This is a genomic window from Microbacterium sp. NPDC089698, from assembly GCF_044749045.1.
In the GTDB taxonomy this organism is placed as follows: domain Bacteria; phylum Actinomycetota; class Actinomycetes; order Actinomycetales; family Microbacteriaceae; genus Microbacterium.
Genome location: NZ_JBIVHE010000004.1, coordinates 53,996 through 254,842, shown reverse-complemented (window position 1 = coordinate 254,842; position 200,847 = coordinate 53,996). Strand labels below are relative to the sequence as shown.

The 200,847-nt window shown below is 70.3% G+C and carries 186 protein-coding genes, 3 tRNA genes, 1 other RNA gene and 1 pseudogene (1 of these 191 running past the window's edge); 141 read left to right on the top strand and 50 right to left on the bottom strand.

Translation table 11 applies throughout. The annotated features are described in order from the left end of the window. Positions 1-78: 78 nt before the first annotated feature. Together ACIPY5_RS13115 and ACIPY5_RS13110 are read right to left on the bottom strand one after the other, a co-directional pair. A complete protein-coding gene (locus ACIPY5_RS13115) occupies positions 79-1,632 on the bottom strand; it encodes a hypothetical protein (RefSeq protein ID WP_400971431.1) in 1,554 nt (517 codons plus the stop codon). After that, positions 1,629-2,435, bottom strand: coding sequence for a glycosyltransferase family 2 protein (locus ACIPY5_RS13110; protein WP_400971429.1), 807 nt, complete (start codon positions 2,433-2,435; stop codon positions 1,629-1,631). The genes ACIPY5_RS13115 and ACIPY5_RS13110 overlap by 4 nt, the downstream gene beginning before the upstream one ends. A 141-nt stretch (positions 2,436-2,576) precedes the next feature. On the opposite strand from ACIPY5_RS13110, the gene ACIPY5_RS13105 reads away from it, so the two are divergent. Then, positions 2,577-3,053 (top strand): GtrA family protein, encoded by a 477-nt coding sequence (locus ACIPY5_RS13105; protein ID WP_400971427.1) that lies wholly within the window; start codon positions 2,577-2,579, stop codon positions 3,051-3,053. A 109-nt stretch (positions 3,054-3,162) separates the two neighbouring features. Here the strand turns inward: ACIPY5_RS13105 and ACIPY5_RS13100 are convergent, their stop codons facing one another. After that, on the bottom strand, positions 3,163-4,737 hold the full coding sequence (locus ACIPY5_RS13100) for an AMP-binding protein (RefSeq protein ID WP_400971425.1): 1,575 nt from the start codon (positions 4,735-4,737) through the stop codon (positions 3,163-3,165). Between the two features lie 195 nt (positions 4,738-4,932). On the opposite strand from ACIPY5_RS13100, the gene truA reads away from it, so the two are divergent. From truA to ACIPY5_RS13075, 5 genes are all read left to right on the top strand, one after another. After that, a complete protein-coding gene (gene truA / locus ACIPY5_RS13095) occupies positions 4,933-5,808 on the top strand; it encodes a tRNA pseudouridine(38-40) synthase TruA (protein ID WP_400971423.1) in 876 nt (291 codons plus the stop codon). 253 nt (positions 5,809-6,061) lie between these two features. Continuing rightward, entirely contained in the window at positions 6,062-6,940 is an 879-nt protein-coding gene (locus tag ACIPY5_RS13090; protein WP_400971421.1) for a hypothetical protein, read from the top strand. Between the two features lie 63 nt (positions 6,941-7,003). Then, on the top strand, positions 7,004-7,672 hold the full coding sequence (locus tag ACIPY5_RS13085; protein ID WP_292718712.1) for an endonuclease/exonuclease/phosphatase family protein: 669 nt from the start codon (positions 7,004-7,006) through the stop codon (positions 7,670-7,672). Between the two features lie 120 nt (positions 7,673-7,792). After that, entirely contained in the window at positions 7,793-9,103 is a 1,311-nt protein-coding gene (locus ACIPY5_RS13080) for a UDP-glucose dehydrogenase family protein (RefSeq protein ID WP_400971418.1), read from the top strand. Positions 9,104-9,216: 113 nt separating this feature from the next. Beyond that, positions 9,217-10,419 carry a hypothetical protein gene (locus ACIPY5_RS13075; RefSeq protein ID WP_400971416.1) on the top strand — a complete coding sequence of 401 codons (1,203 nt, stop codon included), beginning with the start codon at positions 9,217-9,219 and terminating at the stop codon, positions 10,417-10,419. Between the two features lie 28 nt (positions 10,420-10,447). Here ACIPY5_RS13075 and ACIPY5_RS13070 read toward each other — a convergent pair whose 3' ends face one another. Together ACIPY5_RS13070 and ACIPY5_RS13065 are read right to left on the bottom strand one after the other, a co-directional pair. After that, on the bottom strand, positions 10,448-12,367 hold the full coding sequence (locus tag ACIPY5_RS13070; protein ID WP_400971414.1) for a DUF4012 domain-containing protein: 1,920 nt from the start codon (positions 12,365-12,367) through the stop codon (positions 10,448-10,450). Between the two features lie 133 nt (positions 12,368-12,500). Next, the gene (locus ACIPY5_RS13065; protein ID WP_400971412.1) at positions 12,501-12,809 is read right to left on the bottom strand and encodes a PqqD family protein; all 309 of its coding nucleotides are present in this window, start codon (positions 12,807-12,809) and stop codon (positions 12,501-12,503) included. 297 nt (positions 12,810-13,106) lie between these two features. On the opposite strand from ACIPY5_RS13065, the gene ACIPY5_RS13060 reads away from it, so the two are divergent. The 5 genes from ACIPY5_RS13060 to ACIPY5_RS13040 are packed head-to-tail and all read left to right on the top strand — an operon-like array spanning position 13,107 to position 18,513. Then, complete coding sequence (locus ACIPY5_RS13060; RefSeq protein WP_400971409.1) at positions 13,107-14,993, top strand: polysaccharide biosynthesis protein; 1,887 nt, start codon at positions 13,107-13,109, stop codon at positions 14,991-14,993. Next, positions 14,986-16,119: a DegT/DnrJ/EryC1/StrS family aminotransferase gene (locus ACIPY5_RS13055; protein ID WP_400971407.1), complete on the top strand. Its 1,134-nt coding sequence runs from the start codon at positions 14,986-14,988 to the stop codon at positions 16,117-16,119. The genes ACIPY5_RS13060 and ACIPY5_RS13055 overlap by 8 nt, the downstream gene beginning before the upstream one ends. A gap of 3 nt (positions 16,120-16,122) precedes the next feature. Next, positions 16,123-16,737, top strand: a complete 615-nt coding sequence (locus ACIPY5_RS13050) for a sugar transferase (RefSeq protein ID WP_400971405.1) — start codon at positions 16,123-16,125, stop codon at positions 16,735-16,737. Beyond that, entirely contained in the window at positions 16,730-17,374 is a 645-nt protein-coding gene (locus ACIPY5_RS13045) for an acetyltransferase (RefSeq protein ID WP_400971403.1), read from the top strand. Before ACIPY5_RS13050 ends, ACIPY5_RS13045 begins: the two co-directional genes overlap by 8 nt. A gap of 20 nt (positions 17,375-17,394) precedes the next feature. Further along, on the top strand, positions 17,395-18,513 hold the full coding sequence (locus ACIPY5_RS13040) for a glycosyltransferase (protein ID WP_400971401.1): 1,119 nt from the start codon (positions 17,395-17,397) through the stop codon (positions 18,511-18,513). A 138-nt stretch (positions 18,514-18,651) separates the two neighbouring features. Here the strand turns inward: ACIPY5_RS13040 and ACIPY5_RS13035 are convergent, their stop codons facing one another. Then, positions 18,652-19,695, bottom strand: a complete 1,044-nt coding sequence (locus tag ACIPY5_RS13035) for a glycosyltransferase (protein ID WP_400971616.1) — start codon at positions 19,693-19,695, stop codon at positions 18,652-18,654. 9 nt (positions 19,696-19,704) lie between these two features. Here ACIPY5_RS13035 and ACIPY5_RS13030 point away from each other — a divergent pair, with 9 nt between their 5' ends. From ACIPY5_RS13030 to ACIPY5_RS12990, 9 genes are all read left to right on the top strand, one after another. Next, complete coding sequence (locus ACIPY5_RS13030; RefSeq protein WP_400971399.1) at positions 19,705-21,228, top strand: oligosaccharide flippase family protein; 1,524 nt, start codon at positions 19,705-19,707, stop codon at positions 21,226-21,228. A 137-nt stretch (positions 21,229-21,365) separates the two neighbouring features. Further along, positions 21,366-22,550, top strand: a complete 1,185-nt coding sequence (locus tag ACIPY5_RS13025; RefSeq protein ID WP_400971397.1) for an O-antigen ligase family protein — start codon at positions 21,366-21,368, stop codon at positions 22,548-22,550. A 50-nt stretch (positions 22,551-22,600) separates the two neighbouring features. Then, positions 22,601-23,407, top strand: coding sequence for a glycosyltransferase (locus ACIPY5_RS13020; RefSeq protein ID WP_400971395.1), 807 nt, complete (start codon positions 22,601-22,603; stop codon positions 23,405-23,407). Positions 23,408-23,439: 32 nt separating this feature from the next. Next, positions 23,440-24,339 (top strand): nucleotidyltransferase family protein, encoded by a 900-nt coding sequence (locus tag ACIPY5_RS13015; protein ID WP_400971393.1) that lies wholly within the window; start codon positions 23,440-23,442, stop codon positions 24,337-24,339. A gap of 75 nt (positions 24,340-24,414) precedes the next feature. Next, complete coding sequence (locus tag ACIPY5_RS13010; protein ID WP_400971391.1) at positions 24,415-25,707, top strand: nucleotide sugar dehydrogenase; 1,293 nt, start codon at positions 24,415-24,417, stop codon at positions 25,705-25,707. Positions 25,708-25,742: 35 nt separating this feature from the next. Further along, the gene (locus ACIPY5_RS13005) at positions 25,743-26,354 is read left to right on the top strand and encodes a DapH/DapD/GlmU-related protein (RefSeq protein WP_400971389.1); all 612 of its coding nucleotides are present in this window, start codon (positions 25,743-25,745) and stop codon (positions 26,352-26,354) included. Then, a complete protein-coding gene (locus tag ACIPY5_RS13000; RefSeq protein ID WP_400971387.1) occupies positions 26,351-27,448 on the top strand; it encodes a DegT/DnrJ/EryC1/StrS family aminotransferase in 1,098 nt (365 codons plus the stop codon). Before ACIPY5_RS13005 ends, ACIPY5_RS13000 begins: the two co-directional genes overlap by 4 nt. Continuing rightward, positions 27,445-28,434, top strand: coding sequence for a Gfo/Idh/MocA family oxidoreductase (locus ACIPY5_RS12995; protein ID WP_400971614.1), 990 nt, complete (start codon positions 27,445-27,447; stop codon positions 28,432-28,434). The genes ACIPY5_RS13000 and ACIPY5_RS12995 overlap by 4 nt, the downstream gene beginning before the upstream one ends. 59 nt (positions 28,435-28,493) lie before the next feature. Then, positions 28,494-30,305 carry a DUF4012 domain-containing protein gene (locus ACIPY5_RS12990; protein ID WP_400971385.1) on the top strand — a complete coding sequence of 604 codons (1,812 nt, stop codon included), beginning with the start codon at positions 28,494-28,496 and terminating at the stop codon, positions 30,303-30,305. Between the two features lie 7 nt (positions 30,306-30,312). Here ACIPY5_RS12990 and ACIPY5_RS12985 read toward each other — a convergent pair whose 3' ends face one another. From ACIPY5_RS12985 to rplM, 7 genes are all read right to left on the bottom strand, one after another. Continuing rightward, a complete protein-coding gene (locus tag ACIPY5_RS12985; protein ID WP_400971383.1) occupies positions 30,313-30,804 on the bottom strand; it encodes a VanZ family protein in 492 nt (163 codons plus the stop codon). Positions 30,805-30,832: 28 nt separating this feature from the next. Continuing rightward, positions 30,833-31,936, bottom strand: coding sequence for a glycosyltransferase (locus tag ACIPY5_RS12980; RefSeq protein WP_400971381.1), 1,104 nt, complete (start codon positions 31,934-31,936; stop codon positions 30,833-30,835). 17 nt (positions 31,937-31,953) lie between these two features. Beyond that, positions 31,954-33,411 carry a sugar transferase gene (locus ACIPY5_RS12975; protein ID WP_309357310.1) on the bottom strand — a complete coding sequence of 486 codons (1,458 nt, stop codon included), beginning with the start codon at positions 33,409-33,411 and terminating at the stop codon, positions 31,954-31,956. 235 nt (positions 33,412-33,646) lie between these two features. Beyond that, positions 33,647-34,096, bottom strand: a complete 450-nt coding sequence (locus ACIPY5_RS12970; protein WP_309357311.1) for a VanZ family protein — start codon at positions 34,094-34,096, stop codon at positions 33,647-33,649. Then, entirely contained in the window at positions 34,077-35,432 is a 1,356-nt protein-coding gene (gene glmM / locus ACIPY5_RS12965; protein ID WP_309357312.1) for a phosphoglucosamine mutase, read from the bottom strand. The genes ACIPY5_RS12970 and glmM overlap by 20 nt, the downstream gene beginning before the upstream one ends. Before the next feature lie 15 nt (positions 35,433-35,447). Beyond that, positions 35,448-35,930, bottom strand: coding sequence for a 30S ribosomal protein S9 (gene rpsI, locus ACIPY5_RS12960; RefSeq protein ID WP_309357313.1), 483 nt, complete (start codon positions 35,928-35,930; stop codon positions 35,448-35,450). Positions 35,931-35,956: 26 nt separating this feature from the next. After that, positions 35,957-36,403 carry a 50S ribosomal protein L13 gene (rplM, locus tag ACIPY5_RS12955; RefSeq protein ID WP_045249783.1) on the bottom strand — a complete coding sequence of 149 codons (447 nt, stop codon included), beginning with the start codon at positions 36,401-36,403 and terminating at the stop codon, positions 35,957-35,959. A gap of 362 nt (positions 36,404-36,765) precedes the next feature. Between rplM and ACIPY5_RS12950 the strand changes: the two genes are divergently transcribed. After that, positions 36,766-37,968 (top strand): glycosyltransferase family 4 protein, encoded by a 1,203-nt coding sequence (locus tag ACIPY5_RS12950; RefSeq protein WP_400971376.1) that lies wholly within the window; start codon positions 36,766-36,768, stop codon positions 37,966-37,968. A gap of 429 nt (positions 37,969-38,397) precedes the next feature. Here the strand turns inward: ACIPY5_RS12950 and ACIPY5_RS12945 are convergent, their stop codons facing one another. After that, positions 38,398-38,703, bottom strand: coding sequence for a PqqD family peptide modification chaperone (locus ACIPY5_RS12945; protein WP_400971374.1), 306 nt, complete (start codon positions 38,701-38,703; stop codon positions 38,398-38,400). After that, complete coding sequence (locus ACIPY5_RS12940) at positions 38,700-39,584, bottom strand: nucleotidyltransferase family protein (protein ID WP_400971372.1); 885 nt, start codon at positions 39,582-39,584, stop codon at positions 38,700-38,702. The genes ACIPY5_RS12945 and ACIPY5_RS12940 overlap by 4 nt, the downstream gene beginning before the upstream one ends. A 171-nt stretch (positions 39,585-39,755) precedes the next feature. Between ACIPY5_RS12940 and ACIPY5_RS12935 the strand changes: the two genes are divergently transcribed. Further along, the gene (locus tag ACIPY5_RS12935) at positions 39,756-41,426 is read left to right on the top strand and encodes a polysaccharide biosynthesis tyrosine autokinase (protein ID WP_400971370.1); all 1,671 of its coding nucleotides are present in this window, start codon (positions 39,756-39,758) and stop codon (positions 41,424-41,426) included. A gap of 13 nt (positions 41,427-41,439) precedes the next feature. Here the strand turns inward: ACIPY5_RS12935 and ACIPY5_RS12930 are convergent, their stop codons facing one another. Then, the gene (locus ACIPY5_RS12930; protein WP_400971368.1) at positions 41,440-42,759 is read right to left on the bottom strand and encodes an O-antigen ligase family protein; all 1,320 of its coding nucleotides are present in this window, start codon (positions 42,757-42,759) and stop codon (positions 41,440-41,442) included. Positions 42,760-42,800: 41 nt separating this feature from the next. On the opposite strand from ACIPY5_RS12930, the gene ACIPY5_RS12925 reads away from it, so the two are divergent. The 10 genes from ACIPY5_RS12925 to ACIPY5_RS12880 are packed head-to-tail and all read left to right on the top strand — an operon-like array spanning position 42,801 to position 56,032. Next, positions 42,801-43,727 carry a glycosyltransferase family 2 protein gene (locus tag ACIPY5_RS12925; RefSeq protein WP_400971366.1) on the top strand — a complete coding sequence of 309 codons (927 nt, stop codon included), beginning with the start codon at positions 42,801-42,803 and terminating at the stop codon, positions 43,725-43,727. Further along, positions 43,724-44,701, top strand: a complete 978-nt coding sequence (locus ACIPY5_RS12920; protein ID WP_400971364.1) for a glycosyltransferase — start codon at positions 43,724-43,726, stop codon at positions 44,699-44,701. The genes ACIPY5_RS12925 and ACIPY5_RS12920 overlap by 4 nt, the downstream gene beginning before the upstream one ends. Next, positions 44,692-45,756: an RNA-binding protein gene (locus ACIPY5_RS12915; RefSeq protein WP_400971362.1), complete on the top strand. Its 1,065-nt coding sequence runs from the start codon at positions 44,692-44,694 to the stop codon at positions 45,754-45,756. The genes ACIPY5_RS12920 and ACIPY5_RS12915 overlap by 10 nt, the downstream gene beginning before the upstream one ends. Next, entirely contained in the window at positions 45,753-46,574 is an 822-nt protein-coding gene (locus ACIPY5_RS12910) for a cytidylyltransferase domain-containing protein (RefSeq protein ID WP_400971360.1), read from the top strand. The genes ACIPY5_RS12915 and ACIPY5_RS12910 overlap by 4 nt, the downstream gene beginning before the upstream one ends. Next, positions 46,571-48,817: an N-acetylneuraminate synthase family protein gene (locus ACIPY5_RS12905; protein ID WP_400971358.1), complete on the top strand. Its 2,247-nt coding sequence runs from the start codon at positions 46,571-46,573 to the stop codon at positions 48,815-48,817. Before ACIPY5_RS12910 ends, ACIPY5_RS12905 begins: the two co-directional genes overlap by 4 nt. After that, on the top strand, positions 48,808-49,929 hold the full coding sequence (locus ACIPY5_RS12900) for a glycosyltransferase family 4 protein (RefSeq protein ID WP_400971356.1): 1,122 nt from the start codon (positions 48,808-48,810) through the stop codon (positions 49,927-49,929). The genes ACIPY5_RS12905 and ACIPY5_RS12900 overlap by 10 nt, the downstream gene beginning before the upstream one ends. Continuing rightward, positions 49,926-50,864, top strand: coding sequence for a glycosyltransferase family 2 protein (locus ACIPY5_RS12895; protein WP_400971354.1), 939 nt, complete (start codon positions 49,926-49,928; stop codon positions 50,862-50,864). Before ACIPY5_RS12900 ends, ACIPY5_RS12895 begins: the two co-directional genes overlap by 4 nt. Beyond that, positions 50,857-53,121, top strand: a complete 2,265-nt coding sequence (locus ACIPY5_RS12890) for a glycosyltransferase family 4 protein (RefSeq protein ID WP_400971352.1) — start codon at positions 50,857-50,859, stop codon at positions 53,119-53,121. The genes ACIPY5_RS12895 and ACIPY5_RS12890 overlap by 8 nt, the downstream gene beginning before the upstream one ends. Then, entirely contained in the window at positions 53,115-54,932 is a 1,818-nt protein-coding gene (locus tag ACIPY5_RS12885) for an ABC transporter ATP-binding protein (protein ID WP_400971350.1), read from the top strand. Before ACIPY5_RS12890 ends, ACIPY5_RS12885 begins: the two co-directional genes overlap by 7 nt. Further along, positions 54,929-56,032: a glycosyltransferase family 4 protein gene (locus tag ACIPY5_RS12880; protein ID WP_400971348.1), complete on the top strand. Its 1,104-nt coding sequence runs from the start codon at positions 54,929-54,931 to the stop codon at positions 56,030-56,032. Before ACIPY5_RS12885 ends, ACIPY5_RS12880 begins: the two co-directional genes overlap by 4 nt. Positions 56,033-56,036: 4 nt before the next feature. Here the strand turns inward: ACIPY5_RS12880 and ACIPY5_RS12875 are convergent, their stop codons facing one another. Genes ACIPY5_RS12875 through ACIPY5_RS12865 form a run of 3 tightly spaced genes read right to left on the bottom strand, consistent with a single transcriptional unit; the run spans position 56,037 to position 61,023 of the window. Next, the gene (locus tag ACIPY5_RS12875; RefSeq protein WP_400971346.1) at positions 56,037-56,963 is read right to left on the bottom strand and encodes a glycosyltransferase family 2 protein; all 927 of its coding nucleotides are present in this window, start codon (positions 56,961-56,963) and stop codon (positions 56,037-56,039) included. Continuing rightward, entirely contained in the window at positions 56,960-57,796 is an 837-nt protein-coding gene (locus ACIPY5_RS12870; protein ID WP_400971344.1) for an alpha-1,2-fucosyltransferase, read from the bottom strand. Before ACIPY5_RS12870 ends, ACIPY5_RS12875 begins: the two co-directional genes overlap by 4 nt. Then, positions 57,793-61,023, bottom strand: a complete 3,231-nt coding sequence (locus ACIPY5_RS12865) for a glycosyltransferase (RefSeq protein ID WP_400971342.1) — start codon at positions 61,021-61,023, stop codon at positions 57,793-57,795. Before ACIPY5_RS12865 ends, ACIPY5_RS12870 begins: the two co-directional genes overlap by 4 nt. Before the next feature lie 99 nt (positions 61,024-61,122). On the opposite strand from ACIPY5_RS12865, the gene ACIPY5_RS12860 reads away from it, so the two are divergent. Continuing rightward, entirely contained in the window at positions 61,123-62,004 is an 882-nt protein-coding gene (locus ACIPY5_RS12860; RefSeq protein WP_400971340.1) for a glycosyltransferase, read from the top strand. A 29-nt stretch (positions 62,005-62,033) separates the two neighbouring features. Here the strand turns inward: ACIPY5_RS12860 and ACIPY5_RS12855 are convergent, their stop codons facing one another. Continuing rightward, a complete protein-coding gene (locus tag ACIPY5_RS12855) occupies positions 62,034-63,077 on the bottom strand; it encodes a glycosyltransferase (protein ID WP_400971338.1) in 1,044 nt (347 codons plus the stop codon). Between the two features lie 150 nt (positions 63,078-63,227). Between ACIPY5_RS12855 and ACIPY5_RS12850 the strand changes: the two genes are divergently transcribed. From ACIPY5_RS12850 to ACIPY5_RS12835, 4 genes are all read left to right on the top strand, one after another. Further along, complete coding sequence (locus ACIPY5_RS12850; RefSeq protein ID WP_400971336.1) at positions 63,228-64,724, top strand: response regulator transcription factor; 1,497 nt, start codon at positions 63,228-63,230, stop codon at positions 64,722-64,724. Between the two features lie 197 nt (positions 64,725-64,921). Further along, a complete protein-coding gene (locus ACIPY5_RS12845) occupies positions 64,922-65,242 on the top strand; it encodes a hypothetical protein (protein WP_400971334.1) in 321 nt (106 codons plus the stop codon). Positions 65,243-65,406: 164 nt separating this feature from the next. Next, positions 65,407-65,910 carry a hypothetical protein gene (locus tag ACIPY5_RS12840; protein ID WP_400971332.1) on the top strand — a complete coding sequence of 168 codons (504 nt, stop codon included), beginning with the start codon at positions 65,407-65,409 and terminating at the stop codon, positions 65,908-65,910. A gap of 115 nt (positions 65,911-66,025) precedes the next feature. Next, positions 66,026-67,078 carry an acyltransferase family protein gene (locus ACIPY5_RS12835; RefSeq protein ID WP_400971330.1) on the top strand — a complete coding sequence of 351 codons (1,053 nt, stop codon included), beginning with the start codon at positions 66,026-66,028 and terminating at the stop codon, positions 67,076-67,078. Here ACIPY5_RS12835 and lepB read toward each other — a convergent pair. Next, positions 67,056-67,769: a signal peptidase I gene (lepB, locus tag ACIPY5_RS12830; RefSeq protein WP_400971328.1), complete on the bottom strand. Its 714-nt coding sequence runs from the start codon at positions 67,767-67,769 to the stop codon at positions 67,056-67,058. The two genes, ACIPY5_RS12835 and lepB, sit on opposite strands and share 23 nt — an antisense overlap. Before the next feature lie 162 nt (positions 67,770-67,931). On the opposite strand from lepB, the gene ACIPY5_RS12825 reads away from it, so the two are divergent. Together ACIPY5_RS12825 and ACIPY5_RS12820 are read left to right on the top strand one after the other, a co-directional pair. Then, on the top strand, positions 67,932-69,413 hold the full coding sequence (locus ACIPY5_RS12825; RefSeq protein ID WP_400971326.1) for a polysaccharide biosynthesis tyrosine autokinase: 1,482 nt from the start codon (positions 67,932-67,934) through the stop codon (positions 69,411-69,413). Beyond that, on the top strand, positions 69,410-70,498 hold the full coding sequence (locus tag ACIPY5_RS12820; RefSeq protein WP_400971324.1) for a hypothetical protein: 1,089 nt from the start codon (positions 69,410-69,412) through the stop codon (positions 70,496-70,498). The genes ACIPY5_RS12825 and ACIPY5_RS12820 overlap by 4 nt, the downstream gene beginning before the upstream one ends. Positions 70,499-70,517: 19 nt before the next feature. Here ACIPY5_RS12820 and ACIPY5_RS12815 read toward each other — a convergent pair whose 3' ends face one another. From ACIPY5_RS12815 to ACIPY5_RS12800, 4 genes are all read right to left on the bottom strand, one after another. Further along, positions 70,518-71,354, bottom strand: coding sequence for an AraC family transcriptional regulator (locus ACIPY5_RS12815; RefSeq protein WP_309357187.1), 837 nt, complete (start codon positions 71,352-71,354; stop codon positions 70,518-70,520). Positions 71,355-71,491: 137 nt separating this feature from the next. Beyond that, the gene (locus ACIPY5_RS12810; protein WP_400971321.1) at positions 71,492-72,349 is read right to left on the bottom strand and encodes a hypothetical protein; all 858 of its coding nucleotides are present in this window, start codon (positions 72,347-72,349) and stop codon (positions 71,492-71,494) included. Between the two features lie 44 nt (positions 72,350-72,393). Then, a complete protein-coding gene (locus ACIPY5_RS12805) occupies positions 72,394-73,335 on the bottom strand; it encodes a Ppx/GppA phosphatase family protein (protein ID WP_400971319.1) in 942 nt (313 codons plus the stop codon). 118 nt (positions 73,336-73,453) lie between these two features. Next, entirely contained in the window at positions 73,454-73,963 is a 510-nt protein-coding gene (locus tag ACIPY5_RS12800) for a hypothetical protein (protein WP_400971317.1), read from the bottom strand. A 247-nt stretch (positions 73,964-74,210) separates the two neighbouring features. Between ACIPY5_RS12800 and coaA the strand changes: the two genes are divergently transcribed. From coaA to ACIPY5_RS12760, 8 genes and pseudogenes are all read left to right on the top strand, one after another. Beyond that, a complete protein-coding gene (coaA, locus tag ACIPY5_RS12795) occupies positions 74,211-75,152 on the top strand; it encodes a type I pantothenate kinase (protein ID WP_309357182.1) in 942 nt (313 codons plus the stop codon). Positions 75,153-75,206: 54 nt separating this feature from the next. Then, positions 75,207-76,244, top strand: a complete 1,038-nt coding sequence (locus tag ACIPY5_RS12790) for a MauE/DoxX family redox-associated membrane protein (RefSeq protein WP_400971315.1) — start codon at positions 75,207-75,209, stop codon at positions 76,242-76,244. 157 nt (positions 76,245-76,401) lie between these two features. Beyond that, a complete protein-coding gene (locus ACIPY5_RS12785) occupies positions 76,402-77,271 on the top strand; it encodes a helix-turn-helix domain-containing protein (protein WP_400971313.1) in 870 nt (289 codons plus the stop codon). A gap of 80 nt (positions 77,272-77,351) precedes the next feature. Next, complete coding sequence (glmS, locus tag ACIPY5_RS12780; RefSeq protein ID WP_400971312.1) at positions 77,352-79,202, top strand: glutamine--fructose-6-phosphate transaminase (isomerizing); 1,851 nt, start codon at positions 77,352-77,354, stop codon at positions 79,200-79,202. 195 nt (positions 79,203-79,397) lie between these two features. Next, positions 79,398-79,745: pseudogene (locus ACIPY5_RS12775) on the top strand (holo-ACP synthase); the annotation flags it as partial. A gap of 191 nt (positions 79,746-79,936) precedes the next feature. After that, entirely contained in the window at positions 79,937-81,046 is a 1,110-nt protein-coding gene (gene alr, locus ACIPY5_RS12770) for an alanine racemase (RefSeq protein WP_400971311.1), read from the top strand. 50 nt (positions 81,047-81,096) lie between these two features. After that, positions 81,097-81,531, top strand: a complete 435-nt coding sequence (gene tsaE / locus ACIPY5_RS12765; RefSeq protein WP_400971612.1) for a tRNA (adenosine(37)-N6)-threonylcarbamoyltransferase complex ATPase subunit type 1 TsaE — start codon at positions 81,097-81,099, stop codon at positions 81,529-81,531. A gap of 128 nt (positions 81,532-81,659) precedes the next feature. Further along, positions 81,660-82,580 carry a response regulator transcription factor gene (locus tag ACIPY5_RS12760; protein ID WP_400971310.1) on the top strand — a complete coding sequence of 307 codons (921 nt, stop codon included), beginning with the start codon at positions 81,660-81,662 and terminating at the stop codon, positions 82,578-82,580. Positions 82,581-82,827: 247 nt separating this feature from the next. On the opposite strand, the gene ACIPY5_RS12755 is transcribed toward ACIPY5_RS12760, so the two are convergent. Then, positions 82,828-84,045, bottom strand: coding sequence for a chitinase (locus ACIPY5_RS12755; protein WP_400971309.1), 1,218 nt, complete (start codon positions 84,043-84,045; stop codon positions 82,828-82,830). A 236-nt stretch (positions 84,046-84,281) separates the two neighbouring features. On the opposite strand from ACIPY5_RS12755, the gene ACIPY5_RS12750 reads away from it, so the two are divergent. The 7 genes from ACIPY5_RS12750 (at position 84,282) to ACIPY5_RS12720 (ending at position 91,090) form a co-directional block, all read left to right on the top strand. Continuing rightward, the gene (locus ACIPY5_RS12750) at positions 84,282-85,877 is read left to right on the top strand and encodes an ATP-binding protein (RefSeq protein WP_400971308.1); all 1,596 of its coding nucleotides are present in this window, start codon (positions 84,282-84,284) and stop codon (positions 85,875-85,877) included. Then, entirely contained in the window at positions 85,874-87,028 is a 1,155-nt protein-coding gene (locus ACIPY5_RS12745) for a hypothetical protein (RefSeq protein ID WP_400971307.1), read from the top strand. Before ACIPY5_RS12750 ends, ACIPY5_RS12745 begins: the two co-directional genes overlap by 4 nt. A 66-nt stretch (positions 87,029-87,094) precedes the next feature. Continuing rightward, positions 87,095-87,733, top strand: coding sequence for a tRNA (adenosine(37)-N6)-threonylcarbamoyltransferase complex dimerization subunit type 1 TsaB (gene tsaB / locus ACIPY5_RS12740; RefSeq protein WP_400971306.1), 639 nt, complete (start codon positions 87,095-87,097; stop codon positions 87,731-87,733). Continuing rightward, the gene (gene rimI, locus ACIPY5_RS12735) at positions 87,730-88,341 is read left to right on the top strand and encodes a ribosomal protein S18-alanine N-acetyltransferase (RefSeq protein ID WP_400971305.1); all 612 of its coding nucleotides are present in this window, start codon (positions 87,730-87,732) and stop codon (positions 88,339-88,341) included. Before tsaB ends, rimI begins: the two co-directional genes overlap by 4 nt. Then, a complete protein-coding gene (tsaD, locus tag ACIPY5_RS12730) occupies positions 88,334-89,425 on the top strand; it encodes a tRNA (adenosine(37)-N6)-threonylcarbamoyltransferase complex transferase subunit TsaD (protein ID WP_400971303.1) in 1,092 nt (363 codons plus the stop codon). The genes rimI and tsaD overlap by 8 nt, the downstream gene beginning before the upstream one ends. Then, positions 89,425-89,865, top strand: coding sequence for a hypothetical protein (locus ACIPY5_RS12725; protein ID WP_400971301.1), 441 nt, complete (start codon positions 89,425-89,427; stop codon positions 89,863-89,865). Before tsaD ends, ACIPY5_RS12725 begins: the two co-directional genes overlap by 1 nt. A gap of 4 nt (positions 89,866-89,869) precedes the next feature. Further along, positions 89,870-91,090, top strand: coding sequence for a hypothetical protein (locus ACIPY5_RS12720; protein WP_400971299.1), 1,221 nt, complete (start codon positions 89,870-89,872; stop codon positions 91,088-91,090). 6 nt (positions 91,091-91,096) lie between these two features. Here ACIPY5_RS12720 and ACIPY5_RS12715 read toward each other — a convergent pair whose 3' ends face one another. Continuing rightward, complete coding sequence (locus ACIPY5_RS12715; RefSeq protein ID WP_400971297.1) at positions 91,097-92,305, bottom strand: SAM-dependent methyltransferase; 1,209 nt, start codon at positions 92,303-92,305, stop codon at positions 91,097-91,099. A 58-nt stretch (positions 92,306-92,363) separates the two neighbouring features. On the opposite strand from ACIPY5_RS12715, the gene ACIPY5_RS12710 reads away from it, so the two are divergent. From ACIPY5_RS12710 to guaB, 4 genes are all read left to right on the top strand, one after another. Further along, a complete protein-coding gene (locus ACIPY5_RS12710; RefSeq protein ID WP_400971294.1) occupies positions 92,364-93,293 on the top strand; it encodes a hypothetical protein in 930 nt (309 codons plus the stop codon). 138 nt (positions 93,294-93,431) lie between these two features. After that, complete coding sequence (gene groES, locus ACIPY5_RS12705; RefSeq protein WP_292720108.1) at positions 93,432-93,728, top strand: co-chaperone GroES; 297 nt, start codon at positions 93,432-93,434, stop codon at positions 93,726-93,728. A 205-nt stretch (positions 93,729-93,933) separates the two neighbouring features. Beyond that, the gene (gene rarD / locus ACIPY5_RS12700; protein ID WP_400971290.1) at positions 93,934-94,893 is read left to right on the top strand and encodes an EamA family transporter RarD; all 960 of its coding nucleotides are present in this window, start codon (positions 93,934-93,936) and stop codon (positions 94,891-94,893) included. A 111-nt stretch (positions 94,894-95,004) separates the two neighbouring features. Further along, complete coding sequence (guaB, locus tag ACIPY5_RS12695; protein WP_309338135.1) at positions 95,005-96,507, top strand: IMP dehydrogenase; 1,503 nt, start codon at positions 95,005-95,007, stop codon at positions 96,505-96,507. 61 nt (positions 96,508-96,568) lie between these two features. On the opposite strand, the gene ACIPY5_RS12690 is transcribed toward guaB, so the two are convergent. Beyond that, positions 96,569-98,053: a DHA2 family efflux MFS transporter permease subunit gene (locus ACIPY5_RS12690; RefSeq protein ID WP_400971286.1), complete on the bottom strand. Its 1,485-nt coding sequence runs from the start codon at positions 98,051-98,053 to the stop codon at positions 96,569-96,571. Positions 98,054-98,150: 97 nt separating this feature from the next. On the opposite strand from ACIPY5_RS12690, the gene ACIPY5_RS12685 reads away from it, so the two are divergent. The 9 genes from ACIPY5_RS12685 (at position 98,151) to guaA (ending at position 110,959) form a co-directional block, all read left to right on the top strand. Continuing rightward, positions 98,151-98,795 carry a TetR/AcrR family transcriptional regulator gene (locus ACIPY5_RS12685; protein ID WP_309338141.1) on the top strand — a complete coding sequence of 215 codons (645 nt, stop codon included), beginning with the start codon at positions 98,151-98,153 and terminating at the stop codon, positions 98,793-98,795. A 91-nt stretch (positions 98,796-98,886) separates the two neighbouring features. Then, a complete protein-coding gene (locus ACIPY5_RS12680; protein ID WP_309338144.1) occupies positions 98,887-99,132 on the top strand; it encodes an AbrB/MazE/SpoVT family DNA-binding domain-containing protein in 246 nt (81 codons plus the stop codon). Then, complete coding sequence (locus ACIPY5_RS12675) at positions 99,132-99,491, top strand: type II toxin-antitoxin system VapC family toxin (protein WP_309338187.1); 360 nt, start codon at positions 99,132-99,134, stop codon at positions 99,489-99,491. Before ACIPY5_RS12680 ends, ACIPY5_RS12675 begins: the two co-directional genes overlap by 1 nt. A 129-nt stretch (positions 99,492-99,620) precedes the next feature. Next, a complete protein-coding gene (locus ACIPY5_RS12670; RefSeq protein ID WP_309338147.1) occupies positions 99,621-101,309 on the top strand; it encodes an ATP-binding cassette domain-containing protein in 1,689 nt (562 codons plus the stop codon). A 202-nt stretch (positions 101,310-101,511) separates the two neighbouring features. Beyond that, a complete protein-coding gene (locus tag ACIPY5_RS12665; protein WP_309338151.1) occupies positions 101,512-102,633 on the top strand; it encodes a GuaB3 family IMP dehydrogenase-related protein in 1,122 nt (373 codons plus the stop codon). 87 nt (positions 102,634-102,720) lie between these two features. Further along, positions 102,721-103,485 carry an SURF1 family protein gene (locus ACIPY5_RS12660; RefSeq protein WP_400971609.1) on the top strand — a complete coding sequence of 255 codons (765 nt, stop codon included), beginning with the start codon at positions 102,721-102,723 and terminating at the stop codon, positions 103,483-103,485. A gap of 277 nt (positions 103,486-103,762) precedes the next feature. Next, positions 103,763-108,784, top strand: coding sequence for an ExeM/NucH family extracellular endonuclease (locus ACIPY5_RS12655; protein ID WP_400971280.1), 5,022 nt, complete (start codon positions 103,763-103,765; stop codon positions 108,782-108,784). 106 nt (positions 108,785-108,890) lie between these two features. Then, a complete protein-coding gene (locus ACIPY5_RS12650) occupies positions 108,891-109,376 on the top strand; it encodes a DUF3817 domain-containing protein (RefSeq protein WP_309338157.1) in 486 nt (161 codons plus the stop codon). Continuing rightward, a complete protein-coding gene (guaA, locus tag ACIPY5_RS12645) occupies positions 109,373-110,959 on the top strand; it encodes a glutamine-hydrolyzing GMP synthase (protein ID WP_309338159.1) in 1,587 nt (528 codons plus the stop codon). The genes ACIPY5_RS12650 and guaA overlap by 4 nt, the downstream gene beginning before the upstream one ends. A 121-nt stretch (positions 110,960-111,080) precedes the next feature. Here guaA and ACIPY5_RS12640 read toward each other — a convergent pair whose 3' ends face one another. Then, entirely contained in the window at positions 111,081-111,755 is a 675-nt protein-coding gene (locus tag ACIPY5_RS12640; RefSeq protein WP_400971275.1) for a DNA alkylation repair protein, read from the bottom strand. Between the two features lie 117 nt (positions 111,756-111,872). Here ACIPY5_RS12640 and ACIPY5_RS12635 point away from each other — a divergent pair, with 117 nt between their 5' ends. Beyond that, positions 111,873-112,298 carry a YciI family protein gene (locus ACIPY5_RS12635; RefSeq protein ID WP_309338163.1) on the top strand — a complete coding sequence of 142 codons (426 nt, stop codon included), beginning with the start codon at positions 111,873-111,875 and terminating at the stop codon, positions 112,296-112,298. A 5-nt stretch (positions 112,299-112,303) separates the two neighbouring features. Next, positions 112,304-113,578: an RNA polymerase sigma factor gene (locus ACIPY5_RS12630; protein ID WP_400971271.1), complete on the top strand. Its 1,275-nt coding sequence runs from the start codon at positions 112,304-112,306 to the stop codon at positions 113,576-113,578. A gap of 69 nt (positions 113,579-113,647) precedes the next feature. Here the strand turns inward: ACIPY5_RS12630 and ACIPY5_RS12625 are convergent, their stop codons facing one another. Next, a complete protein-coding gene (locus ACIPY5_RS12625; RefSeq protein WP_400971268.1) occupies positions 113,648-114,604 on the bottom strand; it encodes a Bax inhibitor-1/YccA family protein in 957 nt (318 codons plus the stop codon). A gap of 87 nt (positions 114,605-114,691) precedes the next feature. Between ACIPY5_RS12625 and ACIPY5_RS12620 the strand changes: the two genes are divergently transcribed. The 8 genes from ACIPY5_RS12620 to ACIPY5_RS12585 all read left to right on the top strand — a co-directional run bounded on the left by ACIPY5_RS12620 (position 114,692) and on the right by ACIPY5_RS12585 (position 122,714). Next, a complete protein-coding gene (locus tag ACIPY5_RS12620; RefSeq protein ID WP_400971265.1) occupies positions 114,692-115,690 on the top strand; it encodes a glycerophosphodiester phosphodiesterase family protein in 999 nt (332 codons plus the stop codon). Between the two features lie 56 nt (positions 115,691-115,746). Further along, entirely contained in the window at positions 115,747-118,248 is a 2,502-nt protein-coding gene (locus ACIPY5_RS12615; protein ID WP_400971262.1) for an ATP-dependent helicase, read from the top strand. 68 nt (positions 118,249-118,316) lie between these two features. After that, a complete protein-coding gene (locus ACIPY5_RS12610; RefSeq protein WP_400971259.1) occupies positions 118,317-119,459 on the top strand; it encodes an SseB family protein in 1,143 nt (380 codons plus the stop codon). Between the two features lie 136 nt (positions 119,460-119,595). Further along, the gene (locus tag ACIPY5_RS12605; RefSeq protein WP_309338181.1) at positions 119,596-120,219 is read left to right on the top strand and encodes a SipW-dependent-type signal peptide-containing protein; all 624 of its coding nucleotides are present in this window, start codon (positions 119,596-119,598) and stop codon (positions 120,217-120,219) included. Between the two features lie 33 nt (positions 120,220-120,252). Next, the gene (locus ACIPY5_RS12600; RefSeq protein ID WP_400971256.1) at positions 120,253-120,885 is read left to right on the top strand and encodes a SipW-dependent-type signal peptide-containing protein; all 633 of its coding nucleotides are present in this window, start codon (positions 120,253-120,255) and stop codon (positions 120,883-120,885) included. Positions 120,886-120,916: 31 nt separating this feature from the next. Then, a complete protein-coding gene (locus tag ACIPY5_RS12595; protein ID WP_400971253.1) occupies positions 120,917-121,528 on the top strand; it encodes a signal peptidase I in 612 nt (203 codons plus the stop codon). Next, positions 121,525-122,175 carry a hypothetical protein gene (locus ACIPY5_RS12590; protein WP_400971250.1) on the top strand — a complete coding sequence of 217 codons (651 nt, stop codon included), beginning with the start codon at positions 121,525-121,527 and terminating at the stop codon, positions 122,173-122,175. The genes ACIPY5_RS12595 and ACIPY5_RS12590 overlap by 4 nt, the downstream gene beginning before the upstream one ends. After that, positions 122,172-122,714 carry a hypothetical protein gene (locus ACIPY5_RS12585; protein ID WP_400971247.1) on the top strand — a complete coding sequence of 181 codons (543 nt, stop codon included), beginning with the start codon at positions 122,172-122,174 and terminating at the stop codon, positions 122,712-122,714. The genes ACIPY5_RS12590 and ACIPY5_RS12585 overlap by 4 nt, the downstream gene beginning before the upstream one ends. A gap of 22 nt (positions 122,715-122,736) precedes the next feature. On the opposite strand, the gene ACIPY5_RS12580 is transcribed toward ACIPY5_RS12585, so the two are convergent. Next, on the bottom strand, positions 122,737-123,414 hold the full coding sequence (locus tag ACIPY5_RS12580; RefSeq protein WP_309341511.1) for a YqaJ viral recombinase family protein: 678 nt from the start codon (positions 123,412-123,414) through the stop codon (positions 122,737-122,739). Positions 123,415-123,859: 445 nt separating this feature from the next. Here ACIPY5_RS12580 and rplJ point away from each other — a divergent pair, with 445 nt between their 5' ends. Together rplJ and rplL are read left to right on the top strand one after the other, a co-directional pair. After that, positions 123,860-124,348: a 50S ribosomal protein L10 gene (gene rplJ / locus ACIPY5_RS12575; RefSeq protein ID WP_105686198.1), complete on the top strand. Its 489-nt coding sequence runs from the start codon at positions 123,860-123,862 to the stop codon at positions 124,346-124,348. 48 nt (positions 124,349-124,396) lie between these two features. Further along, positions 124,397-124,780: a 50S ribosomal protein L7/L12 gene (gene rplL / locus ACIPY5_RS12570; RefSeq protein WP_309341512.1), complete on the top strand. Its 384-nt coding sequence runs from the start codon at positions 124,397-124,399 to the stop codon at positions 124,778-124,780. A gap of 131 nt (positions 124,781-124,911) precedes the next feature. On the opposite strand, the gene ACIPY5_RS12565 is transcribed toward rplL, so the two are convergent. After that, entirely contained in the window at positions 124,912-125,931 is a 1,020-nt protein-coding gene (locus tag ACIPY5_RS12565) for a LacI family DNA-binding transcriptional regulator (protein ID WP_400971239.1), read from the bottom strand. A 236-nt stretch (positions 125,932-126,167) separates the two neighbouring features. Here ACIPY5_RS12565 and ACIPY5_RS12560 point away from each other — a divergent pair, with 236 nt between their 5' ends. From ACIPY5_RS12560 to ACIPY5_RS12540, 5 genes are all read left to right on the top strand, one after another. Next, a complete protein-coding gene (locus ACIPY5_RS12560) occupies positions 126,168-127,499 on the top strand; it encodes an ABC transporter substrate-binding protein (protein ID WP_400971236.1) in 1,332 nt (443 codons plus the stop codon). 114 nt (positions 127,500-127,613) lie between these two features. Further along, the gene (locus ACIPY5_RS12555) at positions 127,614-128,945 is read left to right on the top strand and encodes a carbohydrate ABC transporter permease (RefSeq protein WP_400971234.1); all 1,332 of its coding nucleotides are present in this window, start codon (positions 127,614-127,616) and stop codon (positions 128,943-128,945) included. Continuing rightward, complete coding sequence (locus tag ACIPY5_RS12550; RefSeq protein ID WP_400971232.1) at positions 128,945-129,913, top strand: carbohydrate ABC transporter permease; 969 nt, start codon at positions 128,945-128,947, stop codon at positions 129,911-129,913. The genes ACIPY5_RS12555 and ACIPY5_RS12550 overlap by 1 nt, the downstream gene beginning before the upstream one ends. Positions 129,914-130,030: 117 nt before the next feature. Continuing rightward, a complete protein-coding gene (locus tag ACIPY5_RS12545) occupies positions 130,031-130,684 on the top strand; it encodes a phosphatase PAP2 family protein (RefSeq protein ID WP_400971229.1) in 654 nt (217 codons plus the stop codon). Between the two features lie 61 nt (positions 130,685-130,745). After that, positions 130,746-131,363 (top strand): GNAT family N-acetyltransferase, encoded by a 618-nt coding sequence (locus ACIPY5_RS12540; RefSeq protein WP_400971227.1) that lies wholly within the window; start codon positions 130,746-130,748, stop codon positions 131,361-131,363. 24 nt (positions 131,364-131,387) lie between these two features. On the opposite strand, the gene ACIPY5_RS12535 is transcribed toward ACIPY5_RS12540, so the two are convergent. From ACIPY5_RS12535 to ACIPY5_RS12525, 3 genes are read right to left on the bottom strand one after another with little or no spacing between them, the layout of a single operon-like run. Continuing rightward, positions 131,388-132,140: an MgtC/SapB family protein gene (locus tag ACIPY5_RS12535; RefSeq protein WP_400971224.1), complete on the bottom strand. Its 753-nt coding sequence runs from the start codon at positions 132,138-132,140 to the stop codon at positions 131,388-131,390. A 1-nt stretch (position 132,141) separates the two neighbouring features. Beyond that, complete coding sequence (locus ACIPY5_RS12530; RefSeq protein WP_400971222.1) at positions 132,142-132,930, bottom strand: tyrosine-protein phosphatase; 789 nt, start codon at positions 132,928-132,930, stop codon at positions 132,142-132,144. Further along, positions 132,927-134,282 (bottom strand): MFS transporter, encoded by a 1,356-nt coding sequence (locus tag ACIPY5_RS12525; RefSeq protein ID WP_400971219.1) that lies wholly within the window; start codon positions 134,280-134,282, stop codon positions 132,927-132,929. The genes ACIPY5_RS12530 and ACIPY5_RS12525 overlap by 4 nt, the downstream gene beginning before the upstream one ends. Before the next feature lie 213 nt (positions 134,283-134,495). Here ACIPY5_RS12525 and ACIPY5_RS12520 point away from each other — a divergent pair, with 213 nt between their 5' ends. Together ACIPY5_RS12520 and ACIPY5_RS12515 are read left to right on the top strand one after the other, a co-directional pair. After that, positions 134,496-136,247, top strand: coding sequence for a glycoside hydrolase family 3 protein (locus ACIPY5_RS12520; RefSeq protein WP_400971216.1), 1,752 nt, complete (start codon positions 134,496-134,498; stop codon positions 136,245-136,247). After that, positions 136,244-136,924 carry a TetR/AcrR family transcriptional regulator gene (locus tag ACIPY5_RS12515; protein WP_400971213.1) on the top strand — a complete coding sequence of 227 codons (681 nt, stop codon included), beginning with the start codon at positions 136,244-136,246 and terminating at the stop codon, positions 136,922-136,924. Before ACIPY5_RS12520 ends, ACIPY5_RS12515 begins: the two co-directional genes overlap by 4 nt. Before the next feature lie 37 nt (positions 136,925-136,961). Here the strand turns inward: ACIPY5_RS12515 and ACIPY5_RS12510 are convergent. Beyond that, positions 136,962-137,049 (bottom strand) — tRNA-Ser (locus ACIPY5_RS12510). Positions 137,050-137,207: 158 nt separating this feature from the next. On the opposite strand from ACIPY5_RS12510, the gene ACIPY5_RS12505 reads away from it, so the two are divergent. The 3 genes from ACIPY5_RS12505 (at position 137,208) to ACIPY5_RS12495 (ending at position 140,319) form a co-directional block, all read left to right on the top strand. After that, complete coding sequence (locus ACIPY5_RS12505) at positions 137,208-138,590, top strand: LssY C-terminal domain-containing protein (protein WP_400971210.1); 1,383 nt, start codon at positions 137,208-137,210, stop codon at positions 138,588-138,590. Between the two features lie 9 nt (positions 138,591-138,599). Continuing rightward, positions 138,600-139,496: a rhodanese-related sulfurtransferase gene (locus ACIPY5_RS12500; RefSeq protein ID WP_400971207.1), complete on the top strand. Its 897-nt coding sequence runs from the start codon at positions 138,600-138,602 to the stop codon at positions 139,494-139,496. Between the two features lie 109 nt (positions 139,497-139,605). Then, positions 139,606-140,319: a DedA family protein gene (locus ACIPY5_RS12495; RefSeq protein WP_400971204.1), complete on the top strand. Its 714-nt coding sequence runs from the start codon at positions 139,606-139,608 to the stop codon at positions 140,317-140,319. Between the two features lie 27 nt (positions 140,320-140,346). Here the strand turns inward: ACIPY5_RS12495 and ACIPY5_RS12490 are convergent, their stop codons facing one another. The 4 genes from ACIPY5_RS12490 to ACIPY5_RS12475 all read right to left on the bottom strand — a co-directional run bounded on the left by ACIPY5_RS12490 (position 140,347) and on the right by ACIPY5_RS12475 (position 148,150). After that, the gene (locus tag ACIPY5_RS12490; RefSeq protein WP_400971201.1) at positions 140,347-143,331 is read right to left on the bottom strand and encodes a DEAD/DEAH box helicase family protein; all 2,985 of its coding nucleotides are present in this window, start codon (positions 143,329-143,331) and stop codon (positions 140,347-140,349) included. A gap of 136 nt (positions 143,332-143,467) precedes the next feature. Beyond that, positions 143,468-145,786 (bottom strand): transglutaminaseTgpA domain-containing protein, encoded by a 2,319-nt coding sequence (locus ACIPY5_RS12485; RefSeq protein ID WP_400971198.1) that lies wholly within the window; start codon positions 145,784-145,786, stop codon positions 143,468-143,470. Then, on the bottom strand, positions 145,776-147,059 hold the full coding sequence (locus ACIPY5_RS12480; protein WP_400971195.1) for a DUF58 domain-containing protein: 1,284 nt from the start codon (positions 147,057-147,059) through the stop codon (positions 145,776-145,778). The genes ACIPY5_RS12485 and ACIPY5_RS12480 overlap by 11 nt, the downstream gene beginning before the upstream one ends. Before the next feature lie 62 nt (positions 147,060-147,121). Beyond that, on the bottom strand, positions 147,122-148,150 hold the full coding sequence (locus tag ACIPY5_RS12475) for an AAA family ATPase (protein ID WP_400971192.1): 1,029 nt from the start codon (positions 148,148-148,150) through the stop codon (positions 147,122-147,124). 113 nt (positions 148,151-148,263) lie between these two features. Between ACIPY5_RS12475 and ffs the strand changes: the two genes are divergently transcribed. The 4 genes from ffs to ACIPY5_RS12455 all read left to right on the top strand — a co-directional run bounded on the left by ffs (position 148,264) and on the right by ACIPY5_RS12455 (position 152,840). Next, positions 148,264-148,360: signal recognition particle sRNA small type (gene ffs / locus ACIPY5_RS12470), an RNA gene on the top strand. A gap of 391 nt (positions 148,361-148,751) precedes the next feature. Further along, positions 148,752-149,456, top strand: coding sequence for a hypothetical protein (locus tag ACIPY5_RS12465; RefSeq protein WP_400971190.1), 705 nt, complete (start codon positions 148,752-148,754; stop codon positions 149,454-149,456). Between the two features lie 115 nt (positions 149,457-149,571). Beyond that, entirely contained in the window at positions 149,572-150,309 is a 738-nt protein-coding gene (locus tag ACIPY5_RS12460; protein WP_400971187.1) for a beta-phosphoglucomutase family hydrolase, read from the top strand. A gap of 26 nt (positions 150,310-150,335) precedes the next feature. Further along, on the top strand, positions 150,336-152,840 hold the full coding sequence (locus ACIPY5_RS12455; RefSeq protein ID WP_400971184.1) for a glycoside hydrolase family 65 protein: 2,505 nt from the start codon (positions 150,336-150,338) through the stop codon (positions 152,838-152,840). A 67-nt stretch (positions 152,841-152,907) separates the two neighbouring features. On the opposite strand, the gene ACIPY5_RS12450 is transcribed toward ACIPY5_RS12455, so the two are convergent. Next, positions 152,908-153,084 carry a DUF1918 domain-containing protein gene (locus ACIPY5_RS12450; RefSeq protein ID WP_400971181.1) on the bottom strand — a complete coding sequence of 59 codons (177 nt, stop codon included), beginning with the start codon at positions 153,082-153,084 and terminating at the stop codon, positions 152,908-152,910. A gap of 167 nt (positions 153,085-153,251) precedes the next feature. Between ACIPY5_RS12450 and ACIPY5_RS12445 the strand changes: the two genes are divergently transcribed. From ACIPY5_RS12445 to ACIPY5_RS12435, 3 genes are read left to right on the top strand one after another with little or no spacing between them, the layout of a single operon-like run. Further along, on the top strand, positions 153,252-155,726 hold the full coding sequence (locus tag ACIPY5_RS12445) for a DNA polymerase III subunit gamma and tau (RefSeq protein WP_400971178.1): 2,475 nt from the start codon (positions 153,252-153,254) through the stop codon (positions 155,724-155,726). A 56-nt stretch (positions 155,727-155,782) separates the two neighbouring features. Continuing rightward, positions 155,783-156,376, top strand: coding sequence for a recombination mediator RecR (gene recR, locus ACIPY5_RS12440; RefSeq protein WP_292723559.1), 594 nt, complete (start codon positions 155,783-155,785; stop codon positions 156,374-156,376). Next, complete coding sequence (locus ACIPY5_RS12435) at positions 156,373-157,383, top strand: DMT family transporter (RefSeq protein ID WP_400971173.1); 1,011 nt, start codon at positions 156,373-156,375, stop codon at positions 157,381-157,383. Before recR ends, ACIPY5_RS12435 begins: the two co-directional genes overlap by 4 nt. Here the strand turns inward: ACIPY5_RS12435 and ACIPY5_RS12430 are convergent. Next, entirely contained in the window at positions 157,349-157,822 is a 474-nt protein-coding gene (locus tag ACIPY5_RS12430; RefSeq protein WP_309341478.1) for a DUF2871 domain-containing protein, read from the bottom strand. The two genes, ACIPY5_RS12435 and ACIPY5_RS12430, sit on opposite strands and share 35 nt — an antisense overlap. Positions 157,823-157,918: 96 nt before the next feature. Between ACIPY5_RS12430 and ACIPY5_RS12425 the strand changes: the two genes are divergently transcribed. The 8 genes from ACIPY5_RS12425 (at position 157,919) to ACIPY5_RS12390 (ending at position 166,967) form a co-directional block, all read left to right on the top strand. Beyond that, positions 157,919-159,262: a sensor histidine kinase gene (locus ACIPY5_RS12425; protein WP_400971169.1), complete on the top strand. Its 1,344-nt coding sequence runs from the start codon at positions 157,919-157,921 to the stop codon at positions 159,260-159,262. Next, positions 159,259-159,876 carry a response regulator transcription factor gene (locus ACIPY5_RS12420; RefSeq protein ID WP_309341476.1) on the top strand — a complete coding sequence of 206 codons (618 nt, stop codon included), beginning with the start codon at positions 159,259-159,261 and terminating at the stop codon, positions 159,874-159,876. The genes ACIPY5_RS12425 and ACIPY5_RS12420 overlap by 4 nt, the downstream gene beginning before the upstream one ends. A gap of 262 nt (positions 159,877-160,138) precedes the next feature. Beyond that, positions 160,139-161,425, top strand: coding sequence for an aspartate kinase (locus ACIPY5_RS12415; RefSeq protein ID WP_309341475.1), 1,287 nt, complete (start codon positions 160,139-160,141; stop codon positions 161,423-161,425). 171 nt (positions 161,426-161,596) lie between these two features. After that, entirely contained in the window at positions 161,597-162,661 is a 1,065-nt protein-coding gene (locus ACIPY5_RS12410; RefSeq protein WP_400971165.1) for an aspartate-semialdehyde dehydrogenase, read from the top strand. A gap of 80 nt (positions 162,662-162,741) precedes the next feature. After that, the gene (mqo, locus tag ACIPY5_RS12405; RefSeq protein ID WP_400971162.1) at positions 162,742-164,202 is read left to right on the top strand and encodes a malate dehydrogenase (quinone); all 1,461 of its coding nucleotides are present in this window, start codon (positions 162,742-162,744) and stop codon (positions 164,200-164,202) included. Positions 164,203-164,211: 9 nt separating this feature from the next. Then, on the top strand, positions 164,212-164,832 hold the full coding sequence (locus tag ACIPY5_RS12400; protein WP_400971159.1) for a thymidine kinase: 621 nt from the start codon (positions 164,212-164,214) through the stop codon (positions 164,830-164,832). 139 nt (positions 164,833-164,971) lie between these two features. Continuing rightward, on the top strand, positions 164,972-165,688 hold the full coding sequence (locus ACIPY5_RS12395) for a FadR/GntR family transcriptional regulator (protein ID WP_400971607.1): 717 nt from the start codon (positions 164,972-164,974) through the stop codon (positions 165,686-165,688). A gap of 16 nt (positions 165,689-165,704) precedes the next feature. Further along, positions 165,705-166,967 carry an alpha-hydroxy acid oxidase gene (locus tag ACIPY5_RS12390; RefSeq protein WP_309357270.1) on the top strand — a complete coding sequence of 421 codons (1,263 nt, stop codon included), beginning with the start codon at positions 165,705-165,707 and terminating at the stop codon, positions 166,965-166,967. A 120-nt stretch (positions 166,968-167,087) separates the two neighbouring features. On the opposite strand, the gene ACIPY5_RS12385 is transcribed toward ACIPY5_RS12390, so the two are convergent. From ACIPY5_RS12385 to ACIPY5_RS12365, 5 genes are all read right to left on the bottom strand, one after another. Beyond that, positions 167,088-167,873: an HAD-IIB family hydrolase gene (locus ACIPY5_RS12385; protein WP_400971155.1), complete on the bottom strand. Its 786-nt coding sequence runs from the start codon at positions 167,871-167,873 to the stop codon at positions 167,088-167,090. A gap of 154 nt (positions 167,874-168,027) precedes the next feature. Next, positions 168,028-168,104 (bottom strand) — tRNA-Pro (locus tag ACIPY5_RS12380). A gap of 148 nt (positions 168,105-168,252) precedes the next feature. Then, the gene (locus tag ACIPY5_RS12375) at positions 168,253-168,828 is read right to left on the bottom strand and encodes a hypothetical protein (protein WP_400971152.1); all 576 of its coding nucleotides are present in this window, start codon (positions 168,826-168,828) and stop codon (positions 168,253-168,255) included. Positions 168,829-168,990: 162 nt separating this feature from the next. Continuing rightward, positions 168,991-169,926, bottom strand: a complete 936-nt coding sequence (locus tag ACIPY5_RS12370) for a metallophosphoesterase (RefSeq protein WP_309357273.1) — start codon at positions 169,924-169,926, stop codon at positions 168,991-168,993. Next, entirely contained in the window at positions 169,923-172,541 is a 2,619-nt protein-coding gene (locus ACIPY5_RS12365) for a transglycosylase domain-containing protein (RefSeq protein ID WP_400971148.1), read from the bottom strand. Before ACIPY5_RS12365 ends, ACIPY5_RS12370 begins: the two co-directional genes overlap by 4 nt. 74 nt (positions 172,542-172,615) lie before the next feature. Here ACIPY5_RS12365 and ACIPY5_RS12360 point away from each other — a divergent pair, with 74 nt between their 5' ends. Together ACIPY5_RS12360 and ACIPY5_RS12355 are read left to right on the top strand one after the other, a co-directional pair. Further along, on the top strand, positions 172,616-172,840 hold the full coding sequence (locus ACIPY5_RS12360) for a hypothetical protein (RefSeq protein ID WP_309342382.1): 225 nt from the start codon (positions 172,616-172,618) through the stop codon (positions 172,838-172,840). Continuing rightward, complete coding sequence (locus ACIPY5_RS12355; RefSeq protein ID WP_400971144.1) at positions 172,837-173,295, top strand: RidA family protein; 459 nt, start codon at positions 172,837-172,839, stop codon at positions 173,293-173,295. Before ACIPY5_RS12360 ends, ACIPY5_RS12355 begins: the two co-directional genes overlap by 4 nt. A gap of 82 nt (positions 173,296-173,377) precedes the next feature. Here the strand turns inward: ACIPY5_RS12355 and acs are convergent, their stop codons facing one another. Then, a complete protein-coding gene (acs, locus tag ACIPY5_RS12350; protein WP_400971141.1) occupies positions 173,378-175,342 on the bottom strand; it encodes an acetate--CoA ligase in 1,965 nt (654 codons plus the stop codon). Positions 175,343-175,741: 399 nt separating this feature from the next. Between acs and ACIPY5_RS12345 the strand changes: the two genes are divergently transcribed. The 11 genes from ACIPY5_RS12345 (at position 175,742) to ACIPY5_RS12295 (ending at position 186,658) form a co-directional block, all read left to right on the top strand. Then, positions 175,742-176,731: a TadA family conjugal transfer-associated ATPase gene (locus ACIPY5_RS12345; protein ID WP_400971138.1), complete on the top strand. Its 990-nt coding sequence runs from the start codon at positions 175,742-175,744 to the stop codon at positions 176,729-176,731. After that, positions 176,725-177,681 (top strand): type II secretion system F family protein, encoded by a 957-nt coding sequence (locus ACIPY5_RS12340; RefSeq protein WP_400971135.1) that lies wholly within the window; start codon positions 176,725-176,727, stop codon positions 177,679-177,681. Before ACIPY5_RS12345 ends, ACIPY5_RS12340 begins: the two co-directional genes overlap by 7 nt. A gap of 81 nt (positions 177,682-177,762) precedes the next feature. Continuing rightward, the gene (locus tag ACIPY5_RS12335) at positions 177,763-178,005 is read left to right on the top strand and encodes a DUF4244 domain-containing protein (RefSeq protein WP_400971605.1); all 243 of its coding nucleotides are present in this window, start codon (positions 177,763-177,765) and stop codon (positions 178,003-178,005) included. Beyond that, positions 178,002-178,436, top strand: a complete 435-nt coding sequence (locus ACIPY5_RS12330) for a TadE family type IV pilus minor pilin (protein ID WP_400971132.1) — start codon at positions 178,002-178,004, stop codon at positions 178,434-178,436. The genes ACIPY5_RS12335 and ACIPY5_RS12330 overlap by 4 nt, the downstream gene beginning before the upstream one ends. Next, the gene (locus ACIPY5_RS12325) at positions 178,436-178,777 is read left to right on the top strand and encodes an Rv3654c family TadE-like protein (protein WP_309342370.1); all 342 of its coding nucleotides are present in this window, start codon (positions 178,436-178,438) and stop codon (positions 178,775-178,777) included. The genes ACIPY5_RS12330 and ACIPY5_RS12325 overlap by 1 nt, the downstream gene beginning before the upstream one ends. A gap of 62 nt (positions 178,778-178,839) precedes the next feature. Further along, positions 178,840-181,641 (top strand): type I DNA topoisomerase, encoded by a 2,802-nt coding sequence (gene topA, locus ACIPY5_RS12320; protein ID WP_400971128.1) that lies wholly within the window; start codon positions 178,840-178,842, stop codon positions 181,639-181,641. Then, a complete protein-coding gene (gene tmk, locus ACIPY5_RS12315; RefSeq protein WP_309342366.1) occupies positions 181,638-182,267 on the top strand; it encodes a dTMP kinase in 630 nt (209 codons plus the stop codon). Before topA ends, tmk begins: the two co-directional genes overlap by 4 nt. A 67-nt stretch (positions 182,268-182,334) precedes the next feature. Then, positions 182,335-183,492 (top strand): DNA polymerase III subunit delta', encoded by a 1,158-nt coding sequence (locus tag ACIPY5_RS12310; protein ID WP_400971123.1) that lies wholly within the window; start codon positions 182,335-182,337, stop codon positions 183,490-183,492. Next, positions 183,489-185,045, top strand: a complete 1,557-nt coding sequence (locus ACIPY5_RS12305) for an alpha/beta hydrolase (RefSeq protein ID WP_400971120.1) — start codon at positions 183,489-183,491, stop codon at positions 185,043-185,045. The genes ACIPY5_RS12310 and ACIPY5_RS12305 overlap by 4 nt, the downstream gene beginning before the upstream one ends. A 135-nt stretch (positions 185,046-185,180) precedes the next feature. Further along, a tRNA-Thr gene (locus ACIPY5_RS12300) sits at positions 185,181-185,256 on the top strand. 127 nt (positions 185,257-185,383) lie between these two features. Next, entirely contained in the window at positions 185,384-186,658 is a 1,275-nt protein-coding gene (locus ACIPY5_RS12295) for a tyrosine-type recombinase/integrase (protein ID WP_400971118.1), read from the top strand. Here ACIPY5_RS12295 and ACIPY5_RS12290 read toward each other — a convergent pair. Both ACIPY5_RS12290 and ACIPY5_RS12285 read right to left on the bottom strand, forming a co-directional pair. Continuing rightward, the gene (locus tag ACIPY5_RS12290; protein WP_400971115.1) at positions 186,655-187,104 is read right to left on the bottom strand and encodes an ImmA/IrrE family metallo-endopeptidase; all 450 of its coding nucleotides are present in this window, start codon (positions 187,102-187,104) and stop codon (positions 186,655-186,657) included. The genes ACIPY5_RS12295 and ACIPY5_RS12290 overlap by 4 nt on opposite strands. Beyond that, positions 187,101-187,550, bottom strand: coding sequence for a helix-turn-helix domain-containing protein (locus tag ACIPY5_RS12285; protein ID WP_400971112.1), 450 nt, complete (start codon positions 187,548-187,550; stop codon positions 187,101-187,103). The genes ACIPY5_RS12290 and ACIPY5_RS12285 overlap by 4 nt, the downstream gene beginning before the upstream one ends. Before the next feature lie 77 nt (positions 187,551-187,627). Here ACIPY5_RS12285 and ACIPY5_RS12280 point away from each other — a divergent pair, with 77 nt between their 5' ends. The 24 genes from ACIPY5_RS12280 to ACIPY5_RS12165 all read left to right on the top strand — a co-directional run. After that, positions 187,628-187,867, top strand: a complete 240-nt coding sequence (locus tag ACIPY5_RS12280) for a hypothetical protein (protein ID WP_400971109.1) — start codon at positions 187,628-187,630, stop codon at positions 187,865-187,867. Further along, complete coding sequence (locus tag ACIPY5_RS12275) at positions 187,864-188,598, top strand: phage antirepressor KilAC domain-containing protein (protein WP_400971106.1); 735 nt, start codon at positions 187,864-187,866, stop codon at positions 188,596-188,598. Before ACIPY5_RS12280 ends, ACIPY5_RS12275 begins: the two co-directional genes overlap by 4 nt. Further along, positions 188,595-188,807, top strand: coding sequence for a helix-turn-helix domain-containing protein (locus ACIPY5_RS12270; protein WP_400971103.1), 213 nt, complete (start codon positions 188,595-188,597; stop codon positions 188,805-188,807). Before ACIPY5_RS12275 ends, ACIPY5_RS12270 begins: the two co-directional genes overlap by 4 nt. Next, positions 188,804-189,190, top strand: a complete 387-nt coding sequence (locus tag ACIPY5_RS12265; RefSeq protein ID WP_400971100.1) for a hypothetical protein — start codon at positions 188,804-188,806, stop codon at positions 189,188-189,190. The genes ACIPY5_RS12270 and ACIPY5_RS12265 overlap by 4 nt, the downstream gene beginning before the upstream one ends. A gap of 671 nt (positions 189,191-189,861) precedes the next feature. Continuing rightward, positions 189,862-190,164: a hypothetical protein gene (locus ACIPY5_RS12260; RefSeq protein ID WP_400971097.1), complete on the top strand. Its 303-nt coding sequence runs from the start codon at positions 189,862-189,864 to the stop codon at positions 190,162-190,164. Continuing rightward, a complete protein-coding gene (locus ACIPY5_RS12255) occupies positions 190,161-190,427 on the top strand; it encodes a hypothetical protein (RefSeq protein WP_400971094.1) in 267 nt (88 codons plus the stop codon). The genes ACIPY5_RS12260 and ACIPY5_RS12255 overlap by 4 nt, the downstream gene beginning before the upstream one ends. Further along, positions 190,424-191,167 carry a hypothetical protein gene (locus ACIPY5_RS12250; RefSeq protein ID WP_400971091.1) on the top strand — a complete coding sequence of 248 codons (744 nt, stop codon included), beginning with the start codon at positions 190,424-190,426 and terminating at the stop codon, positions 191,165-191,167. Before ACIPY5_RS12255 ends, ACIPY5_RS12250 begins: the two co-directional genes overlap by 4 nt. Before the next feature lie 458 nt (positions 191,168-191,625). After that, positions 191,626-192,444: a PD-(D/E)XK nuclease-like domain-containing protein gene (locus tag ACIPY5_RS12245; protein WP_400971088.1), complete on the top strand. Its 819-nt coding sequence runs from the start codon at positions 191,626-191,628 to the stop codon at positions 192,442-192,444. A gap of 166 nt (positions 192,445-192,610) precedes the next feature. Continuing rightward, the gene (locus ACIPY5_RS12240; protein ID WP_400373987.1) at positions 192,611-193,033 is read left to right on the top strand and encodes an HNH endonuclease signature motif containing protein; all 423 of its coding nucleotides are present in this window, start codon (positions 192,611-192,613) and stop codon (positions 193,031-193,033) included. Continuing rightward, the gene (locus ACIPY5_RS12235) at positions 193,030-193,587 is read left to right on the top strand and encodes a hypothetical protein (RefSeq protein ID WP_400971083.1); all 558 of its coding nucleotides are present in this window, start codon (positions 193,030-193,032) and stop codon (positions 193,585-193,587) included. The genes ACIPY5_RS12240 and ACIPY5_RS12235 overlap by 4 nt, the downstream gene beginning before the upstream one ends. Before the next feature lie 67 nt (positions 193,588-193,654). Next, a complete protein-coding gene (locus tag ACIPY5_RS12230; protein WP_400971080.1) occupies positions 193,655-194,005 on the top strand; it encodes a hypothetical protein in 351 nt (116 codons plus the stop codon). Then, a complete protein-coding gene (locus ACIPY5_RS12225) occupies positions 194,002-194,679 on the top strand; it encodes a hypothetical protein (RefSeq protein WP_400971077.1) in 678 nt (225 codons plus the stop codon). The genes ACIPY5_RS12230 and ACIPY5_RS12225 overlap by 4 nt, the downstream gene beginning before the upstream one ends. Before the next feature lie 163 nt (positions 194,680-194,842). After that, positions 194,843-195,115 (top strand): WhiB family transcriptional regulator, encoded by a 273-nt coding sequence (locus tag ACIPY5_RS12220; protein WP_400971073.1) that lies wholly within the window; start codon positions 194,843-194,845, stop codon positions 195,113-195,115. Positions 195,116-195,222: 107 nt separating this feature from the next. Beyond that, positions 195,223-195,585: an HNH endonuclease signature motif containing protein gene (locus ACIPY5_RS12215; RefSeq protein WP_400971071.1), complete on the top strand. Its 363-nt coding sequence runs from the start codon at positions 195,223-195,225 to the stop codon at positions 195,583-195,585. Then, positions 195,582-195,971: an HNH endonuclease gene (locus ACIPY5_RS12210; protein WP_400971068.1), complete on the top strand. Its 390-nt coding sequence runs from the start codon at positions 195,582-195,584 to the stop codon at positions 195,969-195,971. Before ACIPY5_RS12215 ends, ACIPY5_RS12210 begins: the two co-directional genes overlap by 4 nt. Before the next feature lie 26 nt (positions 195,972-195,997). Beyond that, complete coding sequence (locus ACIPY5_RS12205; protein ID WP_400971065.1) at positions 195,998-196,342, top strand: hypothetical protein; 345 nt, start codon at positions 195,998-196,000, stop codon at positions 196,340-196,342. Between the two features lie 35 nt (positions 196,343-196,377). Next, positions 196,378-196,869 carry a helix-turn-helix domain-containing protein gene (locus tag ACIPY5_RS12200; RefSeq protein ID WP_400971062.1) on the top strand — a complete coding sequence of 164 codons (492 nt, stop codon included), beginning with the start codon at positions 196,378-196,380 and terminating at the stop codon, positions 196,867-196,869. After that, the gene (gene ssb / locus ACIPY5_RS12195; RefSeq protein ID WP_400971059.1) at positions 196,866-197,348 is read left to right on the top strand and encodes a single-stranded DNA-binding protein; all 483 of its coding nucleotides are present in this window, start codon (positions 196,866-196,868) and stop codon (positions 197,346-197,348) included. The genes ACIPY5_RS12200 and ssb overlap by 4 nt, the downstream gene beginning before the upstream one ends. A 110-nt stretch (positions 197,349-197,458) precedes the next feature. Continuing rightward, the gene (locus ACIPY5_RS12190) at positions 197,459-197,989 is read left to right on the top strand and encodes a hypothetical protein (RefSeq protein WP_400971056.1); all 531 of its coding nucleotides are present in this window, start codon (positions 197,459-197,461) and stop codon (positions 197,987-197,989) included. 139 nt (positions 197,990-198,128) lie between these two features. Beyond that, a complete protein-coding gene (locus ACIPY5_RS12185) occupies positions 198,129-198,365 on the top strand; it encodes a hypothetical protein (RefSeq protein ID WP_400971053.1) in 237 nt (78 codons plus the stop codon). Next, entirely contained in the window at positions 198,362-198,904 is a 543-nt protein-coding gene (locus ACIPY5_RS12180; RefSeq protein WP_400971050.1) for a hypothetical protein, read from the top strand. The genes ACIPY5_RS12185 and ACIPY5_RS12180 overlap by 4 nt, the downstream gene beginning before the upstream one ends. Further along, on the top strand, positions 198,904-199,062 hold the full coding sequence (locus ACIPY5_RS12175) for a hypothetical protein (protein ID WP_400971047.1): 159 nt from the start codon (positions 198,904-198,906) through the stop codon (positions 199,060-199,062). The genes ACIPY5_RS12180 and ACIPY5_RS12175 overlap by 1 nt, the downstream gene beginning before the upstream one ends. Continuing rightward, the gene (locus tag ACIPY5_RS12170; RefSeq protein ID WP_400971044.1) at positions 199,055-199,672 is read left to right on the top strand and encodes a hypothetical protein; all 618 of its coding nucleotides are present in this window, start codon (positions 199,055-199,057) and stop codon (positions 199,670-199,672) included. Before ACIPY5_RS12175 ends, ACIPY5_RS12170 begins: the two co-directional genes overlap by 8 nt. A gap of 355 nt (positions 199,673-200,027) precedes the next feature. Further along, positions 200,028-200,847 carry the 5' portion of a hypothetical protein gene (locus tag ACIPY5_RS12165; RefSeq protein WP_400373982.1) on the top strand. 314 nt of this gene lie beyond the right edge of the window, so 820 of the gene's 1,134 nt are visible here — the first part of the coding sequence; its start codon is at positions 200,028-200,030; its stop codon lies off the right edge, out of view.

Here is a 200,847-nt window from a genome sequence, read left to right as displayed (position 1 = left end):
CCCGCCGCGGCCGCGCCCGCCCCCCCCCCCCCCGCGCCCCCCCCCCCCCCCCACGACTCGGAAGTGGGGGGAGGAGAGTCAGGGGGCGGGGCAGATCACGATGCCGTTGGCGGCGGCGAGGGGGGATCCGGTTGTGCACGTGCCGTAGCCGAGGGTGGGCGTGCGGCGCATGGCGGGGGCGTCGAACAGGCCCAGGTGCGCGCCGGTGAGCACGACGGACGACACGGGTCCGCCCCAGGGCTTCGCGGCGAGCCACTCCACGTCGTTCTCGCGCACCCACTCCGCGAGCGGCGCGACGGCGGCGCGCTGCTGGGCGAGCGTCTCGGCCGGGGTCCGCGTGGCGCGGACCGTGTCGCCGACAGCGCCGCCCGACACCACGGCGGCCAGCGCAAGGGCCGCGGCGAGAGCCGTCGCGCGCCGGAGGCCGGGCGCGCCCGAGGTCCCGTGCCGTCGCCACAGTGCGACGACGGCGCGGACCGCGATCGCGGCGAGGATGGGAGCGAAGGCGAACACGCCGACGGCAGGATGACGCACCCACAGCGGCAGCTGCGCGGCCTGCGACCACCAGCCCACGAACGCGAGCAGGCCCACGGCGGATCCGAACCCGAGCGCGAGCAGCTGCGGATCCCGCTCCCACCAGCGCGGCCGCTGCGGCTGCGGGAGGGCGTCGGCGCCCTGCGACTCCCGCGGGAGCGTGCCGAGTCCGGCCTCCGCGCGACGACCGGGCAGCGCGGCCCACAGCACCACGACCGCAGCGAGCAGGACCGCGAGGGCGGCGAGCCACCACGGGACGAACCAGGATCCGGCCAGCGTGCCGAGCTTCTGCGGCACCGTGGTCGGCTCGATGTGCTGTCCTCCGCTCAGCAGGAAGCCGCCCAGCGCGCGCACGTGGCGGGCGTAGCCGGTGAATCCGAGCGATACGAGCGCGATCAGCTCCATCAGCACGGTGGGCGCGGCCACGAGCACCAGCGGCAGGATCGCACGGCGCAGCGTCGCGCCGAACCTCCGCCGGAACGGCGCGATGGGGGTGAGCAGGAACAGCGCGACGGCGAAGGCGGGCAGCGCGAGCAGGGCGATGAGCTTCGCCTGCACCGCGAGCCCGAGCAGCAGCCCCGCGAGCCAGGCGCGGCGCGGGAGCACGATCAGCGCCCACACGATGAGCGCGGCCGCGGCGATCTCGCCGAGCAGGTCGGCCGGGCCCTGGATCGGCGAGACGCTGTCTGCCGTGTTGAACGCGAGGGGGAGCGCGACGGCGATGAGCGCGCCGTACCGGCCGGCGAGGCGCCGGCCCAGCACGCCGAGGCCGATCAGCAGCAGCACCCAGTACGCGAGCGGTACGAGCCGGGCGCCGATCACCGGATCCGCACCCAGCGCCAGCACTCCGGCGACCGGCAGCAGCACGACCGGTCCGGTGGAGATCCGCGGATCGAACGGCGTGAGGGTCGAGCCGGACAGCGCACCGTCGCTCGCGTAGCCGAGCCCGGCCACGAGGTTGCGCGGCACCGTGAGGTTGAAGGCCTCGTCCTCCCAGAATCGCAGCACGGTCAGGCTGTGCCACATCACGATCGCGTTCGCGACGATCAGCAGCCCGAGCAGGATCCAGAACGCGATTCCGGAGAGGCGCCGGGTCATGCGGATCCGGGTCCCTCGAACTCGAGCGCCCGCAGCGGAGCCCCGGGGCGCAGCGACCACATCCAGGCCTCGCGCAGCGCCCTGAGCGCGAAGAGCACGAGCTTCTTGGGCGGCAGCGACGGGCGCGCGACCTTGCCCCACATCGTTCCGGTGCTCGAAGAGCCGCGCCGCGGGATGCTGCGCACGCTCAGGTAGCGCACCGTGAACCCGGCGCGCACTTCGGCGAAGGAGAAATGAACGTGCGGCACGAGCGCGTCCGAGGGCACGGCGTTCACGAGGATCTGCAGGGCCTCGGGGCGGTACGCGCGCAGCGGGGTGTTCACGTCGGGGACGCCGCGTCCGACGACGACGGCGGTGAGCAGGCGCACGCCCGCGGTGAGCAGGCGCCGGTACCAGGCGTCGGTACGGGAGTGGCGCACGCCGTGCACGACGTCCGCGCCCGTGCGGCCGAGGGCTCGCACGGTCGATGCGATCTCGGATCCGAGGAACTGCCCGTCGCCGTCGACGTGCACGATCGCGTCGGGGGAGAGCGCGAGCCCTCCGCGGTAGGCGGCGAGGGCGGTGGGGCCGTGGCCGCGGTTGGCCGGCTGGGTCTGCACGTCGATGTCGTCGATGCCGGACAGCGCGTCCGCCGTGCCGTCGGTGGAGCGGTCATCGGCGACGACGAAGGTCACGCGTTCCGCCAGCGGGGCGACGGCGGCGCGGATCTCCTCGATGAAGCCGCCGATGCCCTCGGCCTCGTTGTAGGCCGGCATCACGACGGCCAGGTGGGCGTACTGCACTCGAACCTCGAGCCTTCTCATGGAGGGCCCGTGCGGGCCGGGGCGGGACCCGTCGGGGCCACGGCGGCACCGGCGCAGTCTTCGCGGAGGAAGGAGCGGGGATCCGCCTGTTCACGCCAGGCGTCCTGGGCCGCACCGTCCCCCGGGTATTCTAGTAGGGCTATGGATCGCCGCTCCCGGTTGCGCCGTCTGGCGGGAGTCGGCACCCGCTTCTTGATCGTCGGCGGCATCAGCACGCTCATCGAGATCGGCGCGTTCAACCTCTTCGTCTACGCCTTCGGGTGGGACCTCGTCGTCGGCAAGATCGCCGCGAGCCTCGTCGCGCTGGTGAACGCGTACATCGGCAACCGCGAATGGGCGTTCCGTGGACGAGATCGGCGTGGACGCGTCGCCGAGATCGTGCTGTTCCTCGTGGTCAACCTGGTCTGCACCGGTCTCGGGGCGGGGATCGTGTGGCTCGGCGCCGACATCGTCGAGGGGCTGACCGGACACGGGCCGGGTCAGGCGATGGTGAACCTGATCAACCTCGGCAGCATCGCGGTGATCGTGCTCGTGCGCTTCGTGCTGTACCACTACATCGTCTTCCGCCACACGCCGAAAGCGGTGCCGGCCGCGGCCGAGACCTCGCGAGACTCCTGATCCCGCCTGAGACACCACGTGGCGCGCGGTGTCTCACGCGGGAGGTGGTGTCTCGCGGATCCGTTCCAGCGCGAGCGAGGATCCACCCGCCGGGGGTTCACCCCGCCGCTCAGGCGCGGGCGCGCAGGTCCTTGCGCAGGATCTTGCCCGAGCTCGACTTGGGGATGACGTCGATGAACTCCACCAGGCGCACCTTCTCATGCGGGGCGACGTGGGTGGCCACGTGCGCCTTCACGCCCTCTGCGTCGAGCTCGGCGCCCTGCTGCAGCACCACGAACGCCTTCGGCACCTCCTGGCCGTCCTCGTCCGAGACGCCGATCACGGCGGCATCGGCGATCGCGGGGTGCTCGAGCAGCACGGCCTCGAGCACGGCGGGCGCGACCTGGTAGCCCTTGTACTTGATCAGCTCCTTCAGACGGTCCACGATCCGGAACACGCCCTCCGCCGTCACGGTCGCGACGTCGCCGGTGTGCAGCCAGCCGTCCGCATCCAGCATGTCGGCGGTCGCATCGGGGCGGTTCAGGTAGCCCTTCATGACCTGCGGCCCGCGGATCAGCAGCTCGCCGGGATCGCTCGCACCCTCGGCTGGGACGACGACGTCGGATCCGTCCTCGGCGAGCAGGCGGGCCTCGGTGTTCGGGATCAGCAGCCCGACCGAGGACAGGTCGATGTCGTCGCGCTCGACCGGGATCGTGTGGGTCACCGGGCTGGTCTCCGTCATGCCGTAGCCCTGCCGCACGGTGCAGTCCAGGCGCTCCGCGACCGCGTGCGCGAGCGCGCCGTCGAGCGGGGCCGCCCCCGAGAACACGACCTTGACGGCGCTCATGTCGTACTGGGCGACGAGCGGATGCTTGGCGAGCGCGACGGCGATCGGCGGTGCGATGAAGAGCCAGCTCGTGCGCTGCTCCGCGATGATGCGCAGGAACTCGACGAGGTCGAACTTCGGCATCGTGACCAGGGTCGCGCGCAGTCGCACGGCGAGGTTGAGCAGCACCGTCATGCCGTAGATGTGGAAGAACGGCAGCACGGCGAGGATCCGGTCCTCGTCCTTGAGGTCGATCGAGACCGTGCTCTGCGCGACGTTCGCGACGAGGTTGCGGTGCGTGAGCATCACGCCCTTGGGGCGCCCGGTCGTACCGGAGGAGTAGGGCAGTACGGCGACGTGCGTGGCGGGGTCGAACGTGATCGCGGGGGCGTGGTGCCCCTCGGCGAGCAGGTCGCGCAGCGAGGGGTGCCCCTCGGCGCCGTCGAGGACGATGAGCTGGTCGGCCGGCAGGCCCAGCTCGGCCGCGGCGGCCTGCGCCTGGGGCAGCAGCGGGCTGACCGTGATCAGCCAGTACGCGGAGGCGTCGCGCAGCTGGTTGGCGATCTCTTCCGCGGTGTAGAGCGCGTTGATCGTGGTCGCCGTGGCGCCCGAGCGCAGGATCCCGTGGAACACGGTCGCGAACGCCGGGACGTTCGGGCAGAGGAGCCCGACGGCGTCGCCGACGCCGATGCCGCGTGCGGCGAGTGCGCCCGCGAAGAGGTCGATCTGCCCGATCAGCTGGCGGTACGTGGTCTCGGCGCCGGACATGCCATCGACGAGCGCGACGCGGTCGAGGTCGTGCTCCGAGATGTCGCCGAAGAGGTACTCGTGGATCGGAACCGCGGGGATCTCGATGTCGGGGTGGATGCTGCTGACCATGGGATCTCCTTCGATCTCGGTCGCGTGCGGTCGGGCGCCGCGTCGCTTGCGATTCAGTGTCGCATGAAACGGCACTGGGTGTCAGGGCTGATTCCGGGCCTCCGGATCCCGTGGCGCTCGCAGAGGAGGATACCGGGGCTGTCGCGCGCATGGCCGTTGCGGAACCGCCCGAACGGCCCCGGGTACCCTGGTTCCGTGCGCATCCGTCTCGACATCGCCTACGACGGCACCCACTTCCGGGGCTGGGCGAAGCAACCGGGGCTGCGCACCGTGCAGGGCACGATCGAGCAGGCGCTCGCCCGCATCGTCGGCCCGTCGGCCGGTGCCGATGACGCGGAAGGATCCGATCCGCGCCTCGTGGTCGCCGGGCGCACCGACGCCGGCGTGCACGCCACGGGACAGGTCGCGCACGTCGACCTCGATGAGCGGCAGTGGTCGCGCGTCGTGACCCGCAACGGGCGGGCGGCGTCGGATCCGGCCGGTTCGCTCGCCTCGCGGATCCGCGGCGTGCTCGGCCAGTACCCCGACGTCACGGTCTCGCGCACGTCGTCGGCCCCGGAGGGCTTCGACGCGCGGTTCTCCGCGGTGTGGCGCCGCTACCGCTACCGCCTCGCGGATGCGCGCGCCGGCTACGACCCGCTGCTGCGGCATGACACGACCACCATCCGCGGAGCCCTCGACGAGGCGGCCATGGACGCCGCCGCGCAGACGCTCATCGGCCTGCACGACTTCGCCGCGTACTGCAAGCCGCGCGAGGAGGCCACCACGATCCGGACGCTGCTCGACTACCGGTGGACACGCGATGCGACCGGGGTGCTCGTGGCCGAGGTCAAGGCCGACGCGTTCTGCCACAGCATGGTGCGCGCGCTCGTCGGCGCCTGCGCGGCGGTGGGGGAGGGGCGTCTCGAGGTGGCGGATCTCGCCCGCCTGCGCGATGAGCTCACCCGGACCAGCGCGTTCAAGGTGCTGGCCGCGCGCGGTCTGACGCTCACCGAGGTGGGGTACCCCGCCGACGACCTGCTCGCCACCCGCGCGGAGCAGACCCGCAACCGCCGCGACCGCGAGGACTGAGGGCGCCGGGAGCCCGGGATCCCGGGCAGGTGCGGCGACCCCCGATCCTCCCCGGTTCGAGGGCCGCTGCCGTCCCCTGGTTCCGGCTCCGGCGGGGAAGGAGCGGGTCGGCCTCCCCAGCACCGACCTCCGACGCCCCTCGGGTCCCCCGCGCGCGAACCGTATGCTGAACCTACGCGGGGGCTCTTCACAGCCGGAGAGGGGGACTGTGATGGTGGGTTCCGACGGTCGATCCCAGGATTTCGCCAGTGCATTGACGCACGCGATCGAGGACAGCGGGCTGTCGCTCACCGGCGCGCACCAGCGTCTGCTCGCGCACGGGAACCGCGTCTCGCTGACCACCCTCAGCTACTGGCGTTCGGGCGCCAGGCACCCGGACGGCGCGGCCTCCCTCAGCGCCGTGGAGGACCTGGAGCGGATCCTCGGTCTTGATCGCGGGACCCTGACGGACCGCATCCCGCCGGCCGCGCGACTCGGAACCCTGGCCGCCCCGCGCGTGCCGTTCGACGAGGAGCGCGAGCGGCGCGAGACGGAGGAGACGTTCGCGGCGCTGGACGCCGCTCCGCAGCTCGCGATCCGCGATCTCTCCACGCACATGACCGTCTACACCCGGCCGGACGGCGCGATGGAGCGCACGGAGTTCCAGTGCGTCATCCAGGTCACGCGCGGAATCGTGGCCGAGATCCCGCTGATCGACGTCGCGCCGGAGGAGACGGATGCGATGAGCGAGATCCTCGACGTGGTGGGCGGACGGCTCGACCGGGAGTACCAGCATCCCGGACGGCTGCTCTCGGGGATCGTCATCGCGCTGGACGAGCCGGTCGCGGCCGGCGAGACCTTCACCCTCGACTTCGTCGAGCGGCTGCCGCCCGGATACCCGGCACGCCGAAGCGCCTGGCACGCGACGGCGAGGCGCGCGAAGGAGACCGTCATCCGCGTCATCTTCCCCGAGGGGAGGGAACCGGACTGGTGCGAGGAGTACATCGAGACCGAGGAGGGCGAGGAGCATTCCGCGCCTGCCGCGCTCCGCGGTCGCATCGCCCACACCGTCCGGCACGGATTCGGTCCTGGCGTGCTCGGGCTGCGATGGGGCGGCACGACGCAGCTCGGCAGGCCGCCGGCAGACGCCTAACACCGGGTGAATACCGTGCGACCGCCCAGGGTAGGAAGGGAGCGCGCGAGTAGCGTGGGGGACGTGCGGATCATCTCCTACAACCTGCGCAAGCACCGGGCGGCGCATGAGCTCGACGACCTCGTCGACGCCCATGACCCCGACGTGCTGTGCCTGCAGGAGGGGGACACCGCCTCGCTGCCGGAGCGCGCCGGAGGCCTGGTGCTCGCGCACACGACGCAGCGCAACCGGCTGGGACTCGCGATCTACTACCGCTCCAGTGCCTTCCGACTCGTCGACATGGCGGCGGTCTCGGTCAAGAAGTCGCTGCACGACCACGTGCTCCGTCCCGCCCACGAGCGCCTCCTCGGCGTGCGCCTGCGCGATATCGACGCCGGCCGGGACTTCCTCGTGGCGTCGCTGCACGCGGCGCCGCTGACCGCGCGCAACGCGCTGCGACGGGATCAGATCCGCGCCGCGCTGTCGGAACTCTCCGAACTCGGCTGGGGCCTGCCGCAGCTGATCGTCGGCGACTTCAACTACCCCGTGTTCAAGGAGCGGCTGAGCGAGCACATGCGCGACGTCGGCTACGAGCTCGTGATGAGCGACCAGCACACGTACACGCGCTACCGGGTCTTCCGCGGGTTCTACGACTTCGCCGCCGCATCCGGGTTCATCGTCGAGTCCGTGCGCACCCTGCCGCAGGGGGAGTCGGACCACCTGCCGATCCTGGTCACCGCGACGCCGAAGTAGCCCCCACAGCTCTCCGCACGGGCCGCTCCATCGCGCCGCGTGCCGATCGTTCATCCGCAGGTCACCCCGTGGTCGCCTCGAAGCCGCCTGCGCGAGAGGGGGCAGGGGTGAACTCGCCTCATGCGGATGTCTGTGATCGGCTGCGGGTATCTCGGGGCCGTGCACGCGGCGGCCATGGCGTCGATCGGGCACGAAATGGTCGGAATCGATACGGATCCGGGCAAGGTCGCCGCGCTCGCCGAGGGGCGCGCGCCGTTCTTCGAACCGGGGCTGGACGAGCTGCTCGCGAGCGGCGTCGAGAGCGGGCGGCTGACCTTCTCCTCGGACATCGCCCAGGCGCGCGGCGCGCGGGTGCACTTCCTCGCGGTCGGCACCCCGCAGCAGGCCGACTCGTCGGCTGCCGACCTCCGCTTCGTGCACGCCGCCCTCGATGCGCTGCTCCCGCACCTGCGACCCGGCGACGTGGTCGCCGGGAAGTCCACGGTGCCCGTCGGCACCGCCGCCGCGCTCGCCGCCGCCGTGGAACGCACCGGCGCGACCCTGGTCTGGAACCCCGAGTTCCTCCGCGAGGGCTGGGCGGTGCACGACACGCTCCGCCCGGACCGCCTGGTCGTGGGCGCCGACGCGGACGAGGAGGGCGCCCGCGCCACCGAGGTGCTGCGCGAGGCGTACGCCGACGCGATCGCCGCCGGCAGCCCGTTCCTCGCGACCGACCTCGCCACAGCCGAGCTCGTGAAGGGCGCGGCGAACGCCTTCCTCGCCACGAAGATCTCGTTCATCAATGCGATGGCCGAGATCGCCGAGGCCTCCGGCGCCGACGTGACCCTGCTCGCGGACGCGATCGGTCACGATGTGCGGATCGGCCGGCGCTTCCTCGGGGCCGGGATCGGGTTCGGCGGCGGCTGCCTGCCCAAGGACATCAGGGCTTTCGCGGCGCGTGCGGAGGAGCTCGGCCGTGGCGCATCCGTGGGGTTCCTCCGCGAGGTGGATGCGATCAACCTGCGCCGGCGCGAGCACGCGGTGCGGCTGGTCGTCGACGCGTTCGGCGGCAACGTCGTGGGCCGGCGGATCACGATGCTCGGCGCCGCGTTCAAGCCGCACAGCGACGATGTGCGCGACTCCCCGGCGCTCGAGGTCGCGACCCGGCTGCGCGGCCTCGGGGCGAAGGTGACGGTGACGGATCCGGAGGCGATCCCGAACGCGAAGCGCCTGCATCCGCAGCTCAAGTACAAGGCCGACCGCGACGAGGCGATCCGCAAGGCCGAGGCGCTCGTGCTGGTGACCGAGTGGGACCTGTACCGCCGCGAGCTGGATCCCGCGCACGCCGCGACCCTTGCGGCCGGGCGCATCATCGTCGACGGACGCAACTGCCTGGATCCGACCGCATGGCGCGCCCAGGGCTGGACGTATCTCGGGATGGGACGTCCGTAGCGCCCGCTCGGCGAGCACGCCGCGCACCCCGGGGATCGGCAGGCGACACGACCCTGGAGCCCTCCGCTTTGTCGATAGAGTCGAGTACCGCATCGACGTGGGAAGGGGGAGAGATGCCCGATGACGAGCTGCCCCGCGACGGGGCCGGCGCCGGAGGCGCGGCGCGCGCCGATCGTCTGCCGCCCGACGACGGGCGCGCTTTCGATCTCTCCTCGTTGTTCCCGCACGAGCACGACGAGATCCCGGATGCCGATCGGCACGACGACGTGGGCACCCTGTTCGCGGATCCGACGTCGGCGCCGTCGCGCCCGGCGACGCTTCCCGGGAGGCTCGACGAAGACCTGCACCTGACGCCGGCGACCGTGCTGGTCGACACGGCCGAGGGGCACCTGTTCGACGAGGCCGCGACGGAAGCGCACCCCTTCACGCACGCGTTCCCCGCTCCTGCGCCGGCCCGGCCCGAGCCGCAGCATGCCCAGACCTACGGCTTCGCGCGCCCGCAGATGATCGCGATGGCCATCGGGCTCGTGATCACCGTCGCCGGTGCCGGATGGGCGCTCGCCTCGCCGGTCCCCTCGGCCCCGGTGGCCGTGCAGGCGTCTCCGACCGCGACGGTCGACCCCGATCGCGTGGCGAAGGTCGACGGGGCGGTCGACGCGCTCGCCGCCGCGGTGACGGCCGCGCGGGCGAGCGCGGATTCGTTCACGGCGCCGCTGGCGGCGATGGCCGGATCCAGCGATGAGTCGGCCAGGCTCGCCGCGGACGCGGCCCGGCAGGCGTACGTCGCCGCGCTCGCCGCGGTGAAGGTGCCGAAGCCCGCCGGCAAGAACGCGACCAACGCGTCGCTGGATCAGCTCGAGCGCGAGGTCGCCGCGGCGAACGGATCGCTCAGCGCCGCCAGTGCGGGCTTCCGCGGCGCGATCACGACCTTCCGGCAGTCGCTTCCGGCGTTCGCCGCGACCGCCGTCGCCGACAACGCCGATGCGGCGGAGCCGTTCCGCACCGCGGTCACCAATGCCGCGGCGGCTGCCGCAGCGTCGGATCCGTTCGGTCCCGCGCCGTTCGCGGCGATGGATGCCTGGCGCAGCGCGCTGGCCGCGCTCATCGCGGACCAGGGGCGTGCCGTCGCCGAGGCAGGATCGAGCCGATCCGGCGGAACCGGCGGATCGGGCGGCAGCGGGGGAACCTCGGGCGGCACCACGACCGAGCCGACCACCACGACACCGCCCGCCCCGGACCCGTCGACGCCGCCGGCCCCGGCCGATCCCGGGCCCACGACCCCCACGCTTCCCGGGGATCCGCCACCGACGTCCTGAGCGGAGAGGATCCCTCCCGAGGGAGCTCCTACTTCTTGGCCGGCACGCATCCCGGGGTCTCGATCGTGACCGGGGTCGGTTTGACCATCGGCGTGTGACGGACTTCGAGCGCGCCGTAGGTTCCGGCCGGCGCGCTGAACGACGCCGCGATGGTCGCGGTCTGTCCGGGCGACGTGTTCACGTTCACCTTGACAGCGGTGCGGCCGAGGTGCGGCTGCCCGCCCACGGCCACGGGCTGGCCGTCGATCGTCACGCCGGTCAGGGTGGATCCGACCGGGCCGTAGAAGTACATGTCGGTCGACACGTCGCCCTTCGGGAAGAAGCGCCCCGGTGCGATGTACACGGGCAGCGTCGGGACCGCCGCCGGATCCAGCGTGTTCTGCATCGTGACGGTGGTCGTGAAGGTCGGTGCGGCGCCCTTCTGACACTGGGTGCTCGATGCCGAGATGCCCATCTGCATGTAGTAGTCGAGCTTGCCCTCCGTGATGTCGTCGATGTAGACGCCGAGGGCGGTGGTCTTGGCGTTGTCGGTGGGCATGTTGCCGCCCACGGGCGTGCCCGCCAGCAGGTCGGCCTGCGCCTTGTCGCCGGGCGAGTACATCAGCCGCCCCTCGTTCGAGGCCTGGACGAGCGCCATCAGCAGCGCCTTGGGATCGGCATGCGTGGTGAGCATCGCATCGAAGACGCTCTTGGCCGCCGCGGCGAAGAACTGGTCCTGCACGGCGGGATCCGGGTACTTCGCGTAGACCTGGTTGAGCAGCAGCGGCACGGCGCTGTCGGCGGTGAGCGTCTCGCCGAACGGGGCCGGCATCGTCACGGGGCCGATCGCGCGAAGAAGGTAGCTGAGCGCGACCGGATCGAACGATGCGACGGCGTCGATCGGGGTGCCGAACGACTCGGCCCAGTAGGCCCGCACGATCTGCGCCGTCTCGCTGAAGTCGGGGGAGAGGGTGGAGTCCTGGATGTACCGCCCGATCTTCGTGCCGTAGAGGGCCTCGGTCTCGGGATTCAGCGGGATGATCGGATCCGTGCGCCCGTTGTGGAAGTCCTGCGATCCGGCCTGCTGGGTCAGCGAGATCTTCCCGTTCTCGGCGGTCAGCATCGCGATCGCGGCGGGGTTGCCGCCTGTGCCGCGCGACTCCGCGTTGTTCTGGAAGATCAGCAGGTAGTGCTGCGGTCCGTCGGCGCCGAGCGCCTTGGGCAGGATCGTGAGGGCGTTGTGGATCGGCGTCACGGTCGGCTCGATCTTCGCCATGGCGGCGTCGAGCTTGGCGACGCCCGAGGCGACCTGGTCGATCAGCGCGGAGCGGTCGAGCTTGTCGAGGCTCGTGCGGATGCGGGTGACGCTCGCGTCCGCGGTCTCGATCGTGGCGGCGAGCTTCTGGAGGTTGGCGACGTCGATCGCGCCGTCCTTCGGCATCAGGGCCTTCAGATCGATCGCCGTGAGCGGCGTGATCGCGTGGGTGACGAGGTCGTTGACGGATCCGGCGACCACCCGCGCCGCGACGAGGTTCGGCCCCGCCACCGGCACCCATTCGGCGCTCTTCCACAGCTGGCCCGTGGTCTCCTTCTCGGCGGACGCCGTCAGCTGGGAGATCTGCGCGATCGTGGCCTTGGATCCGGCGGTGTCGCCGTCGAGCATCTGCTGCTGGACCGTGTCGACGAGCGGGATCGCCTTCTCCAGGTCGGCTTTGGCCGCCATGGCGTGCCCGTACAGCTGCTTCCCGGCGAGGAAGCCCGCGATGGCGAGGCCGATCAGTACGAGCAGGATCACGATCGGCACCCAGAACCGGGCGCTCTTCAGCAGCGGGCGACGGTACCGGTGAGGATGCTCTCCTGATGCGTCCGCACGTCCGGAACCGCCCTCGACGGACGCGAGGAGGTCGTCCGCCTCGGGGGTGGATGCTGCCTTGGCACGATGCGCATCGTGCGCGTTGCGGGCGTGCATGGCTCGGCTCGGACGAGAGCTAGTGCACCACGGGTCGGGTGTTCATGTCGCCATTGTGATCCTCGCGAGGCGGCATCGCCACTGGCAAAAGTCGCGGCTCGCGTCATGGCGCCGGGCGGAGGGGTGCGCGGGGCTATTCGGCGGCCGGTGCGGCCTGTGTCGTGGCCAGACCTCCGTCGCGAAGATGGGCGAGGAGGTCGATCACGTCGGCGCGGATCTGCTCCACATCGACCTCGTACGCGGTGGCGAGGTTCGTCAGGAGCTGCTCGGCGTCGATCGGGCCGTTCGCGTCCAGCTCTTCCCAGACGAACGCCGCCGTCCCGAGGAGAGCAGTGGGATGGGCGGTCTCCGACGCGAGATCGAGCGCCACGATCCCGTCGGAGTTCGAGGTCCAGGCCACGGCGTCGGCGATGCGCCAACCCTGTGTTTCGCTGTGACCCATAGAGCCAGCCTAGCGAGGCGGCACGGAGGTCCCGGTGCCACAGCCTGGTCCTCGTCCGGTCGACCGGTGCCTCGCCTGGCCGCGTTCCCGCGTGCGGCGTTGCCGAAACATGCGAAATGCGAACGAAGAACGTACGCGAAGCGTCACTTTCCGGACAATCGCACTCGGCGTTCTCACAGCTATGAGATCCTGAGGGCGCAGGGGGAGTGGCCCGGAGCGCCGCTCCGCGCCTCGGGATTGCTGACGACAAGAGCGTCCGCGCAGAGACGCGTCGCGGAACGAAGAGGGGGATTCGCGGTGCAGAGCGGTAACCGAGACGAGACGGCGACGACGGCACGCGCGCTGATGACGCGGCAGCGGCGCCGACGTTGGGTGGCGACGCTGGACGCCTTCGCCTGGGTGTTCGGAACATTCCTCGCCGTCGGCCTGCGGGTGGACTTCACGCTGCCGCTCTCCGGATGGATCGCCACGCTCGCCCTCGGCGTGATCGCCGCGGCGATGCAGCTGATCGTCGGCTACGCGCTCGCACTGTATCGCGGTCGATACCCGTACGGATCGTTCAGCGAGGTGTGGACGCTCGCGCTCGTCGCAGCCGGGATCACCCTGATCCTGTCTTCGGTGATCGTGCCGTCCGGCAACCTGTTCGGCCTTCCCCGTGCGACGGTGCTGTTGGCCGGTCCGTTCGTCCTCCTCCTCATGTTCGGCGTGCGCTACATCGCCCGGCTGACGATCGAGCGTTCGCGAAAGCCTTCGAGCAGCGCGGAGCGCACCCTCGTGCTCGGCGCCGGCTATCTCGGCGACCGACTGCTGCACACCATCACCACCGATCCCGGTTCGCCGATCCTGCCCGTCGGCCTCATCGATGACGACCCGGCGAAGAAGAACCTCCGTCTGCGGGGTGTGCCGGTGCTCGGGCGTCGCGCGCAACTCGCGGAGATCGCAGCCCGAACGGGCGCGACGCGGCTCGTGATCGCCCTCGGCAACGCCGACAGCGTGCTGATGCGAGAGCTCAGCGACGCGGCCGATGCCGCAGGCATGAGCGTTTCGGTGACGCCCACCATCACCGACTACATGCTCGAAGGACATGCCGCCGTCGACGTCCGGGACATCGAGATCGAAGACCTCATCGGTCGGCACCCGGTCGACACCAACGTGGAACTCATCGCCGGTTACATCACCGGCAAACGCGTGCTGGTGACCGGTGCGGGCGGATCCATCGGGTCCGAACTCTGCCGCCAGCTCGCGAAGTTCGGCCCCAGCGAGCTGATCATGCTCGACCGTGACGAGACCGGCCTGCAGACGGCGCAGCTTGGAACGGCGGGCAATGGCCTCCTCGATACCAAGGACGTCGTGCTCGCGGACATCCGCGATGAAGCCGTGCTGAACGCGATCTTCGATGACCGTCGCCCCGAGGTCGTCTTCCATGCGGCCGCGCTCAAGCACCTGCCGATGCTCGAGCAGTACCCCGACGAAGCCTGGAAGACGAATGTGATCGGCTCGCTCAACGTGCTGCAGGCCGCGCGTCGCGTCGGGGTGAGCCACTTCGTCAACATCTCCACCGACAAGGCGGCGAATCCGACCAGCGTGCTGGGGCATTCCAAGCGCGTGGCCGAGAAGCTCACCGCGTGGGCGGGGGAGCAGACCGGAATGCAATATCTGTCTGTGCGCTTCGGGAACGTGATCGGCAGCCGCGGATCCATGCTCCCGACGTTCCAGCGCCTGATCGCGGACGACAAGCCGATCACCGTCACGCATCCCGACGCGACCCGGTACTTCATGACGATTCCCGAGGCGTGCCAGCTGGTGATCCAGGCCGGCGGCATCGGACGTGCCGGCGAGGTCCTCATCCTCGACATGGGCGAGCCCGTCTCGATCCTCGAGGTCGCCAAGCGCATGATCTCGATGTCGGGCAAGGACATCGAGATCGTCTTCACCGGGCTCCGCCACGGCGAGAAGCTGCACGAGGAGCTGGTCGGAGCACGCGAGAACCTCGAGCGTCCGTTCCACCCGCAGATCTCGCACGCCCACGCGGACACGATCAGCCCCGAGCGCCTCGACAAGGCCGGCTGGGAAGCGCGGATGAAGGCGGAGCCGCGCAACAACGACACCGCCGTGGTCGACCGGATCGTGGTGGATCAGGTCGTCAGCAGTGCCCCGTACCTGGGAGAATCGCCGAATGGCTGATCGCATCCTCATGTCCTCGCCGGATGTCACACAGAGCGAGGAGGACGCTGTGGTCGCGGCCATCCGCTCGGGGTGGATCGTGCCGCTCGGCCCCGACGTCGATGCATTCGAGGCGGAGCTCGCCGCTCGGGTCGGAGTGGGACACGGGGTCGCGCTGAGTTCGGGCACGGCCGCCCTGCATCTCGGCCTGCTCACGCTCGGCGTGAAGCCCGGCGACATCGTGGTGACATCGACCATGACTTTTGCGGCAACGACGAACGCGATCATGTACGCGGGCGCAGAACCGTTCTTCATCGACGCCGATGAAGCGACCGGGAACATGGACCCCGAACTGCTCCAGTCTGCTCTTGAAGCGCTGCGTGATGAAGGATCCCGTGTCGGTGCGATCGTTCCGGTGGATCTGCTGGGCAAGACGGTCGACTACACGTCGATCCTCGCGATCGCTGAGGAGTTCGGGGTGCCGGTGCTGGCCGACGCCGCGGAGTCGCTGGGGGCCTCGCACAAGGGCAGGGCCGCGGGAAGCTTCGGGCAGGTCTCAGCCGTGTCATTCAACGGCAACAAGGTCATGACCACGTCGGGCGGCGGGATGCTGCTGACCGAGGACGGGGACATCGCCGAGCGCGTCCGATACCTGGCGACTCAGGCTCGCCAACCGGTCGCGCACTACGAGCACGTCGACGTGGGGTACAACTACCGGATGAGCAATCTGCTGGCAGCCCTTGGGCGCGCGCAGCTCAGGCGCCTCGACTCCATGCTCGCTCGCCGTCGCGAGATGCGGGAGCTCTACAAGGACGTGTTCCGGGACGTGGACGGGGTCGAGGTCTTCGGTGGGGCTGATGACGCTGAGGACAACGCCTGGCTGACCTCGATTCTCGTCGACGGCGAGACCGCGGGATGGGACGCGAAAGAACTGTCGAGCGCCTTGGCGGCGGACGACATCGAGAGTCGTCCCGTCTGGAAGCCGATGCACCTGCAGCCGGTCTTCGCTCACTATCGGGGCGTTCTCAACGGTGCGTCCGAACGCCTCTTCGCCCGAGGGCTGACGCTGCCCAGCGGGTCTGCGCTAACGGCGGTTCAACGTGAGCGCGTCTTCGGCGCCATCGACCGCTTTCTCAGGAGTCGCTGAACGATGACGGCGCGCGCGTACGACCCGCTGAAGCGGCTGCTCGATGTCGTCGCCGCGGGGATCGCTCTGGTCGTGCTGTCGCCGGTGATCGCCGTCGTGGCCATTCTGGTGGCGACGAGGCTCGGGCGCCCGGTGCTGTTCGCCCAGCCTCGCCCCGGCAAGGACGCCAAGGTCTTCGTGTTGCGCAAGTTCCGGTCCATGCGCGACGTGGACCCAGCACAGGGGCTGGTCACGGATGAGCAGCGGCTCACTCGATTCGGTAGAGCGCTGCGCTCGACGAGTCTCGACGAACTGCCGTCATTGTGGAACGTTCTCAAGGGAGACATGAGCGTCGTGGGGCCTCGTCCGCTGCTGGTCGAGTATCTTCCTCGCTACACGTCGCAGCAAGCACGGCGCCATGAGGTCAGGCCCGGCATCACGGGGTTGGCACAGGCGAGCGGACGGAACGCGCTGAGCTGGGAAGAGAAGTTCGCGCTGGATGTCGAGTACGTCGACAACCGGAGCGTGGCCCTCGACGCCCGGGTGATTGTGGCGACCGTGCGAGCGGTCTTCGTGCGCGAAGGGATCTCGGCAGAGGGCCACGCGACCATGCAGAAGTTCGGGGAGACGAATGCCTGAAGACATCATCATCGTCGGTGCCGGCGGATTCGGGCGCGAGACGATCGACGTGGTTCGTGCTATCAACGCGGCCGCATCCGAACCTGTCTGGAACCTGGTCGGTGTGGTCGATGACGGACCTTCGCCCGTTCACGGCGCTCGGCTCGCGGCGCTGGGGGTTCCACATCTCGGCGGTATCGAGGAACTGCGTTCCTATGGCGCTTCAACGAAGTACGTCATCGGCATCGGATCCCCGTCCGTACGGGCTCGGCTGAGTGAGAGGATCGACTCCTGGGGCGGTCGGGCGGCCACTCTGATCCATCCGGCGGCCGTTGTCGGCTCGGAGGTGGGGATCGGCGAAGGGTCCGTCGTGTGCGGCGGGGCCCAGATCTCGACGAACATCGTGTTCGGCCGCCATGTGCACATCAATCCGGGCGCGATCGTCGGCCACGACTGCCGGCTCGAGGACTTCGTCTCGATCAACCCCGGGGCGATCATCTCGGGGGACGTCCGGGTGGATTCCGAGACCTTGATCGGCGCCGGAGCAGTCGTCCTGCAGCTGCTCGAGGTCGGTCCCGGCGCTCTCGTCGCCGCCAGCGCCTGCGTGACGAAGAACGTGCCGGCCGGCGCGACCGTGCGAGGAGTTCCTGCGCGATGACGGGCCGGCGACTGTGCTTCGTGATCACGAACGACATCAGCACCGTCTTCTACCGCGGCTACCTCAGCTACCTCCGGGAGCGCGGGTGGGACGTGACGATCATCTCGCGCGACACCGGCAAGCTGACGGCCCTCGGCGAAGCGGAGGCGGTGGACATCGTCGACGTCGACATGGTGCGCGATCCCTCGCCGATCCAGGATCTGCGCTCTCTTGTGCGGCTCACGCGCGCGATCCGGCGCGTCCGGCCGGACGTCCTCGTGTTCTCGACACCCAAAGCATCGCTTCTGGCCTCTGTGGCGGGATGGCTGCTGCGTGTACCGGTGCGGATCTATCACATCCTCGGTCTCCGCTACGAGACCGAGTCGGGTATTCGCCGGCGGATCTTCCGGGCTCTGGAGAAGACCGCAGCCGGCCTGGCGACGGAGACGCTCGCCGTCAGCCACAGCCTTGCCGAGCTCGTGCGCGAAGAGCGGCTTACCTCGCGCGTCGTGGTGCTCGGCGAGGGAAGCCCGTTCGGCACCGACCTGCGTCGTTTCAACGCGGAAGCTGTCGACATCCCGGCATTGGATGCGGTGACGGAAACCTTCCTCGCGAGCCGAGGCAACGCGTTCCGCTTGCTGTTCGTTGGCCGTATTACGGGAGACAAAGGTGTCGGGGACCTTCTCGATGCCCTCGTTCTCCTCGCGGCGCGCGGTGTCGAGATCGCCTCCGTCATCGTCGGGCCTGGCGAGGACGCGGGGCTGGAACGTCGCATCGACGAGTTGGTAACGGAGCACGCCATCCGACGGGTGGGGTCTGTCTCGGACCCGCGAGCGTACATGCGCGAAGTCGACATACTCTGCCTGCCCACCTTGCGTGAAGGATTCGGCCAGGTGATCGTTGAGGCCGCAGGGTTAGGCGTCCCCACAATCACCACCCAGGCGACGGGCGCCCGAGACGTGGTTGTAGACGGACAGACCGGTTTGGTCGTGCCGGTGCGCGACGGGGTCGCACTGGCCGCGGCGATCGAGCGCGCGGCAGGCGACCGTGATCGGGTTCGTGAGTGGGGTGCGGCAGCACGAGCACGGGCCGAGGAGTTCTACTCCACGGAACGAGTCTGGCGTCAGTACGCGGACCACTTTGATGCGTCGGCGCGATGAGTCCTTGCGCCCGCAGACGCCGGGCTTCCGGACCCGATGAACGTTCTCACTGGAGCGACGCGGTGGTTCCGGTCGGCGAACCGTTGCCACGGGCCAGCTCTCGCACGCAGTACCACAACGCTAGCTCGCGAATGACCGCTACTCAGGCCGCGAACTGCGAAGACGCGGAACCACGGACTTGATCAGCAGCGCGTACTTCTCGGCCTTGGCGCGGATGTCAACCAGGTTCCGCAACTCATCGGGAATCCTCGCGCCTTTCGCGCTCTCGACGAACACTCGGACAGCCGGAGCGATTCGATCTGGTTCCCAAGGTCCGCGTGCCACCGTTCTCAGCGTCGGATGATCAACGCCGTCGAGGTCTTCGTCACGAGAAAAGAGCAAGGTCGGAATGCCCAACGACACGCTCTCGCGAACCTTCAGCGCGGAGGCGACATCAATACCTTTGCGATCGAGTGCGAGGGTACCAAGGGCGACGTCGAATCCGGCGACAAGCGAGCGGTACTCAGCGCTGGTCGGCGCAATCGCTATCTGTACCGCTGTGCCTTCAACAGCGGCGGCCATTTCGCGCGATGGCACGACCAGTTGGAAGTCGAACTCGGGTAGCGCGTCGGCAAGCTCGGCGAGACGGTCCAGGCCCTGCCAAGGCGCATCGAAACCAACGGAGTAGCCGATGACAGGACGGGCATTCGCGGGAACGGGCAACGGCACGGCAGGCACTTCGATGCCATTAGGGATGACGGCGCGAGGCCCTCGCAGCTCAGCGAACGCCGGCAGTTCGGCGATCGCCCGCGTAACGAACATCGCACCCGCAGTCGACCGCAATAGTCCGCGGCGGAATGCGCGGCTGCTCAAGGTCGCATACGTGCGGGCGGCCCGACTCGTCGGGCGTTCACGTGTATCGTCCGCGTGGACCTCAAGGATGAGAGGAACTTTCCGTGCGACGCGACGAAGCCATGCCGTGGCAAATCCGTAGCGGACGACGACGACATCCGGATTCGCGCGACGTACGTAGTTCTCGAGCATGCGCGACTCGCTGAACGATCGGAGCGAGCGGGGGGCGTTCGATCGGATCGAATCGACGTGACTCGGCAGAGCACCGCGCAGCCCACGATCCACGCACACTGCGGATGCGTCTATGCCTGAATCCCTGAACACCCTTAATTGGGCTTGCGCTCGACTCATGATCTGGGCGTGGGATCGCAAGTCGAAGAGATAAACCAGCACGGCGCGGGGAGCGTGTTGGGGATCGATCGGCACATGCAAAGCCTACCTGGCGCGTCCGTCGTCCTGCCGTTCAAGGACCTGCGGCGAATCGGCGCTGCCTCCCGCGTCATGGTGCAGGTTGCGGTCGGTATCATGGCGGTGTCGCCGCCGGGCTGGACGCGCACTGTGGCTCTCGGATTCCATAGACAGAAGGACTCTCACTTGAAGATATTGCGCGGACGGGGCGGACGGATACTCTCCGGCATTGTTGCGCTCGGGGGAGGCACCATCGGAGCGCAGCTGGTCACTCTGATCGCCGTTCCCTTCATCTCGCGTTCCTACACGCCGGCCGAGTTCGGTGTCTTCGCACTCGCGTCCAGTCTGTCCAGCGTTCTCGCCCCTGTGCTGACTCTTCGGCTCGAGTCCGCGATGCTCCTGCCTTCCAGCAAGCGCCAGACGTCGGCGATCTTCTTTCTCGCCCTCGCAAGTTCAGTGATACTGTCCGTCGCCGCATCGCTCGTGCTGGGGATCATGCAACTGCTGGGTACATTGGCATCCAACGGCGAATATCAGGGTTTTCCGATCTGGGTCGGTCTGATCAGCTTTCTCAGTGCGCTTTTCGCTCTTGTCGGTCAGCTCGCGTTGCGCCAGCACAGGTACGGGGCGGTCGCGCAGCGATCCGTAACGCAATCTCTCGTCATAAATGGCACTCAGGTCGGCCTCGGGTTCGCGGGCGCGACAAGTGTCGGACTCATGGCGGGGGCGACTTTTGGCAGAGTCGTGGGGATCGTGCCACTGTTCTTGGCCAGTCGCTCCGAGCTATCCCACTTTTCGAAGCCCGACGTGCTCGCCATGCTCAAAGAGTACTGGCGGTTTCCAACGATCTTTACGCTGTCGGGACTCTTGAACGCCTTCGGTCTGCAGGCTCCGGTGCTGTTCGCGGGGCTATGGTTCTCAGCTTCGCAGGTTGGCCAACTGGGCATGGCGGAGAGGATCCTCTTCATTCCGATCACCGTGGTGGGCGGTGCCATCGCGCAGGTATTGGAAGCCGAGGTCGCCGAACGATTGCGGTTGCAGACCGGAGGCATCCTAAGAGTATTCCTTAGGCTTTCCACAGCGCTTGCCTCAGTGTCGTTGCTGCTGGTCATACTCGTCATGACGCTGGCCCAGTGGGCCGTACCCTTCTTGCTCGGAGCAAAATGGCAGGAGGCTAGTATCCTGATGACTTTGCTGGTTATTCCGGTCGCAACGCGGTTGGTGGCCAGTCCGATGAGCAGAGTTCTCATGAGTCTGCAGCATGGGCGCATCACCCTCGTGCTCGATGTAGTACGTGTGGCGTTGATCTTGGTTGCTGCGCTGGTGGTCTCCCATTTTCAGATCGGATTCATCTGGGCAATGGCGACTCTCTACTGCGGCCTCGGGCTCACGTATGTGGCAACGTGGTTCGTGAGTCTCCACGTGGTCAGGCGCAGCCCGCTTGGTGCCAGTTCGAACCCTCGCCCTGCCTCGTAGCGCGACGCCAGCCGTGGGGTAGTCGGAACGTCGTGTGGTCGCGTGCAGTAGGCTCGGGCCTGAGTTGCGAGGCGTGAACACTCCAACTCTTCTGAGTCAGAGGGTGCTGGGCGGCAATGGACGTAGTGTCGTGGGTCTTGGGCGCGATCGTTGTGCTCGCCGTGTTGTTGCGCTGGCCAGGTTTCTTGGCGGGTCTCACGGTCGGCCTTTGGTTCGTGACCCCGGTCGTGTTGCCGGGACTCGCTGGCTTCATCCCGACGTTGACAGTATTGGGAGTCTCGGCTGTCGCGGCGCTTCTAAGGTACGGGCGCAAAGGCGGCAATGGTGCGTTCAAGATCGTCCTGCTGTTCGCTCTCTTCCTTTTCGCCGTCATGGCGCGCGAGTTTATCGGCGGTGACGTACGCAAGACGTGGGCTCCGATTGGCATTGCGATGCTTGTTGGAGTCATCATTGCGCTGATCGGTTCCTACGGGAGGTCTCGTGAGCAATTGATCTGGGGTTTCGCCGTCGGCAACTCGGTGTATGCCATTGCGGAGATCATCCGTGTCGCCGGTGGCGGTGCACTTCATGCGTCATACGGCGCTTTCCAAGCAAATCCGATATTTGCTGGACATCTCTTGGGTATCGCATTCTTCGCTTTGCTGGCGCTGTGGCCCCGCCAACGGACACGGCTATGGTTCTTTTTGCCTTTCTTGATACTTCTCGGTGGAACCCTGGCACTCACTCTCTCCAGAGGGCCAATTATCGCTGCCGTACTGGCAGTTCTGTTCATCGTCATTTTCCGCAAGAAGGCAAAGACGCGCGAAGGCGCTGCCCTGCATTTCCTTCTCATGATGGTCAGCGTGGTGGCGGCGGTCGTGGCGTATGTCTATCTTCAAGGGGCGCGCAACAGTGAGAACGATGCGCTGAACACGGAAGTCCGTGAGGATCATTGGACGGCGGCATGGTCCACCATTCGAGCCAATCCGATCTTCGGCACCGGGACCGATGCTCTTTTCGACAGCACGCCTTTGGACAGGATCAGTCCCGTGGGCTACCCGCACAATATTCTTCTCGAAACTTGGGAGACATATGGGTTGCTGCCCCTGGTGATTCTGCTCGTGATACTCCTGCTTGTCTTTCGGCAATTGAACGTGATCGGGCGAGGTATGCTCATTTTCATCGTCACTTGCTATCTCTCGTCGGGGACGCTGTCAGTCAGCGTCACGCTCTGGATCGGAGTGGCGCTGAGCATCGTCGTCGGCAGATCTGATGCGTCGTTGGCGCCTCGCGAGAATCTGGACGAAGTCGCGGACTCCTCGATCGTCACTGCCGGCCGCTGAGCACCAGCGAACTCGAAACGACCGATCCCGAAAGTCGGTAGGGTAGCGGCGTGGCAGGCACTGATGACCGTATCCCGATCTCGGTCGTCATGGCCGAGTACAACACCGATCCTGATCGCCTGCGAGCCGCGATCGGTTCGATTCTCGCCCAGACTGAACGGCGTTTCGAGTTCGTCATCGTCGACGATGGTTCCCAGACCGATGTTCGGGGGATCGCCGCCGAGTTCGACGATGATCGTGTTCGCGTTGTCGGCTATGGCGAGAACAGAGGCTTCGTCGCCGCCCTCAACTTCGGTGTCGAGCAGGCGCGGGGCGACTACATCGCACGCATGGATACGGACGACACGGTCGAGCCCGACTACCTCGAATCGGTCTACGGTTGGATCTCCCAGCACCCCGAGTATGCGGTCGTGTCCGGTCAGGCGCGGGAGATCTCCTCTGATGGGCCCGGGCTTGTGCTGGGGCGTCCCGGTGAGCAGACCGCCAAGATGGCCATGCGCGGATTCACGCCTATCCACGCGGCGTCGATCATGCGGATCAGCGCCGTCAGAGATGTCGGAGGATATCAGTCGTACAAGAGAGCCGAAGACCTTGCGCTCTGGTGCGAGATGCTGCTGCGCGGATATCGCCTCTATGTGATTCCGAAAGTCGTTTACCACTACCGCGTCGAGAAAGCTGATTTCGCGAAGCGGTCCCTGCGTCATCGCGGCGACGAGATCCGAGTGCGGCTGCGGTACTATCCGAAGCTCGGCGCCGGGCCGCGGGAGTACCTGCGCATCGGAAAGTCGATCCTGAGCGGACTCCTTCCGGTCACCACGGTGCGGGCGATCCGAGGGCGGCTGCATCCACGTGGCTGATCGATTGGAATGCCGTCCATAGGATGAGGAGCGTGGGTTCGGGAACATTCGAGTTGGACGCCGCGACGCAGCTTGCGCATGCAATGGCTGCGGCGATCGCTCGAGGACTCGGCGTGCGCGCCCTCAGCCTCAAAGGACCGATCGCCTCGCACTACTCATTGCGTCCGCCACGAGCTTCGGCGGACGCGGACATCCTGATCGAGCCGGAGCGCTTCGCGGAGTACTGCTCGGCGCTCGAAAGCCGGGGCTGGCACACCCGGGTCGGTCGGGAGACCCCCGCGCTGATGCCCCAGCATTCGATGACATACATCCACCCGGAGTGGCCCTGCGACATCGACGTGCACTGGATGTTCCCCGGGTTCTTCGCCGACGCCGCTGAGGCATTCGACGCGCTCTGGTCGTCGCGGGAGCAGGTCTCCGTGGCGCACTGCCCCGTGCAGGCGCCGTCGAAAGCCGGCAGCGCCGTGATCATGGCGCTGCACGCTGAGCGTGATCGCCGATCGCCGAAGCATGTCGAGGAGCGCGACCTCGTCAGTACGGCGCTGAGAGAGAGATTCACCGCTGCCGAACGTGACGAGTTCGTGACGATCGCGTACGCAGGGCGTGCGGCCTGGACATTGCGTGACTATTTCCTGACTGCCGATCTCGGTGCCGTGGTCGTCGATGCGGATGCCGAGCAGCAGCGCCGATGGGCTCTCTTCTCGAACCGCGTCGATGACGCGTCGAGCGTGGCGTGGTGGCAGCGGGTGCGCACGGCTCCTTGGCCGCAGAGACCCCGGTGGATGCTGAGGGCGATCTGGGTCTCGCGCCAGGACATGCCGAGGAACGACCCGGACGTGCTGCCTTCGCGACGTGAGATGTGGTCCTACCAGGTGCATCGATGGCGTCGCGGTTCCGAAGCCACGATGAGGTACTTCCTCAACAGGCGGTGAATCGTCGGCTGCTTCCTGACCCGTCCGGCCGACGCGGGGCCGGGAGCTACGGGGGCGCACCGATAGCATGACCTCATGCGCATCGCTGTCGTCGCCCTGGGAAAGATCGGGCTTCCCCTCGCCGTTCAGTTCGCTTCGTCGGGCCATGACGCGATCGGTGTCGACGTCAACCAGAAGGCCGTCGACACGATCAATGCGGGTCTGGAGCCGTTCCCCGGTGAGGCGCACCTGCAGGAGAAGCTCGCCGAACTGATCCCGTCGGGTCGCCTCCGCGCGACGACCGACTACGCAGAGGCGATCCCCGGCGCCGACGTAGTCGTCCTGGTCGCTCCCGTCTTCGTCAACGACGAGACCTGGGAGCCCGACTTCAAGTACATGGACGCGGCGACCACGTCGCTCGCGGAGCACCTCACTCCGGGAACGCTCGTCTCGTATGAGACGACGCTGCCGGTCGGCACCACGCGCAACCGCTGGAAGCCCATGCTCGAGGCCGGTTCCGGACTGACGGAGGGCGTCGACTTCCACCTCGCGTATTCCCCGGAGCGGGTGCTCACCGGGCGCGTCTTCGAGGATCTGCGCAAGTACCCCAAGCTGATCGGTGCGCTCTCGCCCGAGGGAACGCGGCGCGCACGCGAGTTCTACGAGGCAGTGCTCCAGTTCGACGAGCGTTCCGATCTGCCCCGCCCCAACGGGGTGTGGGATCTCGGGACGACGGAAGCGTCCGAGATGGCGAAGCTCGCCGAGACGACCTATCGCGACGTGAACATCGGCCTTGCGAACCAGTTCGGACTCTTCGCCGCGGCGAACGGGATCGACGTCTACAAGGTGATCGAGGCGTGCAACTCGCAGCCCTACAGCCACATTCATCGTCCCGGCATTGCCGTGGGCGGACACTGCATCCCCGTGTACCCGCGCTTGTACCTGTCCACCGACCCGGACGCGGACATCGTGCGCACGGCGCGACAGCTCAACGCATCGATGCCGGAACGACTCGTCGCCCAGGCGGAGACGATCCTCGGTTCGCTCTCCGGCCTCACGGCCGTCGTGCTGGGCGCCGCCTACCGCGGCGGGGTGAAGGAGACCGCGTTCTCGGGGGTCTTCCCGACGGTGCAGGCACTGCGGCAGCGCGGTGCCGACGTCCGCGTGCACGATCCGCTGTACACGGACGATGAGCTGCGCGCGCTCGGTCTCGAGCCCTTCGCGATCGGCGAGGCGGCGGATGTCGCGGTGCTCCAGACTGACCACGCCGAATATCGCACCTTGTCGCCCGCTCAGATCCCCGGCGTGAAGCTGCTCGTCGACGGGCGTGCGGCGAGCGACGCCGCGCTCTGGGCCGGCACGCCTCGGATCGTCGTCGGATCCGCCTGACTTTCTGGCATTTCATCGATTGGGGGCGCTGCGGAGTGACTGAGAGAGCTGACGTGCGGATCGTCGATTCCGCCGACGTATCGGATGACGCCGAGATCGGAGCGGGGTCGTCGATCTGGCACCTCGCACAGGTGCGGGAACAGGCTCGACTGGGTGAGAACTGCATCATCGGCAGAGGCGCGTATGTCGGCACGGGGGTGGTGATGGGCGACAACTGCAAGGTGCAGAACTACGCGCTCGTCTACGAACCGGCACGTCTTGCCGATGGTGTCTTCATCGGCCCTGCGGTCGTCCTCACCAACGACACCTATCCGCGGGCGATCAACCCGGACGGAACGCTCAAGAGCGCTCACGACTGGGAACCGGTCGGCGTGACGATCGGGAGAGGCGCGGCCATCGGAGCACGGGCCACGTGCGTCGCCCCGGTGACGATCGGCGCGTGGGCGACCGTGGCCGCAGGCGCGGTCGTCGTAAAAGACGTCCCCGAGTATGCGCTCGTCGCGGGGGTCCCTGCGAAGCGCATCGGCTGGGTCGGCGAGGCCGGAGTGCCCCTGACCGCGGGTGTCGAGGCCGGCATTTGGATCTGTCCCCAGAGCGGCACCACGTACCGCGAGCAGAACGGCACCCTGACGAAGGAGAACGCGTGAGCGACTTCATTCCCCCCGCCAAGCCGATCATCGGCGACGACGAGCGCGAAGCCGTCGATCGAGTCCTCCGCAGCGGCATGGTCGCGCAGGGGCCGGAGGTCGCGGCCTTCGAGGCCGAGTTCTCGGCGCACTTCGTGCAAGGACGTCCAGCCGTCGCGGTGAACTCCGGAACAGCCGGCCTCCACCTCGGCCTGCTGGCCGCCGGCGTCGGTCCCGGCGACGAGGTCATCGTGCCGTCGTTCACGTTCGCCGCGACCGGCAATTCGGTTGCGCTCACGGGCGCGACGCCGGTGTTCGTCGACATCGAGCCGGATACCTTCACGTTGGACCCCGATGCGGTCGCCGCAGCGGTCACATCGAAGACCCGCGGCGTGCTGCCGGTGCATCTCTACGGGCACCCCGCGCGCATGCGCGAGCTGGAGGCGCTCGCCGCGGAGAAGGGCATCGCCCTGTACGAAGATGCGGCGCAGGCGCACGGCGCCGCGCTGGACGGACGTCCCGTCGGCACGTTCGGCGAGTTCGCGATGTTCAGCCTGTATCCGACCAAGAACATGACCAGCGGCGAGGGCGGGATGGTCTCGACCGCGACCGCCGAGATCGCGCGCATGGTCAAGCTCCTGCGGAACCAGGGCATGGAGCGGCAGTACGAGAACGAGGTCATCGGCTTCAACGCGCGCATGACCGACATCCACGCCGCGATCGGCCGCGTACAGCTCACCAAGGTGGATGCGTGGACCAGGACGCGGCAGGACAACGCGGCATTCCTCGACGCGAACTTGCGCGGTGTGGTCGTCCCTCCGGTCGCCGACGGCGCGGTGCATGTCTACCACCAGTACACGGTTCGTGTTCCCGAGGACCGGGATGGCTTCGTGAAGGCGCTCAAGGAGGAGCACAACGTGGGTGCGGGCGTCTATTACCCGATCCCCAACCACCGCCTGCCGTCGTTGGCGCATTTCGCGCCGGGGGTGGAGCTGCCCGAGACCGAACGGGCAGCCCGCGAGGTCGTCTCGCTGCCCGTGCATCCGTCGCTGTCCCAGAACGACCTCGAGCGGATCGTCGCAGCGGTGAACGCCGTCACCGGGGCGGGTTCCTGATGGCGCTGCGCGCCGGCCTGCTCGGCGTCGGCATGATGGGGCGGCACCATGCTCGCGTCCTGCGTGAGATCGACGGCGTCGAGCTCGTCGCGATCGCGGATCCGGGCGGGGATCCGCACGGCGTCGCCGGCGAACTGGAGATCCTGCCCGATATCGATGCGCTGATCGAGGCGGGCCTCGACACCGCCGTCGTCGCGGTCCCGACGCGATTCCACGAGGAGGCGGCGCTCAAGCTCGCCGCAGCCGGGGTGCACACCCTCGTCGAGAAGCCGATCGCACACAGCATCGACGCAGGACGACGCATGGTCGACGCCTTCTCGCAGGCCGGTCTGGTCGGTGCGGTCGGGCACATCGAGCGCTTCAACCCCGCTTTGCAGGAGCTTCGCCGGCGCCTCGAAGCGGGTGAGCTGGGCGCGGTGTACCAGGTGGTCACGCGACGTCAGGGGCCCTTCCCCTCGCGGATCGCGGATGTCGGCGTGGCGAAGGACCTCGCGTCGCACGACGTCGACCTGACGGCGTGGGTCGTGCAGTCGGATTACGAGCGCGTGTTCGCACAGACCGCATTCAAGAGCGGTCGTGAGCACGAGGACATGATCACCATCACAGGCCGCACGGAGAGCGGCGTGATCGTGAACAACATCGTGAACTGGCTGAGCCCGATGAAGGAGCGGGTGACCGTCGTGACAGGGGAGAAGGGCGCGTTCGTCGCCGATACCGCGACCGGTGACCTCACCTTCTTCGCGAACGGCACGATCCCGCTCGAGTGGGAGTCGGTGTCGAGCTTCCGCGGCGTCTCGGAGGGGGACGTCATCCGGTACGCGTTCACCAAACGCGAGCCGCTCCGCGTGGAGCACGAAGCCTTCCGGGACGCGGTGCTGGGCGACCGCTCGGGCGTCGTGACGATGGAGCAGGGTCTGCGTACGCTCGCCGTCGTCGAGGCTGCGCTGGAATCGGCCAGGCTCATGGAGACCGTCAAGCTCGGCTAGGCCCTGCGGCTGTGAAAATGCAGGCGAGGCCACGATGCCGGTGATGATTGGATGGACCCATGAGCAGCACGCCTCCTTCGCGACGTGACCTCCGTGAGCGGAGTGCGGAACGCCTCGAGTCCAAGCCGCGACGACGTCGTCGGATCTGGCCCTGGATCGTGGGTGGCGTGTTCCTCGTCCTGATCGTGGTGGCGGTCGCCGGCGGGATCATCGGCAAGCAGGTCTACGACAAGGCGATGTCTGCCCGAGGTCACCTCGAGGCCGCCATGACCGGTGTGCAGCAGGTGCAGAAGTCCGTGCTCGCCGGCGATCTCGACGCCGCGGCGAAGAGTTCCGCTACCGTCTCGGCCCAGACGGCGGCCGCGGTCGCCGCGACCAAGGGGTGGCAGTGGGACTTCGCCGAGAAGCTCCCGATGGTCGGGTCCAACCTCTCCGCGGTCCGCACTGTCGCCGAGGTGACGGACGGGCTCGCGACCGAGGTCGTGAAGCCCGCTGCGAGCGTGAAGCTGAGCGATCTCAACATTGCGGACGGACGGATCGATCCTGCGTCGATCACCGCGCTCTCGAAGACCTTCGAGTCCGTCGACGCGGGGATCCAGAAGGCGACCGCCGCTCTCGGCAAGGTCGACAAGGCCCAGCTCGTCGGCCAGGTCGCCGATGGCGTCACCAAGCTCGACACCGAGCTGACCAAGCTGGGCCCGACCATGTCCACCGCGCGCGAGGTTCTGAGCGTTCTGCCGGATGCGCTCGGCGCGAAAGGCCCCCGCACCTATCTGCTGATGTTCCAAGGGAACTCCGAGGCGCGGAGCCTCGGCGGCAACGCCGCGCAGTTCCTGCCGATCACGGTCGACAACGGCACGATCACCCGCGGCACGGTCGTCAGCAGCTCCGACTTCAAGCATCAGGGCAGCCCGGACCCCGTCGTGGACCTTGATCCGCAGGCCGTGAACATCTTCGGGGACAAGATCGGCCGCTACACGCCCGACTTCACGATGATCCCCAACCTGCCCGACTCGGTTCGGATCCTGCGCGCCTGGTGGGCACGCGACATCGGCACGAACTTCGACGCGGTGCTGTCGATCGACCCGGTCACGCTGTCGTACATCCTCGAGGCGACGGGGCCGGTGGCGCTTGCGACCGGCGATCAGCTGACCGCGCAGAACGCAGTGCCGCTGCTGCTCAACGAGGTCTACTTCAGATATCCGACCGGGCCGGAGCAGGATGCGTTCTTCGCCTCCGCTGCCGACACCATCTTCTCCGCCGTCACCTCGGGCAAGGCTTCGCCGGTGAAGCTGATCCAGGCGCTGTTCCGGGCTTCGGACGAGGGGCGCCTGCTCTATCTGAGCGCCGATCCGCAGCAGACCCAATTGGTCGACAACTCACGGATGAGCGGGATCATGCCGACAGACGACAAAGAGAAGTCCGTTCTCGGCGTCTATCTGAACGACAACACCGGATCGAAGAAGAGCTACTACCTGGACATGAAGATCGATGCGTGCCGCACCGATCAGGTCGTCAAGGGAACGATGACGCTCACTTCGAGTCTGACCGAGGAGGAGGCAGGCAAGCTCCCCTCCTACATCACGGGTCCGTACTTCGCCCCGGGCGACATCAGCAGCTTCGCGGTCTTCTACGGACCCGTCGGCGGATCGCTCACCAGCATCACCATCGACGGGCAGCCCGCGAACATCCTCAGCCAGGGTGAGCATCTCGGACGGCCGGCAGTGAAGATCGAGGTCTTCAGCCACTTCGCCGACACACACACCGTGAACGTCGAGTTCAAGGCTCCGGGACCGGGCGGGCCCCTCACGGTCTGGACGACCCCGATGTCGCGGGCGACGCCGACGACCGTCGAGCCGACCTGCAAGTAGGGCGGATTCAGGACCCGCTGTCCGCGGCCCGACCACAGGAGACCGCACGGAGGATCGCGCGAGCGATCACGAGGCCCACGGCCGTGCCGAGCGTATTGGCGATCACGTCGGAGAGCGTCGAGAAGCGGCTCGGGATGGCCAGCTGCACGAGCTCGATGACGGTGCTCGCGGCGCACCCCGTGGCGACGATCGCCCACGCGGGCATCCGCCGCCAGCCGACCGCGAGGAGCGCCCCCAGCGGCGTGAACAGCGCGATGTTCGCCGAGAACTCGAACACGGCGTAGGCGGCGTCGACAGGGACACCCCACGTCGCGACCAGCCGCGCGAGCACGGCGACGACACCCGTCACCGTGCCGGCCTCCTCCGCGGGCAGCCACGTGAGCAGCAGCACGACGATCGCGTACGGCGCGAGCAGGATCCGCGCCGTCAGTGCGAGGCGTCGCGTCACTGCGCGCGAGGGGCCTGGGGCGTCGGTCATCGGCGGGGAGACGAGAGGCACGAACAGCAGGATAGGCGGCCTGGCGTGTTCAGACCTGGACGAACCCTCGCAGCTCCCGGGCGAAGCGGTCCGCCCCGAACCTCTCGTTCAGGATCCCGGCGTCGAACGGGGCGAGCCGCAGCGCGGCGTCGATCGCCGCGGCGAGGTCCGCCGGATCCGTCGACGCGGCGACCACCCCTGTGACGTCGGGCAGGATCGCCTCGATCTGGCCGCCGGTGGGCCCGGTGACGACGGGAGTGCCGGCCGCCTGCGCCTCGACGGGCACGATCCCGAAGTCCTCGATCGGCGGGAAGACGAAGACCGCGCTGCGCTGCATGAGCGCATACATCAGTGCGTCCGAGGGGCCGATCACGAACTCGACCGGCGTACGCGCCTCGACCGCGCACGCGCGGAGACGCGACTCATCCGGTCCCCGCCCGACGATGACGGCGGGAAGACCCGCACGATCGGCAGCGGCGATCACGAGATCCAGCGCCTTGTAGGGCGTGAACCGCGACGCGCCCATGACGAAGGTCTCCGGCAGCCCGTCGAGGATGCGGCGCTCCTCGGCATCGAGGACCTGCGCGCCCCAGTCCGCCTGCATGCGGATCGCCTCGACGGCCACAGGCGGGTGGATCACGGTCGCGTCGCGCCCCCACGCCCGCGCGATCCGGTCACGGACGAACTCGCTGTTCGCGGCGATCGCCGTGGCCTCCTGTGCGCGGCGGCGATCGACGCCGCGGAAGAGGGGCGCGGCGGCACGGACGATCGCATGCCGGCCGCGCTCGTCGGACTCCGGATCCCACAAGTAGCGGGCCGGACTGTGCGCATAGACGAACTTCGGCACCGACGGATCCGGCACCCGGACGTGGTGGGCGAAGACGTAGGAGCTGGCCAGCACCCAGTCGAGGTCGTCACGCACCGGAGCGCGGCGCCACGTGGCATCCAGCAGGGGGAGGGCTGCGGCCTTGTGCTTGCGGAAGGGAGTGCGGGAGAGCCAGGATTCGGAGACGCGGCCCGCGTCGAACCGACCGGGGGCGTCATCCCACAGGCAGAAGATCTCCGAGTCCTGGAAGACCTCTCCCATGGAGTCCAGCACCCGCTCCGCGCCCCCCGAGGTCTCGATCCACTCGGTGACGATCAGCCCGGCCATGTCGCGCCCGCAGAGGGTCAGTATGCGCCTGCGCCGGAGAGGACCACGCGCATCGTGCGCCAGAGGATGACCAGATCGCCGGTCAGCGACCAGTTCTCCACATAGAAGAGATCGAGCCGCACGCTGTCGTCCCAGGACAGGTCCGACCGGCCGTTGACCTGCCACAGCCCGGTGATGCCGGGACGGACGAGGAACCGCCGCTGCGTGCGGTGGTCGTAGTGCTCCACCTCCGAGGTGAGCGGAGGGCGCGGGCCGACGAGGGACATGTTGCCCCGGAGCACGTTGATCAGCTGCGGCAGCTCGTCGAGGCTGTGCCGACGGAGCGCGCGTCCGACGGCCGTCACCCGAGGATCGTTGCGCATCTTGAACAGCACGGCGTTGCCGTCGCTCTGGTCGAGCAGCGAAGGAAGCTGATCCTCGGCGTTCACGACCATGGTGCGGAACTTGAGCATCTCGAAGCGCCGGCCGCCCACGCCGATGCGCTGCTGACGGAAGAGCGCCTTGCCTCCGTCCTGTCGGACACACACCGCGAGGACCGCGAAGATCGGGCTCAGCACGAGGAGGGCGAGCACGGAGCCCACGATGTCGAAGGTGCGCTTGGCCAGGTACTTCGTGCCCTCGAAGGCGGGGTAGTCGACCTGGATCAGCGGAAGGCCCGGCGCGGGGATCGAGTGCAGCCGCGGTCCGGCGATGCCCGTGAGGGCGGGAGCGACCAGCAGCTCGATCTTCGCCGCCTCCAGCTCCCAGCCGAGCTCCTGCAGCGCCTCGGGGCTGAAGCGGTCGGATCCGCTGTACACGACCGTGTCCGCGCCCGAGGCGAGGACCGCTTCGAGCGCGTTGTCGAGCCCGGCGAGCACAGGGACCCCCGGGAGGAGATCCTGGTCGCTGCCGTTCTCGGTCACGGCGCCGAGGAGCTGGACTCCCAGTCCCGGCTCGCGCATGATCGAGGCCCCGACGTGGCGGGACTTCTCGCGCTCTCCGAGCACCACGGCGTGATGTGCGAAGCGACCACGGGTGCGCTGGGTGAGCAGCCAGCGCCGCCACTGCCAGCGGCCGAGGAAGAGCAGGACGAGCCCGATGGGGAACGCGACGAGCACGTAGCCGCGGGCGAGCTGCAGCTGGAATCCGAAGGCGAGGATCGCGAGCACGCCGAACAGCCGGAGCGTGGCGTCCGCGACCCGCTTGTACTCGAGCGAACCGCCGCCGATGACCTTCGCGTTCCGCGAGCCGGAAAGCTGCAGCGTGAGCGACCACACCAGGGCCAGCGCGATCGAGAACATCGAGTACTCGAGCTCCGCGTTCAGGAGATTGAGCCCCACGACGCGGGAGTCATCGAATCCGAATCGCGCGATCTGCGCGAAGGCGACCGCCGCGCAGACGATGATCGTATCGGTGACGGCGAGGCGCTTCGCGTAGGCGTGGCGCCAGAGGGCGACGGTGTGCGCCGTCGCTACGAAATCGACTTTTCCAGACACTCCCCAGAACTCCCCAGAACCGTTCCCACAACGGCGGATGGCAGGGGCCATCCTCCCCGGAGCGCGGCCCTCCCACAGGCCGTGATCCGTCTCCGATCGGGGGCTGCTCTTTCGGGTCGAGAAGCTTCCGAATCGGCATCCGCACCCTCCCAAAGGATGCGGCGTGGCTACATGGTAGCTCGGAGCGGGCAGGGAATCCAGAGTCTGGAATATCGGATCCCGGCGGTCCGTCCGGTCAGCGCCGGGACGCGCGGCGTCGGAGCGCGTCGACGACCTCGATGACGAGGAGCCCGATGCAGGCGCCGGCCGTGTTCGCGATGACGTCCGCGACGGTGGCGCTGCGGTCGGACAGGAACAGGCCCTGCACCGTCTCGATCAGGCAGGTCGTGAGGAATCCGATCGGGACGACCAGATAGCGATGCCGGCGGAGGAACATCGCGAGGAAGCATCCGAGCGGGACGAACATAGCCACGTTCGCGATGAACTCGACGCGCACGAGCGTCAGTCCCGGGAAGCCTGCCGTCACCCTGCGGATCCAGGGGTCGAGGGCCGAGAGGAACGGCTCGGGCCAGAACACGATCACGGCGACGATGAGCGCATAGGCGATCATCCAGAACAGTGCCCGGCGCAGCCGAGGCTGCCCGGGCACCGTCCCGGTGGCGTTCTCAGAGAGCGAGTCGCTCACGCACGACCTCGGCGAGCTGGTGCGCATACTCGTGCGCGGACTCCTCGTCGGCGGCCTCGACCATCACTCGCACGAGCTGCTCGGTGCCGGAGGGGCGCAGCAGCACCCGGCCGGAGTCGCCGAGCTCGGCCTCGACGGCCTTCACGGCCTTCTGCACGTGCTCGTCGTCCGTCTTGGTGCGGTCGACGTCCTTGACGTTGACGAGCTTCTGCGGGTAGACGGTCATGATCGAGGCGAGCTCGGCCAGCGTCTTCTTCTGGCGCGCCATCTCGGCCACGAGGTGCAGGCCCGTGAGCACACCGTCACCGGTGGTGGCGAAGTCGCTCATGATGACGTGACCCGACTGCTCGCCACCCAGCGAGTAGCCGCCGGCGTTCATGTCCTCGAGCACGTAGCGATCGCCGACCGCCGTCTGGCGGACGGTGATGCCGTGCTCGCGCATGGCGACGTGCAGACCGAGGTTGCTCATCACGGTGGCGACGAGCGTGTCGTCGGCGAGGCGTCCGCGATCCTTCATCGCGACCGCGAGGATCGCCATGATCTGGTCGCCGTCGATGACGTTGCCGTCGGCGTCGACGGCGAGGCAGCGGTCCGCGTCGCCGTCGTGCGCGATGCCCACGTCGGCGCCGACGCGCACGACCTCGGCGGCCAGCTTGTCGAGATGCGTGGATCCGACGCCGTCATTGATGTTGATCCCATCGGGATCCGCGCCGATCACGGTCACCTTGGCGCCCGCGTTGCTGAACGCCTCGGGGGAGGCGCCGCTGGCGGCTCCGTGCGCGCAGTCGAGCACGACGTGGATGCCGTCGAGACGGTGCGGGAGCGACGCCAGCAGGTGCATGACGTAGCGGTCCTCGGCGTCGGAGAAGCGGCTGACCCGGCCGACGTCGGCGCCGGTGGGGCGCAGCTTCTCGCCGGCCATGGCCTCTTCGATGCGCTGCTCGACGACGTCGGGGAGCTTGACGCCCCCGCGGGCGAAGATCTTGATGCCGTTGTCGGGCGCAGGATTGTGCGACGCCGAGATCATCACGCCGAAGTCGGCGTCGATGTCCGCGATGAGGAACGCCGCGGCCGGGGTCGGCAGCGTGCCCGCATCGAGTACGTCCACGCCGGAGGAGGCGAGGCCCGCCTCGACGGCGGCGCTGAGGAAGTGCCCCGAGATGCGCGGGTCGCGGGCGACCACGGCGGTGAGGCGCTTGCCGGCGGCCTTGCGAGCCTCGGCAATACGGCCCTGGCCCAGGACGACAGCAGTCGCCTGGGCCAGGGTGAGCGCGATATCGGCGGTGAGGGGGCCGTTGGCCAGCCCCCTCACCCCGTCCGTACCGAACAGAGCCATAGAGGTCTGCGCGGCTTAACGCTTCGAGTACTGAGGAGCCTTGCGGGCCTTCTTGAGACCGGCCTTCTTGCGCTCCTTGACGCGGGCGTCGCGCGAGAGGAAGCCGGCCTTCTTGAGGGTCGGGCGGTTGTTCTCGGCGTCGATCTCGTTCAGCGCGCGGGCGATGCCCAGGCGCAGCGCACCGGCCTGGCCCGAGGGGCCACCGCCGGAGATGCGGGCGATCACGTCGTACGCACCCGCGAGGTTCAGCACCGTGAACGGGTCGTTGATCAGCTGCTGGTGCAGCTTGTTCGGGAAGTAGTCCTCGATCGAGCGGCCGTTCACCGTGATGGTGCCGGCGCCCGGGACCAGACGCACGCGGGCGATGGCCTGCTTGCGACGACCCACGGCAGCGCCGGGGACGGTCAGAACGGGACGCGGAGCGGTCTCGACGGCGGCGGCCTCAGGGGTCTCGGTCGAGAAGTTCTGCGGGAATTCGGTGGTGTCGTTGTCAGCCACGAGTATGTCCTTATTCGTAACGGCGCTTACTGGGCGACCTGGTCGAGGGTGTACGTCTTCGGCTGCTGAGCGGCGTGCGGGTGCTCGGAGCCCGTGTAGACCTTGAGCTTCGCCAGCTGCTGGCGGCCGAGGCTGTTCTTCGGGAGCATGCCGCGGATGGCCTTCTCCACGGCGCGGACGGGGTTCTTCTCGAGCAGCTCGGAGTAGGCGACGGCCTTGAGCCCGCCCGGGTGACCCGAGTGGCGGTAGGCGATCTTCTTCTGGAGCTTCTGACCGGTGAGCGCGACCTTGTCGGCGTTCACGATGATGACGAAGTCACCCGAGTCGATGTGGTTGGCGAAGGTGGCCTTGTGCTTGCCGCGCAGGAGCGCTGCGGCGTGCGAGGCGAGGCGACCGAGAACGACGTCGGTGGCGTCGATGACGACCCAGTCACGCTGGACCTGCCCGGCCTTGGGGGTGTAAGTGCGCGTCACAATAGTGCTGCTTTCTTGATCGAACGGAGAGGTTCGTGAATCCCACTCCGGGGTGGTTCTCATCGGTCCCGAACTCGTCGAGGGCCGAAGGGGAACACGCCAGTGGAGGGCTCACGTTCGTGCGTGCGACCAGCAGTGATCGCACACCAAAGAGAAAGCTTACGGCACGGATCCGCATCCTCCAAAACGGCGGGGTGCGCGTGCGGACGATCCCCTCCTCCGGTCGCGTCCGCCCGAGGCCGCGCGCGGCTTTGCCCGGGACGCTTTCGGTCGCGTGCGTTGTGACGTAGTCTGCACAGTGCAGCCGGCCTGAGGCTGCGATGCCTGTGGGAGGCATCTGCTGTGCCACTGGGGAGGCACTGATGAGCGACGCTGCGCGACCGCTGAGGGCGGTCGAGACGCCGACGATCGATGACCGCACGGCAACGCGGGCTCCCGCGGCGCTGATGCCGCTCGCGGAGCGGGCGGAGCCGTGGGCGCTCGCCGAGGGCGCGCACTGGGCGGTGCCTCGGAGTCCGGCCCGATTCGAGCGTGTCTACATCGCGGCGAACAACGGCGGCATCGGCGGGGGCGAAGTCATGCTGCTGCGCCTGGCCGACGCGATGCACGCGCTGGGCGTCGACGTCACCGTGGTGGCGCCGGCGCCGTCGGCCGTGCTGAACGAGGCCTTGCACCGGGGACTGTCCGTGATCGGGCTCCCGGCCCGCAGACGCCTCCGCTGGATGTGGGCGCTGCGGCGGTGGGACCGTGCGCGTCCTGACGGCCTGCTCTGGTGCAACGGGCTCGTGCCCTCGCTCGCGACCGCACGCCGTCCGGGGCGCCTGGTGCATCTGCACCAGGAGCCGTCCGGTCTCCGCCGGATCCTGGCGAAGCTCGCACGGCGCGACGCGGTGACCACCCTGGTGCCGTCCCGCGCGATGCTGGATGCGGTACCGGAGGCGCTGGTGCTGCCGAACTGGACCGAGCAGATCCGCCGGGCGAAGCCGGCCCCCGACAAGGACGGCCGGATCCGCATCGGGTTCCTGGGACGGCTCGGGCTCGACAAGGGCGTGCACATCCTGGCCGACGCCCTCGGGCTGCTCGAGGACCGCATGCCGGGACGCTTCCGGCTCGTGCTCGCGGGAGAGCCGCTGTTCGTGCCGGAGGAGGACCTCGAGGTCATGGAAGAGGCGCTCGGACCCGTCGCCCGGCTCACGCACCGCGCGGGCTGGGTCGACGCCGCGGAGTTCTTCGACACGATCGACCTGCTCGTGGTCCCGTCCATCGTCCCGGAGTCGTTCGGGCTCGTCGCCGCCGAGGCGATGGCCGCCAGGGTGCCGCTGATCGTCAGCGACGCGGGGGCGCTGCCCGAGGTCGTCGGGGGCGCCGCGCAGGTGGTGCCGGCAGGGGATGCGGACGCGCTCGCGGACCGGATCGCGGCGCTCGCGACGGGCGGGATCCCGGCCCACCGCGGCCCGCTGTTCGAGCGGTGGTTCGCGGAGTTCTCTCCGGCCGCGGGGGCGTCGCGCATGCGGGAACTGGTCGACACGCTGGGCGTGCGGAGGAGCGAGCCGCCGCACGCGTGACGACGGGCCGCCGCCGGTCCCGAGTGTGCAGCGGGGTGCGGGGTTGCGTGCGCGGTGGGTCGACGCCCCCTCGCAGGTGCGTACGTGGGAGGGGGCGCGGGCGCTCAGAGGGGGCGTCGGCGCAGGTGGGCACGCCGCGGGGCCGGCGCGCGCAGACGGGTGCGCGGGCCGGCGCGGGCGGGCGGGCCAGCGCGGGCGGGCGCGCGGGCGGCGGGCGCGGGCAGGCCGCGGAGCCGGGGCGCCGGTGCAGTCCAAGCCGCGGTCCACGGAAGCGGGAGAACCCCAGCTCATCGCTTCCTGGCAGTGGACTGCACCGGCTGGAACGCCGAGGAGGGGGAGGAACCTCGGCTGTGCTCACTCTAGGGGCGCGATGCGGTTTCCGCACGTGCGAAATCCGGACGGATCCGACCGGGCGGATCCGCGGCCTGCTCAGTCGTTGACGACGAGGAGGCCGTCGGCCAGCAGGTCGGCGAGGAACGCCGAGACCGCGGATTCGTCGAACGGGGATCCGGACGCCCCGGCGCTGAGTTCGGCATGGATGCGCGTGAGCTCGGCGGTGAGCGCGGCGACGTCGCCGATGCCGTCCGAGAGCAGCATCCAGATCAGCCAGCCGGTGTCGGAGAACTCGAACTGCGCCCCGGAGCCGAGATGCGCGGCCCAGACGAGGTGGTCGGGGCCGTCGTGCTCCGAGGCCTCGATCCAGGCCGCCTCGGGCGAGATGCGGTAACCGCTCATCGCCGAGCTCCTCTCAGGCGCGCCCCGACGACCTTGCCCGCCAGGCGGAGCCGCGCGAACTGCGCGCGCACGATCTCGCCCCGGCGAGGCTCGCGGCCGAGACGCAGCGCGAGGTGCGTCCGGTTCACCCGCAGCGATTGCCGCAGTACCCGCAGCTTCGCGCCGGCGCCGACCGCCGAGCGGAACCGCGCCGACCACTCGTCCAGCCGGTCGCCGTCGCGGCGGGACCAGAACGTCCACAGGGCGAAGTCCGGCGCATCGCGGTGCTGTTCCAGCTCGCCGATCCCCGCCGCCAGCGCCGTGGTCGCCTGCAGCTCCGCCGCCAGCGCCCGCACCTCCCGCTGCACGTCCTCCCCGCAGCGAGCCCAGGCGTCGGCGCGTTCGGAGCCCTGCGAGCGCGCGGCGTGCGTGGTCTGCACGAGCACCTGACCCGCGAGGGAGAGCACGGTGCACGGCCGGTGCGCGATGGGGGCCGTGCCGCGGTCGCGCCACAGCCGCTCGAACACGGCCTCCGGATCGGCGCGCGGACCGGGGAGGGCGCGGTGCACATCGACGAAGCTCCAGGTCGGGTGCCGGAAGTTCGCCGCGTGCTCGAAGGGAGAGCCCTCCTCGAATCCCGTGTACAGCGACCAGCCCTGCGCCTCGAGAGCGGCGGTGAAGCGGTCCAGGTGTGCCGGGCGCACGAGCACGTCCACATCCCCGGAGCGATGCATCGCAGGGCGGAGCGCGGCGTCGGTGGCCGGACCCTTGATGTGCAGCAGATCCACGCCCGCGCCGTCGGCCACGCGCTGCACCATCGCGTGCGACAGGTGAACGTTCGCCCACGCCGGCACGCGTGCGGTGACGCCCGTCGACGAACCGCTCGTGCGTGCGATGGCCACGCGCCGATTCTAGGACGACGTGTGCGATGGTGCCGCGACCGGGCATTTCCTAAGTGATATTTCGGTTAGTGCGCTCCGGCGATTCGTCGGCATAGACTACGGGCGAGCGCTACTGGGGAGTTGGCGCCCGCGGTGCTCGGTATACCCTCCCCGCAAACGGAGGAGCTGCTCGTGACAGTGCTCGACTTCCTCGTGCTGATCCGTCGAGGGTGGTTCTTCCTCGTGCTCGGTCTGCTGTTCGGAGCGCTCGGCGGCTTCGTGACCGCCCAGCTCACCCCGCCCGTCTACACGGCGCAGGCGACCGGATTCATCGCGGGCACCGGCGGCGCCGTCATCGCCGGCACCAACATCGCGATCGATCGCGCCGGCGCGTACATGCCTCTGGTCGACACGGCGCAGGTGCGGGAGGAGATCGCCAAAGACGCGAAGGTGCCGCTGTCGAAGCTGAACGGCTCGCTCAGCGCGCAGGTCGTGCCGGGCAGCACGATGGTGCGGGTCACCGCGAACGCACCCGACCCGCAGAGCGCCTTGCGGCTCGCGAACGGCGCCCTGCACGCGCTCGCCAACGTGGTCGCCCGTATCGAGGATGCCGCCGGAGCCGGGGCGACCCCGCCGCCGGGCAGCACCGTGGTGCCGACCGAGGGCATCGTGATCGTGCCCCTCGACCAGGCCGTCGCGCCGAAGACGCCGTCGGCGCCGGACAAGCGCGCCCTGATCCTGGCAGGGGCATTGATCGGCCTCGCCGTAGGGCTTCTGCTCGTGCTGCTGCGGCGCGCACTCGATGTCAGGGTGCGCGCGCACACGGATGTCGCGGCGATCGTGGGGGCGGGTGTTCTCGGCCGTGTGCCGAGGTTCGATCCGGAGGGGCACGGCAAGAAGGACACGATCGCGCGGGCCGTCGCGCACGAGGCGCATCGGCAGATCCGCACCGGGTTGCGCTTCGCGAGCGTGGACGAGGAGGTGCGCGTCGTCATGGTCACGAGCGCCAACCTCGGCGAGGGCAAATCCAGTACCAGCCGCGCGCTCGCCCGGGTGCTCGCCGAGTCCGGTCAGCGCACGCTGGTGATCGATGGCGACCTGCGCCGTCCGACTGTCGCGGAGGGGTTCGAGCTCGACGGGACCGTCGGCCTCAGCGAAGTCCTCAGCGGCCAGATGCCGATCGGACCGGCGATCCGGCAGACCTCGGATCCGAATCTGTTCGTGCTGCCCGCCGGCGGGATCCCGCCGAACCCGTCGGAGATGCTGGGGTCGACGGCCTTCCAGCGCCTGCTCGGAGAGCTCCGGCGCGACTTCTTCATCGTCATCGACGCGCCGCCCGTGCTGCCGGTGACCGACGCGAGCGTGATGAGCGCCTTCGTGGACGGCTTGGTGTTCGTGATCGCGATGGGCCGCACCCGCAAGACCGAGGTCGTGGAGGCCCGCACGCAGCTCTCCCAGATCCGGGCGCGGATCCTGGGCGTCGTGCTCAACTTCGTGTCGATGCGCAACAGCGCCAACGGCTACGGCTACTACCGCAAGAACAGCCACTACTACGCGCAGACGAGCCGGAACGACGATGCCGCGGGACACGACGAGGTCGCCGCTCTGATCACCGAGGCGGAGTTGTCGCCGGCCGCGTTCGATGGGGACGCACCGGCAGCGGAGGAGAGCGGCGCGGAGGACGAGGGCGTGAACAGGGAGAGGCGGGCCGGCCGCTCCCGTACGGTGTCCGATGACGCCGCGAGCTCGACGAGGGCGACCCATGCGCGTCCGAGGGTCGCGCAGACCGGGCAGCGCAGCACCCCGGTTCGTGCGCGCCGGGCCAAGGGCGCGGACGGCCTCGATCCCGACGTCTCGGCGTGACCGTACGGAACCGTCAGGCGAGGTGAGGACCGTGCACGTCGAGGGCCGGGGCGGCGACGGGGTCGCCGTGCCGAGAGAGCCCTCCGTGCAGGGCGACCGCAATCGTGAGCGCCCAGCCGATGGTGAGGAACACCTCGCCCAGCTGCGTCGCTGTGACGAGGACCACGATCGTGGAGGCCTCCATCGCCTGCATGCTGAACGGGCCCGGTTCCGCGCGCAGAGGTCGCAGGCCGATCCATACGGTCAGGCTCACGACGAGGATGAGCGCGAAGAAGCCGCCCTCGACGAGCAGCGTCGCATAGGAGTCGTGGAAGAGGAACGTCTGGCCGGTCGACATGGTCACGAACGCCGTGCCGAGCCCGGACCCCTGCGGCGGGGTCTCGGCGAGCTTGCGCGCCACGCTGTCGGCGATCTGGGCGCGCAGCTGGTCGGTGCCGGTGCGATCGGCGAACACGCCGATCTGGGCGAGGTTGTCCTGCAGGTAGGAGATGCCCAGCCACAGGGCGGCGGCGCCGAGGAGACGGGTCAGCAGCCGCCGGCGGGAGAACACGGCGAGCCAGACCAGGGCGGCCAGAAGACCCGCCATCGTGGTGCGCGATCCGGTCAGGACGGTGAGGCCGGTGAACAGGACGAGCGTTCCCGCACGGGCCCAGCGCGAGGTCTGGGTGGCGGCGAGGAGCAGTCCGCCGATCGCGTAGAGCAGACCGGCGGCGTTCTTGTCTCCGACGTAGCCGGAGAGGAACTGCTGGTAGTCGTGCGGCGCGAGTCCCGCGTAGAACAGCACCGCGTTGAGCACGAGCCCGCACGCGAAACCGTCGATGAGCGCGACCAGGCGCAACCGGCCCGTCCCTGCGAACACGGTGAACACGAGCAGGAGCCCGAGCCGGATGAGGCGCTGGCGCCAGTCGGACGCACCCGTCATGGGCGCCGCGGACGCCGACACGGCGAGGTCGTAGACGATCAGCGCCACGGCGGCGACGATGAACAGCCGCAGCTGCGGCGAGACGAAGCGCGGTCGGCGGGTCGTCGCGACCACCACGAGCACGGCCATCGCGAAGTAGCGGATCGGGACCTCCACCGGCAGGCCGGGAAGGTTGTACCCGGCCGCCAGCAGGATCGCCATCGTGAACTCGAGCAGTGGAGTCTCGGAGAGCCAGCGCTTCGATGCGGTGAGGGCCTCCGCGCCCCAGGAGGCTCCGCGGTCGGCTGCGGCCTTCGGAGCGGCACGACCCTCGGTCCGAGGAGGCGGGATGAGAGCCCGCGGCTTCGGTCCGCCTCCGGCGCGGTCTGCACGCCCGCGGCGTCCGTATGCGGCAGAGGGCGGGTCCGACATGGTCTGATTGTGCCAGGTCGGGGCCTCCGGGGGGAGGTGTCATGAGCGACCTCCATGCCTCCGTCGAGGTCACGCCCCAGGGGCTCTCGGTCGTGGTGCCGCACCACGGGGATCCGGCTCCGACGCTCGCCCTGCTCGACGCGCTGCGGACGCAGGTCGGCGCGCCCCCGCTGCAGCTCATCGTCGTGGACGACGCGTCGCCCGAGCCGTTCCCCGATGCGGCCGGGGTGATCGTGCTGCGCCGCGAGAGCAACGGCGGCTTCGGCGCGGCCGTCAACACGGGGGTCGCCGCCGCCTCTCAGGAGCGCCTGCTCGTGCTGAACAGCGACCTGCAGCTGGACCCGGCCTTCGTGTCGTCGCTGATCGCGGCGGCCTCGCCCTGGCCACGGACCGTGGCGGCGCCGATGGTGGTCGGCCTCGACGGCGCGACCCAGTGGGCCGGCAGACGCTGGCCGCGCACCCGGCACCACGTCGTGGAATGGCTGACGCCGCTCGCCCGATTCCGGCCGCGCCTGCAGGAGGCAGTCGGGCACGACACCCGGTGCGTCGCCGGCGCGGTGCTGCCGGTGGACTGGGTGCTGGGCGCCGCGCTGCTCATGCCGGCCGATGCGTTCCGGGCGGCCGGCGGCTTCGACGAGCGCTACTTCATGAACGTGGAGGAGGTCGACCTGCAGCGGCGGCTGACCGCGGCGGGGGTGCCCTCGGTGTTCCTCGGCACGGTGAAGGTGCGGCACGAGGGCGGCGGCTCGTCGGACTCCGCCCGGCGCGTGCGCTGGGTGACCCAGGCGCGGATCCGCTACGCCGAGAAGTGGGGCGAGCACCCTGGTCTGCTGCGGTTCGGGCTGCGCGGGGCGAGCGCGGTGAACCTCGCCTTCAACACCGGCAGGCGGATCCTCGGGCGGGACGTGCGGCCCGTCCAGACGTACCGGCGGGAACTGGCTGCGATCCGGCCGGGAGGCGCGCGATGAGGGTGCTCCTGGTCAGCCCGGTGTTCCACGGATACTGGAGCGCCTTCGCCGCGGCGCTCGAGGCGCTCGAGCTCGACGTGACGGTGCACTGCTACGACGCCGGCGGGATCGGCAACGCCCTGGCGCATCGCGCACCGGGATCCGCGTTCGCCGCGCGCGTGCGCGGCGCCGCAACCGCGGCCGCGATCCGCGCACTGACGGAGACGGATCCCGATGCCGTCCTCGTCGTGAAGGGCGACGCTCTCGAGGCGGACTGGTGGCATGCGCTCGCCGCATCGGGCGCGCAGAGCGCCCTGTGGCTCTACGACGAGCTCGCACGGATGCGATACGACGACGAGACGCTGGGCACGGTCGACCGCGTGTTCAGCTACAGCCCCGACGACACCCGCACGCTGCAGAGCCGGGGCATCGATGCCGCGGTGCTGCCGGACGGCTTTGACGCGCTCACCGCGTTCACCCCGCGGCCCAGCCACCGCACGAGCTTCATCGGCGCGCGCTACCCGGAGCGGGAGCGCCTGCTGCGGGTGCTCGCCGAGGCCGGCGAGGCCGTCGAGGCGTACGGGCGGGAATGGTCGAGGAGCCCCTGGGACGTGCTGCGGACCGCGCGCTGGCGCGGGGCGGGCGTGCCCGCGCACGGCGACGTCGACCGGGCGACGTACTTCGGCGTCATGGCGGGGAGCGCCGCCACCCTCAACGTCCACGGCGACGGACACGACGGCTTCTCGATGCGCACCTACGAGGCGCCGGGCGTCGGCGCCCTGCAGCTCATCGACCGGCCCGACGTCGCCCGGCACTACGAGGTCGGATCCGAGACGCTCGTCTTCCGCAGCGACGACGAGCTGATCGACCAGGTGCGCCGCGCGAGGCGGGACGAGAGCTGGGCGCAGCGGATCCGGGAGGCCGGACGCCGGCGCACGCTCGCCGAGCACACGCTCGTGCACCGCATGAGAGAGGTGCGTGCGGCATGGACGTGAGCGGGGTCCCGGCGTCCGCGGGCCTGCGGTTCCCGGCGGATCTGGATGCATGGCGGCGCTGGCAGCGCGGACGCCATGCGGTGCGGCGCGTGCGGGACGCGGTGCGCCGCCCGGCCGCGCCGTCCTCGTTCGCGCTGCACGTGCGCGGAGCGGATCCGGCCGTCCTGTTCGCCCTCGACGCGGTGACCCCGACCGCCCTCGCCTCGGTCCTGGAACCGCTCGCGCACCTGGAGGACGCCCCGGTGGCGGTCATCGCGCCGGCGGACGTCTCTGCGCGGCTGCCCGGCGCGTGGCGGGTGGAGCGGGTGGATCCCGGTGAGGCGCCCGCGGCGCTGCGGGGGGTGCGCGCGGTCGTCTCCGCAGGGCACTTCCTTCCGGTGGGAGCGGCGGCGTTCGCGTGGGCGCGGGCGCAGGGCTGGCGCTCCCTCGTGGTGCAGCACGGACTCCTCACCCCGTTCATGGCGCCGCTGCCGGAGGGGGCGCACCTGCTCGCGTTCTCCGCGCGCGACGCCGAGTACTGGCGCTCGGGGCGCGTCGACGTGACGAGCGAGGTGGTCGGCAGCCAGTTGCTGTGGGCCGCACCCGGGGCCGCACCGGAGGGGCGCTCCTCGACGGACGGGCCGCCGGTCTTCCTCGGGCAGCTGCACGGGGCGGAGCTTCCTCGGCGCATCAGCGCGGCGACCGCGACGGCCTTCTGCCGCGCGCACGGGGCGCTGTACCGTCCGCACCCCGCCGAGGTGGACCGCCTGTCCCGGTGGCAGCATGCGCGGTGGCGGCGCCAGGGGATCCGCTTCGCCGAGTCGGGCCCGCTGTCGGCATCGCAGGGGCCGGTCGTGTCGATCTTCTCGACGGGCGTGCTCGAGGCCGCGGCCGCGGGACGGGACGCCTGGGTCACCTGCGTGCGCCCGCCCGACTGGGTGCGGGAGTTCTGGGACCGGTACGAGCTGAGCGTGTGGGGCGGATCCGCCACGGCCGCCCCGGCGCGCCCCGCCGTCGAGCCCGCGAGGGCGATCGCCGGCGCGGTGCTCGCCATCGCTGAAGGAGGACGACGATGAGCATCCTGTGCGTGATCCCCGTGCGCGGCGGATCCAAGGGCGTCCCGGGCAAGAACGCGAGGGTCGTCGCCGGCAAGCCGCTCGTGGTGTGGAGCATCGAGCAGGCGCTCGCCGCGTCGCTCGACGTGCTCGTGTCGACCGACGATCCGGAGCTCGCCGCGATCGCCCGGGCGGCCGGCGCCGACGTGCCGTTCCTGCGACCGGCGGAGCTCGCGCAGGACACGACGCCCACGGAGCCGGTGATCCTGCATGCGATCCGGCACCGCGCCGCCGAGGGGCGCCGCCCCGATGCGGTCATGCTGCTGCAGGCGACCTCGCCCGTGCGGCTGCCCGGCACGCTGGCCCGCGCGGTGCACGAGTTCGCCGAGACCGGGGTGGACAGCCTCGTCGGCGTCGTGCCGCAGACCCCGTTCTTCTGGCACCCGGCCCTCGACGGCGGCAGCGCGACGGCCGAATACGACCCCGCCGCGCGCCCGCGCCGGCAGGACCTCCGCGCCGAGGACTACTTCTACAAGGAGACCGGATCCCTCTACCTCTCCCGCACCGAGCTGTACGAGCGCGAGGACAATCGGATCGGCGGTCGCGTGGGGCTCTTCGTCATGGACGAGGCCGAGGGCGTGGACATCGACACGCTCGTCGACCTGCGGATCGCGGAGCAGGTGCTCGGCGACCTTGCCGCCGCTGTGGGGGCGGGATCCGGTGAGAAACCGGATCCCGCACGAGACGCCCGTTCTGAGGCGGTGTCTCATGCAGGACGTGGTTTCTCGCGCGGGACGGCGGAGCCGGTTCCGACGGGACGAACGGGGGAGCGCTCATGATCATCGAACGGGACATCGCGCCGTACATCGTGTTCGGGGAGGATCCGATCCTCACCGGGCTCGCGAAGATCAACGCGAACAGGCAGCGGATCGTGTTCTGCGTGGACGCGCACGGCATCCTTCTCGGCTCCCTCTCCGACGGCGACTTCCGGCGCTGGCTGATCGCGAACCCCGACGCCTCGCTCGACGTCTCGTGCGCGACGGTCGCGAACCGCGCGGCGCGCACGGCGCCGCGCGGCACGCCCGTCGCCGAGATCGCGCCGTTGCTGGGCCGCGACGGCGTGCACCACGTGCCGATGGTCGACGACCGCGGGCACCTCTGGGCGATCGCGGTCGACGAGACCGGCACGCTGCGGATCGGCGGTCACGAGATCGGGGCGGGGCATCCGACGTTCGTGATCGCCGAGATCGGCAACAACCACAACGGATCCGTCGACCTCGCCAAGCGGCTCGTGGATCTGGCGGTCGCGGCCGACGCCGACGCGGTCAAGTTCCAGCTGCGCGACCTGGATGCGCTGTACCGGCAGCGCGGGGCGGCCAGCTCCGGCGAGGACCTCGGGGTGCAGTACACGCTCGATCTGCTGCGCCGGTTCTCGCTGCCCGCGGAGAGTCTGTTCGAAGTCTTCGACCACGCCCGGGACGCCGGCGTCGACGTGATGTGCACCCCCTGGGATGCGCCGAGCGTGCAGGCGCTCGCCGACTACGGGATCCCCGCGATGAAGATCGCCTCGGCCGACCTCACCAACCACGCGCTGATCCTCGACGCGGCCGGGCGCGGGGTGCCGCTCGTGCTCAGCACCGGGATGTCGCGGGAGAGCGAGATCCTCGAGACCGCGGCGCTGCTGCGCGGACAGGGCGCGCCCTTCGCGCTGCTGCACTGCCAGTCGACGTACCCCGCGCCGTACAAGGACCTCAACCTCAGCTACCTCGACCGGCTCGCCGAGATCGGCCAGGGCGTGGTCGGCTATTCCGGGCACGAGCGCGGCTGGCACGTCCCCGTCGCCGCCGTCGCGCGGGGCGCGCACATCATCGAGAAGCACTTCACCGTCGACCGCACGATGGAGGGCAACGACCACACGGTCTCCCTGCTGCCGGACGAGTTCCGGATCATGGTCGAGCAGATCCGCGACATCGAGGCGTCGATGGGATCCGGATCCGCGCGCACCGTCTCGACGGGCGAGCAGATGAACCGCGTGACCCTCGCGAAGTCGCTCGTCGCGGCGCATCCGCTCGCCGCCGGGACCGTGATCGCGGCAGCGGACGTGGCGGTGAAGAGTCCGGGACGAGGGCTGCAGCCCAACGCGCTGCCGCAGCTGCTCGGCCGCACGCTGCAGCGCGACCTGGCCGACGGCGACTTCTTCTTCGACGGCGACCTGCGCGATGCCGCCCCCGCGGGCCGGCCTTTCTCCTTCCGCAGGCCGTGGGGCCTGCCGGTGCGCTATCACGACGCCCTCGCGCTCCGCGCGCAGTCGAACCCCGACTTCCTCGAGTTCCACTTCTCCTACAAGGATCTCGAGGTCTCGCCGTCGGACGTCTTCGCCGAACGGCTGCCGATCGCGTTCACGACGCACCTGCCCGACCTGTTCGCGGGCGACTTCCTCGTGGATCTGGCCTCGGATGATCCGGAGATCCGGGAGCGCTCGATCCGTGAGGTGCAGCGCACGATCGACATCACCCGGGACCTCCGCCGCTGGTTCACGGCGGAGACGGATCCGGTCATGGTGGTGACGATGGGAGGCTTCACGAAGGACCGGCACCTGCCGCCGTCGGCGCGCGGGCCGAAGTACGCCCGCATCGCCGACGCGCTCGCCCGGCTCGACACCGACGGCGTGCGGGTCGCCGCGCAGACGCTTCCGCCGTACCCGTGGCTCATGGGCGGGCAGCAGTTCCACAACCTATTCGTGGATCCCCGGGACACCGCGCGGTTCGCCGCGGAGACCGGCACCCCGCTGGTCTTCGACGCCTCGCACACCAAGCTCGCCACGACCTGGCTCGGCATGGCCTTCTCGGAGGCCGTCGACCTGCTCGCGCCGCACACGATCCACCTGCACCTGGTCGACGCGACCGGCGTCGACGGCGAGGGCGTGCAGGTGGGGGAGGGCGACATCGACTGGCCCGCTTTCGGGGCGCAGCTGGACGCGCTCCTGCCCGGCGTCACGTTCATCCCGGAGATCTGGCAGGGGCACGTCGACAACGGCGCGGGCTTCTGGACCGCGCTCGACCGGCTGGAGGCGTGGTTGTGAGGATCGGCTTCCTCACCCCGTGGCGGACGGACGACCCGGGGGCGTGGTCGGGGATCATCCGCCCGATGCTCGGCGCGCTCGCCGAGGTCGCGGACGTCGTGCCGGTCTCGACGCACGACGTGCCCGCGGCGCCGCTCGACCGGGCCGCGGCGCGGCTCTCGCGTCGGAGCTACCTCTGGGACTTCGGGCTGGCGACCGCGCGCGTCCGTGGACGCGTCGCCGCGGACAGGGTGCGGGCCGCGCACGTCGACGTCGTGTTCGCCGTGGCGGCCTCGGTGGACGTCGCCGGCCTGGGCGGATCCGTGCCGGTGGTCCAGTACGTGGACGCCGCGTTCGACGACCTGAGGGACCGCTATTCCGTGTTCACCGGCGTGAGCCGGCTGTCGGCGATGCAGGTCCGGCGGATCGGGACGCTGGCCGCGCGCCGCACGGCCGGGTACGTGGCCGCCTCGCAGTGGGCCGCGGACGGACTCGCACGGGCGGGGGCGGATCCGGCGCGCGTGGTCGTCGCGCCGCCGGGCGCGGCGATCTGGCCGGGTGCGGCGGACCGGGTCGCGGGCGGCCGCGGCGAGACAGCGACCGCCGCACGGCCCCTGCGGGTGCTGGTCGTCGCGAGCGACTGGGAGCGCAAGGGCGGAGACAGGGCGCTCGCGGCGGTGCAGCACGCGCGGGCGGCGGGGGCGGACATCGCGCTCACCGTGATCGGATCCGCGCCCGACCTCCCCGACGACGTTCGCGCACCGGGACGACTCGGCGCGGACGAGCTCTCGGCCGAGTTCGCGCGTGCCGACGTGCTGCTCGAGCTCGCACGGGCGAACGCCGCCGGGGTCGCGCTGACGGACGCGGCCGCGCACGGACTGCCGGCGATCGCGACCCGGGTCGGCGGCGTGCCGAGCATCGTGGCGGAGGGGCGCAGCGGATGGCTCGTGCCGGACGGCGACGGGGCGGCGTCTGCAGCGGGGGACCTGCTGGCCGCGCTGGGGCGGGACGAGGGGGGCGGGGTCTCGCGGGCGAGCGCCGCCGCCTGGTACGCGGAGGCGCTGGACTGGGCGCGCTGGGGCGAGCGGGTGGTCGCCCTCTGCCTGCGGGTGCGCGAGGAGGTCGCACGATGATCTCGCCGCGTGCCAGCATCGTCGTCCCGACTCGGGGCGGCGCGACGCGCCTGCTGCATCTCCTCGACGCGCTCCGCGCCCAGACCGAGACCTCCTGGGAGGCGATCGTCGTGATCGACGGCGATGTCGACGAGTCCGCCGCGGTGGTCGACCTGGCGGCGGGGGAGCTGCCCGTGCGCGCTCTCGTGCTGCCGGAGAACCGGGGCAGATCCGCCGCGCTCAACGCGGGATTCGCGGAGGCGCGCGGCGAGATCCTCATCCGCTGCGACGACGACCTCCGTCCCGGGCCCGACTATGTGGCGGCGCACCTCGCTCGGCACGCCGGGGCGCCGTGCGGCGTGGTCGGGCTGTACCGCAACGTGTTCCCGCCGACGCCCTATGCGCGCGTGTACGGGGCGCCCCGCGACGAGCGGTTCCGCACCGACGCCTACGCCGCGCCCGCCGCCCGGCGCTGGCGGTACTGGGCCGGCAACGTGTCGGTGACGCGGGAGACGTTCGACACGGTAGGCGGATACGACCCCGCGTTCCGGGCCTACGGCTGGGAGGACGTGGACTGGGGCTACCGGCTGCACGCGGCCGGAGTGCCCGTGGTGCTGGCGCCGGAGCTGGAGACGCCGCACCACGTCGCGGCGACGACGACCGAGGAACGCGTGCGGCGCGCCTTCCTGGCGGGAGCTGCGCGACGGGCCTTCGAGGCCAAGCACGGATCCGCCGCGCTCGGCGCCGCACCTCTCGCACGCGGAGCGTGGGGACGGATCGTGGATCGCACGGCCGCCAGGGACGGGCGGGCCGCGCTCGAGGCACGGGCGCGCCGGGCGGACCTGGCCCTCAGCCGGATGCCGCGCTGGGCCGCGGAGAAGCGCGTCGCCTGGCTCGTCGAGGCCGCGGGGCTGTCCGGGCAACGGCGTCCCGACGAGGTGGTGAACGATGTCTGACGTCACCCGCGTGCTCGTGGTGTGCGACCTCATCGCCCCCGGCGGCGGCCCCACCGGCTACACCTGGAACCTGCGTGAGGCGCTGAGCGCCCTCGCGCCACCCGATCTGGACGTCCGATTCTCCGGAATCATTACCGAGCGCCGCAACAGGGCGACGGGCGAGCCGCCGGCCCGCCCGATCCGCCGACGCTCCGAACCGCGCGCCGCGCTGGGAAGGCTCCGGCACCGGGTGGGCGTCGCGCTCAAGGGCGGGATCCCGGATCCGCTGTGCGACGAGATCCTCGCCGCCGACCTCGTCATCCTCCAGGGCTATCAGGACGCGCGGCGGGCTGGGCTCGCCCGCCGCAGCGGCGCGGCGGTCTGGTACATGCCGCACAGTCCCACGATCGCCGCCGATGAGCACGCGGCGATGCACCCGCACGAGAGCGGCATCCGCCGCGCGCTGATCCGTCGGCGCATGATCCGGGCCGAAAGGGAGCTCTTCCGCGCGGCGGACGCGGTGGTGTTCCCCACCCAGAACGCGGCGACCGCCTATGTCGAGGCGTTCGGGGAGATCCTCGCCGGGACTCCGGTGCATCACATCCTCTCGGGGGTGCCGGAGCCCCGCCGCGCACCGCGGGAGCGCGGGATCGCGGGCTCCTCGGACGAGGACCCGGGGATCCTGTTCGTCGGCCGCTACGTCGCCGACAAGGGCTACGACCGCTTCCTCGCGGCGGCGGAGGCGCTGCATGCAGAGAATCCCGCGCTGCGCTTCAGCACGCTCGGGGCGGGGCCGTCCCGGCGGTCGTCGCCCGCTGTCCGCGACCTCGGCTGGAGGGACGACCCCGTGCCGGTCATCGCCGCCGCACGGATGCTCGTGGTGCCGAACCGCGTCGCGTACTTCGACCTGCTGCCGCTCGAGGCGGCGGCGCTCGGGCGGGGACTGGTGATCACCGCCATCGGCGGCGGGATCGACCAGCACCGGCTGCTGCCGGACTCCGTGCTCTGCGCGCCGGGCGACGTCGTCGGCGGCATCCGCCGGGCGCTGTCCCGGCTGGAGGAGGATCCGGACTGGGGAGCCGGCAACGTCTCGGCATACATGCGCACGCTGACGGCCGAGGCGATGGCCGAACGCTGGATCGCACAGGTGCGAGAGTGGCGGGAGGGTGCACGGAGCACGGCGCCGACCGCGCTCTGGGTCGTGCCCGTCGCGGAGATCGGCGGCGTGGCCCGGCACGTGCTCGACGCGACCAGGGCCGGGATCCCGGGCTGGACGGTCACCGTGCTGTGCCCGGAGGGACCACTCGCCGCGCGGCTGCAGGCGCAGGGGACGCCGGTGATCACCGGCGCCTTCGGCCCGGCTGCCGGCGCGCTCGCCTCCGGGCGCACCCTGCGCGCGGCCGTCCGCCGGGTGCGGCCCACCGTGGTGCACTCGCACCTCGCCTTCGCCGACATCGTCGTCGCGGGCACGCCGCTGCCGCGCGGGGTGCGGCGGATCACGACGGAGCACGGGATCGCCGGGGAGGACGGCGTGTACCACCGCTCCTCGATCCAGGCCAGGGGCATGGCGCTCGTGCATCGGATCCGCCTGCGGCGCTTCGACGCCGCGATCGCCGTCGCCGAGGCGACCCGTGCTGCGATGCGCGCGAAGTGGCATGCCCGCGGGCGGATCGCGGTGATCCCGAACGGCGTCGAGATCCCCACCCCCGCCGCGCCGAGGAAGCAGGGCGGCGCTCCGCGCATCCTGACTCTGTCCCGACTCGCGCCGGAGAAGCGGATCGATGCCCTCATCGACGCCTTCGCGGCACTGCACGCGGAACAGCCGGGGGCGACGCTGACCGTGGCGGGCGAGGGCCCGCTGCGCGCGGAGCTCGAGGCGCAGGCTGCTCGGCTCGGCGTCGTCGTGGCCTTCCCTGGATTCGTGGATCCGGAGTCCGCGATGGCGGAGGCGGACGTCGTCGCGCAGCTCTCGGTCTGGGAGAACTGCTCGTACACCCTGCTCGACGCGGTCGCCCACGGCCTCGGCGTCGTGGCGTCCGCTGCGGGTGGGAACGGCGAGATCGTCGGAGTGGAACGGCTCGTGGATCCCGATGACGTGCCCGCCGTCGCCGCGGCGCTCCTCGACGCCCCGCACGTCCCCTACGATCGTCTGAACTCGACGGAGGAGATGACGGCGGCCGTCGCGCAGATCTATCGCGGCGTCGCAGGCGGCGGGCAGGGCACAGAGATCATGCAGAGCGCGACGACGAGCACCGGGAAGGGGGAGAGCACATGCTGATCGTGTTCGACCGCACGGTGCGCCGTGGTCTCGGCGCACTCCTGCGCCTCTCCGGCATGAGGCCGGTGCCGTGGGTCGCGCTGGCCGCGGTGCTGATGCTCGCGCAGACCGCGCTGGGCACGATCCCCGTCGCGGCGATGGTGCCGCTCATGGAGCTGATCGCACAGGGGCACAGCGATGCGGGCGTCGTGCAGTGGGTCGCGGGCCTGCTCGGGTCGGGGCAGCCGGAACGGCTGATCCCCGCCTTCGCGGTCCTGATCGCCCTGCTGTTCCTGGTGTGCAGCGGGCTCTCGGTGCTCCTGGTGTGGTGGCAGGCCGGCCGTTCGGCCCGGCTCGCCGTCGCGGCGAACACGGCCATGCTGCGCGCCTACAGCCTCGAGCCCTACGTCTCGCATCGTCGCCGCTCCGACGCGGAGATCCTGCGCAACATCGGCGGCACGGCGACCGTGGGCGCCGCCCTCACCTGCGTGCTCACGATCTACACGAGCGCCCTCACCCTTGTCGCGATCAGCGCGGTGCTGCTGGTCGTCTCGCCGGTGGTCACGGTGCTCACGGTCGCCCTGTTCGGCGGCACGATGGCGATCATGCAGCGCTCGCTGCAACCGGCGCAGCGGCGTACGGGGGAGGCGTCGACCGCGGCGAACCTGCGCGGCTGGGCGACGCTCATCCCGCTCGTGCACGGCTTCCGCGAGGTGCGGCTGTCCGCCTCAGGGGCGCGACTGCTCGGACGCTACGAGCAGTCGCAGAAGGAGCTCGCCGGAGCGAACCGGATGCTCACCGCACTGGGCGCCGTGCCCGCCGCCGTCTCCCAGGTGCTCTTCGCGCTCTCGATCGCCGTGGTCTCGGCGGCCTTGTTCACGACCGGATCCGCGGCGAGCACGATCGGGACCCTCGGTCTCTTCGGCGCCGCGGCGATGCGCGCGCTGCCCACCATGAACCTCATGGCGCAGAACGTGGGGGCCGTGCGCGGCGCCGAGGCCAGCATGCGGATCCTCACCGATGCGATCGACGACCTGACCAGTGCCGATCCGCACGTCGAGGAGCCCGTCACGGCGGAGCCCCTGCGCGGCGACATCACCCTGCGCGGCGTGGAGTTCGCCTACCCCGACGCTCCGGATCCCGTGGTGCGCGCGGTCGATCTGGTCATCCCCGAGCACACCACCACGGCGTTCGTCGGATCCAGCGGGGCCGGCAAATCGACGCTCATCGACCTGATCCTGGGACTGCTCACGCCGACCGCGGGGCGGATCGAGTGCGGCGGGGTGCCGATCCTCGAGGACCCGGCGCGCTGGTACGCCGGGATCGGCGTGGTGCCGCAGGACGTGTTCCTGCTCAACGACACGGTGGAGGCGAACGTGGCGTTCGGCGTCGCCGCCGAGACGATCGACCGGGAACAGGTCGCCAGGGCTCTCCGACTGGCACGTCTCGACGCGCTGGTCGCCGAGCTCCCGGAGGGGCTGCAGACGACGATCGGCGAGCGCGGGACGCGCCTGTCCGGCGGCCAGAGGCAGCGGCTGGGGCTGGCCAGGGCCCTGTACCGCTCGCCGCGCGTGCTCGTACTCGACGAGGCCACCTCCGCGCTGGACAACGAGACCGAGTCGCAGATCGCAGGCTCGCTCGCGGCGATGCACGGCGAGCTGACGATCATCATCGTCGCGCACCGGCTGTCGACCGTGCGGGACGTGGACAAGCTCGTCTTCCTCGGGGACGGCCTGATCCAGGCGGAGGGCACCTTCGCGCAGGTGCGCGATGCCGTCCCCGCCTTCGCGCGGATGGTCGAACTGGGCGAGCTCGGGGCCGAGCACTCGTGAGTGCCTCCGGGAATCGCGAGCTGCGCGTTCTCGGCCTGTTCGACCACGCGGGCCTGCGTCGCGACCAGCACGGGGAGCCGGAGGGCGAGCGGATCGCCGGCCCGTATCGCGTGGACCTGCTCGCCGCGCACGGGATCGACCTCGTCACCGTGCCTCCCGCGCGGGCGGCGCTGCACCGCAAGCTGCGCGACGTGGCCGAGCATCGCAGCGGCGTGGCGCAGGATCTGGCGCTGCGCGGCGCCCGGCACGCCTTTCGTGCGGATGCCGTGCTGTGCCTGCTCGAGGACAAGGCGGTGCTCCCTGCGGCGCTGCGGCGCCGACGCATCCCGCCGTATGCGCGTCCGCCGATCGTGGCGGTGTCGTGCTGGTGGGCGGAGGAGCTCGTGCACGGTTCGGAAGAGCAGCGGCAGCGGATCGCCCGCACGGCCCGCGCGCTGGACGCGATCGTGGTGTTCTCGCAGAACCAGGCCGAGGCGTTCGCGCGGATCGGCGTCGCGGACAGGATCGTGCCCGTTCCTTTCGGAGTGGACGAGACCTGGTACACGCCCTCCGCGCCGGTGCGTCCGCGGCTGCAGGTGGCGGCGATGGGCATCGATCGCGGCCGCGACTACCTCACGCTCGTCGAGGCTGCCCGGCTCACCCCCGAGATCCGCTACGACCTGTTCACCCAGCCCGAGCGGTTCGCGGAGATCCCGCTCCCGCCGAACGTGGCCGTGCACGCGCCGGTGCCGATGCCCGCGCACCGCGACAACCTGCGCGCCGCCGACCTCGTCGTCGTGCCCACGCACGATCTGGCCTACCCGACCGGGCAGAGCGTCCTGCTCGAGGCGATGGCCTGCGGCCGGTGCACGGCCGTGACCCGGACGGCCGCGATGGCGGAGTACCTCGACGACGGGCGCAGCAATCTGGCACTGCCGCTGCACGATCCGGAGGGTGTCGCGCGCGTGGTGCGCCGTGCCCTCGGCGATCCGGGGCTGCGGCAGCGCGTCGGCGACGCGGCGCGGGCCGAGGTCGAGGCCCGGCTGACGTTCGATCGCACTTGGGCGCGTGTCGCCGACGTGCTGCGAGAGGTCGCGGACCGAGGCGAGCGGCTGCGCTGAGGTCTCAGGCGGCCGCAGGGCCGGCGAAGTCCGAGGGCGCGAGCAGTATCGGATCCGCGGCGCGCCCCCGGTGCACGTAGGTCCACCAGCCGGCGAGGTTGCCGAACGCGTTCACCACCCACGCCAGATGGCGGCTCCGGCGGTGCGGGCCAGGGCGCACCAGGCGGTACGGCAAGGCGACGAGCCTGCCGCCGAGCACCCGCAGACATCCGCCGAGTGTGAACGGCTGATACGCGGCCGGGTGGCGCAGCGAGATCAGCACCCTGCCCTGGGCGATCAGAAACTGCTTGCGCACCGCAGCGGATCTCGATGACAGGGTGAAGTTCATGACCGCCCCGCCGCAGTATCCGATCGGAAACCCCTGCTCCTGGGCGCGCCAGGAGAGATCCACGTCTTCGTAGCCGTATCGCGGCAGCGACTCGTCGTAGCCGCCGATCGCGATGAAGCAGTCACGGGTGAGGGCGAGGTTCGCGTTGCCCGCATGCGGCAGGTAGTGCGTGGCGACCAGCGCATCGGGGAAGACGCCGGCCTGCTCGACCCCCTCGGCCGTGCGCGCCGCGATCCGGCCTCCGGCGATCCCGTCCTGGTCGAGGCATCCGGTCAGCGCAGAGAGCCAGAACGGATCGGCCTCGTCGTCGGCGTCGCAGTACGCCAGGATCCGGCCGAGCGAGGCGATCGCACCGCGGTTGCGGGCGTAGGGGATGTGTGCCCGGTCGGGGGCGGAGACGAGGCGGGCCGGCACGGCGGGCCGTCCTGCATCGCTCAGCCAGGCCTCGACGATCTCCGCCGTGGTGTCCGTAGAGCCGTTGTCGACGACGAGGATCTCGAACGACGGCGCCTCCTGCTGCGCGTCGAGGGCGCGGAGCTGGCGGAGGATCGTGGTGGCGCCGTTGCGCACGCAGAGGATCACCGACACCTCGGGCGTGCTCACGGGCGGATCACCTGCCATGCGGGGTCGAACCGCTTCCGGTCGGGCACGCCGTCGTCGATGAGGTGATAGGGCGGCGCGAGCACGACGGTGTCGGGACGCAGCGCCGTCGCGACGTGCGCGCCCCAGAACGAGAACGTCGAGTTGGCGAGGACGAGAGTGCGGGCGGCCGCGAGCGCGGCGAAGTCGTCGAGCGCTGAGGTGCGGTGAGCGAGAGCGCGCAGCGGCAGGTCCACGACGGCGGGCAGATGGCGCACGCACCAGGGGACGTCGTCGGAGACGATCACGACCTGGTCCGCCGGGATCCTCCGTCGCCGCAGCTCGCGCAGGGAGGCGCCGACGTAGCCCTCGATGTCGAGGGCGTAGGCGGCCCGCAGGAAGTCGTGCGCGTAGTAGTCGCCCCGGCGCACGTTGACGACGACGGCACCAGGTCCGATCTCGTCCTCCGCCCGAGACAGCCGTTCGCGGAAGGACGACGACGACGCCACCAGGGCGCGGCAGAATCCGTCCACCTCGGCACGGGTGAAGTGCTGCCCGAACATGTCCTCGTGCGAGCCCCGGAAGTCGGCGACGAGGCGCGGTGCCTCGGCGAGCGGAATCGTCAGTCCGCCCAGCAGGGGGAACTCCGCCAGCCAGGGGTCCATGCTCGGCTGGTGCTGCACGCGCGCGGGGGATCCTGGCCGGTCGTGCCGGTACGCCCACAGCCAGTCGTAGAGGTGGTTGCCGGCGCCGGTGAGGGGGGAGGTGAGCTGCACGCGGGGCGCGCCGAAGAGGCGCCCGAGGGGCACCAGCGCGTGCGCCCTCAGTGCCGACCGCATACGGGCGGCCCTGGTCATGCGCTCCTCCGGGAACGGGACGGGCTCGCCGTCGCGCGCGCCGACAGTCCCGCTCCGAGCCGTGGACGGGGGAGCAGACGGAGGTACCGATAGCGCACGGTGCCGGAGAACACGCCCCAGACGAACAGGGCACGGCCGGCGAGACCGGGCCAGTCGCGTTCGGCGCGCGGACGCGCGGGCATGCGCACGGCCGCGCCGGCGAGGCGCAGCGCGAGCGCAGGCCAGGGCGGATCCGCGACCTCCGCCTGCACGCCGTACCTGGTCGCGATCAGCACCTTCGCCTGCGCCATCCGCACCTGGCGGACGGCGATCTCGGAGCCCTGCGCGCGCAGCCGGTAGGCGAGGCGGGTGTCCTTGGCGAAGGCGACTTCGACCCCGCGGCGGCGGGCGCGGTACCCGAGGTCGAGGTCCTCGAACGACGACGGCAGCGACTGGTCGAACCCTCCGAGCTCGAAGAAGAGGGAGCGGGTGATGCCGAAGTTGCCGCCCTGCAGCATGGGGAACGGGGTGTCGGTGCGCGGCTGCGGCGCATGCCAGGGGGCGCCGTCGCCCTCGTCGAGCACCTGGCGCGCGGCCTCGACGCCGCCTTCGAAGAGTTCGGCCGCGGCTGGCACCACCCAGCCGCTCCACAGCCGTGCCGACGCGAAGTTCCGGTAGCCGTGATCGACCCAGTGCGCGGAGACCACGTCGTCGGCGTCGCAGAACATCAGCAGATCGGACCGGGCGTGCGCGGCGCCGACGTTGCGTGCGAACGAGGCTCCTCGCTCGGCAGCCGACACGAGCCGGAGCCGCGCGCGACGCAGGACCGTCGCGCGCGCGATGGCCGCCGTGTCGTCCGTCGACGCGTTGTCGACCACGATCACCTCGAAAGACGGCGCATCGATCTGCGTATCCAGCGCGGCGAGCTGCTGCCCGATCGTGGCGGCCCCGTCGAACACCGGGATGATCACGCTGATGACCGGCGCGTCGTTCGCCTCCTCGGCATCCGGTGCCGCGGAGGCGGCTGAGGTCATGGCCGCGAGCAGTTCCGGGGCGATCATCCGCGACTCCGGGGGCCTTCCGAGCAGCCGGTACCGCACGTGCCCGTCCAGGGTTCCCCATGCCCATCCGAGCGCGCGCGCCGCGTTGTCGCGCTTCTCGGGCCGGAACAACTCCGGTACGTGGCGCCAGGCCCGGAACACGTCGCCGAACGCCCCGCGGGCGGACAGCGCGTCGAGCTCCGCGTCGTCGCGATGACGGATCCACAGCAGCACCCTCGTCCGCGCCGAGTGATAGTACTGCCGCGCGCGACCGCAGAGGGTCGACCGCTGGCGGTAGGACACGACGGCGGCCGGCGCATACGCGATCGTCCCGCCGGCGTGCTGCAGGCGCCAGCTGAAGTCGACCTCGTCATGGCCGCGGCGGAAGCTCTCGTCGAACCCGCCGATGCCGAGCGCGGCCGATCTGCGCACCCCGAGGTTCGCTCCGGTCGCGTACGGCAGGTGCCCCAGCACGGAGCCCAGCCCGGCGGGCTCGACCGCGGCGACCGCGCGGCCGTCGTGGTCCTCGACGTGGACGAGCCGGCCTCCGACGAGATCAGCCGATGCGAGGGCCTGCAGCATCGCGCGCGCCCAGCCGTCGCGCACCTCGTCGTCGTGGTCGCACAGCAGCACGGCCTCGGTGCTCGCGGCGAGCATCCCCGCGTTGCGCGCGTGGTTCACACCGATCCTGGTGCCCGCGTCGATCACGCGCAGATCGGCGAAGTCGCCGCGGAACGCCCGTGCCACCTGAGCCGTGCGGTCGCGGGACCCGTTGTCCGCGATCACGACCTCGAGCCCTCCAGCGACGTCCTGGCGCGCGAGCGCGGCGAGCTGCCGCGCGATGCCGTGCTCGCCGTCGCGCACCGGAATGACGACCGTCGCGAGCGGAGGATTCGCGGATCCCGCGGCGGCGGGTGCCGCCGGCTCTGCGAGGGGCTCGGTTCCGCCCGACCCCGTGAGCCCGTAGAGACCGGCGACCCGGCGGGCGAATGCGTGCTCGGAATAGGTCTCGGTCGCCCACCTCCGCCAGGGGTCCGCGGCCCGGCGGGCGACAGCCGGATCTCGCAGCGCTTCGACCAGCGCGTCCGCGAACCCGGCGGCGGTCTCCTGCGCCTCCGGGATGTGCTCGGCATCGCCGATCCCCTCGAACGCGACAGCGGTGCCCACGACGGGAACGCCCCGCACGAGCGCCTCGACGACCTTGAACTTCACGCCGGCGCCCACCCAGAGCGGGGCGACGACCGCGGCGGCGCTCGCATACAGCGTGTCGAGGTCGTCCACGAACCCGAGCATCCGGACCCCCGGCGTCGCCCCGTACTCGGCGCGCTGGGCGTCGGTCGCGCGCCCGGCCACCCGCAGCTCGGCATCGGGCACCCGGGCCCGCACGCGCGGCCACACCTGGTCGGTGAACCATTGCAGCGCCTCGCGGTTCTCCCCGCGGTGCATCGGCCCCACGAACAGCGCGAACGGCGGTGCATCGCCCGACGGGCTCTCCGTCGCCGAAGGGGCCGCAACAGCGGCGAGCGGCGGGAGCACCACCTCGATCCGCTCCGACCGCGGCAGCAGCGCACGATCCTTCTCGCTGAACACGATGGTCGCATCGGCGAGCGCCACAGCGCGTGCCTCGATCCGCCGGGCGAGGACCGTCGCGGTCCCGAAGCGCACCCCCGCGCGCCAGGATCCGCTCCGCCGCCTCTGCCGGCGCAGGCCCTGGCTGGCGACGTCGTGCAGGGTCGCGATCCGGCGGGCGCCGGGGGCATCGCGGCGCAGCGCCGGCAGCAGCGCCGCCATCGTCGGCCACTGCACGTCGAGCACCTCTGCCGACGCCAGCGCCGCCCTGGCGCCGGGATCGCTCCTGATCGTGGTCAGGAATCCGCGCGGGGCCCTGATCGGCGCGAGGCGACGGGTGACGCTGCTCATGGAGGCCCGTAGGCCCCTCAGCGGCGCCGCCGGGGGCAGCAGGACCACTCCGTACCCGTCGGCCTCCGCGAGGGCCCTGCGCCCTTCCGGCGAATCCTGGACGATCACGGTGACCGCGGCCCCGCCGTCGCGCAGCTCGCGCACGATCCTCATCAGATACGCGGCCCCGGCGTTGTCCGCCCGCAGCGTCGGCGCCTCCTGCGCGACGATCACGACCCGCGGCCCGCCCGGCGCCTCACCTCGCGACGGCGAGCGCGCTCCGTGCCGGTGATCGCTGGGGGTGCGCACGCTCACAGCATAGTGAGCACCCCTGCAGCGGATCCGCGCACGAGGACGAGGGATCGTCACGGGTACGATGTCTCCACCGCAGAAGAGAGGGAGCGGCGCATGACGGCGGATCAGACGGCGCGCGTGGCCGTCGTGATCCCTGTCTTCGATTCCGGCGCGACCCTGACCGAAACCCTGGAATCCGTGTTCGCGCAGACGCACCCGGCTCTCGAGATCGTGGTCGTCGACGACGGCTCCACGGACCCCCTCACGCTGCGCGTGCTCGACGCGCTCCGCGAGGACGGCCGGGTGCGGGTCATCCGGCAGGACAACTCCGGACCCTCGGCGGCGCGCAACGCGGGCATCGCCGCGAGCGACGCCCGCTACTTCATGCCCGTGGACAGCGACGACCGGATCGCTCCCACCTACATCGCCGAGGCCGTCGACCTGCTCGAGCAGCGTCCCGACGTCCCGCTCGTCTACGCGCGCGCAGAGCTTTTCGGGCGGTACACGGGCCCCTGGCGGCTCCCCGACTTCTCCTGGACCGGGTTCCTGGTCCACAACCAGATCTTCCCCTCGGCGCTGTTCCGGCGCGCGGACTGGGCGGCGATCGGCGGGTATGACGAGTCGATGCGTCGCGGCCGGGAGGATCACGATTTCGTGATGCGGGTGCTGGCGCGCGGTGGTGAGCCGCATCGCATCGACGCGGTGCGGTTCTTCTATCGCATCGGCGCCGACGGCTCCTCGGTCAACTCGAGCATGGATCGCGAGGACCTCATCGCCGCGCATTCCCAGATCTTCCGCAACAGCACCCAGGCGTATGCGGACCATGCGGAGGACCTGTTCCGCTTCATCTTCGACCAGCACGACCAGATCGCGGATCTGCGCTTCCGATATGCGGCGCTCGAGCGCCTGCGGGTGCGATTCCCTCGGATCGTCTCGGCGGGGAAGCGGATGCGCGACGGGGTGCGCAGGATCGGCCGCGGACGCCCCAGGAGCTAGCGGCCGTCGCCGGCGCACGGGCGCGGCGGTCAGGCCCCGGTGCCTGCCCGTGCCGCGACCTCGGCCAGGTGCGCCACCCGGCGGGCGGCGACGGACTCGAAGGACTCGAACCCGTCGAGGGCATGCGCCCGCACGGCATCGAGCCGCCCTGGGTCCAGCGTTCGGATCCGGTCGGCGAGCGCCTGCGCGTCCCGTTCCGCCCAGCCGAGCCCCTCCTCGTCTGCGAGCCGCGTCCAGGTGGTGTTGCGGACGCCGACGACGGGCACGCCGCAGCCCAGGGCCTCGTAGTAGGTGCAGGACGGATCGCCCTGCGGATACGGCAGGAGCGCCACGTCCACCTCGTCCCGCATGAACGCGGTCCATTCGCGGAACGGGAGGAAGCCGGCGAAAAGGACGTTCCCCGGGGCGCTGCTCTCGAGCGCGGCGCGCTGGTCGCCGTCGCCGAGGAGCACGAACTGCACCTCGGGCAGGCGCGCGGCGACGTCCAGCACCGTGGCGGGTCCCTTGACGGCCGTGATGCGCCCGGAGAACGCCACGCGCAGCGGCCGATCGCCGTTCCAGGTGCTCCTGCGGCGCGCGAGCGCCAGGTCTGCGCGCCGAATCCGGTGGTCGCGGAACGGCAGGGGGGCGCGGTTCAGTCCCGCGTACGCGTCCCAGGCCGCGTGGCCGTTGCACTGCAGGCCGGCCGCGGCCGCGGCCATCGCCCGGTACCGCCGCTCGCGGCGGACCTGTCCGAGCGCGATCCGGGCGCGGTCGACCGCGCCGCCGGCCGTGACCCGCTGCTGGTCGGTGCGGATCCGACGATCGAACTCGGCGGTGAAGACGGTGGGCGCGACCTCGGTCAGCCATGCGAACTCCGGGCGGTGCAGCGCGAGCACGACATCGGGGGCCAGAGCCCGCACGGAGGCGGCGGAGGGCGCGGGGTCGGTGACGACCCGCACGCCGTCGGGGGATGCGACGCCGGAATCGGGGGCCAGAGCGACGACCTCGCCCTGCCACGTCGCCGCGAACTCGGAGAGCCCCTCGACGGCCTTCGCGTCGAGGGAGCCGGGGGAGACGTAGACCAGGCGCACGCGACCATCGTCACACGCGGGAGCGGTGTGCGCGACGGGAACCTACGACGCGCGATCGCGGGCGTCTCCCGCGCCGTGCGCGACAGATCCGGGAGCCGTGGGTATGCTCGGCGTCACGGCCCCTGCGGGCCGTGAATGGGGTGAGGGGCAGTGCGAGACATCGCCGGGCGAGCCACGGCGGCCTGGCTCGCCGGTGATGCGGACGAGCTGATCCGCCTCATGGCCACGCGCTCGATCGAGCTGTGGTTCACCGTGCCCCCCGACGATCTCGCGCGGATGATCTCGGATCTTCCGCCGGATCGCCTGCGGCTCAGCCCCGAGGCCGCTCTCGCCTCGCGGTTGCTCGCGCCGGGGGTGCTGCAGGATCCCTCCGGGTTCTCGGTCGGACGCAGGGACGATCTGCCTCCGCATCTGCGGCGATGGATGGCGCTGATGGAGGGGTGGCAGGCGCGGCACAGCGGAGATCTCGAGACCGCCTTCGAGGTGCTGCGGGGGATGCCCGAGATCACCGAGACGGATCCCACGCTCGTGGACGCCACCCGGGGCGTGCGCAGCCTGATCCTGAATCAGACCGCGCTGACGGCCGCGCTGTCCGGACGATTCCGGGAGGCTCTCGCGCTGTACCAGCGGACGCTCTGCGTGCAGTCGGCGACCGACCTGACCTTCCTCCTGCGCGAAGCCCACCTCCGCTCCGCCCTGATCCACGGGATCTACGGGACGCCCGACGCCGCCGCGGCGCACCTCACCGAGGCCCAGGGCCTGGAGCGGTCGCCGAGCTGGGTCGAGCCTCGGCTGGATGCGGAGCAGCGGTTCCTGGAGGCGTTCCTCCGAGAGGGGGAGCCGGAGCGCTCGTTCGCCGAGATCCTTCAGCTCACGTACGGGCGGATGGGGGAGATCTGGCCGCTGCAGCTCCTCGCCCTGCACCGGGCCGGGGTGCTCGCCGACCGCCGGGTCGACAGCCGGGAGCGCATCGAAGCCCTGCGCTTCGCCGGTCTCGGCGCGGGATCGTCCGGCCTTCCCGGTTCGGTGCCGCAGTCGCTGCTCGCCCTCGATTCGCTGCTGAGCGGCAACATCCCGAAGGCGAGGGAGGAGTCCCGCACGGTCACGGACCTCAGCTGGCCGTCCCGCGTCGTGCTCGACCTCATCCGCATCGCCTCGGGCGCGACCAAGACCGCGATCGCCGACCTGAACGCCGCCGCACCGCAGACCGCGGGCCTGCGGCAGGCCGATCGCCAGCGCACGATGCTCCTCGCCCTGGCCCAGCACCGCAGCGGGAACGCGCTCGCCGCCGCCGCGGCCGTCGAGCGCATGAGCCTGCTGAATCTCGAATCGGGGCAGCACGAGGTCGCGGTGCTCCGCATGCTCTCCCCGCGTCTGCTCGGCACCCTCGGCGACCTCGTCCCCGGCCTTCGTGCCCCCGATGCGGCGGCCGTGCGTCCTGGTGTTCTGGACGATCCCCGTCTCACGACCCACGAGCTCGACGTGCTGGCGGGCCTCGCCCGCGGCGAGACCAGGGAGCAGATCGCATCCTCGCTGTTCCGCTCCGTGAACACGGTGAAGACGCATCAACGATCCCTGTACCGCAAGCTCGGCGTCTCGTCGGGGCGCGAGGCCGTGCTGCGTGCCACGGAGCTCGGCTACCTCTGATCGCGTCGCCCGCTCCTCCGGTGCCAGGGGGTGACGCCAGGGGTGATTTCGACGCGGGTGAAGACGGCTCCCAGCTTTTCCCCGTTGAATGAAGGGGCCGCGGCAACCCGAAGCCGTCGGCGATCATGATCCGTCGCGAGCTTCCGAGTTCTGCGACGGAGCCCCTGGGGAGGGGATCTGCAGAGGGGAAGTGCGCGTTGCTCAGGAACGCGAGAGGCGGTGCTCGGCGTGCAGTCCTGCCCGCTGACGAGGGCGGAGGCGGCGGGACGCCGGAGAGCCCGGATGCGGAGGCCCCGGCGCGGGAGAAAGACGTCGACGGCGAGGCGGGCACGACCGCATCACCCGGATCCGAACCCGATGCGCCCTTCGACGACGAGGATCTCGAGAGCGTTCGGCCCGTCGTGCTGGGCGCCGCGTGGCGGCTGCCCGTGGTCCTGCTGGCGATGGACGATCACGAGGAGTCGGGCCTCGACATGCGATTCGATCCGGAGACGGGAGAGCCGCTCGCCGAGGAGTGAGCTATCGATATATCACATCTCGCGCGAATCGTCATATCGGTCTTTCTCCGGCGCGTCGGCTGTGCGATAATTCTCGTGCACGACGGAGTTTGCCGGGTCCGACGTGCTCACCCGTCGTCTTCTGGGGATTCGGGTGATGGGACAACCCGGAGGAGCGACCTATCATGTCTGAAGTCGAACAGTCGAAGGGCGTCAGTCGCCGTACGGTGACCAAGGCCATGGCCTGGGCGGTGCCGGCTGTCGCGCTGGCCGCCCCGATCCCTGCGTTCGCGGTGTCGGGACCGCCGCCGCAGATCAATGCCGGGACGGCCTGCAAGTCGCCGGGCAACAGCTGCTCGTCGTTCGTCAAGGGATACAACGTCCCCGCGACGGTCTACAACCCGGATCCGACGAAGACGATCTGGATCACGGCGATCACGATCACGAACAACACGACGGGTATCAACCTCGCGCCGTCGACGTTCCCCGCGCTGCCGATCCAGATCAACCCTGGTGCGACGATCAATGTCGTCTTCCAGGCGCAGTCGAGCAACAGCGCGAACGTCACCGGCTCGTTCGACTTCAACATCACCTGGGGGCATGCGGCCAACGGGTCGGACCACGACCACTCTCCGATCCCGGTGCACATCGTGATCAACGGCACGCCTCCGGGATGCGTCTGCCCCTGATCCTCGATCACCCGTGACGAACGGGGCGGATCCTGCGCGGCCGGCGCCGGATCCGCCCCGTTCTCCGTCTTCTCGGCCCGGGATGCGATAGCTTTCTGGCGACGAGAGGAACGGGATGGCTGTCGCGCGCACGGAGAGGCTCATCGTCCCCGACGTGCTCCGGGGCGTCGCGATCGTCGCGATGCTGATCGCGCATGCGAACCCCCTCCTCCCGCACCTGCCCGTGGCGGTGAAGTTCGCGATCGCCAACGTCAACGACCTCGCCTCCCCGCTGTTCGCACTGGTCATGGGCATGTCGGCGCAGCTCGTGTGGAACTCGTCCCGACGCGTCAGCACGACGCTGCTGCAGCAGGCGATCCGCGGGATCGTGCTCATCGCGCTCGGCCTGTGGATGCTGACCTGGGGATCGTGGGTCGTGATCGTCCTGCCCGCCCTCGGCATGCTTCTGATCGTCGGCGCGCCGCTGCTCCTGCTCGGATCGCGCGCGCTCGCGGTCGTGCTCGCGATCGTCGTGGTGGTCGGCGCGCCGCTCAACGAGTGGGCCCGCGGGCAGGTCCCGCAGATCCTCTCCTCCCACATCGTGGTGCAGCAGCTGGCCGACTGGACGGTGCTGGGGCACTCCTATCGGCTCACGAACCTGCTCCCCTTCTTCCTGCTCGGCGCCCTCCTGCTGCGGAGCGGACTGCGCCGCGACCGCACGATGTGGACCATGCTCGCGATCGCCCCCTTCGCGTACGCCGTGCGCCCGATCCTCGAGAAGGGCCTGCACCAGCCCGCCGACGTGTCGGGCAGCTACCCCGACACGCTCCACGACGTCGGTCTCGTGTTCGTCGCCTATGCGGCGATCGTGCTGCTCGCGGAGCTGCCGCGGCGAAGCGCCGTGGTGGACGGGACGTTCGCACCCCTGCGCAGCTGGGGTCAGCTGGCACTCAGCCTCTATCTGCTGCACGTGTGGATCGTGGCGCTCTGGGCGAGGTCGATCGGCTGGCCGACCGCGAACCTGCCGGTCGCCTGGGCGAGCGTGGTGCTCGTGCCGCTCGCGGTGGCCTGGCTGTGGTGGCGCCTGGTCGGCACCGGGCCGGTCGAGTGGCTGATGGGAGCGGTGTCGGGCCGCCCCAAGCCGCTGATCGTGCGCCGTCGGGCGGTTACAGCCCGGACCACCGGCTGACCGGCCACAGGATCACCACGGCCTTCCCGACGATCTCCGCCGAGTGCGCCCATCGCCAGCAGCCCGCATCCGGGTCGGTGCGTCCGCGGCATTGCGCCGCGCCGTCGGAGGAGTTCGAGCGGTGGTCGCCCATCACGAGGTAGGAGCCCGCGGGCACGGTCACCTCGGGCAGGCAGCGGGGCGACACCGGGGTCGTCGTGCAGTCGAGCGTTCCGGGCTGGAACGCGAAGTCCTGGAAGACGTACGGCTCGTCGAGCGGCTTGCCGTCGACGATGAGCCTGCCGTCCGCGGAGCAGCACCTCACCGTCTGCCCAGGGCCTGCGATCACGCGTTTGATGAGGGTGTGCGGACCGGACGGCCCGAAGCCGGTGACCTCTCCGATCCAGCGCAGCGCCGCGGTGAGCGGGTTCGAGGGCGCGCGCGCCCCGCCGTCCCAGGCCTCGCCGGCGTCGAAGACGACGATGTCGCCGGTGTGCGGCGTGGCACCGCCCAGGTACGCGAGGCGGTTCACCAGCACGCGGTCGCCGACCTGGAGCGTCTCCTCCATGGACCCGGACGGCACCCAGTAGGGCTTGGCGACGAAAGACAGGATGAGCCCGAACACGACGAACGCCGCGCACAGCTGGAACAGGAAGCTGCCCGTGATCCGGCGCCAGAGCGGGCGGCGGGAGACGGGAGCGTCATCGGTCATGCGTCCATCATGCCCGGTCGCGGGCCGCGAAGCGCTGCGCGGCGCTGACCGTCCGAGCGGGTCGATCCTGCCTGTCGCGGCCGGGTTGGCGCGTCCGGTAGCATCGAGACGCCGTTGACTGTCGCCCTCGCAGGGTGAGCCGAGCGAGGGGGAACCACCCGTATGGATCTGCGTGAGTATCTTCGGGTGTTCCGTGCGCACTGGCTCGGGATGGTCCTCATCACGCTCCTCGGCGTCGCGGTCGCCTTCGGATGGACCCTGCTGCAGCCCAAGGTCTACACCGCCGACGCCTCCGCGATCGTGCAGGCGAACACCGCCGGAGCCACCGGTGACAGCAATAATCTCAGCTCCGCGATGCTCGGGAACTCGCTGACCGCGGGCCGGGTCAAGACCTACGTCGCGCTGGGCCAGTCCCGTGCGGTGGCGGACGGCGTGATCAAGGACCTCGGCCTGGGCGTCTCCGCCGACCAGCTCGTCAAGCAGGTCACGGTCACGAACACGGTCGACACCACGACGCTCAAGGTCACGGCCGACGCCGCGACGCCGGAGAAGGCGCGCGACATCGCCGAGGCGTGGGTCCGGTCGATGGGCGCGGAGGTCAACCGCCTCGAGACGTCCGACCCGAACCAGAAGGGCGCGGTCTTCCTCAGCCCGATCGACTCGGCGCGGCTGCCGGACACCCCGTCGTCGCCGAACACGAAGCTCGCGCTCGCGCTCGGCGCGCTGGTGGGCCTCGCGATCGCCGTCGGCTACGGACTGCTGCGCTACACGCTCGACCGCCGGATCCGCTCGGTCGAGCAGGTCGAGCGCGAGACCGGCAAGCCGGTCGTCGGCACGATCCCCGAAGAGAAGACCTTCACGGCCGACAACCGTCTGCTGCCCTTCGACGGCGGCACCAGCAGCTCGAGCGAGAGCGCGCATCTGTTCGGCATCGGCGAGGCCATGCGCGAGCTGCGCACGAACCTGCAGTACATGGACGTCGACAACCCGCCGCGCATCATCGTGGTCACGAGCCCGCTGCCCGGCGACGGCAAGTCGACGATCTCCTCGAATCTCGCCGTCACGCTCGCCTCGAGCGGCCAGCCCGTCGTGCTCATCGACGGCGACCTGCGCCGCCCGATGATCGACACGGTCTTCGGCCTGCCCCGCGGCGCCGGCATCTCGGACGTGCTGGCCGGTCGCGCCACGATCGCCGAGGTGGCGCAGCGCTTCGGCAACGGGCAGCTGCTCGTCGTCACGGCGGGCAAGGTTCCGCCGAACCCGAGCGAGGTGCTCGGCTCCGCCCGCATGCGCGAACTGCTGAAGTCGATCGCGCGCGAGGCGATCGTCATCATCGACGCCCCGCCGCTCATCCCCGTCACCGACGCCGCTGTGCTGGCGCACAGCGCCGACGGCGCCGTCATCGTGGGCACGGTCGGCAAGACCACCTTCGAGGTGCTCGGCAAGGCCATCGGCAACCTGGAGCGCGCCGGAGCCCGTGCGCTCGGCCTCGTGCTGAACCGGGTTCCGCGCCGCGGCAGCGGTGCCGCGTACTACGGGTACCAGTACCACGGCGAGTACTATCGCGGCGACGACCAGGAGCTGCCGGCGGGCGCCGTGCGCGGCGACAAGCCCCGGCGTCGAGGAGACGCGGAGGCGGCGTGACCTCGTTTGGGGCGAGCGCGCCCTCGCGCGACGCGCGCACGCCTCTCGATGTCAGCGCCCTCGGCGCCCGCATCCGCCTGACCTTCGCCGACGACCTGGACGACGCGACCGTCGAGGCGATCCGCGCCTCCTGGGAGGGCGCGGAGCTGCCGTACGACGAGACGGCCGAGCCCGACGACCGCGTGCAGGTCGACGCCGAGCTCGAGCCCGAGGCGCTCGCGGAGTCCCTCACGGTGCGGGTGACCCTTGCGGCGCTGGGGCAGCGCAGCGGCGAGCTGCTCCTGTTCCACGCCTGCGGCGTCGCGGATCCGGCGGGACGGGTCGCCGCGTTCGTCGGGCCGTCGGGACGCGGCAAGACGACGCTCAGCCGCGCACTCGGAGCCCGGCACGGCTACATCTCGGATGAGACGATCGGGGTGGAGCCCGAGCTCGCGGTGCATCCGTACCGCAAGCCGCTGTCCGTGGTGCGCACAGGCAGGCCCAAGCAGCAGGTCTCCCCGGACTCCGCAGGCCTCAGGCCGACGCCCGATGCGCCCCTGCGGCTCGCCGCTCTCGTGCTCATCTCCCGCGACGCGGAGCACCCGGCGCCGAGCATCGAGCAGGTGGCCTTCCCCGAGGCCATCGCGGAGCTCGCGCCGCAGATGAGCTACCTCGCCGAGCTCCCTCGTCCGCTGCAGACGCTCGCCGCCGTGTGCGATCGCATCGGGGGCGTCGTGCGGTTGACGTACCCGGACGCGTCCACCGTGCCGCCGATCGTGCCGGAGCTGCTCGATCACGCCCGTGTGCACGAGGAATGGGAGCCCGCGACCGTCGACGGCGAGAACCCCGCTTTCGACCTCTCCCCGGTCTCCGACGCCATCCGGTGCGGTGACCGCGTCGTCGTGCTGGCGCACCGGTGGGTGCACGTGCTGGACGGCATCGCGCCCGTGATCTGGGACGCGCTGCGCACGGGCGCAGGCGTCGACGAGATCGTGGACGAGGTCGTGGCCGCTTTCGGCCGGCCGGCCTCGGGAGACCCCGGAGAGCTGGTCGCGGCCGCGCTCGACCAGCTGGTCGAATCCGGGATCGTGAACCGGAAGCCCTGAGCCCGTCCCGCCGGGACGCTCAGTGCGCGGGGCGGATCATGGTCGGCGACGGCAGTCCCTCGGCGCGCAGGGCACGACGCAGCTGCAGTGCGCTGGAGAAGCCCGAGTGCGCCGCGATCTCCTCGATCGTGAGCACCGCGTAGTCGGGATTGCGCAGCAGCGACTCGGCGAACTCCACGCGCAGGTGGCGCAGGGCGTCACCGGGCGTCGTGCCGATCTTCGCGAACGCGCGCTGCAGGTGCCGCAGGGACACGTGCAGCTCCGTCGCGAGCTCCGCGATCGTGAACCGGGGATCCTCGCGGTGCACCAGCATCGCCGAGCGCGCGCGATCCACGAGCGGCGCCTGTCCGCGTTCCGGCAGGTCGGAGGAGTAGAGCTCGAGCAGCGCGCCGAACACCATCTCGGCGAGCAGCCGCTCGATCGCGTAGCGGGAGATCGACGAGGTGTCCTCGACGTTGCGGGCGAGGGCGAGCGTGAACGCCCGGAAGGCCAGGACCATGGGGGTCGGCTCGAGCGCGAGGGGGCGCAACGGCGCATCGTGGATGAAGTCGCGCAGCGTCTCGACGGGCACCCAGACCCCGACCACCTCGTTCGCGAGGCCCCACTCGATGCTCGTACCCGTCTGCGGCGGCATGAACTGCCCGATCGGCAGCGCGGATCCGTCCGGTCCCTCGCCGCTGGGGAAGAGCACGACCGCGTACGGCTCGCCGACCTCCGTGTCGTCCCACGTCCAATGCCGGCGGTGCGGGCGATGGACCGTGACGAAGATCGATCGGAAGGTGCGTGCGCTGATCAGGCCCGCATGATGCGAGGTGAGGCCCAGGTGGGACTCGAGCAGACGTGTTGGGGATGACACTGGCGAGATATGCCCTTTCGGACGTGCGGATGCCGACAAGAAATCCCGCCCCCGCAAACATTATGACGCTTAGGTATACATCAGGTCGAATGTTGACGCCTCGTGTCGTGCGGCGCCGCGGTGCGGAGGGGGCCGGACTACGCGAGGGCGGCGCGGATCACGCGCTCCACCTCGGCGAGAGCCGGCACCAGCTGCGCGGCCGACTGCTCGTAGACCTCGTCCGATCGCCGGTAGGGATCGATGACGTCCTCGCCCTTCGGGGCGGAGCCTCCCCGGCGTTCCGCGACCGACTCGACGACCGCCACCAGCCGTCGGCGCGGATCGGATCCCGCGGCGTCGGCGATCGCGCGCACCTGCGCGTCGGGGACCCCTCCGGCGAGCCGGGCGAACTCCCGGACCGGGAAGATCCGGTGCAGACGCCGCGGCAGCATCTGCACGGCGTAGTCGCGCTGCTCCGCGGTCATGGTCAGGATCAGGTCGGCATCGTCGAGCAGCGGCTCGGTGAGCAGCCGTGCGCGGTGCGCGGCCGTGACGGCCGCGGCGGCCCCGTGCTGCGCGGCGATCCGCTGGGCGGGCTCGGTCATCCCGTGGCCCGTGAGCGCCTGCGTGCCGGCGCTGTGCACGCGCAGATCGAGTTCCGCGAGCCTGGCGCGCAGCAGCGACTCCGCGAGCGGCGAGCGGCAGATGTTGCCCGTGCACACGGTCAGCACGGTGGCACGGGGGGAGGCTTCCTCGGCGGGCACCGTGAACATGCCTGCGAGGGAGCCGAACGAGACGCCGCCGGGTGGGCGAGGGGCCTCCTCGGCGGGGGAAGCGGGACGCGGCTCCGCGGACGGATCCGGCACGGGGGCCGTCCGGATCTCGGAACCCGGATCCATCCGCGCCCCGGATCCCTCGGCGATCGCCGCCGCCTCGCGGCGCTGCCGCAGCTCTCGTCGGGTGAGTCCCCTCGGCGCCTCGCCGCGCGGTGTCCCCGGCTCCCTCGCGTCGTTCATGACACCAGGGTAGGGGATCCGGATCCCCCCGCGAACGCGGCCGGTCAGGCGTCGTCGTCGCGCGCGCGATCCTCGATGTAGCGCAGCAGCACGCCCTCGCGAAGAGCCCAGGGCGAGACCTCGAGCTCCTCCACCTTCATGGCCGTCATCGCGGTGTGCAGGACGACCGCCGCGGCCACGATCTGGAACGTGCGGTCGGGAGTGATGCCGGGCAGCTCCTGCCGGGCGGACGCGGGAAGGCGCGCGAGACGGGGGATCCAGGATCCGAGCGACGCACGCGGCAGCAGCATCCGCTCCGATCCCGACCAGCCGGGCGTCTGATAGCCGACGAGCCGTGCGAGCGACCGGATGGCCTTGGACGAGCCGACCACGTGCTCGGGGCGGGGGAGCGTCGAGAACCGCGCCGCGACCGGCGCGAACACGTCGGCCGCGTGCTCCCTGAGGCGCTCCACGGCCTCCTCACCCGGCGGGTCTTCGGGCAGGAACATCAGGGTCGAGCGCCCCGCGCCGAGAGGCACGGAGGCGGCGATGTCGGGGAGCTCCTCGGATCCCGCCGCCATCTCGAAGGAGCCGCCGCCGATGTCGAAGAGCAGGATCTGCCCCGCGGCCCAGCCGAACCAGCGGCGCACCGCGAGGAACGTCAGTCGCGCCTCGGTCTCGCCGTCGAGCACCTGCAGCGGCTGTCCGAGCGCGGCCTCGACGCGGGCGATCACCTCGGCGCCGTTCGCCGCCTCGCGCACGGCGCTCGTCGCGGTCGCGAGCAGGGCGTCGACGCGCTGCTGGGCCGCGACGGCGCGCGCCTGCCGCACCGAGGCCTCGAGGGCCTGCACGCCCTCTTCGCTGATCGCGCCGGAGGGGGTGAGGAAGCGCATGAGGCGCAGCACGGTGCGATCGCTCGTGGTCGCGAGCGGCCTGCCGCCGGGATGCACGTCGGCGGCGAGCAGATGGACGGTGTTGGATCCGATGTCGAGCACTCCGAGACGCACGGAGGAAGACTACTCGCTGCGGGTGAACCGCCCGCCGAAGGAGGCCACCGCACGAAGAAGGGGGCCGGGTACGAGACCCGGCCCCCTTCGCCGGCAGAAGCCGACGGCGTGGGTCCGCTCAGCTGGCGCTGCAGAGGATGAGCGTGGCGTTGACGCCACCGCTCTGCTTGGCGCCGCTGCCGGCGACGAAGCCGGTGGGGAGCGTGGTGGAGGCGGCGAGCTGGAACGCGACCGAGATCGACAGCGTCGTGCGGAAGTCGATCGTGGCGCCCGCGGCGAGCGGAGCCGTCAGGGTGATCTGACGCGAGGTCGGCGAAAGAACGTTGACGGTCGCGGTGCCGCCGGTGACCGAGAAGACGCCGATGTTCGCGATTCCCGAACCGGTGATGTTGATGATCGTGCCGACCGGGAGCGCCACGTTGCCTGCGGTGAGGGTGAAGCCGGGGCCCAGGACACCGAGGACGCCACAGGTGCCGTTGAGGGCGAAGTTGCCGACGTTGGTGGCGGTCGAGGCCGCGGCGAGGGGGGTGGCGGCGGCGACGGCGATCACGGGGACCGACCATGCGGCGCCCTTCACGAGGGCGCGGCGGCTGACGCTGCGGGACGGGGACGAGGTGGTGTCTTCCATGCATTTCTCCGGTGTCGTGATGCGGAACTTCTCCGGGAGAGGGCCCCTCCCAGGGAGACCGGACGCGCTGGGGGATGGCGGGTCAGGTCTGCAGTTGCTAGCGTCAGATTGGCGGCGCGCGGACGTCCGGGTGGCGCCGGAGTCGCCCCGTGATCCACGGTGGTCGCGATCCGATCAGCGGCTCGTTCGGCTCGGGAAATCGAGGACGTCGCGGATCGCCGGTCGGCGCGCCGATACGATGGAGCGCGTGAGCTCCGACACTCTCGCGCCGCTGTCGCCGTACCGTCGCATCGACCGTGCGGACTGGGCGCGCCTCGCCGCCGACCTCGATCAGCCGCTCAGCGAGACCGAGGTCGTCGAGATCCGCGGCATCGGCGACCGGCTGGACCCCACCGAGGTCAAAGAGGTCTACCTGCCGCTGAGCCGGCTGCTGAGCCTGTACGCGACCTCGACCAAGCGCCTCGGCGAGGCCACCAATCAGTTCCTCGGCGAAGCCGATGACACCACGCCGTTCATCGTGGGCGTCGCCGGGTCCGTCGCGGTCGGCAAGTCGACGATCGCCCGCCTGCTGCGCGAGCTCATGAGCCGCTGGCCCGGCACGCCGCGCGTCGAGCTGGTCACCACGGACGGCTTCCTCTATCCCAACGCCGAGCTCGAGCGGCGCGGGATCATGGACCGCAAGGGGTTCCCGGAATCCTACGACCGCCGTGCGCTGATCGACTTCCTCACGAAGGTGAAGAGCGGTGCCGACGAGGTGCGCGCCCCGTTCTATTCGCACATCCGCTACGACATCGTGCCCGATGCGCACGTCGTGGTGCGCCGCCCGGACGTCGTGATCGTCGAGGGCCTGAACGTCCTGCAGCCGCCGCCCGCCCCCAACGACGTCGCCGTGAGCGACCTCTTCGACTTCTCGATCTTCGTCGACGCCGAGCTCGACCACATCGCGCAGTGGTACGTGGACCGCTTCCTCGCCCTGAGGCAGGGGGCGTTCACGAATCCCTCGTCCTACTTCAACGTCTTCGCGCACCTCACCGACGAGGAGGCGGTCACCACGGCGATGGGGTACTGGAACGAGATCAACCTGCCGAACCTCATCGAGAACGTGATGCCGACGAAGCACCGCGCGACGCTCGTGCTGAACAAGGGCGCCTCGCACGCCGTGGAATCCGTGCTGCTGCGCAAGCTCTGACCGGAACGGTCCCGGGCGCGCCCCGAGGCCGCAGGCGACTGGGATACTGACTCCATGGGGACTGCTTCTTCCGCCTTCCTGCTCCCGGCCGCGGCCGAGACGTCGACCCTCATTCTCGTCGGGGTGCTCATCGTCAGCGGCGTCGCCAAGCTCCGCACCCCGGACGACGCCGCCGGCTGGGAGGCCATGGGCGTCCCCGCCGGACTGCGCCGGGACTGGCTGATCCGGCTGCACCCGATCGGCGAGCTCGTGCTCGCGGCCGCGCTGCTGCTGCTCGGCGGGGCGCTCGGGATCGCCGCGGCCGTCGTGGCGGTGCTCCTCTTCGCGGCCTATCTCGCGATGGTGTGGCGCGCGCGGCGGCAGACGCCGGACGCCTCGTGCGCCTGCTTCGGAGAGCGCCGCCCGATCACGGGCCGCACCGTGCTGCGCAACGCCTGGCTCGTGCTGCTGGCGGTGGTGTCCGCGGTCACGATCGGCGCCCAGCCGCTGTGGGGCGGTGTGGCCCTGCTCGCCGTCGCGCTGTGGCCGTGGACGCTGGCGCTCGCGGCGGTCGCCGCGACGTTCGTGCTCGCCCAGGAGAGGGGTTCCGGATCCGCGGAGGCGATGAGCGGCCCCGGCGCGGCGGCGCCGGCGGCGATCGGATCCGAGGGCGAGCCGGAGGACTACATCCGCATGCGCACCCCCGCGGTTCCGGTGCAGCTCGGGGACGGCACGACCGTGACGCTCCGGGAGCTCTCGGCACGCGAGCCCGTGCTGCTCCTCGCCGTCTCCGAGGGCTGCGGGTCGTGCACCCCCGTGATCGAGAGCATCGAACGGTACCGGGCGCTGCTGCCGGAGGTGTCCGTGCGCTTCCTGCTGCGCAGCGACCCCGAGGGCAGCACGCTCACCTCGGCGGAGGAGCCGCAGACGCTGCACGATCCGAGCAAGTATGTGGGCGCGACGTTCGCCGACGCCTGGATGACGCCCAGCGCGGTCCTGCTCGGCGCCGACGGTCTGCTGGCGGGCGGTCCGGTGGCCGGCGCTCCGCAGGTCGCGGAGTTCGTGGAGGACATCTACGAGAGCCTGCACGGCGAGCGGCCGCCCGGGCCCTGAGCCGGAGGACGGACGGCGCCCACAGGGCTTGCGCGAAAACCTCTCCTGCGATCCCTATGCGATCGCCCCGAAGGCCGCGACAGGCGTAGAGTGACGGCGAACGCGGGTTCCTGCGGCTGGGGAGCCGCACCCGCGGGACCTTGTGGGGAGGTCTCCGATGGGGATCGTGGTGGACACCCGCGCGACGATGCTGCCGCGGGGAATGCGACAGGAGCAGCTCGACGTCGCGCGACGCTTCCACGGCGTGCTGGCGACCGGGCACACGCTGCAGGCGGGGGCGGAATGGTGGTGGCCGGCGAGGCCGGCCGACGGCGACGAGAGCGCTGTGATGCTCATCGCCGAGATCCCCCTCGGGATCTCCCGCGACGACGGCGCGCGGCAGCTGGCCCCTCCCGGATCCCTGTGCTTCCTCCGCCCGCATCACGACACCAAGGTGACCGCGATCGGCTCCGGCTCCGTGATGGGGCTGTGGGTGCCGTGGTCCGCGATCTCCGAGATCGAGCCCGTGCTTCCCGGCACGGGCGAGGTGATCGCGCCGAGTCCGCTGGGTCTCGGCCTGCAGGCGTTCCTGTCCTCGCTGCTCACGCAGGACACCGAGCCGACCGTGATCACGGATCGGCTCGTGGAGCGTCTGCTGGCGGAGATGGTGTTCGGGGTGCTGATCGAGGCCGCACCCCACGTCCTCCACGACGACGAGGCGGCGCGGATAGACCGGGCGCGCTCGATCATGCGCGCACGACGGGCGGAACGGGACTTCGGCGTCGCGGCGCTCGCGCGCGACATGCACATGTCCGTGCGGCAGCTGCAGCGGCTGTTCGCGGCCGAGGGCAGCGCACCCGCGGAGGAGCTGCGCGGGATCCGCGTGGAGCTCGCCCGTGAGCTCATGAGCGACGCCGACTACGCACCGCTCGGCATCGCCGAGATCGCGGCGCACTCCGGATTCCCGGACGCCGCAGGGCTGCGTCGCGCCTTCGCCCGGTCGGGGCTGCCGTCGCCGCGCATCGTGCGCAGGGCGGGCCGCGCCTGAGCTCGGCGGGATCGCCTCGATCACGGGCGTCCTCGATTCGTACGGAATCCGCGCAAAATCGCGACCGTACCCTGGAACCTATGTGTGGAATCGTCGGATACGTGGGGCCGCGCCCCAGCCAGGACATCCTGCTCGCGGGCCTCGCCCGCCTCGAGTACCGCGGGTACGACTCGGCCGGCATCGCCGTGATCGACGAGACCGGATCCCTCGGGCTGCGCAAGAAGGCGGGCAAGCTGCAGATGCTGCGCGACTCGCTGGCCGACGCCGCGCTCGCCGACGGCAGCACCGGGATCGGGCACACGCGCTGGGCGACGCACGGCGGCCCGACCGACGCGAACGCGCATCCGCATCTCGCCGACGACGACAAGCTGGCGCTCATCCACAACGGCATCATCGAGAACTTCTCCGCCCTCCGCGCCGAGCTCGAGGCCGAAGGCGTGACGTTCCGCAGCGAGACCGACACCGAGGTCGCCGCGGCCCTCGTCGGCCGCGAGTACCGCCGCACGGGCGACCTGAAGGAGGCGTTCCGTGTCGTCGTGAACCGTCTCGAGGGCGCCTTCACGCTGCTCGCGGTGCACCAGGACGAGCCGGGCCTCGTCGTCGCCGCGCGCCGCAACTCGCCGCTCGTGATCGGCCTCGGCGACGGGGAGAACTTCCTCGGATCCGACGTCGCCGCCTTCGTGGAGCACACCCGCCGCGCGCTCGCGATCGGCCAGGACCAGATCGTCGCGATCACGCCCGCCGAGGTCACCGTGACCGACTTCGACGGTACGGCCGTCACGCCGGAGCCGTTCGAGGTCTCCTGGGACGCCACCTCCGCCGAGAAGGGCGGCTGGCCGAGCTTCATGGCCAAGGAGGTCGCCGAGGAGCCCGACGCCGTCGCGAACACGATCCGCGGACGCGTGCGGGACGGTGCGGTCGTCATCCCGGAGCTGGACGGATCCGATGATCTGTTCCGCGGCGTCGACCGCATCATCATCACCGCCTGCGGCACCGCGTCCTATGCGGGCATGGTCGGCAAGTACGCGCTCGAGCAGTGGGCGCGCGTGCCGGTCGACGTGGAGCTCGCGCACGAGTTCCGCTACCGCGACCCGGTGATCGGCGAGAACACGCTGGTCGTGTCGATCAGCCAGTCCGGCGAGACCATGGACACACTCATGGCCGTCAAGTACGCCCGCGAGCGCGGAGCACGCACCCTGTCGATCTGCAACACGCAGGGCGCGACGATCCCGCGCGAGTCCGACGCGGTCGTCTACACGCACGCCGGCCCCGAGGTCGCAGTCGCGTCGACCAAGGCGTTCGTCGCGCAGATCACGGCGCTGCTGCTGCTCGGCCTGCACGCGGGCCGGGTGCGCGAGACGCTCTCCGCGGCCGACGGAGCCGCCGCCGTGGCGGAGCTCGACGCGCTGCCGGCGAAGATCGCCGAGGTTCTCGCTGAGGAGCAGGCGCACGTCACGCAGCTCGCCGGCTGGATGGCGGACACGCGATCCGTGCTGTTCCTCGGCCGTCATGTGGGCTACCCGATCGCGCTCGAGGGTGCGCTCAAGCTCAAGGAGATCTCCTACATCCACGCCGAGGGCTTCGCCGCCGGAGAGCTCAAGCACGGCCCGATCGCCCTGATCGAGCCCGGTCAGCCGGTGTTCGTGCTCGTGCCCTCGCCGCGGCACTCCGCGCTGCTGCACGCGAAGGTCGTCTCGAACATCCAGGAGATCCGCGCGCGCGGCGCCCGCGTGATCGTGATCGCCGAGGAGGGCGACGCGGCCGTGCTGCCGTTCGCCGACGAGGTCATCCGCATCCCGCTCGCGGGCGCCCTGTTCGAGCCGATCCTCGCGGTCGTCCCGCTGCAGATCTTCGCCATGGCGCTCGCCACGGCGAAGGGCCTCGACGTGGACCAGCCGCGTAACCTGGCGAAGTCCGTCACGGTGGAGTGAGCGCGGGCTCTCCTGGGTTCGCTTCGTCGCCGTCCGTCCGCGTCGAGCGCACGGGTGCTTGTCGAGTGCACGGGTCGTCGACGTGACGCGACCGTGCAATCGGCGGGATCCGGTGCGTTCGGAGCGGTCCACGCGCGCCGGGGTGGACCGCCGGCGGATCCAGGTCGCGCGGATCCTGCCCGGTAGGCTGAATCGGTGATCATCGGCACCGGCATCGACCTCGTGGACATCCCGAGATTCGAGCGGACCGTCGCCCGCACCCCACGGCTCATGCAGCGGCTGTTCGCACCCTCGGAGCAGGGACTGCGGCTGCCGTCGCTCGCCGCGAGGTACGCCGCGAAGGAGGCGCTGATCAAGGCGCTGGGCGGATCCGACGGGGTGCACTGGACCGAGATCGAGATCGCGTCCGAGCCCTCGGGCCGGCCGTACTTCGTGCTGAGCGGCAGCACCGCCGCCGCCGTGGCCGAGCGCGGCATCACCACGCTGCACCTCTCCCTCACGCACGACGCCGGCCTCGCCTCCGCGTACGTGGTGGCGGAGTCCCGCGTGACGGACGCTCGCGAGGCGGACGCTCGCGAGGCGGTCGCCGGGTTCAGGACGCGCGGATCCGCCGACGCCCCCTCTGAGCACCGAGACCCCCTCGCAGTTGCGCACCCCAGCGGGGGCGTGGATCCTGCAGGGGGGCCTCGACAGGATCCGCCGGGGCGGCACCGCGCCGCGGGGGAGGGGCAGGCATGACCGCGCCGTTCCGCGAGGTGACGATCGATCTCGACGCGATCAGCGACAACACCCGGCATCTGCGCCGGCTCACCGGCGTCGACGTGATCGGCGTCGTGAAGGCGAACGCGTACGGGCACGGCGCCGCAGCGGCGGCCGTCGCCGCGCTCGCGGGCGGGGCGACCAGTCTCGGCGTCGCGACCGTCGAGGAGGGCCTCGAGCTGCGCCGGGCCGGCGTCAACGCGCGGATCCTGGCCTGGCTGCACGCGCCCGGACGGCGGTTCGACGACGCGGCCGAGGCGGGCATCGATCTGGGCATCTCGAGCTTCGAGCAGCTGCTCGCCGCGTCCGAGGCGAGCCGCGGCTCGGATCCGGTCCGGGTGCACCTCAAGTTCGAGACGGGGCTGAGCCGCAACGGCATCGCCCCGGGGGACCGCGCGCGGGTGCTGGCCGAGGCGGCGCGCCTCGAGCGGATCGGGCGCCTGCGCATCGCCGGTCTCTTCAGCCACGTGTCCAACACCTCGCCCGAGGACGACCTGGCCGCCCTCGCCGCCTTCGAGACGGCGTGCGCCGAGGCCGGCGCTCTCGGCATCGTCCCCGAGGTGAGGCACATCGCCGCGACCGCCGCGGCCATCGATCTGCCGCAGACCCGGCTCGACGCGGTGCGGATCGGCATCGGGCTGTACGGGCTCAGCCCCTTCGACGACCGCAGCTCGGCCGACCTCGGTCTGCGCCCCGCGATGACCCTGCGCGGCGCCGTCGCCGCGGTGCGCCGGGTGCCCTCCGGCACCGGCGTGTCCTACGGCTACACGCACCGCACGGCCGCGGAGACCACGCTCGCGCTCATCCCGCTCGGCTACGCGGACGGCGTGCCGCGCAGCGCCTCGAGCCGCGGCCCGGTGCAGATCGGCGGCCGCCGCTACACGGTCGCCGGGCGCATCGCGATGGACCAGTTCCTCGTCGACGTCGGCGACGACCCGGTCGCCGTGGGCGACGAGGCCGTGCTGTTCGGCGACCCCACGCTCGGCCTGCCCTCCGCCACCGAGTGGGGCGAGGCCGCCGGCACCATCAACTATGAGATCGTGACGAGGATCGGACCGCGCGTGCCCCGTCGGAGCGTGTCGTGACCGCACTCGACGACCTGGCCGGACGACACGAGATCCGCACCTCCGAGGCCATGGAGGAGCTCGGCCGCCGGATCGGATCCGACCTGGTCGCCGGGGATGTCCTGATCCTCACCGGCCCGCTCGGTGCGGGGAAGACCACGTTCACGCGCGGCCTCGCCGAGGGCCTCGGCGTGCGCGGGCCCGTGCAGAGCCCGACCTTCGTGATCGCCCGCACGCACCCCTCGCTGGTGGGGGGAGCCCCCCTCGTGCACATGGATGCGTACCGGCTCGGATCCGCCGCGGAGCTGGACGACCTCGACGTCGACGTGCCGGGATCCGTGGTCGTGATCGAGTGGGGGCGCGGCATGGCCGAGGAGCTCGCGGACGCCTGGTGGGACATCGAGCTCGAGCGCCCGGTCGGCGCGGGCGCCGACGACCTCTCGCCCGAGGAACTCGACGCCGACGCCCCTCGCATCGTCACGATCGCCCGTGCGACGGCCCGCTGAGACGACGGCTCGCTGAGACGACGGCCCACTGGGAAGCCGGCCCGCTGGGACACCGCGGGGCGGACGGGCCCGACATCGCGTCGCGGGCATATCGATATGATGCTGACGACCGGAGCGCAGGGAAGAGTATGAGCGAAGACGATAGGAAGACCGCGGTCATCATCGAGGACGATCCGGACGTCCGCTCGCTGCTCGATGAGGTGTTCCGCGCCGCGGGCTTCCGCACGGTGCTCGCCGGGACGGGCCTCGAGGGCGTCGCGGCGGTCGCCGCGCACGAGCCGGTGATCACGACCCTCGACATCAACCTGCCCGGGATCGACGGCTTCGAGGCCGCCCGGCGGATCCGCGCCGTGAGCGCGACGTTCATCATCATGCTGTCCGCGCTCGGCGAGGAGTCCGACGTCGTGCTGGGCCTCACCTCCGGCGCCGACGAGTACCTCGTCAAGCCGTTCCGTCCTCGCGAGCTCCGCGCCCGCATCGAGGCGCTGCTCCGTCGCCCGCGCAACGCCCACCCGGCCGGCACGGGGCCCGCCTTCGGCACGGAGCCGGCCGGCACCGCGTCGCCCGGCGCCGCGCCCCTCGCCGCGGACGGCGCAGGTGCCGCCGCACCGGAGCCCGTCGCACCGGAGTCCGCCGGGCAGCCCGCGCCCGCGCGCAATCCCTCGGCCACGGCCGCGCTCCCGACGATCGGCTCGGCCGGGCAGTGGCATGCGCACCGGGACATCAGCCTCGACGCGGTCACGCACACCGTGCTCGTGGCGCAGCGCGAGGTCGAGCTGACGCCGACCGAGTTCGATCTGCTCGCGACCCTGCTCGAATCCAAGCGCCGGGTGCGGAGCAAGGCGGATCTGGCGCTCGTGCTGCGCGGGGAGGCCTTCGGATCCGCGTCCTACGTGGGCGAGCCCGACAAGCGCGCGATCGAGGCGCATATGGCGAACCTCCGCCGCAAGATCGGGGACAGCACCGCCGAGCCGCGCTACATCGAGACCGTGCGCGGCGTGGGATACCGCCTCACCGCGCACACGGACGGCGCTCCCGCCCCGCGCTGATCGTGACCACCGGGCGGACGGGCAGGGCGCCGAACCCCCGCCCGGCGCCCCGACGGCGATCCGTTCATCGCCCGTGCGGCGCGGACTCGATCCGCGCCTCCGCGGGAGTTCCGGGCGCCGATCCCGATCGGCACCCGGCCTCCGCGTACCGGCACCGATTCCCCAATCGGCATCCGGTCCCGCTCCCGGGCAGGGTCCCGGGAGCGGGGTGGCGCCTTGTCCCGAGGCGCCGCCCGCTCCGTCCCGGTTACGGGTCCCTGGTCGGAGCGGGGGTCGATGCCGGCGGCGGTGCCGGCGGGCTCGCATACCTCGATGCCGCCTCGCCCGCGAGGGATGCGGCCGGTGCCGGTGAGACGGCGAGCGTGGGCTCGGCCGCGAAGCCGCGGCCCAGCACGGCGGCGAAGGCGGCCTCTCCCTGCGCGATCCCGCTGCAGGAGTCGGAGGCCGTGCGCACGTCGAGGCGGTCGGCGCCGCAGGCGCGGTCGCGGTTGAGCGACCACATCGACATGCGGGCGAGCCGTTGCTTCTGGGCGAAGGCGTTCAGCGTCGCGGCGTCGTCGAGGGCGAAGACCTCGTCGCGCACGTCGTTCTGCCCGATCATGGGCGTCGCACCCATGATCGCCCAGGCGCCTCCGGCGGGAAGGGCGAGGTGCAGATCGTCGTAGAGCCGGCCGAGCTGATCGTGCACCGCGGTGAGCGCCGTGATCGCGGCGCCGGCCATCGACCGGTCTGCGAGCGGCACGCCGTAGTCCATCGTCATCGCGTTGACGCCGGAGAGCCGCACGCCCGCCTGAAGCAGCTGGCGGATCGTCCGCAGCCCGTCGGTGCCCAGCCCGTCCTGGTCCGAGGGGAGCGTGACCCAGACGGACAGTTCCGACCCCTTCGCCCGTGCTCGCGACTGCAGCCCCGCGATCGCCGCCGCGCGGCGATCCCCCGCGACGACATCGCCGAGCGCCGCGTTCTCCAGATCGAAGTCGACGGTCGTGATCGTGTAGCGCTCGAGCACCTTCGCGTAGGCGCCGATCAGGTCGCCGACCGCGCCGCAGGCGCTCGCGAGCTCGGTGCCCCTGGCGCCGCCGAACGACACCGTCACGGTGGCGCCCGCCGCGCGCTTCTGGGCGATCCGGTGGTCCATGTCGAGGGCGCGGCTCGCCTCGGTGAGCGAGTAGACGCCGCCCCACGCGGGGCTGCATGCCCCACCGGGGCCGGCCGTGACGAACGCGAGCACGACCGCATCGGAGTCCGCGCCGGGCACGGGGGTCGCAGCGGGGTGCGCCGCCGTGACGTCGAAGTACCCGCCGAACCAGCGCGGGCCGGCGGTCGCGCCGGGTGCCGCCTCGTCACGGAGCAGGAACCACGGGACCACGATGATGCCGATCGCGACGGTGAGCGCGACGAGCAGGCCCACCAGCACGCGCCAGGCGGGAGAGCGCCCGTCGGACGGGGAGGCAGCGGGGCCGGTCATCGCAGCACGCTCGCTTTCTGCCCGTCGATGGCATCGTGCGGATCCGGCGCAGGAGGGCGGGATCCGGTCAGTGGGGGACCTTCGTTCCTGCGATGCTAGGCGGCGCGATATATCCGTTGAAGGGCCTTCGGCGCATCTTTGGATAACCTTGCGGAAGCGTTGAGCCACCCGCGCCGGGGCGGGCTCCGGCGATGCGTCCGCACCCGGCCCGGCGCCGCACAGGAGAGAGGATCGGCATGTCCCGCAGGGCGTCGATCTGGCGTTGGCAGCTCATCTTCGTCAGCACCACGGTCGCGATCGCGGTGCTCGTGGCGGCCCTCAAACCGACCATCTTCGCCACGCCGCTCTTCACGGCCGGACTCGCGCTCTCGGTGCTGACCACGGCCGTGGTGCTGGTGCTGCCGTGGGACCGCATCCCGCCGGCGGGCATACTCGTGGTCCCGATGATCGACATCTGCGCGATCGGCCTGACGACGCAGGCGCCGGACATCCGCCTCGGGTTCCTCTGGGTGATCCCGATCACGTGGATCGCCACCTATTACTCGATGATCGCCGTGTTCGGCGGCATCGCGCTCATCACGGCCTTCCTGTTCACCGTCGCGAACCAGACCGGCCTGATCTCCGACGTGGTGCTGCGCGTGCTCATCACGGCGTTCGGACTCGGGTTCCTCGGCACCACGATCCGGATCGGGGTGCGACGCTCGCGCGCCTCCCGTCGTCTGCTGCGCCGTCGCTCCGAGCAGATCGACCGGGTCGCGCGGCGGGCAGAGACGCACGAGCGGCGGGTCACCCAGATCATCGACGCGCTGGACACGGCGCTCGCCGCGGTCGGCGAGGACGGCGCGATCCTGAAGGCGAACGACGCCTACCGCCGCCTGTACGGTCTGGACGCCGACGGTCTCGCCCTGCCCGCGCTCGCGGTGGAGTACGACGACCGGGAGGGGGAGCCCATCCCGGTCGAGCGGACCGTGCTGTCCCGGGCCGCGCGCAGCGAGCACCTCTCCGGCGAGCGGGTGTGGCTGTACGGCGTCGACGGCGAGTGGCGGGCGCTCGAGGTCGACACGCAGCCGATCGCGAGCGACGCCGACCAGGGCGCCGTCGTCCTCGTCAAGATCGACGACGTCACGGCCCGGCTCGCCGCGGCCGAGGAGCGGCGGCTGATGTCGGCGATCCTCACCCATGAGCTGCGCAATCCGCTCACCGCGATCGTCGGACACGTCGACCTGCTGCTCGAGCGCGACGATCTGCCGGCCCGCGCCGCCGACCAGCTGGGCGTGGTGGCCGGTGCGGCCGAACGCATGCAGGATCTGGTCACGACGGCGCTGGACGTGTCCCGACCCCGCCCGCGCGTGCTGTCCGAGCCGGTCGACCTGCATGCCCTGGTCCAGGCGTCGGTGTCGTCCTTCCTGCCCACCGCGACGGCGAACCGGCTTCGGGTCGACGTGGCCGGGGAGACGACGCTGCTCATCTACGGCGATGCGTTCCGGCTGCGCCAGGTGATCGACAACCTGCTCAGCAACGCCGTCAAGTACACCGCGGCCGGCGGATCCATCCTCATCTCGCTCGGTGTCGCCGACGATGCCAGGGCGGAGGTCGTGGTGGAGGACTCCGGGTCCGGCATGGCGCCCGCGGACGTGGCGCAGCTCTTCCAGCCGTACTTCCGCGGCGAGCGGGCCGAGCGCAGCGGCGTCCCGGGGACCGGGCTCGGCCTCGTCGCCGTGCGGGACATCGTGACGGCCCATCACGGCGACATCGACGTCAGCAGCAGGCTCGGCGAGGGCACGCGCATGCGTGTGCTCCTGCCGCGGCGCCCGGAGAGGAACGACGCATGACCCCGCTCACCGCCCCCGTGGGCATCACCGTGAACACCTCCGTGACGCTCGTCGCGCTGGTGACGCTGTCCGCCGCGCTGGTGTTCGGGCTGGCCCTCATGCCGCGCCCCAGCAGGGCCACCATCACCTGGTCGGTCGGGTTCGGCGTCGCGATGCTCGCGACCTACGTGTGGGTCGCCGCGAACCAGTTCGACAGCGCGCCGCTGCGCGCGCTGTCATCGGGCCTGATCGTCAGCTTCGAGCCGCTGCTGTGGCTCGGCATCCGCTATTACGCAGGCAAGCGCCCGCTCTGGCCTGCCGCGGTGGCGTTCGTGGCGATCGGTCCTGCGCTGCTCACCGCGACCAGCACGACCGACGCGTACCCGACCGTCTTCCGCATCGTGTTCTCCGCCGCGGCCGTCTTCGCGGGGCTCTCGGCCTGGGAGCTGTTCCGCCTGCGGCTCAGCGCCCGGGACGTCGTGCTGCCGCTCGCGCTGATCTCGTCCGCCTTCGTCGTGGTCGCGATGTTCGGCATCGTCGCCGGGATCACGGGCGTCGGATCCGCTCCCGGGGACGAGCTCCGCATGCTGCGCGATATCAACGGCGTCGGCATCCTGCTGACCAGCCAGTGCGCCGCCATCACGATCGTGCTGCTCGCCCGTGGCGAGGTGCTGCTGCGCGGCGGAGGCAGGGGCGGGCGCACCGAGGGCGACGGCACCGTGCTGCGGGGGCGCCTCGCCCGCGCGCAGCGGCAGCAGGATGCGTCCTGGTCGCTGCTCGACATCCGGCTGGACGACCCGGCGGATCTGCAGGAGGCCTCCGGCACCGCCGTGTTCGCCAGCATCGTGGACGCGTTCCACGCGCACGTGCTCGCCGCACTGCCCGCCGCGGCCGACCTCGAGCGGGTCTCCGACGTGCAGGTGCGGGCGCTTCTGCCTGGAACGGAGGAGGCCGTCCGGCGCGAGCTGCGGGCGCTGCTGCAGCAGGTCTCCGAGATCGAGGACACCGGGCCCCGGGCGTCGGTGCGCGTGTCGGCGAGCGTGGGCTGGGCGGGAGCCGCGGCGTCGGACTACGACCTCGACGCGCTCTCCGCCGCCGCCGCCGACGCCGCGACCCTCGCCCAGGACCGCGGCGGCGACCGCTGGGAGCGGGCGGGCGCCCTGGCGCGCTGACGCACGGGATCCGCGGCGGGCCGCGCGCAGGGACCGGTCGGGGACCACGGCGGCTAACCTGGAGGGGTGATTCTCGGCGTGGACACCTCACTCGGCTCGGCCGTCGGCCTGATCGGGCGGGACGGACGCACCCTCGCCGACGTGTCGCAGACGGGCCGCCTCGGACACGCGGAGGCGATCGGATCCCTGCTGGAGCAGGTCCTGGCCGCCGCCCGCGGCGCCGGCGCGGATGAGGATCCTCTCACGCACGTCGCCTCCGGCATGGGTCCGGGCCCCTTCACCGGACTGCGGATCGGGATCGCCGCCGCGCGCGCGTTCGCCCTCGGCCGCGGGGTCCCCGTCATCGCCGTTCCCAGCCACCACGCCGCGGCGCTGGAGGTCATCGAGGTCGATGCCCCTGCCGAGCCGTTCGCGATCCTCACCGACGCCCGCCGCCGGGAGACCGCGGTGACGGTGTATGAGGGCATCGACGTCGACGGCATCCCGCATGCGGTCGTCGACACCGTGCTCGTCCCGCAGGCGGACGTGGACCGCAAGCTCGGCGCGCTGCGCCGCATCGAGGTCACCGCGATCTCGGGCGCTGCCGTCGCACGCATCGCCCGCCGCGCCGTCGCGGCCGGCCGCACCCTCACCGGATCCGAGCCGCTCTACCTGCGCCCTCCGGACGCGCGCGTCCCCGCGGGGCCCAAGAAGGTCGGCTCGTGATCCGCGCGGCGACGGCCGCCGACCTCGACGCGATCATGCTCATCGAACGGCGCTCCTTCCCGACCGACGCGTGGAGCGCGGAGCTGATGGCGGCGGAGCTCGCCAGTCCGCACGGCCGCTACCTCGTCGACGTGGAACCGGTCGACGGCTCCACCGGGCACGGCGCCGCAGAGGTCGTCGTCGGCTACGGGGGCGTCCGCGCGCTGCGCGGATCCGCCGACGGCGACATCCAGACGATCGCCCTCGACGCCGCGCATCGCGGATCCGGCCGGGGCAGGGCGCTGCTGCGTGCGCTGCTCGCGGAAGCGGCCGAGCGGGGCGCCCGCGAGGTGTTCCTCGAGGTGCGCGCGGACAACCCCGTGGCTCAGGGGCTCTACCTCTCGGAGGGCTTCGCCGAGATCGGTCGCCGTGCCGGCTACTACCAGCCCGACGACGTGGACGCCGTGATCATGAGGCTGGACCTCTCCGCGTGGACGATCCAGGGGCCGGTGCCGGCCGACGCGGCCGCGCGAGACGGCGGGACGGGAGCCGGTTCCGTGGACGATCCGCCCGGATCCGCCCTGCCGGACGACGGGAATCCTGCAGACGTGAAGGGATCCGATGACTGACCAGCCTCTCGTGCTCGGGATCGAGACGAGCTGCGACGAGACCGGGATCGGGATCGTCCGCGGACGCACTCTGCTGTCCAACACGATCGCGTCGAGCATGGACGAGCACGCACGCTACGGCGGCGTCGTGCCCGAGGTCGCCGCCCGTGCGCACCTCGAGGAGATGCAACCTGCCATCGAGCGGGCGCTCGCCGAAGCGCAGGTGCGGCTCGAGGACCTCGACGCGGTCGCCGTGACGAGCGGCCCGGGGCTTGCGGGTGCGCTCATGGTCGGCATCGGCGCCGCGAAGGGGCTGGCGGTCTCGCTCGGCAAGCCCCTCTACGCCGTGAACCACCTCGTCGGTCACATCGCGGCCGACATCCTCACGCCCGACTCCGTGCCTCTGGAGTACCCCACGATCGCGCTGCTCGTCTCGGGCGGGCACACCTCGCTCCTGCACGTGCGCGATCTCACGACCGATGTCGAGCTGCTCGGCGAGACCGTCGACGACGCCGCGGGCGAGGCCTTCGACAAGGTCGCCCGGATCCTCGGCCTGCCGTATCCCGGCGGGCCGGAGATCGACAGGGCCGCCGTGGGCGGCGATCCGGCGGCGATCCGGTTCCCGCGCGGGCTGTCGCGTGCCTCGGACCTGGAGAAGCACCGCTACGACTTCTCGTTCTCCGGGCTGAAGACAGCCGTCGCGCGCTGGATCGAGCGCGAGCAGGCCGCCGGCACCGAGATCCCCGTGGCCGACGTCGCCGCGAGCTTCCGCGAGGCCGTGGTCGACGTGCTCGTGACCAAGGCGCTCGCCGCCTGCGTCGACCGGGGCGTTCCCCGGCTGCTGCTCGGCGGCGGCGTCATCGCGAACCGCCGGCTGCGCGAGGTCGCGCTCGCCCGCGCGGCCGAGGCGGGGGTCACGGTGCGGATCCCGCCCCTGTCGCTGTGCACGGACAACGGCGCGATGATCGCCGGGCTCGCGGCCGAGCTCATCGCCTCCGGCCGGCGCCCCTCCACGCTCGCGTTCGGCGCCGACTCGACGCTGCCGGTGACCGAGATCCAGGTCGCCGAGGACGTCCCCCTCGGGGCCGGCGCCGAGGCCGGATGATGTCGGCCACGGACGGGAAGGACCCGAAGCGCTACACGCGGCTGCCGACGGCGCCCGTGCCCGTGGGCATGGAGAGCGGGCCGCAGCTGGACGGCGGGCTGGAACCCGAGGAGCTGGAGCTCGACCGCGACGGTGCGGCGGTGGTGCATGAGGAGTGGCACCCCACGGACGGCACCGAGACCACGGCGCGCCTCTCCGCCGAGCCGCGGCTCGCGCCGTGGGCGCTGCTGTCGGCGATCGTCGCCCTGTTCGCCTCGCTGTTCGTCGGCTGGGGGATCCCCGTCGCGATCGTCTCCGTGATCGCGTCCGTCATGTCGCTGCGCCGATCGGGGGAGAGCAGGGCCATCGCGGTCTGGGCGCTCGTGCTCGGGATCGTGGCCACCCTCTACAGCGCGGGATGGCTCGTCTGGGCCGGGTACCGGTTCGGCTGGTTCGGGTAGCCGCATGACGGATCCGGCACGGGATGAGGAGCGGCGCGCGCTGGAGCGCCGGGCCTTCGGGAAGGACGGATCCGGGCTGAGCGAGGCCGAGGCCGCGCGTCTGACGGAGCTGCGCCGCGAGGACGCCGCCCGACGGGAGCCGGTGCCCGATCCGGGCGCGAGCCTCGAAGCGCCGGCCCTGTTCCCGGGGTCGGTCGCCCCGATCCCCGAGCCCGCCCAGATCCCCGGGGCACTCGACGGGACTCGGCCCATGACGCCGGGCGTCGCCGTCGCGGCCTCGACGCCCGGACTCGCCCCGTCCGCCGTCGCCGACTCGGCGTCCGAGGGTCCGGCGACTCCCGAGAAGACACCGCGCACGCCGATCGGCCGCCTCCGTGCCGAGATCTCGGCCTGGCTCGCGACCGGCCGCTGGAAGCGCCCTCGCTACCTCATCGGCGGCCTGGTCGCGCTGCTCCTCGTCGGCGTCCTGATCGGCGTCGCGATCCCGCGACCGCCGGAGTCCGGACTGGCGCTGCGGTCGGGTGAAGCGGAAAGACGGGACAAGGTCGCGGCACACGCCGACTTCGACCCCGGATCCGTCGCGCTGCTGGCCCGCTCCGATCACGCGCTGCTCTGGTACGCGACGCAGTCCCGCGGTGATCTCGTCTGCGCGATCATCGATGTCACGGGGGCTCCTCCCCAGCAGAACTGCCTGCCGCGACGCGCGATCCGCGACCGGCCGATCGATGTGTCGAGCCAGAGCAAGCCCGGGGCCGACGGCGTCGTCACCGGCGATCAGGGCGCGGTCTCGCTGAGCGGTGCGGGGGCGCCCATGGGGTATCTCCAGCACTGGTCCTCCACGGTGAACCCCGACCCCGGGCTGAGTCCCGAGGAGACCGAGATCTGGAAGCGCGTCACGTCCGAGAACGGATTCAGGGCGACGATGATCGCCGGGCGCATGAGCGGGATCCCCATCTGGATCGGCTATCGGGATCAGGGTGATCTCTGCCTCGTCGTGGAGGACGGGGAGACCTACAAGGTCTGCGGCCAGCAGCTCGCCGGCTCCCCGCCGTCCCGTCTCGGCGCGGACGAGTCTCCGCCGAGCCTCGCCCTGGATCTGCCGGCGACCGCCGAGCACGTCGCCTACCGGCTCGAGTACTGGACCGGGTTCACGTCCTACCTCGTCATCACCGCGAATCCGGATCCGCAGCCGACGCCGCCGTTCGGGCTCAAGCCGGCGGCCTGACCGCGCTCAGACCCGGTCGGCGAGGATCGCGTGGCGCCGATCCCCGACCCGCACGAGGATCAGGGTCGCCTCCGCGGATCCGCGGAGCGTGAGCTTCTTGCGGAACGCCGCCGGATCCACGTCGACGCCGCGCTTCTTGATCTCCAGCCGGCCGATCCCGGCCTTCTTCAGCGCCGTCGAGATCGCCTTCGGATTCATCGGCAGGACCTCGCGCACGCGGAACGACGCCGCGAAGGGGCTGTCGGCCGGGGCATCCGATGTCAGGTACGCGATGTGCGGATCCAGCATGCCCGCGTCGAGTCGGCGGGCCAGGTCGCCGATCAGCCGCGCCCGGATCACGGCGCCGTCGGGCTCGTGCACGAAGGCGCCGAGCTCGCGCACCTCTGCGTCCTCGGTGTCGTCGGGGGCGGTCAGCTCGTGCGCCCTGTCGTCGCGGATCACGAGCGCCGCGCGCCGCACGCCCTCGCGTGCGAGCACGCCCGACCACAGCACGAGCTCGACCACGTCGCCGTCGGCGCTCACCCACTGCGCCTCGACGTCGGAGGGGATCGTGTCGCGGTCGTGCGCGGGGCCGAGCTTGATGCCGGTGGGGATCCGCTCCGCGAGCGCGAACGCCCAGTCCAACGAGGGGGAGTAGTCGTCGGCGGCGACGCGACGGGTCTCGGAGTGCCCCGCCGTGCGCCGGGCCGGATCCAGCCAGACGGCCGCGGGTCCGGACACCGAGGCGGTCGGAGCGTCGGGTGCGTGATCCTCCGCGAACCCGTGGCGCACCTCGACATCGGATCCGAACGGGGCGAGGTTGTACGCGGCCAGCGCCGCGGTGACCTCGTCGGCATCGACCGCCGTCACGCCGAGACCCGCGCCGGCGAAGGCGAGCGCGTCGCCGCCGATCCCGCAGCCGAGGTCCGAGACGTGCGCGATCCCGGCCGCGCGCATCCGCCCGGCATGCCGTGCCGCGACGCCGAGCCGCGTGGCCTGCTCGAGACCGGCGCGGGTGAAGAGCATCCGCTCCGCGAACTCGCCGAACTTCGCCGTCGCCCTGGTGCGAAGCCGCGCCTGGCCGACCACGGCGGAGACGAACTCGGGCGAGTGCCCCTCGGCGCGCAGCCGCATGACGGCGCGGGCGGCGGCATCCGTGGACGCGATGGGCCCGAGGGCGTCGAGCATCCGCAGCGCCTCGGGCGTCAGCAGCGTTCGCAGTTCGCTCATATCCACGCGGTCCAGGCTATCGACGTCGCGGCCCCGCCCGACACGGACGGAGGAGCCGGTGAGCATGACCACGGTGGTCGAGGACGAGTGGGTGCGGCGGATCGGCCCGGAGGCCGCGAAGATGCGGCGTGCGCGGGCACGACTGCGGATGTGGGCCTGGGGGCTGGTTCCTGTCGCCTTCGCGACCTTTGCGGTGCTGATCGGCGTCATCGCGAGATTCCATCGCACAGGACAGGGGTTCTCCCCGGTTCTGCCGCTGGTGTTCCTCGGGGCGTTCGTCCTCCTGGGGGCGACGGTCTGCGGTGTGCTGGCACGCGGCACCGGATTCCGCATGGAAGGCGCGGCTCTGGCAGCATTGCGTCCGACGGTGAGCGACGCCACGCCCCTGGAGATCCGGGCAGCGCTGCGCCGAATCGATCGTTTCGACCGATGGGTGCGTGAGCGCGGGGCCGTTGCGCACGTGACAGCGCCTGCGGCGGCAACGCCCGCAACGCCATCGTCCGTGGTGGCGCCATCCGCAGTCGCCTCGTCCGCCACCGCGCCATGGCGGCCCGAGACATCGCGCGCTCTCCTGCCTGGACGGACGTCGTTCCAGTGGTTCCGGCTCGCGCTGGGAATGCTCGTCGCCGCGGCGCCGCTCATGATGGTGGTCATGCTGACCGGCCTCATCCTGCGTCGGCTTCCGGACGGCCCGGTCATCGTGTTCGTACTCTGGTGCCTTCTGCCTGCCTGGATGCTGCTCACCCTCGGCTGCTCGGTCCTCGGGCACGCGCGGCAGAACGCGGAGTACCGCGCCGGCTACCGCACGGCGGTGGGGCGGACCAGAGGTGGTGCGATCATCGACGACCGCACCGGGGTCGACCTGGTGGATTCGAAGACAGGCGTCGTGATCCGACCCGCATGCGCCCCGTCGCTCAACCGCGCGACCTACGACGCGCGGATCCGCGAGATCCGAGCAGCCCACCCCGACGCGACCCCGCAACGCCTGGGTTGACGTCGCCGGAACCGGCCTGTGGGTGTCGCACGGGCTGGCACTCTGATTGCGGGAGTGCCAGCGATGTGCCTAGACTGTCGTTAGCACTCTCAGGCTGAGGGTGCTAATCAGTCTTGAACCGTCAGAAAGAGGTAGACCGTGTCGGTTTCCATCAAGCCGCTCGAGGACCGCATCGTCATCAAGCAGGTCGAGGCCGAGCAGACCACCGCGAGTGGCCTGGTCATCCCCGACACCGCCAAGGAGAAGCCCCAGGAGGGCGAGGTCGTGGCCGTGGGCCCCGGTCGCATCGACGACAACGGCAACCGCGTCCCGCTCGACGTCAACGTCGGCGACCGCGTGCTCTACAGCAAGTACGGCGGCACCGAGGTGAAGTTCGGCGCCGACGAGTTCCTCGTGCTGTCGGCGCGCGACGTGCTCGCCGTCGTGGTGCGCTGAGCTCCCTTCGAGTTCTCCAGGGAGTGCCCCGCTGCGTGCGGATCGTCCCCTGACACAAGGCCCGGATGCCTCGCATCCGGGCCTTCGTCGTCCCTCCATCCCGCGTCGTCCCCCTGAGCGGAGGCCGGGGGCTCCGCTCAGGGGGACGACGCGGAGATAGTGGGCGGCAGGCCGGCATGGCCCCGCGCGGGAATAGGGTTGTCCGGTGACCACAGCCCCGCGCAGCGCCCAGACCGTCGGCGTCGCCTCCGCGATCGGCGCGTATCTGCTGTGGGGCGTGCTGCCGCTGTACTTCCTGCTGCTCGCACCCACCGGTCCCTGGGAGCTGGTGGCCTGGCGGGTCGCGCTCTCGTTCGTGTTCTGCCTGCTCCTGCTGGCGGTCACCCGGGGCTGGAAGCCGCTGATGGCGATCGTCCGGCAGCCGCGGCTGCTCGCCCTCACCGCGCTCGCCGGCGTGCTGATCTACATCAACTGGCAGGTCTTCGTCCTCGCGACCCTGAACGGCGAGATCGTCGAGACCAGCCTCGGCTACTTCATCAACCCGATCGGCACGATGCTGCTCGGCGTGTTCGTGCTGAAGGAGAGACTGCGCCGCCTGCAGTGGGTCGCGATCGGGATCGCGACGATCGCGGTGCTGGTGATCGTCTTCGCCCACGGCACCTTCCCCTGGATCGCGCTGTCGCTCACCGCGTCCTTCGGCATCTACGGACTCGTGAAGAAGAAGATCGGCCCCTCGGTCGACGCCCTGAGCGGTCTCACCCTGGAGTCGTTCTGGCTGCTGCCGGTCGCCGTCGTGCAGCTGATCGCGGTCGGCCTCACGACGGGCATCACGATGGGCGCCCACGGACCGCTGCACGCGGGCCTGCTCGCCTTCGCCGGCGTGGCCACGGCCGTGCCGCTGCTGCTCTTCGCCGCGGGCACCCGCCGGATCGGGCTGACCGTGATCGGCATGATCCAGTTCATCACCCCGATCATGCAGTTCCTCGTGGGCGTGCTCGTGATGCACGAGCCGATGCCGGTCGAGCGCTGGATCGGGTTCGGGATCGTCTGGATCGCGATCGCCGTGTTCCTGATCGACCTCGCGCTCGTCTCTCGCAGGATGCGCGCGCACCGCGGCGCGATCGCGGAGCCCGACCCGGGCACCGACACCATCCCCGTACCTTGACGGAGGGGCTCCCCCGGGAGTCCGCTCCACGAGGTCCGTTCCTGGGAATACCGCACCCCGGGCGGCGCTTAGAATCGATACACGCGCGCGAGAAGAGGAGCCCCGCAACCCATGGAGCAGCACGACCCGTTCGGCTTTGTCGGATTGACCTACGATGACGTTCTGCTTCTGCCGGGGCATACGGATGTGATCCCGAGCGAGGCGGACACCTCGTCGCGCGTGACGCGCCGCATCTCCGTCGCGACGCCCCTGCTCTCCAGCGCCATGGACACCGTGACCGAGGCGCGCATGGCGATCGCCATGGCGCGCGAGGGCGGCCTCGGCATCCTGCACCGCAACCTGTCGATCGCCGATCAGGCCGCGCAGGTCGATCGCGTCAAGCGCAGCGAGTCCGGCATGATCACGGACCCGATCACGACGACCCCCGACGCGACGATCGCCGAGGTCGACGCGATGTGCGCGAAGTACCGGATCTCCGGCCTGCCCGTGGTCGATCCCGACGGCCGCCTGGTCGGCATCGTCACGAACCGCGACATGCGCTTCGTCTCCGGATCCGCCAAGCAGACCACGCTCGCCCGCGACGTGATGACGAGCGAGAACCTCGTGACCGCTCCCGTCGGCGTCGCCGCCGAGCAGGTCATCGCGCTCTTCGCCAAGCACCGCGTGGAGAAGCTCCCGCTCATCGACGACGACGGCAAGCTCGCGGGCCTCATCACCATCAAGGACTTCGACAAGAGCGAGAAGTACCCGCTCGCGACGAAGGACGACCAGGGCCGCCTCCGGGTGGGCGCCGCGATCGGCTTCTTCGGCGACGCCTGGGAGCGGGCCGAGGCTCTGCGCGACAAGGGCGTGGACGTGCTCGTCGTCGACACCGCCAACGGCCAGTCGCAGGGCGTGATCGACCTCGTCAAGCGGCTCAAGGCGGATCCCTCCTTCGCCCACATCGACATCATCGGCGGCAACGTCGCGACCCGCGAGGGTGCGCAGGCGCTCGTCGACGCCGGCGTGGACGCCGTCAAGGTCGGCGTCGGCCCCGGCTCCATCTGCACCACGCGCATCGTCGCCGGAGTCGGCGTCCCGCAGGTGACGGCCGTCTACGAGGCATCTCTCGCCGCGCGTCCGGCCGGCATCCCGGTGATCGCGGATGGCGGCCTGCAGTACTCGGGCGACATCGCCAAGGCGCTCGTCGCCGGCGCCGACGCCGTGATGCTCGGCTCGCTCCTCGCCGGCACCGAGGAGTCCCCGGGAGAGATCGTCTTCCAGGGCGGCAAGCAATTCAAGCTGTACCGCGGGATGGGCTCGCTCGGAGCGATGCAGACCCGCGGCAAGCAGACGTCCTATTCGAAGGACCGCTACTTCCAGGCCGATGTGCCCAGCGACGACAAGCTCATCCCCGAGGGCATCGAGGGCCAGGTGCCCTACCGCGGCCCGCTGTCGGCCGTCGCGTACCAGCTCGTCGGCGGCCTGCGCCAGTCGATGTTCTACGTCGGCGCGCGCACGATCGAGGAGCTCAAGACCCGCGGGAAGTTCGTCCGCATCACCGCGGCCGGACTCAAGGAGTCGCACCCGCACGACGTGCAGATCGTGGTCGAGGCCCCGAACTACAGGCGCTGAGTCGAAGCCTCCCGCACGCGAAGGCCCCGGATCCCTGCGGATCCGGGGCCTTCGTCGTCCCTCACGCGGCGACGGGCTCCGCCTCGGCGGGCGCCGCCTCGACAGGGGCCTCGCCCTCCGCATGTCCGCCCCGCCCTGCCGGCAGCCAGAGCGCGATGACGGAGGCGACGAGCAGCACCGCGGCGCCCGTGAACACGGCGGGGCGGGCGGCGTCGACATAGTGATCGGGTACCAGCTGTCCGCCGGCGCCGACGAAGATCGCCGTCATCACGGCGGTGCCGAGGGCGACGCCCAGCTCGCGGAGCGTGGAGTTCACGCCCGAGGCCTTGGCGTGGTCGACGAGCCCGAGCGTGGCGAGCAGCGCCGTCGCGGAGGGCGCGAACACGAGGCCCATGCCGATTCCAGCGAGGACGAAGGGCGCGACCAGGTCGGCATAGGGCACGTCGGTGGCGAGCAGAGCGGCCAGCCAGCCCAGTGCCACGCCCTGCAGCAGCAGGCCCGAGACGAGCAGCACCCGTGTGCCGACGCGCGGAGCGATCAGACCCGCGAGCGGCGCCACGAACATCGGCGCCAGCGTCCAGGGCGTGGTCTGGACGGCGGCCTCGAGCGGGGTCGCCCCCTGCACCACCTGCAGGAACTGGATCAGGATGAACACGGATCCGAAAGTGCCGAAGCTGAACGCGAAGCCGACGACGTTCGTGAGCGAGAACGACCGGTCCCGGAACAGCCGCAACGGCACGAGCGGCGCGGCCGAGCGCAGCTGCCAGACCAGGAAGGCGATCACGAGCGCGCCGCCCAGGGCGAGCTCGGCGATCACGCCGACCGTGTCCCAGCCGTCGTCGTTGCCGCGCACGATCGCGTGGACCAGGGCCAGCACGCCGCCGGCCGCGAGCACGGCGCCCGGCACGTCGATGCGCATCCGGGCGCCGAAGTCGTTGCTCAGCACGATCAGGGCGAGGGGGATCGCGATGACGGCGATGGGCACGTTGATCCAGAAGATCGCCTGCCAGTTCCAGCCCTCCATGATCGCGCCGCCGATGAGCGGCCCGACCGCGACCCCGAGCCCGGAGACGCCGCCCCAGATGCCGATCGCGAGGGGGCGCCGTGCGGCCGGCACTGCGCCGGTGAGCAGCGCGAGCGACAGCGGCATGACGGCGGCCGCGCCCAGTCCCTGCACGGCGCGGGCGGCGATGAGCTGGCCCGGATCGGAGCTGAGCGCGGCGAACAGCGAACCCGCGCCGAACAGGGCGATGCCGAGCGCGAACACGGTGCGGCGCCCGAAGCGATCGCCGAGGGCGGACGCGACGAGGATCGCCCCGGCGAAGGCGAGCGTGTAGGCGTTCACGAACCACTGCAGCTGCTCGATCGTGGCGCCCATCTCGCGGTGCAGCACGGGGAGGGCGTTGGTCATGACGAGGTTGTCGAGGGTCGCCATGAACATCGGCAGAGAGGCCGCGGCGATGACGAGCGCGACCGGACGCGAACGCCGGGACGTCAGGGCGGACCGGCTCCGGCGGGAGGCCGGGGCGGGCGAGGGAACGGTCATGGGAAGCTCCAGTTGTAATTGGATGATTACTAGCGCTGAGGTCAATGTAGTAATCGAATGATTACAAAGTCAAGTCATTCGCTGATAACCTTTCGCCATGACTTCCGCAGCCCGCACGGATCCCGATGTCGGAGAGGATGCCGGCCGCCGGCTCTCCTCGCAGGAGCGTCGCGCGCAGATCATCCTCGCCGCGCTCACGGTCTTCGGTTCACGCGGGTACGAGGGTGCCACGACCGACCAGGTGGCCAAGGCCGCCGGCGTCAGCCAGCCGTACGTCGTGCGCCTCTTCGGCTCCAAGGAGAACCTGTTCCTCGCGACGATCGAGTTCGCCCTCGACCGCCTCCTCTCGGTCTTCCGCGAGGCGCTCGCGGCATCCGACGACGAGGGGGAGCGGCCGGTCGGCAAGCGCATCGGGGAGGCCTACGTCGACCTCATCGAGGTGCGGGGTCTGCACCAGACGCTCGCGCACGCGTATCTCCTCGGCAGCAACCCGGCCATCGGCGCCGCCGCGCGTCAGGGGTTCGTCCGGGTCTGGCGCTTCTTCCGCGACGAGGTGGGCCTCGATGCCGACGAGGCCCGGACCTTCCTCGCCGAGGGCATGCTCATCAGCACCATGATCGGCCTGCGGATCGTCGACGACTACGGATCCGATCCGCAGATCACCGAGCTGTTCCGCGCGTGCTTCCCGAACAAGCTGCCGCACGTGCTCGAGGTGCTGCCGCGCAACGAGCACCGGCTGTAGCGTCTGCGGTTCCGGCGGGTCCGGAACGGCGGGCCGCCGGCGGCGGCGAAGCGCAATCCCACCCGGCATCACCGAGTGGTACTTTTAAGACATGAGTACCACCTACGCGGCATCCATGGGCGATCGTGGGCGCTTGGTGGTTCCCGCAGGGCTTCGCGAGCGACAGCACTGGGAATCCGGAACGGCGCTGCTGTTCATCGAGACCGAGAACGGCGTCGTGCTCGCGACGCGGGAGCAGGCCAAGCGCATCGTGCGCGCGCAGCTCTCCGGCCAGGACCTCGTTCAGCAGCTGTTGGATGAGCGTCGCGCCGCGGCGGGGGCGGAGGACGCTGCGTGATGGTGCTCGACGCCTCCGCGGTGCTCGCGTTCCTGCAGGGCGAATCGGGTGCGGATCGCGTCGAGGCGGAGTTGGACGGCGGAGTCATCGGCGCGGCGAACTGGTCGGAGGTCGCGCAGAAGGTGCACGCGTCCGGCGGCGACTGGGGGGTCGCGCGCACCCTGCTGCTGAGTTACGACCTGAGAGTCGAACCGGTGGGCGTCGCGGATGCGGAAGGCGCAGCGGTTCGATGGCAGCGGGGGTCCGGGCTCTCTCTCGGCGATCGTCTCTGCCTGGCCTTGGCGGACCGGCTCGGTGCTCCCGCTCTCACGGCCGATCGCGCGTGGGGCGAATCGCACGACGTTGTCCAGCTTCGCTGACCGCGCCGGAGGCCTCTCGGCCTGACGGGCGTGGGCGGGATCCAGGACGGGAATCCCGCCCGCCGCCGTTCCTGATAGCCTGGTCGGCTCGCTATCGCGCACACGCGCGCGGGCGGAAGGACCACCACCGTGGGATACATCGATGTCGCCGGCGTCTCGCTCACCCTGCCCGACGGCCGCCCCCTGCTCGACGAGGCCTCGTTCCGCGTCGGCGCCGGATCCACGAGTGCCCTGATCGGGCCGAACGGCGCCGGGAAGTCCACGATCCTGCGGATCATCCGCGGCGAACAGGCGCCCGATGCCGGCGTCGTGACGATCGACGGATCCCTCGGCGTGATGGATCAGTTCGTCGGCCACGGTCGCGAGGGGCAGACCGTGCACGAGCTGCTCATCGCGGTCTCACCGGCGCGGATCAGAGTCGCAGCCGAGGCGCTCGAGGTCGCGGAGAACGCCCTCATCGAGGACGACACCGAGCCCACGCAGATGCGGTACGCGACGGCGATCGCCGAGTACGCGGATGCCGGCGGATACGAGCACGAGACGGTCTGGGACCAGTGCACGGTCGCCGCGCTCGGTCTCCCGTTCGAGCGGGCGCGGTTCCGCGATCTCGCGACGCTCTCCGGCGGCGAGCAGAAGCGGCTCGCGCTCGAGGCGCTGCTGCGCGGACCCGATGACGTGCTGCTGCTCGACGAGCCGGACAACTACCTCGACGTGCCGGGCAAGCGCTGGCTCGAGGAACGGCTGCGCGAGACGCCGAAGACGGTGCTGCTGGTGTCGCACGACCGGGAGCTGCTCGCGAGGGCGGCCGATCGGATCGTCACTCTCGAGCCGGGCGGCGCGGGTGCGACGGCGTGGGTGCACGGCGGCGGGTTCGCGACCTACCATCAGGCGCGGATCGACCGGATGGATCGTCTCGACGAGCTGCGCCGGCGCTGGGACGAGCAGCACGAGAAGCTGAAGACCCTGGTCGCGAACCTCAAGGTCAAGGCGTCCGCGAACGACGGCTTCGCCTCGCGGTATCAGGCTGCGCAGACGAGACTGCGGAAGTTCGAGGAGGCGGGGCCGCCCGAGGAGCGTCCGCCCGCGCAGGACTTCGACATGCGGCTGCGCGGTGCACGCACCGGAAAACGCGCGATCGTGTGCACCGCTCTCGAGCTGACCGGCCTCATGAGGCCGTTCGACGCCGAGCTCTGGTTCGGCGACCGTGTGGCGGTCCTCGGATCCAACGGATCCGGCAAGTCGCACTTCCTGCGGTTGCTGGCCCGTGGCGGCAGCGACCCCGATCCGACTCTCGGGCACCTCACGGGCGCGGGGGAGCGGCTCGACGAGGTCGCGCACACCGGCACGGCGGTGCTCGGCGCGCGTGTCGTGCCCGGACTGTTCGCGCAGACCCACGCGCATCCGGAGTTCGCCGGACGCACGCTGCTCGAGATCCTGCACCGCGGCGACGACCGCAGAGCGGGGATGCCCCGGGAGGCCGCCAGCTCGGCACTGGACCGCTACGGGCTGGTGCGCCAGGCGCAGCAGGAGTTCTCGCAGCTCTCCGGCGGGCAGCAGGCCCGGTTCCAGGTGCTGCTGCTCGAGCTGTCCGGCGCGACCCTGCTCCTGCTCGACGAGCCGACGGACAACCTCGACCTCGAGTCGGCCGAGGCGCTCGAGGACGCGATCGCGAGATTCGAGGGCACGGTCGTCGCGGTCACGCACGATCGCTGGTTCGCCCGCTCATTCGACCGCTTCCTCGTGTTCGGTGAGGACGGCGGCGTCTACGAGTCCGACGCCCCGGTGTGGGACGAACGGCGAGTCGCCCGCGCCCGCTGAGCGGCCGCACCGCGCGCCCCGCTTCCGAAGCCCGCGACGGATGCACGACGATGCGACGGATGCACGACGGATCCGCCGATCCGGTCGTGCATCCGTCGCACGATCCTGCATCCGTCGCAGCGGTGCGGGCGCAGGCGTGGGCCCGCACCGGCGGGAGCCCCGGCCCGCTGAGCCACAGGGGCAACCCGGGTAGGCTGGGTTCGTGACCCAGGAGATCGAGCTCGGCCGAGGCAAGCGCGCGCGCCGCGCATACACGTTCGACGACATCGCGGTGGTGCCCTCGCGGCGCACCCGCAACCCGGAGGACGTGTCCACCGCGTGGACGATCGACGCGTTCCCGTTCGAGATCCCCGTGCTCGGCGCCCCGATGGACTCGGTGATCAGCCCCCGCACGGCGATCATGCTGGGTCAGCTCGGCGGACTGGGCGTGCTCGACCTCGAAGGACTGTGGACCCGGTACCAGGATCCCGAGCCGCTGCTCGCCGAGATCGCCGGCCTCGACGAGGCCACCGCCACGTCGCGCATGCAGGAGCTCTACGCCGAGCCGATCAAGCCAGAGCTGATCAAGGCGCGCCTGGCCGAGATCCGCGACGCCGGTGTCACGGTCGCCGGATCCCTCACGCCGCAGCGCACTCAGGAGCTCTACCAGACGGTCGTCGAAGCGGGCGTCGACCTCTTCGTCATCCGCGGCACGACCGTCTCCGCCGAGCACGTGTCGAGCGTCGCCGAGCCGCTCAACCTGAAGAAGTTCATCTACGACCTCGACGTCCCCGTGATCGTCGGCGGTGCCGCGACCTACACCGCTGCCCTGCACCTCATGCGCACCGGTGCGGCGGGCGTGCTCGTCGGCTTCGGCGGGGGAGCCGCCTCGACCACGCGCGCCACGCTGGGCATCCACGCGCCGATGGCCACCGCGGTCTCCGACGTCGCCGCCGCGCGCCGCGACTACCTCGACGAGTCGGGCGGACGCTACGTGCACGTGATCGCCGACGGCGGTGTGGGCACCTCGGGCGACATCGTCAAGGCGCTCGCGATGGGCGCCGACGCGGTCATGCTCGGCGTCGCGCTCGCGCGCGCGACCGATGCGCCCGGCCAGGGCTTCCACTGGGGTCCCGAGGCGCACCACCCGAAGCTGCCGCGCGGCCGCCGGGTGGCGGTCGACGGCGTCGCGACCCTCGAGGAGATCCTCTACGGCCCGGCCCCCGTGGCCGACGGCACCGCCAACCTCATCGGAGCGCTGCGCAAGTCGATGGCGACCACCGGCTACTCCGATCTCAAGGAGTTCCAGCGCGTCGAGGTCGTGCTGTCTCCCTACGAGTCCTGAACCCCGCCGTTCTTGAACCCTCCCGTGTCGTCTCCGCAGCGCCCCGTCGCCTCAACGCCCGAGTTCCCGCCGACCCTGCGCGAGGTGATGCTGCGCGGTCGCTGGATCGGCATGCTGCTGCTGTGCCTCGTGGTCGCCGGGGTGTTCGCCTGGCTCGGCCAGTGGCAGCTCGGCCGCGCCATCGACACGAACCCGCCGGCGCCCGGCGCCACCGAGAAGGTGCTGCCGATCGACCAGGTCGTGAAGCCCGGCGCCTACCTCGACGGGCCCCTGGTCGGGCAGCGCGCGGAGACGAGCGGATCCTGGGTCCCCGGTGACTTCCTCATCGTCTCCTCGCGCTTCAACGACGGCGCCGAGGGCTACTGGGTGACCGGTCAGCTGCGGATCGCCGGCACCGCGAAGCCCACGTCGTTGGCCGTCGCGATCGGATGGGCTCCCGATGAGAAGGCCGCCGAGGCCGCGGTGCAGAAGCTGGAGAAGACGGCGGACGGATCCGTCCTCACCGTGACGGGTCGGCTCATCTCCGACGAGGGCCCGGTCGCCCCGCCGCAGGACCAGCCGACCCGCATGGACCGGATGTCGCCCGCGGCGCTGCTCGGCTTCTGGCACGACACCGCCGAGCTGAACGTCTACCGGCCCTACCTGGCCTCCGGCACCCCGCTCGGCGGTCTCGACACGATCTCCTCGCCGGCTCCGGAGGAGCACTCCTCGGTCAACTGGCTGAACATCTTCTACGCGGTGGAGTGGGCGATCTTCGCCGGCTTCGCGTTCTACCTCTGGTACCGGCTGGCGAAGGACGCCTGGGAGCGTGAGGTCGAGGAGTTCGAGGAGCGCCGCGGCGCCGCGGGTTGAGACAGCCCGAATCCCGTCTGCCGCTCTTCTGAGCATCGGAAAGGTGCACTTCTGAGCACCGGAATCGGCGCGGATGCGCGTTCGCGCGGGTGGCTCTCCGCGAGCCCAGTCCTCCGTTGGTGACGGGCCGGTGAACAGCTTTCAGCCAGTGCATATCTTCCTTGAAGAGGGTCCATAGCCTCGCCTATCGTCGGTGAGGTGTGCGGCTGCCCGAATGCGCCGCGCACCGACGGCCCCGACCGGGAGCCGTCGCATCCGTTCCGTGGAGGCAGCGCTGATGAAGTCCGTCCCCGATGAAGGGCACCGCATGGTTCCCTCGTCGTTCCGCAGAAGAGGGGCGCGACTCGGCGCCCTCGCCGCGACCACCGTCGCCGCGCTGAGCTTCGGCTGCCTCGCAGCCGTCCCGGCGTTCGCCGACACGACCGGCACCGGTGTCGTGATCAACGAGGCCTACCTCTCCGGCGGCAGCGCCGGCGCGGCCTACACGAACAAGTTCGTGGAGCTCTACAACCCGACGCACGCGGCCGTCGCTCTCGACGGTCTCTCCCTGCAGTACCGCTCGGCGACCGGCACCGGCAACTCGAGCGGCACCGTCCCGCTCTCCGGCACGATCGCGGCCGGCGGCTACTACCTCATCCAGGGCAGCAGCAACGGGACGAACGGCGCGGCCCTGCCCACGCCCGACGCGACCAGCAGCCTGAACCCGAGCGGCAGCTCCGGCACGATCGCGCTGGTCAAGGGCGCGGCCGCCATCAGCCTCCCCACCGGATCCGTCACCGGCAACACCGACGTGATCGACCTGCTCGGCTACGGCACGTCCAACACCTTCGAGGGCGCGGCGGCCACGGCCCCCGCAGGCAACACCGACGTCAAGTCCCTCAACCGGACGAACGGGGCCGACACCGACTCGAACAGCGCCGACTTCACGCTGTCCGCCACGCTCACCCCGAAGAACACGTCCGCCGCGGCCGAGTTCCCGACCGACCCCGGCACGGACCCCGAGCCGACCCCCACCCCGACCCCGACCGACACCCAGGCTCCGGGCGAGGCCAAGACCATCGCCGAGGTGCAGGGCACGACCGACACCTCGCCGTTCGTCGACCAGACCGTCACCGTGCAGGGCATCGTGACCGGCGACTACCGCACCGGCGGCTACAAGGGCATCAGCATCCAGACCGAGGGCACCGGCGGCGACGTCAAGACCGACGGCGCCTCGGACGGCATCTTCGTCTACCTCAACGCGCTGGCCCCGTCCGTCGCCCGCGGCGACCTCGTCTCGGTGACAGGCAAGGTCTCCGAGTACTTCGGCCAGACCCAGATCAACCCGGCCGCGGTCGGGGACGTCTCCGTCGTGAAGGCCGGCGTCGGCGTGCCGCAGCCCGTCGCGCTGTCCGACAGCGTGCGCGGTGCGGACCGCGAGGCGTACGAGAACATGCTCGTCGCGCCCACCGGCACCTACAAGCTCGCCTCCAGCCACCAGCTCTACAACTACGGCGCGCTGTGGCTCAACGCGGGTGACAAGCTCAACGTCAAGGCCACCGAGCTCGCACGCCCGGGTGCCGACGCCGACGCGATCACGGCCGCGAACCGCGCGAACCGGATCCTCCTCGACGACGGCTGGTCCTCCCAGATCGGCAAGGGCGGCCACACCGGCGGCCAGCCGTACTTCACGAAGGACACGGTCGTCCGCAATGGCGACACCGTGAACTTCCCCGCCGAGGGCGAGGTCCTGCAGTACGGCTTCGACGACTGGCGGTTGCAGCCGGTGGTGCCCATCTCCGGCACCAGCGACGCCTCGCACAAGCCCACGTTCGGTTCCGAGAACCCGCGCCCGGCCGCTCCGCCGGTCGTCGGCGGCGACGTGAAGGTGGCGTCGTTCAACGTCTACAACTTCTTCACGACGCTCTCCAGCCAGGACGCGAACGCCCGCGGCGCCAAGACGGACGCGCAGTTCCAGATCCAGCGGTCGAAGATCGTCTCCGCGATCAGCGGCCTGGGCGCCGACGTCGTCGGCCTCATGGAGGTCGAGAACGGGCCGAAGTTCGGTCTCGCCCTCGACGCGCCGCTCAAGAACCTCGTGCAGGGGCTCAATGACGCGGCGGGATCCGAGGTGTGGGACTACGTCCGCACGCCCGCGGCGCTGAACGACCCGTCGATCACCGACGCGATCACGACCGCGATCATCTACAAGAAGGCCTCCGTCACCCTCAAGGGCGACGCGTCGACCATCATCGACGAGACCGTCTTCGGCAACGCGCGCGAGCCGATCGCGCAGACGTTCCAGACCGCTCAGGGGCGCGTCCTCTCCGTCGTCACGACGCACCTGAAGTCGAAGTCCCCGCCGCAGAACGCGGGCCCCGAGCCTGCCGACGGCCAGGGCTTCTTCAACGCCGACCGCGTCGCCCAGGCCAAGGCCGAGCTCGCGTTCGCGCAGAAGGTGCAGAAGGACTCGGGCAGCGATGACGTCTTCCTCGTCGGCGACTTCAACGCCTACGGCAAGGAGGACCCGATCGACGTCTTCACCCAGGCCGGGTGGACCGACGTCGAGCCGACGCACGCGGCGGGTCAGTACACCTACTCCTTCGACGGCGAGCTCGGATCCCTGGACCACGTGATCGCGTCGCCGTCCGCGGCGAAGGCCATCACCGGCGCCGGGGTGTGGAACATCAACTCGCCCGAGTGGAGCGACCGCGGCTACGCCTTCGCGGCCACCGAGGCCGGCACCCCGTACCGCTCCAGCGACCACGACCCGATCCTGGTCGGCGTCAAGGGCGCGGCGGATCCGATCGACATCAACGTCGCGACGATCAACGACTTCCACGGGCGCATCGAGGCCGACGGCGCCGCCGCCGGAGCCGCGGTGCTGGCCGGGGCGGTCGAGCAGATCCGGGCGCAGAACCCGAACACGATCTTCGCGGCCGCGGGCGACCTCATCGGCGCCTCCACGTTCACGTCCTTCATCCAGCAGGACAACCCGACGATCGACGCGCTCAACGCGGCCGGTCTCGATGTGAGCGCGGCGGGCAACCACGAGTTCGACCAGGGCTACGCCGACCTCCGCGACCGTGTGGAGAAGCGCGCCGACTGGACCTACCTCAGCTCGAACGTGTTCCTGACCGCCACCGGCGAGCCCGCGCTCACCCCGGCCTGGGTCAAGGACATCAAGGGCGTCAAGGTGGGCTTCATCGGAGCCGTCACCGAGGACCTGCCGACCCTCGTCTCGCCGGACGGGATGAAGGGCCTCGAGGTCCGCAGCATCCCCGAGTCGGTGAACAAGGTCGCGAAGCAGCTGCGCGACGGCGACGCCTCCAACGGCGAGGCCGACGTGATCATCCTGCTCGTGCACGAGGGCGCGACCACGACCGACGTGGCCAGCATCACCCCCGAGTCGCGTCTGGGCGAGATCGTGAACGGCGTCTCGAAGGACGTCAACGCGATCGTCTCGGCGCACACGCACCTCGCGTACAACCACGTGATCGACGGCCGTCCGGTGGTCTCCGCCGGGCAGTACGGCGAGAACCTGGGCCTGATGGACATCAAGGTCGACCCGACGAGCAAGAAGCTGCTCTCGATCACCAACGAGATCAAGCCGCTCACGGTGGGCGGCAAGCCCGCCTTCCCGGCCGACCCGAAGGTGCAGGCGATCGTCGACGCCGCCAAGGAGAAGGCCGCGGAGCTGGGCTCGGTCAAGCTCGGCGACATCACCGCCGACTTCAACCGCGCCCGGCAGAGCGACGGCAAGACCGAGAACCGCGGTGGCGAGTCCACCCTGGGCAACTTCGTCGCCGACGTGCAGAAGTGGTCGACCGGCGCGGACTTCGCGGTCATGAACCCGGGCGGTCTGCGTGCCAACCTCACCTACGCGTCGAGCGGCGCGGGGGATGCGGACGGCAGCGTGAGCTACAAGGAGGCCGCGACCGTGCAGCCCTTCGCCAACACGCTCATGACGGTGAAGCTCACCGGAGCGCAGGTGAAGCAGGTGCTCGAGCAGCAGTGGCAGCCCGCGGGATCGGCGCGTCCGTTCCTCAAGCTCGGCGTCTCCAAGGAGCTGACCTACACGTACGACCCGGCCGCTGCGGCGGGTGCGCACATCACGGGCATCCTCGTGAACGGCGCGCCGATCGATCCGGCCGCGACCTACACCGTGGGCGCGAACGCCTTCCTCGCGGCAGGCGGCGACGCGTTCACCGCGTTCCAGCAGGGCACCGACAAGAAGGACACCGGCAAGGTGGACCTGCAGTCGATGGTCGACTGGTTCGCGGCGAACAAGACGGCATCCCCTGACCTCGCCCAGCGCGCGGTCGGCACGGTGCTCTCCGCTCCCGCCGACGCGGCCGGCTACAGGGCAGGGGAGAGCGTCACGCTGAACCTCAGTTCGCTCGCGTTCACCGCGGGGGAGAAGGCGCCCGGTGACGTCACGGTCTCGCTCGGCGGCAAGGACCTGGCCACCGCGCCGGTGGACCCGGCCATGACCCTGGACGCCTTCGACGAGGCGGGCACGGCCACGCTGACGTTCACGATCCCCGAGGGCGTGACGGGCGCGCAGGCGCTGCACGTCACGGTCGCCGGCACCGGTACCGCGGTGCAGCTGCCGATCACGGTCGCCGGATCCGACACCGGATCCTTCAACGGCACCGTCTCGGTCGGCGCGGCCAAGGTCCTCGCGGGCGAGAAGCTGACGCTGGCCGGCCAGGCCTTCGAGCCCGGCGAGACGCTGACGCTGCAGCTGCGCGAGCAGGGCAAGAAGGGCACGGTCATCGACCTCGGCACCGTCAAGGTCGGCGGCGACGGCTCGTTCTCCGTGTCGCCGGTGGTGCCGCGCTCGACCAAGGGCGGCGACTACCTCGTCGCCGCGACCCAGGCCGACGGCGACGAGGCGACCGCCTCCGTCACCGTGGTCCGCGGGAAGGGCCAGCTCAAGCTCGGCTCCTCCTCGGTCGCCGCGGGCGGCAGCATCACGATCGCGGGCTCGGGTCTCGATGAGAACCAGGCCGTCGCGCTCGAGCTGCACTCCACCCCGGTCTCCCTGGGATCTGTGACGACCGACGCGGACGGCGCGTTCTCGGCGACCGTCACGATCCCCGCGGGCACCACCCCCGGAGAGCACCACGTGGTGGCGATCCTGGCGGACGGCTCCCAGATCACCGCGGCGATCACCGTCGCCGCGGCGGGATCCGCGGCCGGCGGCGGTCTCGCGCTGACCGGTGCGGACTCGGGCTCGTTCCTGCTCCTCGCCGCGGTGCTGCTCGCACTCGGCCTGGGCCTGATCGTGGCCCGTCGTCGCCTGCGCGCGGAGTGATCCTCCCGCGCTGACCTGCGAAGGCCGTCGGATCCCCGGATCCGGCGGCCTTCGCCGTTTCGGGGGCCCGGGAATCGCGCACAGGTCGGGCGCCTAGAATGGATGCATGCCCGAACCGAAAGCCGCGAGCTTCCCGGCCATCCGCGGGGCGCTGAAGTTCTACCAGATCGCGTCTGTGATCACCGGCGTCATGCTCCTGCTCCTGGTCACGGAGATGGTCCTCAAGTACACCCCGATCCACCTCGAGCTCTTCGCGGGCGGATCCGGCGGCTTCCTCTGGTTCGCCCCGGTCGTCGAGGGGCTGCACGGCGGACTCGAGTCCACGGGCAACGGCCTGAACCTCTCGATGGGCATCCTGGTCGCGCACGGCTGGTTCTACGTCGTGTACCTCTTCGCCTGCTTCCGGGTGTGGAGCCTGATGCGCTGGCCGTTCCTCCGCTTCATCATGCTCGCCCTCGGCGGCGTCGTGCCGTTCCTCTCCTTCATCATGGAGACCCGCGTCGCCCGTGAGGTGAAGGCGTATCTCGCCGCCCGCGAAGCGTCGTCCGATCAGACCTCCTCGACCACTCCCGCCACGGAAGGTGCCCGTTGACCGACAACACTCCCGACACCGAGCAGCGCCCCGCCCTCGTCGTCGACTTCGGTGCGCAGTACGCGCAGCTGATCGCCCGCCGCGTCCGCGAGGCCGGCGTCTACAGCGAGATCGTGCCGCACACCGCGACCGCCGCCGAGATCGCGGCGAAGAACCCGGTCGCCCTGATCCTCTCCGGCGGTCCGTCCTCGGTCTACGAGGAGGGCGCGCCGCAGCTCGACCCGGCCGTGTTCGAGCTCGGGGTGCCGACGCTGGGCATCTGCTACGGCTTCCAGTACATGGCTCGCACGCTCGGCGGCGAGGTCGCGAACACGGGCCTGCGCGAGTACGGCGCGACGGATGCGATGATCCCGGTCAACGACTCAACGCTGCTGGGCGGCCAGCCCGCCGAGCAGAACGTGTGGATGAGCCACGGCGATCAGGTCGCCCGCGCTCCTGAGGGCTTTGAAGTGCTCGCCTCCACCGGATCCACCAAGGTCGCCGCGTTCGCGGACGAGGAGCGCAAGCTCTACGGCGTGCAGTGGCACCCCGAGGTCAAGCACTCCGACCACGGCCAGGAGATCATCGAGAACTTCCTGCACAAGGGTGCGGGCCTCCCGGCCGACTGGAACAGCGACAACGTCATCGCCGAGCAGGTCGAGCGGATCCGCGCGCAGGTCGGCGACGCCCGCGTGATCTCCGCGATGTCCGGCGGCGTCGACTCCGCCGTCTCCACGGCGCTCGTGCACCGGGCGATCGGCGACCAGCTCACCGCGGTCTTCGTGGACCACGGCCTGCTCCGCAAGGGCGAGCGCGAGCAGGTCGAGCGCGACTTCGTCGCGGCGACCGGCGTGCGCCTGATCACCGTCGACGCGGAGGACACCTTCCTCGGCCACCTCGCCGGGGTGACGGATCCGGAGACCAAGCGCAAGATCATCGGCCGCGAGTTCATCCGCGCCTTCGAGCAGGTGCAGCGCGACCTCGTCGAGGAGGCCAAGGCCTCGGGGGAGAAGGTCAAGTTCCTCGTGCAGGGCACGCTGTACCCCGATGTCGTCGAGTCCGGCGGCGGTGCGGGCACCGCGAACATCAAGTCGCACCACAACGTGGGCGGCCTGCCCGACGACCTCGACTTCGACCTCATCGAGCCGCTGCGCACCCTGTTCAAGGACGAGGTGCGCGCGATCGGCCGCGAGCTCGGGATCCCCGAGGCGATCGTCGGACGTCAGCCGTTCCCCGGACCCGGCCTCGGGATCCGCATCATCGGCGAGGTCAACCGCGAACGCCTCGACATCCTGCGCGAGGCCGATGCGATCGCCCGTGAGGAGCTGACGCTCGCCGGTCTCGACCAGACCATCTGGCAGTGCCCGGTCGTGCTGCTCGCCGACGTGCGCTCCGTGGGCGTGCAGGGCGATGGTCGCACCTACGGCCACCCGGTCGTGCTGCGCCCCGTCTCGTCCGAGGACGCGATGACCGCCGACTGGACCCGCCTGCCCTACGACGTGCTCGCGAAGATCTCGAACCGCATCACGAACGAGGTGCGCGAGGTCAACCGCGTGGTGCTCGACGTGACCTCCAAGCCGCCGGCAACCATCGAGTGGGAGTGACCCCGAAGCCCCCGCTCCGCTGACGGCGAGACTCCAACTGGGCGACGAGAATGCGGCTGTGAAGCGCATTCTCGTCGCCCAGTTGCAGTCTCGCGGTCAGGAGCGGAAGCTGTGGGCCGGGTCAGCTGAGGTGCTTGAGGGCCTCGCGGCGGCTCAGCGGGGAGAGGGCGGGGTGGGCGTCGACGAAGCTGCGCACCCACTCCGGGTCGGTGCGCGCGAAGTCCCGCAGCGCCCAGCCGATCGCCTTGCGGATGAAGAACTCCGGATCCGCGATGTTCGGCTCGATCGCGTCGGTGAGCAGCGCGCGATCGGTCGCGCCCTTGCGCTGCAGCTGCGCGATGATCGCGACCCGGCGGATCCAGAAGTCCTCGTCATCGGACCAGACCCGCAGCTCGACGGCCAGTTCGGCGGGATGCGCCTCGAGGAGATCCGCGAGACGGTGCGCGACCTCGTCGACGTGGTCCCACCAGGCCCCCGTGCGGACCATCTCCTCGTGCACGTCCAGCATGTCCAGCCGCCCGCGCAGCGGCCGCAGGGCCATCAGCGCCTGTGCGGCATAGCGCTCCTCGCGGTACTCGGCCGCGCGCCACAGCCCGAGCGCGGCGTCGCGCAGCTCCTCCGCGTCCGCGACCCCGCGCGCAGCCTCCCGGGTGAGCCGCCGGACCTCGGGCACGCGCACGCCGAGGAACGGCATGGCCGACTTCATGTACGCCTGCTGGCCGGGGGCGAGCGCGGGATCCGCGGCGTCGCGCAGCACCTCTCGGACGGCGGCGGCGAGGGGCGAGGAGGAGGTCACATCAGCAGTGTAGGAATCTTTCGGAGAATCTTCGACGGACTGTCGATCCGGCGTCTTCTCGTTCGACGTCTTGAGTGAGAGGGTCGAGACACGACCTGAGACGAGGAGACAGAGACCATGAAGTTCATGCTGATCATGCGCGCGGACGAGCAGGGTGTGCGGGCGTACGAGGACATGCCGTTCGAAGAGGTCATCGCGGCGATGGGCCGGTACAACGAGTCGATGATCAAGGCGGGCGTGCTGCTCGCCGGCGAGGGGCTCACCGACGCGGCCGAGGGCTTCGTCGTCGACTTCTCCGCCGAGGCGCCCCTGGTCACCGACGGCCCCTACGGCGAGACCAAGGAACTGTTCAACGGCTTCTGGATTATCGAGGTGTCCACGCGCGAGGAGGCTGCGGAGTGGGCCAAGCGCGCCCCGCTCGGCCCGGGCGCCTACCTCGAGGTGCGCCGCGTCACCGAGCTGGAGGACTTCCCGGCCGACAACGAGTGGATCCAGAAGGAGGCCGGCTGGCGCGAGGAGGCGGCCGCCCGCGCGGCCGAGTGAGGGCCATGCCGGGATCCGATTCCACGGCGGCGGCGGGCTCCCCGACGGAGCGCGCCGTCGCCGCGGTGTGGCGCATCGAGTCGGCGCGCATCGTCGCGACCCTGACCCGCTTCACCGGCGACTTCGGCCTCGCGGAGGACCTCGCCCAGGACGCGCTCCTGGAGGCGCTCGCCCAGTGGCCGCGGGACGGCGTCCCGGCGAACCCCGCGGCCTGGCTGACGGCGGTCGCCAAGCGCCGTGCGATCGACGGCTGGCGGCGCAGGGAGCGCTACGACGATCGCCTCGCCGTGATCGCCCACGACCTCGCGCAGGAGCAGGACGACGCCCTCGATGCGCCGCCGTGGGATCCCGACGCGATCGACGACGACGTGCTGAGGCTCGTCTTCATCGCCTGCCACCCCGTGCTGTCGCGCGAGGCTCGTGTGGCGCTCACGCTGCGCGTGGTCGGCGGCCTCACCACGGAGCAGATCGCGCGCGCCTTCCTCGTGCCGACCGCGACCGTTCAGCAGCGGATCGTGCGCGCCAAGAAGACCCTCGCCGCGGCGAGGGCGCCCTTCGAGGTGCCGTCGCGGGAGGAGCTCCCGGCGCGGCTCGGCGCCGTGCTCGGCGTGCTGTACCTCGTCTTCAACGAGGCGCACGCGGCGACGGCGGGGGAGGACCTGCTGCGCCCGGATCTGGGCCGCGAGGCGATCCGCCTCGCCAGGGTGCTCACGGCACTCCTGCCCGGCGAGCCCGACGTGCACGCGCTGCTCGCGCTCATGGAGCTCACGGCCGCCCGCTTCCCTGCGCGCGTCGACGCGCACGGGGATCCCGTGCTCCTCGCGGATCAGGACCGCCGGCTGTGGGACCGCGGCAGGATCGCGCGCGGGCGCGCCGCGCTGGCCCGCGCGGACGCCTTCGGACGGGGGCGCGGTGCGTATGCACTGCAGGCCGCGATCGCCGAATGCCATGCGGTCGCGCCCTCGGTCGAGGAGACCGACTGGGCCACGATCGTGCTGCTGTATGAGGCGCTCGGCCGGATCGCGCCGTCGCCGGTCGTGGAGCTCAATCGCGCCGCCGCCGTCGCGATGGCCACGGGGCCCGCCTCGGCGCTGCGCATCATCGACGCCCTCGTCGAAAGCGGTGCGCTGCGCGGATACCACCTACTGCCCGCCACGCGCGGCGAGCTGCTGCTGCGACTCGGTCGCGAGGAGGAGGCGCGTTCGGAGTTCGCGGTGGCCGCCGGCCTCGCCGGGAACGACCGCGAGCGCGCACTCCTCGAGCAGAAGGCGCGCGGCTGAGCGGATCCGCCCGCACCGACGACGAAGGCCGCCCTCCGAGGAGAGCGGCCTTCGTGCGTGGAGCCGTGGCTAGTTGGATCTGGCGATCGCGATCATGCGCAGGATCTCGACGTACAGCCAGACGACGGTGACCATGATGCCGAAGCCGCCGAGCCAGCCGTAGACCCGCGGGGCGCCGTTGCGGACGCCCTGCTGGATCTGGTCGAAGTCCATCACGAGCGAGTAGGCCGCGAGGAAGACCACGAGCACGCCGATGATGAGGCCGAGCGGGATGCCGGCGACCTTGGCGCTGTAGAGGCCGAACATCATGTCCTGCGGCAGCACCTTGAAGAGCATGAGGCCGACGTTCAGCAGCGAGAAGACGAGGTAGCCGAGCATCGCGATCATCACGATCTTGGTCATCTTCGCCGAGGCACGGACCTTGCCGCTCGCGAACAGCGCCAGGGTGACCGCGACCACGGCGACGGTCGCGAGGCTGGCCTGCAGCACGATGCCGGGCCACATGACCTCGAAGTAGGCCGAGATGCCGCCGACGAAGAGACCCTCGAACGCCGCATAGGCGAAGATCAGCCCGGGGCGGACCTTCTTGCGCGAGGTGAAGCTCACGATCATCGCGAGGACGAAGCCGCCGAGCGCGCCCACGAGCCACGGCCACAGCGCGATCTTGCTGATCGCGGCCGCACGCACGTACGGGTCGGTGGTGTCGGGCACCGCGGCGCCGCCGAGCGTGAAGAACCAGCCGACCACGGCGAAGACGAGCAGGATGCCGAACAGGCCCGCGGTCTTCCACACGGTGTCCTCGACGGTCATCCGGTTGGTCTCGATCGAGCCCGCGGGCGGAGCCGCGTACATCCCCTCGAGGTTGGCGTTCACAGCGGCCTGCTGCGCGGCGGCGAACTGCCCGGCGGGCGGCGGCGGCGCGTACTGCCCGTTCTGGGTGCCCGCCTGCGGGCCTCCGGGATAGGTCGCGACGGCGCGCGGATCCTTCTCCTTGAACGCCGGGTTGTTGAACGCGAAGTTGCTCATGGTCGGCCTCACTCCTCAGAAGTGGTGGTCATCTTCCCTCTACGATAGCGGCGGATCCTCTGCGTGGCACTGCCGTACGCTGAGAGCGTGACCCGACGGATCCCGCTCGACGTCCCCCTGATCATCGGCCATCGAGGCGCTCCCGGTTATCGTCCCGAGCACACCGCCTCCTCCTATCGTCTCGCGTTCGCGATGGGCGCGGACGCGGTCGAGCCCGACGTCGTCGCCACCCGCGACGGCGTGCTCGTGATCCGGCATGAGAACGAGATCTCCGGGACCACCGACGTCGCCGATCATCCCGAGTTCGCCGGCCGGCGCATCACGAAGCACATCGACGGCGTCGCGCTCACGGGCTGGTTCACCGAGGACTTCACCTGGGCCGAGCTGTCCACACTGCGCTGCCGGGAGCGCGTGCCGGCGCTGAGGCCCGGATCCGCGGGGTTCGACGACACCGAGCCGATCCTGCGGCTGTCCGATCTGCTCGCGCTCGTGGCGGAGGCCTCGGCCGAGCACGGCAGAGAACTCGGCGTCGTGCTGGAGATCAAGCACGCCACGTTCTTCGCCGGGCTGGGGCACGACCTCGCGGCGCTGGTCGAGCGCGACCTGAGGGCCGCCGGCTGGGCCTCGGGGGAGCACCCGCTGTGGGTCGAGTCCTTCGAGCTGACCGTGCTCGGCGCGCTGCGCACGCGCGGCGTGCAGGGCGTCTACGTCTATCTGCTCGAGGCAGAGGGGGCTCCTGCGGACCTCGTCGCGCGCGACGGGGACGCGGCACCGGACTACGCGGAAACCCTCACCCCCGCGGGGCTCGATGCCCTGCGCGGCGTGGTCGACGGCATCAGCGTCGACAAGCAGATCCTGCTGCGCGGCACCGGACGCGAACTGGTCGCGGAGGCGCACGAGCGCGGCCTCGTCGTGTTCACCTGGACCTGCCGCCCCGAGAACGCCTTCCTCGACCGGCGGTTCCGCACCGGCGCTCCTTCGACCTTCGGGGACTACCGGGCGGAATGGGCGGCGATCGCCGGCACCGGCGTCGACGGCGTCTTCGTCGATCATCCCGATCTGGGTCAGGCCGCGTTCCGGGGCTGACGGAGAGCCGCACGGCCGGGCTCGATGTCGGCGGGCGGACCTAGACTTGGGAGGTCATGAGCGAAGCCCCTTCCCCCGTCATCCTCCCGCCCGGATCCTCCCTCCGAGGGCCGGCGGGGCCGACTTCCGGCGCCTCCGCCGACGACCTGCTCTCGGGGCTCAACCCGCAGCAGCTCGACGCGGTCACCTACCGCGGCCAGGCGCTGCTGATCGTCGCCGGCGCGGGGTCGGGCAAGACCAGCGTGCTCACCCGTCGCATCGCCCTGCTGCTGCGCCAGCGCGAGGCCTGGCCCAGCCAGATCCTGGCGATCACCTTCACCAACAAGGCCGCAGGGGAGATGCGCGAGCGCGTCGAACAGCTCGTGGGCGATTCCGCGCGGGGCATGTGGATCTCGACGTTCCACTCTGCCTGCGTGCGGATCCTGCGGCGTGAGGCCGAGCAGTTCGGCTTCACGAAGTCGTTCACGATCTACGACTCGGGCGACTCGCGCGCGCTCATCAAGAGGCTCGTGAAGGACCACGAGGCCGATGCGTTCGGCTTCACCCCCGCCGCGATGCAGTCGCGGATCTCGAAGCTCAAGAACGAGCTGCAGGACGCGGAGTCCTACGCCCGGCAGGCGAACATGTCGGATCCGGCCGAGCGCGTCTTCGTCGAGGTCTTCGCCGACTACCAGCGCCAGCTGCAGAAGGCCAACGCCTTCGACTTCGACGACCTCATCGGGCAGACTGTGTACCTGTTCCGCGCGTTCCCGCAGGTCGCCGACACGTACCGCCGCCGGTTCCGACACATCCTCGTGGACGAGTACCAGGACACCAACGCCGCCCAGTACGCCCTGATCCACGAGCTCACCCGTCCGGTGCAGGGCGACGCGCCCGAGCCGTATGCCTCCAACGGCATGATGATCTTCGAGCCCGACCCGCACGAGGCGGCGGGCGCCGAGCCGGGTGCATCGCTCACCGTCGTCGGCGACTCCGATCAGTCCATCTACGCCTTCCGCGGTGCGGACATCCGCAACATCAGCGAGTTCGAGCGCGACTTCCCCGGCGCGAAGGTCGTGCTGCTTGAGCAGAACTACCGCTCGACGCAGAACATCCTGTCGGCGGCGAACGCCGTGATCAGCAACAACTTCGACCGCAAGGACAAGAAGCTCTGGAGCGACAAGGGGGCCGGCCACGCGATCGTCGGGTTCACCGGCTACTCGCAGCACGACGAGGCGCAATTCGTCGCCGATGAGGTCGAGTCGCTGCGTCGTGCCGGCATGCCGTACGGCGAGATGGCGGTCTTCTACCGCACCAACTCGCAGTCCCGTGCACTGGAGGAGATCTTCATCCGCTCCGCCGTGCCGTACAAGATCATGGGCGGCACCAAGTTCTACGAGCGCGCCGAGATCAAGGACGCGCTCGCCTACCTCGTGGCGGTAGCGAACCCGGCCGATGAGATGGCCGTGCGCCGGATCCTGAACAAGCCGCGCCGCGGCATCGGCGACGTCACCGAGACATCGATCGCCCGCTTCGCCGAGGAGCACGGACTGAGCTTCCGGGACGCTCTCGCGCACACGTCCCAGCTCGGTGTGGGACCGAAGATCCAGGCCGCGATCGCGCTGCTGGATGCGGTGCTGCGGGAGGCGACGGAGATCATGCTCCCGGCCTCGGGCGAGATCGCGCCGCCCACCGCGGTCGCCGAGGGGCTAACGCTGCTGCTGCAGAAGAGCGGCTACATGGATGCACTGCGCGCGAGCCGTGACCCGCAGGACGAGGCGCGGCTGGAGAACCTCGACGAGCTCATCGCGGTGACCCGCGACTTCGCGCGGAACAACCCGGAGGGCACGATCGCCGACTTCCTCACCGAGGTCGCGCTCGTCTCCGACGCCGATGACCTCGACGACGAGTCCGGGGTGGTGTCGCTCATGACGATGCACACCGCCAAGGGCCTCGAGTTCGACGCCGTGTTCGTGACCGGCGTGGAGGAGGACCTCATCCCGCACCGGATCTCGGCGAACGAGCCCGGTGGTCCGCAGGAGGAGCGGCGCCTCTTCTATGTGGGGATCACGCGCGCCCGCAAGCGCCTGCACATCTCCCTCGCGATGACCCGCGCGCAGTTCGGCGAGGTCTCGGTCGCGATGCCGAGCCGGTTCCTGCAGGAGATCCCGGCCGAGCTCATCGACTGGCGGCAGTCCCCGGGAGACGTGAACTCGCGCGGTGGGATGCAGTCGCGCGCGCTCAACGCCCGTCGCCCTGGCGGATCCGGAGGGTACGGATCCGGCGGTTCCGGCGGCGGATCCGGCGACAGGTTCGCACCGCGGGCGCTGCCGAAGCGCGACGGGCTCAAGCCGCTGTCGACCGCGATGGACAAGTTCCCGAACCGGGTCACGGCGAAGGTGCGCGACAACGGCGACCTCGAGCTCGCCGCGGGCGACCGCATCCGTCACGACGACTTCGGCGAGGGCACCGTCGATGCCATCACGGGCGAGGGCGCGAAGCGGATCGCGCACGTGCGCTTCGACGCCGCGGGCCAGAAGAAGCTGCTCGTCAAGATCGCACCGATCGAGAAGCTCTGACCGTCGCCCGGCGACCGTGGTGCGCACACCGGGCGTGGCGCAGGGCGGTCCCGGTTTAGGCTGGGGCAATGGGCCTTTTCTCGCGCCGTAAGAAGCAGGACGACGACGTCACGCCGGAGTCCGCTCCCGCCGCCGCGGAGGCCGCCCCGGATGCCGGGGCGAGCACGTCCGCGTCCGGCGCGACGGCGTCCGCGGACGATGCCGCCGCTCCGGTGGTCAACGTCTCGGTGCAGGCCTTCCGCGGCCTGGGATCGCCCTCCGGCCCCGCGGTCGCCCCGCCCGCCGAGACTCCGGCAGCAGGGCACGATCTGATCGACCCCGTCGAAGACGAGACGCCGATCGCCCCCGCGCAGGTGCAGGCGCCGTCGGGCCGTCCGCCGCTTCCGCTCGCGCCGGTGGATCCGCCCGAGCAGACCGAGTCGATCCCCGGCATGCCCGACAACGCGCTGCTGCGCGACGCCCTCGCACAGCTGGGGGAGGACGCGACTCAGGCCGAGCTGCTGGGTGTGCTGCGTCAGTCGCTGCAGGGACACCTCTTCCTGCGCGTGAGCGGCGATGCCGGCGAGCAGATCAAGGAGGGCAAGCCCCTGGCGATCGCGGTCGTCAACGACGGCGAGAACTCCTTCATGCTCGCGTTCAGCTCGGCCGCCGCCGTGCGCGACTCCGTGGAGCAGGGCGACGAGGACCCGGCCGAGACCTCGGCCGTGGTGCAGCCCGTGCAGGCGGTGTACCAGAACGTCATCGACGGACCGTTCGCGGGCCTCATCATCGACAACGCCTCCGAGCCGCACCGCGTGGTGTTCCCCTCGGAGATCCTGCAGAAGGCGCTCGAGGAGGCGGATCCGACGTTCGCCGTCAAGGCTCTGCTCGCGGCTCCCCGCGAGGCGGACTCGGAGGCCCGCGTCGCCGAGGCGCTGACCACCGCCCGGCTCTGGGTCGCGGTGAGCGACGTCGACGGCGATGGCCAGTATGGCGTGGCGGAGGCGCACACCGCCGACGGCTCGCGCTACCTGCAGCTCTTCAGTCACCCGCTCGAAGTCATCGCGCTCGGCCGCGGCGACCAGCCCCTGCCGTTCACGGCCGAGCAGATCGGTGGCGTGCTGGCGCAGCAGCCCGGGATGAGCGGGGTGCTGATCGACGCCGCGGGTCCCGCGATCGCCGTGAGCCGCGAGGCTCTCGCGCCCGTGATCGCGCTCGCTCCGGCCGAGTAGAGGCGGGCTCCGAGGCCGCGATCGACCGCTCCTCAAGGTTCCCTGAAGGAAGCCTGAAGAAGGAGACAGGTTCCTTGCATACCGGTATTCCGGCTTCCAGGATGGGGTGCATCAGCCCCTGACCGCAAGGAACAACATGAACGCCGAGGCATCCTCCACACGCAACCGCCGCAAGATCCTCGCTGTGCTCGCCGGAGGACTCGTCCTCGGCGTCGGCGCGGCCATCACGCTCGCCGCATGGAACGACTCCGAGTTCGCGACCGGCACCTTCACCGCCGGCTCCTTCAACCTCGAGGGATCCACGACCTCCGGGACCGCAGGATTCAGCAATCACAACGTGACGAAGGGCGACACCGCCGCCGCCCTGAGCTTCAGTGCGCCGTTCAGCAACCTCACGCCGGGTGACGTCGTCTACGCGCCGTTCTGGGTGCGCCTGGACAGCACGACGACCAACAATGCGACGCTCGTCGCCTCGACCGGCACCGGCACGGGCGCCAACGCGACCAACATCTCCTACTCCGTGTACTCGATCGCGCCCGCCGCGACGTGCGACGCGACCGCCACCAGCGGCACCCTCGTCGCCTCGGGCACCGACCTCACGACCTTCACGGCCGGATCCAGCGTCGCCCTCACCAAGGGAGCCACCGCGGGAACGGCGGGCACCGCCACGCAGCTGTGCTTCGTCGCGACGGCGAAGTCGACCCTCGCCCAGGGAGGGGCTGCGACCGGGACCTGGTCGTTCACGGCCACCTCGAGCTGACCCATGGCTTCCGGGGAGACTACGACCGTCGGGATGACGCGTCGCCGCCTCCGCACGCGCCGGCGCGGGCTCGCCCTGAGACGGATCAGGGCGGTGCTCGCCGGCGGGCTCGTGCTCGGCGTCGGCGCCACCGTGACGCTCGCGAGCTGGAATGACGGGGAGTACGCCACGGGCACGTTCACCGCGGGGAAGTTCGACGTCGTCGGCAGCATCAACGGCACGGCCTTCGCGAGCCACGCGACCGCCGGCACGGCGATCGCCATGACCTTCGCCGCGGCCGCGGACGCGGCGGCGCTGGCGCCGGGCAAGACGGTCTATGCGCTGTTCAGCGTGAAGACCGCCAACCCGTCCGTCGCAGGCACGGTCAAACTCACCGCCAGCACCTACGCCTCGGGCACCCTCGCCGACTACCTCACCTACGGGGTGAAGACCGTCACGGCCGCGCAATGCGCGTCGGCCGCCGACTATGCGGCGGCGGGATCCACGGTCGTCATCGCGGACGGGTCGGCGCTGAGCACCTCGGCGACCGCATCCCAGACGGTCACCGCCAACGGCGGGAACCAGGTGAACTATTGCTTCGCGATCACCATGCCGTCGACGGTCGGCAACGGCGCGCAGGGCCTGGCCCTGACGCAGACGTGGCAGTTCGCCGCGACGTCGAGCTGACATCCCCCGCAGGACGAGAAGGAGAAGGAACGTGACCCAGGCGACGACCCCGGCACCGCTGACCCGCCGAGCGCAGCGCGAATCCGGCACGCCCGCCCCGCGGCGCAGGCCGACCGCGCGTGGCGTGCTGAGCGAGGTGCTGCTGTGGGTCGCCGCACTCGCGGGCCTGGTCTGCATCGTTCTCGTGGTGCTGGCGTTCACCGCCCACATCACCCTCATCATGTTCCGCACCGGATCCATGTCGCCGACGATCCCTGCAGGATCCGTCGCGATCGTGCAGCAGATCCCGGCGAGTCAGGTGCACGTCGGCGACGTGGTGACGGTCGATCGTCCGGGTCAGCTGCCCGTCACGCACCGGGTGCGCGCGGTCGAGGACGGCACGGCGCCGGCCGAGCGGCTCATCACCCTGCGCGGCGACGCCAACGCGCAGGACGACCCCGCGCCCTATCCGGTGAGCACGGTGCGGATCGTGCGCTTAGCGATCCCGGGCCTCGCGCCCGTCATCGTGGCGTTCGGCAACCCGTTCGTGCTCGGCGGGCTCACCCTCGGCGCGACGGCGCTCGTGATCTGGGCGTTCTGGCCCCGGACGGGCGGTCGCGCCCGGAAGGCCGGTACGGCGACCGAGGGCGATCCGGGGTCATGACGAAGCGGATCGGGTGCGCGGCGATCGTCCTGCTGGCCGGGGCGCTCGGGGTGCTGACCGCGGCGCCGGCGCCGGCGCAGGCCGCGGTCGTGACCGAGACCGTGCAGGGGCAGTATGTGCAGATCGTCTCGAGTGCGGACTGGTCCGCTGCTGCGGCGATGTCGGACGGCAGGAGCGTGCGCTGGGACCTGACGGTCAGCGCGCACGCGCCGGATCCCGGATCCGTGCGGGTGAGCGTCAGTGCGAGCGGCGCCGCACCGCTCTCGGTCGACGTCCGCACCTGCGCGGAATCGTGGCGGGATTCGGGCTGCCCGTCGGGGGAGCGCACGCTCCGAGCCGGCTGGGTCGTGCCGCGCGGCGGGCAACCGGTCGAGGTCGAGGCGATCTCCGCGGACGACGTCGCGCACCTGCGCTTGGACGTGCGCGTCGGCGGCGACGCACGGCAGGGTGCCTCCACGCAGATCCGGGTGCATGCGGACGGATTCGGGGACGCCGTGCAGATCGGGCCGGGGGCGGAGCACGCCCTTCCGGCGACAGGAGGCGCGGTGCCGGTGCTCGTCATCGTCGTCGGAGGCGTGCTCGTCCTCGCGGCGGTCACCATCCTCGTCGTCGGGGCACGACGCTGGCGCGGCGGTGACGAGCGATGAACCGGCGCAGCGGAGCGCGAAGGACGCTCACCGGGGTCCTCGCGGCCCTCGGCGTCCTGTTTCTCGGGCTGATCCTGCTCTCCCCGCCGCCGCAGAAGACCGACGCGTCCTACACCGATCCCGAGTTCGCGGGAGGAAGCGGCATCACCGCGGTCCGACTCGTGCCTCCGCAGATCACCGGGGTCTCGACGTGTCGTAGTGCGCTGCTCGGTGGCAACATCATGATCGTGACGTGGAAGTGGGCGGCGCAGACCGCGCCCTACTCCGGCTTCACCGCCGCCGCCGACACGGAATGGCAGATCGCGGGCACGGCGTGGCAGGCGGTGCCCACCACGGGCCCCGACGCGAACGGGGTCTACACCACGACGTTCAGCAGCAGCCTGCTCTCGGGTCTTCTGGGAGGGCTGCTCGGCGAGTCCTTCAACTCCAACGTGCGCACCAAGGCGTGGACGAGCTGGGTGTCGCCGAACGTGTCGACGCTCACCTACACCAAGCCGATCCTGACCACACCCACCTGCACGTTCGCGAACGGGACGTGACAGGGCCCGCCCCGGGCAGCGGTCACTCCGCCAGGGCGAGGGCGCGGAACATGTCCCGCTCGCGCAGCGCGTCCCTGCTGCTGGGCGCGGCCTGCGCCTGGCGGGGCGGCGTCTGTCCCGTGGTGCGGTGATAGAGCTCGTCGATCAGGCGGGTGGCGAGGCCGACCAACTGGCCGATCTCGCGATCGTCGCGGTCGATCCACACCGATTTGGGCTCGTCGTGGATGGGCTGGAAGTCGTCGTGCTCCTCCCATACGAACAGCGTGCGCTCGGCGCCGAGCACGTGCTGCTGCCACCACACCTGTCGCAGATAGGTGCGCGGGATGGAGCGCCATGACTTGTTGGTCGTCTTGATCTCCGCCAGGAGGACGCGTCCGTCGGCCTCCTGCACGATGCCGTCAGGGGTGGCCAGGTGGCGCTTCTCGATCTCGGCGCAGAACAGCGCGGACGAGGGCATGATGCCGTGCGTGGCCGCGACCCACGCGGCGATCTCGGGCTCTCGCCGCCGGCCGTGGTCGGTGAAGGCGTTGCCGCCGAAGCGCGGTCCCGCGCCGAGCTTCGCGTCCGCGGCGCGGGCGATCGAGCTGTCGCTGGTGAGTCCTGCGACGTCTGTCGCGGTGATGCCGCGCGCCCTGGCCCGCAGCCACGCCACTCGATCGCGGGAATCCGCGATGATGCGCGCTTCGAGCTCCGGGGTCACCCATCGAGGCTACCTCCGCCCGCCGACGCCCACGACCTGGCGCGCCGCGCGGTGAGCGTTGGCGTGCGCACGGGTCGTTGCCGAGTACACGGATCGTTGCCGGGCGCACGGGTTGTTGGCGTCAGGATCCCGTGCGTTCGGCAGGATCCGGTGCGCTCGCCGAGCGCGCACCGCCCCGATTTGGGGGAGCCGTCGGGATGCCGTAGTCTTGTCATAACCGAAGACCGCTGGTCATCGTCGTGTGCGCGAGCACGAGGCGATCGAAGCACTGCCGGATCATGGATCCGAACGGCAGAGGCCCGCGCAGGTGTCACGAACGATCTCCAGGATTCTGGATCACGCTCCGTGCGCTTGCGCCGGAGCGTTTTTGTTTGCCTGCAGAGCGCGGCGGTCAAGGCCGGTGCTCCACCGCCGTGGAGCATCCCGTACTCATCAAGGAGTGACCATGGCGCAGAAGGATGCATCGGTCGCCGAGCTCACGAAGAATTTCGAGGACTCGAACGCCGTCCTGCTGACCGAGTACCGCGGTCTGACGGTTGCCCAGCTCAAGCAGCTGCGCAACAGCATCCGTCAGGACGCGAGCTACGCCGTGGTGAAGAACACGCTGACCAAGATCGCCGCGAACAACGCGGGGATCACGGCGCTGGACGACGACCTCAAGGGTCCGTCGGCCGTCGCTTTCGTGCACGGTGACTTCGTCGCCACCGCCAAGGCTCTGCGTGACTTCGCCAAGGCGAACCCGCTTCTCGTGATCAAGGGCGGCATCTTCGAGGGCAACGCCCTGAGTGCCGACGAGGTCAACAAGTACGCCTCGCTGGAGAGCCGTGAGGTTCTGCTGGCGAAGGCCGCGGGCATGATGAAGGCGACGATGGGCAAGGCCGCGGCCACCATCGATGCTCTTCGCGAGAAGCTGGAGACCGCTGAGGCTGCCTGAGCCTCCCCGGTCTTTTCCCCACAAACCCCATCTATTAGGAGAAACATCATGGCGAAGCTCACCACTGAGGAGCTGCTCGACCAGTTCGCTGGTCTGACCCTTGTCGAGCTCAGCGAGTTCGTGAAGGCGTTCGAGGAGAAGTTCGACGTCACCGCTGCCGCTCCCGTCGCCGTCGCCGGCGCTGCGGGTGGCGCTGGTGCCGCTGAGGCCGAGGATGAGAAGGACTCGTTCGACGTCATCCTCGAGGCTGCCGGCGACAAGAAGATCCAGGTCATCAAGGTCGTCCGCGAGCTCACCTCGCTCGGCCTCGGCGAGGCCAAGGCCGTCGTCGACGGTGCCCCGAAGGCCGTCCTCGAGGGCGCCAACAAGGAGGCCGCCGAGAAGGCCAAGGCTTCCCTGGAGGAGGCCGGCGCGACGGTCACCCTCAAGTAATCTCGCGTTTCGACGCTGCGAAGGCCCCGGGTTCTCCCGGGGCCTTCGTGCGTCTCGGGCGGATCCGGCCCGATGCGGCGCGGGTCCTCCTGCAGAGGCGGATCCGGCTCGCAAGGAGCCGGGGGATCCCGTCAGCGTGCGGTGTCGAGGCGGGGCACGGCTGTCGACTGGCGGGCCACGAGCGTCGCCGGGGCGATCACGTGCTCGAGCGGCGCCTCCGCGTCCTGCATCCTGGCCTGCAGCAGACGGACCGCCTCGATGCCCTGCTCTCGCGGATTCTGCCGGATCGTGGTGAGGCTGAACATCTCGGCATAGCGGTGGTCGTCGATCCCGATCACGCTCAGTTCGCTGGGTACGCCGATGCCGAGGCGCTGCGCGGCGATGATCGCGCCCACGGCCGCCTCGTCGCAGACGGCGGCGATCGCCGTGGGGCGCTTGCGCCGGTCCGCGAGCAGCGCGGCCGCGGTGGCGAACGCCTCGGGGATCGTGGACTGGGTCGAGACCGCGCGGATGCGATCCTGCAGCCCGGCGGCGGTCATCGCCTGACGGTAGCCGTCGAGCCGCTTGCGCTCGCCGAAGCTGAACCTGTCGCCGTCCGCCGCGTCGCCGAGGAACGCGATGTCCTCGTGGCCCAGGTCGATCAGGTGCTCCGTGGCGACGCGCGCGGCGGCGACATCGTCGATCGTGACGGTGTCGGCGTGCTCGGCGAACGGACCCACCGAGACGAGCGGCAGCCCGGTGCCGGCCAGGCGTTCGAGCTCGTGCGCCCCCGGCTGCAGGCACACGGCGATGATGCCGTCGAAGCGCCGCCCGGCCAGGGCGTGGTCCAGCATGCGGGCGCGCTCGTCGCTGCCCTCCGCGGCGCCGTACAGCGCAAGGTCCAGGCCGTCGTCGATGAGGGCCTGCTGGAGTCCCCCGAGCAGCTCTGCGAAGTACCAGCGGTCGGCCATCGGCATGATGACGCCGATCGTGGAAGTGCGTCCGGTCGCGAGGCTGGACGCGCTCGAGTGCGCCGAATAGGCGAGCTCCCGCGCCGCGCGTTCGACGCGCTCCCTCGTCTCCGCCGAGACGTAGCCGTTCCCGCTGAGGGCGCGACTGGCCGTCGACTTCGCCACGCCGGCACGCAGCGCCACATCGATGATCCCGGTCACGACGACCCCTCCTCGAAAAACGGATTCCCTCACCATAGCGATATCTCAGAGAGGATGGAACCGGTTCCCTGAGAGCGGTCCCATATGTTCCGCGGCTCCGTGTCCCCGGTTATGCAGTTGTGATCCAAAGCCGTTGCGTAATGGGCGGAAGGGTCACTAGTGTCGCCTGGAAGCGGTTCCTGAAGGAACCCCCAGCGCTGGGGAAATCGCCCCCGCGAATTCGAAGGAGAAAACGTATGGGAATGTCTCAGCGACGTCGCCTGATCGCGCCTCTCGCGCTGCTCGCGGTGTCCGGCCTCGCTCTCGCGGGCTGCGCCGAGGGCGGCAGCTCAAGCGGCGGCGACTCGTCCGGCAAGGGGGAGACCGTCAAGATCTCCGGCGGCATCACGGGGTCCGAGGCGGATCTGCTGAACAAGTCCTTCGACCAGTTCACCAAGGACACGGGCATCAAGGTCGTCTACACCGGCGACAAGAGCTTCGAGGGCAACATCGTCACCAAGGTGCAGGGCGGCAGCGCCCCCGACATCGCGATCGTGCCCCAGCCCGGCCTGCTGAAGAGCCTCGTGGACACGGGCGACGTCAAGACCGCCCCCAAGGAGGTCGAATCCAACGTCGACAAGAACTGGTCCAAAGACTGGAAGAAGTACGGCACGTTCGACGGCAAGTTCTACGCCGCCCCGATGCTCGCCAACGTCAAGGGCTACGTCTGGTACTCGCCGGCCAAGTTCAAGGAGCTCGGCGTCGAGGTCCCCAAGACCTGGGACGACCTGCTGACCCTCACCAAGACGCTCCAGGAGAAGACGGGCGCCGCTCCATGGTGCGCGGGCTTCGCCTCCGGTGACGCCTCCGGCTGGCCGGGAACCGACTGGATCGAGGACCTCGTCCTGCGCCAGAGCGGCCCGGACGTCTACGACCAGTGGGTCGACAACAAGGTCAAGTTCACCGACCCGCAGATCAAGCAGGCCTTCGACGCCGTCGGCACGATCCTGCTCGACCCCAAGTACGTCAACGCGGGCTTCGGCGACGTGAAGAGCATCAACTCGACCGCCTTCGCGGACGTCGCGGCCAAGGTCGCCGACGGCACCTGCCTGATGACGCACCAGGCCTCGTTCCTCTCGTCGAACTTCCTCGACGTGAAGACCAAGGCCGGCGCGGCGCCGAAGGTCGCCCCCGACGGTGACGTGTACGCGTTCGTGATGCCCGGCATCAAGGAGGGCGACAAGGTCGTCGAGGGCGGTGGCGAGTTCGTCGCCGGCTTCAGCGACACCGCGGCCACCAAGAAGGTCCTCGAGTTCATGTCCTCGGCAGACTTCGCGAACGCCCGCGTCAAGCTCGGCGGCGTGATCTCGGCGAACAAGAACGCCGACCCCACGCTCGCCTCCAGCGAGTTCCTGCAGGACGCCATGAAGACCGTCCAGGACCCGAACACCACGCTCCGCTTCGACGCGAGCGACCTGATGCCGTCGACCGTCGGCTCGGGCTCGTTCTGGAAGGGCATGGTCAGCTGGATCGACGGAAAGCCGACGGACCAGGTCCTGAGCGACATCCAGGCGGGCTACAAGAACTAGTCTGAGCTCAACCTGCGAGGGCTGCGGGGCGCGTCCGCATCGGCGGACGGCCCCGCAGTCGTCAGCAGGCCAGATCCTGACAGAGTTCGACGGCGAACCCAGAAGGGGGTCCACATGTCGCAAACCACGATGTCGCCGCCCACGTCGACCACGTCCCCGCGATCCGGTCGCACGACCGCCTCACGATCCGTCACGATCGGCGCCATGATCGTCGGCGCGATCGCGATCATCGGAGTCTTCCTCGCTCTGCTGGTGAGCCCGGAGCCCGAGACCCCGGTGCCGACCAGCCTCGGCTTCTCCCTGAAGAGCTTCTTCGTCTGGATCGGCGGACTCAACCCGCTGCTGCAGATCCCGATCGTGCTCGTCGTCTTCGCGGTCGTGGCGACGATCCTGCTGCTGCTCATCGAGTACGCGCCGCGGCACGGCAAGGGCTACTTCTGGCTGCGCCTGGTCGCGTGCTTCGTGATCCCGGTGCTGGCCTTCATGCTGCTGCGTCCGTACCAGAACGCGCTGATCTACGTCATGATCATCGCGTTGCTCGCCGGAAGCATGCTGTTCTTCGCCGACTACCGTGCACGCGAAGGAGCCGGCTACACCCTGCAGCTCCTGCTGTTCATGGCGCCGGCGGGACTCCTGCTCATCATCGGCCTGATCTACCCGGCCGTGAGCACCGTGATCCAGTCGTTCTTCGACAAGACCGGCAAGGACTTCGTCGCCCTCGAGAACTACCAGTGGGTGTTCACCAACCCTGAGGGCTTCTGGTCGGTGATCAACACGCTGATCTGGGCGCTCATCGCCCCGATCGTGTCGACGATCTTCGGCCTGGCCTACGCCGTGTTCATCGACAGAGCGCGCGGCGAGAAGCTCCTCAAGGTGTTCGTCTTCATGCCGTTCGCGATCTCGTTCGTCGGGGCCGGCATCATCTGGAAGTTCATCTACGACTACCGCCAGGGCGACCAGATCGGCCTGCTCAACGCGATCGTGACGCTGTTCGGCGGCAAGCCGATCGGCTGGCTGGACACGACGCCGCTCGTGAACACGATCTGCCTGCTCATCGTCTTCATCTGGACGCAGACCGGCTTCGCCATGGTGATCCTCTCCGCGGCGATCAAGGCGGTTCCGACCGAGCAGATCGAGGCCGCGTCTCTCGACGGGGCGAACGCATGGGAGAGGTTCCGCAACGTGACGGTGCCGGGGATCCGCTCCTCGCTGATCGTCGTGCTGACGACCATCACGATCGCCTCGCTGAAGGTCTACGACATCGTCGCCGTGATGACCGGCGGCCGTGCCAACAGCACCGTGCTGGGCTTCGAGATGGTCAACCAGCAGCAGCGCTTCCAGAGCTACGGGCACTCCTCGGCACTGGCCGTGGTGCTGTTCCTGTTCGTGCTGCCGCTGATCATCTACAACGCCCGGCAGATCCGCAAGCAGAGGGAGATCCGCTGATGAGCGCCACGCAGGCCGTCGTCACCGATAACCGCACCAAGCGCCAGGTCGAGCGCGACACCCGCCGCAATGAGGCCACGGCCCAGAAGCGACTCACCTCGAGGGGCGCCACGATCGCCGCGGTGATCATCGCGATCTTCTGGACGATCCCTACCTTTGGACTGTTCGTCACGTCGTTCCGCCCCGGCGCCGACTCGAACAGCACCGGCTGGTGGACCGTGTTCGTGAATCCGTCGTTCACGCTGCAGAACTACGGTGAGGCGCTGACCTCGGGCGGCACCGCGCTGACGCTCGGCGCATCGTTCATCAACTCGCTGGCGATCGCGATCCCGGCCACCGTGGTGCCGATCTTCATCGCCTCGCTCGCGGCGTACGGGTTCGCCTGGATGAACTTCAAGGGCAAGAACATCGTGTTCGTGTTCGTGTTCGCCCTGCAGATCGTGCCGATCCAGATGGCGCTCGTCCCGCTGCTCTCGCTGTTCTCGCGGGGACTCACACTGTTCGGCACCCAGATCTTCCCCGGCCTCGAGCTGCGCGACGTGGATCACAGCTTCGCGACGGTGTGGATTGCGCACGCGATCTTCGCGATGCCGCTGGCGATCTTCATGCTGCACAACTTCATCGCGGAGATCCCGAGCGAGGTCGTCGAGGCGGCGCGCGTGGACGGGGCGAGCCATGGGCAGATGTTCTTCCGGATCATCCTGCCCCTCGCGATGCCGGCCATCGCCTCGTTCGCGATCTTCCAGTTCATCTGGGTCTGGAACGACCTGCTCGTGGCGACGATCTTCGCGCCGGAGTCCTCGCTGCCGTTGACGCAGACGTTGAACTCGCTGTCCGGAACCTGGGGCAACCAGTGGTTCCTGCAGTCCGCGGGCGCGTTCATCTCGATCATCGTCCCGCTGATCGTGTTCTTCGCCCTGCAGCGGTTCTTCGTGCGCGGCCTGCTGGCCGGTGCGACGAAGGGCTGACCCGCTCGATGCCTCGGAGGCCGGGATCCGCACCTGCGGACCCCGGCCTCCGTCGTGCTGCCGGAAGCGCCGGCCCGGCTGCGAGGCCAGAAAGAGAGGACAGGGGAGAATGGCCGGATGACACGTCGGCTCGCTCTCGTCCTCGGGATCGTCGGGGTGGCGCTCGCGCTCGCCACGGCCGTGGTGCTGGCGACCTCTCCCACGGTGATCGTGTCTCTCGACGACGCGTGGAACCTGGAGATGGTCGAATGGCGCGGGCCGGTGCTCGTCGGCTGGGCACTGGTCATGAACGTGCTCGGCGGGGGATGGGTCGCGACGATCCTCACCCCGCTGCTGATCGCCGCCCTGGCCTGGCTCGTGCGGGGGTGGCGCGGTGCTCTGTTCGCGCTGATCGCCTTCGTCGCGAGCGCGGGCATCGTGCAGCTCGTGAAGAAGGCGCTCGGCCGCGCCCGTCCGCAGGATCTGCTGATCGCCTCCGACTTCGGATCCTTCCCCTCCGGGCACACGGCGAACGCCGCGACCCTCGCGGTCGTGCTGTGGTTCCTGTTCCCGACGCTCTGGGTCGCGATCGGGGGAGCGGCGTGGACGGTGGCGATGGGGTTCTCGCGCACCGTGCTCAGCGTGCACTGGTTCAGCGACACGGTCGGCGGTGCGCTGATCGGCGCGGGCGCCGCCTTCCTGATGGCGGCGATGCTGTGGCGCTGGGTGCGGCTGCCGCGCGTGCTGGACGGCGTCGAGGCACGGGATCCCCGCGCGGATCCGCCTCGCTAGGCTGAGGGGATCCGCAGGTCCCTGAGCGAGCGTAGCGAGACGAAGGGCGCAATCGAAAGGCATGGCTCCCGTGGCACGCATCCGATCGTTCCGCCCCGAAGACGTCGACGCGCTCTCCGACGTGTGCGTGAAGACCGCCGACGTCGGCAAGGATGCCACCGGCATGCTCGAGGACGACGCGCTGTGGGGCGACCTGTTCGCCGTGCCCTATGCGCTGCGCGACCCGGGGCTCTGCTGGGTCGTCGAGGCGGACGATGCGCGGGTGATCGGATACATCGTCGCGACGGATGACACGAACGCGTTCGCCACCTGGTTCCGGGACGGGTGGTGGCCCTCGCGTCGCGACCGCTACCGTGCGTCGGGTGCGGCCGAACCGACGCCGCAGGATCGCTTCATCGCCTATGGCGACCGTCAGGCGCCGGGCGACGACCCGATCGTGCGGGAGTACCCGGCGCACCTGCACATCGACCTGCTGCCGGAGACGCAGGGCCAAGGGCTCGGGCGCCGCCTCATCGACACGCTGCTGGCCGAGCTCGGACGGCGCGGCGTTCCGGCGCTGCACCTCGGGATGAACGCCGACAACCACTCCGCGGGCGCGTTCTACGAGCGGCTCGGCTTCACGAAGCTCGCCTCGGGCGAGGGAAGCACCATCTACGGGATCCGGATCCCGGCGGCCTGACGCGGCATCGGACCGCCGGGCGGCTCAGTCGTCGGCCGGGACGGCCCACCAGCGGCTCGCGGTGACCTTCGGATCGGTTCCGACGCGCGAGATCGCCTGCTCGATCACATCGAGCCGATCCGGATCCTCGACACTGACCTCCGCGCGGATGCGCACCTGCGCGCTCTCACCGGGGCGCACGCGCACCGAACGGAGGATCAGGCTCGGATGGGCGGCCTCCTGCAGCAGCAGCGCGCGCACGCGCTGTTCGCTCTTCTCACTGGTGACCGCTTCGAGCACGTACTCGTGGGTCTGCTCCGCATCGGAGCCGTCCTCCGCCGCTTCGATCAGATCGATGCGAGGTCTCAGGCGGCGGTTCAGCGCTGTGCTGACCGGCCGCAGCAGGACGTTGGTCGCGGTGATCAGCGCGGCGCCGCACGCCGCGAGCAGGGGCATTCCCGCTCCGGCCAGCGACCCGACGGCGGCCGCACACCACAGGGTCGCGGCCGTCGTCAGCCCGCGGATGTTGAGCCCTTCGCGCAGGATCACGCCGGCGCCGAGGAAGCCGATCCCCGAGACCACCTGGGCCGCGACCCGCGTCGGGTCCGCCGTCGCGCCCGGGAGGGCATGGGAGCCGAGGATCACGAACAGCGCAGCGCCGATCGAGACGAGCGCGTTGGTGCGCATGCCCGCGGTGCGCAGCCGCCATTGCCGTTCGAGGCCGATGAGAGCCCCGAGGATCCCGGCGAACAGGGCGGAGAGCACCATCCCGCCGACGGCCATGAGATCGGCCCCCACGTCAGCCGGCGATGCGCTCGCGCAGGCGATCCAGCTCGACCGGGGTCAAACCCCCGCGGAGGAGATAGGACGCGGATCCGCCGCGGTCGTCGAGCCAGGCGAGCGCGGCCTCGATGGCGGACGGAGGCGTCGCAGTGACCAGATCGGTGATCGCGGGCACCAGCGGAACCCCCCAGGTGCGGGCGCGAGCGAGCATCCGCTCGGCCCACTCGCCCGCGAGGTTCTGCTCGCTCGCGGCGTAGTCGGCCACGATCGCGGAGCGCTCGGTCCCCGCGGCGTCGAGCAGGAGCGCCGTCGCCACGCCGGTGCGGTCCTTGCCGGCCGTGCAGTGGACCAGCACACCCGGCCGGTCCGGATCCGCGGGGGAGACGACCTCGCGAGCCACCTCGGCGAAGGCGCCCGCGGCGTTCTCGAGCATCGCCGTGTAGAGCACCGGCAGGGTCGGGATGCGCGCGAGCATCGCCCGCATGGCTTCTTCGTCGAGGGCGTCGTCGTTCGGTGCTCCCGCCTGAGGAGCGCCGGTCAGCGCCCCCTCGAGGAGGGAGAGCTCTCGCACCCGGAAGGCACGGGCCGCGGGCAGGCGATTCGGGGCGTCGATGCGCTCGCTCTCCGTGCGGAAGTCCACGATCGTTCCGATCGTGCTGGCGGCGATCGCGTCCAACCCGCCGTCCGTCGCCGAGCTGAGCGCATCGGAGCGGTAGAGCACGCCGTGCCGGGTGCGCCCGCCACCAGCGAGCGGCAGCCCTCCGGTGTCGCGCGAGTTGAAGGTTCCGTCGATGAGGGTGGTCATACGATCTCCTGTCGGTTGGCCCGCATCGCGGCGGCCTGGATGCGGACGAGTTCGGTGCGGGTGCGTTCATAGGCGTCCCGGCGCAGCACCCCGCGCAGGCCGGGCAGCGTCAGCAGGGACGCGAGCACGACGGCTGTCCCCACCAAGTAGAGCGCCGCGTAGTTCTTGTCGCCCCCGGAGATCGGGTCCGCGCCTCCGATCAGCACGATCAGAGGGGCCAGAGCGGGGGCGATGGACTGCGGCAGCGTCTTGGCGATGTTGAAGATGCCCAGGTACTTGCCCTCCTCGCCGAGCGGCAGGGTGCGCATCGCCAGGGCGAGGTCGACCGCGTAGTACGCGCCGAGCGCGAGACCGGCGAGCAGCGAACTGATCCAGAAGACCGCCGTGCTGTCGGTGAACGCCTTGAGCAGGAGGGACACCGCCATGAGCGCGACCGATGCGATCACGAACGGCGTGTAGTTGCCGCGGCGGGAGGCGAAGTAGCCGCAGGTGAAGGCCGCGATGAAGTTGAGCGCCGCGCCGGCCAGGGTGGCGATCGAGGTGAGGGACGCGGCCGAGGTCTGGCCCAGGTCGAGGCGCACCATCAGGTAGAACAGGCCGAACGTGGACACGACGGAGTAGCCGAACTGCATGGTGGCGCGCTGGATCCAGACGAGCGTGAAGGTGCGCGTCCTGAACGGGTTGAACGCGAACGCGGCGAAGACCTGACGGATGGACCGCTGCTCGCTCTCGGGCCGCGACGCGGGCGGATCGGGGAGGCGGAGGCACACGATCACGATGATGATCACGGCGACCAGCGGCATGGCGAGGATGACCACGGGAAGGCTCGACGCGAACAGCGTCGCCACCAGCATCGCCGGGACCAGACCCAGGAATCCGAAGGCTCCGAAGATCCCGGAGGCCTGGGAGCGCTGCTCCTCGGGGATCTGGTCGGCCAGGAGCGCCGAGAGCGACGCCAGGGTGGCGTTGTAGGCGGCCTGGGAGAGCACCCAGCCGATGACCAGGACCGGGAGGTTCGGGGCGACGGCGAGGATCACCGCCGACAGAAGCCCTCCGGCCGCGCCCGCGAGGAGCCAGGGACGCCGGCGGCCGAAGCGGGAGCGGGTGCGGTCGGAGAGGTGCCCGAAGATCGGGTTCGCCAGCAGCGCGGCCAGCGCGCCGAGCGCCGTGACGAGGCCCAGCGCGCCCTCCTTCTGCGCTGCGGGAACGACCTGCAGCACCTTCAGCGACAGCGAGACCACGAGCGGCGTGACCAGGGCGCCGAGCGTGACCAGTTCGATGAGTGCGAGCAGATAGACACGGGACATCGGCACGCGCGGCGGTGCGGATGCGTCGGTGACGGGCGTGGTCATGGGGATCCTTCCTCGGATTCGTGCGGGTCCCTCATTGGACCAGCGGCTCACGTCCGGGCCGTAAAGCCTTAGTGGCGACTAGGTGAACTCGCTGAGGAGCGTACTCCGACCGATCCGGATCGCGCAATCGCTTCTGGAAAAGTCACCTAGTTGCTACTAGGTTTATGTTCCTGGCGCGGGAACGACCCTGCGCGGGGACGATGAGGAGCGGGCATGCGCGCAGAGACCACGACGGTCGATGGCAGCCGAGTGGAGGATCTGCTGGGGCGGATGTCCCTCGAGGAGAAGGTCGGGAGCCTGCTCGTGGCCCGCGTCGTCTGCGGGGCGGACGGGACGCTCTGGGAAGGCTCCGAGGACGAATCCCCTTTCGGCTTCCTGCCGACGACGGCGCTGGTGCGCGATCGTCATGTGACCCACCTCACGCTGATGAACCCCGCACCCGTCGCCGACCTCGCCCGCTGGGGGCAGGCGGTCCGCGCGCTCGCCGCGGACACCCGTCTCGGCGTTCCCGTCTCGGTCGCCGCCGACCCCGTGCACGGTCGCGTCCGCAACGCGCAGGTCGCCATGAGCGGCGGCGGGTTCACGGTGCTGCCCGAGCCGATCGGCCTCGCCGCGACACGCGATCCGGAGCTCGTCCGCGAGGTCGCCCGGATGATCGGCTCAGAGCTGCGCGCCGCAGGGCTGCACATCGCCCTGCACCCCATGGCCGACCTCGCGACCGAGCCCCGCTGGGCGCGTGTCGCCGGAACGTTCGGGGAGGATCCGCAGCTCGCGGGCGAGCTCGTCGCGGCCTACGTCGCGGGGCTCCAGGACTCCGGCGTCGCGGCCACGGTCAAGCACTTCCCCGGGGGTGGTCCGCAGCAGGGCGGAGAGGACGCGCACTTCGAGCGCGGGGCGCACACCGTGTATCCCGGAGGGCGGTTCGAAGACCACCTTGCCCCCTTCGCCGCCGCGGTTCAGGCCGGCGTCGTGCGCGTCATGCCCGGCTATGCCGCGCCGCGGGGGCTCGACTACGACGAGGTCGGCTTCGCCTTCGAGCGGCGCATCATCACAGGCCTCCTGCGGGAGCGGCTCGGCTTCGACGGGGTCGTCGTCACCGACTTCAACATCGTGCACGGCATGCGGCTGCCGCGGCTCGGCCTGGAGCTGCCGGTGCGCGCCTGGGGCATGCTCGACGCGGATCCGGTCGAGCGCGTCGCGCGGCTGTTCGACGCCGGCGTGGACCAGCTGGGCGGTGAGGACGATCCGGGACCCGTGCTCACCGCGATCGAGCGGGGGCTCGTATCGGTCGAGAGAATCGACGAGTCGGTGCGCCGCGTGCTGCGGGAGAAGGAGCGGCTGGGGCTGCTCTCGGATGCGGCGGACCGCGCCGCGTCCGTCGAGGACGTGGCGGAGCGCATCGCCGTACCGGCCCATCGAGCCCTCGCGCGCAGGGTCCAGAGTGCGTCGGTCGTGGCGCTCCAGGGCGCCGCGGTGACGATCACCCCGACGACCCGCGTGTATGCCGAGGGCATCGACCCGCAGGCGCTCGAAGGGCGCGCCGTCCTGGCCGAGACGCCCGAGGACGCCGAGGTCGCGGTCCTGCGGATCGCGGCGCCGTACGAGGCTGCGGAGGGACTTCTCGAGCAGGGCTTCCACGGCGGGAGCCTCGAGTTCCCTGCGGCGGAGGTCGCGCGCATCGCGGCGATCGCCGCGGCGGTGCCGACGGTCGTCGACGTCTTCCTCGAGCGCGCCGCGGTGCTCACGCCGCTGGCCGCGCTGCCGATCGTGCTCGTCGGAACCTTCGGTGTCGACGACGATGTCCTGTGGGAGGCGGTCTCGGGCCGCGTCGACGTCGCAGGACGACTGCCTTTCGACCTCCCGCGCTCGATGTCGGCTGTCGTCGAGTCCCGTGAGGACGTCCCCTTCGACACGAGCGACCCGTTGTTCCGCTGCGGTGCCGGTCTCGTATGGTCGTCTGTGTGACCCGTGCCACCACCTCCGAGACCGACAAGTCCGCCGAGACCGACAAGCGCATCGCCCGCGGCGAGACCCGCCGGACGGCGATCCTCGCCGCCGCGACCCGCGAATTCGGGCGCAAGGGGTACGAGTCCGCTCGGGTGGCGGACATCGCGCGGGCGGCGGGTGTGACCGATGCCGGCCTTCTGCACCATTTCGCGACCAAGACCGATCTCTTCATGGCCGTCGTCGAGCGTCGCGAGGAGGCCTATCAATCGATCCGGGTGCCGGCGCCGTCGCTGCGGGCGCTCTTCGACGACTTCATCGCCGCCGTCGCCACGGCGGCGGAGGAACCCGACCTGCTGCGATTCCGCGTCATGCTCACCGGCGCTTCCCGGATCGAGGGGCACCCCGTCGAAGGGCGCGCCCAGCGGACCCTCGAGACGGCGCTGGCCACGCTCGTGCCGTTCGTGGCCGACCGCATCGCCGCCGGCGAGATCAGGTCCGATCAGGATCCCCAGCAGCTCGTGCTCGAACTGCTGGCGTTGAACGAGGGGATCCGCGACCAGTGGTCGACGCTGCCGGATCGGATCGACTACCTCGCGACGTTCCGCTCCGCGGCGGACGCGCTCTACGAGCGCGCGGCATCGGACCGCCCGACGGGCGAAGCCGGCAGCCTCCGAGCCCCGCTCCGAGACGAGTGAAGCGCCGCCCCGTGGATCTCGGGGCGGCGCTTCCATCTGGCGGTGACGGCGGGATTCGAACCCGCGGTTGCTTGCACAACACACGCTTTCCAAGCGTGCTCCTTCGGCCGCTCGGACACGTCACCAGGAATACAACCTGACCATCCTATCCGATGCGACGGGATGGTCCTGACCGTGCCCGGGGATCCACCGCGCCCGGCCGGTGGTGCGACGACGCGGAAGACCTCGGCGGGCGCCCGGCCTCCGTGCCAGGATGAAAGACGACCGCGAAGGAGAGGCAGCCGTGAGCGACGCACAGCATCCGTCGAGGCGCCGCTGGGCGCTGCAGATGCAGCAGCCGTTGCCGTCGTCGACGGTGTTCGACCGGATCGCCTTCCTCGTGGCGACGGCCGCGGCGGTCTGGCTGGCGGTCATCATCTCGATCGAGGGCGTCCGCTCGCCGTGGGCGCTGCTGCTGTTCATCCCGGTGTGGGCGATCATGGCCTACCTCGTGCTGCCGCGTCTGCATCGGCTGCTGAGCGACCTCTACGTGCCGGACTACTTCTTCGGGCGCACGCGCACGGGCGACGGACTGCTGGGGGATCCGGTCAACCTCGGGGTCGACGGATCCGCCGCGCAGCTCGACCAGGTCATGATCGGGGCGGGCTGGCATCGGGCCGACGAGATCACGGCCGCTTCGACCTGGGGCATCATCGTCTCCACGCTCACCCGGCGCAGCTATCCGACGGCGCCGGTCTCCCCGCTCATGCTGTTCGGGCGCCGCCACGACGTGGCCTACCAGCAGGAGGTCGCGGGCAACCCCAAGCAGCGGCACCACGTGCGCTTCTGGCACTGCCCGCCCGGCTGGCTGCTGCCCGGCGGTGCGAAGACCGACTGGCTCGGCGCCGGCACCTACGACACCGACGTGGGCCTCAGCCTGTTCACGCTGCAGGTGACCCACCGGATCGACGAGAACACCGACGTCGAGCGCGACTTCGTGGTGCAGAGCGCACGCGATGCCGACCCGGCGGTGCGCGTGCGGGACCTCCGCGACTTCACCACCGGCTACCACTCCCGCAACGGCGGCGGCGACCGGTTCATCACCGACGGTCACCTCCCGATCCTCGATGTGACCCGGGTGCAGACCGCTCCGCATGAGGATCCGGACGGATCCGAAGAGGAGTTCGGCCCCGACCCGGCCGCGGACCGCCCGGGCGAGGGACGGGGCGAATCGCTGCGCACGACCGCCGAACGGTCGATGCGGCGGGCGCCGCTGTCGACGTCCTTCGCCGTGGGCGTCGTGGTCCTCGGCGCGATCGTCGACGTGCTCGGGCTGACCCTCGGCGCCGCCGTGGATCCCGGTGTGCAGGCGCTCGTCGCCGCGGGCCCGCCGGAGGCGGTGGCCCTGCTGCTCTTCGTCCTCGGCTTCGGGGTGCTCATCTCGCTCGCGCAGCTTCTCATGGCCTGGTTCGTGCTCCGCCGGGGGAGACGATCACGCGCGATCCTCATGGTGCTCCTCGCGATCGGCGTGCTCACCACCGCGATCGACTACCTCGACGGCACGGCGACGCTCGGACTCAACGGCACGCTGCTCTCCGCCTCTCTGCAGTGCCTGGCACTGCTCGCCCTGTCGAGCGAGTCGGCGGGCGCCTGGGCGCGGCGGAGGTCGCAGCCGACGCGCGACTAGGATCGCTGGGTGCCCACCCCGAAGATCGTGCTGTTCTATGCCTTCGCGCCTCTGCCGGATCCCGAGGCCATCCGCCTCTGGCAGCGCGACCTCGGCGAGGCGCTGCACCTGCGGGGACGGATCCTGATCTCCCCGCACGGCATCAACGGAACCCTCGGCGGCGACCTGCCCGCCGTGAAGAAGTGGCTGCGCTCGTTCCGCGGGTACGCGCCGTTCCGCGACGCGGATGTGAAATGGAGCGAGGGCACCGCGGTCGACGCCGAGGGATACAGCGCGGACTTCCCCAAGCTCAGCGTCAAGGTGCGCGACGAGATCGTCTCGTTCGGCGCTCCGGGGGAGCTGCAGGTCGACGAGCACGGCGTGGTCGGCGGCGGAGCCCGGCTCAGCCCGGATGCGCTGCACGAGCTCGTCGCCGAACACGGGGACGAGGTCGTGTTCTTCGACGGGCGCAACGCCCTGGAGGCCGGGATCGGCCGGTTCCGCGGAGCCGTCGTCCCGGACGCGGAGACCACGCGCGACTTCGTCGGCCTGCTCGACTCGGGTGCGTACGACGACCTCAAGGGCAGGCCGGTGGTCACCTACTGCACCGGTGGGATCCGCTGCGAGGTGCTGTCGAGTCTCATGACGGCGCGCGGCTTCGGCGAGGTGTACCAGCTCGAGGGCGGGATCGTCCGCTACGGCGAGCGGTTCGGCGACGACGGGCTGTGGGACGGGTCGCTGTACGTGTTCGACGGGCGCGGATCCGTCGACTTCTCCGATCACGCGGCCGTCATCGGCGTGTGCGCGGGCTGCGGCGCGGCGACCAACCGCACCGCGAACTGCCCCGACCCCTCGTGCCGGCATCAGGCGGTGGTCTGCGCGACCTGCGCTGCGGTGCCGTGCGCGGAGCACACGACCGCGGACTGAAGCACCGGCGCCCGGGCGAGGAGCGGTCGGAGCAGACCGCGGTGAACAGTTCGGAACATCACTCTCCGGTATGACGACGGCGGTCCCGGCGCGCCGTAGCGTGGAGGGCATGGACCTGCTGAACGCCTGGCTGCTGCACGCCGCGGGACAGCTCTGGCTGTTCCCCGTGCTGCTGGTGTTCTTCTTCATCGACGGCTTCGCGACGATCCTGCCCAGCGAGACGGCGCTCGTCGCGCTGGCCGCCCTGTCGCTGCACAACGGCGAGCCGAACCTCGTGGTGCTCGGGCTGGTCGCGCTGGTCGGCGCGGTCGCGGGGGACAACATGGCGTACCTGCTCGGTCGGACGATCGGCACCGAGCGCTGGGCCTGGATGCGCCGCCCGAAGGTGCACAAGATGTTCGAATGGGCCCGCTACGAGCTCGACAAGCGCGGTGCGGCCCTGATCTTCACCGCCCGGTACATCCCGTGGGGCCGGGTCGCGGTGAACTACATGGCGGGCCAGACCGGCTTCCCTCATCGCAAGTTCTTCTTCTACGACCTCTTCGCGTGCATCACGTGGGTCGCCTACGCCCTGGGCATCGGCCTGCTGGCAGGGCAGTGGGTGCACGAGAACCCCCTGCTGGGCGTCGGCATCGCGGTGGTGTTCGCCGTCATCCTCGGGTTCGGCATCGACCACCTGCTGCGCTGGTGGCACGGGCGCCGCGGGGATGCGGAGCCCGTGCGTCCCGGATCTTCCGCCGCTGCCGCATCGACGGCTCAGGCGGGACAGCAGCAGGCACCCGCAGCAGGGCTGCCCGCGAACGGCACGTCCGAAGCCGCCTGAGCGCGCTCGCCGGAGCCGGAGGAGGACTCAGCCCCAGAGCGTCGTGCGCGGTTCTGCGGCGTCGAGCACCCGCGGGGTGCGTCGGGCGAGCGCGAGCAGTGCGAGGCCCTCTTCGCCCTTGAGCTCGATGAGCTCCGCCGCGCCGACGTTCTCGCGCCAGTGCCGGAGGAACGCCTCGGCGTCGGAGCGGCGCCGGGCCAGCACTCGGGGGACGGCGAGGAAGGCCGCCCCGCGCAGACCCTCGTGGCGCATCGCGGCGACCATGCCCAGGAGCGAGGCCCGGCCTCCGACGTCCTCGCGGTCGGTCCGCAGCAGGAAGCGCGGGGCGGAGGGCGGAGCGAAGAGCTCCTCCGCCGCGTCGGCGACCACGCGCTGATCGGGGCCCGCGAGCTCGATCCGCATCCGGTCGCCCTCGTCGCGGACGACGATCGCGGCCTCATCGAGCGGACGGATCCGTCCCGATTCTGCCAGGGCGCGGGCGAGCGCCACCGCCGCGCCCCGGAAGGACGTCGCGGGCTCTCGTCGCCGACGGCGCTCGCGCACCAGCGGCCCGACCGCGCCGCTCAGCGAGAGCGCCGTCCCCACCGTCACCGCGATGCCGACCCCCGCGGCCGGCGCGATCGGGACGGCGCTCGCGACGAGGGCGGTGACACCGGCGCTCCCCGCCATGCCGAGCAGCATCGCCCAGGGCAGGGCCGAGCGGACGGCGCGCGTGGTGGGGACGAGCGCCGACACCGAGGCCCTCCGCACCGCGAGCGCCTCGCGCTCCTCCGCGACGTAGGATTCCCCGATCCGCCAGGCCGCACGGGTCTCGGAGCGCGGCAGCACCTCGGCGCGCACCAGCTCGCCGAGTGCGCCCACGGACGCCTCCGGATCCTTGCCGAGCACGCGGTGCAGCGCCTGGCGCGCGGCGTGCGACAGGGCGTTGCCGAGCCCGCGCACGATGCGCCCGTCGTCATCCGCGCTGAGCCCGAGCAGGTGGCCGTGCCGTCGGGTGAGCCGGCGCTGCTCGGTGGCGTCGTCCAGGGCCACCTCGGCCGGGATCAGGCAGCTCACCGACCAGTTGTGCGCGACCTTCTCCGGCCACGCGGGATCCAGCCGCAGGGTGCGGCCGCGCAGCTGCGGGGCTCCCGTCGAGGTGGTCACGGTCGTGAGGTCGATCAGCGTGTTCACGGCGGGGCAGTCCCAGCCCTCGCCGAGCAGGCCGCGGGTGCCGACCAGGAGGCGCACGGATCCCGCCGACATCAGAGCGGAGACCGCCGCGACGATGCTCCCGGCGCCGACCCCGGGGGCGTCGAGTTCGCGCCACGGGCCGACCCCGCCGGGACGCACCTGGACAGCGGATCCGACACGTGCCATGAGCGCGGCGGCGAGCTCCTCGGCCCGCGCCGCCGGCACGCGGATGCGGTCGGCGGTCAGCAGCACAGGACTCAGGGCCGCGGTCAGCGGATCGTTCACGACGAAGTCGTAGGCGCGCAGGGCGCCGGCCGCGGTCTCGCCGACGAGGCCGCGGCTGTTGCCGTGCTCCACGAAGTCGGTCACGATGACAGCCTTGATCCTCGCGCCGTCCGCTCCGCCCAGTTCGAGCCGGAGGATGTCCACGGCGGCGCGGTCCTTGGCCTCCGAGAACGCGAGGGTGGTCTCCACCGGATCCCTGCCGCGGCGGAGACCGCGGTCCGTGAGCAGCAGGCCGAAGTCGGCGAGGGCCTTCTTGACGTAGCGCCACTGGTGCTTCGCGCCCGGGTCCGGCAGCAGCGTCGTGAGCGTGAAACGGGCCAGCACCGTCAGCAGGTCGTCGGTCGTGCAGCGCTCGAAGAGCACGGGCGGCAGGATCGCGCAGATCGGGTGTTGCGGGGCGAGCGCGCGCAGCACCACGCCGCAGGACCGGGTGAGCGGGAGGTCGTCGGCCAGGGCGCGCTCAAGCGCCGCGGGGGAGGGCGGCGCGGCGGGCGGGTCGTCGAAGGGATCCGCGGCCGGGGCCTGCTCGGCCGCCGCGGGATCGGCGACCGGGGGCTCGGGCGGATCCGGATCCGCGGGCTGCAGGCGCTCCTCGAGGTAGCGGATGCCGTCGGGGGTGGACAGCACCTGGGCGAGCAGCGCGTCCAGCTGCTCTCCGTGCCGGCGGATGAACGCGGCCTCGGCCGGCACCGGCTCGGTGAACCAGACGTGGTCGCGGTAGGGCGCGAGATGCCCCTCCTTCACGACGGCGGGGGTGGGCACCTCGAAGTCGACCTCGCCGAGCAGCTGCGTGTAGTTGTCGAACTCCGTGCCGTCTGCGACGTCCGGGAGGGTGGCGGTGAGTCCGATCACGAGGCCGCGCCCGCCGCGCTCGCGGATCGCGCCGACGAGGTAGGCGACGACGAGCGCCCAGTGATCCAGCAGGTGATGGCACTCGTCCAGGACGATGGTGTCGACCCCGGCGTCCACGATCCGCTCCAGGAGCGAGACCGCGTTCGGATGCAGCACGCGCGCGATCGCCTGGGGCCGCTCCCGCGCGAACCGGCGGCGGATCCGCTTCACGCGCCCGCGCAGTCCGGTGCGGTACTGCGCCGGGTTGTCGACCGCGAGTGCGGCCAGCCACGTCTCCGCCGCGGCCTGCGTGCGACCGCTCTCGACGAGCTCGTCCGCCCACCGGGCGCGGGCGAGCGCCTCGAACGGGGATCCGTCGCCCGTGACGCTGAGCGCCTGGTAGGTGAGCGCGGTCAGGTCGGCGATGCGCAGCGGATCCGTCGACACGGCCGCGGCGTCGGGCGCGAGCCCGGCGGCGGTGCGCGCCCACTGCTCGCGGATCGTCGTGTTCGGGGCGAGCACGAGCGTGCGCCCGCCTTCGCGGGCGGCGAGCAGCAGCCCGAGCAGGGTCTTGCCGGAGCCCGGGGGAGCCACGATGTGCAGTTCGGACTCGGAGCCGGGGGCCAACCGCTCCAGCACCTGCGCCTGGTAGGTGCGCAGGGTGCCGGTGAAGCGCCAGTCCCCGAGGGGTGCATCCTCGAGAGGCGCGGTCGGCTCGGCCATGCGTCCCCCTCCGTGCCGGCGCCTCGACGCCGCGGCGCCGCCGGATCGGCACCGGATTCCGAGCGTAGCCTTCGCCGGAGCGCGCGCCGGACAGCCCCGGCGTCGAACGGAGGTCTCCGGCGTCGCGGTCCGGGACTCAGGACGTCGAGGTCGCGAGCAGCCGGGAGCCGAGCAGCGAACGCGGCGTCAGAACTGCGGCGATCCGGTCGCGACGCGAGACATGCGCGCGCAGGTCCGCCCGGATCGCGTCGAGCGGGGGGCGCAGATCGGCGCCGCCCGGAGGGGCGTCCGATACCTGGCGGGCGTAGCTGGCGTGCTCGATCGCGCGCACGAGGGCGTCCATGGCGACGGCATCGACACCGCGCTCGCGCACCAGACGCTCGCCGCGGGCGCGCGGCGACTCCGCGGAGGAGGCGGGCAGTCCCAGATCCTGCAGCGTCGCGCGCAGTTCGGTCCACGCGGCCACGGCGTCCCCGCGGCGCGCGGCGGCACGGCGCCGAGCCGTCTGCAGACGTCGGATCAGGGCGGGGATCAGCAGCACGGCGAGCACGCCCAGGACCGTCCAGACGATCGGCATCGCCTGCAGCGCGGTCGGCTTCGACGCCCCGGTGGCACCCGCGTTCGGCACATCGAGGTTCTTCGGATCCTTGGCGGCGCCGGTCGACGTGGGCGCGGGCGTCGCTCCGGCCGAGGGCGCCGTACTGCCGCCGGCACTGGTGCTGTCCTCGGTGAACGCGGTCGGGATGCCGCGTGTCGCGGTCGGCTCGAACGGCACCCAGCCGATGCCGGCGAAGTACACCTCCGGCCAGGAGTGCAACTGGTCCGTGGAGACCTCGTAGACGACCTTGCCGTCGTCGGAGCGGCGGTCGGTGGCCGTGCCGGGCAGGTAGCCGACGACGATCCGCGTCGGCATGCCCAGTGAGCGCGCCATGAGCGCGAACGCCCCGGCGAAGTGCACGCAGTACCCCTCGCGCACGGTCAGGAACCTCGCCACCGCGTCGACGTTGGTGCCGTCGAAGCCGTCGTCGACCGGCGTCTGCAGCGAGTAGCGGAATCCTGCGCGGAACCAGGTCTGCAGGGCGATCAGCTTGTCGTAGTCGGTCGTCGCGCCGCCGACGACCTCGTGCGCGCTGTCGGCGATGATCGCGGGCATCTTCGCGGGCAGTGCTCGCAGATCTGCGGGGACGTCGGCCCCGGACGAGGTCGATGCGCGGATCTGGTCGAGCGTGGGCTGCAGCACGGCGGTGTCGATCGAGTAGTTCTGGTCGGCCGCGTCGGCGTTCGCCGCGATCACCGTGCGGTTGTCGGCGGCCGCGTTCCAGCTGCCGTTCTCGCCGCGCACGGCCGTGGCCTGATACGGCACGGGCAACCAGGATCCGGAGATCCCGGCGGTGCGGATCGTGGTCTTGGTCTTGTGCACCGCGACCCCATCCGGCGCGGCGACGTCTCCGAATCCCTGCGACAGCGGCACGGTGGCGGGGCGATCCGGCTGCCAGGTGGATCCGTCGAATCGGGTGAGGGTCGCGATGCGCAGATACGGGGGCGTGCCGTCATCGCTGATCAGCGTGAGCGCGGTCGCGGGGGCGGGGCGGCGCAGATCCTTTCCGAGATCGAGGGTCGCGCTCAGCGTGGTGCTGCCCCCGCCGACGTTGAGCCCCGAGGCGGACAGGGGCAGCAGCGGCGAGACGATCAGCGCCGCGAGCACGGCGAGGAATCCCAGGAGGAAGGCGGGCAGGCGCCGCGTGCGCAGCGGGGCGTCGGGATGGGCTCCGCGGACGGCGACCGTCTCGTCCCGCGTCGCCGGCGCAGGGCGCTCGGAACCGGGCGGTGCGAACCGCACGTGCAGGAAGAACAGGATCGCGATAGCGAGCCCGATGAACCACACCGGGTTCGCGCCCTCGCGGACGACGACCCCCGGCGCCGCGCCGAGCGCGGTGATCAGCACCGCGGCGATGAGCGGCGCGCGCAGCGTCACGAGCACGAGGTCGAGCACGACGGCGATGAGCCCTGCCGCGGTCGCGACGCTCACGGCGATCGCCGGGGAGGCCGCCAGGGGAGCGACGCCGTCGCGGATCTCGCTCAGCGCGGCGCTGAAGAACGCGTCGATCGTGCGCCAGACCTCGGGCGACGGGAGCAGCCACCCGCGACCCGCCTGCCGTGCGGTGAACACCGTGAGCGCGATCGCGCCCGCGCCGAGTTGGACGATGGGGACGGCGGGGATCGCGAGCCAGACGGGAGCGCGGCGCAGGAGGAAGCGCACGAGGGCCCCCGCGACGATCACCGTTCCTGCGGTCGCCACGGCGCCCTCGCCCCAGGAACCGGGCTGGACGACGGCGCTGAGCGGCCACACCGCCACGACCAGCCCCAGCGCGGTCAGCAGGGCGGCGGCCACGGGGCCGCCTTCCGTCCGCCGCTGCGCCAGGGGACCCCCGTATGCGCTGGCGTCAGCGGACATGCGCCGACTCCTGCGGGCCGCGCGTGTGCGGGGTCCCGACCGCACCGCCGAGCAGCGGAGACCGTCCGCGTGCCGAACCGGCGTCCGCCGTCGCGGATCCGGGTTCGCCCGCGCCCGTGTCGGCCCAGGCATCCGCGGGATCGTCGCCGAGCGTCGCGACGCGCCAGCCCTGCGTCTCGGCGGCGGACAGCGCGTCCGTCCCGGGGGCGGTGGCGATCAGGATCGGGGTTCCGGCTCCGCCGTGCGGAAGCGCCCCGGCGTCGGCGGAATCGATGGCGCCCGTGATCACGACGAGCGGGCCGACGGTGTGCCCCTCGCTCGCCGCGGGCAGTCCGTGGTCGCGCTCGCCGGAGCGGGGCGCGGTGCCCGCGAGGGCCACCAGCAGGCCGTCGCGCTCGTCCTCCGCGCCGCGCAGCCGGCCGAGCAGCACCCCGGTCGCATCGACCACGTCGACGGCGAAGCCGTTGTCCACGAGGTGCACCGCGATCGAGGCGCATGCCGTGACGGCTCGATCGAAGCTCTCGAGATCCGTGTCGCCGCCGGCCGCGACCCAGCGTGCGCCGGCGCGGTCGAGCACCACCAGGGCGTCGGGGCTCGACTCCTGCTCCTCCTGGCGCACCATCAGATCGCCGCGGTGCGCGGTAGCGCGCCAGTGGATGCGCCGCATCGAGTCCCCTGGCACGTATCGGCGGGGGGAGAGATTGTCCGCGCCCTGACCGAGTCGGTGCGACGAGGTCTGTGCCGTGCCTCCGGCGCGTCCGGTGCGGTCGGTCAGCCGCGGCAGCGGCACGACCTGCGGAACGATCGTGATCGGGGTCACATCGCCGAGTTCATCGGTGCGGACGAACAGCCCGAACGGATCCGCGGTGCTGAGCCGCAGCGGGCCGAGCGAGGCGAGCCCGCGACGCACCCCGGAGATCGGGTACGTCATCGTCATGGTCGCCCCGCCGGGGATCCGCTCGGCATCCTCGGAGGGGAAGGCACCGGTCGCGGAGCCGCGTACCGCCGCAGGCAGTCCGTCGCGCCAGCGTCCGGTCGGCTCCCGCACGACCGTGCGGAGATCCACGCGGACCCGCACCGAGGTGTCGTCGCCGACGGTGAGCAGGTCCGCGGCGACCGTCCGGCTGACCCGCGCGCGGCGGCGCGGGACGAAGACGAACAGCGCCGAAAGGACGAGCAGCGCGAACAGCAGCGCTGCCACGTACAGCAGCACAGGCGTCGCGAGCACGTTCGCGCCGATCACGAGGAGGATTCCGGTCAGAAGCGCGCTCACGCCGCGCCCGGTCATCCTGCGGCCGGGCGGATCCGCTTCGCGGTGCGCGCGCTCTCGCCGGTTCACCGTGGAAGGCCCACCGGCACCGGGATCCGCCGGACGATGCCCTCGAGGGCGGCCTCGATCGGGCGCGCGCCGGCCCGGTGCAGCCCGCGGGCGGGGATGAGCCGGTGCGCGAGCACGGCGGGGAGCAGCGAGGTGAGATCGTCCGGGACGACGTAGTCGCGCCCGTCCAGCGCGGCCTGCACCTTCGCCGCACGCACGAGCTGCAGCGTCGCCCGGGGGCTCGCCCCGAGGTGCAGGTTCGGGTCGTTCCGGGTGGCCTGCGACAGCGCCACGGCGTACTCCTCGAGCGCGGGCGCGACGTGCACCGCCCGCGCCCAGGTGATCAGCGCGCGCACGTCGGTCGCGGTGAGCACGGGGCGGATGCCGTCGAGCGGGTTGGCCGTGTCGCGCTGGCGCAGCATGAGCGTCTCGGCCTCCGCATCCGGATAGCCCATCGAGATCCGCATCATGAACCGGTCGCGCTGCGCCTCCGGCAGGGCGTAGGTGCCCTCCATCTCGAGGGGGTTCTGGGTGGCGACCACGAGGAAAGGATCCGGGAGCGGCCGGGAGTTCCCGTCCACCGTGACCTGGTGCTCCTCCATCGCCTCGAGCAGAGCGGATTGCGTCTTGGGGGAGGAGCGGTTGATCTCGTCCGCGATCACGATGTGCGCGAACACGGCGCCCGGCTTGAACTCGAACTCCTGAGCGACCGGGTTGTAGACGCTCACGCCGGTGACGTCGCCAGGCAGCAGATCCGGGGTGAACTGGATGCGCCGCACGGTCGCGTCGATGCTGGCCGCGAGAGCGCGCGCGAGCATCGTCTTCCCGACGCCCGGCACGTCCTCCACGAGCAGGTGCCCCTCCGCGAGCAGGCAGATCAGCGCGCTGCGGACCGCGTCGTCCTTGCCGTCGATCACCTCGGTGATGGAGGACAGGATCGCGGCCGTCTGCCGGGCGAAGCCGGTCGCGTCGATGCCGGCGGCATCGCGGGAGGTGGCGTCCAGGGCGGTGCTCGTGGTGACGTCGGCGGTGTTCGTGGCGTGCATGCGTCCCTCTCACCGGGCGCCGCGGTGCGCCCGCGTCTTGATCGTAACCCGGGGCGGGGACGGGGAGGGCGGGGATCCGGTCTCAACAGCCTGCGACCTCGGGTAGACTGGACGACGGCTCTCCGCGTGGCGGCACCCAGGCCAATTCCCCCAGGGCGGAAACGCAGCAAGGGTAACCAGGCTCTGCCGGGTGCGCGGAGGGTCTTTTCTTTTGCCCGGCGCTGAGCGACTCGTCGTGCGTATCGCCTGTGTCGCCGGCCGGTGTCGTTCCGTCCTGCGCAGCAGCGGGATCCGGGACGTTCTGACCAGATCGGAAAGATCCTCTGATCGGGGCGTTCGAATGTCCGTGGTCCTGGGTTGAAGAGGGCATCACCACCGCACCCTCGACACCTCGGGATGGCGGATCCGCATGAGCCACGGGGTCCCCGAGATCCGCGGACCGCACTGGTGGGATCCGCACGGCGCCTGGCGCCGCCCACGCAACCGCGGTGGCAGCCCGGCATCATCCGCCGGACCCTCGCCGATGCCGTCGGCCCACCCGGGTGACCCGTCCCAGAACCAGGTTCGAGGGATCGGCCCGCAGACGCGCTAGTGTCCGAGCATGGGACGCGATGAGCGCAGGCCGACCGTGTACTCCGCGGTGCCGAAGAACCTCACGACCCCGTACGTGATCCCGCCGCTCGAACACGATCGGGACGGCCGCCCGCGCCCCGCCGGCGCCCCGGCGCCCGAGACGCCTCCGCAGCGGCGGTCGTGGGCGCCCCTCATCTTCATCGCGATCGCGGCGCTCATCCTGATCCCCGCCGTGATCGGGCTCGTCGCCGGGCTGTCGGAGCAGTCCTCCTCCGACGGTTCCGCGCCCGACGGTGTCCAGCCGGTCGTCGAGACGAGCGCGCCCGCCGCCCCGGCACCGCCCGTGGTCCCGGCTGCCGATCCGGCCTTTCCCGCGCTGGACCCTGCGCAGCTGGAGGCGCTGCTCCGCGATCCGGCCGGCCACGAGGGGGAGCAGCACACGGCCTACGTCGAGATCCAGGTCGGCACGGAGACCATTCCGCAGAGCCTGCGCGACACGACGGGGCTCATCGGCTTCGTCGGGGCCGCGCAGCCGGAGCGCGCGCTGCAAGACGCCGCGAACCCGGTCGCCCTGACCGCGGATCCCGGGATCCTCGATGCCGCCGTGAGCGGAGATGTGCTCCGGATCGGATTCGTGGTGCCCTCGGCCGCAGGGCGGACCACGGTGTACAACGGTTCCGGGATCCCGGAGCTGCGGGTCGTCACCGCCGAGAAGGTCGCGACTCTGCCCTGAGGATCCGACGCCCGCACGCCTTCCCGCGGCACCCCGTGCCCACTAACCTGGACAGGGTGGCACCCAGACGTGCCGGTCCGAAAGATCCCGCTCTCAGCCACCCGGAGGCTCCGCCGTGCCCGACACCCCCGCAGCGCTTCCCGATCTGCATCGTTCGGCCGCCGTGCTCTTCGATCTCGACGGCGTGCTGACACCGACCGCAGAGGTGCACATGCGCGCCTGGCAGGCGGTGTTCGACGAGGTGTTCCTGCTCTGGGACATCGCGCCGGCGTACACCGACGAGGACTACTTCGCCTATGTCGACGGCAAGAAGCGCTACGACGGCGTCGCGAGCCTGCTCCGCAGCCGCAACGTCGAGATCCCGTGGGGATCCGTCGACGACGATCCGGAGGCCGACACCGTCTGCGGGATCGGCAACCGCAAGAACGTCGCCTTCTCCGAGGCGCTGCGCCGCGACGGCATCGCGCCCTATCCCGGATCCCTCGCCCTGCTGCAGGAGCTGCGCGCCGCCGAGGTGCCGATGGCGGTCGTATCCAGCTCCAAGAACGCGGAGGAGGTGCTGGCGACGGCCGGCATCCGCGACTTCTTCACGGTGGTCGTCGACGGTGTGGTCGCCGAACGCGAGCACCTCGCCTCCAAGCCCGCCCCCGATGTGTTCCGCGTGGGCGCCGAGCGCATCGGCGTGGATGCGGCATCCGCGGTCGCCGTCGAGGACGCGACCAGCGGCGTCGCCTCGGCCGCCGCGGCCGGCTACGGCACGGTCGTCGGCGTCGACCGCGGCGCCGGAGCCGACTCCCTCCTCGCCCACGGCGCCACCGTCGTCGTGGACGACCTCGCCCGCTTCCTGTCCTGAACCGATCCCCTCACGGAGAGCACTGCATGATCGATCGCGACCTCTTCCCCGTCGACCCCTGGCGTCTGGTCGAGACGTCCTATCCGCATGTGAACCCCGGCGTCTCCGAGACGCTCATGGGCCTCGGCAACGGATACCTCGGCCTGCGCGGCAACCACATCGAGGGCCGCAACGCGCTCGAGCACGGGACCTTCATCAACGGTCTGCATGAGACCTGGAAGATCCGCCATGCGGAGCAGGCCTTCGGGTTCGCCGAGGTCGGCCAGACGATCGTGAACGCCCCCGATGCCAAGGTCATGCGGGTGTACGTCGACGACGAACCGCTGAGCTTCGACGAGGCGGATGTGCGCGAGTACCGCCGCGAGCTCGACTTCCGCACGGGCGTCCTCCGTCGCGAGGTGCTGTGGGAGACGCCGTCGGGCAAGCGAGTGCGCATCCGCGACGAGCGGATCGTGTCGTTCGTGGAGCGCCACCTCGCGGTGCTGCGCCTCGAGGTCACGGTGGAGAACTCCGACGCCCCCGTGACGATCTCGTGCCAGCTGCTGAACCGTCAGGACGGCGAGGACGTCTACGGCGGGGTTCCGTCGATGGCGGCGGGATCTCCGGGGGAGAAGGCCGGCTTCGATCCGCGCAAGGCGGAGCGGTTCGGCGACCGGGTGCTGCAGCCCGCCGAGTACTGGCAGGACGGCGGGCGCTCCGCGCTCGCGTACCGCGTCGCCAACTCGGGCATGACTCTCGCGGTGGTGGCCGATCACCTGGTCGAGACCGAGAACGAGTACACCGCGCGGCAGCTCGTCGAGCCCGACATCGCGAAGAACGTGTTCCGGGTGCAGGCGAAGGCCGGCGTCCCCACGCGCGTGACGAAGCTCGTCAGCTACCACACCTCCCGCGGCGTGCCCGCGCGCGAGCTCATCGACCGCTGCCGCCGCACCCTCGACCGCGCGGCGGTGGAGGGCGTCGAGGCGCAGTTCGCAAAGCAGGCCGAGTGGCTGACCGCGTTCTGGGAGCGCAGCGATGTGCGCATCGCCGGGCACGACGACCTGCAGCAGGCGACACGCTGGTGCCTGTTCCAGATCGCGCAGGCCGCCGCGCGCGCGGACGGCGCGGGCGTCTCGGCGAAGGGCGTGAGCGGATCCGGCTACGGCGGGCACTACTTCTGGGACACCGAGGTGTACGTGCTGCCGTTCCTCACCTACACGTCGCCGCAGTTCGCGCGCAACGCGCTGCGCTGCCGCGTGCACATGCTGCCCGCCGCGCGCCGTCGCGCCGGCCAGCTGAACGAGGGCGGGGCGCTCTTCCCCTGGCGCACGATCAACGGCGAGGAGGCCAGCGCCTACTACGCCGCCGGCACCGCGCAGTACCACATCAACGCCGACGTCAGCTATGCGCTCGGGAAGTACGTGCGCGCGACCGGCGACGACGACTTCCTCTACCGCCAGGGCGTGGACATCGCCGTCGAGACCGCGCGGATGTGGGCGACGCTCGGGTTCTGGCGCTCCGCCGCGGGTGTCGACACCTTCCACATCCACGGCGTCACCGGACCCGACGAGTACACGACGGTCGTCAACGACAACCTCTTCACGAACGTCATGGCCCGGTACAACCTGCGCTTCGCGGCGCGCGTCGTGCGGGAGATGGCGGCGGATGCGCCGGAGGCGTATGACGCGGCCGTGGAGCGGCTCGGCATCGAGCCCGCCGAGGTCGAGCGCTGGGAGCGCGCGGCCGACGCGATGCACATCCCGTTCAGCCCGGCGCTGGGGATCCACCCGCAGGACTCGCTGTTCCTCGAGCGCGAGGTGTGGGATCTGCCGGCCACCCCGGCCGAGCAGCGCCCCCTGCTGCTGCACTTCCACCCGCTCGTGATCTACCGGTTCCAGGTCCTGAAGCAGGCGGACGTGGTCCTCGCGCTGTTCCTACAGGGCAACCACTTCACCGAGGCGGAGAAACTCGCCGACTTCGAGTACTACGACCCGCTCACCACGGGCGACTCGACCCTGTCGGCGGTCGTGCAGTCGATCCTCGCGGCGGAGGTCGGCTATCAGGACCTCGCGCACGAGTACTTCGAGCACGCGATCTACGTCGATCTGGGCGACCTGCACCGCAACGCCTCGGACGGCGTGCACGTGGCGTCCGCCGGCGGCGTGTGGACCGCGCTCGTGTGCGGGTTCGGCGGCATGCGCGACCACGACGGCGATCTCAGCTTCGATCCCCGCCTGCCGACCGACTGGCCCGAGCTGTCGTACCCGCTGCAGTGGCACGGATCCCAGCTGCAGATCACCCTGACCGCGGACCGGCTGCTGGTCGAGGTCCGGTCGGGGGATCCGGTCTCGTTCTCCGTGCGCGGAGCGATGCACACGGCCTCGTTCGATGCTCCTGCCGCCGTGCACCTCGCGGACCAGGGGCCCGTCCTCCGCGGGCGCCCGGAGTTCGGCTCGCAGGCACGGCGCGAGGACGGCACGATCCTGTCGCCGACCGTTCCGACGACCTCGGCGATCCCGATCGTCGGCTACGCCGGAGAGTCGGGGGAGTAGTCCGGGCCGTGGCGCTGGTCCCCGAGACTTCGAGGGGACCGGCGCCCGTCCGCATTCCTGTGCCGGCCTAGTCGCCGTGCTTGATCTCGCAGTCACTGCCCGGTGCGAGCACCGCCTCGTGCCCGTCGTCGTAGCGCACGACCAGGAGCTCGCCGCGCACCTCGAGGACCACGCCGGACCGCTCCGCGCCGCCCACCACCCGGCCGTGGATGCGGATCCGGTCGCCTGCTGCCACATGCGTCATCGTCCACCTCCTCTTTCAGGGTACGTCCGTTCGAGGGGCTGCGGCAGGGGTTCTCCCGGCCTTCTCCCGCACCGTCCGGCGCGGCGCGGGCGCCGACGCCTCGGCCGTCGCGGTGCCGGCGCCGGACGGCCCGCGCCGATGTCCGACGCACACCGTAGTCTTGACGGGTGAGCACAGCCCTGTACCGCCGTTACCGGCCCGAGAACTTCGGGGAGATGATCGGGCAGTCGCAGGTGACCGATCCGCTCATGACCGCGCTGCGCAGCGACAGGGTGGGCCACGCCTACCTGTTCTCCGGCCCGCGAGGCTGCGGCAAGACCACGTCCGCGCGCATCCTGGCGCGCTGCCTGAACTGCGCCGAGGGCCCCACCGACACCCCGTGCGGCGTGTGCCCGAGCTGCGTCGAGCTGTCGCGCAACGGCGGCGGATCCCTCGACGTGGTCGAGATCGACGCGGCCAGCCACAACGGCGTCGACGACGCCAGGGATCTGCGCGAGCGCGCGACGTTCGCGCCCAGCCGCGACAGGTTCAAGATCTTCATCCTCGACGAGGCGCACATGGTGACGCCGCAGGGCTTCAACGCCCTGCTGAAGCTCGTCGAGGAGCCGCCGCCGCACATCAAGTTCATCTTCGCGACCACCGAGCCCGAGAAGGTGCTCGGCACGATCCGCTCCCGGACGCACCACTACCCGTTCCGGCTGGTGCCGCCTGCGGCGATGCTCGAATACGTCGAGAAGCTGTGCGCCGAAGAGGGGGTGACGGTCGCCCAGGGCGTGCTGCCGCTCGTCGTGCGCGCCGGCGGCGGATCCCCGCGCGATACCCTCTCGCTGCTCGACCAGCTCATCGCGGGCTCGGAGAACGGCGACGTCGGCTATGAGCGCGCGGTCGCACTGCTCGGCTACACGCACTCCGCACTGCTCGACGAGATCGTCGACGCGCTCGCCGCGGGCGACGCGGCCGGCGCCTTCCCCGCGATCGACCGGGTGGTGCAGACCGGACAGGATCCGCGCCGCTTCGTCGACGACCTGCTCGAACGGCTGCGCGATCTCATCGTGATCGCCGCCGTCGGCGACGGCGCCTCCGCGGTGCTGCGAGGGGTTCCGGAGGACGAGCTGACCCGCATGCGCGGCCAGGCCGCGGCCTTCGGCGGTCCGCGCCTGTCGCGCGCGGCGGACCTCGTGAGCTCGGCGCTCGACGACATGTCGGGCGCGACCTCGCCGCGTCTGCATCTCGAGCTGCTCGTCGCCCGCGTGCTGACCGCGCTCGCCGGAGGCGGGGAGGCGGCTCCTGCTCCGGTTCCTGCTGCTGCGGCCGCTCCGGCACCGGCGGCCGCTGCCGCTGCGCCGGCTGCCGCTGTCGCACCGGCACCGGCACCGTCGAAGCCTGCCGACCCGGCAGCGGCCGCATCCCCGGCGCCGGCCGCATCCCCGGCAGACGCCGCGGGCCAGGCTGCCGCCCTGCCGGAGTCGGCCCCTGCCGCCGCGTCCGAGCCGACCCCTGCGGCCCGGCCCGAGCCCGCCTCGTCCAAGCCGGCCTCGTCCGAGCCCGCCTCGGCGGCTGAGCCCGCGTCCGTGGCGGAGCCCGCCCCGGCGTCCGCATCGGGTCCCGTCGACTTCGACCGGGTCCGTGGCGCCTGGGCCGCCGTGCTCGGTCGACTCGAGAAGATCAGCCGCGGATCCTGGCTCGTGGTCACCGCCGTGCAGCCGCTCGCGTACGACGCCGAGACCGAGGTGCTCACACTCGGGTTCCCCGGACCGAACGACGTCGCCCGGTTCAAGGGGACGAAGCCCGGCGACGGACCGTCCGACCACCTGCGCACGGCGATCGAGGGCGAGCTCGCCGTCAAGGTCAAATACCTGCCGGCTCCGCTGCCCGCGGGCGCTCCCGAGCGGAACTTAGCCGAGAGCGGGAAGGCCCCGCGCCCCTCCGACCAGACCTCGTCCGAGCCCGAGGAGCGCAGCGGGTCCGGATCGGCGCCGTCCGCCCCCTCGTCGAGCACGGCTCGTGCGCCGCAGCGCCCTGCTGCAAAGGCCGCCGCTCCTGTCACGGAGTGGGCGGTCGCCACGATTCCGCAGGGGGAGCCGGATCCTGCTCCGCAGACGGACGCCGGCCCCGCGATGCCTGTCGCGACCGATCCCGCCGCGTCGGCAGCAGCCGCGCCCGCGGCGGCCGCACCCGCGACCTCCGAACCCCGGGTGGCGCAGTTCCCGGTCGACGAGGAGCCCGCCGACATCGAGGCGATGCCGGCGTCCGGCTGGTACGAGCCCGGGCACGACGGCGACGTCCTCGACGATGAGCCGCCGTTCCCGGACGACGCCGACGACCCCGGTCCTGACGCCGATCCCGGTCCCTACGGCGGCGCCCCCGAGCCCGCGCTGGCCCCGGCCGGACGAGCGCCGTCCTCGGCCGGCGCCGCGGAGGAGGATCCTGCGTCCGCCGCCCGTCCGGAACCTGCACCCGCCGCAACCCCGCCCGCCGCACGTCCGGATCCGGCACCGCGCTCCGCACCCGCGGTCACGGACCGGGCTCCACGCTCCGGTGCCCCCGGCGTGCAGCGCTACGGCGAGGCGGTCGTGCGCCAGGTGCTCGGGGCGAAGTTCCTCCGCGAGGAGCCGTACGAGCCGCAGACCCGGTTCCAGTGAGGAACCGCGACCGCGGCGACCAGAAGCAGTGAACGACCGATCATGAGGATCACGAGATGTACGACGGCATCGTCCAGGAGCTGATCGACGAGTTCGGCCGCCTGCCGGGCATCGGCCCGAAGTCCGCCCAGCGCATCGCATTCCACATCCTGCAGACGCCCTCCTTCGATGTGAAGCGGCTCTCCGAGCTGCTCGTCGAGGTGCGCGAGCGGGTGCGGTTCTGCGAGATCTGCGGCAACGTCGCGGAGCAGGAGCGCTGCGCGATCTGCCGCGATCCGCGCCGCAACGCCGCCCTGATCTGCGTGGTCGAGGACGCCAAGGACGTCGCGGCGATCGAGCGCACGCGCGAGTTCCGCGGGCTCTACCACGTGCTCGGCGGCGCGATCAGCCCGATCGCCGGCGTCGGACCCGACGATCTGCGGATCGCCCAGCTGATGACCCGGCTCGCCGACGGCACCGTGCAGGAGGTGATCCTCGCGACGAACCCGAACCTCGAGGGCGAGGCGACGGCGAGCTATCTCAGCCGGCTGCTCACCACCATGCAGATCACGGTCTCGCGTCTCGCGTCCGGACTGCCGGTGGGCGGCGACCTGGAGTACGCCGACGAGGTCACGCTCGGACGTGCCTTCGAGGGGCGGCGCGTGCTGTGAGCGGCACCGGCTTCAGCCGTCGCGGCTGGCTGCTCTTCGGGGCGATGTGCCTGCTCTGGGGCGTGCCGTACCTGCTCATCAGCGTGGTCGTGGAGTCGTTCTCCCCGGCGGCGATGGTGGCGGGGAGGACCCTCATCGCGGCGCTGCTGCTTCTTCCGTTCGCGATCCGCAGTGGTGCGATCAAGGCCGCCTGGAAGCACTGGCCCTGGGTGCTCGCGTTCGGCCTCGTCGAGATGGCCGGCCCGTTCTTCCTCCTCGGTCACGCCGAGCAGTCCCTGCCCTCGGGGCTGACGGGCCTGCTCGTCGCCACGGTTCCGCTGTTCGCGGCGCTCATCGCACTCGGCGGCGGCGACCGCAGCGTGCTGAGCCCCGCGCGCCTGATCGGTCTGCTCGTCGGATTCGTGGGCGTCGGCGTCGTGGTCGCGGGTCCGGGGCTCACGGGCGGCAAGGTCGATTTCCTCTCGGCGGGCGAGGTGCTGCTCGTCGCGGTGCTCTACGCGACCGCGCCGTTCATCGTCGCCCGCAAGCTCGGCCATGTCCCGTCGATCGGCACGATCACGCTCGCGCTGCTGTTCATCGGGATCCTCTACCTGCCGATCGCGCTGTTCACGCAGCACGCGGTGCCGACCGTGCCGTCGATCGCCGCCCTGATCGCCCTCGGCGTCGTCTGCACCGCGATCGCGTTCCTCGCCTTCTTCGCCCTCATCAAGGAGGTCGGCCCGGTCCGTGCGCCGCTGTTCACCTACGTCAACCCGGTGATCGCGATCATCCTGGGTGCGATCGTGCTCGCCGAGCCGTTCACCCCCGGCCTCATCATCGGGTTCCCGCTGGTGATCATCGGGTGCTGGTTCGCCGGAACCGGCGGCCGGCTGCGGCCGAAGGCCGCCGTCGACGAGACCGCGGTCGAGCTGACGGCCGAGCCGGTGCCGCCGGCGGAACCGGCGCCGCGCGACCCGGCCGCCCGGTCGGACGTCAGGACGCGCGACGGATCCCCTTCCACAGAGTGATCAGCAGCAGCACGAAGGCCGCGCCGATCAGGATGTGACCGGCGCCGGCGATCCCGGAGATCGCCTTCGACGCCTCGATCTTGAGCACGTCGAGGATCCCGTGCCAGGCCATCATCGCGCCCGTCACGAGCACGCCGGCGTTGTAGATCCAGAAGAACCAGGAGAAGAGGCGGCTCCTGGACAGCGAGAACGTCTTCTCGAGGGCGAGCACGATGAGCGTGACGAGCGCGCCGAGCGCGAGCAGGTGCGTGTGCACGAGCGCGAGCTGGCCGCTCACCCCGTTCGGGAAGCCCTCGGCCTTCGTGAACTCCCGGTAGAACAGCCCGGCCAGCAGGCCCAGCGCGATCCAGACGACGGCGGCGACGAAGAGCTGGGTGAGGGCGCGTCGCTGTGCGGGCGCGGAGGCGGAGGGGGCGGTGAGGTCGGCAGAAGCGGTCATGATGCCAGCTTGCGCGCATCCGCTCCGCGGCGCATCCATCGAATGAACGAGGCCCCGCACTGGGCAGAGACCCCGCCCGCGCGGGAGAATCGGAGCATGAGCAGCGCATCCGGATCCGCCCGTCGGCGGATGCTGCGCGGTGCGCGCTTCGCCCTGCACCTCATCACGGTCGTGCTCGTCGTCGTCACCACGGCGCGCGCCGGGATCGAAGGGGAGCTGCTGCCCGTCCTTCTCGCCGCGGCGGTGTACCTCGCCTGGTACGGCGCCGGGGCGGGCTTCGCGCACAAGCGCGCTTCCGTCTGGTGGATGCTGGGCCTGCTCGCGATCTGGGCCGGGATGCTCGCCCTGTCCGCGGAGTTCGTCTGGCTCGCGTTCCCGCTGCTGCTGCTCGCCGGCCACGTGCTGCGGCTGCCCTGGTCCCTGGCGTTCATGGTCGTGGTGCTCGCAGCCTCGATCGTCGCGCCGATGCTGCATCCGGGCGGAGTGCCGCCGGGGACGTTGCTCGCCCACCTGATCGGCCCTCTCGTCGGCGGCGGGTTCGCCTTCGCGGTGTCGCTGGGATACGACGCGATGCTGCGCGATGCGGCCGAGCGGGAGCGCCTGATCGACTCGATGCTGCGCGCCCAGCGCGAAGCCGAGCGCCTGCACGACGAGCTCGCCGCGAGCCAGCGCGAAGCCGGCGCGACGCGTGAGCGCACGCGGCTCGCCCGCGACCTGCACGACACGATCGCGCAGGAACTCAGCACCATCGTGATGCTCGCCCGCCTGGGGCCGGCGATCCCTTCGGCCGGTGCGGGCGCGGAAGTGCCCGCTGCTGGCGCCGATGCGGATCCCGCGGCCCCGGCCGTCGGCGCGCGTCCGGATCGCACCGCGCAGATCGAGCAGCTCGCCCAGCACTCGCTCACCGAGCTGCGCCGCATCGTCGCCGCACTCGCACCCGCCGACCTCGACGAGTCCGCCCTCGCCGCGGCGCTCGCCCGAATGCTCGACGCGCTGCGGGATGAGACCGGCGTCACCGGCACGCTGCAGGTGGATCCGGAGCTCCCCGCCCTCTCGACGCCGGTCGAGGTCGCCCTGCTCCGGGTCGCCCAGTCCGCGCTCGCCAACGTGCGCCAGCACGCGCGCGCGCAGACGGTCCAGGTCGCGCTGACGGCCGGCGGTGGATCCGTCCGTCTGCGGCTCGAGGACGACGGCGTCGGGTTCGATCAGGCGGTGCGCCCCTCCGACGCGTCCTACGGCCTCGCCGCGATGCGCTCGCGGCTGCGGGAGGGCGGCGGAGAGCTCACGGTCCGATCGGCGCCCGGCACGGGCACCACGATCGAGGCGACGCTGCCGCTCGGCGGGGGCGCGGGATCGAGCATCGGACCGGGTGCGGTCGGCGGCGCGGGGGAGATTCCTGGCGCCGCGTCCGGCACCGACGAGAGCGGGGGAGCGGAATGAGCGTCCGACTGATCATCGTCGACGACCACCCGATCGTGCGCGCGGGGATCCGCGCGGTCGTCGAGGCGCGCGGTTTCGACGTCCTCGCCGAGGTCGGCACCGGCGAGGACGCCGTCGAGGCCGCTCGCGAACTGCACCCCGATGTGGTCCTGTGCGACCTGAGGCTCGGAGAGGGCATGGACGGCGTCGCCACGACCGCGGCGTTGCGCGCGCTCCCGGTGCCGCCCGCTGTCCTGATCCTCACCACCTTCGATCACGACGCCCAGATCGTCCGCGCCGTGGAGGCGGGCGCCGCGGGGTACCTGCTCAAGGAGGTCGGCGTCGAGGTCATCTCCCGCGCGATCGTGGACGCGGCAGCCGGATCCACCGTGCCCACTCCGGGCGGGGACGAGCGCCTGGTCGCCGCCCTGCGCGCACCGCGGGTCGAGCTCACCGCGCGCGAGCAGGAGGTGCTGGCGCTCGTGGCCGAGGGACTCAGCAACCGCGAGATCGCGGTGCGCCTCTTCGTCACCGAGGCCACGGTCAAGACGCACATCGTGCACCTGCTCGACAAGCTCGGCGCAGAGAGCCGCACCGGCGCCGTCTCCGAGGCCCGCCGCCGCGGCCTGCTCTGACCACCGCGCAGGCCGGCCCTTCCTCGTCCACTCCCGTTTCGGGGCGTCCCCTGCCGTTTTGGGGCGCGCCACCCCCGGTGAACGTGTCGTGGGGCGCCCCAAACGGCCGGGACGCGCCCCAAACCGGAGGAAGCAACGGACGGGCCGCGACCAGGAGGGCACCGCCTCCCGGCCGTCACATACCGGATCCGGCATGGACTGCGCTCGTAGAATGTGCGGTGGTGCGCCGCCTCCGGCGCCCGGCATCCCCCAGGAGTGATCCGTGGCCCTCATCGTGCAGAAGTACGGCGGCTCGTCCGTCGCCGACGCAGAGAGCATCAAGCGCGTCGCGAAGCGCATCGTCGACACGCGTCGCGCCGGGCACGACGTCGTCGTGGCCGTGAGCGCGATGGGCGACACCACGGACGAGCTGCTCGACCTCGCGGCCCAGGTCGCGCCGATCCCCGCGCCTCGCGAGCTCGACATGCTGCTCTCCAGCGGAGAGCGCATCTCGATGGCGCTGCTCGCCATGGCGATCCACTCGATGGGCTTCGACGCGCGCTCCTTCACGGGCCCGCAGGCCGGGATGCGCACCGACAGCCGGCACGGATCCGCGCGCATCGTCGAGGTCACCCCGACGCGCCTGCGCGAAGCGCTCGACGAGGGCGCGATCGTCATCGTGGCCGGCTTCCAGGGCATCAACGACGACACGCAGGACATCACGACCCTCGGCCGCGGCGGATCCGACACCACCGCCGTCGCCCTCGCCGCCGCCCTCGACGCCGACGTCTGCGAGATCTACAGTGACGTCGACGGCATCTACACGGCGGATCCGCGCGTCGTCCCGCTCGCGCACAAGCTCTCGCACGTGTCGAGCGAGGAGATGCTCGAACTCGCCGCGAACGGTGCCAAGGTGCTGTACATCCGTGCCGTCGAATACGCGCGCCGGCACGGCGTCCTGATCCACGCCCGGTCGAGCTTCACCTCGACCGAGGGCACCTACGTTCTGGGCGAGGGCATGAAGAACCCCCGCGAATCCGAGGGAGCAGTCATGGAAGAGCCGATCGTCGCCGGTGTCGCCACCGACCTCAGCCAGGCCAAGGTCACCGTCGCGGGCGTGCCCGACGTGCCGGGGAAGGCCGCGGAGATCTTCAAGATCGTCGCCAAGTCCGGTGCGAACGTCGACATGATCGTGCAGAACGTCTCCGCCGCGTCCACGGGACGCACCGACATCTCCTTCACGCTGCCGAAGTCCGACGCCTCCGCCGCGCTCAAGGCGCTCGCCGCGGAGCAGGCCGACGTGGGCTTCGAGAGCCTGCTGCACGACGACCAGATCGGCAAGCTCTCGGTCGTGGGCGCCGGCATGCGCACGCACTCGGGCGTCTCCGCGATCCTCTTCGAGGCGCTGTCGACCGCGGGTGTGAACCTGGAGATGATCTCGACCTCCGAGATCCGGATCTCGGTCGTCGTGCGCGGCGACGAGCTCGCCGAGGCCGCTCGCGTCGTGCACGCGGCGTACGGCCTGGACGGCGAGGTCGAGGCCGTCGTCGCCGCCGGCACCGGTCGCTGACCCCCGCCGCACGGCCGCCCTCTGCGCCGGGACCTCCTCCGGACCCGGTAGAATCGCCCAAACCCTGACACCGGCGCCAGGCGCGGACCGATCCGCCACACCCGGCGACCGCGCCTCCGCCTCGTCCGCCGTCCGGCACCCGCCACGGCACGAAGCCAAGGAAGCATCCCCATGACCCGCATCTCCGACTCAGGATTCTCCGTCGCGATCGTCGGCGCCACCGGCCAGGTCGGCACCGTCATGCGCGACATCCTCGCGGAGCGCTCCTTCCCGATCCGCGAGCTGCGTCTGTTCGCCTCGGCCCGCTCGGCCGGCACCGCGATCGACTTCGGCGGCACGCCCGTCATCGTCGAGGACGTCGAGACCGCGGATCCCGCCGGTGTCGAGATCGCGCTGTTCTCCGCCGGCGCCACCGCGAGCCGCGCCTATGCGCCCCGGTTCGCTGCGGCCGGCGCGATCGTCGTCGACAACTCCAGCGCCTGGCGGATGGACCCCGAGGTGCCCCTCGTGGTGAGCGAGGTCAATCCCGAGGCGATCGCGGACACGCCCAAGGGCATCATCGCGAACCCCAACTGCACCACGATGGCCGCGATGCCCGTGCTCAAGGCGCTGCATGCCGAAGCGGGGCTCGAGCGCCTGATCGTGAGCACCTACCAGGCCGTGAGCGGATCCGGCCTCGCCGGCGCGCAGGAGCTGCTCGGCCAGGTGGAGGGCGTGCTCGCCCAGGGCGACACCCTGCAGCTCGTGCACGACGGCTCCGCGCTCGACTTCCCGCAGCCGGAGAAGTACGTGGCGCCGATCGCCTTCGACGTCATCCCGCTCGCCGGTTCCCTGGTCGACGACGGCCTCAACGAGACGGATGAGGAGAAGAAGCTCCGCAACGAGAGCCGCAAGATCCTCGGGCTGCCGGACCTCCGTGTCGCGGGGACGTGCGTGCGCGTGCCGGTCTTCACCGGCCACTCGCTGTCGATCAACGCCGAGTTCGCGAACGACATCAGCCCGCAGCGCGCCTATGACGTGCTGGCCGCCGCACCGGGCGTCGTGGTCGAAGAGGTGCCGACCCCGCTGTACGCCGCGGGCAAGGATCCGAGCTACGTCGGCCGGATCCGCGCCGACCAGTCCGCGCCGGAGGGCAAGGGTCTCGTGCTGTTCATCAGCAACGACAACCTGCGCAAGGGTGCTGCGCTGAACGCGGTCCAGGTCGCGGAGCTCGTCGCCGCGCACCTCGGCGACTGACCTCCGTCGCGGCGAATTCCGGTCGCCGGATGGCCGCCACGGCGAATATCGGCGCTCTCTCGGCGAACTAGACTGATCGGGTGACTGAATCCGTCGACGTCGTCCTCATCGGCGGTGGCATCATGAGCGCCACCCTCGGAACCCTGCTCCGCGAACTCCAGCCCGACTGGAAGGTCGTGGCCTTCGAGCGACTCGGAGACGTCGCGGAGGAGAGCTCCAACGCGTGGAACAACGCGGGCACGGGGCACGCCGCCCTGTGCGAGCTGAACTACATGCCCGAGGGCAAGGACGGCGCGCTCGACCCGGCGAAGGCGATCGGGATCAACGAGCAGTTCCAGCTCAGCAGGCAGCTGTGGTCGACGCTCGTCGATCGCGGCGTGCTCGACGCCCCCACGACGTTCATCAACTCCACCCCGCACATGACGTTCGTGCGCGGGCAGAAGGACGTGGACTACCTGCGCCACCGCTACGAGGTGCTCAAGGAGCAGCCGCTGTTCGCGGGGATCGAGTTCAGCGAGGACTCCCGCGTCATCAACACCTGGGCCCCGCTGCTCATGGAGCAGCGCCGCAAGGGCGAGCCCTTCGCCGCGACCCGCGTGCCGAGCGGCACGGACGTGGACTTCGGATCCCTCACCCGTCAGCTGTTCGACCACCTCACCGAGGACGACCGCTTCACCCTGCGGCGCAACCACGAGGTGCGCAAGCTCTCGCAGCGCAAGGACGGCACGTGGGACGTCAAGTACCGCAACGTGATCGGGCGCACCCCCGGCGAGATCAACGCGCGCTTCGTGTTCGTCGGAGCCGGCGGCTGGGCGCTCAAGCTCCTGCAGGGATCCGGCATCTCCGAGATCAAGGGCTACGGCTGCTTCCCGATCGGCGGGCAGTGGCTCAAGACGTCGAACCCGGCGATCGTGGCGAAGCACCAGGCCAAGGTCTACTCCCAGGCCCCCGTCGGCGCCCCGCCGATGTCGGTGCCGCACCTGGACACCCGCGTCGTGGACGGCGAGACCAGCCTGCTGTTCGGACCCTTCGCGACCTTCAGCCCGAAGTTCCTCAAGCAGGGCGGGATGCTCGACATCGTGACGCAGGTGCGCCCGCACAACCTGGGCAGCATGCTCAAGGTCGCGTTCACGAACTTCGACCTGATCAAGTACCTGGTCAGCGAGCTGTTGAAGACGCACCACAAGAAGGTCGCGACGCTGCGCGAGTTCATGCCGACCGCCGCCGACGGCGACTGGGAGCTGCTGCAGGCGGGCCAGCGCGCGCAGGTCATGAAGGGCGGCAAGCTGCAGTTCGGCACCGAGGTGGTCGCGGCCGCCGACGGCACGATCGCGGGCCTGCTGGGCGCCTCTCCGGGCGCGTCCACGGCGGTTCCGGTCATGCTCGACGTGCTGCAGCGCTGCTTCCCCGAGCAGTACGGGGAATGGGAGCCGAAGCTGCAGAAGCTGATCCCGACGCTGGGCGAGAAGCTCAACGACTCCGCCGCCGACGCGCGCGCGTCGATGGGCGCCACGGCGAAGACGCTCGACCTGACGGCCTGATCCGGCGCCGTGGCCAAGCTGTACTTCCGCTACGGAGCGATGAACTCCGGCAAGTCCACGGCGCTGCTGCAGGCCGCCTACAACTATGAGGAGCGCGGTCAGCAGGTGCTGCTCGCGAAGCCCGCGATCGACACCAAGGGCGCCTCGCAGATCGAGAGCCGCCTCGGCATGACCCGCGAGGTCGACTTCCTCATCGCCGCGGGGGAGAGTGCGCGGGAGCTGTTCCGTCACGAGCGCACGCGTGCGCAGGAGAGCGGATCCGATGTCGCCTGCCTGCTCGTGGACGAGGCGCAGTTCCTGGAGCCCGACCAGGTCGACGACCTGTTCCGCATCGCGGTGGAGGACGAGATCCCGGTGCTCGCATACGGGATCCGCAACGACTTCCTCACGCATGCCTTCCCGGGATCCGGGAGGCTGCTGGCGATCGCGCACACGCTCGAGGAGCTCAAGACGATCTGCCGCTGCGGCCGCAAGGCGGTCTTCAATGGCCGCCGGATCGGGGATCGCTTCGTGTTCGACGGCGACCAGGTCGCGATCGACGGCGCGCTTCGCGCGGCTCAGGAACCGGTCGCGTACGAGTCCCTCTGCGGCCACTGCTACCTCGAGGAGTCCCACGGCCGCCTCGGCTGACCCCTCCCTTCCGAGTCGTCCCCCTCAGCGCAGCCCATGGCGTGCGCTGAGGGGGACGACTCTGTTGTAGAGGGGGCGTTGCGTGGCCTGACCACAGAGGGTATCGTGTGGTCTGACCACAGGAGGGGCGATGACGGAGATGACGGATGCGCCGGCGCGCACCTGGCGCACGGTGCTGCAGCACGTCGAGCAGCGCCTGATCGACGGCGAGCTCGGGCCGGGGGACCGGTTGCCGAGCGAGCGGGATCTCGCGGCGGAGCTGGGAGTCGGGCGCTCCAGCGTGCGGGAAGCGATCCGGGTGCTCGAGGTGATGGGGCTCATCCGCACCTCGACCGGATCCGGTCCGCAGGCGGGCGCGATCGTCATCGCCGCTCCCGGAGGCGGCCTGTCCGCGCTCCTGCGGCTCCAGGTCGCCGCGCAGGGCTTCCCGATCGCCGATGTCGTCGGGACCCGCCTCATCCTCGAGCAGGCCGTCGTCAGGGCCCTCGCCGGGGGAGAGGGCGATACCGCCGAGATCCACCGCCTCCTGGACGCGATGGACGCCGACCTCAATGCTGCGGACTTCCTCGCACTCGACGCGCAGCTGCACCTCGCGCTGGCCGAGGCCAGCGGGAACGCGGTCGTCGCCGCGATGATGACGGGCCTGCGCGACAGCATCGAATCCTACGTGCGGACCGGATCCGCCGGGATCCAGGACTGGGAAGGCATGGCGGCCAGGCTCCGCGCCGAGCACCGCGACATCGTCCGTGCGATCGACGAGGGCCGCGCCGACGCCGCGACCGCCCTCGTCCGCGACCACATCACCGGCTACTACGCCGCGACCGGTCTGGCCGGCGCCGGCGACACGACTCCCTGATCGGAAGGATCCCTCCATGGTGCAGCGACAGCTCCCCAACCCCGCCGAGATCTTCGACCTGATGAAGTTCAAGGCCCCCGAGCTCGACGGCACGAAGCGCCGCCTCGAGGGCGCGCTCACGATCTCGGATCTGCGCACGATCGCGAAGCGCCGCACGCCCAAGGCGGCCTTCGACTACACCGACGGCGCCGCCGAGGGCGAGCTGTCGCTGGCGCGCGCCCGCCAGGCGTTCGAGGACGTCGAGTTCCACCCCGGGATCCTCGCACCGGCGCCCGAGCTCGACACGTCGACCACGATCCTGGGCGACCGGAGCGCTCTGCCGTTCGGGATCGCGCCGACCGGATTCACGCGCCTCATGCAGACCGAGGGCGAGTTCGCCGGTGCGGGCGCCGCAGCCGCCGCGGGGATCCCGTTCACGCTGTCGACGCTCGGCACGACCTCGATCGAGGACGTGAAGAAGACGAACCCCGCCGGCCGCAACTGGTTCCAGCTGTACGTCATGCGCGACCGGGAGATCTCCTACGGGCTCACCCGCCGCGCGGCCGAGGCCGGATTCGACACGCTCATGTTCACGGTCGACACCCCGGTGGCGGGCGCGCGCCTGCGCGACAAGCGCAACGGCTTCTCCATCCCGCCGCAGCTCACCCTCGGCACGATCATCAACGCGATCCCGCGGCCGTGGTGGTGGATCGACTTCCTGACCACCCCGAAGCTCGAGTTCGCCTCGCTGTCGACGACGGGCGGCACGGTCGGGGAGCTGCTCGACGCGGCCATGGACCCCACGATCAGCTATGACGATCTCGAGGTGATCCGGGGCATCTGGCCCGGCAAGCTCCTCGTCAAGGGCGTGCAGACCGTCGAGGACGCGCTGCGGCTGAAGGACACGCACGGCGTGGACGGCGTGGTGCTCTCGAACCACGGCGGACGCCAGCTCGATCGCGCGCCCATCCCGTTCCACCTGCTGCCGCAGGTGCGCAAGGCCGTCGGTGACGACTTCACCGTGATGGTCGACACCGGCATCATGAACGGCGCCGACATCGTCGCCGCCGTCGCGCTCGGCGCCGATTTCACCCTCATCGGCCGCGCCTACCTCTACGGCCTCATGGCCGGCGGGCGTCGCGGCGTCGACCGCACGATCGCGATCCTGCGCAGCGAGATCGAGCGCACCATGCGCCTGCTCGGCGTCTCCTCGCTCGCCGAGCTGGAACCCCGCCACGTCACTCAGCTCACCCGCATGGTGCCTGTGGCACCGGGCGCGGCGGCCGTCGCCGCGCGGTGACCTCAGGCGTCTCGGGCGCGATCCCGTCGCCGTCGGGCGTCAGGACGCGTCCGAGGCGTCGGACCCACGGGTAGCGTGCGTCAGAGCGGGTCCGGCGACTTCAGTCGCGTACCGGGGAGTTCAGAGCGACGGCGGTGCGGCGGGAACGGCGTCCAGGGTCGGCAGCAGAGCGTCCAGGTGGTCCGCGGTGTCCTCCCAGCCCTCCACGGCGACGCAGGGTACGCCGAGCGTCTTGACGGGGTAGTCGTTGCCGCCCTCGTCCAAGCGGTCGCCGTAGAAGAGCATCTCCGCGAAGGGGATGCCGGTGCGCTCGGCGAGCTCGGTCATGCCGTAGGCCTTGTCGATGCCGGCCCGCGTGATGTCGATCGAGGTGGATCCACCGGAGCGGACCTCGAGATCGGGCACGCGGGGCGCCACGGCATCGCGCAGCGCGGCGCGTCGGGATCCGTCGGGGTCCCAGGCCTTCTTCGCGTCGTGGGGCGCCTTCTGGCCGAGGGCGGAGAAGGTGATCTGCGAGCCGCGGTCTTCGAGGATCGGCCCCCAGGTCTCGCTCTCCCAGAGTCCGAGGCGACGTGCCTCCTCTTCGAGGGCGCTGAGGGCGGCGGTCTTCTGCTGCTCGCTGAGGTCGCGGGCGTAGACGAGGGAGAAGCCGGATCCGTCGTGGCGGAGGTAGCGCGTGCCACAGGTGGGGAGCAGATGGATGCGCTGCAGGAGCCCCGTGTCGGCGTCGCCGAGCCGGGCGATGACCTGCGCGCGGAACTGCTCCTCGTTGCCGCCGGAGATGATGGCGACCTCGACGCGACGGGCGAGCGCGAGGATCTGGTCGGCGATGCGCGGATCGATCGCGGCCTTGGAGGGGGCGAGGGTGTCGTCGAGGTCGAAGGCGACCAGGCGGGGCGTCGTCATAGCTCTTCCAGCGTAGAGGATCCGGATGGGAGAGAGCCTGTGGGCTCAGCCGTCCTGCCCGGACCGCGACGCGCGAGCCTCGGCACGGGACCCCGCTTGATCCACCGGGACAACGTGAAAGGGACCGACCTGGTGGTCGGTCCCTTTCACGTGCTGGTCGGGGTGACAGGATTTGAACCTGCGGCCTCTTCGTCCCGAACGAAGCGCGCTACCAAGCTGCGCCACACCCCGTGGCAACCGTTCAAGTCTATACGGTGGGGGGCCGGGGAGCGAATCGAGGCGGAACCCGCGCGTGGCGCGGGCGGGTCCGTGCGCTGTGAGCGGCGTCGTCCGCCGGCGGGGCATCTCTGCCGTGCGGGGCGGCACCGATCTTTGGCGGTCAGCGGGCGGGCGTCCATTCGGCGCTCATGTCGGGACGGATCACTATCGTCTCGCCCGGCTGGAGGGCGTGATCGCCCGGGTCGGTGCCGATGTGGTTGTACCAGCCGACCATGAGGCCGTTCGTGCAGAGACGGTCGCCGATGGACCAGACGCTGTCGCCGGGGACGGCCGTGTAGCTGACGATGGTCCCTGCGGCGTCGCGGTTCACGGTGCCTGTCGCGCCGTCGGACGCCCCGCGGTCTGCCGCATCTCCGACGAGCCTGCCGTAGCTGTGGCCGCCGACGTCGAAGATCTGCATCTTCGAATAGGTCGTGCATCCCTTCGGGAGATCGCTGGCTTTCACGCTGATCCCGTCCCCGAGCCAGATGACTCGGTCCGGGTCGGGGGTCGGAGTGGCGGTGGGATCGGGTGCTGCAACGGGATCACTCGCCGTGCTCGGCGGAACGGGAGCCGCCGTCGACGCAAGGGGAGATCCCGACGTGACTGCCGAGACGATGGGCGGTGCGGCGAGAGCCACGAGGCCGGCGACGACGAGCCCCGCCACCGGATAGGCGATCATCGCGGCACGCTTCATGGCATGAATGTAACGCGTGCGGCCAGAAGGTGACAGCCGGCACCCGCTCATCGACGCCCGACACTCATTGGGTCAAGCGCCGGATCCGGCCACGGGTGCGACGGCGTGAAGATCTTGCGGGATCTCAGCGGCTCCGCCCGGAGAGGAGCTCAGGCGGGTCCGTCACGCCCGGGGCAGGAGCGTCAGCAGCGTCGCCTCGGGACGGCACGCGAAGCGGACCGGCGCGTAGATCGAGTGGCCGCAGCCGGCGCTCACGTTGAGGGGCACCGTGCGGCCGGCGTGGGACCAGGTGCTGAGGCCCTTCGCCTGCTTCAAGGGGATGTCGCAGTTCGCGACGATCGCGCCGAAACCCGGGATGCACACCTGGCCGCCGTGCGTGTGGCCGCCCAGGATCGCGTCCGCGCCCAGATCCGTGAACGAGTTCAGCACGCGCTGGTACGGCGCGTGCGTGACGCCCAGCACCGGCACGTCGGCCGCGCGCGCCCCGAGGGCGTCGATCGCGGAGGGGAGCGCGTCGAGCTCGTCCCAGTCGCGATGCGCATCGTCGACGCCGAACAGATCCACGCGGGATCCGGCGATCTGAAGCGTCGCCGCGGTGTTGTCGAGGTCTACCCAGCCCAGGTCGTCGGTGAAGAAACGGTCCAGGGCCGCGGTGTCGAGCTTCGGAGCCGAGATGGAGCGCGCCGACGGGCCCATGAAGTAGCGGAACGGGTTGCGGGGCGATGGTCCGAACTTGTCATTGGACCCGTGCACGAAGACGCCCGGGGTTCCGGCGAACGGGGCGAACGCCGCGCGGACGCCCTCGAGGCCGTCCTCGTGGCCGAGATTGTCGCCCGTGTTCACGACCAGGTCGGGGCGCAGCTCCGCCAGAGAGGCGAGCCAGCGCTGCTTGCGGTGCTGCCAGGGCGCCATGTGGGCGTCGGAGACGTGCAGGATCCGCAGCGGCCGGGATCCCGCGGGCAGCGACCGTGCCGTGGCGTGCCGCAGCGTGAAGAGATAGCGCTCGATGCCGATGCCCCAGGTGGCGGCCGCGACACCAGCGGCCCCCACCGCACCGAGTGCGATGAGGGCCGATCGGGTGGTGCGAGAGGACGTCATCCCTGGCAGTTCTTCTTCACGTAGTTGAGCGTGACGGAGGAGCCCTTGGCGGCGGGCGTCCCGGCCGCGGGGGACGTCGCCGACACGGTGCCGGTGTCATCGCCGTTGCCGGGCGTGCACGTGCCCTTCACCGCGTTGAAGCCGGCCTGCTGGAGCGCGGTCGCCGCATCGCCCATGGTCTTGCCGACCACATTCGGCACCGTGGCGCCCTGGCCGTTGCTCGGCGAGATCGTAATCGTGCTGCCGGTGACGACCTGACCGGGACCCGGATCCTGCTGGGCGATCTGGTCCGTCGGCAGATTGCTCTGCACGGCGGGGCCCACGGAGACCGAGAATCCGGCGTTGTCGAGCGTCTGCGTGGCCTGATCGACGGTCATGCCGATCACGCTGGGCAGGTTCGTGTACGACTGCTTGAGCTGACTCTGGATCGGGTCAGGGAAGGCGCCGCCGGGGGCGAACTCATCAGCCGCGCTGAGGATCGCCTTGCTGAGCGGATAGCGGATATTCGGGACGTTGATGTCCTGCGTGTAGAAGTCGTTGATGTTGACATCGCCGTTGGCCTGGCCGACCCAGACGCCGGTCGTGGAGGTCGTCGAAGACGCCATGAGCATCGTCTGAGAGTTGTTGTGCGAACCCGTCTTGCCGATGAGGGGAGTCCCGTCGTACGGATTCGCCTGGGATCCGGTGCCGCCCTTCATGACGCCTTGCAGGGCGTAGGCCGCGCCCGCCGCGATCTCCGGCTTGAGGACCTGGGTGCAAGTCGTAGGAGTGAGCGGGATGTCGGCGCCGTCGGGGCCGGTGATCTTCTCGATCGCGTGCGGATCGCAGCGCGTCCCGTTGTTCGCGATGGCCGCGTAGACGGCGGCCATGTCGAGCGGGGCGATGTTCTTCGACCCGAGCACGTCGAACGGGGCCGGTCCATACTGACCATTGGCGTCGGGTTGACGGTCGTTGACAGCGTGGCCGTTTCCGTAGTGCACGCCCATCCGGGACGCAAGGTCGTTGATGTCACACACGTCGAGTTTGGCGGCCATTGCGAGGAAGCCGCTGTTCAGCGAGGCGGCAGTGAAGTCCATCGGGGTTCCGACGTAGCCACGTGCGTTCTGGAAATTGCCGATCTCCCCTGAATCCGCCGTCATGGTGCTGGTGCCGCACTTGAAGGTTAGGCGCTGCAGGTTTCCGTTCACCGACTCCTTGAGGGAGTGACCCTTCTCCAGCCAGTCGAGAAGCGTGAAGACCTTGTACGTCGATCCGACCGAGAAGCCGATACCGCCGCCGTGGGCCTGGTCGGCGGCGTAGACGATGCCGGTCTGACCGGCCGGCGCATCCTGTGCTTCGTTGAACGTGGTGTTCTGAGCGAGCGCGAGGATCTTCCCGGTCTTCGGGTCGAGATTCACGGCCGCGGCTCCGAAGTCCATGCCGTCGATCGTGGGCGTCGTGTAGTCGTGCATGGCCTGCACGGCGGCGCCCTGCATCTGCGGGGACAGCGTCGTGTAGACGTTCAGTCCGCCGCGGAACAGCTTGTCGGCGCGGTCCTTGGCGGGGCCGAGCGCGGAGTCCAGCGAGGCGTCGCCCTCGAGCGTCGACTGCACGTACTTGCAGAAGTAGGCGTTGTCGCCCGCGGCCGAGCAGCCGGAGGTCGGGGTCTTGATCGCCGGAGTGATCGGCTGCGCCTTGTCGGCCTCGTACTGCTCCTTGGTGATCTTCCCGAGCACCTCCATGCGGCTGAGCACGTAGTTCCGCCGCACGAGCGTGTCGTGGTAGCCGTCCGCCTGGGAGTTCTTGCAGTTGTTGCCGTCCTTGTCGCAGTCGTACGTGCCGCCGGGCAGGTCGATGCGGAAGGCGTTCGGGTTCTGCACCATGCCGACGAGCGTGGCCGCCTGCACGGCGTTCAGCTGCAGGGCGGACACGCTGAAGTAGCGCTGCGCTGCGGCCTCGATGCCGTAGGTCGTGCCGCCGAAGTTCACCAGATTCAGGTATCCGATGAGGATGTCGTTCTTGGAGTACTGCTTCTCGATCGCGGTGGCGTAGCGGATCTCCTGCAGCTTGCGGGCGATGCCGGAGCTGCCGACCGTCGCCGCCGCGTCCTCCCAGCACTTGTTGAGCTTGGCGTCGCGGTCCTTGTCGCCGAGCGGGACGCCCTTCTCGCAGTCCTGCAGCAGCACGTTCTTCACGTACTGCTGGCTGATCGAGGATCCGCCGTTCGTGGCGGATCCGGTCACGTTGCCGACCACGGCCTTGAGCGTGCCCGTGATGTCGATGCCGCCGTGCGTGTAGAAGTTCTTGTCCTCGCTGGCCAGCAGCGCGTCGTACAGGACCGGGGCGACCTGGTCGTACGCGACCGGGATGCGGTTCTGATCGTAGAAGCGCGCCATGACCTGATCCGTGCCGTTCGCGTCCTTGGCGTAGATCGTGGTCGGCTGCATCGGGCGGTCGACCTTCAGATTCGAGGGCAGACCCTCGAAGAGGTCGATCGACTGAGCGGCGGCAGCACCGGTGACGGCGAACACCGGCGTGACGGTGGCCGTGACGAGCACACCGGCGACGACACTGAGACCGACAAGGCCGGCCAGGCCGCTGAGCACACCGGTGAGCGTGCGTTTGGTCTGAGGCATACGCTTGATCGTAGGGGAGTTCCCTGAACGCAAACTTTGACGCGCCCGAGCGCGTCCGTCCCTCCGGGAGAGCCATGACAACGTGGGAATACCTCACCACACCGCTGCTGATCCACAACACCGCCGCCATCCTGAACAACTGGGGCAAGCAGGGCTGGGAGCTGGTGCAGGTGGTGACCGGGCCCGAGGGCGGGCTCGTCGCGTACCTCAAGCGTCCGGTCGGCGGCGACGCGGCCGCCAACACCGGTCTTTCCGCGGCGGCGGAGGCCGCGCGTCAGTTCGAAGGAGAATCCGCATGACCATCAGCGCCCGTCTCGCCGAGCTCGGCATCGAGCTCCCGTCCGTCGCCGCTCCGGTGGCCGCCTACGTGCCCGCCCGTGTGCACGCCGGTCTCGTCCACACTTCGGGACAGCTGCCGTTCGTCGCCGGATCCCTGCCCGCGACCGGCAAGGTCGGCGCGGAGGTCCCCGCGGAGGACGCCAAGGGGCTCGCGCGCCTGTGCGCGCTCAACGCGATCGCGGCGGCGGCCGATGCGGCCGGCGGCGTGGACCGCCTGGGCGGCGTGCTCCGGGTGGGCGGCTTCGTCGCCTCCGAGCCGTCGTTCTCCGGCCAGCCCGGCGTGATCAACGGCGCGAGCGAGGTGCTCGGAGAGATCTTCGGCGACGCCGGCAAGCACGCGCGTGCGGCCGTCGGCGTGGCCGTGCTGCCGCTGGACAGCCCGGTCGAGGTCGAGGTCGTCTTCACCCTCGCGTGAGTCCTCACGAAAGAAGGGGCGCTCTCCGCGGAGAGCGCCCCTTCTTTCGTCTGCGGATCCGTGCCCTTCGACGAGCGAGGGCCTACTTCACCTGCGCCGAGATGGTCGACATCACCATCGTGTCCGCGAGCGTCGTGGTATCGCCGACCTCACGGCCCTCGGCGACGTCGCGCAGCAGACGGCGCATGATCTTGCCGGAGCGGGTCTTGGGCAGCTCGCCGACGATGTAGACGTCGCGCGGGCGGGCGATCGGTCCGATCTGCTCGCCCACCCAGCCGCGCAGCAGCTGCGCGAGTCCCTCGGGGGCGTGCGCCTTGAGATAGCTCTCCTTGATGATCACGAAGGCGACGACGGCCTGGCCCGTGGTCTCGTCGGAGGCGCCGACCACGGCGGCCTCGGCCGTGGCCTCGTGCGCGACGAGCGCCGACTCGATCTCGGCGGTGGAGAGACGGTGGCCCGAGACGTTCATCACGTCGTCGACGCGGCCGAGCAGCCAGAGGTCGCCGTCCTCATCGAAGCGCGCGCCGTCGCCGGCGAAGTAGTAGCCCTGCTTCTCGAACTTCTCCCAGTACGTCTCCTTGAAGCGCTCCGGGTCGCCCCAGATGCCGCGGAGCATGCTCGGCCACGGCTCCGTGATCGCCAGGAGGCCGCCGCCGCCCGCGCCCTGAGGCCTGCCGTCGTCGTCGACCACGTCGATCGACACACCCGGCAGCGCCACCTGCGCCGAGCCCGGCTTGGTCGCGGTGATGCCGGGGAGCGGGGAGACCATGATCGCGCCGGTCTCGGTCTGCCACCACGTGTCCACGATCGGGGTGCGGCTGCCGCCGATGACGTCGCGGTACCAGATCCACGCCTCGGGGTTGATGGGCTCGCCGACCGAGCCGAGCAGCCGAAGGGAGGTCAGGTCGTACTTGTTCGGGATCTCGCGCCCGAGCTTCATGAAGGAGCGGATCGCGGTGGGGGCGGTGTAGAGCGTGGTGACGCCGTACTTCTGGATGATGTCCCACCAGCGTCCCTGCTGCGGGGTCTCCGGCGTGCCCTCGTACATGACCTGCGTGGCGCCGTTCGCGAGCGGCCCGTACGTCACGTAGGAATGCCCGGTGACCCAGCCGATGTCGGCCGTGCACCAGTAGACGTCCGTCTCCGGCTTCAGGTCGAAGACGACGCGGTGCGTGTAGGACGCCTGAGTGAGGTATCCGCCCGAGGTGTGCAGGATGCCCTTGGGCTTCCCCGTGGTGCCGGAGGTGTAGAGGATGAACAGCGGGTTCTCGGCCGGGAACGCCCGAGCCTCGTGCGCGTTGGACGCCGCACCGACGACGTCGCCGTACCAGAGGTCGCGCTCGTCGTCCCAGTCGATCTCGTTCTCGCAGCGCTTGACCACGATCACGTGCTCGACCGTGTTCTGCTCGCCCTCGCCGCGATCGGCGAGCGCCTGGTCGACCGTGGGCTTGAGCGCCGACGCCTTGCCCTTGCGGTAGCCGCCGTCGGCGGTGATGACCACCTTCGCGCCGGCGTCATCGATCCGCGAGCGCAGGCTGTCGGCGCTGAATCCGCCGAAGACGACGGAGTGGATCGCGCCGATGCGGGCGACCGCGAGCATCGAGGCGACCGCCTCGGGGATCATCGGCAGGTAGATGGCGACGCGGTCGCCGTGGCCGACGCCGAGTCCCTCGAGCACGTTCGCGAGGCGCTTGACCTCGTCGGTGAGCTCGGCGTAGGTGATGCGCCGGTCGTCGCCGGGCTCGCCCTCCCAGAGCAGGGCGACGCGATCGCCGTGGCCGGCCTCCACGTGGCGGTCGAGGCAGTTGTAGGCCACGTTGATCTCGCCGTCTGCGAACCACTTCGCGAACGGCGGGGTCGACCAGTCCAGCACCTCGGTGAACGGCGTGTGCCAGTGCAGCTCGCGCGCCTGCTTCGCCCAGAACGCCTCGCGATCGGTGGCCGCCTCGGCGTAGATCTCCGGCTGCGCGACGGCCGCCGCGGCGAATTCGGGGGAGGGCGGGAACACCCGGGTCTCATCGAAGACGTGGTCGATCTGGCTGCTCATGGTGAGAGGGCGCTCCTTTGCGGCGGGGGGATCGCGGCGTGAGCCGGGACATCGGCGAATCTAGCCGTGCCCATCGTCTCTCACTACCGACCGAAGTCGGTAGTGGGATCCGTTTTGTACGGTGCCTTTTCGGACGTACACTGTCCGACGGCCGATCAATCGAATCCGGCTTTCCTGCGGTTCCGACGGTCCCCCTCCGCCGGCCGCAGACGGGCGGCATCCCATTCCCCCCGTGGGATGCCGCCCACTCCTCCCTCCTTCTTCCTTCGGGAGCGGCGGGGCCGCCACCGCCAGTCCTCGCACCGTCGTTCGTCCCGCACAGACCAGCCGGGCGGCGGGTAGTGCACGGATTGCGCGGACGCCGTCCCGAGCCGGAACGCCGGTGTCTAGCGTCGGGGCATGTCCTCGCCCTTCGTGATCGTCCCGCGTGGATCCGCAGCCGCCACCGAACGGCTGGACCTGGATCCGGCGTTCGGCGATCTCGCCGCCTATGCGGCCGACCCCCGGGTCACCGATCTGTTCCTGAACGGCGCCGCCGGGCTCTTCCTCGACCGCGGTGCCGGTGCCGAGGCCGTGGCCGGGTGGACGGCCTCGGAGCGCGAGGTGCGTGAGCTCGCCGTGCGTCTGGTCGCCCTCGGGGGCAGGCATCTCGACGACCAGGCCCCCTGCGTGGACGTGCGGCTCGCTTCGGGGGTGCGCGTGCATGCGGTGCTCGCCCCGGTGTCGACAGGGGGCACCGCAGTCTCGGTGCGGATTCCCCGGGTGCATGCGGCGGATCTGGACGACCTCGGCCGGCTCGGGGCCGTCGACCGGGCGCAGCGGGCCTGGCTCGAGCAGACGGTGCGCCGTCGGCAGAACGTCCTCATCACGGGCGGCACCGGCACGGGCAAGACCACGATGCTGGCTGCCCTGCTCGCGCACGTCCCACCGCGCGAGCGGATCGTGACCATCGAGGACGTCGCCGAGCTGCGCCCCCGGCATCCGCACCACGTCTCGCTCGAGGCGCGGCAGCCGAACCTGGAGGGTGTCGGCGCGATCAGCGTGGCGCGACTCGTGCGCGAGTCGCTGCGGATGCGTCCCGACCGGCTGATCGTGGGGGAGTGCCGCGGTGAGGAGATCCGCGATCTGCTGACCGCGCTGAACACCGGCCACGACGGCGGTGCGGGCACGCTGCACGCGAGCGGGCTCGCCGATGTGCCGGCGCGGCTGGAGGCGCTCGGCGCACTCGCGGGGATGGATCCGCCGGCGCTCGCACGCCAGGCCGTGAGCGCGTTCGCGTACGTGCTGCATCTCGTGCGCGCTGCGGGCGGCGTGCGCCGGCTCGCCCAGGTGGGTGTGCTGCAGCTGGCGGGCGGGCACCTCGGCATCGAGGAGGTCCAGCCGTGGTGACGGACGGGCGCGCGCGCCCCGGCCCCAGAGACCGCCATCACGAGCAGAGCCTGCGTCGGCGCGGGGCCGAGCACTCCGAGGCGGAGATCGCAGAGGTCGTGCGGACCCTGGCCGTCCTGCTGCAGGCCGGAGCGCCGCCGCTGACGGCCTGGCGGCATCTCGCGGAGAGCGGTTCGAGCGATGCGGCCGAGGTGCTCGCCGGCGTGGAGCAGGGGCGTCCCCTGACCGACGCCATCCGCACCCGAGGCGGGACCTGGGGAGCGGTCGCCGCGGCCTGGGGGATCGCCGCGACCGTCGGCGCGCCTCTGGGCGAGGCGCTGCGGGCGATCGCCGCGGCGCTCGACCAGGCGGGTGAGATCAGGGGCGAGGTCTCGGTCGCGCTCGCCGAACCCGCGGGTACCGCCCGTCTCATGCTGTGGTTGCCGCTGGGAGGGCTCCTGCTCGGAACCGCGCTCGGCTTCGACACCGTGACGATGCTGCTCACGCAGCCCGCAGGGTGGATCTGCCTCGCCTCCGGACTCGGGCTGCTGCTGACCGCGCGGGCATGGACGAGGTCGCTGGTGCGCCGCGCGACGCCGGCCGCTGACATCCCGGGCATCCGGGCGGAGCTGCTCGTCGTCGCGCTCACCGGAGGGACGGCGATTCCGCGCGCCCGCGCGCTCGTGGAGGCGGAGACGGTGGCCGACGGCGATCCCGCGACCGCGGAGGAGACGGTCGAGCGCGTGCTGCGCCTCTCCGCCGCCGCGGGCGTGCCCGCCGTGGAGCTCCTTCGGGCCGAGGCCGATCGTGCGCGCCGCGCCGCCCGTACGGAGGGCCGCACCGGCGCCGCCCGGTTGAGTTCGCGTCTGCTGCTCCCGCTCGGCGCATGCACGCTCCCGGCGTTCATGCTGCTCGGCGTCGCCCCCTTGATCCTCAGCGTGCTCTCCACGACCCCGCTGCCATTCGCCTGAACCCGACGGGGCTCGAACGGGCGCCGTCATCCCGGAAGAGAAGAAAGAAGGAACACCATGAACCAGAACCGTCCTGCCGCGATGCCGGCACCGTCGTCGACGCCGCAGACCGCCGCGGTCCCGCAGGAGCGCGTGCTGCCGTCGCTCACCCGCAGGCGCGCGGTCCTGCTGTTCGGCGATGACACCGGCGCCGCCACCGCGGAGTACGCCATCGCGACGATGGCCGCGGTCGCCTTCGCGGGCCTGCTCGTCGTCATCATGCGCTCGGATGAGGTGCGAGGGATCCTGACGGACCTGGTGCGCCGGGCGCTGACGGTGGCATGATCCGTCTCACGAGACCGAGGGTGCAGAGCCGCGTCCTCCGCGATCGGGGGCGAGCCGAGCGCGTCGATCGCGGCCGAGTCGACGCCGGAGGTGCTCTCTGCGACCGGGAGCGCGGCTCCGCCGCTGCGGAGTTCGCCGTGGCGCTCCCGATCGTCGTGCTGACGCTGCTGCTCGGCGTCGGCGCGCTCGGGGCCGGCGTGCGGATGGTGACGCTGCAGGATGCGGTGGCCGATGCCGCGCGCATCATCGGGCGCGGTGACGGCGAGGGAGAGGCGCGGGCCGTGGTGGCGCGCGCGGATCCCGCAGCGGAGTTCGCGGTGTCGCGGTCCGATGCGCTCGTGTGCGTGGCGGCCTCGGCCGAGGCCCGCATCCTCGGCGGCCTCGTCGCGCCGATCCGGGCGACCGGCTGCGCGCTGGACGGAGGCCGGTGATGGCGGGTTCCGTCCTCGCGGTCGGCGGGATCGCCGTGGTCGCGGTGCTCGGCCTCGGCGCAGCCATGGTCGGCGGAGCCGGCGTCACGTCGCAGCGGCTGGCGGCCGCGGCCGACGCCGCCGCTCTCGCGGCCGCCGACGCGGTCTCGGGGGCGATCCCCGTGGCGGAGGAGCCATGCGCCCTGGCCGCCCTCGTCGCCCAGGCGCATGCGACGGTGCTCCAGGACTGCCGTGTGGACGACGCCGTGGTCATCGTGCATGTCGCGGCGGCGTACGCTGGATTCCCGGCCGTCGCCGGATCCCGTGCAGGAGCACCCGAACCTCCTGCCGGCGACGGATGACCGCGCTGAGTCCCCGACTCCGGTGCGGTGTGTATGGTGTGCTTCGACGAAAGGACGCACCCGTGGCGCAAGGCAAGAAGCTTGTCATCGTCGAGTCTCCGACGAAGATGAGGTCCATCCAGGGCTATCTCGGCGACGGCTTCGAGGTGCTCAGCTCGGTGGGTCACATCCGTGACCTCGCCGACAAGAAGGACATCCCCGCTGCTGACAAGCAGGCGTACGGCAAGTACTCGATCGACGTCGACAACGACTTCGATCCCTATTACGTGGTCTCGGATCGCAAGACCAAGACCGTCGCCGAGCTCAAGCGCGCTCTCAAGACCGCCGACGAGCTCCTGCTCGCCACTGATGAGGACCGCGAGGGCGAGGCCATCGCCTGGCACCTGCTGGAGACGCTGAAGCCGAAGGTCCCGGTCAAGCGGATGGTGTTCCACGAGATCACCAAGGACGCGATCCAGGCCGCGGTCGGCAACACCCGCGAGCTCGACCTCGCGCTCGTCGACGCGCAGGAGACCCGCCGGATCCTGGACCGCCTGTACGGCTGGGACGTCTCGCCCGTGCTCTGGTACAAGGTGAAGTCCGGGCTCTCCGCCGGCCGCGTGCAGTCCGCCGCCACCCGCATGATCGTGGACCGGGAGCGCGAGCGCATGGCGTTCGTCTCCGCCGAGTACTGGGACGTCGACGCCAAGGCCGCCGCCGCCGGCACCTCGTTCAGCGTGCGCCTGGTGCGCCTGGACGGCGGCGCGATCGCCCGCGGCACCGACTTCGACGACAACGGCGCGCTGAAGAAGGCCGTCGTCGTGCTCGACGAGAAGGCCGCCGCGGCGCTCGCCGCGGCCGTCGATGCGGTCGGATCAGGCACCGTCTCCAAGGTCGAGGCGAAGCCCGGAACGCGCAGCCCCTACGCGCCGTTCACCACCTCCACGCTGCAGCAGGAGGCGGGACGCAAGCTCTCGATGAGCGCGAAGCAGGCGATGAGCGTCGCCCAGCGTCTCTACGAGAAGGGCTTCATCACCTATATGCGCACCGACTCGACCGCGCTCAGCACCCAGGCGGTGCAGGCGGCCCGGTCGCAGGCGGTCGCGCTCTACGGCGACGCCGCCGTGCCGCTCAAGCCGCGCGTCTACAAGTCCAAGAGCAAGAACGCGCAGGAGGCGCACGAGGCGATCCGTCCGTCGGGTGAGCAGTTCCGCACGCCCGCCTCGGTCTCCTCCCAGCTGGACCGCGAGGAGCAGCGCCTCTACGACCTCATCTGGAAGCGCACGGTCGCAAGCCAGATGTCCGACGCGAAGTACGAGACCACCACCGTGACGATCGCCGTGGACGCGGACGGCCGCACGGCGGAGTTCACCGCATCCGGCACCGTGTACACCTTCAAGGGCTTCCTGGAGGCGTATGAGGAGGGCAAGGACGAGCGCCGCAACGCCGCCGATGCCGCCGAGAACCAGTCGCTGCCCGCGGTCGCGGTGGGCGACGGGCTCGACGTCGCGGACGCCGAGGCCAAGTCGCACCGCACCACGCCCAAGCCCCGCTACACCGAGGCGTCGCTCGTCAAGGCGCTCGAGGAGCACGGGATCGGCCGACCGTCGACCTTCGCCAGCACCATCGGCACGATCATCGACCGCGGCTACGCGACCAAGCGCGGTCAGGCGCTCGTGCCGACGTGGATGGCGTTCAGCGTCGTGCGGCTGCTCGAACAGCACTTCGCCGACCTCATCGACTACGACTTCACCGCGGCGCTCGAGGACGACCTCGACGCGATCGCCCGCGGTGAGCAGAAGCGCATCGAGTGGCTGCACTCCTTCTACTTCGGATCCGACGCGCACGTGGGCCTGCGCCAGGTCGTCGACAACCTCGGCGAGATCGACGCGCGGGCGCTGAACGCGACGCGGATCACCGACACCGCGACCCTCCGCTTCGGCAAGTACGGCCCGTACCTCGAGGTCGCCGATCCGGCGCAGCCCGATGCGAAGCCGCGCATCGTCAACGTGCCCGAGGACCTGGCCCCCGACGAGCTGACCGCGGTCAAGGCGCAGGAGCTCATCGACGCCCCCGTCGCGGGCGACCGCGTGCTCGGCGAGAACCCCGACAACGGCAAGGTCATCGTCGTCAAGGACGGACGCTTCGGTCCGTACATCCAGGAGAACGATCCGGTCTCGGACGACGACCAGGTCGATGAGGCCACCGGCGAGGTCGTGGAGGCTCCCAAGCCGAAGCGCGGCGCCAAGAAGGAGGCGGCGCCCAAGCCGCGCACCGCCTCGCTGTTCCGCTCGATGTCGGTCGACACGATCGACCTCGACACGGCGCTCAAGCTCCTCGAGCTCCCGCGCGTCGTGGGCGTCGACCCGGCGACCGAGGAGGAGATCACCGCGCAGAACGGCCGCTTCGGGCCCTACCTGAAGAAGGGTGCGGACTCGCGCTCGCTCGAGAACGAGCAGCAGATCTTCGACATCGACCTCGAGCAGGCGCTCGCGGTCTACGCCCAGCCCAAGTACGGCGCCCGGCGCGCCTCCAGCGCGCTCGCCGAGTTCGAGGCGGACCCGGTCAGCGGCAAGCCGATCCGGATCCGCGACGGCCGGTTCGGAGCGTACGTCACCGACGGCGAGACCAACGTGACGATCCCGCGCGGCCAGCAGGTGCAGGACATCACGTTCGAGATCGCCGTGCAGATGCTGGCGGACAAGCGCGCGAAGGGCCCGGCTCCCAAGCGCGGATCCCGTACCGCCGCCGCGAAGAAGGCCCCCGCGAAGAAGGCCCCCGCCAAGACCGCGGCGAAGAAGGCGCCGGCCAAGAAGGCCGCCGCGACCGACGCCGAGAAGGCCGCCGCCCGCTCGGCCGCGGCGAAGAAGGCGGCCGGCGCGTGAGCGCGGGCCGCGGCCTCTGGATCACGCTCGAGGGCGGCGACGGCACGGGCAAGACCACCCAGGCCGCGCTGCTGGAGGAGTGGCTGCGCGGCCAGGGCCGGAAGGCCCTGCGCACGCGCGAGCCGGGCGGATCCGAGGTCGGCGTGCTCATCCGCGACATCGTGCTGCATCACCGCGGCGACATCGCGCCCCGTGCCGAGGCGCTGCTGTACGCCGCAGACCGCGCGCACCACGTCGCGACGGTCGTGCGCCCCGCACTCGATCGCGGCGAGGTCGTGATCCAGGACCGCTACCTCGACTCCTCGGTCGCCTACCAGGGCGCGGGCCGGGTGCTCGATGCGGACGAGGTGCGCGGACTGTCGCTGTGGGGCGCCGAAGGCGCGCTGCCCGATCTCACGGTGCTGCTCGACCTGGATCCCGTCCTCGCACGCCGGCGCCTGGATTCGGCCGAGAAGCCGTTCGATCGACTCGAGGCCGAGCGCGAGGAGTTCCACCGCCGCGTGCGCGAGTCCTTCCTCGCACTCGCGGCTGCCGAGCCCGAGCGCTTCCTGGTCGTCGACGCCGCGCAGGACCCGGACGACATCGCGGCTGCGGTCCGCGCCCGGGTGTCGTCGCTCCTCGCCTGAGTCGGGACCGAGCCCTTCACCCGTGGAGGAGCGTGCGATGTCGCTCTCCCCGGTTAGGCTTGACCGCATGCCGGCCACCGTTCTCGCTCCCTTTCCGTGGACGGACGTGTGGGGGCAGGATGCCGCGGTCGACACGCTGCGGACCGCCGTCGCCGATCCCGCCGCGATGTCGCATGCCTGGCTCATCACGGGCCCGCCCGGATCCGGACGGTCGACGCTCGCCACGGCGTTCGCCGCGTCGCTGATCGCCACGGGCCCCGACGACGAGCAGACCATGCACCAGGTGCTCGCGGGCACCCACCCCGACGTCACGGTGCTGCGCACCGAGAAGGTGATCATCTCGATCGCCGAGGCGCGCGCGCTCGTCGAGCGGTCGTACTTCGGCCCGTCCAGCGGACGCTATCGCGTGATCGTCGTCGAGGACGCCGACCGCATGACCGAGCGCACCTCGAACGTCCTGCTGAAGGCTCTCGAAGAGCCGCCCGAGCAGACGGTCTGGATCCTGTGCGCACCGAGCGAGGCGGATCTGCTGCCCACGATCCGTTCCCGCGTGCGCTCGCTGCGGCTGCGCGAGCCCGACGTGTCCGCGGTCGCGGAGCTCATCGTGCGCCGGACCGGGGCCGATCCCGACGTCGCCGAGCAGGCCGCGCGCCATGCGCAACGGCACATCGGCATGGCGCAGCGGCTGGCGACCGATGCCGCCGCCCGCGCCCGCCGCGAGCAGACGCTGCGCGCCGTGCTGGGCACGCGAGGGGTCAACGACGCCGTCGAGGTCGCCGGGCAGATCGTGCAGGCGGCGACGGACGATGCGAAGGCGCTCACCGCCGAACGCGACGAGGCCGAACGGCGCGCCCTGCTGCACACAGTGGGGATCGCCGAGGGGCAGGCGGTGCCGCCCGCCGTGCGTTCGCAGATCAACGCCCTCGAGGACGAGCAGAAGCAGCGCGCCAAACGCAGCGTGCGCGACGGCCTCGACCGCGTGCTCACCGATCTGCAGTCCCTGTTCCGCGATGTCGTGATGCTGCAGTTCGGGCGGGACGACGTGCTGATCAACGCCGAGCTCGCGCCGGAGCTCGCGGCCCTCGCGGCCGCCTGGCCGTCCGAGCGCACGCTCGTCGTGCTCGACCATCTCGCCGAGACCAGGGAAGCGCTGGAGCGCAACGTCGCCCCCGCGCTCGCCCTCGAGAGCTTGCTCGTGACCGTCACGAGCGGGAGGAGACCATGAACACCCGTTCCCCCTCGCGCCTGCGCCGCATCTCGGTGGTGGTGGCGGGCCTCGTCGTCGCCTCGATCGCGCTGTCGGGCTGCCTGTATTCGATGATCCCTGCGCAGTCCACGTCGGCGGGTCCGGCGGCGAGCCCCGACACCTCGGGCATCGCCGAAGACCTGAAGCCCTTCTACGGGCAGAAGCTGAGCTGGTCCGCGTGCGGCAGCGGCATGGACTGCACCACCGTGAAGACGCCCCTGGATTGGGAGAATCCCGGAAAGGGTTCCCTCGACCTCGCCGTGGTGCGCCATCGGGCCACCGGCACGTCGAAGGGCTCCCTGCTGACGAATCCCGGCGGTCCCGGTGCGAGCGGCCTCGACCTGATCAAGTCGAACCTCGACTTCGCCGTCAGCCCCACGCTCATCAAGAACTACGACGTGATCGGGTTCGACCCGCGGGGCGTCGGATCCTCCACCGCCGTGAAGTGCCTCGACGCGTCTCAGATGGACGACTACCTGTACGCGATCCGGCCCGGCGCCCGCGGGAGCGATGAGTGGACGGCCGCGCAGAAGGCCGCCAACAAGAGCTTCGCCGACGCCTGCGCGCAGAACAGCAAGGGCATTCTGCCGTACATCACGACCGTGAACTCGGCCCGCGACATGGACCTGCTGCGCGGCGTCCTCGGCGACAAGAAGCTGAACTACCTCGGCTACTCCTACGGAACCTTCCTCGGCGCGACCTACGCCGAGCTGTACCCCGAGCGGGTCGGGCACCTGGTGCTCGACGGGGCCCTGGATCCGTCCGTCTCCAGCCTCGACGTCAGCACGACACAGGCGATCGGATTCGAATCCGCGCTGCGTGCGTACATGGCCGACTGCCTCAAGGACAAGGCGTGTCCCTTCCAGGGCACGGTCGATGACGCGATGAGCGATCTCGGCGCCCTCCTCGCCAGTGTCGACCGTGCGCCGCAGAAGAACGGCGACGGTCGCATGCTGGGTGCGGACACGCTGATGACCTCGATCGTCGCGGCGCTCTATTCGCAGGAGAGCTGGTCGTACCTGACGCAGTCGCTCACGGCGGTGCTCAAGGGCGACCCCTCGGTGGCTTTCCAGCTCGCGGACTTCTACAACAACCGCGAGAAGGGGAAGTACACCGACAACTCGACCGAGGCGTTCCGTGCGTACAACTGCATGGACTACCCGCTCGAGAACGACGCGGCGGCCAAGGCGGCGTCCGACGCCAAGATCAAGGCCGATGCGCCGACCATCGCGCCGTACTGGGACGGCCCCGACCCTTGCGAGCAGTGGCCGTACCCGCCCACCGGAAAGCGCGGGGAGATCACCGCGGCGGGATCCGGTCCGATCCTGGTGGTCGGCACGACCAACGACCCCGCGACCCCGTACGCGTGGGCCGAGTCGCTCGCCAAGCAGCTCGAGGGCGGAATCCTCATCACCCGCGTCGGGGAGGGCCACACCGGATACAACAAGGGCAACTCGTGCGTGGACGGCGCCGTGGACGCCTATTTCGTCGACGGCACCGTGCCGGACAAGGCGGGGATCCGCTGCGAGTAATGCCCTGAGCGGCCCGGACGCGGTCATCGCCGTGACCGGGCCGCGCCCGGGGTGCGCGTGGTTCGCAGCACACCCGCGGACAGGGTAAGATAGTTGATCGTGCGGTTCACCGCATGCGCACCTCTCGGGGTGTGCGCCGCCCTAGCTCAGTCGGCAGAGCATTTCACTCGTAATGAAAAGGTCAAGGGTTCGATTCCCTTGGGCGGCTCCACCAAACCCCCGGAATCCGTTGAGATTCCGGGGGTTTTGTCGTCTTTGTCGGATGCACCTGCCAGGCTCTGCTAGCAGGTATATGTGTGCACCTATGTGTGCACCCGTTCTGACAGGGGTGAACCACGATGCCGAAGAAGCGGAATCACGGCGACGGAGGGCTGTACGAGCTCAAGTCTCGCGGCCTCTGGAGGGGTGTTGTCGACGTTGGATTCCACCCAGATGGACGCCGCAAGCAGCGATCGGTCACAGCAAAAACTCAGAAAGAGGCGCGCGCCAAGCTGGAAGAGCTGAAGAAACAGATCCAGGAATACGGCGCGCCACTCGACAAATCGGTGACCGTCGAGGCGTGGGCCGAGAAGTGGCTGCGCGAGGTCTGCGAACCCACCATGAAGCCGTCAGCGTTGAAGGGCTACACGTCTGCAGTCAACCGCTGGATCCTGCCCGCCCTGAGGAAGAAGCGCGTATCTGCCCTGACACCGTCCGACATTCGAAGCGTCACCCTCGCGGTGACCGACGCAGGCCGTGCCGTGTCGTCGGCGCAGAAGGTTCACGCGGTTCTGTCCTCCATGTTGGAAGCCGCACGACTCGATGGGGTCTGTGCGAAGAACGTTGCGGCCGACGTAACGCCCCCTGGGACGGGCGAGAACGGTCGGGACGCCCTGGAGACCGAAGTCGCCCTGAAAGTCCTTCACGCTGCCCTACAGCGCCCGGACGGGGTGCGCTGGTGGTACGCGATCCTCACCGGAATGCGACAGGGGGAACGCACGGGTGCAACGCTCGACAGCGTCGACCTGAACACCCACGAGTTCACCGTCCAGTGGTCATTGACGGAAGTCGGGTTTCGTCACGGGTGTGATGGTTCTTGCGGCAAGAAGCGCGCAGGCTCCTGCCCAAGCCGAAAGCTCATCGTCGCGCCTAACCTCACATACCGGCAACTGGACGGGCGGTTGTGCATCGTCCGGCCCAAGTCCGGCAAGCCGCGCACCTTCCCACTGATCGAAGCGCTCGAGAAGATGACCGTCGACTATCTCAAATCGGCCACCCACCCGAACCCGCATGGGCTTATCTGGCGAAACCAGGACGGATCACCGATCACCGCAGAACAGGATCAGGCCGAGTGGCGCGCCGTTCTACTGTCAGCTGGCGTGATCAGCGAGGACCAGGCGCTCCCGCCGAAGGAAAGGCCTGAGGGAACGCCTGAAACCCCGACAACGCACTTTGCCCGACACACCACGGCAACTGTGCTGATGGAGCTCGGCGTGGACGCGAAGATCATCGGCGAGATCGTCGGGCACGCCGCGGTCACCACTACCCGCCGATACCAGCACGTCCGATTCGCAGAGGCGCGGAAGGCGATGGAAGCCCTGGGGACGCACTTCCAGAAGGCGCTGAACGGCTAGACAGTCGCCTTGTGCGCCCACTGTCCAGCGCCAAGACGCGGGGCGACGTAGACGGTCTCGCCGACGCGGAGGAGGATGCGCTGGTACACGTCGATTGCCTCCTCCACAACGTCGAGGTGCTGCGCCATGAGCAGCTTGTTGCCGTTGAACATCGCCTCAGCTTCACGATAGCCGGCGTGTGTGATGAGCCGCAGCGCGGCCCACTCGTCTGCGCGGCGCTCCTGCTTCGCGTGAACGGGGCCAAACTTGGACTTCGAATCACCGAATACAACGTGCGCTAGCTCGTGCGCGAGCGTCCACCGGAGAAGCCGGTAGGACATGTTCTCCTGCAGCCGGATGGTGTTCGTCTTCAGGTCGTAGTCGCCATCACGGTCAAGGTGTGACAGGTCCTCGTACTTGATCGTGCAGCCGAGCGCATCGGCCATGTCGAACAGCTGTTGGGTCACTCCAGATCCTCCCCCCGGTCCTTGGACCGCTTCTTCGCCACCAAGTCGTAGTCGTCCTGAGTATCACTGGGGCCGGGGACATTGTTGATCCGCGCGAGGGCTTCTCTGCCCCATGTGTCAAGCGTGTCTGGTCCCCAGACAAACGGAACGTCAAGCCTCACCTCTTCATCGACGTAGCTGACAGGAGATGCGTGTAGAGCCTGGTTGGAGATCAGTGCCTCGACGCTCGCAATGAGATCACCCATGTCGATCCCGAGGGCATCACAGATGGCTGCAAGCATGTCGACGGTCATTGGACGTGTGGCCCGAATGATCTTGGAGAACTGGGACTGGCTAACCCCGCACACCATGGCCAGCTCAGCCTGGCTGACATCGTAGCGAGCGATTTGACCACGGAGGCGCGAGGCGATTTCCTTGGACACAGCAGTGGGAGCGTAGGCGTTCACGAACTCATCGTGTCAGATATGACACGAAACGCGCAAATAAGTTGGCGTTGTAGTTCAGGAGAACTATCGTAGTTCACATGAACTACTCGACACCGAGCGGCAAGGCGGCCCGAGCCGTCCGCTCCATTCTCGCAGATCGACGAGAGTCGGTCGAGACCCTGTCAGAGAGCACTGGGATCTCGTTGAGCACGCTCAAGCGGCGCCTGCTGCTCGCCACTCCCTTCACTATCGACGAACTCGGGCTGATCGCCCAGCACTTCGAGGTTCCCCTGATCAACGTCCTCGTACCTATCACTGATCGTGAGGTAGCAGCATGAGCGCGCTCGACATCATCAACCAGGGTGGAACGCTCGTCGTGTCGTCTGAGCAGATCGCGACCGGTACGGGTGCGGAGCACGCATCGATCCTTCGCACGATCGACAACAACCGTGATGACTTCGAGGACTTCGGGCATCTCCGATTTGAAATCCGAGATGCCTACAACAACCACAAGACCCGTGTGGCGATGCTCTCTGAGCCGCAGGCGACACTCCTGATGACGTTCATGCGGAACATCGGCCCGGTCAAGGAGTTCAAGAAGGCACTCGTGAAGGCGTTCTTCGAGATGGCGCGCCGCCTCTCCGGTCCAGCTGTGCCTCAGTCGCTTCCAGAGGCGCTGCGCGCGTACGCGGCCGAGGTCGAACAGCGGCAGGCGCTCGAAGCGAGGGTAGCCGCCGATGCTCCCAAGGTTCTCTTCGCGGACTCAGTGGCCACGTCAGACACGACGATCCTGGTCGGCGACCTCGCGAAGATCCTCCGTGGAAACGGTGTCCAGGTCGGCGCAAACCGCCTGTTCGAGATGCTGCGCAACGACGGGTTCCTGATCCGCCGGCCCGGTTCCGACTGGAACATGCCGACGCAGCGGGCTATGGAGCTCGAGCTCTTCCGGGTGAAGGAGACAGCGATCACACACTCGGACGGGCACGTGTCCGTTTCGAAGACGCCGAAGGTGACCGGAAAGGGCCAGGCGTACTTCATCAACCGCTACGCAATGGAGGTCGCGCGATGAGCGCCACAGTAGTCCAGCGGATCGAGTGGTACCCCGGCCTGTTCACGAAGGAACTCGCTGCGGTTTACCTGTCGATGTCGACTCGTGAGATCGACCTTCTCCGCAACGACGGCACTCTGATTCCCGTTGGCAGTGGGAAGCGAGTCAAGTTCACGAAAGAAGAGCTGGACCGCTACATCGCGCAGCTTCCTGAACGGAGCGCATCATGACTCCTCTGGATCTGCTCCTCACGTCCCTGGCGTTTCTGGCCGGCGCACTGGGTCTCTGGTTGGCGGCGTGTTTCGTGGTCGTCGCGGTGGCACTGTTCAAGCCTCGGGGCAAGAAGCGTCCGGGGGAGTCTGTTGCTGATGCTCTCGAACGCTTGGATGCATCCCGAGCGGTGGATGACTATGACGCGCGGTCAGCTCTGGGCGTCCGTCGAGTCAAGGTGATCGGCGATGTGGAGCAGGGCGTCCCAGATCGCGTCGAGCTCGATGCGAAGGGTGTCACTCAGGCCGACCGCAGCTTCCTGCGCGGTGGTGACTTGGTTGCTGATGGCGGTGATGTCCTCGCGGATAGTCATGACCTGATCGTAGGGGAGGCCCGTTCATGATCCTCGCGGTTCAGACGGTCCTGATCTTGGCCGCCGGCTATGGGATCGCGGTTCTCGCGACCCGGGTCGATGAGTGGCAGGAGCGCCGCTCGGGGCGCTGAAACCCGAGTCGCCGCGTAGGGCCGTCGTGACCCTACCGGTACTTGTCGATCCCGGAAACGGCGACCGATGTAACTACACATAGCTACTTCCTGAAACCCGGGGTGACTCGGGCAGGCCGTGAAAAGCCATAAGCCGATGCGCGCTCAGTGCCCGGTGGGGAACCAAGAGGGAAGCGGCAGCACATAGAACACCGACTACGGGCGACCGGGACGAGCGCGGCGCTGTTGGGTGGAGTTCAAGAAAATCCGGGAGCTATGCGTTCACCCTTCCTCATGCGTTTGCGGGGTGAGTCGGCACACGGGCGGGAGCGGCGTAGAGGCGTCGCGACGATCGTCTAGGAACGGCCCGGGGTAGCGCGACTGGCAGACACCGATGTTCAAGTCATCGGCGCGCACAGAAAGGAGCAAGTCAATGCAAGGTGCTGATGTTTACGACTGTCTGGCTTGCCGGTTGGAGCGTGCATTGATGGGGCGTGAGTACTGCTACCTGCATGCGGAGGCGGATTCGTCGGCGGCTACTAAACCGTCCTAAACCTCGAAAACCTTACAAAACCTAACAGGGAGGCTGTAATGACCGGAACGCCGGGGATGGATGGAGCGAGTGCTCGTGAGTTGGAGTACCGGCGTGCTCGCGAGGCATGGACTTCCCAGAAGCCGGACCTGCACAAGTACAGCGAGTTCTATACATCTTGGGATGACGGGTTCGACGCGGGGTGGAGCGCCGCCATCGAGCGGCTCCAGTCGGATCTGATTGCTGTCCTGCCGGGATCGACGGCCCCGGCGGGCAAAGCCATCCTCTCCAAGGTTTGCGTCATCTGCCGAACCACCTACACACCCGCGGCCGCCGCCACACCCACGAAGGAGAAGCCATGAAGGATTTCGCCAAAGAGATCGCGCAGCTACGCGAGCGCGATCAGCGCGCGCTGATGGACACAGACGCGATCATTTCGCTCGTTCGCCGTGCACAGGCAGAAGCGATCCGTGACGCGCGCGACGAGATCATGCCGCCGTACAGCTGTGAGCTTCGACCAGACGGCTCAGAGGATCCGGCCGGCTCCCGCTACGTCGGCATCATGCACGACGTACACGTTGAGCTGACAGCGATTGCCGACCGCATCCAGGAGGAGAAGCAATGAACCGTGAGCACCTGATCGAGAAGACCGCGGAGGCGATCCACGGAGCGCACCACCCGACCACAGGGGAGATCCCAGCCTGGGAGCAGGAGAGCGAGACCTGGAGGAACACCTACCGGGACTTCGCTCGTGCGGCGCTGTCCATGTTCGAGGAGCCGAACACTTCGGTCGACGACGTGCGGGAAGCGCTGGCCATCTACGACCTTCTTACTCGGCATCACTTCTCGAGCGCCCACGGCGCCCCGAAAACGCATTGCGTCTGCGGCCAGGAGGTCGAGGACTCGATGCCTGAGCATCAGAGTCGAGTGCTGGTCGCCGCTGGCTTCCACCGCATTTCGACTCCGACCGACGCCGTGCAGGAAGCACTGGTGGAGGAGGCGCATCTGGCCGCCAACCGGGTGCAGCGTGCGATGAGCGCTGGAGAGGAATTCGACTACGCGCACCTGCGCCGACTGATCGACAGCAATCACGCGCTGGTGGCCGCTCTCCACCGCACCGTGCAGGGCGAGCCATCCGCTGCCTCGAAGGGGACACGGTGCAAGCATTGTGGTCAATCGATCCGTCGACACCGTGAAAGCCACACGGAATGGATTCATGAAGATGGTTTGATCTTCTGTCACATCACCGGCATCCCTTTGACGAATGCTGAACCTGCCGACTTCGTTCCCTGCGGCCTGGGTTCGTGTGCTGCTGAGGACGGCCACGATGGCGCGTGCCCTCAGGCTTCCGGGTGGTCGTCATGACCGAGGATGACATCTTCTCGTGGCGTAGACGGCTGTTGGAGGAGTCGATGATCCCGACCGGGTTCGAGGGTTTGACCGCAGACGACCTGTTGACACGGGCCCCAGACACGAAGGAAACAGCATGACCGTCCTGGCTTTGGCTGAGGCTGAGGAGCGCTACCGCCTCGCGCAAGACGCAATCTCGGCGGCAACCGCGGGTGGGTCGATCCGGAAGAACCGACAAGCGATCCACCCACTTGAATACGCGCTCAGTTGCGCTGAACGAGACCTGACGAAAGCCCGTCACGCAGACGAAACCGGGGGATGTTGCGGCTGCCACCTCTGCACAGGGAGAACCTCATGGGACGACTGACCGTCACGGCTCGCGCAGTGCGGCGCCTCACGTTCCGGCAGGGCGTCGAGTGGGCGTTGGAAGAGATCCGAGCTGGACGCATTTCGAATCCCCGGGAGGAGTCTCGGTGATCGACTACACGATGTCTGATGTTTCGTATCACGCACGGAGTGAGCTTTCCAGCACGGGCGCTCGTCGCATCCTGGACAGTCCCGCACGGTTCCGGTACTGGGCCGACCACCCCGAGAAACCCAAGGCTGCGTTCGATGTTGGGTCCGCAGCACACGCGAAGATCCTCGGAGTCGGGGCCGGCGTGGTCGAGTATCCGCCCGAGCATCTCACCCCGTCGCTGAACCCATCGACGAAGAAGGAGACGGTTGCGTGGGAGCAGGAGCAGAGGGCGAACGGGCTCATCCCGATCAGCACCGCCGATGCACGCAGGGTTGACCGGATGGCGGAAGCCGTTCTTGCTGACAAGGCTGCACGGCGGATCCTCGAGGACATCCCCAGCCGTGAAGTAACCATCATCACCGAGGTTGATGGCGTACTCATACGAGTTCGGTTCGATCTGTATGGGAACGGGAAGGGCGCGGACCTCAAGACCGGGCGGGACGCTTCTCCAAAGGGGTTCACGCGCTCGGTCGGGACGTTCGGATACCACCTGCAAGCCCGCTGGTACGAAGACGGCCACGAAGCCGAAACCGGACGACCACTCGACGAACCCTTCAAGTTCATCGTCGTGGAGAGCGCCGCACCACACCTGGTCGGCGTGTACGACCTCGACTGGGCGTGGCGTGATGTCGCCGCCGAGAAAACCAAGCGGGCGCGCGACATCTACAGGAGATGTGTTGAGACCGGGGAATGGCCCGGGTACGGCACCGCAACACTCATCGCCCCAGCGTACATCGTCATGGAAGGCGAAGACGAGGAGATCAAGATCGCATGATCAAGACGTGTAAGCATCCCGGCTGTGAGCGCACGAAGGGGAAGGCGCTGGGCTACTGCAATGCTCACTACCTTCGCCACACTCGGGGATACGACATGGATAAGCCGATCCGAGACCCCAGGGCAACCGACCAGGAGCGATTCTGGGCGAAAGGTGGACAAGACGGGTGATTGCTGGATCTGGACTGCAGGACGAAACAAACACCGGAGGGTATGGGATCTTCCGGATAGGCCGACGCGCCACTGTTGCTCATCGGATCTCATTCATGTGGGCCAACGGCCACATCCCGCACGGCTATGAAGTGGATCACATGTGCTTCAACCGGGCGTGCGTCAATCCGGCTCACCTCAGGTTGCTCACCCACCAAGAGAACGGACAGAACCGCGCCGGAGCGAATGCGAACAGTACCTCTGGTGTTCGGGGTGTGCATTGGTCGCAGGGGCAGTGGATCGCTCGTGTATGTGTCGGCCCGAAGACGGTTGAGGTTGGGCGGTTCGCTGACCTGAGTGAGGCGGAACGGGCGATGACGGAGTGGCGTCGTCAGAACATGCCAGCCTCCCTGCGAGATGCCCTCCGGGAGGCGTCATGATCGACATGTCCAAGACCACGGAACCGGACTCATCGCAGCTCAACTTCGATGATGTTGCGGCCGCTCCGATGACGATCACGATCACGGAGGTGAAACAGGGACCGCCGGATCAGCCCGTGCATCTGCACAACGCGGAGCACGAGGGGCGACCGTACAAGCCGGGTAAGTCGATGCGGCGTGTGCTGATCGCGGCATGGGGGACTGACGCGGCGAAGTACGTTGGCCGGCGCATCGAACTGTACGGCGACCCGACGATCAGATTCGGCAAAGACGCTGTGGGCGGGATTCGCATCCGCGCGCTCAGCCACATCGACAAGCCGTTGACCGTCGCACTGACCGTGACTCGCGGGCAGAGGAAGCCGTTCACCGTCGAACCGATCAAGGACACCACCGACCCGACCAAGCTCGCCGAAGCACTCAAGGACATCACGAACGCCGGGTCGATCGAAGCACTCAAGACAGCGTGGGCGCTTGCGGAGAAACGGGGAGTGCAGAAACACCCCGACGTGATCGCAGCAACCAACAAACGGAAAGCCGAACTCGAGTCGGCCTGATTCCCGTTTCCATCTTTTGAAGGGCACGTCCTCCGGGACGTGCCCTTCTTCATACCCAGGAGGACCGATGACGGTCATTCAATTCGCGTGGGAACGCCCACCGCTGAACGCGAACCAGCGCCTCCACTGGGCCGCCAAGGCTCAGAAGACACGGATGGTTCGCGACACTGCCCGTAACGCTGCCCGAACCGTTCTGCCGTCCGCTTCACACATCACCGTTCAGCTGGTGTGGGTAGTCACGGATCGCAGGAGACGTGACAGCGACAACATCTACCCGACATTCAAAGCCATGTGCGACGGGCTAGTCGACGCCGGAATCGTCCCCGACGACACCCCCGAGTACATGAACAAGCTCGGGCCGATCATCCGCTACGAACCAGGCGGGATGGCGCGACTCGAACTGGAAGTGACCGCATGAGTCGCCCGAAGCTGCTTGACCTGTTCTGCTGCCAGGGTGGCGCATCGCGCGGATACGTCAACGCTGGGTTCGATGTGGTCGGCGTTGACATCGATCCACAGCCCAGATACCCGTACACATTCGTTCAGGGCGACGCGCTGGAGTTCCTCGCTGAGCGTGGTGAGGAGTTCGATGCCATACATGCGTCCCCGCCCTGCCAGAACTACCTCAATCTTGGTGCAGTGAACCGAGCGCTTGGGCGCGACTACAACTACCCGAACCTGATCGGCCCAGTTCGCGAACTGCTGCAGGATCTCGGGAAACCGTACGTGATTGAGAACGTGCAGGATGCCCGAGCCGAGCTCATCAACCCTGTCCGTATCTGCGGAACCGGCCTCGGACGTCCATTGCGGCGACACCGCCTCTTCGAATCGAACATCGCCATCGAAGGCGTCGAGTGCGCACACAGCCACTTCGCCGAGCCCAAGTACTGGACCGGATGGCGACCTCGAGGAGAGAAGCGGCTATCGACCGTCGTCCAGGTGTACGGCAACGCAGGCGGACAACACGAGTGGCCAGAAGCGATGGGAATCGACTGGATGGACCGCCATGGGTTCGTCGAAGCAATCCCGCCGGTCTACACGGAGCACGTCGGCCGTCAGCTGATCAATCATCTTCAGGGAGTGAACGCATGAACGCGATTACGGCATTGGGCGTTGGTGCACTCGCCGCCCCAACCACCCACCCACACGACGAACCCGACCGGCAATGCTGTGCAAGGTGCCGCCGCGGAACAAAGGCACACGGTGTCATGCCGTGCGGTAGAGCCCTCGCGTGCCCGTGCCATGAGGTGCCGTCATGAACCAGATCGCGTCCCTGATGGACATGGTCATCATCCGCGAGGACTGGATTGCGGACGCGTTGTGTGCACAGGTCGGCTGGGATGACCACTTCGCCGCAAGGCACAAGGTCGACAAGGTCAACCGTGCCCTGAAAGTCTGCGCCCGCTGCGACGTAGCCGAACAGTGCCTCGAGTATGCACTCCGGGCCAACGAAACAGTCGGTGTCTGGGGTGGCAAGTCGGCCAAGGAACTACGGGACATTCGGCGTGCAAGGAGAAGCGAATCGTGAGAGGTTGCGAAGTCGATGAGTGCGACCGCGTCCACTACGGAAACGGATACTGCCGACTGCACTGGGAGCGCCAAAAGAAGCATGGAGATCCCACGCGGGTAGATGCCATGTTCGGTGCGACAGTGCGCCAACGCCTTGATCGATACAGCCGCCAGGACGGCGAGTGCATCGTTTGGACGGGCAGGCGAAACTACCACGGGTACGGACAGATCCAGATAGCGGGCAGGGCCATCGGGGCGCACCGGGCCGCATTCGAAGCATCGAATGGGCCGATCCCGGACGGCCTTGTGGTGCGGCACACCTGCGATAACCCTCCCTGCATCAACCCTGATCACTTACTGATTGGGACCGTCGCAGACAACAACCGCGACAAAGCCGAGCGTGGTCGCGCGCCACTAGTGGGCATCGCCAAAGCCAGTCATGAGGCGCGCCTCGCACGGTTAGCAGCAGAAGCGGAGACATACGCATGATCACTCCGAAGAGAGAGAAGCAGCCGAAGAAGATCCCTGCAAAGGCCCGCGCGGCTGTCGAAGAACGCTCCGAGGGACGATGCGAGGGGTGCGGTCTAGCCGGAGACCTCGAGTTGCATCACCGGAAGTACCGTTCGCGAGGCGGCACCCACGACGTGCACAACCTCATTGCACTCTGCGGCGTGGGTAACACGGCCGGATGCCATGGAACCGCCCACTCGGACGGATTCAGCTACGGCTGGGCTATTCCATCATGGGGACGCAGCGAGATCTGGCCGTCGTGGCGTTGGGGCGTCGGCTGGGTGGTCTTCGACGACGACGGAGGTTGGCGCGAGATCACGGAATCGACCGCCGAGCTGATCATGTCGAGCGGCGGGAGACCGTAGTGGCTGCCGGATTGCCGTGGGTGCGGATGGATACCGACACCCACGCGAACCCGAAGATCCTCGACTTCATTGACCTGCACGGCGAACGCGCTTTGGCGGCGATTGCGGTGTGGAAGTTCGCGATCGAGTACTCCGGAGGGCACGCAACCGATGGGGAAATCACCCGCGCGGCGTTGAAACAGATCCACGGGAAGCCCACCCACGCCCGACTTTTGGTCGAGTTCGGGTTCTTCGATGAGACAGAAAAGGGCTGGCAGATCGCCGGTTACGTGAACCACCAACCGTCCCGTGCGATCACCGATCAGCTGCGAGAACAGCTGTCTGACGCGGGAAAGAAGGGTGCGGCGGCCCGGTGGGGGAAGGAAACGTGATGGCTCGGGAATGGCCTACCCCAATGGCCTGGCCTATGGCCTACCCCAATGGGGTGGCCGAATGCTACGGAACGGAACGGTACGGGACGGAACGTAAGAGCTACCAAGACCCCGATGAAAATCCTTCTGTTCCTGATGCGATCGGGCCTGTGGATAACGGTGATTCGCATCGGTCTTCGAGGTTCGACGAGGACGTGTTCCTGTGGTGTGAACGCTCCGGGATGAGCGCCCGACAGGTCGCGGAACGGTTCGGCGTGTCCAGCAGGACGGTCGTCAGGTGGCGGAACCGGATGCACTTGGGTCACATCCCGGCTCACGAACCACATCCTCCCGAGGATCGTGAGATCGCGCGGCGGCTACTCGACGATGGCTGCTCAATCCACGAGGCCGCCAAGACGGTCGGAGTGTCTGACCCGACGATCCGCCGCTGGTTCCCCGACGCGACCCCGTGGACGAAACAACAAGCCAGCCAGCACGCGGCCTTCATCCGCCGCATGAACAGAACACTTGAAAGGAACGCAGCATGACCGCAACGATCACCATCCACGGCGGACTCACCGCACAGCCCGAACTCCGCTACAGCCAGAACGGGACCGCGATCGCGTCTGGAACGATCGCATCCACCGACCGATACCTCGACAAGCAGACGCAGGAGTGGAAGGACGGGAAGTCACTCTACGTTCGCTGGTCGGCGTTCAAGGATCTTGCTGAGCACATCGCCGGCTCCAGCCTGGACAAGGGCGTACAGGTGGTGATCACAGGGAAGCTGCACACCCGCCAGTACGAGGACCGTGAAGGGCAGAAGCGCACGTCGACCGAACTTGATGTGATCGACTTCGCCGTCTCGTTGAAGCGCACGACCGCCCAGGTCACCCGTGCCGCGTCCACAAGCCCCGCTGCGGGCCGAACACAGGGGGCGGCGGGTGATGAGCCGTGGAGCACTCCGGGGAGCCAGGCGGACGCATGGTCGACGCCTGGTTCCTTCGGCGACGACACCCCGTTCTGAGGAGGCGGACATGGGCTGGCTCATTGTGGGGCTGATCGTTCTCCTAGTCGCGGCAGGAGTACTCGGGTGGCTCCTCGGAGACACCATCGCCAAGGGAGGGAAGTAGACGCATGACCGACAAGACCACCGAACTGATCGCAGAGGCACGGGAGATCAGCAAGAACCGCGGCTACACCCACCAGATGATCCATGCCCTGGCCGACGCCCTCGAAGCAGAACACCAGCGAGCCGAGGAGTGGGAGAAGGCGCACCAGAAGGCGTTCAACAAGGAAGCCGAGATGGCGGTCCGGTTGGGCCTCCTTGCGGGCGAGCACAAGATGGCCGGCATGTCCTGGGACCGGACGCGGAAGCGCCTTGAGTCTGAGGTTCAGACGTTCCGGGAGCAGTACATCCCGCGGCTGACGACGGCTGAGGCCGAGCGTGACGCCCTCCGCGCGCAGATCGAAGGGCACGGCGGGTGGGACGAGTGGATCGCTGAGCACGTTCGCGTCTCGGAGGAGAACGAGACCCTCCGCACCGCGATCCAGGAAGCAACGGCATACATCGAGAGCGACGCTGGGATCTCCCTGGCCCCGATGATGCCTGGGCGAATCATCCTGGACATCCTGTCCCGCGCCATCGACACGAAGGGCGGCGAGTGATGCCGCGCCGGATCGCTAAGTGGCTCACGCCGACACGGCACGAGAACGCGAGCGACTCGCGCTGGCTCAAGCGACGCCGGGAGGAAGTCGAGCTGACCGAGGCTCGGAAAGACGCCATCGACACGAAGGAGGAGAAGCCATGAGCAAGCGCGAAGTGACGATCTACACCTGTGACGGGTGCCGTGCGCAGCAGACATTCGACAGGCACGAGACAGCGCGCGGGTTCTCTCGGGTGCTTCTCCCTGCCGGGGAGGTGTGGCTGTGCACGGTCTGCTACGGGGCCGTCGAGTGGGTGGCGAAGTTCCAGCGCATCACGATCCCGCCGAAGGTGTTCAAGCATGACAGGGGCTACGGCCTGAGGAAGGAGAAGCCATGAACCGGGAGCAGATCGAGGAGGTGCTGTCCGCGGTGGCGGCGGTGCATGGAGACGAGACGGGGACGCTGGTGCCGCTGGATCGCGTGCGTGACGCCATGGTGTCCGTGTTCGAGGAGGCGAACACCCCGACCGACGACGAGCGGGAAGCGCTGGCGGCTCGACTTCAGCGCAAGTACGAGTTCTTCAAACGATTCAGCAGCGATGGATCGGAGAACGAGGTGATGATCCTTCTCCGCGAAGCCGCTTCCGCTCTCCACCGCACCGTGCACGGCGAGCCGAAGCACACCGAGGGATGCATCGACTGGTGCAACCACTGCCAGGTCTGCGGCGAGGGGATCCAGTACGGCTCGCGATGCCCTGCGCACTACCTGTCCGACGACGCGATCCACGATGCGATGGAAGCGCAGCAGGCGTTCATGCTCCCGATGAGCCGTGGGGCCATGCGTGCTGCTCTGCGTGCGGCTGCCGCTACCGAGGGAGGAGAACACCGTGCTGATAACACCCCCAACCGCACGATTCGTCACGAGGAGGAGAGCTGATGGCGTTCGGAAACGTCGACGACTGGATCTGTGAGTGCGAGGACTGCGGCGAGGAGTGCATCGGCCGCACTCCGCAGCAGGCGCGGAAGCTCTGGCGCGAGCATCGGGCCGTCTGTGAGGCGGTCACGGATCGCACGGATGGGAGTACCAATGAGTGACCTGCTGGAAGCCGTCGAGGATCTGACCTCACCAAGACCAGTGAAGGTGCAGACGGATGACGGGCACACGTGGGCGACAGAGGACGCGCTCCTCGTGCAGCTGGCTGATGCGGTGTCGTCGAGCCTGAAGTCCGGTTCCGGGTCAGGTGGCGCACCTTGGCAGCGGAACGTGATCGACAGTGACGCCCTGTACCGGGCGGGGATCATCACGTCCACGATCGGTGACTGGTGTCGGATGGCCGGCGCGGCCGTCACCCGTGACGCAACTACTGATCTGCGTTCCTGGCATGTCGCACACACCGCCCACCACGATCACGCGGACGAGTTCTACATCGCCCAGATGAAGACGTGGGCGACGCAGATCCGGGCGATGGTGAACCCGCCGAAACTGGTCGAGATCACCGCACCATGCCCGGTCTGCGGTCAGGGCGAGTACGTGAACGACATGGGAGAGCGGATCCGCAACCCGCTCGCCCTCGTCTACCGGCCCGACTCCGACCAGATGTACTTTCGGGCCAAGGTGATGTGCCGTTCCTGCGAAACCGTATGGCTCGGACCCGACGCGATGGAAGAGCTCCGAGACGAGCTCAACGAGAAGGAGAGCGCCTAACCCGACACACCGCTCGAATCGAATCACACGGATGTAATTTCGTGTGATATCCTGAATCCGCCTTCTTGAAGTGTGTCTACTTCCGGAAGGTTTCGTCGTCTAAGGCCGCATCACCGATCAGGTGGGCGGCCTTCTCTGCAGACAGGACACGAACAGTGGCGCTCTCTGAAGCACTCAAGACACCTCCCACCCGGGCAACGAAGACAGCCATGGACGTTTGGCTCGAATCGCTCACCAACGAAGACCAGGCCATCGTGACCGCCGCTCTCCGCAACCCGGACTGGCGACACACCGACCTGCTCGCCGCCCTCGTCGCGGAAGGCGCACCGTCCATCTCCGATACAACATTCGGAGCGTGGCGGAGACGGGTAGCCCGGTGAACCTCACCGCGCCGTTCCCCGCCGAGTGGCAGGCCCGACAGTCAACAATCGATGGTGATACGGAAATCGTCACCGGTCCGATCCGCGAAGTTGGGAACCACCGCGAACTTCTCGACCAGTTCGGGTACGACCCGGCCGAGTTCGAGATCGCCGGCACCGTGAACCAGTGGCGCAAGCAACAGCCTGACGGCACATGGCTTGTGTCCTACTTCTTCAAAGTGCAACCCCTCGAGGCGCGCCTTGACCTTCCCGCCCTGTACGCCGCAGCAACAACCCGCAAACCGAAACCGCCTATCAAGGCGACGCCCACCGGGCGAATCACCGTGGTTGCTTTGTCGGACGTGCAGGCCGGGAAGACGGGTTCCCGTGGCGGGACTCCTGAACTGATCGACCGTCTGGCCGAGAAGCGGGAGAAGTTGGCCACGGAACTCCGACGCCGGAAACCCACCTCCACGGTTCTCGCTGAGGGCGGGGACGCGTTCGAAGGGTTCGAGAACGTCGCATCCCAGATGTTCACGAACGACCTCAGCCTGGCCCAACAGATGGACCTTGTTGGCACGGAGATCTTCGAGTTCATCCAGGTGATGCACCGACACGGGCATGTTGAGGTTGGGGCGGTCACGTCGAACCACACAGCGTGGCGGCGCGGCAAAGACACTCTCGGGCGTCCCGCCGATGACCTCGGCCTGTTCGTACACCGACAGGTCGCCAAGGTCACCAAAGCCGCTGGCATGGACGTCGCCTGGACGGTCCCAGCCGAGTACGACGAATCAGTCCTGCTCGATGTGAACGGGA

Coding starts and splice junctions, on each gene's coding strand:
- ACIPY5_RS13115 (WP_400971431.1), bottom strand. CDS start 1,632: ATGACCCGGCGCCTCTCCGGAATCGCGTTCTGGATCCTGCTCGGGCTG.
- ACIPY5_RS13110 (WP_400971429.1), bottom strand. CDS start 2,435: ATGAGAAGGCTCGAGGTTCGAGTGCAGTACGCCCACCTGGCCGTCGTG.
- ACIPY5_RS13105 (WP_400971427.1), top strand. CDS start 2,577: ATGGATCGCCGCTCCCGGTTGCGCCGTCTGGCGGGAGTCGGCACCCGC.
- ACIPY5_RS13100 (WP_400971425.1), bottom strand. CDS start 4,737: ATGGTCAGCAGCATCCACCCCGACATCGAGATCCCCGCGGTTCCGATC.
- ACIPY5_RS13080 (WP_400971418.1), top strand. CDS start 7,793: ATGCGGATGTCTGTGATCGGCTGCGGGTATCTCGGGGCCGTGCACGCG.
- ACIPY5_RS13075 (WP_400971416.1), top strand. CDS start 9,217: ATGCCCGATGACGAGCTGCCCCGCGACGGGGCCGGCGCCGGAGGCGCG.
- ACIPY5_RS13070 (WP_400971414.1), bottom strand. CDS start 12,367: ATGCACGCCCGCAACGCGCACGATGCGCATCGTGCCAAGGCAGCATCC.
- ACIPY5_RS13065 (WP_400971412.1), bottom strand. CDS start 12,809: ATGGGTCACAGCGAAACACAGGGTTGGCGCATCGCCGACGCCGTGGCC.
- ACIPY5_RS13055 (WP_400971407.1), top strand. CDS start 14,986: ATGGCTGATCGCATCCTCATGTCCTCGCCGGATGTCACACAGAGCGAG.
- ACIPY5_RS13050 (WP_400971405.1), top strand. CDS start 16,123: ATGACGGCGCGCGCGTACGACCCGCTGAAGCGGCTGCTCGATGTCGTC.
- ACIPY5_RS13045 (WP_400971403.1), top strand. CDS start 16,730: ATGCCTGAAGACATCATCATCGTCGGTGCCGGCGGATTCGGGCGCGAG.
- ACIPY5_RS13035 (WP_400971616.1), bottom strand. CDS start 19,695: ATGAGTCGAGCGCAAGCCCAATTAAGGGTGTTCAGGGATTCAGGCATA.
- ACIPY5_RS13010 (WP_400971391.1), top strand. CDS start 24,415: ATGCGCATCGCTGTCGTCGCCCTGGGAAAGATCGGGCTTCCCCTCGCC.
- ACIPY5_RS12990 (WP_400971385.1), top strand. CDS start 28,494: ATGAGCAGCACGCCTCCTTCGCGACGTGACCTCCGTGAGCGGAGTGCG.
- ACIPY5_RS12980 (WP_400971381.1), bottom strand. CDS start 31,936: ATGGCCGGGCTGATCGTCACCGAGTGGATCGAGACCTCGGGGGGCGCG.
- glmM (WP_309357312.1), bottom strand. CDS start 35,432: ATGGCTCTGTTCGGTACGGACGGGGTGAGGGGGCTGGCCAACGGCCCC.
- ACIPY5_RS12950 (WP_400971376.1), top strand. CDS start 36,766: ATGAGCGACGCTGCGCGACCGCTGAGGGCGGTCGAGACGCCGACGATC.
- ACIPY5_RS12945 (WP_400971374.1), bottom strand. CDS start 38,703: ATGAGCGGTTACCGCATCTCGCCCGAGGCGGCCTGGATCGAGGCCTCG.
- ACIPY5_RS12930 (WP_400971368.1), bottom strand. CDS start 42,759: ATGTCGGACCCGCCCTCTGCCGCATACGGACGCCGCGGGCGTGCAGAC.
- ACIPY5_RS12925 (WP_400971366.1), top strand. CDS start 42,801: ATGAGCGACCTCCATGCCTCCGTCGAGGTCACGCCCCAGGGGCTCTCG.
- ACIPY5_RS12920 (WP_400971364.1), top strand. CDS start 43,724: ATGAGGGTGCTCCTGGTCAGCCCGGTGTTCCACGGATACTGGAGCGCC.
- ACIPY5_RS12915 (WP_400971362.1), top strand. CDS start 44,692: ATGGACGTGAGCGGGGTCCCGGCGTCCGCGGGCCTGCGGTTCCCGGCG.
- ACIPY5_RS12910 (WP_400971360.1), top strand. CDS start 45,753: ATGAGCATCCTGTGCGTGATCCCCGTGCGCGGCGGATCCAAGGGCGTC.
- ACIPY5_RS12905 (WP_400971358.1), top strand. CDS start 46,571: ATGATCATCGAACGGGACATCGCGCCGTACATCGTGTTCGGGGAGGAT.
- ACIPY5_RS12895 (WP_400971354.1), top strand. CDS start 49,926: ATGATCTCGCCGCGTGCCAGCATCGTCGTCCCGACTCGGGGCGGCGCG.
- ACIPY5_RS12890 (WP_400971352.1), top strand. CDS start 50,857: ATGTCTGACGTCACCCGCGTGCTCGTGGTGTGCGACCTCATCGCCCCC.
- ACIPY5_RS12885 (WP_400971350.1), top strand. CDS start 53,115: ATGCTGATCGTGTTCGACCGCACGGTGCGCCGTGGTCTCGGCGCACTC.
- ACIPY5_RS12870 (WP_400971344.1), bottom strand. CDS start 57,796: ATGACCAGGGCCGCCCGTATGCGGTCGGCACTGAGGGCGCACGCGCTG.
- ACIPY5_RS12860 (WP_400971340.1), top strand. CDS start 61,123: ATGACGGCGGATCAGACGGCGCGCGTGGCCGTCGTGATCCCTGTCTTC.
- ACIPY5_RS12840 (WP_400971332.1), top strand. CDS start 65,407: ATGTCTGAAGTCGAACAGTCGAAGGGCGTCAGTCGCCGTACGGTGACC.
- ACIPY5_RS12835 (WP_400971330.1), top strand. CDS start 66,026: ATGGCTGTCGCGCGCACGGAGAGGCTCATCGTCCCCGACGTGCTCCGG.
- lepB (WP_400971328.1), bottom strand. CDS start 67,769: ATGACCGATGACGCTCCCGTCTCCCGCCGCCCGCTCTGGCGCCGGATC.
- ACIPY5_RS12825 (WP_400971326.1), top strand. CDS start 67,932: ATGGATCTGCGTGAGTATCTTCGGGTGTTCCGTGCGCACTGGCTCGGG.
- ACIPY5_RS12810 (WP_400971321.1), bottom strand. CDS start 72,349: ATGAACGACGCGAGGGAGCCGGGGACACCGCGCGGCGAGGCGCCGAGG.
- ACIPY5_RS12800 (WP_400971317.1), bottom strand. CDS start 73,963: ATGGAAGACACCACCTCGTCCCCGTCCCGCAGCGTCAGCCGCCGCGCC.
- ACIPY5_RS12790 (WP_400971315.1), top strand. CDS start 75,207: ATGGGGACTGCTTCTTCCGCCTTCCTGCTCCCGGCCGCGGCCGAGACG.
- ACIPY5_RS12785 (WP_400971313.1), top strand. CDS start 76,402: ATGGGGATCGTGGTGGACACCCGCGCGACGATGCTGCCGCGGGGAATG.
- glmS (WP_400971312.1), top strand. CDS start 77,352: ATGTGTGGAATCGTCGGATACGTGGGGCCGCGCCCCAGCCAGGACATC.
- alr (WP_400971311.1), top strand. CDS start 79,937: ATGACCGCGCCGTTCCGCGAGGTGACGATCGATCTCGACGCGATCAGC.
- tsaE (WP_400971612.1), top strand. CDS start 81,097: ATGGAGGAGCTCGGCCGCCGGATCGGATCCGACCTGGTCGCCGGGGAT.
- ACIPY5_RS12760 (WP_400971310.1), top strand. CDS start 81,660: ATGAGCGAAGACGATAGGAAGACCGCGGTCATCATCGAGGACGATCCG.
- ACIPY5_RS12755 (WP_400971309.1), bottom strand. CDS start 84,045: ATGACCGGCCCCGCTGCCTCCCCGTCCGACGGGCGCTCTCCCGCCTGG.
- ACIPY5_RS12750 (WP_400971308.1), top strand. CDS start 84,282: ATGTCCCGCAGGGCGTCGATCTGGCGTTGGCAGCTCATCTTCGTCAGC.
- ACIPY5_RS12745 (WP_400971307.1), top strand. CDS start 85,874: ATGACCCCGCTCACCGCCCCCGTGGGCATCACCGTGAACACCTCCGTG.
- tsaD (WP_400971303.1), top strand. CDS start 88,334: ATGACTGACCAGCCTCTCGTGCTCGGGATCGAGACGAGCTGCGACGAG.
- ACIPY5_RS12725 (WP_400971301.1), top strand. CDS start 89,425: ATGTCGGCCACGGACGGGAAGGACCCGAAGCGCTACACGCGGCTGCCG.
- ACIPY5_RS12720 (WP_400971299.1), top strand. CDS start 89,870: ATGACGGATCCGGCACGGGATGAGGAGCGGCGCGCGCTGGAGCGCCGG.
- ACIPY5_RS12710 (WP_400971294.1), top strand. CDS start 92,364: ATGACCACGGTGGTCGAGGACGAGTGGGTGCGGCGGATCGGCCCGGAG.
- guaB (WP_309338135.1), top strand. CDS start 95,005: ATGGAGCAGCACGACCCGTTCGGCTTTGTCGGATTGACCTACGATGAC.
- ACIPY5_RS12690 (WP_400971286.1), bottom strand. CDS start 98,053: ATGACCGTTCCCTCGCCCGCCCCGGCCTCCCGCCGGAGCCGGTCCGCC.
- ACIPY5_RS12685 (WP_309338141.1), top strand. CDS start 98,151: ATGACTTCCGCAGCCCGCACGGATCCCGATGTCGGAGAGGATGCCGGC.
- ACIPY5_RS12680 (WP_309338144.1), top strand. CDS start 98,887: ATGAGTACCACCTACGCGGCATCCATGGGCGATCGTGGGCGCTTGGTG.
- ACIPY5_RS12675 (WP_309338187.1), top strand. CDS start 99,132: ATGGTGCTCGACGCCTCCGCGGTGCTCGCGTTCCTGCAGGGCGAATCG.
- ACIPY5_RS12660 (WP_400971609.1), top strand. CDS start 102,721: ATGCTGCGCGGTCGCTGGATCGGCATGCTGCTGCTGTGCCTCGTGGTC.
- ACIPY5_RS12655 (WP_400971280.1), top strand. CDS start 103,763: ATGAAGTCCGTCCCCGATGAAGGGCACCGCATGGTTCCCTCGTCGTTC.
- ACIPY5_RS12650 (WP_309338157.1), top strand. CDS start 108,891: ATGCCCGAACCGAAAGCCGCGAGCTTCCCGGCCATCCGCGGGGCGCTG.
- ACIPY5_RS12635 (WP_309338163.1), top strand. CDS start 111,873: ATGAAGTTCATGCTGATCATGCGCGCGGACGAGCAGGGTGTGCGGGCG.
- ACIPY5_RS12630 (WP_400971271.1), top strand. CDS start 112,304: ATGCCGGGATCCGATTCCACGGCGGCGGCGGGCTCCCCGACGGAGCGC.
- ACIPY5_RS12625 (WP_400971268.1), bottom strand. CDS start 114,604: ATGAGCAACTTCGCGTTCAACAACCCGGCGTTCAAGGAGAAGGATCCG.
- ACIPY5_RS12615 (WP_400971262.1), top strand. CDS start 115,747: ATGAGCGAAGCCCCTTCCCCCGTCATCCTCCCGCCCGGATCCTCCCTC.
- ACIPY5_RS12610 (WP_400971259.1), top strand. CDS start 118,317: ATGGGCCTTTTCTCGCGCCGTAAGAAGCAGGACGACGACGTCACGCCG.
- ACIPY5_RS12605 (WP_309338181.1), top strand. CDS start 119,596: ATGAACGCCGAGGCATCCTCCACACGCAACCGCCGCAAGATCCTCGCT.
- ACIPY5_RS12600 (WP_400971256.1), top strand. CDS start 120,253: ATGACGCGTCGCCGCCTCCGCACGCGCCGGCGCGGGCTCGCCCTGAGA.
- ACIPY5_RS12590 (WP_400971250.1), top strand. CDS start 121,525: ATGACGAAGCGGATCGGGTGCGCGGCGATCGTCCTGCTGGCCGGGGCG.
- ACIPY5_RS12585 (WP_400971247.1), top strand. CDS start 122,172: ATGAACCGGCGCAGCGGAGCGCGAAGGACGCTCACCGGGGTCCTCGCG.
- rplJ (WP_105686198.1), top strand. CDS start 123,860: ATGGCGCAGAAGGATGCATCGGTCGCCGAGCTCACGAAGAATTTCGAG.
- rplL (WP_309341512.1), top strand. CDS start 124,397: ATGGCGAAGCTCACCACTGAGGAGCTGCTCGACCAGTTCGCTGGTCTG.
- ACIPY5_RS12560 (WP_400971236.1), top strand. CDS start 126,168: ATGGGAATGTCTCAGCGACGTCGCCTGATCGCGCCTCTCGCGCTGCTC.
- ACIPY5_RS12555 (WP_400971234.1), top strand. CDS start 127,614: ATGTCGCAAACCACGATGTCGCCGCCCACGTCGACCACGTCCCCGCGA.
- ACIPY5_RS12550 (WP_400971232.1), top strand. CDS start 128,945: ATGAGCGCCACGCAGGCCGTCGTCACCGATAACCGCACCAAGCGCCAG.
- ACIPY5_RS12545 (WP_400971229.1), top strand. CDS start 130,031: ATGACACGTCGGCTCGCTCTCGTCCTCGGGATCGTCGGGGTGGCGCTC.
- ACIPY5_RS12540 (WP_400971227.1), top strand. CDS start 130,746: ATGGCTCCCGTGGCACGCATCCGATCGTTCCGCCCCGAAGACGTCGAC.
- ACIPY5_RS12530 (WP_400971222.1), bottom strand. CDS start 132,930: ATGACCACCCTCATCGACGGAACCTTCAACTCGCGCGACACCGGAGGG.
- ACIPY5_RS12525 (WP_400971219.1), bottom strand. CDS start 134,282: ATGACCACGCCCGTCACCGACGCATCCGCACCGCCGCGCGTGCCGATG.
- ACIPY5_RS12520 (WP_400971216.1), top strand. CDS start 134,496: ATGCGCGCAGAGACCACGACGGTCGATGGCAGCCGAGTGGAGGATCTG.
- ACIPY5_RS12495 (WP_400971204.1), top strand. CDS start 139,606: ATGGACCTGCTGAACGCCTGGCTGCTGCACGCCGCGGGACAGCTCTGG.
- ACIPY5_RS12490 (WP_400971201.1), bottom strand. CDS start 143,331: ATGGCCGAGCCGACCGCGCCTCTCGAGGATGCACCCCTCGGGGACTGG.
- ACIPY5_RS12485 (WP_400971198.1), bottom strand. CDS start 145,786: ATGTCCGCTGACGCCAGCGCATACGGGGGTCCCCTGGCGCAGCGGCGG.
- ACIPY5_RS12475 (WP_400971192.1), bottom strand. CDS start 148,150: ATGCACGCCACGAACACCGCCGACGTCACCACGAGCACCGCCCTGGAC.
- ACIPY5_RS12465 (WP_400971190.1), top strand. CDS start 148,752: ATGGGACGCGATGAGCGCAGGCCGACCGTGTACTCCGCGGTGCCGAAG.
- ACIPY5_RS12455 (WP_400971184.1), top strand. CDS start 150,336: ATGATCGATCGCGACCTCTTCCCCGTCGACCCCTGGCGTCTGGTCGAG.
- ACIPY5_RS12450 (WP_400971181.1), bottom strand. CDS start 153,084: ATGACGCATGTGGCAGCAGGCGACCGGATCCGCATCCACGGCCGGGTG.
- recR (WP_292723559.1), top strand. CDS start 155,783: ATGTACGACGGCATCGTCCAGGAGCTGATCGACGAGTTCGGCCGCCTG.
- ACIPY5_RS12430 (WP_309341478.1), bottom strand. CDS start 157,822: ATGACCGCTTCTGCCGACCTCACCGCCCCCTCCGCCTCCGCGCCCGCA.
- ACIPY5_RS12425 (WP_400971169.1), top strand. CDS start 157,919: ATGAGCAGCGCATCCGGATCCGCCCGTCGGCGGATGCTGCGCGGTGCG.
- ACIPY5_RS12420 (WP_309341476.1), top strand. CDS start 159,259: ATGAGCGTCCGACTGATCATCGTCGACGACCACCCGATCGTGCGCGCG.
- ACIPY5_RS12410 (WP_400971165.1), top strand. CDS start 161,597: ATGACCCGCATCTCCGACTCAGGATTCTCCGTCGCGATCGTCGGCGCC.
- ACIPY5_RS12395 (WP_400971607.1), top strand. CDS start 164,972: ATGACGGATGCGCCGGCGCGCACCTGGCGCACGGTGCTGCAGCACGTC.
- ACIPY5_RS12390 (WP_309357270.1), top strand. CDS start 165,705: ATGGTGCAGCGACAGCTCCCCAACCCCGCCGAGATCTTCGACCTGATG.
- ACIPY5_RS12385 (WP_400971155.1), bottom strand. CDS start 167,873: ATGACGACGCCCCGCCTGGTCGCCTTCGACCTCGACGACACCCTCGCC.
- ACIPY5_RS12375 (WP_400971152.1), bottom strand. CDS start 168,828: ATGAAGCGTGCCGCGATGATCGCCTATCCGGTGGCGGGGCTCGTCGTC.
- ACIPY5_RS12370 (WP_309357273.1), bottom strand. CDS start 169,926: ATGACGTCCTCTCGCACCACCCGATCGGCCCTCATCGCACTCGGTGCG.
- ACIPY5_RS12365 (WP_400971148.1), bottom strand. CDS start 172,541: ATGCCTCAGACCAAACGCACGCTCACCGGTGTGCTCAGCGGCCTGGCC.
- ACIPY5_RS12360 (WP_309342382.1), top strand. CDS start 172,616: ATGACAACGTGGGAATACCTCACCACACCGCTGCTGATCCACAACACC.
- ACIPY5_RS12355 (WP_400971144.1), top strand. CDS start 172,837: ATGACCATCAGCGCCCGTCTCGCCGAGCTCGGCATCGAGCTCCCGTCC.
- acs (WP_400971141.1), bottom strand. CDS start 175,342: ATGAGCAGCCAGATCGACCACGTCTTCGATGAGACCCGGGTGTTCCCG.
- ACIPY5_RS12345 (WP_400971138.1), top strand. CDS start 175,742: ATGTCCTCGCCCTTCGTGATCGTCCCGCGTGGATCCGCAGCCGCCACC.
- ACIPY5_RS12335 (WP_400971605.1), top strand. CDS start 177,763: ATGCCGGCACCGTCGTCGACGCCGCAGACCGCCGCGGTCCCGCAGGAG.
- ACIPY5_RS12330 (WP_400971132.1), top strand. CDS start 178,002: ATGATCCGTCTCACGAGACCGAGGGTGCAGAGCCGCGTCCTCCGCGAT.
- ACIPY5_RS12325 (WP_309342370.1), top strand. CDS start 178,436: ATGGCGGGTTCCGTCCTCGCGGTCGGCGGGATCGCCGTGGTCGCGGTG.
- ACIPY5_RS12310 (WP_400971123.1), top strand. CDS start 182,335: ATGCCGGCCACCGTTCTCGCTCCCTTTCCGTGGACGGACGTGTGGGGG.
- ACIPY5_RS12305 (WP_400971120.1), top strand. CDS start 183,489: ATGAACACCCGTTCCCCCTCGCGCCTGCGCCGCATCTCGGTGGTGGTG.
- ACIPY5_RS12295 (WP_400971118.1), top strand. CDS start 185,384: ATGCCGAAGAAGCGGAATCACGGCGACGGAGGGCTGTACGAGCTCAAG.
- ACIPY5_RS12280 (WP_400971109.1), top strand. CDS start 187,628: ATGAACTACTCGACACCGAGCGGCAAGGCGGCCCGAGCCGTCCGCTCC.
- ACIPY5_RS12275 (WP_400971106.1), top strand. CDS start 187,864: ATGAGCGCGCTCGACATCATCAACCAGGGTGGAACGCTCGTCGTGTCG.
- ACIPY5_RS12270 (WP_400971103.1), top strand. CDS start 188,595: ATGAGCGCCACAGTAGTCCAGCGGATCGAGTGGTACCCCGGCCTGTTC.
- ACIPY5_RS12265 (WP_400971100.1), top strand. CDS start 188,804: ATGACTCCTCTGGATCTGCTCCTCACGTCCCTGGCGTTTCTGGCCGGC.
- ACIPY5_RS12260 (WP_400971097.1), top strand. CDS start 189,862: ATGACCGGAACGCCGGGGATGGATGGAGCGAGTGCTCGTGAGTTGGAG.
- ACIPY5_RS12255 (WP_400971094.1), top strand. CDS start 190,161: ATGAAGGATTTCGCCAAAGAGATCGCGCAGCTACGCGAGCGCGATCAG.
- ACIPY5_RS12250 (WP_400971091.1), top strand. CDS start 190,424: ATGAACCGTGAGCACCTGATCGAGAAGACCGCGGAGGCGATCCACGGA.
- ACIPY5_RS12235 (WP_400971083.1), top strand. CDS start 193,030: ATGATCGACATGTCCAAGACCACGGAACCGGACTCATCGCAGCTCAAC.
- ACIPY5_RS12230 (WP_400971080.1), top strand. CDS start 193,655: ATGACGGTCATTCAATTCGCGTGGGAACGCCCACCGCTGAACGCGAAC.
- ACIPY5_RS12225 (WP_400971077.1), top strand. CDS start 194,002: ATGAGTCGCCCGAAGCTGCTTGACCTGTTCTGCTGCCAGGGTGGCGCA.
- ACIPY5_RS12220 (WP_400971073.1), top strand. CDS start 194,843: ATGAACCAGATCGCGTCCCTGATGGACATGGTCATCATCCGCGAGGAC.
- ACIPY5_RS12215 (WP_400971071.1), top strand. CDS start 195,223: ATGTTCGGTGCGACAGTGCGCCAACGCCTTGATCGATACAGCCGCCAG.
- ACIPY5_RS12210 (WP_400971068.1), top strand. CDS start 195,582: ATGATCACTCCGAAGAGAGAGAAGCAGCCGAAGAAGATCCCTGCAAAG.
- ACIPY5_RS12205 (WP_400971065.1), top strand. CDS start 195,998: ATGGATACCGACACCCACGCGAACCCGAAGATCCTCGACTTCATTGAC.
- ACIPY5_RS12200 (WP_400971062.1), top strand. CDS start 196,378: ATGGCCTACCCCAATGGGGTGGCCGAATGCTACGGAACGGAACGGTAC.
- ssb (WP_400971059.1), top strand. CDS start 196,866: ATGACCGCAACGATCACCATCCACGGCGGACTCACCGCACAGCCCGAA.
- ACIPY5_RS12190 (WP_400971056.1), top strand. CDS start 197,459: ATGACCGACAAGACCACCGAACTGATCGCAGAGGCACGGGAGATCAGC.
- ACIPY5_RS12185 (WP_400971053.1), top strand. CDS start 198,129: ATGAGCAAGCGCGAAGTGACGATCTACACCTGTGACGGGTGCCGTGCG.
- ACIPY5_RS12180 (WP_400971050.1), top strand. CDS start 198,362: ATGAACCGGGAGCAGATCGAGGAGGTGCTGTCCGCGGTGGCGGCGGTG.
- ACIPY5_RS12175 (WP_400971047.1), top strand. CDS start 198,904: ATGGCGTTCGGAAACGTCGACGACTGGATCTGTGAGTGCGAGGACTGC.
- ACIPY5_RS12170 (WP_400971044.1), top strand. CDS start 199,055: ATGAGTGACCTGCTGGAAGCCGTCGAGGATCTGACCTCACCAAGACCA.